Consider the following 230,686-nt stretch of genomic DNA (forward strand, 5'->3'; position numbering starts at 1 on the left):
GACTCGCTGCGATCTCTCGTAGCGGGAGGCGAATAATACAGCGTTTAAAACCGCTGTCAACCTTCATCTCAACCGCCATCGATCATTCGATCGAAGCGCTCCCAACCTCGCCGCAACTACCTAACTCATTGAATTTCAAGGAGTTTGTCGTTCCGATGTCGCTGGAAGTGGGGCGCATTATAAGGGGATTCGAGACCCCGTCAACCTTTAATTTCAGGAAACTTCAAGATCGCCGAAAACAAAGCGGGGAGGCCTGCCGGCCCCCCCGCTTTTCCTTCACCCCTTACAAACTGGGGAACGCAAACTGCGAGGCCTCATGGCTGGCCCGCTGCGGCCAACGCTGGGTGATCGCCTTGCGACGGGTATAGAAGCGCACACCGTCCGGGCCATAGGCATGCAGGTCGCCGAACAGCGAACGCTTCCAGCCACCGAAGCTGTGATAGGCAACCGGCACCGGCAGCGGTACGTTGACGCCGACCATGCCCACTTCGATTTCGTCACAGAACAGGCGCGCCGCTTCACCGTCACGAGTGAAGATGCAGGTACCGTTGCCATATTCATGATCGTTGATCAGCTGCATGGCCTGCTCCAGGCTGTTAACGCGCACCACGCACAGCACCGGGCCAAAGATCTCTTCTTTATAGATGCGCATCTGCGGGGTCACGTTGTCGAACAGCGTGCCGCCAACGAAGTAGCCATCTTCATTACCTGGCACACGCAAGCCACGGCCATCCACCACCAGCTTGGCGCCAGCGGCAACGCCGTCGTCGATGTAACCGACAACCTTGTCACGGGCAGCGGCAGTGACCAGCGGGCCCATGTCCAGGCCGCAGGAAGTGCCAGCCCCAATCTTCAGCGCCTTGATCTGCGGCTCCAGCTTGGCGATCAGTGCATCGGCAACCTGATCACCCACGCACACTGCCACCGAAATAGCCATGCAGCGCTCGCCGCACGAACCATAGGCAGCGCCCATCAGCGCGCTGACCGCGTTGTCCAGGTCGGCATCGGGCATCAACACCGCGTGGTTCTTCGCACCGCCCAGGGCCTGTACACGCTTGCCACGCTTGGTGCCTTCGGCATAGATGTATTCGGCAATCGGCGTCGAACCGACGAAGCTCAGCGCTTTCACTTCCGGTGCTTCGATCAGCGCATCGACCGCTTCCTTGTCACCATGCACCACGTTGAGGATGCCCTTCGGCAGACCAGCCTCCAGCAGCAACTGAGCGATGAACAGGGTCGAGCTCGGGTCACGCTCGGATGGTTTGAGAATGAACGCGTTACCGCAGGCAATGGCCAGTGGGTACATCCACAGCGGCACCATGGCCGGGAAGTTGAATGGCGTGATGCCAGCGACCACACCCAGCGGCTGGAAGTCGGACCAGGCATCGATGTTCGGGCCGACGTTGCGGCTGTACTCGCCTTTCAGCACTTCCGGTGCAGCACAGGCGAATTCGACGTTCTCGATGCCACGCTTCAGTTCGCCGGCCGCGTCTTCCAGGGTCTTGCCGTGCTCTTCGCTGATCATCTGCGAGATGCGGGCTTCGTTTTGCTCCAGCAGTTGCTTGAAGCGGAACATCACCTGGGCGCGCTTGGCCGGTGGGGTGTTGCGCCAGGCCGGGAAGGCAGCCTTGGCCGAGTCAATGGCTTCCTGCACGGTCGCGCGGCTAGCCAGTTCGACCTTGCGCACCGCCTGACCGGTAGACGGGTTGAAGACATCGGCGGTGCGCTCACCTTTGGTAACCAGCTCGCCGTGAATCAGGTGCTGAACAATGCTCATGCAAAACTCCAGGTAAAGAAGGTTGAGGCAGGCGCGTGATGGGTTCACGCGCCCTACGTCAAAAGCGGAAAGATCAGTCGATCTGGTTCAGGGCTTCACCGACCGCGTCGAACAGGCGATCCAGTTCCTGCGGCTGGGTATTGAAGGTTGGGCCGAACTGCAGGGTGTCGCCACCGAAGCGTACATAGAAGCCGGCTTGCCACAGCTTCATGGCTGCTTCGTAAGGACGCACGATGGCATCGCCATCGCGGGCAGCGATCTGGATCGCGCCGGCCAGGCCGTAGTTACGGATGTCGACGATGTTCTTGGTGCCCTTCACGCCATGCAGCAGTTTCTCGAAGTGCGGTGCCAGTTCGGCAGCCGATTGCACCAGGCTTTCCTTCTGCAGCAGATCGAGCGCGGCGAGACCAGCAGCGCAGGCTACCGGGTGCGCCGAGTAGGTGTAGCCGTGGGGGAATTCCACCGCATATTCCGGCGTCGGCTGGTTCATGAAGGTCTGGTAGATCTCGCGGGTGGCGATGACCGCCCCCATGGGGATGGCACCGTTGGTGACCTGTTTGGCGATGCACATCAGGTCAGGGGTGACACCAAAGGCCTCGGAGCCAGTCATGGCGCCCATGCGGCCAAAGCCTGTGATCACTTCGTCGAAGATCAGCAGGATGTTGTGCTGGGAGCAGATTTCACGCAGGCGCTTCAGGTAACCCTTCGGCGGCGGCAGCACGCCGGCGGAACCCGCCAAAGGCTCGACGATCACCGCTGCGATGTTCGAGGCATCGTGCAGCTCGATCAGCTTGAGCATTTCATCTGCCAGGGCGATACCGCCCTCTTCCGGCAGGCCTTTGGAGAAGGCGTTAACTGGCAGCACGGTATGAGGCAGGTGGTCGACGTCCAGCAACTGGCCGAACATCTTGCGGTTACCGTTGACGCCACCCAGGCTGGTGCCGGCAATGTTCACCCCGTGATAACCACGGGCACGGCCAATGATCTTGGTCTTGGTGGCCTGGCCTTTCAGGCGCCAGTAGGCACGCACCATCTTCAGCGCAGTGTCGCAGCACTCGGAGCCGGAGTTGGTATAGAAGACGTGATTCAAGTCGCCCGGGGTCAGCTCGGCGATTTTCTCGGCCAGCTGGAAGGACAGCGGGTGGCCGAACTGGAACGCCGGGGAATAATCGAGGGTACCGACCTGGCGTGCAACCGCTTCGGTGATTTCCTTGCGGGTATGCCCGGCGCCACAGGTCCACAGGCCAGACAGGGCGTCGAAGACCTTGCGCCCCTTGTCATCGACCAGGTAGTTGCCTTGGGCCGCCACGATCAGACGCGGGTCGCGCTGGAAGTTACGGTTGGCGGTGTAGGGCATCCAGTGGGCATCCAGCTTCAGCTGGCTGGCGATACCCGCAGTAGCGGTTTCAGGCATGTTCATCGGCGGTTCCTCGGAAGGCGATCAGGCAACGATGGATGTTGTTGCAGCTAAATTCGCACGCGGATAAAGTCTGAAAAAGCCTACATTTCTAATCTTCAGGTAGCGCAAGACTAAACATATGAGCAGACGACCCGACCCTCTCGCACAAGTGAGCGATTTCGACATCCGCCTGCTGAAAATCTACCGAAGCGTGGTTGAATGTGGCGGTTTCTCGGCTGCGGAGAACGTGCTGGGGATTGGCCGTTCAGCCATCAGCCAACAAATGAACGATCTCGAACAGCGCCTGGGTCTGCGCTTGTGCCAGCGTGGTCGTGCCGGTTTCTCGCTGACCGAGGAAGGCCGCGAGGTCTATCACTCGGCATTGCAGTTGCTCAGTGCACTCGAAACATTCCGTACCGAGGTCAACGGCCTGCACCAGCACTTGCGCGGCGAGCTGAACATCGGCCTTACCGACAACCTGGTCACCCTGCCGCATATGCGCATCACCCATGCCTTGGCCGAACTCAAGGACCGCGGCCCGGATGTGCGCATCCAGATCCGCATGATCGCCCCCAGCCAGGTGGAGCAAGGGGTACTGGACGGCAGCCTGCACGTCGGCGTGGTCCCCCAGACCAGCCCTCTGTCCGGCCTGGAATACCAACCGCTGTACAGCGAACGGTCACAGCTCTACTGCGCAGTTGGCCACCCGTTGTTCTACGCCGACAACCAGCAGATCGACGATGACCGCCTCAACAGCCAGGAAGCGATCGCGCCAACCTTCCGCCTGCCTGCGGAAATCCAGGCGCACTACCAGGCGCTCAACTGCACTGCCAGTGCTTCGGACCGCGAAGGCATGGCGTTCCTGATCCTCACCGGCCGCTATATTGGCTACCTGCCCGACCACTACGCCACGTTCTGGGTCCAACAAGGTCGCCTGCGTGCACTCAAGCCTGCGCAACGCTTCTATGACCTGAGCCTGAGCTGGGTAACGCGCAAAGGGCGGCGACCGAACCTGGTACTGGAAAGCTTCCTGGAAAGCCTGGCTGCGACACGTTGATGCCAGCTTCTGACGCTAAGGCTTGTCACGCCAGCACAGGCAGGTAATCTTGTCCGACATTCGTTGCCACAGACCTGTCCGGAATCGTCCATGACCCTAGAAGTCCCTGCGCATCGCCTCGCCGCCTCTGGCAAGCCCGCCGGCCGCATCCGCCAGAAGAACGAACAGGCCATCATCCAGGCCGCCGAAGACGAATTCGCCCGCCATGGGTTCAAAGGCACCAGCATGAACACGATCGCGCTGAAAGCCGGCTTGCCCAAGGCCAACCTGCATTACTACTTCACCAACAAGCTCGGCCTCTACATCGCCGTGCTGAGCAACATCATCGAGCTGTGGGACAGCACCTTCAATGCCCTGAGCGTCGACGACGACCCAGGCGAAGCGCTGAGCCAGTACATCCGCACCAAGATGGAGTTCTCCCGGCGCAACCCGCAGGCATCGCGCATCTTCGCGATGGAAGTGATCAGCGGGGGTACCTGCCTGACCGAGTATTTCAGCGCCGACTACCGCGAATGGTTCCGCGGGCGGGCCGCCGTGTTCCAAGCCTGGATGGACGCCGGCAAGATGGACCCGGTCGACCCGGTGCATCTGATTTTCCTGCTCTGGGGCAGTACCCAGCACTATGCTGACTTCGCCACCCAGATTTGCCAGGTCACGGGCCGCAGCCGGCTGACCAAGCAAGACATGGAAGATGCCAGCAACAACCTTATCCACATCATTCTCAAGGGGTGCGGCATAAAGCCGAGTGCCTGACGTTCATCTATGCCTTCTACCCTGCTCGACCTCTGCGAATTTCGCGAGGAAATCCGCAAGAGCCGCTTCATCACCCTCGCCAGCCCGATCAACAGTGCCGCCGAGGCGATGAGCTTCATCGAGCGTCACAGTGACTTGGCCGCCACCCACAACTGCTGGGCATGGAAAATCGGCGGGCAATACCGCAGCAATGACGATGGCGAACCGGGCGGCACTGCCGGAAGGCCAATCCTGGCGGCCATCGAAGCCCAGGACTGCGACCAGGTGGTGGTGCTGGTGATTCGCTGGTACGGCGGTATTCAGCTGGGCACCGGCGGGCTGGCGCGTGCCTATGGCGGTGGCGCCAACAAGTGCCTGCAGCAAGCCCCCAAACGCCTGCTGGTCCAGCGCAGCGAGTACACCTGCAGCTGCACCTTCAGCGAGTTGGCCCTGGTGAAACTGCGCCTGGCAGAGGTGGAGGGTCTGGTACTCGACGAGCAGTTCACCGCCAATGGCGTCGACCTGCATATCGCTGTGGGCGAAGCCCATGTGCCTGTATTGCAACAGCAACTGGCGGACCTGAGCCGCGGCCGGATCCTTCTCGAAGCATGCTGAGGTTTGCCCACAGCAACTGTGGGCTGGCCTGTGGATAAGCTTGGGGCACTCCGCTGCAGACCAAGCACAGCAAGGCCTCCAGAGCACTGAGCATATTTTGATCACTGTTTGATGACAACAGTAAACGACTGAGCCTTCAGAAGTTATCCCCAATGTGTCTGGAAGATTGCATAACCCCGATCGTGGCGCTTGCACACATTTACTGTGGACGAGCCTGTGGATAACCCGTTAGCCAACACGCCAAGCACCCGCCCGCTCACGGCCAGACGCACCTGTACATTTTTTAGCCAATGGTGAAGCAGGCGAGGCATACGTTCGAACTCTGCAGTATGCTCAATGCCTTTTCCTTCACCGATAAAGGAATGTTCCTATGGCATCCTCCAGAACTGCCCTCATCATCGGCGCTTCCCGCGGTCTCGGCCTGGGCCTGGTACAACGTCTGCACGAAGACGGCTGGAACATTGTTGCAACCGTGCGCAACCCTCAAGTGCCAGGCGCCCTTGCCGATGTCCCCGGCGTGCGCATCGAGCAACTGGAAATGAACGACACCACCCAGCTCGATGGCCTCCAGCAACGCCTGCAAGGCCAGCTGTTCGACCTGGTCTTCATCAACGCCGGGGTCATGGGCCCCCTGCCGCAAGACCTGGAGACCGTGAACGTCCAGGCCGTTGGCGATCTGTTCATGACCAATGCCGTGGCCCCGATCCGTGTCGCCCGGCGCCTGGCCGGCCAGGTACGCGAAGGCAGCGGCGTGCTCGCGTTCATGAGCTCGATCCTCGGCAGCGTGACCATCCCCGACGGTGGCGAGATCTGCCTGTACAAGGCCAGCAAGGCCGCGCTCAATTCCATGATCAACAGTTTCGTGGTCGATCTGCAGCGCCCAGACCTGTGCGTACTGGCCATGCACCCGGGCTGGGTGAAGACCGACATGGGTGGCGAAAACGCCGAGATCGACGTGCTCACCAGCACCCGGGGCATGCTCGAACAGATCAAGGCGCAAAGCGGACACGGTGGCCTGCGCTTCATCAACTACAAAGGCGAATCACTCACCTGGTGAGGTGAATACCGACCGGCCGGGCGCAATGCCCGGCCAGGCCCTGTAGAATGGCGGCAACCGTATCTGATTCGAGACTCCCTCCATATGTATGACTGGCTGAATGCCCTGCCCAAGGCAGAACTGCACCTGCACCTTGAAGGCTCGTTGGAACCCGAGCTGTTGTTCGCCCTGGCCGAGCGCAACAAGATCGCCCTGCCCTGGAACGACGTGGAAACCCTTCGTCGCGCCTATGCGTTCAACAACCTCCAAGAGTTTCTCGACCTGTATTACCAAGGCGCAGACGTGCTGCGCACCGAACAGGACTTCTACGACCTGACCTGGGCTTACCTGCAACGCTGCAAGGCGCAGAATGTGGTCCATACCGAACCGTTCTTCGATCCGCAGACCCACACCGACCGTGGCATCCCGTTCGAGGTCGTGCTCAACGGCATCAACCAGGCGTTGAAGGACGGTCGCGAACAACTGGGTATCAGCAGCGGCCTGATCCTGAGCTTCCTGCGCCACCTGAGTGAAGACGAAGCGCAAAAAACCCTCGACCAAGCGCTGCCCTTCCGCGACGCGTTCATCGCCGTCGGCCTGGACAGTTCGGAAATGGGCCACCCACCCAGCAAGTTCCAGCGGGTGTTCGACCGCGCCCGCAGCGAAGGCTTCGTGGCCGTGGCCCATGCCGGTGAGGAAGGCCCACCCGAGTACATCTGGGAAGCCCTCGACCTGCTGAAGATCAAGCGTATCGACCACGGTGTACGCGCCATCGAAGACGAACGCCTGATGCAACGCATCATCGACGAGCAGATCCCGCTCACCGTCTGCCCGTTGTCGAACACCAAGCTCTGCGTGTTCGACCACATGAGCCAGCATAACATCCTCGACATGCTGGAACGTGGTGTGAAGGTGACGGTGAACTCGGACGACCCTGCCTACTTTGGCGGGTATGTCACCGAGAACTACCACGCCCTGCACACCCACCTGGGCATGACCGAAGACCAGGCCCGCCGACTGGCGCAAAACAGCCTGGATGCTCGCCTGGTCTGAAGCCGTCAACCGACCTGCAAGGTGGTCACGCGGGCTATACAGTTGATCTGCTGCACACCCTCGGCAGAAATCTGCAGTACCCGCGTGCCCTCAGGTTCGCGTATCCAGCCAGACTGCAAAAACAGTTTGAGCAACGCCTGACCAAGGCTACCGCCCAAGTGTGGCCCTTGGTCGCTCCATTCATTGCAATGGCAAATCACACAGTGCCGCCGCGATGCCAGCGCATCGATGTAGACGCCCATGGCAGCCAGTTGCGTTCGGCCCTCCTCACTGACCATCAGTTCCCGCTCGCTGCCCTCCAGCCAGCCCGCCACCACCAGCCGGTGATACAACTCGCCCGCCAGCTCGCCGCCCAGGTGTTCGCCACAGCGACGTGCCCTGCGCATCGACATCGGCAGCTGCAGCACCTCCGTGCGCGGCCCCTTTGTCGACACCAGCTGGACGCTGGCCAGCGCTTCGACAGCAACGCCCACCTGAGGCGTGGCGAGCCTGAAGTAGCGCTTGCGCCCGCGCGCCTCAAGCCTGAGCAGGCCGGCCGAAGACAGCAACGAAAGGTGGGCACAGGCCGACGACGCGCTCAGGCCGGCCATCATCGCCAGTTCATCTGTCGGCCGCGGTGTGCCATCGATTAGCGCCCACAACATCGCGCTACGCTTGGGGTCGGCCATCAGGCCGGCAATCTGACTGATACTACTGACTGCATTCATGTCCCTGTATCTCCCCGCATGATCACGTCCGGTTTCAGAGGCCAGCATTGGTTACGCTGGTCGCCTCTCAAGCAAACTGCCAAGGGCCAGTATAAGCCGCGCCCGTGCCGCTCCCGGCAGCCTGGCGCATGCTCAAGCGGGCTCATTCAGCGTTGGGTGGGGCCACCCTTTCGCGCGCCAGAATCGGCACAAACTGGAAGAGAAAAGGAAAATAAAGGGCATGAGGAAGGATGGCCCGGAGTGAGTAGCGACTCTGCTGACAGCGCACTTCCTCAAGTAGCGCAAATCAAATCGAAGCTTCCACATCAATCCAGGGATATCCGCTGGAAACGTCGCACAGGCCATAGCGAATGGCGCCCGGACCGCCAGTCAGGACAGTCACCCAAGCCATGGCGCCAGCAGACTGCAGCGCTACACTTGATCCGCTCTCCCCCCAATCGGAGGTATGCCACGATGAAGATTGTCGTCAGTGCGTCGAATCGCAACCCCAACTGCCCCTGGCAGGTAAGGCTCGACCAGCATGTGGTGAGTTTTCGCAGCGAGGCAGAAGCACGTGCCTTCGTTGCCACCCTGCAAACCCGCCTGCAGGCACCTCACCCGCTCATGCTGGACGCGTGGCCTGCAAACGCCGGGTCAACAGCGCGACACTGACCACCAGTGCCCCGCAGAGGCTGATCACCAACGTCATGGGCACGGCACTGCCATCATGCAGCACGCCGACCAGCGAGGCCGCACCGGCCGCGACGCTGAATTGCAGGCAGCCCATCAATGCCGAAGCACTGCCTGCCCGTGCGCCCTGGCCACTCATGGCGCAGGCCGACGCATTGGGGATGATGCACCCCAGGCTGGCAATGCAGACGAACAGCGGTACCAGCAATGGCCACAACTGCGCCGGGCGCAGGGCTGCCACGCCAAGCAATACCAGGCCTGCTGCCAAGTACAGCCAGACCGCCCGCACCAACAGGAATGCCGGGCCTCGCTTGGCCAGCAGGCGCGCGTTGACCTGGGCGACCAGAATGAAGCCGGCCGCGTTGGTACCGAACAGCCAGCCATAATGCTCTGCGGGTACGCCATAGAGCTTGATGAATACGAAAGGTGAACCGGCGATGTAGGCAAACATCCCGGCAATGGCGATACCACCGGTCAAGGCATGGCCGATGAACACACGGTCAGTCAATAACCGCAGGTACTGACGCAATGCGCCTGACAGCGGCTGGCGCGGCATGCTGGCCGGCAGGCTTTCCGGCAGGCCCAGGCTTACCGCCAGCAGGCTGGCCGCGCTGAACAGGCTCAGCGCCAGGAAAATCGACTGCCAACCGGCCAGGTTCACCAGGACCCCGCCAAGCATCGGCGCAAGGATGGGGGCCAGGCCCATCACCAGCATCAACTGCGAGAACACCTTGGCCGACGCCACCGGGTCGCACTTGTCGCTGACGATGGCCCGCGACAGGACCATGCCAGCGCAGCCGCCCAGCGCCTGGACAAAGCGCGCCAGGATCAAGGTATCGAGGTTTGGGGCGTAAGCACAGGCCAGTGAGGCCAGGGTGAACAGCGCCACCCCGAACAACAGCGGTTTGCGCCGGCCGAAGCGGTCTGCCACCGGCCCGTAGGCGAGCTGGCCGATCGACAGGCCGAGGAAATAGGCCGCCAGGGTGGCCTGTACATGTTTTTCGTCGGTGGCGAACGCCTGCGCCATGGCCGGGAAGGCGGGCAGGTAGAAGTCGATCGCCAAGGGCCCGAACGCACTCAGTGCGCCCAGGATCAGGACCATTCGCAGGTTCATCAGGAATCCATAGCAGGCTAAGCAAGCTGCCAAGTCTACCTGCAGTGGCCACCCTCAGCATGAAAACATTTGCAACAAAACAGGGCCGCAGTGCGGCACCTCGGTTCAGGCCACTTCAGCTTGGTAGCCTTCCTCCCGAATAGCCGCCAATACCTGCTCCGCGGCCAGCGAGCTTTGCACCCGCACTTGCTGGCCAGGCAGATCGACTTCCACGGTAGCCTGCGCATCCTTTTCCTGTACTGCACGAGTCACGGCTTTCACGCAATGGCCACAGGACATGCCTTGAACATTGAACACTTGCATGGGGACTACCTCCTTCAGGGTTTTGCCCAGTTTCAAGCTTGCCATCGGGGCAAGGTCAAGTTCTGCGTGAAACGGCCGGGCTGGAAATCCGCGCGGACCTCGGCCAAGCTGCGCCTTTGACGATTTGTGCAAGCAGGAGATTCTTCATGTTCAGGACAGCAGTGGGCGTTGTCGGGCTGTTGGCCGCAGTGACGGCAGTGCCGCCGGCCAGCGCCGAGGGCAACTCGGACTACAGCGTGCTGATCATTTCCCGGGAACGCCTGGAAGTGGCCACCAGCTGCGAAATCGGCGTGTACCTCAACGATCAGCTCTCGGGGCGCGTCTTCCAGGAACAGTCAACGTCCTTCAACCTGCCGCCCGGTCCGATTGATGTTCGCCTGCGCCTGTTGCCCGGGCAGATGCCGGGGTGTGCCCCGGGTATCGAGGACCAACGCAGCACGCGGCTCAACCTGCAAGCAGGCCAGATCAGCAAGTACCGCATCGCCATGGGCCAACAGGGTCTTGAACTGAAGCGAGCCGGCCTGGGCTATTGACCTTCCCCGCGTGGCAAGGTTGATGCTGATGCTCTAGCCCTGCCAAGGAGGAGAGCCATGCCCGCATCCAACACGTTCAACCTGCCGATTTCCGGCATGACCTGCGCCAGCTGTGCGGGCCGTGTCGAGCGCGCCCTGCGAAAGGTCAGCGGCGCCGATCAGGTCAGCGTCAACCTCGCCACTGAACAGGCCAGGGTCCAGGCCCCGGCAGGTAGCCTGCCAGCCCTGGTCGAAGCCGTGCGCAGCGCCGGCTATGGCGTACCCACCCGAACCGTGGAGCTGCAGATCAGCGGCATGACCTGTGCCAGCTGCGTCGGCCGCGTGGAGCGCGCCCTCGGCAAATTGCCGGGGGTTGAACAGGTCAGCGTCAACCTGGCCAGCGAGCGTGCCCACCTCGAAGTGCTGCAGGCGCTCGACGATCAGTCGTTGATTGCCACCGTCGAAGCAGCCGGCTATCGCGCCAGCCTGCCCCAAGCGGCCAAGGATGATCAGCAAGATGCCCAAAGACGCCTGCGCAACGAGCGCCTGGCCGTAGCCGCTGCGCTGTTGCTGGCGCTGCCATTGGTGCTGCCGATGCTGGTGCAACCCTTCGGCCTGCACTGGATGCTGCCCGCCTGGGCGCAGTTCGCGCTGGCCACCCCGGTGCAGTTCATGCTTGGCGCACGCTTCTACAAGGCCGCCTACAAAGCCGTGCGGGCCGGTGCCGGCAACATGGACCTGCTGGTCGCCCTGGGCACCAGCGCAGGGTACGGCCTGAGCCTGTACCAATGGGCCAAGGCCCCGGTCGGAATGGCCCCCCACCTTTACTTCGAAGCTTCGGCGGTAGTCATCGCCCTGGTGCTGCTGGGCAAATACCTCGAAAGCCGGGCCAAGCGCCAGACGGCCAGCGCCATTCGCGCTTTGGAAGCCCTGCGCCCGGAACGGGCCGTGCGCGTCATCGACGGCCGCGAAGAAGACGTGGCGATTGCCCAACTGCGCCTCGGCGACCTGGTTCTGGTCAAACCTGGCGAACGCTTCCCGGTCGACGGTACGGTGGAGGAAGGCAGCAGCCACGCCGACGAAGCATTGATCAGCGGTGAGAGCCTGCCGGTCCCCAAACAACCCGGCGACAGCGTCACCGGCGGTGCCATCAATGGCGAAGGCCGGCTGCTGGTGCGTACTCAGGCGCTGGGCACGGAAACCGTGCTGGCGCGTATCATCCGTCTGGTCGAGGACGCACAAGCCGCCAAGGCACCGATCCAGAAACTGGTCGATCGCGTCAGCCAGGTGTTCGTGCCCGCCGTGCTGGTGCTGGCATTGTTCACTTTGACTGGCTGGTGGCTGGCGGGTGCACCGCTGGAGACTGCACTGATCAATGCGGTCGCCGTGCTGGTCATCGCCTGCCCCTGCGCCCTGGGCCTGGCCACGCCGGCAGCGATCATGGCCGGCACCGGTGTGGCCGCTCGCCACGGCATCCTGATCAAGGACGCCGAAGCGCTGGAGCGGGCCCATGCGGTCAACCGCGTGGTGTTCGACAAGACCGGCACCCTCACCTCTGGCAGCCCGCGTATCGTCCACAGCCAGGCGCTGGACGGTGACGGCGCCAACCTGCACCGCCTGGCCGGTGCCCTGCAGCGCGGCAGCGAACACCCGCTGGCCAAGGCGGTACTGGATGCCTGTGCCGAGCAAGGCCTCGAAGTACCCGTCGTCACCGACAGTCAGTCGCTTACCGGTCGGGGCATTGCCGGGCGTGTGGGAGGTCGCGAGCTGGCACTGGGCAACCGCCGGCTGCTCGAAGAAAGCGGCCTGCAACCCGGCGAACTGGCTGCCAGCGCTCAAGCCTGGGAAGCCGAAGGCCGCACCTTGTCGTGGCTCATCGAACGCGGTACGGCGCCTCGCGTGCTCGGCCTGTTCGCCTTTGGCGATAGCCTCAAACCGGGTGCCGAGCAGGCCATCGCTGCCCTGCACGCCCGCCACATCAGCAGCCACCTGCTGACCGGCGACAACCGCGGAAGTGCCAAGGTGGTGGCCGATGCCCTTGGCATTGACGACGTGCACGCCGAAGTACTGCCGGCCGACAAGGCCGCCACCGTGGCCACCCTGAAAAACGACGGAGTGGTGGCGATGGTCGGCGACGGCATCAACGATGCCCCGGCCCTGGCCGCTGCCGACATCGGCATCGCCATGGGCGGTGGCACAGACGTCGCCATGCAGGCTGCCGGCATCACCCTGATGCGCGGTGACCCACTGCTGGTGCCCGCCGCGCTGGAGATCAGCCGCAAGACCTATGCAAAAATCCGTCAGAATCTGTTCTGGGCCTTCATCTACAACCTGATCGGCATTCCCCTGGCCGCGCTTGGCTACCTCAACCCGGTACTGGCCGGCGCCGCCATGGCGCTGTCCAGCGTCAGCGTGGTCAGCAATGCCCTGTGGTTGAAGACCTGGAAACCCACCAGCACCTTGCAGGAGGCCCGATGAACATTGGCCAGGCCGCCCGCCGCAGCGGGCTCAGCACCAAGATGATCCGCTATTACGAATCCATCGGCCTGCTCAAGCCGGCCACCCGTAGCGACAGCGGCTACCGCTTGTACCAGGCCGAGGACTTGCACAGCCTGGCATTCATCAAGCGCTCCCGTGACCTGGGGTTTTCCCTGGAAGAAGTGGGCAAACTGCTGACCTTGTGGCAGGACCGCGGCCGTGCCAGCGCCGACGTCAAGGCCCTGGCCATGCAGCACATCGATGAACTGAACCGGCGCATCGACGAGCTGGTGAGCCTGCGTGACACCCTGGGCGATCTGGTTGCCCACTGCCAGGGGGATGACCGCCCGGACTGCCCGATTCTGAAGGACCTGGCCAATGGCGCAGGATGCTGCCATTGAAAGCAGGCGGCGTGCTGAGACCGGCACGCCGCACACCTTTGGTATGCCATATTAGCCTAAAGCCGACCGAATAGTCGCCAAATGCGACTTCGCCCAATAAATACGGGCACTTTCGCTAAAAATTCCCCGGACCCTGCCGATGCAGTGGCTACCTGCCTCGCGTGCAAAAAAACAAACCCCGGGAGCGTCGATGAACATCAAACAGAAACTGACATGGGCCTTCGCGATCATCGCGGGCTTGCCCATCGTCCTCGTAGCCACCTTGGTGGTCATCAACCTGCGCGGCGAAGCGCGTGACGGTTTCCTCGACAGCAGCAGCCGGGAGATCCGCCAGGTCAGCAACGCGATGAACATCTTCTTCCAGGGCATCGACCAGAATGTCGACTACCTGGCCTCGCAACCGATGGTGGCGGCCACGGGCAACAACCTGAACAAGTTCCTGAGCGCCAACCCGTCCTACGAGCTGGGCGACCAGGACAAGCAGCTGCTGGAATTTTTCACACGCCTGGCAGAAACCCACCCTGGCTATGCCTACGTCGCCTACGGGGTGAATGACGGCGGCTACGTCGGCTGGCCCGCCGGGCAGAAGTTCGTCAACTATGACCCGCGTCCGCGTCCTTGGTACCAGCTGGCCATGGCCAACCCTGGCAAGACCGTACGCACCGGCGCCTACTACTGGGCCGCCGACGACGCCGTGCTGATCAGCACCGTGCGCGCCGTGGCCAACCAGCTCGGCAACCCTGGTGGCGTGGTCAACATCGACGTGTCGCTCAAGGGCCTGACCGAGATCGTCAAGCAGATCAAGCTGGGCGAAAGCGGCTACCTGATGCTGGTGGAAAACAACGGCAACGTGATGGTCGACCCACGCGACGCCAGCCACAACTTCAAGCAGCTGGCCAGCTTTGGCGACGGCTACGCCGAACTGGCCAAGGCCGGCAAGGGCCTGGTCGAGGTCGAGATCAACGGCGAGCGTTACATGGCCAACGTCTACCCCGACGAAAAACTCGGCTGGACCTTCATCGGCCTTATCCAGCATGGCGAAGTGATGCAGACCACCACCCGCCTGACTTGGCTGATCGGCGCCGTCGCCCTGGTCCTGGCGGCACTGTTCGCGGTGGTCGGCACCGCCTTCGCCAAACTCATCGTGCGCCCGATCAACAGCGTCACCAGCGGCCTGGAAGACATTGCCCAGGGCGAAGGCGACCTGACCCGCAACCTCGACGTGCGCGGGCGCGACGAAACCGCGCAACTGGCCAACTGGTTCAACCAGTTCCTGGGCGCCATCCGCAGCCTCATCCAGCATATCGGCTCGGCCGCCAGCAAGATCCTCAGCACCTCCAGCAGCTCCACCCGGGTTTCCAGCGACATGGCCGAGGCGGCCGGACGCCAGCGTGAAGCAGTGGACATGGTCTCCACCGCGTTCCACGAAATGGTCGCCACCGCCAACGAAGTCGCCCGCTCCTGCAGCCAGGCCGCGCAGTCGGCCGACAGCGGCCAGCAGCAAGCCCGCGAAGGCCAGCAGCAGATCGACGCGGCCGTCAACAGCGTCGACCGCCTCAGCCAGGAGATCGAACAGTCGGCCCAGTCGATCCAGCAACTGGAGCGCGACAGTAACGCCATCCAGTCAATCCTCGGCACCATCCGCTCGATTGCCGAACAGACCAACCTGCTGGCACTCAACGCAGCCATCGAAGCGGCCCGCGCCGGCGAACAGGGCCGGGGCTTTGCCGTGGTGGCCGACGAGGTGCGGGCATTGGCCAAGCGCACGGCCGACTCCACGGCGGAAATCGATGGTTTGCTGGGTAACCTGGCCAGCCGCACCGCGCAAGTGGCCGAGCAGATGCATGCCAGCCTTGAAGTGTCGCAGCAGTCGGTCAGCCGCATAGGCCTGGCCCGTGACAGTTTCGGGCAGATTCGCGAGTCGGTGGATATCATTCGCGACATGAACACGCAGATCGCCACGGCGGCGGAAGAGCAGCACCAGGTGGCCGAGGACATCAACCGCCATATCAGCCAGATTCATGGCGATGCGCAGTTGGTGGCGGAACTGGCCCAGGCGGCGCGTCAGGACTCCGAGAGCCTGGCCGGGCTGTCCAATGAACTGGACTCGCTGGTGCGTCGCTTCCGCACCTGAGTTTCGTCTGTCCGGGCCTCTTCGCGGGTAAACCCGCTCCCACAGGGATGCCACACGGCCTGAAGGCGGTGACACTCCTGAGGTGCGGGTTTACCCGCGAAGAGGCCGGCACAGCGGACATCAAAGCCTCAGTTCCCCGGGAGTCGCCCCGAACAACTGCTTGAAGGCCGCAATATACGCCGAGGTCGAATCATAGCCACAACCCAGCGCCGCCTCGGTCACACTCTCCCCCGCCTCCAGCAATGCCAGCGACGACAGTAGACGCATCCGCTGGCGCCAGTTGCGAAAACTCAACCCGGTCTCGCGCTGGAACAGCCGCATCAAGGTCTTTTCCGAGCATCCCAACTGCACCGCCCACTGCTGCAAGGTCTGCATCTGGTCCGGCGCGGCGATCAGCCCGTTGCACAGCGCCAGCAAGCCGGGGTGCCGCGGCAACGGCAGCGAGAACCCCACCTCCGGCAAGGTGCGCAACTGATCGAGCAACACGGCCACCAGGCGGCCTTCGGCACTGTCACCCTCGGCATATTCAGCCGGGAACAGGCAAAACTGCTTGATCAGTTCCCGCGCCAATGCCGTCACTTCCAGCACCCGGCAGTGCGCCGGCGCCCAGGGGCAGGCATCACGGCGGATGTACAGGCTGCGCATTTCAGCCTGCCCGGAGGTAACCACTTCATGTTCGGCATCGGCCGGTATCCACACGCCCCACTGCGGTGGGGCGAAGTAGCTGCCATCGTCGGTATACACCCCCAATACTCCGCTGATGGCGTAGGAAAACTGCACCCAGTCATGGCTGTGGCGAGTGGTCCAGGACCCCGCGCCAAGGCTTTCGGCACGGGCATAGAGTGGCCGAGGCAACTGCTCCAGGGCAGGAATGGCGCGCGGATGTCCGATCGTCTGCATAGCGAATTCTTGTAGTGCTGAGCAGACAAGCCTAACAGAGATCAGCAGCGCCCTCCGGTCAACGCTCGACGATCACCGTCACCCCTTGCCCGCCCGCAGCGCAGATGGATATCAAGCCACGTCCTGTCCCCGCCTTTTCCAGCAACTTCGCCAGGTTGGCCAAAATCCGCCCACCGGTCGCGGCGAACGGGTGGCCTGCCGCCAACGAGCTGCCCTTGACGTTGAGCTTGCTGCGATCAATGGTGCCAAGCGCTGCCGCAAGCCCCAGCTTCTGCCGGCAGTACTCGGCATCCTCCCAGGCCTTGAGGGTGCACAGCACCTGGGCCGCAAAGGCTTCGTGGATTTCGTAGTAGTCGAAGTCCTGCAAGGTCAGGCCGTTGCGTGCCAGCAGGCGCGGCACTGCGTACACCGGCGCCATCAACAGCCCTTCGCGGCCAGTGACGAAGTCCACCGCAGCGGTTTCGCCATCGACCAGGTAGGCCAGTATCGGCAGGCCCTGTTGTCGAGCCCATTGCTCGCTGCCAAGCAGCACCACCGAGGCGCCATCGGTCAGCGGCGTGGAGTTGCCCGGCGTCAACGTGCCCAGCCCACTGCGGTCGAACGACGGCTTGAGCCTGGCCAGCTGCTCCAGGGTCAGGTCAGCGCGCAGGTTGTTGTCTCGCGTGAGGCCCAGGAACGGCGTCACCAGGTCATTCTGCCAGCCTTCGCTGTACGAGGCCGCCAAGCGCTGGTGGCTGTGCAGCGTCAGCGCGTCCTGGTCGGCGCGGTCAATCCCCCAGGTTTGCGCCATGCGTTCGCAATGCTCGCCCATCGACAGGCCGGTACGCGGTTCGCCATTGCGCGGCAGTTCAGGTTTCAGATGGCCCGGGCGCACTTGCAGGAACGGCTTGAGCCGCTCAGCCAAGGTCTTGCCGCGATTGGCTTGCAGGAGGATGCGCCGCAGCCCCTCATTGACGCCGATCGGGGCATCGGACGTGGTGTCCACGCCACCGGCGATAGCGCAGTCGATCTGCCCGAGGGCAATCTTGTTGGCCACCAGCAGCGCCGCCTCCAGGCCGGTGCCACAGGCCTGCTGGATATCGTAGGCGGGCGTTTGCGGCGACAGGCGTGAACCGAGCACGCACTCCCGGGTCAGGCTCATGTCCCGCGAGTGCTTGAGTACCGCCCCAGCCACCACTTCGCCCAGGCGCAGCCCGTGCAGGCGATAACGCTCGATCAGGCCCTCCAGGGCTGCGGTCAGCATCGCCTGGTTGCTGGCGGTGGCGTAGGCGCCGTTGGAGCGGGCGAAAGGGATACGGTTGCCGCCCAGGATCGCGACCCGGCGAGTTGAACGCATGCGTTTGCTCCTCCTGAAACAATTTGATCCGTACAGCCTAGGTGTTTTTGCCGCATTCGAACGACCTGGCCACAAACTTGGTCCACACTTGCAAGCTTGCCTTCTGGAGACCCGCACATGAGCGATCGCTATCTCGGCTTTGCCAACTCCCAGCTCGGGCGCCGCGTCGTCGATGCCCTTGGCCTGCCGCGCCCAGCGCCGCTGGAGCGCTGGCAGGCGGGCCGCCTGCGTCCGGTGGAGGGCGCGCTGGTGCTGGGTGGCGGGCCACTGGCGAACCAGGTCGAGGCCATCGCCCCGCGCCTGACCGACACGCTGTTCAGCTTCAATGGCGACGCCTTGCAGGCCCCCGCTTGGGTCGCCGGCCTGGGGCCGAAGCTCAAGGCCGTGGTGTTCGACGCCAGCCATCTGTCCGACAGCGACCAGTTGAAACAATTGCGCGAATTCTTCCAGCCCCTGCTGCGCAGCCTCGCCCCGTGTGCCCACCTGGTGATCCTTGGACGTGCGCCTGAATCGCTCGACGACCCGCTGGCCAGCGTCGCCCAGCGCGCCCTGGAAGGCTTCTGCCGTTCGCTGGCCAAAGAGCTGCGCAACGGCGCTACGGCGCAGTTGCTGTATGTGGCGACGGGCGCTGAAGCTCAGCTCGAAGGGGCCTTGCGCTTCTTCCTGTCACCCAAGAGCGCCTTTGTTTCCGGCCAGGTCCTGCGCCTGCAGGCCTGCGCAGCCCAGGTCGAAGACTGGACCCGCCCGCTCGGTGGCCGTCGCGCGCTGGTCACGGGCGCTGCACGCGGCATCGGCGCCGCCATCGCCGAAACCCTGGCGCGTGATGGCGCCGAGGTGATGCTACTCGACGTGCCCCAGGCCCAACAGGAGCTCGACGCCCTCGCCGCACGCCTGGGTGGCAAGGCCTTGGGCCTGGACATTTGCGCCAGCGATGCCGCCGCGAAACTGCTCGAAGCCCTGCCCGAGGGCATCGATATCGTCGTGCACAACGCCGGCATCACCCGCGACAAGACCCTGGCCAACATGACCCCGGAATACTGGGACGCGGTACTGGCAGTCAACCTCAAGGCCCCGCAGGTACTGACCCAAGCCTTGCATGACGGGGGTGCGCTGGGCGACAACGCACGTATTACCCTGCTGGCGTCGGTCAGCGGTATCGCCGGCAACCGCGGCCAGGCCAACTACGCCGCGAGCAAGGCCGGCCTGATCGGCTTCGCCGAGGCCTGGGCGGCGAAGCTTGCCGAGCGCGGCGGCAGCATCAATGCGGTGGCGCCTGGTTTCATCGAAACCCACATGACCGCGGCCATGCCCATTGGCCTGCGCGAGGCCGGGCGGCGCCTGAGTTCACTGGGCCAGGGCGGGCGCCCGCAGGACGTCGCCGAAGCCATCGCCTGGCTTAGCCAGCCGGGCTCTGGCGCGGTCAACGGCCAGGTGCTGCGTGTCTGCGGCCAGGCCTTGATGGGGGCCTGAACATGAGCCGCCAATGGCAAGACGTGCACAGCCCGGACTCACGCGCCAGCCTCTACCTGCGCGCCGCCAGCAAACGCAAGATCGGCGGCGCTACCCTGCCCGCCGGCGGTCTGCGCAGCTTCATCCGAGTGCAGCCCGGCAACCTGGCGGCCTATCGTCGGCTCTGCCATTTCACCGACGATGGCCGCTTGCCTGGCACCTACCCACACATAATGGCGTTCACCCTGCAGTTGCAACTGCTGACCGCCCACGACTTCCCTTTTCCGTTGCTCGGGCTGGTGCACGTGCACAACCGCATCGACGTGCTCCGCCCGCTGGGTGGTATCGACGGGCTGCGCTTTGCCGTGCACGCCGACAATCTGCAGGCCCATGCCAAGGGCGGCACCTTTGACCTGGTCACCGAAGCCGAGGATGGCTTGGGCCTGCTGTGGCGCGAAACCAGCCGTATGCTGGTGCGTGGCCTGAAGCTGGAGGGGCCGTTCGACGAAAGCCAGGTAACCGAGCCTGCGGCGCTGCCGGAGGTCACCCGCTGGTATGCCGACAGTGATATCGGCCGGCGCTACGCCAAGGTCTGTGGTGACTACAACCCGATTCACCTGAGTGCCGTCAGCGCTCGCCTGTTCGGCTTCCCCAAGGCCATCGCCCATGGCATGTGGAGCAATGCCATGGCATTGGCAGCCCTGCGCACGCACATGCCCAACAGTGGTTATCGCTTCGCGGTGGACTTCCGCAAACCGGTGCGCTTGCCATCGGAGGTTGTCCTGAGCGCCAGCGAAGCGGGGCCGGCGGGTGAACTGAGGCTGGACGGACAGGGTGGGGTGCTGCACATGGTCGGGCGCTGGGCCGTGCTCTAGCACCCTGATTGCACTTGCTTTGCATCGGGCCTGGGCAGAAGCTATGCGGCATTAGGAGACCCAGATGAACCTGCAAGAACTCACCGAACGCCTGCATCGGATCCGTGACAACAATGACTGGCGCGGCTTTCACAGCCCGAAGAACCTGGCGATGGCAGCCAGTGTGGAAATGGCCGAGCTGGTGGAAATCTTCCAGTGGCTGAGCGAGGACCAATCGCGCCAGCTGCCCGCCGACCAGCTGGCCCACGCCGGCCAGGAAGTCGGCGACGTGGTGCTCTACCTGTTGCTGCTGTGCAGCGAGCTGGGCCTGGACATGGAGCAGGTGGTGCGCGCCAAGCTGGCCGACAGCGAGAGGCGTTTCGCACGATGAATGACCGTCACTTCGACCAACTGGCCACACGCTTTGCCGAAAAGATCTATGGCGGTGCCAAAGGTGCCATTCGCCTTGCCGTGCTCCAGGCCGACCTGGCCGACGCGCTGCCCGACCGACCGTTGCGGGTGCTCGACATCGGCGCCGGCCTGGGTCACATGGCCTTGTGGCTGGCCCAGCGCGGGCACGATGTAACGCTGGCCGAACCCGCCGCGCCGATGTTGGAGGGCGCCCGGGCACGCTTCACAGCAGCGGGCCAATCGGCAACCTTCATCCAGGCGCCCTGGCAAGAGCTGCTTGGCCAGCTCACCGAGCCTTATGACCTGGTGCTCTGCCACGCTGTGCTGGAATGGCTGGCCGAACCGCAGAGCATCCTGCCGGTGCTGCACCAGCTGACCAGCCCGGGGGGCTGGCTGTCGCTGGCGTTCTACAACCGCGATGCGCTGGTCTACCGCAACTTGCTCAAGGGCCATTTCCGCAAGTTGCGCAGCAACCGCCTGGAAGGTGAGAAGCAAAGTCTGACCCCGCAAAAACCGCTTGATCCACGGGAACTGAAGGCGCAACTTGAAGGGGTGTGGCACGTCGAAAGCGAGAGCGGCGTGCGCGTCTTCCATGACTACATGCCCAAGGAATTCCAGGACAAGGCCGAGTTGCTCGACCTGCTGGAAATGGAACTGGCCCACCGCCGTCACCCTAGTTTTGCCGGGCTTGGCCGCTACCTGCACTGGATGTGCCGCCCCCGCTGATTGCGCCCTCCAGGAGGGATACATGCCGTACCGTCCGCTGTGCCTGGCCCTGCTGCCGCTCGCCCTGGCCGCCTGTCAGGCCAGCAACCCCTACGTGGCCAGCAGCCGCCCGCTGCCGCCAGCCCCTGCGCAAGCGGCCAACACCTTCGACGCCAGTGCCTACCCGGCGCCAGCGCGTGACTATGGCCACTACCGCAGCTGGAGCTGGCGTAACGGCCAGTTGCCAAGCGGCAATGCCGACGCCGACCCGGCACAAATCGCCGACGCCGTCAGCGGTGCCCTCGACCAACATGGCCTGCGCCCTGCTCACGGCGCCATCGGCGACCTGCTGGTGAGCGCCGACATGCGCCTGGAACGGCGCCTGCGCCAGGTGCGCGACTATGACTATTACGACCCGTATTACGGCCCGTACCCCTACGGCAGCGTCGGTTTCGGCGGCTACCGCAATGGTTACGGCGCCTACGGCAGCGTGCCGGTCGTACGCACCTACGAAGTGGAGGTGATGGTGGTGCGCATCGACCTGTTCGATGCCCGCAACGGCCAGCCGGTGTGGAGCGCCAGCGCTGAAAGCGGCAGTGACAAAAGTTCGCCGCGCGATCGCGAGACCGCCCTGCGCGAATCGGTTCACAAGGCGCTCAGCGGCTATCCTCCCAGTTAATGCCTAACGGAGAACCATCATGTTGCGCCGCCTCGTTCTACTGTCAATCGCGCTGCTGCTGGCCGCCTGCTCCAGCAACAACGTCCAGCAGGATTTCGACGCCAGCCGCGATTTCGCCGCCTACCGCAGCTGGGCATGGCAGGAACCGGGCCTGCAATATCGCCCGGATGATCCACGCATCAAGAGCGACCTGACCGAGCAACGCATCCGTGCCGCGGTCGCCGACCAGCTCGACCAGCGTGGCCTGCGCCCGGCCCAGGGCAATGCCCGGCCTGACGTCACCGTGCGTGCCTACCTGATCGTCGAACAACGCCAGCAGCAGATCACCACCAACTATGGCGGGGCTTGGGGCGGCTACTGGAACGGCTATTGGGGCGGGCCGATGTACAACGAAACCCGCAGTGTCGATTACAAGGTGGCTACCATCCAGATCGACCTGTTCGATGGCCGTGACGGCAAGCTGGTCTGGCGCGGCAGTGCCGAACAGATCATGAACAATTACCCGCCTAGCCCCGACGAGCGTAACAGCGCCATTCAGAAGACCGTTGCCCAGGTGCTCGGCAACTACCCGCCGGGCCGGGTGAAGTAAGCCCGTCGCAGGGGGCCGCTTCGCGGCCCTTTTTGCGACACAGGGCCGCTCCTGCAACGACCTTTTTGCCAGTCGGCCATGCCCGTTCGTCAGATCGCGTCTACCCTGATTAGGAAACCTGACTGATCGGGTAGCAGTGTTCAACGAATGGGAAAGGCGGCCTGCCGATGCAAAGCATTGTTCTCCTGATGTGGCTTGCCTTGTGCACCGAACAAGATATCCGCGAACGCCAGATCGCCAATATGCTGACCCTGGGTTTCGCCGCTGGCGCGCTGGTCTGGCTGTTTGCCACGGGCCACTCATGGATCGGCGCCGATGCCAGCGACGCCGGCTGGGCCCTGGCCATAGTCATGCTGCTGACGCTGCCAGGCTACATGCTGGGCCGCTTCGGCGCTGACGACGTCAAGCTGATGGGAGCGCTGGCGCTTGCTACCAGCCCGCAATACGTGCTCGGCACCTTCATCGGAGCCGGGGTCAGCGTGGTGCTCTGGTTGCTGACCCGCAGGCGCCTGTGGACGCTGCTCAACCCCAAGGTGAAGAAGCGCCTGGCCACACTCACTGAACAAATGGGCGACAAACAGGCCTTCGTGCCTTACGTGCTGGCAGGCTTTTTATTGACTGCCGTATGGATCCAATGAGCATTCACAGGGTCCGATCACTTGTACAAGACTTGTACAAAATCGCAGGCAGCGTCTATTTTTAAGCTGCCAGAGCGTCTGGCTCGGGGAGCCGGGGTCATTTACGAACAGGGAGTTGATCGTGACCAAGTCAATGAGTGATGTGAAAGTTCTGGTGGTGGATGACCAGCCGCTGATCGTCGAACAGTTGTGTGAATTCCTTCTGTCCCGGGGCCACCCTTGCGTTGCGGCCCACTCCACCGACGAAGCCATCGAACGCTTCAGCGCCGACGACGCGATTGGCCTGGTGTTGTGCGACCTGCACATGCCCAATCGCGATGGCATCGAGCTCATGCAGGCACTCAAGGACATTGCCGGGCGCCAGCGCATGTTCGAAGCCATCCTGCTCACCGGGCGCGCCGACAAGCAGGACGTGATCCGTGCCCTGCGTGAAGGTTTCGCCGATTACTACCAGAAGCCCATGGACTTCGACGAACTGCTCGAGGGCGTGCGCCGTCAGGAACAAGTGCTACTGGAGCGCAGGTCCAATCTCCAGGACCTGGGCAACCTCAACCAACGCCTGCAGGACCTGGCCGGTTCCATCGACGAGCTGTATCAGGACCTGGAAAAAGCCCGAGGCCAGGGCGTTCACCGCCGCGCCACCGATGTCGTCGAAGAGTCCGAAGGCGAGCTGCCGGCAGCGTTCGAGAAGCTGTCTCCGCGGCAACTGGAGGTCGCCCGGCTGGTAAGCAAGGGCAAGACCAACTACCAGATTGCCTGCGAACTGGGGATCACCGAGAACACTGTGAAGCTGTATGTGTCGCAAGTGTTGCGTTTGACCCACATGCACAACCGCACCCAACTGGCGTTGGCGTTGACGCCAAGTTCGTCTCCTGTACACCAGCGGTTTACCACGCACTAGGCGTTTCCCAGGCGTTTCATGAGGCCGCTATCGCCTGGATTCACTCCAACCGGTAGCTGAAGCTCACCGTCCAGCGTGGGCTTCTGCTCATGCTGTCCAAAGCCACGTCGGCCAGTGGCTTGGCCACCTCCAGCGCCACGTTGCCGTACCGCCCCTCCCCCAGCCGCACACCCAACGCCACGGAACGCATCCTGGCCTCTTCGAGTGGTCCGCCGTTGTACCAGGCCTGCGCAGCATCCAGCAGCACATACGGCTGCATCAGCCGCACCCAGCCAGCGCCAGGCGTAATGCTGTAGTTCAGCTCGTAGGCGACACCCCAGCCCTTGTCACCCGCCGCCTGATCCTGCGGGTAGCCATGACCGAAATGCTGCCCGCCGAAGACCGCATGCTCACTGTCGGGCAGCCGGTCATCGGTCCAGTACAAGGCGCCTGACAGCACGCCTTGCCAGCGTTGCGACAGCGGGTCGCTCTGCAACCCGGTCACGCGAAAACGCAGGAAGTCCATGTCGTAATCCGTATCGGTGCGAGCGCCCAGGTAATCCAGCCCCTGATACACCCCGGCGCTGACCCTGCGAAACCGCCCGCCCTCGACCTTGCGCCAATCGCCTTCGAACGACAGCGCACGTACAGAGGTGTCGATGCGTGTCCGGCCGCCGTCGAGCGCTTCGTCATGCTCACTGACCGCATACACATGCCCTGTCACCGCCAGCCATTCATCGGCCGTGACGATCACCGGTTGGCCAAGCCCGATTGCATAACGCTCGCTTTCAATCCGTTGGAAAAACTGCGAACCATGCTCCACACGCACAGGTGTGCCTGGCTCGCTGCGGTAGCGAGCGGCTGAAAGCAGCAGCTGGCTGCCTTGTGCGTCCAGGTGCTGGCTGTAGTCCAGGCGCTGGTAATGGCTGTGGTCATCTCCCGGCGGCAGCAGCACGCTGGCCGTCAACTGCTCGGCAAAACGCGTCTGGGCATTGCTGGACACCTTGAACAACCCCTGCGGGCCATCGCGGCTGCCATCGCTGAACGCCACGGCCATATCGAAGGGCTTGCGCCAGGCCCGCACGGTAAGCTGCGCGGCCCCATCACTGTGCTCCGCCCGACCCAGGACAGCCTGCAACGTCACACCGGGAATGCGCTGGGCCAGGCCGATGAAGCGGTCGAGCGTCGCCTGGGTCAGAGGGCGTTCCGCCCGCACGTGCTCCAGCAGCGCCTCGAGGTAGGCGCCAGCGGGCCCGACATCGCCTTGCCGTCGAACGTCATGGACATACCCCTCGACCAACACGACATGCACGCGGCCATCGGCAAAATCCTGATCCGGCAGGTAGGCCTGCGATAGCAGGTAGCCGTCGCGCTGGTAGCGCCGGGTCAGGCGCTCGGTGAACTGCTGCAGCTCGCCAACACTCACTTCACGGCCAATCAAGGGTTGGTAATGCTCGCGCAATTCGCTCAACGGGTAGACCGTCCCGCCCTCGAAGCGCACCTTGTGCAGCACGAAACGCGTCGCCCGTGTCGGCGTCCCGGTGGCGATCACGGGCGGCGCCAGGAGCAGGTCCGCAGCACGGGGGCGGTAGGCGTCGATCGGCAGGTTCGCGCTGGGCAGGCGGCGCTCGTATTCATGGCCGTCGAGAAACACCGGCAATGGCTCGGCAACCAGCAGACTGGCCCAGGGCGACAGCAGCAGGGGCATCAGCAGAAGACGCATAGGTCGCTCAACAATCCCTTGGGTACCGGGGCGTCGCCGGCCTCACCCGTCACTGCAAGCGTAGGTGTTGCCCTGGTAAACGTCGAACCCTACTCGTTGACCTGGAACGCCACCCGTGCCGTTTCTCCACTTTCGTCCAAGGCACTGAGTTCGAACTGCCCGGCCTGGTCGAACCGCACCAGCATGCTGCCCTGCCCTTCGCTTTCGCCCAGCGGCTGGCCGTTGAGGAACCACCAGCGCCGCCCGCCGCCGCCAAGGGCAGACACCTGCAACTGCAAGGGTTCACTGCTGGTGGCTGGGCGCCGCAGGTGGTCGCCGGGGCGCACGCCGACGATGGACAGCGGCGGCGCGCTGGCCGGTACCTGTGGCGGACAGCTCGGGTCCACCGTCGGCAGCCGCGCCGCACGCCGCTCGACGCGTGGCAACCAAGGCTCCAGCGGCGCTGGCCACAAAGCGATGTCGAGCGCCTTGGCCCCGGGGCAACTACCGTCCACGCGCAGGCCCTGGGCATTGACCCAGATGCTTTCGCGCAGCCCCAGGCCGAGCGGCTGGTCGGCGGCCTGCAAGGTGGGAGGCGTGGTGCCATCGAGGGTCCAGGCAAAGCGCTGGCGCCGGCAGTTCGGGTCCTGCCGGTTCATGGGCTGGCCCAGCGGCCAGCAGATGGCCGCCACCCCAACACTGTCCGGCACGCGTTCCACTGGCAGCCGGATGCCTCGCTGGCTGTCGCGGTTGCTCAGCAGGTCATGCACTTGCAGCATCAGCGGGGCCGCCGAGGCCAGGCCGAACTGCCCGGGCACGGGCGTGCCGTCAGGGCGACCGATCCAGACACCGATCAGGTAGCGCGGCCCGACGCCGATCGACCAGGCATCGCGGAAGCCATAGCTGGTGCCGGTCTTCCAGGCCAATTGTGGGCGCTGTACCAGTTCGGCATGCGGGTCGCGGTCGGGCCGCGCCTGGCCGCTGAGGATGCGCCGGATGATCCAGGCCGCGCCTGGCGACATCAACTGGCGCTCCACCAGGGGATCCTGCGGTTGCAGGCGTACCTGCGCACTGTTGCCACCCCGGGCCAGTGCCGCATAACCGCCGACCAGGTCCTCCAGCCGGCTGCCGGCACCGCCCAGAATCAATGCCAGGTTGGGCTCGGCCAACGGCGGCAGCGCCAACGGCACGCCGGCCACGCGTAACTGCGCGGCGAAGCGCTTGGGGCCATAGGCTTCGAGCAATTGCACCGCTGGCAAGTTGAGCGACAGCGCCAGCGCTGAACTGGCGGAGACCGGGCCGCTGAAGCCCATCGAGAAATTGCCGGGGCGATAGTCGCCGTAGCGCCGTGGCACATCCTGCAACAGCGATTCGGAGTGAATCAGGCCATCATCCATGGCCAGACCGTACAGAAACGGCTTGAGCGTCGAGCCAGGCGAGCGTAATGAGCGGACCATGTCGACATGGCCAAAACGGCGCTCGTCGTTCAGGTCGATCGAGCCCAGGTAAGCGCGTACCGCCATGGTCTGGGCCTCGACCACCAGGATCGCCGCCGAGGTGCGCTCCGGCAAGCGCGCCCGCCAACCCAGCAACAGGTCTTCCAGGCGCCGTTGCAACGAGGCGTCGAGGGTGGTGCGAATCAACGTCGGGCTGTCAGCGGTGTACAGCCGCCGCGCCAGTAACGGAGCCAGTGCGGGTTCCTGACGCGGGGCCAGCAGCAATGGCTCCTCAACCGCCTCCTTGATCTGTTGCGCCGGCCACACCTGGTACTCGTCCAGGCGCTGCAGCACCTTGTCGCGGGCGCGTTGGGCACGCGCCGGGTGGCGGTCCGGGCGCAAGCGGCTCGGTGCCTGCGGCAACACCGCCAGCAGGGCAGCTTCGGCGGGTGTCAGCTGCTGCGGCGACTTGCCCAGGTAAGCCCAGCTGGCCGCTGCCACGCCCTGCAAGGTACCGCCGAACGGCGCACGGTTCAGGTAGATCTGCAGGATCTCGCGCTTGGACAGGTGCCACTCCAGTTGCGCAGTGCGCCACAGCTGCCGCAGCTTGCCGGCCAAGGTGCGATCATGCGGGTCGAGCAGGCGGGCAACCTGCATCGACAACGTGCTGCCGCCGGACACTACCCGCCCACCGCGCAGGTTGAGCCAGACCGCCCGCGCCAGCGCCAGCGGGTTGACCCCCGGGTGCTGGTAGAACCAGCGGTCTTCGTAGGTCAACAGGGCCTGCAGGTAAAGGGGCGAAACATCCTCCGGGCTGACCGGATAGCGCCACACCCCATCGGCATCGGCAAAACGCCACAATGGAGTGCCGTCTTCAGCCAGCACTACCCTTGCCAGGTCGTTGCCCGGCAACGGTAGCGGCCAGATGCGGTCGGCCAGCCACAACAGGCCGAGCAACAACAGGATGCTGACCGCGGCAGCACGCACGAGCCTTCCCGCTCGAGTACGCGGCCGCGCTAAGCTTGGCATCGGGAACCGACCTGGCCAGGTAGTGGCCAAAGGCTTGGGAACGGCAAACGTGCCGATTCGTTCATCAGGAAGCAACTATGCATGTAGAAGGTTTTTTCGAGTGGCTTGGCCAGGCACTGGGGTCGTTGATCCGCTTCATCGTCGACGCCTTGAGCGGCCTGTTCAACCTGCTGGCCAACGCCGGGGGCAATTTCATCGATGGCCTGGCACGCACGTTGGGCATGGACACCTCGCTCCTCAGCATCCTCGCCCTGATCATCGGCCTGATGCTGCTGTACTCGGCGATCCGCGCCTTCATGCGTGCTTCGATCATCCTCGGGATCATCTGGCTGATGCTGGGGCTGTGGGTGATGAGCTGGGTGATTCATTGACATTGAACTGCCCGGCGCGGACCTGTGGGAGCGGCCTTGTGTCGCAAAAGGGCTGCGCAGCAGCCCCAGGATCTCAGCTCCGTAGCTTGAAATGCCGGGGCCGCTTTGCGGCCCTTTCGCGACACAAGGCCGCTCCCACATAGTCCGTGCAAGGCAGGTGCTTAGCGGGCTTTTACAGTCATCTCCCCTTGCCCATCACCCACGGCCTGCAGGTTCGGCCGGTACATCGACTCCACTTGTGGCGGCGGCACCCGGTAAGTGCCCGGGGTCACCGCACGCGCCAGGTACAACAGGTGCGTGGTGCCATAGCCGTCGAGCTTGAGGGCCGCCACGTAGCGGTCATCACGGTACTCCTGATGCACCACGCTGGCGTTCTGCATCGACTCGCGCCACTGCTTTACCGCGCCGCTGGCGTTGTCCAGGCTGGCAGCGCTCTGGGCCAGGTTCTGGTTCTCCAGTTCCAGGCCGGCAGGCAGCAGGTCAACCACCAAGGCATCCGGCACGCGATCGCTGGTCTTGAGCGCCAGGTGCACCAGCACCAGGTCGCCACTGCGCAGGTTATGCAGGTCCAGCGGCTGGCCATTCATGCCCAGGTAGTCGCGGCGAATCTCCATGCCGTTGCCACCGGCAGCAGGCGCCTGGCGTGGATAGCCCGACAGGGTCAGTTGCTGGTAGAGCGTTTCGCTGCCCTCGTTCTGCACAGTCAGAGGCGAGGCCAGCAACGGCCCCTCGAGCTTCATGCCCGCCTCGACATTATTGAACTCACGCACCTCACCGGCACTGTCCAGGCGCGCCTTCCACGGCGCTTCCGGCTTGCCCAGCAGCCCCCGGCCGGCCAGGTACAAGGCATTGCGTTCCTGGGTCGACAGCCAACGGTTGGCCGCCAGCTCGTCCGACAGGGCGAACAGGCGCTGGTCGACCTGGTTGCTGGCCAGCTTGCTTTCCTGCAGCAGCGCCAGGATCAGCGCCTGGTCGCGCAGGCTGCTGCCATAGTCGGCCATCCAGCCCTTGCTGCGGCTGATACCCAGGCCCGCCTGCAGCGCCTGCTCGGCACGCGGCTTGTCGCCCATGGCCTCCAGCGCTACCGCCAGTTGCACCAGCGGCAGGCCCGAGCGGGCATCGGCGCGGCGCTCGAACAGGCTGCGCAGGGCACCCAGCGGTGCTTGCTGGCTGCGCGACAGCACCAGCGCAGCATAGGCTTGTACGGCAAAGCGGGTGTGCTCGGCATTTTCGCTGTAGTCGACTTCGATCAGATTGCGTTCCTGCAGGTAGCGCAACAGGCGTTCGTTGGCCTTCTTCAAGGCCTCGGCCGGCACGCCGTAGCCCTGGTCGCGAGCTCGCAGCAAGAAGTCGGTGACATAGGCGGTCAGCCAGTACTCTTCCTCACTGTCCGAGCTCCACAAGCCAAAGCTGCCGTTGTAGCGCTGCATGCCCAGCAGATGCTCGATGCCCATCTCGATCTTGCGCTTGCGCACCTCGGCCGGCTCGCCCTTGATACCCAGGCGCTTGAGGCTGGCCGCATCGGCGTACAGTGAGGGGTAGAGGCCGCTGGTAGTCTGCTCCAGGCAGCCGTAAGGGTAAGCTTCGAGGGCGCGGATCTGTTCGGCGAGATTCAGTGGCGGGCGGCTCGACAGCGCCAGGCTGGCTTCCAGGCCGGCCGGCTCGAAGGCGGCCAGGTCGCTTTCCGGCAGGGTCCATGGCTGGTCCTTGAGGGCCACACGGTAATGCTTGAGCAGCGCCGGGTAGGCCGGGCGCACGCCCAGCGTCCATTCCCGTTCGAAGGTGTTTGCCGGTTCGCCTGTCAGTTGCAGGCCATTGACCCGCACCCGCACCTTGCCCTGCCCCAGCCCACCCTGGGCTAGCACCGGGATAAGCAGCGTGCTGCGCTGGCCTTCGGCCAGGGCGACAGTCTGCTGGGCGCTGGCCGTCAGGCTCAGCTGGCCCTCGGCGCGGATCTCGACACTCAGCTGCTGGGCACGCCCCGACAGGTTTGCCAAGTCCAGCGCCAGGCTGGTGCGGTCACCACCCGCCAGGAAGCGCGGCGCCGACAGCTCGGCGATCAGCGGCGCGGCCACCACCGTCTTGCCTTCGGCCATGCCGAAGTGCTCGTCGGTCCAGGCCTGGGCCATCAGCCGCAACTCGCCATTGAAGTCCGGAATATCGACGCTCGCCTCGCCTTCGCCCTGGTCGTTCAGGGTCACCGGCAGGCTTTGCTGGGCAACGATGGTCACCGTGGTATTGGGGCGCTTGCCACCCTTGGCCATCGCCGCGTCACCGCCGAAGGCCAGGCTGGCCAAGCGGCCCTGGCCGGCCTCGATCAGCTGGCCGTAGATGTCCAGCTGGTCGGCACCGTAGGCCTTGCGACCGAACAGGCTGGCGAACGGGTCGGGGGTCTTGAAGTCGGTGATGTTGAGGATGCCCACGTCGACGGCGGACAGCAGCACGTGTACCTGCTTCGGCACGCTGCCGTCGGCATTGGCGGCCTTGATCTTCACCGTCAGCGGCTGTTTGGGCCGCATCTTCTCAGGCGCCTGCAGGCTGACCGCCAGCTTGCGCTCGGCACGCGCCAGTGGCAGGTGCAGCACGCCGACGGCGCGCTTGGGCGTGGCATTGGCCTTGCGTTCACCCGGGCGGATCACCAGCGCGCTGATGTACAGGTCGTGGCGCGCCCACTGCTTGTCCAGTTGCACATCGAACGTCTTGCCTTCGGCGGGCACGTCGATTTCCTGCCACCAAAGCGGGCCATCACTGGATTCGACCATCAGGTAGCCGCTGCCGGCCGCAGGTGGGGTCACGGTGACCTTGGCGGTAGCACCGTCGGCGTAGGCCGGTTTGTCCAGCGCCAGCTTCACCTGGTCTGGTCGCACCGCGCCGCCTTCGGCGTTGTCCTGGGCGCGGTATCCGGCCCAGAAGCGCTCGCTGGAAACCAGCCCGGTCTCAGGGTCTTCCACCTCGACCCGGTACGGGCCCCATTCCACCTGGAAGCTCAATTTGGCAGTGGAGCCGGCCTTGACGCTGACCGTCTCCTCGCTCTGGGTGAGGAATTTCTCGTTGTAGTCGTAGCTCCAGCCATCGCTCTGCGAGTAGTTCCAGTAGTAATCGCGACGCTCACGGATCAGGCGCACCTTCAGGTCGTTGGCGGCGAGCTTGTTGCCCTTACGGTCGGCCACGAGCACCTCGAATTCGACCGGCCCGTCGCTGTCGGTTTCCTCGCCGTCGAACAGGCCGCGCAGGCCGGGCAAGCGTTCGGCAGGCCAGATCGGCTGTTCGAGGCGGCGGGTGATCGGCCGGCCGCCGGATTCCTGCAGGCTGGCCTGTACGGTCAGTTGCAACGGCGAGCGTGCTTCGCTCCAACGGCTCTCGATATCGACCACTGCCTTGCCGGCCTGGTCGAGGGTGACTTCGTCGAGTTCCAGGTCCTGGGCCAATTCGGTTTCGGTCACGGAGCCGAACTGGTAGCCCGGCAGCGCCGGCACCGCTTCGCGCAGCGGGCGCACATAGGCTTGGCCACTCAGGCGGTTGCCGGCAGCGGGCGCACCGTAGAGGTAGCGGCCATTGACCTGGATACGCGCATCCTCATCGGGCGATAACGGCGTATCGCTGCCCTTGAGTTCAAGCGCCAGGCGCTCGGGGAGGAAGTCTTCGACCAGGAATTCATAAACCTGCTTGCGACCGCCCCCCAGGTCAAGCAGCAGCTGCCAACGGCCAGTCGGCGCCTCCGTGGCCAGCTGCAACTGATATTGATACAGACCACTGGCGTCAGCTTCCCAGACGAACTTGCGGCTGACCTGCTCATCCGGGCGGCGCACCTCGACGCTGACCGGCTGGGCCTTCACCGGCTTGCCATCCTGGTCGCGCAGCAGGCCGTTGAGCAGCACCGTTTCACCCGGGCGGTAGAGATCGCGCGGGCCGAAAATGAAGAATTGCAGCGGGTTGGCCTGGGGGCCGGTGATGTCGAACTCGGCCAGGTCCAGGGCCGCGGTGTTCAGCCGCAGCAGGGTGGTGTGCACGCCTTGGGTAGCGATCAGCGTATCGGCCTTGGCCGTGATCGGCAGCTGGGCATGGCCGGCGCCATCGGTCTTGGCCTGGGCCAGCAGCTTGCCCTTGTCATCATGCAGTTCGAGGTTGACGTCCTTGAGCGCCTTGCCGCCTTCCAGGGCCTGGGCGAACACATCCAGGCGGTCACGGTAGCGGTGGGCGGATACGCCGATGTCGCTGAGGGTGAACAGCGTCGCCGGCTGTGAATAGTCATAGGTACCGGAGGCGCGCATCACGGCCAGGTACACACCGGGCTCCTGCAGCGGCTTGATGCCTGCAATCGGCAGCAGCACGGTCTCGCGGGTGTTGCGCGCCGGGTTCAGGTCGAAGCGGCCGCTGTAGACCAGCTCGGCCATGTCCAGGGTTTCCTTGGACTGGTAGTAGTACAGACTGCTGTTGCGGCCCCAGTTGGCGAGGAAGGTCGAGAGCATCTCTGGCTTGACCCGGAAGAACTCGACATCGACCTTCGGCACGTTCAGTGCGATCACCGGCAGGCCTTCGGCCAGGCGCGTGGGCAGCAACGAACCGCGGCTGGCGAAGCCGACGGTGGCTTGCATGTCGCGGGTTTCCAGGCGGCTCACGGACTCACTGTCGAGCTTGTTGCCGTTGACGGCCAGCAGGCCCTTGTCGACGGTCAGCACCAGCTTGCGCTGCGGCTCGAGGTGGCGCAGGCGCAATTCCATCTGGTTGTCGGAGAGTTCCCAGGCACCATCGACCTTGCCCTTGACCGTATCGACCAGGTGCACCTTGGCGGCGAAGTCCTGCCTGGCGTCCAGCGGGGCCGAGAAGCTGATCGACAGGGTACTGGCACCATCGAGTTGCACTTCAGAGACGTCCAGCACGCTGAGCTCGCGCCCCTCATAGCGTTTGGCGAGGACGGCAGGGTCTTCTCGCTTGGCCGCGGGGGCCTCGACCGCAGCGCTTGCGGCCGGTTTTTCGGGGGACGCGGGCTTGTCCGGCGTCGAGGAATCACAGGCACTGAGCAGGGCCAGCGCGCAGGCCAGCAACAATCCTTTGTTGAGCATGGAGTGGTAACTCTTTGGCAGCGTGTACGTAAGGGCAGCAACTATAGCGCAACGGCGCGTCCGGGAGTTTCGTCGATGCGGCAAGTGAGACCGTGTTCGCGCAGATTGGTTGCCCGGCCGGTACACTGTGGCCAGCCGAACCCTGGGGCGCGAAACGGCCCCACAGCCTCAGGAATTGCAATGTCGCAACTCACCACCGACTGGCAGCACCGCCCCACCCACCGCAGGGTATGGGCGCTGGCCGCGCCGATGATCCTCTCCAACATTTCGGTACCGCTGGTGGCCTTGGTCGACAGCACCGTGATCGGCCACCTGCCCCACGCCCACCAGCTCGGAGCGGTGGCGGTGGGCGCCACGCTGTTCACGTTCATGGTTGGCCTGATGGGTTTCCTGCGCATGGGCTCCACGGGCTTCGCTGCACAGGCCGCCGGGCGTGCCGATGGCACGGCGCTGCGCCAGGTACTGGTGCAGGGGCTGCTGCTGGCCGTGGCCTTCGCGCTACTGATCGGCCTCCTTGCCCTGCCCTTCAGCCAGATGGCCCTGCACGCCATGCAACCGAGCGAGGCGTTGCAGCAAGCCACCGAAGACTTTTTCCATACCCGGTTGCTGGGCCTGCCGGCAGCGCTGGCCAGCTATGCGCTGGTCGGCTGGTTCCTGGGCACACAGAACGCTCGCGCGCCACTGGCGATACTGCTGGCCACCAACCTGCTGAACATCGCCCTCAACCTGTGGTTCGTGCTGGGCCTGAACTGGGGCGTGCTGGGTTCGGCACGGGCCTCGGTGGTCGCCGAATGGTGCGCTGCGTTGCTCGGCCTGGCCCTGACCCGCCCGGCCCTTCGTGCCTACCCCGGGCAGATCGCCTGGGCTGCGCTCAAGCGCTGGCAGGCGTGGCGGCCATTGCTGGCGGTGAACCGCGACATCTTCCTGCGCAGCCTGGCGTTGCAGCTGGTGTTCCTGCTGATCACCGTGCAGGGCGCACGCCTGGGCGAAGCCACGGTGGCGGCCAACGCCCTGCTGCTCAACGGGCTGCTGCTTACCGCCTACGCCCTCGATGGCCTGGCGCATGCCGTAGAGGCGCTGTGCGGGCATGCCATTGGTGCGCGGGACCGGGATACCTTACGCCGCTCGCTGGTGGTGGCCTGTGGGTGGTCGTTGCTCACCAGCCTGGGGTTTGCCGGCGTGTTCCTGCTGGGCGGGCATCTGTTCATCGACTTGCAGACCAATATCGATAGCGTGAGGGCGGCGGCTTACCCGTACCTGCCGTATCTGGCGCTGCTGCCGTTGATTGCGGTATGGAGCTACCTGCTCGACGGGCTGTTCATCGGCGCGACCCGGGCACGGGAGATGCGCAACACGATGGTGCTGTCGGTGCTGATTGCGCTGCCCTTGGGTGTGGTCATGAGCGGGTTTGGCAACCACGGGTTGTGGTTGGCCTTTCTCGGGTTCATGGCGTTGCGGGCGGTGACGTTGGGGTGGGTTGGGTGGCGGCTGCAGGAACGAGGGCGCTGGATTCAGTAATGCCGGGGGCCGCTTTGCGGCTCTTTCCGAACGGTCCGGCGTACGCCGATCAATGTGGGAGCGGCCGTGTGTCGCGAAATGAGGGCGAAGCCCTCACCTGCTGACTTACAACCACACACAATCCCAATGTGGGTAACCCCCTGCACGTTCAACCAATCCAGCGCGAATAGGATTGGCGATGATGTACCTGGCCACAGCCTTAACATCTTCTTCGCGACGTAAGGCCCGGTCATGAAAACTGGATTGCCAGATATGACGCCGGTTCGCGCCGGCCCTGTAGAGCGCACAGCTGCTTCGCGACTTGAAGGCGCACATCAGGTCACTTGGCCCGACGTCATGCAACTCGATCAACCAATGCAAATGATCCGGCATGAGCACCCAGGCTAGAGACCGGCACGCCTTGTCTTCATCACTTTTGCGCAGTTGCTGCACAACGGCTCTGGCAAATTGAAAATTACAGAAAAGCGGGATGCGATTTCGTGTGTTGGTTGTAACGAGGTAAAGACGTCCGGATTCGGACCAGCGCCCTCGCCGCAATAGATTGGAGCTGGGACTTTCCATGTCGCTCTCCTTTGAACATTGCGTTCAAAGGTAGACGCAGTGCGGCTGTGCCCTCTGAGAGGTTCATTACCGAGTGTGAATTCGGTGAGGGCTTCGCCCTCATTTCGCGACGCAAGGCCGCTCCCACAAGAAAAGCCATACGGCTTTTGCAGGAGCGGCCCCGGCGATCACGAGGACAGGTAGGAAGAACGCGTCAGCCCCAGGCGCAGCGCATCGAGGAACTGGGTCCGTTCACGCGCAGTGATCTTGGCGCTGGCCACCTTGTCGCGGTAATGCGTCATCAACTCCTCCGGTGACAGGTGCACGTAGCGCAGCATGTCTTCGATGGTGTCGTGGGTCTCGATACCGGCGTGGTACACGCTGCCATCGGCGTTCTGGTAGATGTTCACCGAGTCGGTGTCACCGAACAGGTTATGCATGTCGCCCAGGATTTCCTGGTAGGCGCCGACCAGGAACACACCCAGCAAGTAATCCTCGCCTTCCTTGACTGCATGCACCGGCATGCTGGTCTCGATGCTCTGCTCGTCGACGTACTGGTTGATCTTGCCGTCGGAGTCGCAGGTCAGGTCCTGCAGTACCGCACGACGCATCGGCTCTTCGTCCAGGCGGTGCAGCGGGATGATCGGCAGCACCTGGCCGATGGCCCAGGTGTCCGGCAGGCTCTGGAACACCGAGAAGTTGCAGATGTACTTGTCGGCCAGCTTGTCGTTGAGCTCGTCCAGCACCTGGCGGTGCGAGCGCTGGCGGGCCTTCAGCGAGTTGTGCAGGCGGCGGCACACGGCGAAGTAGCACTGCTCGGCCAGGGCCTTCTCGGCCAGGCTGATCTTGCCGTCGGCATACTGCGCCGCCACATCACCCATGTAGTGGGTGGCGCGCCAGTAGGTTTCGGTGACCATTTCGATATCGGTCGGGCCAAGCAGGTCGACCAGCCATTGCACGGTTTCTGGCAGGGCTTCCTTGTTGTCGATGGTCGGCACGTCGTCGTTGTGCTTCTCGACGTCGGTCACCTGGATCACCAGCATCGCGTGGTGCGCGGTCAGCGAGCGACCGCTCTCGGAGAAGATGTGCGGGTGCGGCAGGCCCTGCGCGTCGCAGAACTCCTTGAGCATGCCCACCACCACGCCGGCGTAGTCGTCCATGTCGTAGTTGATCGAGCTGGCGTTACGCGAGTGGGTACCGTCGTAGTCGACGCCCAGGCCGCCGCCGACATCGATGTGGTCGACCGGCAGGCCCAGCGCACGCAGCTCGCCGTAGTAGCGGATGGCTTCCTTGAAGCCGTGCTGGTAGTCGGCCAGGTTGGCGATCTGCGAACCCATGTGGAAGTGCAGCAGGCGGATGCCCTGGTCCAGGCCTGCATCGCGGAAGCGCTGCACCACCGAGATCAGCTGGGCGGCGGACAAACCGAACTTGGATTTCTCGCCCCCGGTGTCGGCCCACTTGCTCGACGCCAGCGAAGACAGGCGCACGCGCAGGCCTACCTGTGGCTTGACCTTGAGATCGGCGGCCTCATCGATCACCAGCGCCACTTCCGACTCTTTCTCGATGACGATGAACACGTTATGGCCGAGCTTCTGGCCCATCAGCGCCAGGCGGATGAATTCGCGGTCCTTGTAGCCGTTGCAGACGATGGTGCCGCCTTTCGGCGCCAATGCCAGCACCGCCAGCAGCTCAGGCTTGGAACCGGCTTCAAGGCCGATCGAGACGTTCTGCGTGGCGATGATGTTTTCCACCACCGCTTCCTGCTGGTTGACCTTGATCGGGTACAGCGCGGTGTACTGGCTCTGGTATTCCAGGCGCGCGATGTTGGCATCGAAGGCACCGGTCAGCTGGCGCACGCGGTCCTGCAGGATGTCGGGGAAGCGCACCAGCAGCGGCAGCGACAGGCCGCTCTGACGCAGCTCGTCGACCTGCTCGAACAGGTCGATCGGCGCGCTGCTGGGGCCGTTGGGGCGCACTTCGACGCGCCCGGCTTCATTGATGGCGAAATAACCAGCGCCCCAATGGCGGATGCCATAAACACTGCGGCTGTCGGCCACGGTCCATTGGCTACCATCGTCTTTGCGTGTGCGTCGTACGGACATTGAAGTCCCCTATAGATAAGTCGAAGACACTGCCCCGCAAGGAGGCGGGCGCAGTGTAAAAGCCGAAAATGACGATTCGTCCGTGCCCTGGGTAGACCCAGATCACGGGAACGAGTTTAGAAAGCGTTGGGCAAAAAATCGCCTGGGCGTATCAGCCGCCGGACTTTTTCGCCTTGAAGCCCTGCTTGATCAGCTCAGCGATCAGCAGCTCGACATGGTCGCCCTGGATCTCGATGACCCCATCCTTCAGCGCTCCGCCTGTACCGCAGCGGCGCTTGAGGGTGGTGGCCAGCTCCTTGAGCTGGTCGAGCGGCAGCGGCACGCCGGTGACGGTCGTCACGGTCTTGCCGCCACGCCCCTTGCTTTCACGACGCACACGGGCGATGCCGTCACCTTCGGGGATGACGTGCTGCTTGCAGGTGCAGGCGTCCACCGGCTGGCCACAATCGGGGCAGTGCCGACCGGCATCGGTGGAGTAAACGAGACCGCCAAGGGCGGCGAAGGAAGAAGCTTTCTTGGCCACTTTTGTTCCTCTGTGCTGAGGACAAAAACTGGTCGTGCCTTAAGGTTGAGGCCGACCGCGAAGCCCCACTCTGGCAGGGGCGGCGCTACTGCTGCAGGAACTGCGGCAGCCCGAAAAGGGCGCGCAGTGTAACGATAAATCAGGCCCTTGCTAAGTACCGGAATGCGCCATTTTGCGAATGTTTTGCGACCTTGGCGCCGCTGTGCGGCCCGTGCTTCATTCCAGGCCGGCCTTGTAGCGCTGCAACGCCGCCAGCGAGTCCGGGCAATAAGGCTTTATCAGGCTTTCCTGCTCGGCCTGTTCAAGGCTGACGAATTTCGCCTCGATCACTTCCTCCGGCTGCAATCGCAGGGGGGCATCCGACACGGCCGAATACACCGCGCACCACAGGTGGTTGTCCGGCATATCAAAATAGAACCGCTCATGAAAGCGCAGTTCGACGCCTTCGATCCCCAGTTCTTCGGCCAGCTCGCGGGCGGCCGAATCGTCATAAGCCTCCCCTGCCGTCACCATGCCACCGGCCGCCACGTCCCAATACCCCGGGTACAGCGCCTTGCTCAGGGCACGCCGGTGCACGCACAGCTCACCGGCACTGTTGAACAACAGGATGAACGTGCAGCGGCCGATCAGGCCACGCTCGCGCAACTCGGCCCTGGGCAGCGCGCCAAGTACCTGGTCGGCTTCGTCGACCCAGGTGACCAGCTCACGGTCGGAAGCCGCCCGGTGGGCGGCCTCGTTGGCGCTGATGGCCATGCTCAACCCTGCGACAGCAGCTGACGCAGGTCGATGACCGCAGCGTTGGCCCGGGAAATGTAGTTGGCCATGACCAGCGAGTGGTTGGCCCACATGCCGAAGCCGCTGCCATTGAGCACCATCGGGCTCCACAGCGGCTCCTGCGAGGCTTCCAGCTCACGGATGATCTGGCGCACGCTGACGGTGGCGTTCTTCTTCGCCAGCACGTCGGCGAAGTCGACTTCGATGGCTCGCAGCAGGTGCGACAGCGCCCAGGCCTGGCCACGGGCTTCGTAGAACACGTTGTCGATCTGCAGCCATGGGGTTTCCACCAGTTCTTCATCCACCTGTGGCGCCTGGCCGGCAACGACCGACTCGGTCTTCAGGGTGGTGTTGAGCTTGACCCGTCCAACGCTGGCCGACAGGCGCTGCGACAGCGAACCCAGCCGGGTGGCCACGTCACCCAGCCAGTTGTTCAGGTTGTCGGCACGGGTATAGAAGATCGCGCCCTTGTCGCCAGCGGCCAGACGGGTCTGGTAACGGGTCAGCGACTTGATGCCTTCTTCGAATTCCGACTCGCTCGAAGGCAGGATCCAGCTCTTGTTATCGAAGTTGAAGCGCGGCTCGGCCTTGGCCAGGTCGGCATCTTCGGTGGACTGCGACTGCGAACGGGCAAAATCCTTGCGCAGGGCACGGGACAGGTCACGCACCTGCACCAGCACGCCGTACTCCCAGCTCGGCATGTTGTCCATCCACAGGCCCGGCGGGAAGCGGTCGTTGGAAATGTACCCGCCCGGCTTGTTCAGCAAGGTGCCGGCCACGGTCTTGAGGGTTTCGATGGTGGTGTAGCCGACTACCATCTGCTGGCCGCTGCGCTCAGCGGCGGCCTGGGCATTCTGCTGTACCGGGAACAGCTTCGGCTCCTGGCTCCAGTACCAGCCCAGGCCGATGCAGACCAGCAGGTACAACCCGATGAGGGTTCCCAGGGCTCGGCTCCACAGCCCGCCAAGGTAGCTACGGGCTGCGGCGCCGCGGCCATCCACACGCTCGCGGGGCTCGGCTTTGGCCTCGCGGTTTTTCCAGTCCAGCATGGCTTTGTCCTTAATCAGTCACGACGGTTCAGGGCTTGGACCACAGGCCAGCGCCAGGGTGCCACGGCAAGCCCGCGTCGCAGCACTATAAAGCAGACACTGCCGTACGCATAAGCGACCAATGAGTCAGTAACTGAATATTCGTTCGCCAGCCTTTGTTGATGCGGCGCACGTACGGGGGCAAAAAGTGGTGCTAGCATAGAGCCATCATCGAACCTGCATAGCCCACTGACAAGTAGCCAGGACATGACCCAAGCCGCGGAGCCGAGCCAGGAGCGCCTATCGCAGGAGCTCGAACAGCTGTTGCAGCGCCTGTCGCGCACGCGCCTGCGCCATGACGACCAGCCCGATCAGCTGGAGCTGCCCGCCGCACGCAAACCGGTCTACCTGCTGCTGCACGACCACGAGCGTGCCGAGCGCCTCGCCCAGCAGCTGGAATTCTTCGGCCTGAGCGCGCAGCCGCAGCCCTGCGCCGGTGCGTTTCTGGCATCGCTGGCCGAACAGCCTCCGGCCGCCATCGTCATGGATGTCGACTTCGCCGGCCCCGGTGCTGGCTTGCCATTGGCCGCGCTGGCGCAACGGGGCCAGGCGCAACCCATACCGTTGCTGTTCTTCAGCCTGCACGAGGCCGATACGCCGACCCGCCTGGCCGCAGTGCGCGCCGGTGGCCAGGCGTTCCTGACCGGTACCCTGGACGCCTCCAGCCTGCTGGAAAAGCTCGAAGCCATGACCAGCCACGCACAGCAAGACCCCTTGCGCGTGCTGATCGTCGACGACTCCCGCGCCCAGGCCCTGCATACCGAACGGGTTCTGGCCAGCGCCGGGATGCTGACCCGCAGCCTGAACGACCCGATCCGCGCCATGGTCGAGCTCGCCGATTTCCAGCCCGACCTGATCATCCTCGACCTTTACATGCCGACGTGCTCGGGCCCGGAGCTGGCCAAGGTGATCCGGCACAATGACCGTTACGTGAGCGTGCCGATCATCTACCTGTCCGCCGAGGACGACCTGGACAAGCAGCTCGACGCGATGAGCGAGGGCGGCGACGACTTCCTGACCAAGCCAGTACGCTCGCGGCACCTGATCACCACCGTGCGCAACCGCGCCGCCCGCGCTCGCCACCTCAAGGCCCGCATGGTCCGCGACAGCCTGACCGGGCTGTACAACCACACGCACATCCTGCAATTGCTCGAAGACTGCAGCTACCGCGCCCGCCGCGAGCGGCAACCGCTGAGCTTCGCCATGCTCGACATCGACCACTTCAAGAAAATCAACGACCGCCATGGCCACCCCATGGGCGACCGGGTGATCAAGAGCCTGGCGCTGTTCCTCAAGCAACGCCTGCGCAAGACCGACTTCATTGGCCGCTATGGTGGCGAGGAGTTCGCCATCGTCATGCCCAACACCTCGCTGGAAGCCGCGTACAAGGTGCTGGACGAGATTCGCCGGCGCTTTGCCGAGATCCTGTACCCGGCGCAGCCGGAAGATCTGCGATGCACCTTCAGTGCCGGGGTGGTGCAGCTGGAGGATGAGCTGGATGCATTGAGCATGGCCAGCACGGCGGACGAGGCGTTGTACCGCGCCAAGCATGCCGGGCGTAACTGCGTGGTCCGGGTCGATCCGTAACCGTCGCCAGCAATAGCTCAACGCCATCATCGTCATCACCTGGTAACAAATTCGCCATAAATTCAGGCACCTATCTCTCGACTCCCCCGCAGGAAGTTCGCGGCTATGCGCCTGAAGTGGCTGACCAATTTCAACACCCTGTTGCTGGTGACCGTCTGCATCGCCCTGGGTGCGACCCTGTGGTGGTCGCAACGCGCCCTGGAGCGGCCCTATCAGTTGATGGAGCGCTACCTGGGCCTGTCGCAGCAGTTTCAGAACCAGGCTGCGCGCAATATCCAGGCTTACCTGGCCAGTGGCGATGCCTTGCGCCACGCCGCGGCCGTCGAGGCCAACAAGCAGCTCGAAGCCTCATTGACCGACTGGCCGCCAGCACTCGCCAGCAGGCTGCGCCCGAGCCTGGGCACCTTGCAGGCCTTCACCGCCAACGAACTGCTAGCCGCCGGCAAGCTGGCCGGCGACCCGCAGGCGCTGCTGCTGCAGGCCGAGCGCGAACTGGGTGCCAACTTCGAACAGCTGACCGCCTATGCCCGCGACAGCGGCAGCAGCGAAGCCAACCGCTACCTGATGCCATTGCTCGACGCCAGCGTGCATCTGGGCCGGCTGTCGCTGGCCCGGGACAAACTGATCAGCAGCGGCCGCGCCGAACTGGCCGACGAGGTCGAGCGCGAACTGCAACTGATCCGCAACCAGGCGCAAATCATCGACGGCCTGCCGCTGCTGGGCGTGACCCGAGCCGCCGAATCCAGCGCCGACGACTTCGCTGCCATGATGGGCCTGGAGTCCCAGGCCAATGGGCAACAGGAAGACGTGGCGGTCAGCCTCAAGCGCGAGTTGCAAAGCCTGCTCAACCGCTACCCCGCCGAGCTGCAACGCACCCGCGAACAGATCGAGCGCCGCACCGCGCTGGCCGCCAGCACCGGCCAGCGACTGGAAGCCGTGCAACAGGCCATCGCCGGCCTGGAGCCGGAAGTGCGCGGCCAGCACGCGAAGATTGCCAGCGAAGTGCGCAGCATGCAGGCGCTGATGATCGGCCTGATCCTGCTCATCGCCCTGCTCGTCGACACCTTGCAACGGCGCCTGGCCCGCACCCTGACCAGCCTGGCGCCAGCCCTGTCGCGCTGGGCAGAAGGCGACTTTGCCGAGCCTGTCGTGCTGGGCAAGACCAACCGCGAGCTGCACGATATAGCGGAATCGCTCAACCGCCTGCGCCACTACCTGGTGGAGCTGGTCGGCACCATTCGCCACAACGCCGAGCAGGTCGCCGGCAGCAGCCACGCCCTGGCCGGGATGAGTGCCGCCCTGCACGACGGCGCCGAGCGCCAGGCCGGCGACACCGGGCAGATTCGCGATGCGCTGGGCGAGCTGGAAGCGACCATCCAGCAAGTGGCCGGCGACGCCAGCTCCGCCGCCGATGCCAGCCGCGATGCCGGGCGTGCGGTGGAACAGGGCCAGGCGGTGATCGGCCAGAGCCTCTCGGGGCTGCGGGCGCTGGTCGACGAGGTGCAGGGCAACGCGCGGATGATCGAACAGCTGGCCGAGGAGTCGGCGACCATCGGCGGGGTGTTGACGGTGATTCGTTCCATCGCCGAGCAGACCAACCTGCTGGCACTGAATGCCGCCATCGAGGCCGCCCGTGCAGGCGAGATGGGCCGTGGCTTCGCGGTGGTGGCCGACGAGGTGCGCTCACTGGCGCAGCGCACCACGGGGGCTACCGGTGAGATCCAGGCACTGATTGACCGTTTGCAGCAGGCAGCGCGGGAGTCGGTGGCCGGCATGCGCGCCCAGCTCGAACACGCCGAAACCACCGCCAACCAGGCCCAGGCCGCCGATGGCGCGCTGGATGAGATCGTCAGCGCGATCCGCACGATCGCCGATACGGCGGTACGCATTGCCGACGTCACTGCGCAACAGACTGGCGCCGTAAGTGAGATTCGTGACCATAGCGAGCGGATTCACGCGTTGGGTGAAGACAACCTGCAGCGCATTGGCGAAGGGCGTGAGCAGGGTGAGCAACTGCTGAGCCTGGGGGGGGAGCTGAGCAAGGCCGTGCGGGCCTTCAGGGTCTAGCAGGCATACGCTATACATGTGGGAGCGGCCTCGTGTCGCGAAAGGGGTGCGAAGCGCCCCCAGGATTTGTGTATCACAGCTGATATTGCCGGGGCCGCGTTGCGGCCCTTTCGCGACACAAGGCCGCTCCCACAGGTTCGGTGCACGCTTCAAGGTTGCAAGCGGCCTTGTGTCGCCGTCCCTTTCAACCTGCGCCAACTCCGTTATCATGCGGGCACGTTCCACCTCGCGAGTCCGCCATGCGCCGCCTGTTTTTCCTGCTGTTCCTGCTGCTGGCCAGCCCTGCCTTCGCCTCAGGCCTGCTCGACAACCGCCCCAGCGCCACCCTCGGTGCCGCTTCGTTGTCCAACAATGCCGATTTCCTGCCGGTGCACGAGGCTTTCAAGCTCAGCCTGGTACAGGCCGACTCGCAAACCCTCAAGCTGCGCTTCGTCGCCACCGACGGTTACTACCTGTACCGCCATCGCTTCAACTTCCGCACGGAACCGGCGGACATCGCCCTGGGCGCGCCGAACATCCCCAAGGGCGAAGCCAAGCATGACGAGTTCTTCGGCGACGTCGAGGTCTACCACGGCGTGCTCGACATCGAGATCCCACGCACCGACGCCCGCGCCTTCACCCTGCTGGTGGGCTACCAGGGCTGCGCCGACAAGGGTCTGTGCTACCCACCGGAAACCGCGCGCCTGAACATTGATGGCGAAGCTCCCGCTGCTGGCGCCGCCGTGCCTGCAGGCAGCGAACAGGGCTGGAGCTGGAAGTCACTGCTGCTGTTCTTTCTCGCCGGGGTCGGCCTGACCTTCACCCCTTGCGTGCTGCCGATGCTGCCGATCCTTTCTGGCGTGGTCCTGCGGGGCCAGGTCGGTGGCCTGCGCGGCCTTGCGCTGTCGCTGGCCTATGTGCTGCCGATGGCCGCCAGCTTCGCCGGGCTCGGCGCGCTGATGGGCCTGTTCGGCGCCGGCCTGAACCTGCAGGCACGCCTGCAGTCGGCCTGGGTACTGGTGCCTTTCGCGTTGTTCTTCGTGGTGTTTGCCCTGGCCATGTTCGGCCTGTTCGAACTCAAGTTGCCCCAAGCCCTGAGCAACCGCCTCAACAACGTCGCCAACCACACACGAGGCGGCTCGCTGCTGGGTGCGGCCGTGCTCGGCGTGCTCTCCAGCCTGCTGGTCTCACCCTGCGTGTCGGCGCCGCTGGCCGGTGCCTTGTTGTACATCAGCGCCAGCGGCGATGCGCTGGGCGGTGCGCTCAAGCTGTTCGCCCTGGGCCTGGGCATGGGCGCACCCTTGCTGATGATTGCCACGGGGGGAGCAGCCTGGTTGCCGAAGAGCGGCCCTTGGCTGAATACCGTGAAGAACGCTATCGGCGTCTTGCTGCTGGGCCTGGCCATCGCTCTGCTCAGCCGCGTGCTGCCGGGGCCGGCGACCTTGTTGCTGGTAGGTTTCCTGGCAGCTGGGGTGGCGCTGTTCCTCGGTGCCCTGGAATTCGTGGTCAAGCCACCACGCCAGCGCCTGGCACAACTGGTGGGCCTGGCGTTGCTGGTGTATGCGTTGGCCTGCTGGTACGGTGCGCTGAGCGGCCAGGGCGACCCGCTGCGCCCATTGCCGTCCCCCGCCGCCGCCACAGTCAGCGGTGCGGTGCCCAAGGCCGATGCCTGGCAAACCGTCACCTCCCCGACCGCACTGGAAGCAGCCCTGGTCGAGGCCAAGGCGGCTGGCCAACCGGTGCTGCTGGACTGGTACGCCGACTGGTGCATCAGTTGCAAGGTGATCGAACACGACGTGCTCAATGCGCCGCAGGTCCAAGGGCAAATGAGCGGCTTCAAACTGCTGCGCTTCGACATCACCGAAAGCAGCGCCGAGCAGCGCACGCTGCTTGACCGCTATCAACTGTTCGGCCCGCCTGCGCTGCTGTTCTTTGCAGCGAACGGCAGCGAAATGACCAGCGATCGGGTCGTTGGCGAGATAAACGCCGGGGAATTTGCGCAGATTCTGACGCGCGTTCGCGGCAAACTCGGTCTATAACTTTCCGCGTGCCGGGCATTTTCTCCAAATGAGTGACCAGATTTAATTATCTGGTCACATACTTCGCGCGAACCTCGGGCAACGTGCTGGCTATTGCCGGGAACTGGACACTTGCTGTCGCTTTGCGGCACACTCGCCGCGCTGTGTCGAATTGCCCTACAAATCCAAGGAAACCGCAGATGGCAACCCTACTGGTGCTTCACGGCCCCAACCTGAACCTGCTCGGGACTCGCGAACCAGGCCACTACGGTGCCGTGACCCTGGCCCAGATCAACCAGGACCTGGAACAGCGTGCCCGTGCCGCTGGCCACCATTTGCAGTACCTGCAGAGCAATGCCGAGTACGAACTCATCGAGCGTATTCATGCCGCACGCAACGAGGGTGTGGACTTCATCCTGATCAATCCGGCTGCTTTCACCCACACAAGCGTCGCATTACGTGACGCATTGCTCGCGGTGAGCATCCCATTCATCGAAGTGCACCTGTCCAACGTGCACAAACGCGAACCGTTCCGTCACCACTCCTACTTTTCAGATGTTGCCGTAGGAGTGATCTGCGGCCTTGGCGCCAGCGGTTATCGCCTGGCCCTGGAGTCCGCGCTGGAACAACTGGCTGCCAACGCACAGCCCTGATAACGAAAACCCTGGCCTCAGTGGGCCGGGGTTGAAGAGAAACGTTCAGATACGTTTTTAAATTTCGCCCCCTGACCGAACCTTTGGGAGTTGATGATTAATGGATATCCGTAAAGTCAAGAAACTGATCGAGCTGCTGGAAGAGTCTGGCATCGACGAGCTGGAGATCAAGGAAGGCGAAGAGTCGGTCCGTATCAGCCGCCACAGCAAGACCCCGGCTGCCCAGCAGTTCTACGCACCTGCTCCAGTAGCCGCCGCGCCTGCCGCTGCTCCGGTTGCCGCTGCTGCGCCTGCCGCCGAAGCCGCTGCTGCCGCTCCCGCCCTGAAAGGCACCGTGATCCGTTCGCCGATGGTCGGTACCTTCTACCGCAAGCCTTCGCCGACCTCGCCGAACTTCGCTGAAGTGGGCCAGAGCGTGAAGAAAGGCGACACCCTGTGCATCGTCGAAGCCATGAAGATGATGAACCACATCGAAGCCGATGTTGGCGGTGTCATCGACGCCATCCTGGTGGAAGACGGCCAGCCGGTTGAGTTCGACCAGCCGCTGTTCACCATCGTTTGAATCGCGGAGAGCCAACGATGTCTGGGAAGCTCGAAAAAGTCCTGATCGCCAACCGTGGGGAAATTGCCCTGCGCATCCTGCGTGCCTGCAAAGAGCTGGGCATCAAGACCGTCGCCGTGCACTCCACGGCCGACCGTGAACTGATGCACCTGGGCCTGGCAGACGAGTCGGTCTGCATCGGCCCTGCATCGTCCAAGGATTCCTACCTGCACATCCCGGCGATCATCGCTGCCGCCGAAGTCACCGGCGCCACTGCGATCCACCCGGGTTATGGCTTCCTCGCGGAAAACGCCGATTTCGCCGAGCAGGTGGAAAAGTCCGGTTTCGCCTTCATCGGCCCGAAAGCCGACACCATTCGCCTGATGGGCGACAAGGTTTCGGCCAAGGACGCGATGATCAAGTCGGGCGTGCCAACCGTACCGGGCTCCGATGGCCCACTGCCGGAAGACGAAGAGGTCGCCCTGGCGATCGCCCGTGACGTCGGTTACCCGGTGATCATCAAGGCCGCCGGTGGCGGTGGTGGTCGCGGCATGCGCGTGGTGCACAAGGAAGAGGACCTGATTGCCTCGGCCAAACTCACCCGCACCGAAGCCGGTGCCGCCTTCGGCAACCCGATGGTCTACCTGGAGAAGTTCCTGACCAACCCACGTCACGTGGAGGTTCAGGTTCTGTCCGACGGCCAGGGCAACGCCATCCACCTGGGCGACCGTGACTGCTCGCTGCAGCGCCGCCACCAGAAGGTACTGGAAGAAGCCCCGGCCCCAGGTATCGACGAGAAGGCCCGTCAGGAAGTCTTCAAGCGTTGCGTCGATGCGTGCATCGAGATCGGCTACCGCGGTGCCGGTACCTTCGAATTCCTGTACGAGAACGGCCGTTTCTACTTCATCGAGATGAACACCCGCGTGCAGGTTGAGCACCCGGTGTCGGAGATGGTCACTGGTATCGACATCGTCAAGGAGATGCTGAGCATCGCCGCTGGCAACAAGCTGTCGTACCGCCAGGAAGACGTGGTCATCCGTGGCCACTCGCTGGAGTGCCGGATCAACGCCGAAGACCCGAAGAAGTTCATCCCGAGCCCAGGCAAGGTCAAACACTTCCACGCTCCGGGCGGCAACGGCGTACGCGTCGATTCGCACCTGTACAGCGGCTATTCGGTTCCGCCGAACTACGACTCGCTGATCGGCAAGCTGATCACCTACGGCAAGGACCGTGACGAAGCCATGGCGCGCATGCGCAATGCCCTTGACGAGATCGTCGTCGACGGCATCAAGACCAACATCCCGCTGCACCGCGACCTGGTGCGTGATGAAGGTTTCTGCAAAGGCGGCGTGAACATCCACTACCTCGAGCACAAACTGGCCAACCAGGAGTGATCGCGTTAGCGTGATGCAGCAAAACCCCGGACTGGTTCCGGGGTTTTTTATTGCCTGCCTTCAGAGATGTGGCGCCTATCAGATCGAGCGCCGCCCAGCCTACCCTTTCATCCGCGGCATTTCGATCCGGTGCTCATGCACCCGCCGATACAAGGTCGCCCGCGATATCCCCAAGGCCCGCGCCGCTTCCGCCGGTATCCAGCGGTGCCGTATCAAGGCATCAAGCAGCAACTGCCGGGCTTGGCTCGATACCCCGGCATCAGCCGCAGGCACGGCATCGCCCCGCACCTCCGGCGGCAGACTCTCCAGGCACACCTGCCCGCCTTCGCTGACCGCGCAGGCATAGCGCAACACCTGCCGCAGCTGACGCAGATTTCCCGGCCAGCGGTACACCAGCAGCGCCCGCAACGCATCGTCGCCCAGCACCACGTCAACGCCGCAAGCCTCGGCCTCTTCAGCCAGCAACCGATGAATCAGCCCCAACCGGTCCTCCCGCTCGCGCAACGGCGGCAACTCGAAGCGGGCATTGGCCAAGCGGAAATACAGATCCTCACGAAAACGCCCTTCACTGACCAGGGTGGCCAGGTCGCGATGAGTCGCACAGATCACCTGGATATCCACCCGCTCGCGCCGCGCAGCCCCCAGTGGCGCCACTTCACCTTCGGCCAGCACCCGCAGCAGGCGGGTCTGCAGGTTCAGCGGCATGTCGCCGATCTCGTCGAGGAACAAGGTGCCGCCATCGGCCTGCTGCAGCAGCCCCTGCATACCTTTGCTCGACGCACCGGTAAACGCCCCGGCGACATAACCGAACAGCTCGCTCTCGATCAGGGTCTCGGGAATGGCGGCACAGTTCAGGGTGACGAACGGCCCGTCACGGCGCTGGCTCTGCTGATGCAACTGGCGGGCGAAGACTTCCTTGCCGGCCCCGGTCTCACCCTGCACCAGCACCGCCAGGTGGCAATCCTTGACCCTTGTGGCCAACCGAAGGTGCTGCTCGATGCGTGCATCCTGTGCTTGCTGCAAGGGTTGCACCCGGCCCCGTCGCTGAGGCGCGCTGACCCGCCCGTACAACCCGCCCCACCCTGGCAGGCGCTGGGCCGAAGCCTCGTTGGCGCGGCACAGCTGGCCCATGTCGAACAGTTCACCGATGTGCTCAGGCAGACGCCCGTGCTGCGCCAGCAAACGCGTGCGGGCCAGGCTGTTGATCGCCTGCAGGCGGCCGTCGGCATCCCAGGCCAGCAGGTAGTCAGGCTGGCTCTCCACATAACCCGGCGTGCCGTGGGCGCGCATCACCCAGTGGCCCTGGGCGCTGTGCATGAAAAAGGCGTTTTCGATCTCCCGTGCAGTCTGCTCCACCAGCTGCAGGATCAGGTGCTGGCTGCGGCGGTCGTCAGGCGATTGCAGGGCCGACACATCCACCACGCCGAGCAGCTCGCCCTGCGGGTCGAACACCGGCGCCGCCGTGCAGGTCAGGCCGATGAACGCGGCGCGAAAGTGATCGCGCTTGTGCACAGTGACCGGCGCCTGGCTGGTCAACACCGCCGCCACGCCGCAGGTGCCCTCCTCGCCTTCCGACCAGCACGTGCCCAGGTACAGGCCGGCCTTGCGGCAGTCGTTGCGGATGGCTGATTCGACCCGGTAATCGATGGTGCGCCCCAGCGCATCGGTCAGCAGCACGCAATAGTCGGCACCACGCACCCGTGCATGCAGGCGGGCCACCGCGTCGCCGGCAATGCGCAGGAACAGTTCAGCGCGCTCGCGGCACTCGTTGAGCAGGCTTTGGGAGAGGATACGCGGCCCTTGCTGGGACCCAGGGTCAAGACGGTACAGCTCCATGGAACGGCGCCAGGAATCGAGGATCAGCGGCGGCACCGGCGCCTGGGGCAGGCGGTCGGCGTTCTTCAGCACCCGGCTGACGCAATCGACATGGGCTCGGGAGTTCGCGGCAAGCATGAGGCCTCCGGTTCCTGTTTGTTCTTGTCGTTGTGCGGCCATTAAGCGCCTGACGGCCTGTGCAAACAAGCACTGTGTGATTACCGGCGGGCGTGAGACGCCGCGTCTCAGGCGCCCGGCAAATACCCGGCAATACTGGCACGCAGCGTCTCAGGCAAGGCCCTCGGCAGCCTCGCCCTGTAGCGCTCCAACCCATCTGCCACGGGCCTTCCGGGGTCTGTGTAGAAAGCTGGCACCCAGCTTGCTCAAGCCTTGGGCAAACAAGAACACGAGGTGTGCCATGCCGCATCCCGCCCCGACCATCGGGATCATTGCCAACCCTGCTTCGGGCCGCGACCTGCGCCGCCTGACCAGCAACGCCGGGCTCTTCTCCAGCACCGACAAGGCCTCGGTCATCCAGCGCCTGCTCGCCGCCTTCGGCGCCACCGGGGTGGCCGAGGTGCTGCTGCCCACCGACATGACCGGTATCGCCGCCGCCGTGCTCAAGGCCAGCCTTGGCCCCGTGGCGCAGGACCAGCACTGGCCGCGCCTGGTACTGCTCGACCTGCCATTGAGCCAAACCGTCAGCGATACCCGCCTGGCTACCCGGCACATGGTCGAGCGCGGCGTGGCGATGATTGCCGTGCTGGGCGGCGACGGCACGCACAAGGCCGTGGCGTCCGAGGCTGGAGACACTCCGCTGCTCACCCTGTCCACGGGCACCAACAACGCCTTCCCGGAACTGCGCGAAGCCACCAGCGCCGGCCTGGCTGGCGGTTTGCTCGCGGGTGGCCTGGTTCCGGCCAGCATCGGCCTGCGTCGCAACAAGCGGTTGCTGGTGAAAGTGCCGCAGCAACGGCTGTGTGAATGGGCACTGGTCGAAGTGGCGGTGTCGCCACAACGTTTCATCGGTGCCCGCGCGCTGAGCCGCAGCGAAGACCTCAGCGAAGTCTTCGCCTGCTTCGCCGAGCCCCACGCCATTGGCCTGTCGGCGCTCTGCGGCCTGTGGCAACCGGTGGCTCGCCATGAACCCTACGGCGCCTGGGTACGGCTGAACCCCGGTGCCGACCAAGCCTTGCTCGCGCCACTGGCCCCCGGCCTGCTGCAAGGCTGCGGTATCACTGCCAGCGGCCTGCTCAGCCCGGGGGTAGCGCACCGCCTGAGCCTCGCCGCCGGCACCCTGGCCCTGGACGGTGAGCGCGAGATCGAGTTCGCCGAACACGACACCCCGACCATCACCCTCGACCTGCAAGGCCCGCTGACCGTCGACGTCGAGGCTGTGCTGGCCCATGTCGCCCGTCATCACCTGCTGGCCGTCCCGCGCGGCCATCGGCTGCACCCTGCAACCCCGTGTTGAGACAACCCTGGAGAACAACAAGATGTCCACTCACCTCAGTTCAGAGCAATTGCTGCATGCCTATGAAGTGATGCGCACCATCCGCGCCTTTGAAGAACGCCTGCACGTGGAGTTCGCCACCGGCGAGATACCCGGTTTCGTCCACCTGTATGCCGGTGAAGAAGCCTCCGCCGCCGGGGTCATGGCGCACCTGCGCGACAGCGACTGCATCGCCTCGACGCACCGCGGCCACGGCCACTGCATCGCCAAGGGCGTCGATGTGTACGGCATGATGGCCGAGATCTACGGCAAGAAGACCGGCGTGTGCGGCGGCAAGGGCGGTTCGATGCACATCGCCGACCTGGAAAAAGGCATGCTCGGTGCCAACGGCATCGTCGGTGCCGGTGCGCCCCTGGTGGCCGGTGCCGCCCTGGCGGCGAAGATCAAAGGCAATGACAACGTGGCCGTGGCCTTCTTCGGCGACGGTGCCTCCAACGAAGGCGCGGTGTTCGAGGCGATGAACCTGGCTTCGATCATGAACCTGCCATGCATCTTCGTCGCCGAGAACAACGGCTACGCCGAAGCCACCGCCTCTACCTGGTCGGTGGCCTGCGACCACATCGCCGACCGCGCCGCCGGCTTCGGCATGCCGGGGGTGACCATCGACGGCTTCGACTTCTTTGCCGTGCATGAGGCTGCCGGCGCCGCCATCGAGCGTGCTCGCGCCGGGCAGGGCCCGTCGCTGATCGAGGTCAAGCTCAGCCGCTACTACGGCCACTTCGAAGGCGATGCCCAGACCTACCGCGCCCCGGACGAAGTGAAGAACCTGCGCGAGTCCCGCGATTGCCTGCTGCAGTTCCGCAACAAGACCACCCGTGCCGGCCTGCTGCAGGCGACGCAACTTGACGCCATCGACGCCCGAGTCGACGACCTGATCGAGGACGCCGTGCGCCGCGCCAAGGCCGATCCCAAGCCGCAGCCCGCCGACCTGCTCAGCGACGTCTACGTCAGCTACCCCTGAGCCCGGACAACAAGAACAACAGGAGAACCACCATGGCTAGAAAAATCAGCTACCAGCAGGCCATCAACGAAGCCCTGGCCCAGGAAATGCGCCGCGACACCAGCGTGTTCATCATCGGCGAAGACGTTGCCGGTGGCGCCGGCGCCCCCGGTGAAGACGACGCGTGGGGTGGCGTGCTCGGCGTCACCAAAGGCCTTTATCACCAGTTCCCGGGGCGGGTACTGGATGCGCCGCTGTCGGAAATCGGCTACGTCGGCGCTGCCGTCGGTGCCGCCACCCAGGGCCTGCGCCCGGTGTGCGAGCTGATGTTCGTCGACTTCGCCGGCTGCTGCCTGGACCAGATCCTCAACCAGGCCGCCAAGTTTCGCTACATGTTCGGCGGCAAGGCGGTCACCCCGCTGGTGATGCGCACCATGTACGGCTCCGGCCTGCGCGCCGCTGCCCAGCACTCGCAGATGCTCACCTCGCTATGGACCCACATCCCCGGCCTGAAGGTGGTCTGCCCGTCCTCGCCGTACGACGCCAAGGGCCTGCTGATCCAGGCGATCCGCGACAACGACCCGGTGATCTTCTGCGAACACAAGCTGCTCTACAGCATGCAGGGCGAGGTACCGGAGGAGGTCTATACCGTGCCGTTTGGCGAGGCCAATTTCCTGCGCGACGGCGACGATGTGACCCTGGTGACCTACGGGCGCATGGTCCACGTGGCCATGGAAGCCGCCAACAACCTGGCCCGCCAGGGCATCGACTGCGAGGTACTGGACCTGCGCACCACCAGCCCGCTGGACGAGGACAGCATCCTTGAAAGCGTGGAGAAGACCGGCCGCCTGGTGGTGATCGACGAAGCCAACCCGCGCTGCTCGATGGCCACCGACATCAGCGCCCTGGTCGCACAAAAGGCCTTCGCCGCGCTCAAGGGCCCGATCGAGCTGGTCACCGCCCCGCATACCCCAGTGCCGTTCTCCGATGCCCTGGAAGACCTGTACATCCCTGACCCGGCGAAGATCGAAGCGGCCGTGCGCACGGTGATCGAAGCTGCAAGGAGTGCCGCATGAGCCAGATCCATACCCTGACCATGCCCAAGTGGGGCCTGTCGATGACCGAAGGCCGGGTCGACGCCTGGCTCAAGCAGGAGGGGGACGAAATCAGCAAGGGCGACGAAGTGCTGGATGTCGAAACCGACAAGATCAGCAGCAGCGTCGAAGCGCCGTTCAGCGGCGTGTTGCGCCGCCAGGTGGCGCGACCCGACGAAACCCTGCCGGTCGGCGCGCTGCTGGCCGTGGTGGTGGAAGGTGAAGCCGAGGAGTCAGAGATCGACGCCGTGGTGCAACGCTTCCAGGCCGAGTTCGTCGCCGAGGGTGGCGCCGATCAGGCCCAGGGGCCGGCACCGCAGAAGGCCGAGGTGGCCGGGCGCCTGCTGCGCTGGTTCGAGCTGGGTGAAGGTGGCACGCCGCTGGTGCTGGTGCACGGCTTTGGCGGCGACCTCAACAACTGGCTGTTCAACCACCCGGCGCTGGCGACCGAGCGTCGGGTCATCGCCGTGGACCTCCCGGGGCATGGGGAGTCGGCCAAGGCCCTGGCAAAAGGTGACCTGGATGAGTTGAGCGAGACCGTGCTGGCCTTGCTCGATCATCTGCACATCGCCAAGGCCCACCTGGCCGGGCACTCCATGGGCGGCGCGGTCTGCCTGAATGTGGCGCGCCTGGCACCGCAGCGGGTGGCCAGCCTGAGCCTGGTGGCCAGCGCCGGGCTGGGCGAGGCGATCAATGGTCAGTACCTGCAAGGTTTCGTCGCCGCCGCCAACCGCAATGCGCTGAAGCCGCAGATGGTGCAGCTGTTCGCCGACCCGGGGCTGGTAACCCGGCAGATGCTCGAGGACATGCTCAAGTTCAAGCGCCTGGAAGGCGTGGATCAAGCCTTGCGCCAGCTAGGATCGGCGCTGGCCGACGGTGACCGTCAGCGGCATGACCTGCGTGGCGTGCTGGGGCAGCATCCGACGCTGGTGATCTGGGGGGCCGAGGACGCGATCATTCCGGCGGCGCATGCCGAAGGGGTCGAGGCCGAGGTGCTGGTAGTGCCAGGCGTCGGGCACATGGTGCAGATGGAGGCGGCGGAGCAGGTCAACCAGAGGCTGCTGGAATTCCTGCGCAAGCACTGACAACTTTCTACCGCTTGCTCTGGCCTCTTCGCGGCGGTTCGACGCTTCGATAAACCCGCTCCTGCAGGTACCGCGCCGCCTTTGGATGCGGCGCCAATCCTTAGGGAGCGGGCCTGCCCGCAAGAAGGCGACGCGGTCTACCGCACCTGCTCTACAAACCCACCGCACTCGCGTAAACTGCCAGGCTTCGCGCAGCCTCGGGCTGCCCCTGTCAGATTTACCAAAGGTGCCCGCCATGCCTTGGCTGCAAGTACGCCTGGCCATCAGCCCGGAACAAGCCGAAACCTACGAAGACGCCCTGCTCGAAGTGGGCGCCGTATCGGTCACGTTCATGGATGCCGAAGACCAGCCGATCTTCGAACCCGACCTCAACACCACGCCGCTGTGGTCGCATACTCATTTGCTGGCACTGTTCGAAGCCGACGCCGAGCCGGAAGCGGTATTCGCCCACCTGCGCTTGCTGACCGGTGCCGAGCTGCCCGAGCACCAGGCCGAGGTGATCGAGGACCAGGACTGGGAGCGCAGCTGGATGGACGGTTTCCAGCCAATGCGCTTCGGCCAGCGCCTGTGGATCGTGCCGAGCTGGCACGAGGCCCCGGACCAGGACGCGGTCAACCTGCTGCTCGACCCCGGCCTGGCCTTTGGCACCGGCACCCACCCGACCACCGCGCTGTGCCTGGAATGGCTCGACGGCCAGCAGCTGCAAGGCACTCAGGTACTGGACTTCGGCTGCGGCTCGGGCATCCTCGCCATCGCGGCCCTGCTGCTGGGCGCGCGCGAGGCGGTCGGTACCGACATCGACGTGCAGGCCATCGAAGCCTCGCGCGACAATGCCCAGCGCAACGGCATCGCCGACGAAAAGTTCGCGCTGTACCTGCCCGAGCAGATGCCGGCGATGCAGGCCGACGTGCTGGTCGCCAACATTCTCGCTGGCCCACTGGTGTCGCTGGCGCCGCAGCTGTCCGGCCTGGTCCGCCCAGGTGGCCTGCTGGCCCTGTCGGGCATCCTCGCCGAACAAGGCGAGGAAGTGGCTGCCGCCTACGCTGCCGACTTCGACCTGGACCCGATCGTCGTACGCGACGGCTGGGTGCGCATCAGTGGTCGGCGCCGCTAAGCGGGCCTAGAATAATTCACTGCACAGCTCCCGGATCGCCGCATGACCGACAGTTTCGTCACCCAGTGCCCGCATTGCCAGACCAGCTTTCGCGTCACCCATCACCAGTTGAGCGTGGCTCGCGGCGTCGTGCGCTGCGGTCACTGCCTGCAGGTGTTCAATGCGGCCAAGCAGTTGCTGGAACAGAACCGAGCCGCAGCCAGCCCTGCGCCCGTTGTTCCACCGCCAGCGGTGGTCGAGCCGGTCGTTGCGCCTGAACCGGCCGTCAGCGAGCCGCCGCCGGTAACCAAAGAAGACTGGGCCATGACCGCCCAGGCTCTGGATGAACTCGATCTTGACCAGGAGCTGGCGCGCCTTGAACGCCGTGGCGAGCCGACCGAACCGCGTGCGGATATCAAGGCCAATGCCTTGCAAGCCCGCCGCGACGAGCCGGCTGCCGACGAGCATGGCGACGAACTGTTCGGCACCGCCACCGACGAACCCTATGAGCCTCATGAAGCCCAGGCTTCGACCCCGGTGCTGCTGGATGAACAGCCGCTGGAGCCTGAACCCGGTGATCGCCACGAGCCGACTCTTGGCGGCAACCTGGACCTCGACCTCGACGAGCAACCGTCAACGCAGCGCGTAGCTGAACCTGAACCGGTTGAGCGCTTCGAAGAACATGACGATATCATTCACGAAAAAGGCCTCAGCGCCCGTGATGACGACGACACCGACCTCCACCTGTCGGCCCGCGATGACGACCCGCTCGAGCCGCTGCCGGGTGAACGCCTGGAGCCCGGCTTTGCCGCCAAGCCAGAGCGCCCGTCACGCAAGGAGCCGCTGGTCGATGTCGTCGACGACCCGCTGCAGCTGGGGTGGGAAAAACCCCGGCCCAACTGGGGCAAGCGCCTGCTGTGGAGCTTCCTGACCTTGCTGGCCGCTGGCCTGCTGGCATTCCAGTACGTGTGGTTCCACTTCGACGAACTGGCCCGCCAGGACCAGTACCGCCCGATCTTCCAGCAACTGTGCCCGATGTTCGGCTGCCAGGTGCCGACCCGCGTCGATATCGGCCGGATCAAGAGCAGCAACCTGGTGGTGCGCAGCCACCCGGACTTCAAGGGCGCCCTGATCGTCGATGCGATCATCTACAACCGCGCACCGTTCGCACAGCCGTTCCCGCTGCTGGAGCTGCGCTTCGCCGACCTCAACGGCCAGCTGATCGCCAGCCGTCGGTTCAAACCCAGCGAATACCTGTCGGGCGAACTGGCCGGGCGCGGCGAAATGCCGAGCCAGACGCCGATCCACATTGCCCTGGATATCCTCGACCCAGGCCCCAAGGCCGTGAACTACAGCCTCAGCTTCCGCTCCCCGGACTAAGCCCGCTGCCACATGGGGGCGCGCTGACCAAAGCAAATGACATAAGCCGACAGCTGTACAGAATTTATCCAAATCCTTCTTTATCCGGTCACCGAGAGCGGGTATCATGCCAACCCTTTTTCGGACTCCCATGATTCGGCCCCACAACAGGGAACACCTATGTCGGCGGTACGCATCGGCCCATACACACTACGCAACAACCTGATCCTCGCACCCATGGCCGGGGTCACGGACCAGCCTTTCCGGACACTTTGCAAGCGCCTGGGCGCCGGCATGGTGGTGTCGGAGATGGTCAGCAGCGACATGAGCCTGTGGAACAGCCGCAAGTCCAGCCTGCGCCGCATCCATGAGGGTGATCCCGAGCCACGCTCGGTTCAGATCGCCGGTGGCGATGCGCAGATGATGGCCGCGGCGGCCCGGGCCAATGTCGAGGCAGGTGCGCAGATCATCGACATCAACATGGGCTGTCCGGCAAAAAAAGTCTGCAACAAAGCTGCAGGCTCTGCTTTATTGAGAGATGAAGACCTGGTCGCCGAAATCCTCCACGCCGTGGTCGGCGCGGTGGACGTACCCGTGACCCTGAAAATCCGCACCGGGTGGGACCGGGCGAACAAGAACGGCCTGAACGTGGCGAGGATCGCCGAACAGGCTGGCATCCAGGCGCTGGCGGTGCATGGCCGCACACGCGCTGACCTGTACACCGGCGAAGCCGAATACGACACCATCGCTGCCATCAAGCAGGCGGTATCGATCCCGGTTTTTGCCAATGGCGATATCACTTCGCCAGAAAAGGCCCGGGCGGTGCTGGATGCCACCGGGGTCGACGGCCTGCTGATTGGCCGGGCTGCCCAGGGGCGGCCATGGATCTTTCGCGAGATCGAACATTTTTTGGGGACTGGCCAGCATTTGCCGGCCCCGCAGTTGGACGAAGTGGAACGCATCCTGCTGGAGCACCTGGCCGCGCTGCATGCCTTCTATGGCGATGTGATGGGCGTACGTATCGCCCGCAAGCACGTGGGCTGGTACCTGGCAACACGACCCGGCGGCAAGGAGTTTCGCGCCCGGTTCAACGCTTTGGAAGACACACAAGCGCAGTGCGCCAACGTTCGCGAGTTTTTCAGTGAACGTCGACAGAGCCTTGAGACAGAGGACGGACAAGGGGTGGCCGCATGACGATGATGACCGAGACATTAGTGAGTGGAACAACGCCCGTGAGCGACAACGCCAACCTCAAACAGCACCTCAACACGCCGAGCGAAGAGGGCCAGACCCTTCGCGACAGCGTCGAGAAGGCGCTGCACAACTACTTCGCACACCTGGAAGGCGCGACCGTCACCGACGTGTACAACCTGGTGCTCTCCGAAGTCGAGGCGCCCCTGCTCGAAAGCGTGATGAACTACGTGAAGGGCAACCAGACCAAGGCCAGCGAGATGCTCGGCCTCAACCGTGGCACCCTGCGCAAGAAGCTCAAGCAGTACGACTTGTTGTAAGCCAGAATCCCAATCAGAAAAGGCGGCCTCTGCGAAGAGACGCCTTTTTTGCTGACTCCACCGCGTTATTGGAACCCGAAATGACCGACCAGACTACCCGCCTGCCAGTCCGCCGCGCCCTGATCAGCGTCTCCGACAAGACCGGTATCCTCGAATTCGCCCGTGAGCTGCAACAGCTCGGTGTCGAGATCCTGTCCACCGGCGGCACCTACAAGCTGCTCAAGGACAACGGCGTCAACGCGGTGGAAGTGGCCGACTACACTGGCTTCGCCGAGATGATGGATGGCCGGGTCAAGACCCTGCACCCGAAGATCCACGGTGGCATCCTTGGCCGTCGCGGCATCGACGACGCCATCATGAACGAGCACGGCATCAAGCCGATCGACCTGGTTGCAGTCAACCTGTACCCGTTCGAAGCCACCATTTCCAAGCCAGGCTGTGACCTGCCGACCGCCATCGAGAACATCGACATCGGCGGCCCGACCATGGTCCGTTCGGCTGCCAAGAACCACAAGGATGTCGCCATCGTGGTCAACGCCAGCGACTACGCCGGCGTGCTGGAAGGCCTGAAGGCCGGCGGCCTGACCTACGCCCAGCGCTTCGACCTGATGCTCAAGGCGTTCGAGCACACTGCTGCCTACGACGGCATGATTGCCAACTACATGGGCACCATCGACCAGGCCAAAGACACCCTGAGCACTGAAGCACGCAGCGAGTTCCCGCGCACCTTCAACAGCCAGTTCGTCAAGGCCCAGGAAATGCGCTACGGCGAGAACCCGCACCAGAGCGCGGCGTTCTACGTTGAAGCGAAGAAAGGCGAAGCCAGCATTTCCACCGCCGTGCAGCTGCAAGGCAAGGAACTGTCGTTCAACAACGTGGCCGACACCGACGCCGCGCTGGAGTGCGTGAAGAGCTTCGTCAAGCCAGCCTGCGTCATCGTCAAGCACGCCAACCCGTGCGGCGTGGCCGTTGTGCCTGAAGACGAAGGCGGCATCCGCAAGGCCTACGACCTGGCCTACGCCACCGATACCGAGTCGGCATTCGGCGGCATCATCGCCTTCAACCGCGAGCTGGACGGCGAAACCGCCCAGGCCATCGTCGACCGCCAGTTCGTCGAAGTGATCATCGCGCCGAAAATCTCCCAGGCTGCCCGCGACGTGGTGGCGGCCAAGCAGAACGTGCGTCTGCTGGAGTGCGGCGAGTGGCCAGCCGAGCGCGCTGCCGGTTGGGACTTCAAGCGCGTCAACGGTGGCCTGCTGGTGCAAAGCCGCGATATCGGCATGATCACCGCCGATGACCTGAAGATCGTCACCAAGCGTGCCCCTACCGAACAGGAAATCCACGACCTGGTGTTCGCCTGGAAAGTGGCCAAGTTCGTCAAGTCCAACGCTATCGTCTACGCCAAGCAGCGCCAGACCATCGGTGTCGGCGCCGGCCAGATGAGCCGCGTCAACTCCGCCCGCATCGCCGCCATCAAGGCCGAGCATGCTGGCCTGCAGGTGCAGGGTGCGGTCATGGCGTCGGACGCGTTCTTCCCGTTCCGTGACGGCATCGACAACGCGGCTAAAGTGGGTATCAGCGCCGTGATCCAGCCAGGTGGTTCGATGCGTGATGCCGAAGTCATCGCCGCTGCCGACGAAGCCGGCATCGCGATGGTCTTCACCGGTATGCGCCACTTCCGCCACTAATTACGCGGATCCCGGGCAAGCGGCCATCCTGTGGGAGCGGGCTTGCCCGCGAATACGATGGTGCATTCACCGCCGCATTCGCGGGCAAGCCCGCTCCCACAAGGTACGGCGCAGCCCCCTGGATCACCTGAATCGAGGTTTTGACATGAAAGTTTTGATCATCGGCAGCGGCGGCCGTGAGCACGCCCTGGCCTGGAAAGTCGCCCAGGACCCACGCGTCGAAAAAGTCTTCGTTGCCCCGGGCAATGCCGGTACGGCCATCGAGCCGAAATGCGAGAACGTCGCCATCGACGTATGCGCCCTGGAGCAACTGGCCGACTTCGCCGAGAAGAATGTCGACCTGACCATCGTCGGCCCGGAAGCGCCGCTGGTGATCGGCGTGGTCGATCTGTTCCGCAGCCGCGGCCTGGACTGCTTCGGTCCCACCAAGGGCGCGGCCCAGCTGGAAGGCTCCAAGGCCTTCACCAAGGACTTCCTGGCACGCCACAAGATCCCGACCGCCGACTACCAGAACTTCACCGAGATCGAGCCAGCCCTGGCCTACCTGCAGGAAAAGGGTGCCCCGATCGTGATCAAGGCCGACGGCCTGGCCGCGGGCAAGGGCGTGATCGTCGCCATGACCCTGGCAGAAGCCGAAGCGGCCGTGCGTGACATGCTGGCCGGCAACGCCTTCGGCGAGGCCGGTTCGCGCGTGGTCATCGAAGAGTTCCTCGACGGCGAGGAAGCCAGCTTCATCGTCATGGTCGACGGCCACAACGTGCTGCCCATGGCCACCAGCCAGGACCACAAGCGCGTCGGCGATCAGGATACCGGCCCGAATACCGGCGGCATGGGCGCCTACTCCCCTGCCCCGGTGGTTACCCCGGACGTGCACCAGCGCGTGATGGACCAGGTGATCTGGCCGACCGTGCGTGGCATGGCCGAAGAAGGCAACGTCTACACCGGCTTCCTGTATGCCGGCCTGATGATCGACAAGGCGGGCAACCCCAAGGTCATCGAGTTCAACTGCCGCTTCGGCGACCCTGAGACCCAGCCAGTCATGCTGCGCCTGGAGTCGAGCCTGGTGCTGCTGGTCGAGGCCGCCTTCGCCAAGGCGCTGGACAAGGTCGAAGCACAGTGGGACCCGCGCCCGAGCCTCGGCGTGGTGCTGGCTGCCGGCGGTTACCCGGGTGACTACGCCAAGGGCGACGTGATCAACGGCCTGGAGGCCGCAGCCAAGATCGAAGGCAAGGTGTTCCATGCCGGTACTTCGCTGAAGGACGGTCAGGTTGTGACCAACGGCGGCCGTGTGCTCTGCGCTACCGCCATGGGTGCGAGCGTCGCCGATGCCCAGCAGCAGGCCTACCGCCTGGCCAAGGAAGTGAGCTGGAACGGCAGCTTCTACCGCACCGACATCGGCTACCGGGCCATCGCCCGCGAGCGCGGTGAACACCAGCAGTAAGCGGTACCGGAGTGCCGCAGCGCCTTGTGCATGCGGCATCCGGCTCGTCGACAGGGCCCCATGGGGGCCTTGCCTTCGGCTTGGCGCGCCGCGCATAGTTAGTATCTGGCACATCGGCTAGGAAGGGATCTCGTAGTGCGTCGGCTTCGGATTGCCACAGCTCTGATCGTCAGCTTGCTGACCCTGCTCTGCCTGTTGCCGGCTTCGGCCGAACAGGGCGGAGGCTGGTCCGTTCTGCTCGATGAACAGGCCAACCTGCAATTGAGCGACGTGCGTTCCGATCGCTATCGCAGCCAGTTCAGCCCTACCACCCTTGGCGAACTCGATGCCGCACCGGCTGAACAAGCCCTGTGGTTGCACTATCGCCTGGAACCGGGTGACCAGGAGCAACTGCTGCGCATCTTCGCTCCCGACTTGTCGCGCCTCGATCTGTACGCCCTCGATGGCGACAGGCTGCTGCGCCAACTGCACCATGGCCGCCAGGCCGGGAACGGCAGCCCGACCCTGCGCGGCAGCGACCATGTATTGCCCTTGCCCAACAGCCAGCACGCGCTGGACATCTACCTGCGCCTGGTCTCGGAGCACCAGCTGCGCCCGGCGATAAGCCTGGAGCCTGCGGCGGTAGCCGCCTCCGACCATGGCCAACCCCTGCTGTTCGGCATGCTGTTCGGCGGCCTGGTGATGCTCATCCTGCATAACCTGATCCGCTTCATCTACACCCGCTCCAGCACCACCCTGTATCTGGCCCTTTACCACGGGCTGATGCTGCTCAGCGGCCTGATCCTGCTCAACCTCAGCGGCCCTTGGTGGCACCTGTGGCACAGCGCGCAAACCCCGGCGGCCTACCTGACACTGGTTCTGGCCGGGCTGTCGGGGCTGTATTTCACCCAGCATTTCTTCTCTCCCTGCAACTCACCGCGGCTCAACCGCCTGCTGCAGGGCGAAATGCTGGTCGCAGCGGTCAGCGGGCTGGTCCTGCTGTTCGTCGATACCCTGCCGCTCAACCTGATGACCTATGCCCTGCTGGCCGTCGGCAGCGTGACCATGCTGATAGCCAGCAGCTACCACTGGTACAAGGGCTATGCGCCGGCACGGCTGTTCAGCGTCGCCATGCTGGTGTTCAACCTGGGCGGCCTGGTGCTGCTGCCTGCCCTGCTGGGCCTGACCCGCACCTCGACGCCGTGGCTGCTGTGCATCCTCCTGGGCATGACCGTGGTCAGTGGCCTGCTGCTCAACCTGGCCGTCAGCGAGCGCCTGCGGCGCATCAGCGAAGAACGTTTCCGCGCCAGCCGTGCACTGGCGGCCAGCGATGCCGAGATCAACGCCAAGGCCGAATTCCTGGCCAAGATCAGCCACGAAATCCGTACCCCCATGAACGGTGTACTGGGCATGACCGAACTGCTGCTCGGCACGCCGCTGTCGGTCAAGCAGCGCGACTATGTACAGACCATTCACAGCGCCGGCAACGAGCTGCTGACGCTGATCAATGAGATTCTCGACATTTCCAAGCTCGAATCGCGGCAGATCGAGCTGGATGACGTGCAGTTCGACCTCAACGCCCTGATCGAAGACTGCCTGAACATTTTCCGCGCCAAGGCCGAGCAGCAGAACATCGAGCTGATCAGTTTCACCCAGCCGCAGGTGCCGCAGGTCATCAGCGGCGACCCGACACGCCTGCGCCAGGCCTTGTCGAGCCTGCTGGAAAATGCCCTGAAGAATACCTCCCAGGGCGAAATCCTGCTGGTGGTGGCGCTGGATCAACGGGGTGAAATCCCGCGCCTGCGCATTGCCGTGCAGGACAGTGGCGAGCCGCTGCCCGCGGCCGAGCGCGAGGCCTTGCTGCAGGCCGAGCTGCACAGCCACCACTTCCTCTCCAGCAACAAGCTTGGCGGCCACCTCGGGCTGGTCATCGCCAAGCAACTGATCGGCCTGATGCAAGGCGAGTTCGGCATCAAGAGCAGCACCAGCATGGGCAATACCCTGTGGCTGACCTTGCCGCTCGATCCATCCCGCCTGGAGCAGCCCCCGGCTGACCTGGACGGCCCGTTACGCGACGCCCGGGTCCTGGTGGTCGACGACAATGACACCTGCCGCAAAGTCCTGGTGCAGCAGTGCAGCGCCTGGGGCATGAATGTCAGTGCGGTGCCATCGGGCAAGGAGGCACTGGCCCTGCTGCGGACCAAGGCGCACCTGCGCGACTATTTCGATGCGGTTTTGCTGGACCAGAACATGCCGGGCATGACTGGCATGCAGCTGGCGGCCAAGATCAAGGAAGACCCGAGCCTGAACCACGACATCCTGGTGGTCATGCTCACCGGTATCAGCAACGCGCCCAGCAAGGTCATCGCACGTAATGCCGGGATCAAGCGCATCCTTGCCAAGCCGGTTGCCGGCTATACGCTCAAGACCACCCTGGCCGAAGAACTGGCCCAGCGTGGCCGCGATCAGGCCGTGCCGGCGGCGATGCCCGGCGCGCAGGGCGCGCTTGAGTTGCCGAGCGACTTCCGTGTGCTGGTGGCCGAAGACAACAGTATCTCGACCAAGGTCATCCGCGGCATGCTCGGCAAGCTCAACCTCGAGCCCGATACCGCCAGCAACGGCGAAGAGGCCTTGCAGGCGATGAAGGCGCAGCGTTACGACCTGGTGTTGATGGACTGCGAAATGCCGGTGCTGGACGGTTTCTCCGCGACCCAGCAGTTGCGTGCCTGGGAAACCACCAACCAGCGCCAGCGCACCCCGGTGGTGGCGCTGACCGCGCATATACTGGCTGAGCACAAGGAGCGCGCACGGCTGGCCGGCATGGACGGCCACATGGCCAAGCCGGTGGAGCTGTCACAGTTGCGCGAGTTGATCCAGTACTGGGCCAATCAGCGCGAAGCCAAAGCTGATCCGGCGCACAGCTCATAACCAGACGGGTCGCTCCTGCACGCCACCCTTATCGCCAAGGATCATCCCATGCTGCATGACTTGTTCAGTGTCTACCTGAAGATGCTGGTGCTCTATAGCCCGTTCTTCGTGCTGTCGTGCTTCATCAGCCTGACCCGTGGTCACTCCAGCAAAGAGCGCAAACAGCTGGCCTGGAAGGTCGCCTTTGCCGCGCTGGTGGCCAGCGTGCTGCTGTACCTGTTCGGCAGGGTGATCTTCGGTATTTTCGGTATCACCGCCGACGCCTTCCGCATCGGTGCGGGCAGCGTACTGTTCATCTCGGCGTTGGGCATGGCCCAGGGCAAACCGGCGGTGCAGGCCGACAACGTGCAACAGGACGTGACCATCGTGCCACTCACCATCCCGCTCACCGTGGGCCCCGGCACCATCGGGGCCCTGCTGGTGATGGGCGTGGGCCAACCGCACTGGGACGACAAGCTGCTGGCCATTGTCAGCATCGCTCTGGCCAGCTTCACCGTCGGCCTGGTGTTGTACCTCTCGCACGGCATCGAAAAACTGCTCGGTGACCAGGGCCTGCAGATCGTCAGCCGCCTGATGGGGCTGTTCGTCTGCGCCCTGGCGGCGCAGATCATCTTTACCGGGATCAAGGGCTACCTGGTCGGTTAGCCCTCAGGTTCAGGGCGCGGCGGGGTACCAACGCGGGGTGTAGACCCATTGCCCGCCACTGGCACGGTCGAAGGTGCAGGTCGTGGAGGAACCGACCAGCACCATGGTACGCATGTCGACCATCTCCGGCGTCAGCTCGGCCAGGCTCACCACCTTCAGCGTCTGCCCCGGCCGGCCGATATCGCGCCCCAACACCACCGGCGTCTGCCCATCCCGGTGCCGGCGCACGATCTCCAGTGCCGTGCCAAGCTGATGGGGCCTGGACCTGGAAATCGGATTGTAGAAGGCCAGCACCAGATCCGCCTGGGCCGCCAGATCCAGGCGCTTTTCGATGATCGACCAGGGTTTGAGGTTGTCAGACAGCGACATCACGCAGAAGTCATGCCCCAACGGCGCGCCGGCTTGCGCGGCGGTTGCCAGCGACGCCGATACCCCTGGCAGGATCTCGAGGTCGACACGGTGCCAGGCAGGGTCGCAGGACTCATGCAGCGCTTCGAGCACCGCTGCGGCCATGGCGAACACACCCGGGTCGCCCGACGATACCACCACCACCGAGCGCCCCTGGGCCGCCAGCTCGAAGGCATGCCGGGCACGCTGCATCTCTTCCCGGTTGTCGGTGCAGTGCTGCACCTGATCATCGCGGAACGGCCCCGCCATGCGCACGTAGGTCTCGTAGCCGAGGATGTCCTCGGCACGTGCAAGCTCGGCTTTCACTGCCGGCACCATCAGCTCGGCCGCACCTGGGCCCAGGCCGATCACGGCCAGGCGACCACGCTTGCGCCCCAACCGTGCCGTGTCGACCGGCAATGGCGCCGCAGCGATGACCAGGCCCGAATGCTCGATCAGCCGAGCCTCGGGCAAAGCCTCGGCGGCCATGCTGGCCAAGGTATCGTTCATGGCCGCGAAGCGCAGCACGACGCCCAGTTCCGCGGCGGCCTCGTGCAACAACGGCTCGGCCATCGCCTGCTCGGCGACCAGCAGACACGCCAGCGAGGGCTCGGCAATGCCGGCCTCACGCAAGGCGCCACGCACCTGATCGGCCAGGCCGGGCCCGCCTGCGGCGAGCGCCACCACCACCGAGCGTGGGTGGATCAGCAGCTCGTCACGGCTGGCCACGCGCGCGTCACAGCCGACATGGATGGTGCGCCGGGCGGTGTCACTGGCCGGCAGTTGCGCCTGCGCAAGCCAGGGGGCATCACCCTCGACACGCACGCTTTCGCCGGCCAGCAGGTCGGAGACAAAGCGCTTGCCCTGTTCGAGGTCCGCCAGGGCATAGCCCTCGGGCGGGTTGAGCAGGCAGGTGCCGAAGCGCAGTTCACCACTGGTGGTGATCGCCGCCGCCACGCCCAGTGCCTCGCCGAGTTCGCGCGCCATGACGTTGACCCCGCTCAGGCCGCCCAACAACGGCACCACCGCGCTACCGTCCTCGGCCACGGCCAGCACTGGCGGCTCTGCACCTTTCTCATCGAGCAGGCTGGCCAGGCTGCGGATGACGATGCCGGCAGCACACAGCGCGATGATCGGGGTGGCCTGCTGGTAGAGCATGCGCAGGGTCTCGCCAAAGCCGTCGTAGTACTGATCGGCGCCCTCGACCCGACCGCGCAGGCCGTAGACGGTCGCCTGTGGATAACGCTGCTGGATGCGCTGCGCCGTGACCAGGCTACCCGCGCCAAGGATGACGATGGCCGCTGCCTGTTGCCTGTTCAGCCCTGCCATTTTTCCCCCGGTACGATGATCAGCGAGAAGTACGGCGAGGACTGCGGGTCCACTTCATCCAGCGGCACGATCTTCTGGTTGGCCATGGTCGCCCGCTCGACGTACAGCGCGCGCCCGTCCAGGCCGAGTTCGGCGAGTACCTGGCGCACCTTCGGGAAGTTGCGGCCCAGCTTCATGATCACCGCCGCATCGGCGTCTGCCAGGCGTCGCGTGAGCTCTTCGGCGGGCAGCACGCCCGACAGTACCGACAGGCTCTGGTTGCGGTACACCAGCGGCGCGCCCAGCACCGAGGCGCCACCGAGCATCGAGCAGACGCCCGGGACCACTTCGGCCTCATGCTGTCGGGCAAGCCGGTCGTGCAGGTACATGTAGGAGCCGTAGAAGAACGGGTCACCTTCACAGATCACCGCCACGTCACGGCCGGCATCCAGGTGCTCGGCCACCTGCACGGCCGCTTCATCGTAGAAATCGCTGATCACCTGTTCGTAGGACAGCGGCGCCGGCAGTGCCTCGGTCGTGACCGGGTACACCAGCGGCAGCAGGGTCTGCTCGGCTTGCAGGTGGGCCTCGATGATGCCGAAGGCGTTGCCGCGCTTGCCCTTGGCCACGAAGTACGCCACCACCGGCGCCTCGCGCAGCAGGCGCAGGGCCTTGACGGTGATCAGTTCAGGGTCGCCGGGGCCAACGCCCAGGCCCAGCAGTCTTCCGCGCGGCGCCATCATTCCACCTCCGTGGCCAGGGCGTTGACTGCGGCAGCGGCCATTGCGCTGCCGCCCAGGCGGCCTTGCATGACCACGAATGGCACGCCGCGGCTGTCGGCGGCGAGCATCGCCTTGGACTCGGCGGCACCGACGAAGCCGACCGGGAAGCCGAGGATCAGCGCGGGTCTGGGTGCCCCGGCATCGATCATCTCCAGCAGGTAGAACAGCGCAGTCGGGGCATTGCCGATCACCACCACGCTGCCCTCCAGGTGCGGGCGCCACAGCTCCAGGGCCACGGCGGAGCGGGTGTTGCCGACCGCCTTGGCCAGGCCTGGCACGCTGGGGTCGCGCAAGGTGCAGATCACCGGGTTGTTGGCGGGCAGGCGTGCGCGGGTGATGCCTTCGGCGACCATGTGCGCGTCGCAGAGGATCGGCGCACCATTGGCCAGGGCTTCACGGCCTGCGCGGCCGGCACCTTCGGAGAACTGCAGGCCATCGATGGCCTCGACCATGCCGCAGGCATGGATCACGCGCACGGCGAGTTTTTCCAGGTCTGCGGGAATCCGCTCGAGCCGGGCTTCCTCGCGGATGATCCGGAAGGAATTGCGATAGATCTCCTGACCATCGCGGATGTAGTCAATCATCAAGGTGCTCCGTCGGCAGGGCGAGCATGGCGCCTGCTTCATTCAAGGTAAGGTCGGTGGCGCGCAGGGCACCCAGGCCCGGCAGGTGCGCGTCACGCAGATACAGGTCATAGCGGCCCGGTGAACGGGCCAGCAGAGTAGCCGGGGCAACATGGGCCACGGCGCAGGAACGAGGGCAGCCGGACAGGTGCACGCTGCCGGGCGCGCCACTGCCCAACAGCGCCGCCAGCTCGACCGCATCCGCCTTGGTCTCGGCCTGAGCCTTGGCGCAGCCACTGCTGCCCGTGCAGGCAACCACCCGCACCAAGGGGTCATCGACCTGGCAGAGCAAGCCCAGCGCCGATAGCTCGGTACGGGCCTGTTCGAGACCGGCAGCGCTGATATTGGTCAGCATCAGGCTTTGCCAGGGGCTCAGGCGCAGGCTGCCATCTCCCCATTGCCGGGCTGCTCGGGCAGCCCCCCGCAACATGGCAGGCGACAGGCGGCCCAGCGGCGGCGAGACGCCCAACGCCATGCCCTCCAGCTGGGTCACAGCACCCAGCCAAGGCTGTGCGCATGCGTGGCGTTGCCACCTGAGCACCGCCGGATCGCGGCGGACGTGCAAGCCAATGCCGTCGATGAAGGCCTCGACCGGGCAGCTCTGCAGCAGTTGGCGCATGCGCGACTGCTCCGGGCTGGCCAGCTCGAGAAAGCGATCGAGCACCGCCCGCACCAGCGCCAGCCCCTGCTCCAGCGGCACCGCGCCCAGTACCTGGCCATCGGCCGGGCAGCTGGCCAGGCCGAACGCCAGCCACTCGCGCTGCTCCAGGCGCAGTGCCGAAAGCCACAGGTCGTGCGGGTGTTCGAGCATCGCCACGCCCTCACCACCGTCCAGCTGCACGGCGAACTTGGCCGACAGCTGATGGAAGCGCGGCGTGCCTTGCAGCAGCTCAAGGATCTGCCCGGCCAGGGGACGTACATCCAGCAGCATCGACGGGTCATGGCCGGCCAGTGGGCTGAGCATCAGGTTGCGCACGTCATCGCTGGCTGCGTCACGCGGACCGAGGCCGGCGGCCAGCAGGCTTTCGACCAGCCCGGCATGATCGCTGCCGATGCCGCGGATCTGCAGGTTGCCGCGGTTGGTGGCCTCAATTACGCCAGCAGCGAAACGCTCGGCTGCCGCTGCCACCGCGTCTGCCTGGTCGGCCAGCAGCAGCCCGCCGGGCAGCTTGATCCGGCAAATGCCACCGTCACGGGCGCTGACGATGCGCCACAACCCCGGGCAGGCCGAGGGACGGGGAGAGGCTAGGGGCGTGTTGGCTGTCAAAGGGGCGTCCGGCAATCGCTGAAAGTGCGCTTGAGTGTAGAAGGCGCGGTATTATGCCTGCTTTGTCCGGCGGCATGAAAAGCCGGTGGTCGAGCATTGACTGCGATCAAGCAGAAATTAAGGACCGCGTCGCCCTTTTCGCGGGCAAGCCCGCTCCCACAGGTACTGCACAGGCTTCGGCATTGTGGAGATCCTGTGGGAGCGGCTTGCCCGCTAAAAGGGCCCACCCACGATGATGGATAGCACCACATGACCCCCTGGCTGACAGTAGTAGGCATCGGCGAAGACGGCTTCAGCGGCCTGGGCAAACAGGCCCGGCGCGCCCTGCTGGGTGCCTCGCGGATCATCGGCAGCCCGCGCCAGCTGGCCCTGCTGCCGCGCTGCATCGGAGCCGAGCGGCAAGACTGGCCGAGCCCGTTTTCGCTGGCCCCGGTACTGGCCCTGCGCGGCGAACCGGTCTGCGTACTGGCCAGCGGCGACCCGATGTTCTTTGGCGTCGGCGCCAGCCTGGCGCGGCAGGTGCCGGCTGCGGAAATGCAGGTGCTGTCGATGCCCTCTTGCTGTGCCCTGGCTGCTGCCCGCCTGGGCTGGCCGCTGCAGGACGTGCAGGTGATGTCCGTGGTCGCACGCCCGTTGGCGACGCTCAATGCCCAGCTATCCAGCGGCCAGCGCCTGTTGGTGCTGAGCAATGACGGCGACAGCCCTGCGGCCATCGCCGCACTGTTGCGCGAACGCGGTTTCGGGCCCAGCCGCCTGCACGTGCTGGAACACCTTGGTGGCGCGGCCGAGCGCCATCTCTGCGGCACCGCCGATGACTGGCCCCACAGCGAAATCGCCGCCCTCAACCTGGTCGCCATCGAGTGCCTGATCAGCCCGAATGCCCTGCCGCTGTCACGTGTGCCCGGGCTGCCAGACAGCGCCTTCCGCCATGACGGCCAGCTGACCAAGCGTGATGTGCGTGCGATCACCCTGGCGCGCCTGGCGCCGCAGCCCGGTGAGTTGCTGTGGGATGTCGGTGCCGGCTGTGGCTCGATCGGCATCGAATGGATGCGTGCTCACCCGGCCTGTCGCACCCTCGCCATCGAAGCCGACGAAAGTCGCCAGGGCTTCATCGAATACAACCGCAATGTCCTCGGCGTGCCAGGCCTTCAGCTGGTTCGCGGCAAGGCACCCGACGCGTTGGCCGAACTGGAACGCCCGGACGCGGTTTTCATTGGCGGCGGCGTGACCCGCGAAGGCGTGTTGCCGCTGTGCTGGGAACGCTTGCGCCCCGGTGGACGGCTGGTGGCCAATGCAGTGACCCTGCAAAGCGAACTGGCCCTGGCGCACTTCCGTGAACAGCACGGTGGCGAACTGACCCGGATCCATGTCGCCCAGGCTCAGCCGCTGGGTGCCTTCGACACCTGGCGCCAGGCGCTGCCGATCACCGTGCTCGACGTGGTGAAGCCCCTCGATGCGTGAAGAGACCCTCGAGCAGCCCGCGCCCCTGCGCAGTGGCCTGACCACCGGCAGCTGCGCCACCGCCACCAGCCTGGCCGCCGCCAAGCTGCTGCTGACCGGCCAGTGCGACGACGCCGTGAGCATCACCCTGCCCAAGGGTAAGGTGGTGCAGATGCGCCTGGAATTCTGCCGCCTGGTCGGCGAGCGTGCCGAGGCGGGCACACTCAAGGATGCCGGCGACGATCCGGACGTCACCCACGGCGCCCTGCTCTACAGCCAGATCCGCTTGCAGGCGCAACCCGGCATACGCTTCATCGCAGGCCAGGGCGTTGGTACCGTCACCCGCCCCGGCCTGGTACTGGCAGTCGGTGAACCGGCGATCAATCCAGTACCACGGCGGATGATCAGCGAGCACTTGCAGCAGCTGGCCGACGATTGCGGCTACCCGGGCGGCTTCGAGGTCACGGTCAATGTGCAAGGCGGGGAAGCGCTGGCGCTGAAGACCATGAACCCGCGCCTGGGCATCCTCGGTGGGCTGTCGATCCTCGGCACCAGCGGCATCGTCCGGCCCTTTTCCTGCTCGGCTTATATCGCCTCGATCCACCAGGGTATCGACGTGGCCCACACCAATGGCTACACCCATATCGCCGCCTGCACCGGCAACGCCAGCGAAGACACCATGCGCCGCGTCTACAACCTTCCCGAAATCGCCCTGATCGAGATGGGCGACTTCGTCGGCGCCGTACTCAAGCACGTACGCAAGGTGCCGGTGCCACGCCTGACCCTGTGCGGTGGTTTCGGCAAGATCAGCAAGCTGGCTGCAGGCCACATGGACCTGCACAGCCGCCACTCGAGCATCGACCTGCCGCAGCTGGCAGGCTGGGCCGCCGACATCGGTGCCGATGCGCAGCTGCAGGCGGCCATCATCGCCGCCAACACCAGCCAGCAGGCGCTGGCCCTGGCACATGCCGCCGGCATCGCCCTGGGCGACGCGGTGTGCGCCCATGCTCTGGCTTTCGCCCGCAGCGTGGTGCCGGCTCAGGTGCACGTCGAAGTGTTTGCCATCGACCGCCAGGGCGGCATCGTTGGCAGGGCAGGCGTGCAATGAACCCCCGAATCCTGCTGCTCGGTGGCGTCACCGAAGCGTTGGCCATCGCCCGCCAGCTCGGCCCCGAGCACGTCTACAGCCTGGCCGGCATCGGCCGCGTACCGCAGGACCTCACGTGCCAGGTGCGGGTCGGTGGCTATGGTGGCGCTGATGGCCTGGCCGCTTACCTGCGTGAAGCCGGCATCACCCTGCTGATCGACGCCACTCACCCCTATGCGGCGCAGATCAGCCGCAACGCTGCCAGCGCCGCACGGGCGGCCGGCATTCCCTGCTGGGCCTTGCGCCGCCCGGCGTGGCAGGCACAGCCGGGGGACGACTGGCGCGAGGTGGAAGACTGGGCAGGGCTGATCGAAGCGCTCAAGCCGTTCAAACGCCCCCTGTTCACGTTGGGCCGCGAGCCGCTGCAACATCTTGCGGAGATTCCGCCGGAGCAGTTCTGGACCTTGCGCGCGCTGGAATCATACGTTGGCAATTCACGTTGCGAGATCATCGGGGCACGCGGGCCATTTCGCATAGACGATGAACGTAGGCTTTTTGCAGAGCGGGGTATCGATGTGCTGGTCAGCAAGAACAGTGGCAGCGTGGCAACCGAACCGAAACTGGAGGTGGCGCGAGAGCTTGGGGTTCCGGTACTGGTTTTGAAGCGCCCGGTATTGCCTGACGTAGATCGTGAGTTTGAGACTAGAGAAGCATTGATTGCGATGCTTGAGTCGCTTGACGATGTTGGCTCAGACTTCATGATCACTCGTGATCAACCTGGGCAGCAGGAGCGGGGGGATCTGTAGTTGCTTCTCGGACAGATTGCGTTGTTTGCCGGGTGTACGCCTTGAGTCCTTTGTAGAATTTTCGATCGAGCGCCGCCCGCGCGGCGCATCGCGGATAAATCCGCTCCTACATCTGTTTCGGGCCAGTCACTCCTGTGAAGCCAACAGGGACCGCCTTGTTGGCATGGCAATGCATCTCGGTGGGCGCTGATGCTGCTTCATCGGTCTTCAGCCATGCGCCAAGGCGTATCCTGTTGGCGGCACAGGACGGATTGGCCCGAAACAGATGTAGGAGCGGATTTATCCGCGATGCGCCGCGCGGGCGGCGCTCGATCTGACAGGCACCGAAACTCCACCGCCTTACCTCCCCAACCGCCACACCTTTACTCATGCAACCCCAGCAAAAACCAGAATTTTCCCACCTCTCTATTCGAAGTCGTCTGAATAGCCTTCTGCCGCACCTCACCCTAAACTTGCCCCTCCCCTCCGGAAGGCGTCACCCATATGGAAATGCAATGGTGGATCTGGCTGGTCTTCGGCATCGGCCTGATCCTGCTCGAACTGGTCCTGCCCACGTTCTTCATCATCTGGTTCGGCATCGGTGCCGTGCTGGTCTCGCTCATCGCCCTGGCCGCCCCCGCCCTGCAACTGGATATGCAGGTGCTGCTGTGGGTGCTGTTCTCCTCGGTGACCACGTTCCTCTGGTTCAAGCTGTTCAAGCGCAAGCAACCGGACGTGCGCTGGACCGCCGACAGCGTGATCGGTGAGGTCGGGCTGCTGACCAGCAGCGTCTCGCCCTTCCAGAAAGGCCGCGTGCGTTTCCAGAAGCCGCTGCTCGGCAACGAGGAATGGACCTGCGTCGCCGACAGCGACATCCCGGCAGGCGAGCGTGTGCGGCTCGTCGCCATCGAAGGCAACACCGCCCGGGTCGTCCGGGCCTGAATTAGCATCTAAAAGGAAGTTTGCACCATGACCAGCCTCATCGTTGTCGGCGCCATCGCCCTGTTCGTCCTGATCACCGTGTTCAAGGGGGTGCGTATCGTGCCCCAGGGCGAGGAGTGGATCGTCGAGCGCCTGGGCCGCTACCACAGCACCCTCAAACCTGGCCTGAACATCGTCATCCCGTACATGGACGTAGTCGCTTACCGACTGCCGACCAAGGACATCATCCTCGACGTGCAGGAGCAGGAAATCATCACCAGGGACAACGCGGTGATCGTCGCCAACGCGCTGTGCTTCGCCAAGGTGGTCGACCCGCAGAAGGCCTCCTATGGCGTGCAGAACTTCTCGTTCGCCGTCACCAGCCTGACCATGACCTCGCTGCGCGCCATCGTCGGTGCCATGGACCTGGACGAAGCGCTGTCCAGCCGCGAACAGATCAAGGCGCGGCTACGTGAAGCGATGTCCGAGCAGACCGAAGACTGGGGCGTGACCGTACGCTCGGTGGAGATCCAGGACATCAAGCCATCGCAGAACATGCAACTGGCCATGGAGCGCCAGGCGGCCGCCGAGCGTGAACGTAAAGCCGACGTGACCCGCGCCGAAGGGGCCAAGCAGGCGGCGATCCTCGAAGCCGAGGCGCGCCTGCAGGCCGCCAGGCTGGACGCCGAAGCACAGGTCAGCCTGGCCGAGGCTTCGGCGCAGGCGATCAGCCTGGTCAAGCAAGCGGTGGGCAACGAGACCGTGCCGGCCATGTACCTGCTGGGTGAGCGCTATGTCGGGGCCATGGAGAACCTGGCCAGCAGCGACAATGCCAAGGTCGTGGTATTGCCTGCGGATCTGCAGGAGACCGTACGTGGCCTGATGGGCCGCAACAAGGCTTGAACATTCCGGGGCTGCTTCGCAGCCCCACACCCCCGCCTGCGTCACTTCACCGCACCCTGCCATTTTTACCTATACTCCGCCGTACAATAGCGCCCACGATTCCTGACCGGATCTCTCCATGCCCCCACGTCGGCACATTGCCTGGATAGCCTGCCTTGCAGTGCTGTTCAACCTGCTGGCCATGCCGCTGTCTTCTGCTGCGCCCAAAAGCCCGGCCGAGCAGCTGCTGTGGGGGGCTTTCTGTTCCAGCATGGCCGGCAAGGCCAAGGCCGATGTCCAGGCCCTGGCCAAGATCGACCTCGGTACGCAAAGCGACCAGCACACCACCATGCAGCACTGCTGGTGCTGCTCGGGCGCTGCACCGCTGCTGGCCCTGCCGGGTTATCCGCCGCAGCTGCACAACCCGCCGACGCTGTTGGCCGGGCGCCAGCCACCACCCGCCAGTTACCAACCGACGCCGCGCCAGCTCTGGCCTGCGCTCAATCCCCGCGCCTCTCCGCTGGTCTGAGTTCTTCATGCTGTCAGCCTGAACCTCACTGATCGGAGACACACCATGCTCAAGCAAGCTCTTGTACTGGCTGCCCTGTTGCTGCCCGGCGCCTACGCCAACGCCCATGAATACAGCGTGGGCGACCTGCACATCGCTCACCCGTGGTCGCTGCAACTGCCGCCCAACGCCCCCAACGTCGCCGCCTATTTCGTCGTGCACAACAACGGCAAGGCCGATGACCGTCTGCTCAGTGTCGACAGCCCGATCAGCGATGACGCGCAACTGCATGAGCACGCCATGAGCGCCAGCGGCGCGATGAAGATGCAGCAGGTACAAAGCGTGGCAGTGCCCGCCGGCAAAGACCTGGTGTTCGCCCCCAGCGCATACCACGTGATGCTGATGCAGCCCAAGGACCGCAGCCTGCTTACCGACGGCAAGCGCTTCCCGCTGACCCTGCACTTCGAGAAAGCAGGTGACATCACCGTCGACGTGGCCGTACAGAAACAGGCACCGGCAGACCAGCCCCAGGCTCACGAACACGCGCACTGACCCTCGCTGACCGGCGCTCGCCAGCATGAGCCTGCCGCGCAACAGCTTCAGCAGTACCACCCGCCCTGAACGCAGGCGCGTCGGTGGCGGCTGGCTGAGCCTGTTCGCCATGTGGATGATCTTTATCGGCCCGCTGATTTCCCAGTCGATGCCGATGGACCACCACGCCGGCATGAGCATGCCGATGGACATGTCGATGTCCATGCCGGCCGAGCCTGCCGCAGGCGATAGCCATCACGGCCACGGCAACGACGGCCAGCTGCATGTGATGTGGGAGAAGTGCGGTTACTGCAGCCTGCTGTTCAACTGCCCCGCCCTGCCGCAAACCCTCAGCCCGCTCAGTGTCGCCAGCGCAGTTCCCCCCACCCTCCTCCCCGCGCCCACGCGCCAGGGCCATGCCCGGCAGGCCGTGTTCCCCGGGGCGCGCAGCCGCGCGCCGCCTCTTTCGATCAGCGTCTGAACCCCCGTTATCGCCCGGAGCCAGGAGGCTTCGCGCACACTCATGACTGATCGACTGGAATCATTATGTACGGCTGCACCCCTGTTTTAACGCCCTCCCTGCGAGGCACATTCGCCGCGCTGTGCGGCTCGCTGCTCGCGCCTGTGGCGCTGGCTGCCGCCCCTGGCCATGAAGGCCACGACGCCGAGCTGAGCCCGACGGTGATCACCGCGCTGGCACCCAGTTCGCCGCTGACCGTGGTCACCAACCCCAAGGACCCACGCCAACCCGTGCCGGCCAGCGATGGTGCCGACTACCTGAAGACCATTCCAGGTTTCTCGGCTATCCGCGCTGGCGGCACCAATGGCGACCCGGTGCTGCGCGGCATGTTCGGCTCGCGCCTGAACATCCTCACCAACGGCGGCGTGATGCTCGGCGCCTGCCCTAACCGCATGGACGCCCCGACCTCCTACATCGCCCCGGAAACCTACGACCGCCTGACCGTGATCAAAGGCCCGCAAAGCGTGATCTGGGGGCCAGGCGGCTCGGCGGGCACCATCCTCTTCGAACGCGAGCCGGAGCAGTTCGGCACCCTCGGCAGCCGGGTCAACGCCAGCCTGCTGGCCGGCTCCAACGGCCGCTTCGACAAGGTGCTCGATGCGGCGGCCGGCAACCGCCAGGGCTATGCGCGCTTCGTCGGCAACCAGTCGCACTCGGACGACTACCACGATGGCAACGGCGACAGCGTGCCGTCGCGCTGGGAGAAATGGAACGGCGATGTGGCCCTGGGCTGGACCCCCGACCAGGACACATTGCTCGAACTCACTGCGGGCAAGGGTGACGGCGAGGCACGCTATGCCGGCCGTGGCATGGATGGCGCGCAGTTCAAGCGCGAAAGCCTGGGCCTGCGCTTTGAAAAGTCCAACCTCGGCGAGGTGCTCGACAAGGTCGAGGCGCAGGTCTACTACAACTACGCCGACCATGTGATGGACAACTACAGCCTGCGCACGCCTTCGGGCACCGGCATGATGGCCGGCCCCATGGCCGCCGCCGTCGACCGCCGCACCCTGGGTGCACGGGTCAAGGCCACTTGGCGCTGGGCGGACCTGCAACTGGTCAGCGGCATTGACGCGCAGACCAACGAGCACCGCGCACGCAGCGCCATGGGTATCGACACCTACAAGGACAAGCCCTGGGAGAAGGACGCCGATTTCCATAACTACGGCGCGTTCGGCGAACTGACCTGGTACGCCACCGCTGAAGATCGCCTGATCACCGGCGCCCGCCTGGACCGCGCCTCGGCCCGCGACTTCCGCGATGACAGCGTCACCAACGGCGACACCCGCGCCGATACGCTGCCCAGCGGTTTCATCCGCTACGAGCACGACCTGGCAGCGCTGCCGGCCACCACCTATATCGGCCTCGGCCACGCCCAGCGCTTCCCGGACTACTGGGAACTGTTCTCCCCCGACCGGGGGCCTGCCGGCTCGGTGAACGCCTTCGACAGCATCAAGCCCGAGAAGACCACCCAGCTCGACTTTGGCATCCAGTACCGCGACGAGCGCCTGGACGCCTGGGCCTCGGGCTACGTCGGGCAGATTCGCGACTACATCCTGTTCGACTACCGCACCGGGATGATGGGCATGAGCAGCTCCCAGGCGCAGAACATCGACGCCCGCATCATGGGCGGCGAACTGGGCGCGGCCTACAAGCTCACCGAGCGCTGGAAGGCCGATGCCACCCTGGCCTACGCCTGGGGCAAGAACAGCAGCGACGGCAAGGCACTGCCGCAGATGCCGCCGCTGGAAAGCCGCCTGGGCCTGACCTACAGCCGCGACAGCTGGAGCGCCGGGGCCCTGTGGCGCCTGGTAGCAGCGCAGAACCGCATCGCCGAAAACCAGGGCAACGTGGTCGGCAAGGACTTCGACAAGAGCGCCGGCTTCGGCGTGTTCTCGCTTAACGGCGCCTACAAGGTGAACCGCAACCTCAAGCTCAGCGCAGGGGTCGACAACCTGTTCGACAAGACCTACGCCGAGCACCTGAACCTGGCCGGGAATGCCGGGTTCGGCTACCCGGCCAATGATCCACAGCCGGTGAACGAGCCAGGCAGGACCTTCTGGACCAAGGTCGATTTCAGCTTCTGACAACAACAACGGGCGCGGCTTCGGTCGCGCCCTTCAGCTGGTCAAACAGGAGGTTCCCATGAGCGGAACACGCGTTTCCTTCTACAACCTGGCTTGGCGCTGGCACTTCTATGCCGGGCTGTTCGTCGCCCCTTTCATGATCCTGCTGGCGCTCACCGGGATCATCTACCTGTTCAAGCCGCAGCTCGATCCGCTGCTGTACCGTGACCTGATGGTGGTCGAAGCCGGTCACCACCGGCAGGGTGCCGACACGCTGCTGGCCGAAGTGCGGCAAGCCTACCCGAACGGCCATGTCGGCCAGTACCTGCCGCCGATCAATGCCGAGCGCAGCGCGCAGTTCGTGGTGCATGACGCTGGCCGCGAGCTGAACGTGTTCGTCGACCCGTATAGCTGCAAGATCCTTGGCGAGCAGGACGGCAAGCAGAACCTGCAGGCGATCGCCCGCGCCCTGCACGGCGAACTGATGGTCGGCACGGTCGGTGACCGCCTGGTGGAACTGGCCGCCGGCTGGGGCATCGTGCTGGTGGTGTCTGGCCTGTACCTGTGGTGGCCACGCGGGCGCAACGGCGCCGGCGTGCTGTGGCCACGCTTCGCGGCGAAAGGCCGAGTGTTCTGGCGCGACCTGCATGCAGTGACCGGGTTCTGGGGTTCTGCCCTGCTGTTGCTGATGCTGGTCAGCGGCATGACCTGGACCGGCCTGTGGGGCAAGCAGTACGCCGATCTGTGGAACCGCTTTCCGGCGGCCATGTGGAATGACGTGCCCAAGTCGGACCAGGAGGCGCGCGAGCTGAACAGCGCGCACCGCCAGACCGTGCCGTGGGCGATGGAGAACACACCGATACCGCAATCCGGCGCCCATGCCGAGCATGCCGGGCACCACATGACGGACAGTGCACCGGCGGCGCCACAGGTGAGCCTGCAGCAGGTGGAAGACATCGCCACGGCGCGCCAGGTCGAGCCGGGCTACAGCATCACCGCGCCGGCCACTGCCGAAGGCGTGTACACCATCGCCGTGTTCGCCGACGACCCGCGCAATGACGCCACCCTGCATGTCGACCAGTACACCGGCAAGGTACTGGCCGATGTGCGCTGGCACGACTACAGCCCGGTGGCCCGGGCTACCGAGCTGGGCGTGATGCTGCACGAGGGCAAGATGTTCGGTGCGCTGAACCAGATCGTCATCCTGCTGGTGTGCCTGATGATCCTCCTGGGGTCGGTGAGCGGCCTGGTGATCTGGTGGAAACGCCGGCCCGCGGGTGGCCTGGGCGTGCCGCCGCTGCGTCATGATCTGCCGCGCTGGAAGACGGCGGTGGGGGTGATGCTGGTGCTGGGCGTGATGTTCCCGTTGGTGGGGGTGTCGATGGTGGTGATGTGGGTGGTGGATACCCTGGTGGTCAGGCGCCGCCGGGTGCTGGCCAACGCCTGAGTGTTAACCTGCACCGGCCCCTTCGCGGGCAAGCCCGCTCCCACAGGTCCTGCGCCAAGCCTGAGGGCAGCGCGGTCCCTGTGGGAGCGGGCTTGCCCGCGAAGAGGCCGGTACAGGAGTATCGCTGCTACCCAAAAGTCGAGTCGATCTGTCGCGCCCCGATCTGGCACGAGCGTGTTAGCCTAGCCGGCTACCTCTGACAAGAAGACTGACCTTTCAAGGGAATGCCGCTTGATGACGCACACTTCTCCCAACGCGCCGGATGAGCCACATCTGCAGCGCAACCTGACCAACCGCCATATCCAGCTGATCGCCATTGGCGGGGCCATCGGCACAGGCCTGTTCATGGGCTCGGGCAAGACCATCAGCCTGGCCGGGCCGTCGATCATCTTCGTCTACATGATCATCGGCTTCATGCTGTTCTTCGTCATGCGCGCCATGGGCGAACTGCTGCTGTCGAACCTCAACTACAAGTCGTTCATCGACTTCTCCGCCGACCTGCTCGGCCCCTGGGCGGGCTACTTCACCGGCTGGACCTACTGGTTCTGCTGGGTAGTCACCGGCATCGCCGACGTGGTCGCGATCGCCGCCTACACGCAATTCTGGTTCCCTGACCTGCCCCAGTGGATACCGGCGCTGACCTGCGTGGCACTGCTGCTGTCGCTGAACCTGGTCACGGTGAAGATGTTCGGCGAGCTGGAGTTCTGGTTCGCCCTGGTCAAGATCGTCGCCATCCTCGGCCTGGTGGCCACCGGCCTGTACCTGGTGATCACCGGCTTCACTTCGCCGAGCGGGCGCACCGCGCAACTGGCCAACCTGTGGAACGACGGCGGCATGTTCCCCAATGGCCTGATGGGTTTCTTCGCCGGTTTCCAGATTGCCGTGTTCGCGTTTGTCGGCATCGAACTGGTGGGCACCACCGCAGCAGAAGCGAAGAACCCCGAGCGCACCTTGCCGCGGGCGATCAACTCGATCCCGGTGCGGATCATCGTGTTCTACGTACTGGCACTGATCGCGATCATGGCAGTGACCCCATGGCGCGACGTGGTGCCGGGCAAGAGCCCGTTCGTGGAACTGTTCGTGCTGGCCGGCCTGCCGGCGGCGGCGAGCATCATCAACTTCGTGGTACTCACCTCGGCGGCCTCTTCGGCCAACAGCGGTGTATTCTCCACCAGCCGCATGCTCTACGGCCTGTCCCAGGAAGGCGATGCACCCAAGGCGTTTGAGAAACTGTCGAGCCGCTCGGTGCCGGCCAACGGCCTGTACTTCTCCTGCGTCTGCCTGCTGCTGGGTGCGGTACTGATCTACCTGGTGCCGAACGTGATCGAAGCCTTCACCCTGGTCACCACCGTGTCGGCGGTGCTGTTCATGTTCGTCTGGACGCTGATCCTGCTGTCGTACCTGAAATACCGCACGCACCGCGATGCGCTGCACCAGGCGTCGAAGTACAAGATGCCCGGCGGGCGTTTCATGTGCTACGTGTGCCTGGCATTCTTCGCCTTCATCCTGGTGCTGCTGAGCCTGGAAGCCGACACCCGCTCGGCGCTGGTGGTGACGCCGATCTGGTTCCTGCTGCTGGCGGTGACCTATCAGGGTGTGCGTAGCCGTCGTCATCCGCGCTCGGCCGTGCGTAACGGCTGATGGCAAGGGGGCCGCTGTGCGGCCCCAATCCTGTGCACGCAAATCCACCAGGCACCACGCTGGACCTTGCAAACGCCCCAACACCTCGCACAACCCCTCTATTGCGCACCTTCCGCCGTTAGGCATACCCCTTGCAACGCCCTCCCCGCTTGGCCAACACCATAAAAAACTCAGCGGAGAGAGAGCACATGAAGCGTCGCAGTCTGATCAAGGCCTTTACCCTCAGCGCATCCATTGCCGCCATGGGCCTGAGCTGGAGCATCCAGGCCGCCGAGACCATCAAGGTCGGCATCCTGCATTCGCTGTCCGGGACCATGGCGATTTCCGAGACCTCGCTCAAGGACATGGCGCTGATGACCATCGACGAGATCAACGCCAAGGGCGGCGTGAATGGCAAGCTGCTCGAACCGGTGGTGGTCGACCCAGCCTCCAACTGGCCGCTGTTCGCTGAAAAGAGCCGCCAGCTGCTGACCCAGGACAAGGTCGCGGTGGTGTTCGGCTGCTGGACCTCGGTGTCGCGCAAGTCGGTGCTGCCGGTGTTCGAGGAGCTCAACGGCCTGCTGTTCTACCCGGTGCAGTATGAAGGTGAAGAAATGTCGCCCAACGTGTTCTACACCGGCGCCGCGCCCAACCAGCAGGCTATCCCGGCCGTGGAATACCTGATGAGCGAGGATGGCGGCAGCGCCAAGCGCTTCTTCCTGCTGGGCACCGACTACGTCTACCCGCGCACCACCAACAAGATCCTGCGCGCCTTCCTGCACAGCAAGGGCGTGGCCGACAAGGACATCGAAGAGGTCTACACCCCGTTCGGCCATGCCGATTACCAGACCATCGTCGCCAACATCAAGAAGTTCTCCGCTGGCGGCAAGACCGCGGTCATCTCTACCGTCAACGGCGACTCCAACGTGCCGTTCTACAAGGAACTGGCCAACCAGGGCCTGAAGGCCACCGACGTGCCGGTGGTGGCCTTCTCCGTAGGCGAAGAAGAGCTGCGCGGCATCGACACCAAGCCGCTGGTAGGCCACCTGGCGGCATGGAACTACTTCGAGTCGGTGGATAACCCGGTCAACCAGAAGTTCGTCGCCGACTGGAAGGCCTATGCCAAGGCCAAGGGCCTGCCGGGCGCCGACAAGGCCGTGACCAACGACCCGATGGAAGCCACCTACGTGGGCATCCACATGTGGGCACAGGCCGCCGAGAAGGCCAAGTCCACCGATGTCGACAAGGTGCGCGAGGCGCTGGCCGGGCAGACCTTCAAGGCGCCGTCGGGCTTTACCCTGACCATGGACAAGACCAACCACCACCTGCACAAGCCAGTGATGATCGGCGAGATCCAGGATGACGGGCAGTTCAGCGTGGTCTGGGAGACCGAGCAGCCGCTGCGGGCACAGCCGTGGAGCCCGTTCATTCCGGGCAACGACAAACGCCCTGATTACGCAGTGAAAGGTAACTGAGTGCATGGGGCCGCTGTGCGGCCCATTCGCGGGTAAACCCGCTCCCACAGGTACGGTGCAAGGTCCGAAACCGGCGCGATCCCTGTGGGAGCGGGTTTACCCGCGAAGAATCCACCGCCGATTTTCAGGATTACTCGCATGCTCAGACTGCTGCTCACCCTGCTCCTGCTGATCCCCCTGGCAACCCAGGCCAGCGAGGGCGAATTCTTCCTCACCGCCAAGCCCGCCGAGCAGGCCCGACTGCTCGAAAGCTGGGCGGCACAACCCGATGCCGCGCGCCTGCCGCTGCTGGACAACCTGCGCCAGGGCCGCATCGCCGCCGATGACACCCGCAAGGTGCGCCTGAACAACCGCCTGCGCAGCCTGATCGACAATGCCCTGGCCAGCCATCAGTTGCTCAGCGATGACAGCGCCACGCGCCTGGCCGCTGCCCAGCAACTGCAAAAGAGCGCGCAGCCAGCGCAGATGGCCTTCCTCGACCGGCGCTTCGCCAGTGAGCCGGACGCCGCCGTGCACGCTGCCCTCGGCCTGGCCCTGGCCAACCTGCAACTGGGCGCCAGCGAGCCAACCGTGCGCCTGGCTGCGGTGCGCCTGCTCGGCGAAACCGGCGACCCGCTGGCCCGCACCCGCCTCGAAGCCTTGCTGCAGCCCGGCGCGCAAAGCGATCCGGGCGTACGCACTGCCGCTGAAACCAGCCTCGCCCAGGTCAAGCGCAAGCTGCTGGTCGGCGAGCTGCTCGGCCAGGCCTTCAGTGGCCTGTCGCTGGGCTCGATCCTGCTGCTGGCCGCACTGGGCCTGGCGATTACCTTCGGCCTGCTCGGGGTGATCAACATGGCCCACGGCGAGATGCTCATGCTCGGCGCCTACAGCACCTACATGGTCCAGGTGCTGCTGCAGCGTTACGCCCCCGGCGCCATCGAGTTCTACCCGCTGATCGCCCTGCCGGTGGCCTTTGCGGTCAGCGCCGGGGTCGGCATGGCCCTGGAGCGCACGGTGATCCGCCATCTCTACGGGCGCCCGCTGGAAACCCTGCTGGCGACCTGGGGCATCAGCCTGATCCTGATCCAGGCCATCCGCCTGCTGTTCGGCGCGCAGAACGTCGAAGTCAGCAACCCGGCCTGGCTATCCGGCGGCATCCAGCTGCTGCCCAACCTGGTGCTGCCCTACAACCGCCTGGTGATCATTGGCTTCGCCCTCGCCGTGGTCCTGCTCACCTGGCTGCTGCTCAATCGCACACGCCTGGGCCTGAACGTGCGCGCCGTGACCCAGAACCGCAACATGGCAGCCTGCTGCGGCGTCTCCACCGGGCGCGTCGACATGCTTGCCTTCGGCCTCGGCTCGGGCATCGCCGGCCTGGGTGGCGTGGCCCTGAGCCAGGTCGGCAACGTCGGCCCGGACCTGGGACAAAGCTACATCATCGACTCGTTCCTGGTGGTGGTGCTCGGCGGCGTCGGGCAACTGGCCGGCAGCCTCTGGGCAGCGTTCGGCTTAGGAATCGCCAACAAACTGCTGGAGCCGCAGATCGGTGCGGTGCTCGGCAAGATCCTCATCCTTGCGTTGATCATTCTGTTCATCCAGAAGCGCCCGCAAGGCCTGTTCGCCCTCAAGGGACGGGTAATCGACTGATGAACCAGCCACTGCTTGTCACCGCTACGCAAAAAGCCGGGCCACGGCTGTCGCTGGCCATCGGCGCGGTCGTCGTTCTGTTGCTGGTGACCCTGCCGCTGCTGTCGCTGCTGCCGGCGGGCCACGCGCTGCAGGTCTCGGCGTACACCCTGACCCTGTTCGGCAAGATCCTCTGCTACGCCATCGTTGCCCTGGCCCTGGACCTGGTCTGGGGCTATGCCGGGTTGCTGTCGCTGGGCCACGGCCTGTTCTTCGCCCTCGGCGGTTATGCCATGGGCATGTACCTAATGCGCCAGGCGGCCGGTGACGGACTGCCGGGGTTCATGACCTTCCTGTCATGGACCGAACTGCCGTGGTACTGGGCCGGTACCCAGCACTTTGCCTGGGCATTGTGCCTGGTGGTGCTGGCGCCCGGCCTGCTGGCGCTGGTGTTCGGCTGGTTCGCCTTCCGCTCGCGGATCAAGGGCGTGTACTTCTCGATCATGACCCAGGCGCTGACCTTTGCCGGCATGCTGCTGTTCTTCCGCAACGAAACCGGCTTTGGCGGCAACAACGGCTTCACCAACTTCCGCACCATCCTCGGCTTCGACATTACCGCGCAAGGCACTCGGGCCGTGCTGTTCCTGCTGACTGTCGGCTTGCTGCTGGCCAGCCTGTACTTGTGCTGGCGCCTGACCCAGAGCAAGTTCGGCCGCCTGCTCACCGCCGTGCGCGACGCCGAGAACCGCCTGATGTTCTGCGGCTACGACCCGCGTGGCTTCAAGCTGCTGGTGTGGGTGCTCAGCGCCGTGCTATGCGGCCTGGCCGGTGCGCTGTACGTGCCGCAGGTGGGCATCATCAACCCCAGCGAAATGTCGCCGACCAATTCCATCGAAGCCGCCGTGTGGGTGGCCCTGGGCGGGCGTGGCACGCTGATCGGCCCGCTGCTTGGAGCCGGCCTGGTCAATGGCATGAAGAGCTGGTTCACCGTGGCGTTCCCCGAGTTCTGGCTGTTCTTCCTCGGTGCGCTGTTCATCCTCGTGACCCTGTACCTGCCCAAGGGCGTGGTCGGCCTGTTGAAGAAAAGGAGCCAGCCATGAGAGGCGTGCCCCCGGTTCACCCGGAATTCATGCTGGAGCCGGTGTTCGACACCCTCGGCAGCGGCCGCGAGGCGATCGGCCTGGGCCACAGCCGCAAGGCCGGCCTCGACACCCGCCACGGCACGGTACTGAGCCTGGAGGACATCAGCGTCAGCTTCGACGGCTTCAAGGCCCTCAATGCGCTGAACCTGTACATCGGCGTCGGCGAGTTGCGCTGCATCATCGGCCCCAACGGCGCCGGCAAGACCACGATGATGGACGTGATCACCGGCAAGACCCGCCCTGACACCGGCAGCGCCTTCTTCGGCGATACCCTCGACCTGACCCGCATGAGCGAATACCAGATCGCCCAGGCCGGCATCGGCCGCAAGTTTCAGAAGCCCACGGTGTTCGAAGCACTGACCGTGTTCGAGAACCTGGAGCTGGCGTTGAAGACCGACAAATCGGTATGGGCCAGCCTGGCCGCGCGCCTGAGCGGCGATCAGCGCCAGCGCATCGAGGACGTGCTGACCACCTTGCGCCTGCTGCCCTTGGCCCAGCGCCAGGCGGGCCTGCTGTCCCACGGGCAGAAGCAGTTCCTCGAGATCGGCATGCTGCTGGTGCAGGAACCACAACTGCTGCTGCTCGACGAGCCGGTGGCGGGCATGACCGATGCCGAAACCGAATTCACCGCCGAGCTGTTCAAGGGCCTGGCCGGCAAGCACTCGCTGATGGTGGTGGAGCATGACATGGGCTTCGTCGGCAGCATTGCCGACCATGTCACCGTGCTGCACCAAGGCAGCGTGCTGGCGGAAGGGTCGCTGGAGCAGGTGCAGGCGGATGAGCGGGTGGTCGAGGTTTACCTGGGTCGCTGATCAATACCAAGGACAAGACATGCTGAAAATCGACACCCTGCATCAGTACTACGGCGGCAGCCACATCCTCCGCGGCCTGTCCTTCGAAGCCAAGGTCGGCGAAGTCACCTGCCTGTTGGGCCGCAACGGTGTGGGCAAGACCACCTTGCTGCGCTGCCTGATGGGCCTGGTGCCGGCCCGCGAAGGCAACATCGAGTGGGAAGGCAAAACGATCACCACACTCAAGCCTCAGCAGCGGGTGCATGCCGGGATCGCCTACGTGCCCCAAGGCCGCGAGATCTTCCCGCGACTGACTGTCGAGGAAAACCTGCTGATGGGCCTGTCACGCTTCCCGGCCCGCGAGGCTCGGGAAGTACCTGCTTTCATCTACGAACTGTTCCCGGTGCTGGAGCAGATGAAGCAACGCCGCGGCGGCGACCTGTCCGGTGGCCAGCAGCAACAATTGGCCATTGGCCGGGCCCTGGCCAGCCGCCCGCGGTTGCTCATTCTCGACGAACCGACCGAAGGCATTCAGCCCTCGGTGATCAAGGAAATCGGCGCGGTGATCCGCCGTCTGGCCGAACGCGGCGACATGGCGATCCTGCTGGTCGAGCAGTTCTACGACTTCGCCGAGGAACTGGCCGACCAGTACCTGGTCATGGCCCGGGGCGAGATCATCCAGCGTGGCCGCGGTGAAAACATGCAAGCCGAAGGTGTGCGGGGGCTGGTAACCATTTAATCTGCATCCAACGACCCTGCGAGACGCTGTCATGAGTTACGAAATCCGCGATGCCCTGGCCACCGACGTGCCGGGCATCCTCGACATCTACAATGACGCCGTGCGTAACACCACGGCGATCTGGAACGAGAACCCGGTGGACCTGGCCAACCGCCAGGCCTGGTTCGAAGCACGGGCGCAGCAGGGTTACCCGATCCTGGTGGCCGTGGATGACACCGGCGTACTGGGTTATGCGTCGTTTGGCGACTGGCGGCCGTTCGAAGGTTTTCGCCTGACCGTGGAACACTCGGTGTATGTGCGCAGCGACCAGCGTGGCAAGGGCCTGGGCCCGGTGCTGATGGCGGCGCTGATCGAGCGCGCCCGTGGCTGCGGCAAGCATGTGATGGTCGCGGCCATCGAAAGCGGCAATGCCGCCTCGGTACGCCTGCATGAGCGGCTGGGCTTCGTGGTGAGCGGGCAGATGCCGCAGGTGGGGGTGAAGTTCGGCCGCTGGCTGGATCTGACCTTCATGCAGCTGGTGCTGAATCCCGGTGCCGAACCAACCTGAAATGCGATCCCTTGTGGGAGCGGCCTTGTGTCGCGAAAGGGCTGCGCAGCAGCCCCGGCAATCTTGCAGTTGGGCAAAAATATGGGGCTGCTTTGCAGCCCTTTCGCGACGCAAGGCCGCTCCTACAGAGGGCCAATAAAAGCGGCTTACATCTGGGTGAATCTTCCCAACCGCTGCTTTAGCATGCTGTTCTCGCTGCGCAGTTGCTGCACCTCCTGCAGCAGATCCAGCGCCAGCGCCACCCCTTCCCACTCCAGTTCCAGCTCCTTGTGCAGCTTCGCCGCGCGCTTGGCCAAAAGCGGCGCCTGATCGTCGAACAACCAGTCCTCCGGCGTTCGCCCGGAAGGTTCGACAATGCCGTGCTCGACGATCTCGATCACGCAGTCAGCCGTGATATCGGCTTCCTGACACAGGGTACGCATGTCCAGTTGAACGATCAGGGTGCTGCTCATGATCATTTACTCCATTGTGTCCTCGGGTCGAACGCCGCTTTCTCGGAAAGCTGGGTCCACAGTTCACGGGTGGCAGCGTCGGAGGCCGGCGGCATCACCACCTTCAGCTGCGCATAGAGGTTGCCGCGCTCGCCGTGCTTGTTCGCCAGGCCCATGCCCGGCACGCGCAGGCGCTGGCCGCTCTGGCTGTCGGGGCGGATGGTCAGGTTGATCTTGCCGGTCAGCGTCGGCACCGCCACCTTGGTGCCCAGGGCAGCCTCCCACGGCGCCAGCGGCACGGTGATGATCAGGTCATGGCCTTCGACATCGAACAGCGGATGCGGCGCCATGCGCACGGTCAGGAACAGGTCGCCGTTGGCACCACCTCCAACACCCGGGGCGCCCTGGCCCTTGAGGCGGATGCGCTCGCCGTCGGTGACCCCGGCGGGGATCTTCACGTTCAGGGTCTTGGTGGTGAACCCGGTGCGCTGGCCGGCCGCGTTGGTCTGCGGCACCTGGAAACTGATCTGCTTGGATTCCTTGCTGAGGGTTTCTTCCAGGAAGATCGCCAGTTCAAGTTCCACGTCCTGCCCCCGCCTGCCGGCACTGCGTTGTTGTTGCCGGCCGCCACCACCGAACGGGTTACCGCCGCGAGCACCGAAGATCGAGCTGAAGAAGTCGGAGAAGTCGCCGCCTTCGAAGCCGCCGCCAGCGCCACCTGCGCCGCCACGGCTCTGCCAGCCCGGGGGCGCCTGGAACGGCCGGCCATGCTGGCCGCCGTACTTGCGGATTTCGTCGAACTCGGCGCGCTTCTGCGCGTCACCCAGCACCTCGTAGGCCTCGTTGGCCTCCTTGAATTTCTCCTCGGCGTCGCGTTCCTTGCTGACGTCAGGGTGATACTTGCGCGCCAGCTTGCGGTACGCGGCCTTGATCGCCTTCTCGTCCGCCGTGGGCTCTACGCCGAGTATCTTGTAGTAGTCTTTGAAGTCCATCTATGGATCACCAATGTGAATTTTCGTATTGCATCTGAAGATAGGGCTCAAGCATAGCCTTTCAAGTGCGCCTGGAGTTGCCTCAAGGCAGACGATCGGTCTTGATTCTGTAGCCAACTCGCATACACTGCGCGGCCGTTTTGCCTCCGGAAGCCTTTTCCCATGTCTGACGTATCGCCGGCCCGCGCCCTGGGCATCGACTTCGGCACCTCCAACTCCACGGTCGGCTGGCACCGCGAGGGCGCTACGTCGCTGATCGCCCTGGAAGACGGCAAGATCACCCTGCCCTCTGTGGTGTTCTTCAACATCGAGGAGCGTCGCCCGGTGTACGGTCGCCTGGCGCTGCAGGAGTACCTGGAAGGCTACGAAGGCCGCCTCATGCGCTCGCTCAAGAGCTTGCTGGGCTCCAAGCTGATCAAGCACGACACCAGCGTGCTGGGCAGCGCTCTGCCGTTCAAGGACCTGCTCGGCATGTTCATCGGCGAGCTGAAAAAGCGTGCCGAGGCTGCCGCCGGTCGCGAATTCGAGCAGGTGGTACTGGGTCGCCCGGTATTCTTCGTCGATGAAGACCCGGCCGCCGACCAGGAGGCCGAGGACACCCTTGCCGAGGTGGCGCGCAAGATCGGCTTCAAGGACGTGTCGTTCCAGTATGAGCCGATTGCCGCAGCGTTCGACTACGAGTCGGGCATCAGCGCTGAAGAACTGGTGCTCATTGTCGATATCGGCGGTGGTACGTCGGACTTTACCCTGATCCGCCTGTCACCCGAGCGCCATCGGGTGGCGGAGCGCCAGAGCGACATCCTCGCCACTGGCGGTGTGCACATTGGCGGTACCGACTTCGACAAGCAGCTGAGCCTGCAGGGCGTGATGCCGCTGTTCGGCTACGGCAGCCGGATGAAGAGCGGCGCGCTGATGCCGACCAGCTACCACCTGAACCTGGCGACCTGGCACACCATCAACGCCTTGTACTCGCAGAAGTCGCAGCTGGCACTGGGCAGCATGCGCTATGACATCGAGGACACCCTGGGCATCGATCGCCTGTTCAAGCTGATCGAGGAGCGCGCCGGGCACTGGCTGGCGATGGAAGTGGAAGCCAGCAAGATCGAGCTGACCGAGCAGGACAGCCGCCGCGTCGACCTCAGCCGTATCGAGCGCGAGCTCGGTGTGGACCTGACCCGGGTGCTGTTCGAGGAGGCCATCGAAGGGCTGCTGGAACGTGTGCGCGGCAGTGTGACCGAGTTGCTGGCCAAGGCTGGCGTGAGCGCGGGCCAGGTGGATACGGTGTTCTTCACCGGTGGTTCGAGCGGTATTCCGGCATTGCGCAACAGCGTGTCGGCGATGCTGCCCAATGCGCGGCACGTGGAAGGCAACATCTTTGGCAGCATCGGTAGCGGGCTGGCTATCGAGGCCCGCAAGCGCTACGGCGCTGCCTGAACCATCCTGGGGCTGCTTTGCAGCCCCGGCGATCGCTCAGACCAGCTCGGCCCGCTTGAGCTCACTCTTCAGGTAGGCGTAATAGACCGGCCCTGCCACCACCCCTGGCAAGCCGAACGCCGCCTCGAACACCAGCATCGCCAGCAACAGTTCCCAGGCCTTGGCACTGATCTGCCCGCCGACGATCTTGGCATTGAGGAAGTACTCGACCTTGTGGATCACGATCAGGTAGCCCAGCGCCGCCGCCGCCACCCAGATCGACAGCGACATGCCGACGATGGTGATCAGGGTGTTGGACATCAGGTTGCCAATGACTGGCAGTAGCCCGAGCAGGAAGGTCAGCACGATCAGTGTCTTGGTCAGCGGCAGGTGCACGCCGAACGACGGCATCACCACGGCGAGGAAGATGCCGGTGAACGCGGTGTTGAGCATCGAGATCTTGATCTGCGCGAAGACAATGTTGCGAAACGCCTGAACCAGCAGGTTCAGCCGCTCGAACAAGGCCGCCGCCAGGGGCTTGCGCCGGGAAATGTCGGGGATGCGCTGCAGGGCGATGATGGCGCCGAGGATCATGCCGATCAGCAGCGTCACGAACATGTGCGCCATGCCCTTGCCCACCAGCTGCAGGTCGCTCAAGTGGCTCTTGATCCAGTCACCGATGGCCACCTTGAACTCCGCCGCACTGGCCGGCAGGTAGGCTTCGATGAACGGAGGCAGCTGGCTGCGGGCGCGTTCGACCAAGGTCATGAACTTGTCGAGCGAGGCCCCGGGGTTCTCGGCTTCGTGCAGCAGGAAGCTGAAGGCACCGGCGATCAGCAGGGTCAGCACGCTGACCACCAGCACCCCCAACAGCGCCACCGCCAGCCAGCGCGCACGCTGCCCGGCGATCAGCGGTTGCAGGCGCGGGGTAAGCATGTTCACCAGCTCGAACACCAACAGGCCGGCCAGCAGGCTGGGCAGCAACTTCAGGGGTAGAGCTAGCAGCAGGCCGGCCATGACGATGATCAGGCTGGCCAGGGTGATCTGGCGGGGGGTGAAAGTCATACAGCCTCGACGGCAGACGGCGGGAATGCCCGCAGTCTGCCAGCCTTCAGCACACAGGCATAGGCGCAGGTCACTTCTTCTTCAGGCAGTCGCTCATGAACGCCTTGCGTTCGTCACCCTTGAGCGCCTTGGTGCTGGCGTCGGCGTTGCAGGTTTTCATCTTTTCCTGCTGCGACTGCGGCACATCCTTCTTCAGGCAGGTGCTCATGAACGCTTTGCGCTCATCGCCCTTGAGCGCCTTGGCCGTGGCGTCGGCGTTGCAGGTTTTCATCTTTTCCTGTTGCGCCGTGTTGGCGGCAAATCCTTGCGCACTGAACAACACAGCCAACACCAGCAAGGGCATGTGCAGCATTTTCATGGAGTGGTCTCCTTGACTCCGCGCCCGATGCACGGACATGTGCCTGAGTGTAGACAAGGTTTCTGACATTTTGCCTGGGCACCGATGGGCCTTCATGATGACCTTGGCCGGGCGCCATCCGGGCCACGCCAGTACGTGGCTAGAGCCCGGCTGCCTTGAGCCGCGCCGCATGTTCGGTGAACAGCCGCAGCGGCTCGGCCCCCTTGCCCACCGCGCCTAGCGACTGGTTGACGATGTCCAGGTGATCGAGCGGAAAGTCATCGCCGATCACCTGCCCCAGGTGGGAGCTGAAGCGCCCGACCATGCCGTCGCAATGGCCCTTTTCCCTGACGAAACTGCGCGCAAACAGCCGGCAGAAATAGCTGCTGCCGTCGAAGCGGTTGCGCCCCTGGTCGGTCAGCCCCGGTTGCAAGGTGCCGGACCAGGAGTAGTAGAGCACGCCATTCACTTCGTACGCGCCTTCCCCACCCCAGGTTTCCGGCAGCCCCTGTGGATAAGCCTGGTTGAACAGCGCCACGCCGGCACTGGTCAGGGCCTGATGCGAAGCATGCACGTCGACCGGCAGCGGGTCGCGCCGCCAGCCGGTTTCCAGCCATACCAGCAACACCGCCAGGCCATGCAGGACGGCCTTGAGCACGCGCCCCTGGGGTGAATCCCCAGGCGCCGAGCGCTCAAGGTGATCGGCCAGCTCCGAGCCATGGTTGGGCCCCGCCACCGAAGTGACCGAGGCGACCCGATCCGGCCGTTTGGCCGCCGCATAGCGTGCGTCAAGCGCCCCCTGGCTGTGGCCGATGAGGTTGACCTTGGCAGCACCGGTGCGCTGGCAGATGTCTTCGATGATCGCCAGCAACTGCTCACCGCGCACCTCATTGCAATGCACCGGCGAGACCTGCACCGGAAACACCTGGGCGCCGCCCTTGCGTAATGCCGGCACGATGCCGAACCAGTACGGATAGAGCAGCACCCGGACAAATCCGAGCATGCCCGGCACCAGCACCAACGGGTAGCGCGTGGCCAACGCCTGCTGCATGGCTTGAACTCCTTTCCGTGGACGACCAGCCAACACTAGCGCCGCTTCGATGACCACCGCAATCGAACTCCTGGCGCTTCGCAGGGTTCCAAGCCAAACAGACCCTTTGCAAGGAGCGGGACCATGTACAAGCAGACCTTGGCAATCCTTCTGGCAAGCGCGGCGCTGGCCGGCTGCAGCAACCGCCCGGAAAACCCGGTGGACTACGTCACCTTCCGCGACGAACCGCTGGTCAAGCAGGTGGAAAACGGCATGACCATGCAGAAGGTCATCGCCATTGGCGGCAGCCCGTCGAACGTGATCGACCTGCCGCACGGCGGGACCTGCAACGACTACATCCTCAACCGCGACGGCCACCAGCAGCCTTACTACGTACGCTTCGACGCCACCGGCCATGTCGATGCCAAGGGCTTCAAGACTTGCAAGCAACGAGAAGAGGACAGCAAAGCCGCCCATGGCGCTTGAGCGTCCCGCCAACCGTGACCACCCGACCTGATCTGTTTGGAGACAACCATGAGCAACGTTGAACTGACCGATGTGCAAACCCTGCGCGAACGTGCCCGTCAGCATGTCGAGCAAGGGGCGGTGACCGAGGGCTACCACGCCGACCGCCAGGAAATCCTGCGCCTGCTCAACGAGTCGCTGGCCACCGAGCTGGTCTGCGTGCTGCGCTACAAGCGCCATTACTTCATGGCCAGCGGGATCAAGGCCAGCGTGGCGGCCAGCGAGTTCCTGGAGCATGCCAACCAGGAAGCCGAACATGCCGACAAACTGGCCGAACGCATCGTGCAGCTGGGCGGCGAGCCGGACTTCAACCCGGACAACCTCAGCAAGAACTCCCACGCCCAGTACGTGGCAGGCAATTCATTGAAGGAGATGGTGCTGGAGGACTTGGTCGCAGAGCGGATTGCCATCGACAGCTATCGCGAGATCATTCAGTACATTGGCGATAAAGACCCCACTACCCGGCGGATCTTCGAAGACATCCTGGCCCAGGAAGAAGAGCACGCGGACGACATGTCCGACCTGCTTCAGGGGTTGTGATTACTGGGGGCCGCCATGCGGCCCCTTGCTATTTCTGCTTTTTCACCGCAGCCGGCGCCTTGCCGGCTTTCATCTGCTGCAGCAGCGGCGTGCACTGGTTGGGCTCGTCACCACTGCTGGGCGCTACCAGTGCCAGCAACCCGGCAGCCGGCCCGGCCACCACTCCCAACGCCACCATTCCCGCCCCGCGCAGCGCCAGCGGCACCGCCTGCACCCCGGCATTCGGCTTGACGAACGGCCCGCGCACGTACAGCGGCGAGCGCAGCGAGAACAAGCGCAGCCCCTTGGACTCCGGGGTGACCTTCAAGTCGAGCTGCTCACTGGCAAAGTTGGCCGTACCGTTGATGTAGATGATCGCGTTCTCGGTGTCGAAGATGAACAACCGCGTGGTCGCCAGCCCGTCCTTGATCCCGACATCGGCCGCCGCGCAGTTGATCTTCACGTCCTCGTCACCAAACAGTTTACCGACCACGTAGTTGCCGACATTCAGCCCGGCGATCTCCATCAGGCTGCGGCTGATGGCGCCATCGTTGATCAACATGCGCAGGTTGCCATTGGCCGTGCCCAGCAATGCCGCCACCGAGTTGCCACGCCCACTGATGTCGGCATCGCCGTTCAACTCGCCGAAGCTGGTCTGCATCGGCGCAAAAGTGGGGAACAGCTCTTTGAGCTTGAAGCCACGCGCTGTCAGTTGGGCACGCCCCTGCAGCGGCACGTTGCGGCCGTCCAGGCGAATGTTGGAAGCCAGGCTGCCTCCGGCTACGCCAAAGCGCAGCGGCTCCAGGCGCAGCAGGCCATCGTCGAGGATCACGTGGGCGGACAGGTCGTTGAATGGCAGCTTTTCGCTGTGCACGATGCGCTTGCCGGCAAAGGTGACGTCGGCGTCCATGGCCCGCCAGCGCTCGGTGCGGAACTCTTCAACCGGCAGCACCTTGTCGGCCGGCTGTTTGCTGGCACCGCCGCGGGCTTTCTGCTCGGTGTTGGAGTCGGCACCGATCAGCGGCGCCAGGTCCTTGAACAGCAACTGGTTGGACACCAGGTTGCCGGAGAGCCTGGGATGTGGTTGGCTGGCGACGAAGGCCAGGTCGCCATGGATGTCGCTGTCGCCGATCTTGCCGTTGAAGCCCTGGTAATTGAAGGTCGCGCCTTCGGCGGCATGCAGGTTGGCGCTGAGCCGGCCGTCGGTTGAATAGGCTGGGGTGTCGGGCAGCGTCACGCCGGTCAACGGGTAGAGGTTGCCCAGGCTGGCACCGGACAGGCGCAGGCGCAGGTCCAGCGCGCCGAGGTTGCGCGGGTCGGTCAGGGTACCGGCGAGCACGACATGGGTATCGGCAATGTGCACATCGGCCTGCAGCGGGAAAGGCTGACTGGCGTCCTGCAGCGCCAGCAGGCCGCCGATCTTGCCGGTACCGGACACCGGTTGGCCTTTGTAGCGGCCTTGAGCCTTGAGCCCGAAAGCATAATCCTGCGCGCCGCCGGCCTTTTCGGCGCTGGCCTTGCCGACGATTTCACTGAACGGGATCGGTTTGCCCAGCGGGTCGATCTGCACCTTCATGCTGGTCTTCAGCGTCTGGTCATCGAGGCTGACATTGCCCTGGTCAAAGCCGATGGCACCGATGTCCAGCTGCCAGCTGGACGGTTCCTCGTTCTCGTCCCTGGGCCCGAAGTCGAACGTCCAGTTGGCGCGGCCATCCGCCAGGCGCGTAAGGCTGGCGGTGGGTTTGGTCAGGTCGATGCGCGGGATGCTGATGCGCTGGAATATCAGTGGCAACGGCGCCAGGCGGAACTCCACACGCTCCAGGCCGACCATCTGCGGCTCCTTGAGCCAGTCAGGGTTGCCCAGGGTCAGGCCTTCGGCGATGAAGTGTGGCCACGGCACCCAGGCGCGCCAGCCGCCTTCTTCCGGCTCGGTGCGCCAGTGCACGGCGAGGTTGCCATTGATCGCGAACGGCCTGTGCAAGGCCTCGGATACCTTGTCGTTGAGTAGCGGCTTGACGCGGTTCCAGTCGAAGGTGGCGATGATCACCACCAGGATCGCCAGCAGGGTGAACAAGGTGGCTAGGGTCCAGACGAAAATTCTGGCGGGACGCGTCATTGCGTGATTCTCCTGACGGCATGGCACAAAGCAGGCGTAACGGTGGCACTCAGTATCTGGGACTGATGAAAACCCGCTGGGTTTTATCGCAGACGGCCATCATAGCGAGTTTTGTCGGGTTTCTTGCTCGGCTCTTGCGCTCATCCCAGGCATTCGGGCGCCTCGACACATTACCGGCAAATAGCCGCAACACACCCTCAAACTCCTGAGATAGAGCCTTTCCTCGAAGCTATCAATAGCGTCGATTGTTACCATTACCCGTATGAACTTCTCTCTGGCGTCACCGGGCGTAGCATTGGCCTCGTACCCACTTTCCAGCCCCCGAGAGGAGCACCGAATCATGAAACGCACCCTGCTGACCCTGACCCTGTCGATCCTTGCGGCCAACGCCTTCGCTGTGCCAGCTGCCGACCAGCACCTGACCGCCGAATCGCGTTCCAGCGCTGCTGAAATCGCCCAACCGCTTAAAACCGTCGCCGAAGGTGGCTCGGATCGCCTGATCGAACGCTCTGGCCGTGTAGCCGAAGGTGGCTCCGATCGCCTGATCGAACGCTCTGGCCGTGTAGCCGAAGGTGGCTCTGACCGTCTGATCGAACGCTCTGGCCGTGTAGCCGAAGGTGGCTCTGACCGCCTGATCGAACGCTCTGGCCGTGTAGCCGAAGGTGGCTCTGACCGCCTGATCGAACGCTCTGGCCGTGTAGCCGAAGGTGGCTCTGACCGTCTGATCGAACGCTCGGGCCGTGTGGCCGAAGGTGGCTCGGACCGTCTGATCGAACGCTCGGGCCGTGTGGCCGAAGGTGGCTCGGACCGTCTGGTTGAACTCAGCCATGTGAGCTGATCGCCATGGCCGAAAAGAACAATCTCTGTCACACCGCTTGCTCCCCTCCCAGCCCGGTCCATTGACCGGGCTTCGTTTTTTTATCTAGAGTGCCCAGCCTCACCGTCACAGAAGCCCGCCCCATGCTGCCGCGCGCCGAACAGAAGCTACAGACCCGCCAGGCCCTGCTGGACGCCGCCTGCCAGCTCATGGAGAGCGGCCGTGGCTTTGGCAGCGTGAGCCTGCGCGAAGTGGCCAAGGCGGCAGGCATCGTGCCTACCGGTTTCTATCGGCATTTTTCCGACATGGACGCCCTGGGCCTGGCGCTGGTCGCCGAAGTCGACGCCACATTCCGCCAGACCATCCGCCTGGTGCGGCAAAACGAATTCGAGCTCGGCGGCATCACCGATGCTTCCGTGCGCATCTTCCTCGATGTGGTCGCCGCCCACCGCGCCCAGTTCCTGTTTCTCGCCCGCGAGCAATACGGCGGCTCGCAAGCCGTGCGCCAGGCCATCGCCCGCCTGCGCCAGGACATCAGCGACGACCTGGCCACGGACCTGGCGCGGATGAAGCGCTGGCAACACCTGGACACCGCCGCGCTGGCGGTGATGGCCGACCTGGTGGTGAAGACCGTGTTCGCCACCCTGCCGGAGCTGATCGACAGCCCGGAGCCGGGTTATCCACAGGCGCTGAGCGCCCAGGAAAAGATCACCCAGCAACTGCGCTTCATCTTCGTCGGCGCGCGCCACTGGCAAGGGCTGGGCAACCCACAACCCTAGTTCTGCTACCATGGCGCCCTGCCCGAATGCGACGAGCGCCAACATGCCCAACCCCCACCCCAACCAGCCCGAACTGGCCCGCTTCAACCAGCACTTCGCCGAACGCATCGTGCCGCTGTGGCAAGGCCCGGGCTGGAACGCCGACATGGCCCTGCCCTACGAGGCCCTCGACGCCCAGCACCGTCCGTTGCCGGTGCAGCGCTACCGGGCCATGGCCTGTGCCCGTCAGCTGTACCTGTTCAGCAGCCGTATCGAGCAACCGGGGGCGGCCGAGCGGGCGGCGGCGCTGTTCCGTTCGTTGCAGAAGCACTTCCACGATGCCGAGCATGGCGGCTGGTTCTACAGCATCGACGCCGAGGGCAAGCCGCTGGACCGGCGCAAGGACCTGTACACCCACGCCTTCATCGTGTTCGCCTGCGCGCACTACTGGGGCAAGGTCGGCGAAGGGCTGGTGGAAGCCACCCTCAATGCCGCCCTGGAAGTGGTCGACGAGCAATTCGCCCGGGATGATGGCCTGTACGAAGCCAGCCTTGGCGAAGACTGGGCCGACCTCGGCAGCGGCCCGCTGCAGAACCCGCAGATGCACCTGGCCGAGGCCTTCCTGCAAGTGCTGGCGGTACGCGAGGACGAGCACGTGCAGCAGTCGCTGCTGCAACTGTGCACAGCCCTGCAGGAACACTTCATCGAGCCGCAACACGGGCTCATGCTGGAGAAGCCGCTCGGCGCCGTGGATAACTGGTTCGAGCCGGGGCATCAGTTCGAATGGTATTACCTGCTGGAAACCTCGCCACTGCTGCGAGGGACGCCGCTGCATGCGTCGCTCGAGCGGGCCTTCGGCTATGCCGAGCTGTGCGGGGTGAACAACGCGGCGGTGCTGGCCATGCTCGATGCAGACGGCAACGTGCTCGATGCGACCCAACGGATCTGGGCGCAGGCGGAATACCTGCGGGCCTTGGCATTGCGCTCGGGGAATGAGGCGAGGCTGCTGGCGCAGCTGAAGGCAATGGACCAGCGGTTCCTGCATGCGGGTGGCTGGTATGAGTGCCGCGATGGTGAAGGTGCCGTGAGCCGGCATGACATGCCTTCGACCACGCCCTATCACCTGGCGACCTGCCTGGAAGGTTTGCAGCGCCTGAGCTGACACCTCCCCTGTGGGAGCGGCCTTGCGTCGCGAAAGGGCTGCAAAGCAGCCCCAGCAATTTATGCATTTGCGCTGAAACCGCGGGGCTGCTGCGCAGCCCTTTCGCGACGCAAGGCCGCTCCCACAGGTCTGGTGGCAGGGCCCTCGGATCAGTCCCTGGTAGAGCGGTCGATCGACAGCCCCGCGAAGTCCTGGCGCACCGGCATCAGCTCAAGGCTGTTGATGTTGATGTGCGCCGGCTGGTTGAGGATCCAGAAGATGGTCTCGGCGATGTCCTGCGGCTGGATCGGCTCGGCCCCGGCATAGGTGGCGTCATACTTGGCCTGGTCACCGCCATGGCGCACCAGCGAAAACTCGCTTTCGCACAGGCCCGGCTCGAGGTTGCTCACCCGCACGCCAGTGCCGCGCAGGTCGCAGCGCAGGCTCAGCGAAAACTGACCGACGAAGGCCTTGGTGCCGCCATACACGTTGCTGCCAGGGTAGGGGTAGTTGCCTGCCACCGAACCCACGTTGAGGATCGACGCACCACGGCCGAAGGCGATCAGACGTGGCAGCAGCAGGCGGGTGGTGTACATCAGGCCTTTGATGTTGGTGTCGACCATGGTCTCCCAATCGTCCAGGCTGCAGTTCTGCGCTGCGTCCACACCCAGCGCCAGGCCGGCGTTGTTGACCAGGCCGCGAAGCTTCTCGAAGCCGGCCGGCAGGTTGGCCACGGCTTGCTCCATGGCTTTGCGGTCACGCACGTCGACAACCAGGCCGTGCACGTCGGTCTTGGCCGACAGTTCGGCACACAGGGCATCCAGGCGATCCTTGCGACGGCCGGTGAGTATCAGCTTCCAGCCGGCTTCGGCAAAGCGGCGAGCGGTGGCCTCGCCAAAACCGGAAGTCGCGCCGGTAATGAATACGGTGGATGTCATGCTCAATTCCTCACGGTAGGTTTACGTCGACAGCTTTGCAGCATGCCCGCGACGCGCCTTTGCAGCAAGCCGTCGAGGTCGCTGTTCATTTTTTAATCATGCTCGGCAAACCCTTGTGGCAGAGGGCTCGACGCCAGCTATGCGCATGTTATCCACAAGGCTTTCCCCACGGATTGGGGGCAACTTGTCGCCTGCGCGGAACCCTTTCAGCTTGCCAGGGTCCGTGGATAGCTTTCCGGTGATGGCGCAACGCTTTCAAGCATGCCGCCTACAGCGGTCTGTCCAGTGCTTTTTAACAGAGTTATCCACAGGGGATCACGCGCGATCTACAGGCGTTCACCGGTGTCGAAATGCCGCTGAGAACAGACACCGAGGGTAACTGATCAAATTATGACCAGAGCCTTGCAGGCCTTGTGAATAAAGGGATAGCGCGATATGCCACCATGTTTTCCACAGGCAGCTCCACATTAATCGTGGACAAGATCTGCCCTGTGGAAACAAAGGCTTGCGGGGGGATCGTAGCGTGGCTCGAGAAAGATATGCGACAAGTTGTCCACATTGAACAAAAGGGGCTGCAGTGCAGCCCCGGCAATCACTCAATGCCCGCCAAGATACGCGTTGCGGACCTCTTCGTTGACCAGCAGTTCCTGCCCCGTCCCGCTCATGCGGATCTGCCCGTTGACCATCACGTAAGCCCGGTCCGACAGCTTCAGCGCATGGTTGGCGTTCTGTTCCACCAGGAAGATCGTCATCCCGCTCCTGGCCAGCTCGCGCAGGGTCGCGAAGATCTGCTTGACCACGATCGGCGCCAGCCCCAGCGATGGCTCGTCCAGCAACAGCAGCTTCGGCCGGCTCATCAGTGCCCGGGCAATGGCCAGCATCTGCTGTTCGCCACCGGACATGGTCATGGCCCGCTGGTTACGCCGCTCCTTCAGGCGCGGGAACAGCTCGAACATGCGCTGCATGTCTTCAGCGGCATACTTGTCGCCGATGGGGATGGTCCCCATCATCAGGTTCTCTTCAACCGTCATGTCGGGAAACACCCGGCGCCCTTCCGGCGATTGGGCAATGCCATTGGAGGCAATGTAGTGCGACGACTTGCGGGTAATGTCGGTGCCCCGGTAGACGATATGCCCCGCCGCCGCCCGCGGCTGGCCGAAGATCGACATCAGCAGGGTCGACTTGCCGGCGCCGTTGGCACCGATCAGGCTCACCGTCTCGCCTTCGTTGATGTGCATCGAGACCTTTTTCAGCGCCTGGATCGGCCCATAGAAGACGTCCAGTTCCTTCAGTTCGAGAATGGGTGCACTCATACCAGTTCCTCTTCGTCTGCACCCAGATAGGCGGCGATCACCGTCGGGTTGTGGCGGATATCCTGCGGCGCGCCTTCGGCAATCACGTTGCCGTGATCGAGCACGACGATGTGGTCGGAAATGCTCATGACCATACCCATGTCGTGTTCGATCAGCACCACGGTGATGTCATGCTCGTCACGCAGCACGCGGATCATCTGGCTCAGGGCTTCGGTCTCCTGCGGGTTGAGGCCGGCAGCCGGCTCGTCCAGGCAGATGATCTTCGGCCGTGTGCACATGGCCCGGGCGATTTCCAGGCGGCGCTGCTGGCCGTAGGACAGCTCGCCAGCCAGGCGGTTGGCGCAGTCGACCAGGTCGACCACTTCCAGCCAGTAGAACGCGTGGTCGAGGGCGTCGCTTTCGGCCTTGCGATAGGCCTTGGTGTTGAGCACCCCGGCCAGCAAGTTGCGGTTGACCCACATGTGCTGGGCCACCAGCAGGTTTTCCACCACCGACATTTCCTTGAACAGGCGAATGTTCTGGAAGGTTCGCGCCAGGCCGGCGCGGTTGACCAGATGGGTACCGCCGAACATCTTGTAGTACAGGCGGCTGGCAAAGCGCGCAGGTGATACGAAATCCGCAGCCTGGAAGCGCTCGCCAAGCAGCTGGATGACGTTGGTGCGGCTGCCGCGCACGTTCAGCTCGATACGCCCGCCACTGGCCTTGTAGAAGCCGGTCAGGCAGTTGAACACGGTGGTCTTGCCGGCACCATTGGGGCCGATCAGGGCGAAGATCTGGTTTCGCTTGACCTTGAGGCTGACGTCGCTGAGCGCCTTGATGCCGCCGAACTGCATCATCAGGTTGTCGACCGAGAGAATGATTTCGTCGCTCATGGCGCCACTCCTTTACGCGGGGTCACACCGGTACGGCTGATGCGGATCAGCCCACGCGGTCGCCAGATCATCATCAGCACCATCAGCACGCCGAACAGCAGCACACGGTATTCCGAGAAGCTGCGCAGCAGCTCCGGCGCCACGGTCAGCACGAAGGCGGCGATCACCACACCGACGGTCGAGCCCATACCGCCGAGCACGACGATGGCCAGGATCAGTGCCGATTCGAAGAAGGTGAACGACGACGGGTTGACGAAGCCCTGGTAGGTGGCGAAGAACACCCCGGCAAGGCCTGCGGTGGAAGCACCGAGGGTGAACGCCGAGAGCTTGACCAGCACGTGATTCAGCCCCATCGAGCGGCAGGCGATCTCGTCTTCGCGCAGTGCTTCCCAGGCACGGCCCACGGGCATGCGGGTCAACCGGTGCTTGATGTACAGCACCGCCAGCACGACGATGAACAGCACGACGTAGATGAACACGAACTTGAGGTTGGCGTTGTAGTCGATGCCGAGGAACTCATGGATCGGCACCCCGCCGTCCTTGGCCCTGCGACCGAACTCCAGGCCGAAGAAGGTCGGCGACGGCGCCGGCATGCCGTTCGGGCCACCGGTGAACGACAGCCAGTTGTTCAGCACCAGGCGGATGATCTCGCCGAAGCCCAGGGTCACGATCGCCAGGTAGTCACCGTGCATTCGCAACACCGGGAAGCCGAGGATGCACCCCGCCAGCGCTGCGGCGATGGCCGCCAGCGGCAGCACGCTCCAGAAGCCCAGGCCGAGGTACTGGTAACCCAGCGCCAGGCCGTAGGCACCGATGGCATAGAACGCCACATAGCCCAGGTCGAGCAAGCCGGCGAGGCCGACCACGATGTTCAGGCCCAGGCCCAGCAGCACGTAGATGAGGCCGAGGATGACCACGGTCAGCAGGTACTTGTTGGCGAACACCGGGAAGATGATGGCGATCACCACCAGCGCCGGGATGATGTAGCGCAACCGCGACTTGTAGTCCGGGGCGTTGACGTGCACGCCCGAGCCGCCACTGTCGAAGCCTTCGAGCATGCGCCGGCCGGCGGCGGTCTGCACGAAGAGGCTGAGCAGGAAGCGCCCGAGCATCACCCCGCCGACCAGCCACGCCACCCGGCGTGGTTCGGCGTTGAAGGTGTAGCCGTCGAGCACCACGCCGACGATCGGGCCGAAAACGATAAGCGCCAGCAGGCCAGCGACAAGGGTCTCCAGCAAGCTGCGTTTGATGTCGAAACCGTTGGTTTCGGAGGCAGAGGCAATCTTGGCAATCGACATGTTCACACCTTAGCCACGAGCGGGCGACCCAGCAGGCCTTGTGGGCGGAAGATAAGGATCATCACCAGCAGCGAGAAGCTGAACACGTCCTTGTAGTCGGAGTTGATCAGGCCAGAGAACAGCGACTCGGAAATCCCCAGGATGATCCCGCCGAGCATGGCGCCAGGCAGCGAACCGATGCCGCCCAGTACTGCGGCAGTGAACGCCTTGATACCGATGATGAAGCCAGCATAGAAGTCGAAGGTGCCGTAGTTGAGGGTGATCAGCACGCCGGCCAGGGCGGCCATCACCGCACCGATGACGAACACATAGGAGATGACCCGGTCGGTGTTGATGCCGAGGATCGAGGCCATCTTGCGGTCTTGCTGGGTAGCGCGGCACATGCGGCCGAGCTTGGTGTACTTGATCACATAGGTCAGCAGGCCCATACCGACGAAAGCCGCCACCAGGATGAAGATCTTGGTGTAGGTCAGTTGCACGAAGCCGGTGCCGACCTCGATGCGCATGGCACCTTCGAGCAGGGTCGGCACGCCTTGCTGGCGGGCGCCCTGGCTGATCTGTGCGTAGTTCTGCAGGATCAGCGAGATACCGATGGCACTGATCAGCGGTGCCAGGCGGGTGGAGTTGCGCAGGGGTTTGTAGGCGATGCGCTCGATGGTGAAGCCATACACGCCGGTGACGACGATGGTGAACAACAGCGTGCCCAGCATCAGCAGGGGGAACGACTCGATACCGAAGTAAGCCAGCAATGCCAGGCTGATCGCCGCGAGGTACGCGGAGATCATGTACACCTCGCCGTGCGCGAAGTTGATCATGCCGATGATGCCATAGACCATTGTGTAGCCGATGGCGATCAGGCCATAGACCGACCCGAGGGTCAGGCCGTTGACCAGTTGCTGCAGGAAAATACCATCCATAACGCAATCTCACCTGAGCGAGACTGCACGCGCAGCGACTACCAGATGCCACGGATGAAGCGGGACTGGCAGCGCAGAACCGTGCAGGTCTCCGAATAAGGACAGGTACCGCAGGGGCAATGGCCCGGACCGGCGTCCGGGCCAGCTGCCGTTATTATTTTTGTTTTTCCAGCTGGTGGTACTTGCCGTCCTTGTCCCACTGGTAGACCACGTAGTCGGAGACGGTCAGGTCGCCCTTGCTGTCCCACTTCTTCTCGCCCATGACGGTCTTGACCGGGTTGGCCTTGAGCCACTTGGCGGCGTCTTCGCCCTTGTTCGACTTGGCGCCGTTGAACGCGGCGGCCAGCGCCTGCAGCGAAGCGTAGGCGTACAGGGTGTAACCTTCAGGCTCGGTACCGGCCTTGCGGAACTCTTCCACCACCGCCTTGCTGTCCGGCAGCAGGCGCGGGTCGGCGCCGAAGGTCATGTACACGCCGTCGACGTACTGGGCGCCACCGGCGGTGGACACCAGTTCGTCGGTGACGATGCCGTCATCGGACATGAACTTGACATCCTTCAGGCCCTGCTCGCGCAGCTGGCGCACCAGCGGGCCGGCTTCAGGGTGCAGGCCACCGAAGTAGACGACGTCGGCGCCAGCCGCGCGGATCTTGGTGACCACGGCGCTGAAGTCCTTCTCGCCACGGGTCAGGCCTTCATACAGCACCGGTTTGACGCCACGCTTCTCCAGCTGTGCCTTGGTGGCATCGGCCAGGCCCTGGCCATAGGTGTCCTTGTCGTGCAGCACCGCGACCTTCTTGCCCTTGAGCACGTCGACGATGTAGTCGCCGGCGACGATGCCCTGCTGGTCGTCACGGCCGCACATGCGGAACATGGCAGAAAGGCCGCGCTCGGTCACTTGCGGGTTGGTGGAGCCGGGGGTGATGGCGATCACGCCGGCTTCGTCATACACCTCGGAAGCCGGGATGGTGTTGGAGGAACAGAAGTGACCGACCACGCCGATCACCTTGTCCTGGTCGACCAGGCGGTTGGCCACGGCCACGGCCTGCTTTGGCTCGCAGGCGTCATCGCCCTTCACCAGGACGATCTTCTCGCCATTCACGCCACCGGCGGCGTTGATCTTGTCCGCCGCGGCCTGCGCACCTTTCATGTATTGCTCGCCAAACGCTGCGTTGGCCCCGGTCATGGGGCCCGCGACGCCGATCTTGACGTCGGCCTGAACATACGAAGAAACACCCAAGGCCGTGGCAATGGCCAGAGCCAGGAAACCCTTCTTGTAAAACGTCTGCGACATGAGGTGGTGCTCCTAGAGTTTTTTTTGGTTGGCACTACAACTTCTCAGCCCTGTGCTCAGAGCAAGGGCCGTGCCATCGGTTTTGTCTTCCGGGAAAACACACTGCAGAGGTCGCCACCAGGCGACCGACGGCCTTTCCTTTATTGAGCGTGCAACCGTCTGCCACGCGGCAGGCGCCACCCTACGTATAGGCAAGGCGCAACCAGCAAGTGCCATCATTGCAACCCCGGCAAGTGTTTACGTGCAACCACCCTGTAACAGTGGACGTCACCGAAGTGCACACCGCTGGTGCGCGACTGCTACAGGCAGCACTGTTTCAAGGCTAGCGGGTGCACGGAAAAAGCCACTTGTTTTGGCTGTTAAGCCCTTTTCGCGGGCTCGCCCACTCCCAGAGAGGCCGGCGCAGACACAACAGGATCGAAAAGACTGGCACAATGTCCACCATTCGCCGTTTCCGGAGCCACCTTTGATGAGCGAGAGCGCATTCGCCGAGCGCATCGTGCACAACCTGCTCGACACCGACTTCTACAAGCTCACCATGATGCAGGGCGTGCTACACAACTACCCGGACGCCGACGTCGAATGGGAATTCCGCTGCCGCAACGGCGAGGACCTGCGCCCCTACCTTGGCGAGATTCGCCACCAGCTGGAACGTCTCAGCGACCTGACGCTGGATGATGGCCAGCCGGCCTTCCTTGAACGCATCAGCTTCCTCAAGCCCGACTTCCTGCGCTTTCTGCGCCTGTTCCGCTTCAACCTGCGCTATGTGCGCCTTGGCATCGACAACGAGCAGCTGTACCTGCGCCTGAAAGGCCCCTGGCTGCACGTGATCCTGTTCGAAGTGCCGCTGCTGGCCATCATCAGCGAGGTGCGCAACCGCCATCTGCACCCGCGCATGCGCCTGGCCGAAGCCCGCGATCAGCTGTACCGCAAGTTCGACTGGCTGCGCGCCCACGCCAGCGACGACGAGCTGGCCGAGCTGCAGGTGGCCGACTTCGGTACCCGCCGGCGCTTTTCCAGCCGTGTGCAGGAGGACGTGGTGCGTGTGCTGCGCGACGACTTCCCGGGCCGCTTCGTCGGCACCAGCAATGTCGACCTGGCCTGGAAACTGGATATCAAGCCACTGGGCACCATGGCCCACGAGTGGATCATGGCCCACCAGCAGCTCGGCCCACGGCTGATCGACAGCCAGATCGCCGCCCTGGACTGCTGGGTCCGCGAGTACCGAGGGCTGCTCGGCATCGCCCTGACCGACTGCATCACCATGGATGCCTTCCTCAACGATTTCGACTTGTACTTCGCCAAGCTGTTCGACGGCCTGCGCCATGACTCGGGCGAGCCGGTGGCCTGGGCGGAAAAGGCCATCGCCCATTACCAGAAGCTGGGTATCGACCCGATGACCAAGACCCTGGTGTTCTCCGATGGGCTCAACCTGACCCGCTCACTGGAAATCTTCCGTGCCCTGCGCGGTCGCATCAATGTCAGCTTCGGTATCGGCACCAACCTTACCTGTGATATCCCGGGTGTGGCGCCCATGAACATCGTGCTTAAAATGACCGACTGCAACGGCTCGCCGGTGGCGAAGATTTCGGACGAGGCCGCCAAGACCCAGTGCCGTGACCACAACTTCGTCGCCTACCTGCGTCACGTATTCAAAGTCCCCAGCAAGGAGTAACCCATGCAAGCGGTTCAGCAGGAAATTGCCCAGGCGCTGAAAGTACAGCCGCCGTTCGCCGACGCCGCTGCGCTCGAGGCCGAAGTCGCCCGGCGCGTGGCGTTCATCAAGGACTGCCTGGCCAATGCCCGGCTCAAGACCCTGGTGCTGGGCATCAGCGGCGGCGTCGATTCGCTGACTGCCGCCCTGCTCGCCCAGCGCGCCATCAACGAGCTGCGTGCCGAAACCGGCGATCAGGCCTACACCTTCATCGCCGTGCGCCTGCCGTACCAGGTGCAACATGACGAGCACGACGCCCAGGCCTGCCTCGAGGTGATCAAGGCCGATGAAGTGCACACGGTGGATATCGCCCCGGCCGTGCGTGCATTGGCAGCGGAAGTGGCGGAGTTGAAGAACGGCTCGCCAACCCTGGTGGACTTCGTGGTCGGCAACGTCAAGGCACGGACCCGGATGGTCGCCCAGTACACCATCGCCGGCGCTCGCGCAGGCCTGGTGATTGGCACCGACCACGCCGCCGAGGCGGTGATGGGCTTCTTTACCAAGTTCGGTGACGGTGCTTGCGACCTGGCGCCGCTGAGCGGGTTGGTGAAGAACCAGGTGCGGGCGATCGCGCGCAGCTTCGGCGCGCCCGAGTCACTGGTGGAGAAGGTGCCGACTGCCGACCTGGAAGACCTAGAACCGGGCAAGCCTGACGAAGCGTCCCATGGCGTGACCTACCAGCAGATCGATGCCTTCCTTCATGGGCAGCCGGTGGATCAGGCAGCGTTCGACATCATCGTCGCCACCTACCGCAAGACCCAGCACAAGCGCGAACTGCCGTTCGCCCCGTGAAAACGACCGGGGCCGCTAAGCGGCCCCGGTTTTCACTGCAGGCTTACTTGAGCGTGACAGTGCCTTTCATCATCGAGATGTGGCCTGGGAACGAGCAGAAGAAGCCGTACTCTGTGCCAGCAACCAGCTTGGACACATCAAAAGTCACCGAGTCTTTTTCGCCAGCACCAATGATCTTGGTATGGGCGATGATGCGCGCATCACCTTCCTTCAGGTAGTTCTTCTCGATCCCTGCGCTTAGGCCGTCGGCAGCGATCGGCTGCATGTCAGCTTCCTTGCTGATCACCACGTTGTGGCCCATGACGTTCTTCGGCAGGCTGCCTGAGTGGGTCAGGTTGACAGTGAATGCCTTGCAGCTCTTGTCGACGACGATCTCCTTGGTATTGAAGGACATCTGGTCGGTCGAATCGACGGTCACCGAGCACTCGGCTGCGAAGACAGAAGCGCTGGCGAGGGTCAGCAGGGATACCGCTACAGCTTTCGCAAACATCATGAATCTCCTTGGCAGGGTTTTATCAATTGCGAGACTGCCTGAAACCGTTCAGCCCCCTGCTGATATGGGTCAAGGGGGTGTCAAGTGGCCAGCCAGTAGAATTGTTCAATGGATTGTATACAACCAATCTAAGGGCACATCATGCCCTTTTAATGGACGATGGGACAACCACTGATTTAGGAGCAATCGCAATGTCCCTTTCAACTTTCATGAATAGCCTGCTTGCCGCCTACGCCCACGGTGCCACGGGTGCCAGCTGTGAATTCTCCCGTCCGGAGTGAAACCAGCCTTGGAACCGACGGGCATGCGCCGTACCCTGTCGCCCTGAGTGACTGGAGATGAGCAATGCCTGTACGTTCCGTATGTGTCTTCTGCGGCGCCAGCATCGGCGCCAACCCTGCCTACCGTGAAGCGGCCATCGCGCTGGGCCAGGCCATTGCCCGCCGCGGCCTGACCCTGGTCTACGGCGGAGGTGCGGTCGGCCTGATGGGTACCGTCGCCGACGCGGCCATGGCTGCGGGTGGCGAGGTGATCGGGGTCATTCCCGAAAGCCTGATGAACGCCGAGATCGGCCACAAGGGCTTGAGTCGCCTGGAAGTGGTAGACGGCATGCACGCGCGCAAGGCACGCATGGCCGAGCTGAGCGACGCCTTCATCGCCCTGCCGGGTGGCCTGGGTACGCTGGAGGAGCTGTTCGAGGTGTGGACCTGGGGGCAACTGGGTTATCACGCCAAGCCGCTGGGGCTGCTCGATGTGAATGGCTTCTATGAGAAGCTCGGTGGCTTCCTTGACCATATCGTCGAAGAAGGTTTCGTGCGGCCGCAGCATCGGGCCATGCTGTTGCTGGCGCAGCAGGCAGATGAGCTGCTGGACGGGATGGAGCGGTTCAAGTCGCCGGTGCTGCCCAAATGGGTCGACCAGAAGCCTGACTGATCTCGATCAGCAGGCCAACACCTAACCCGGTGGGAGCGGGTTCATCCGCTCCCACCAGGTTTCTCTAGCCGGCCTGCAAGATCAGCGCGGGATGACGGGCTGACGCGGCTTCTTGCCCTTGCCGCCACCACCCTTGGCGGCTTCCTTGCGCTCTTTGGCAGCCTGCTGGTTGCGGGCGAATGCCTCGGCCTTGGCCTTCTCGCGCTTGTCCCACGGCTTGCTGCCATCACTGCCCCGCGGTGGCAGGCCGGTGTGCTGGGTGAGGATCTTCTGATCCTTGCCCACCTTGTGGCTGCCGGCCGGGGTCGAGTTCTTGCGGCGCGCGCTCTGGTACGTGTCGGTCTGCGGCTGGTGCAGCGGGATCAGCTGGTGCTTGCCCGGCCCGATCAGGTCGGCACGGCCCATGCGCTGCAGCGCTTCACGCAGCATCGGCCAGCCCTTCGGATCGTGATAGCGCAAGAACGCCTTGTGCAGGCGGCGCTGCTCGTCGCTCTTGACGATCTCCACCCCTTCGCTCTTGTACGTGACCTTGCGCAGCGGGTTCTTGCCCGAGTGGTACATGGCCGTGGCCGACGCCATCGGCGACGGGTAGAAGGCTTGCACCTGGTCGGCACGGAAGCCGTTGCCCTTGAGCCACAAGGCCAGGTTCATCATGTCTTCGTCGGTGGTGCCTGGGTGCGCGGCGATGAAGTACGGGATCAGGTACTGTTCCTTGCCCGCCTCTTTGGAGAACTTCTCGAACATGCGCTTGAAGCGATCATAGGTGCCGATGCCCGGCTTCATCATCTTGTCCAGCGGGCCACGCTCGGTATGCTCCGGAGCGATCTTCAGGTAGCCGCCAACGTGGTGGGTCACCAGCTCCTTGACGTACTCCGGCGATTCCACCGCCAGGTCGTAGCGCAGGCCCGAGGCGATCAGGATCTTCTTCACACCCGGCAAGGCGCGGGCCTTGCGGTACAGCTCGATCAACGAGCTGTGGTCGGTGTTGAGGTTCTCGCAGATGCCCGGGAACACGCAGGACGGCTTGCGGCAGTGCTTCTCGATGTCGTGGCTCTTGCAGGCGATGCGGTACATGTTGGCGGTCGGGCCGCCAAGGTCCGAGACCACGCCGGTGAAGCCGGGGACCTTGTCACGCATCTCCTCGATCTCGTTGAGGATCGATTCGTGGGAACGGTTCTGGATGATGCGGCCTTCGTGCTCGGTGATCGAGCAGAAGGTGCAGCCACCGAAGCAGCCACGCATGATGTTGACCGAGAAACGGATCATCTCGTAGGCCGGGATGCGCTCTTTGCCGTAGGCCGGGTGCGGCACACGGGCATAAGGCATGCCGAAAACGTAGTCCATTTCCTCGGTGCTCATCGGAATGGGTGGCGGGTTGAACCACACATCCACCTCACCGTGCTTCTGCACCAGGGCGCGGGCATTGCCCGGGTTGGTTTCCAGGTGCAGCACACGGTTGGCGTGCGCATAGAGCACCGGGTCGTTCCGCACCTTCTCGAACGACGGCAGGCGGATCACCGACTTTTCCCGGGTAACGCTCGGGCTGTCGAGGATCTGCACCACCTTGGCTTCGTTCGGGTCTTCCTGTTCGCCCTTGGCCTGCTCGATGGCGCAGGCCTGGGTGTCCTGGGTGTTCACGTACGGGTTGATGATCTTGTCGACACGGCCGGGGCGATCGATACGGGTCGAGTCGATCTCGTACCAGCCTTGCGGCGTGTCACGGCGCACGAAGGCGGTACCGCGTACGTCGGTGATGGTCTCGATCTTCTCGCCATTGGACAGGCGCTGGGCCACTTCGACCACCGCACGTTCGGCGTTGCCGAACAGCAGGATGTCGGCGCTGGCGTCGATCAGGATCGAATGGCGGACTTTGTCCTGCCAGTAGTCGTAGTGGGCGATGCGGCGCAGCGAAGCCTCGATGCCGCCGAGCACGATCGGCACGTGCTTGTAGGCTTCCTTGCAGCGCTGGCTGTACACCAGGCTGGCGCGGTCCGGACGGCTGCCGGCCAACCCGCCGGGGGTGTAGGCGTCGTCGGAACGGATTTTCTTGTCCGCGGTGTAGCGGTTGATCATCGAGTCCATGTTGCCGGCGGCCACGCCGAAGAACAGGTTCGGCTCGCCAAGCTTCATGAAGTCGTCTTTCGACTGCCAGTTCGGCTGGGCGATGATGCCCACGCGGAAGCCCTGGGCTTCCAGCAGGCGGCCGATGATGGCCATGCCGAACGAAGGGTGATCGACGTAGGCATCACCGGTCACGATGATGATGTCGCAGGAATCCCAGCCGAGCAGATCCATCTCCTCCCTGCTCATCGGCAGGAAAGGTGCTGGCCCGAAGCATTCGGCCCAGTACTTGGGATAGTCGTAGAGTGGTTTGGCTGCTTGCATGTCAGTGACCGGTTCTGGTGTGCAGGGAAATCGCGGGCGCGGAATATAGCACAAATTTTGACCAAATCCGACGGTGGTTGTCGGATTCACGAAGCTGAGGCTTATTCGTCGTCGTCGAAGTTGTACATGCCCGGCGCGAGGTTCTCGAAGCGGGTGTACTTGCCGATGAACGCCAGGCGCACGAAGCCGATGGGGCCGTTACGCTGTTTACCGATGATGATTTCCGCCACGCCCTTGTGCTCGGTCTCGGGGTGGTACACCTCGTCGCGGTACACGAACATGATCACGTCGGCGTCCTGCTCGATCGCACCGGATTCACGCAAGTCGGAGTTGACCGGGCGTTTGTTCGGGCGCTGTTCCAGGGAGCGGTTCAGCTGCGACAGGGCAATCACCGGGCAGTTGAATTCCTTGGCCAGGGCCTTGAGGGAGCGGGAGATCTCGGAAATCTCGTTGGTCCGGTTGTCACCGGCCGAACCCGGGATCTGCATCAGCTGCAGGTAGTCGACCATGATCATGGCGATCTCGCCGTGCTCACGGGCCAGGCGGCGGGTACGCGCACGCATTTCCGAGGGGCTGATACCGGCGGTATCGTCGATGAACAGCTTGCGATCGTTGAGCAGGTTGACCGCCGAGGTCAGGCGCGGCCAGTCGTCGTCATCCAGCTGGCCGGAACGCACCTTGGTCTGGTCGATGCGGCCCAGGGACGAGAGCATACGCATGATCAGCGATTCACCTGGCATCTCGAGGGAGAACACCAGCACCGCCTTGTCGGTACGCAGGACGGCGTTTTCCACCAGGTTCATGGCGAAGGTGGTCTTACCCATCGACGGTCGACCGGCGACGATGATCAGGTCGGCCGGCTGCAGGCCGCTGGTCTTCTCGTCGAGGTCGGTGAAGCCGGTAGACACGCCCGTGATGTCGCTGTCGGAGTTGAACAGCGTGTCGATGCGGTCGATGGCCATGGTCAGCAGTTCGTTGACACCCACCGGGCCACCGGTTTTAGGCCGCGCCTCGGCGATCTGGAAGATCTGCCGCTCGGCATCGTCGAGAATTTCCTCGGCGTTGCGCCCTTGCGGGTTGAAGGCGTTGTCAGCGATGTCGGTACTGATGCTGATCAGCTGGCGCAGGGTCGCCCGCTCGCGAATGATCGCGGCGTAGGCCTTGATGTTGGCCACCGAGGGGGTGTTCTTGGCCAGTTCGGCCAGGTATGCCAGGCCGCCAACCTGTGACGAAAGGCCTTCCTTGTCCAGCTGCTCGTGCAGGGTCACCACGTCGAATGGCTGGTTGGCGTCGGCCAACTTGTGCACGGCACGGAAGATCAGGCGGTGGTCATGCCGATAGAAATCGCCATCCGAGACCTGGTCCAGTACCCGCTCCCAGGCGTTGTTGTCCAGCATGAGGCCACCAAGCACGGCCTGTTCGGCCTCGATGGAATGCGGCGGCACCTTCAGGGCAGCGGTTTGCAGGTCGAGCTGTTCGGAGTGGGTGATCTCGTTCATGGCCACGAAAGAATTCTGGAGGATGAAAAAGACAAAGGGCACGGCCTGAGTGAACAGGACCGTGCCCGATGTTAACCGGCTATCCCGTGAGGGACCACCAGTCAGCGCAGCTTAGGCAGCTACGACGACCACACGTACGGTGGCTTCAACGTCGCTGTGCAGGTGCACGGCTACGTCGTATTCGCCAACCTGACGGATGGTGCCGTTCGGCAGACGAACTTCAGCTTTAGCCACTTCAACGCCGGAGGCGGTCAGGGCGTCAGCGATGTCGTGGGTGCCGATCGAACCGAACAGCTTGCCTTCGTCGCCAGCGGTGGCAGTGATGGTCACTTCCAGCTCGGCCAGTTGGGCAGCACGGCTTTCAGCCGAAGCTTTACGCTCAGCAGCTGCTTTTTCCAGCTCGGCGCGACGCTCTTCGAACGCAGCCAGGTTGGCGGCGTTGGCAACGGTGGCCTTGCCGAATGGCAGCAGGAAGTTACGGCCGTAACCAGCCTTAACTTTAACTTTGTCGCCCAGGTTGCCCAGGTTAGCGACTTTTTCCAGCAGGATCAGTTCCATTTGGTAAAACCTCTTAACTTTTAACCTTCACCGTTCGCGGAGTCTTTCCCCGGAGGGGACTTGCGACCGCGAAAATCAATCAGGCTGTCGACAATGGCCAGGACCATCAGCAACGGGTAGATCAGCTGCATGATCAGCGGCAACGTCACGTACATGCCCACCAGCCAGAAACCGGCCAGTCGCCCCTGTGCCACGAGGCCGTGCATCAAGGCGATGCCAGCCAGCACCAGTACCAGGCTCGATGCCGATGCCAGGATGATGAACTGCGACCCGATAAACGGAGCCACCACCATCACTGCCACCAAGACCGCCATGGTCTGCTTCGGCAACCTCAGTTCGCGAAATTCGCGACCGAAGCCTCCAGGGTTGTACAACGCTGCTTGCCAATAACGCGCCAGCACCAGGGCCAACACGCTGAACAATTGCACCGTCACTGCTGTGGAAGCGACCAGCACAGGGCGGATCAGCTCACCGGAGAGCACCGGCTCCCCTTCGATTTTCGGCATGGCTTCGGCAAACGCCTTGGCCAGCACATCGAAGGTCTGTGCCAATGCCATGTCGAGCACGAGGCTGAAAACCACGGCAAACACGGCACTGGCGACCAGCACACGGCTCCAGGGATGCTCGGCGCGCAACAGCGCGGCCAGGCCCAGGGCACCGGCGATCACCAGGAAGGTGATCGGATCGCCCATCAACCACACGGCCAGCCCGGCCAGCAGGCCGCCGGCGATGACCGTTGAGGCATCCTTGAACCCACGCCGCAGCAGCACAAGGCTGCCGGCAGCGGCACTCAACCAGAACAGCAGCGGCAGTACCGCGCTGATGACCACCACCAGGGTGGCCTGCACACGACCGCGCATGATGAAACTTGCTAACGCTCGCATGCTAATCCCTTACTGCTTGTCGACGACCCGGTCTCAGCGGCCGTGGCTGTCGGTGTAGGGCAGCAGGGCCAGGAAGCGGGCGCGCTTGATAGCGGTAGCCAGCTGACGCTGATAACGAGCTTTGGTACCGGTGATACGGCTTGGAACGATCTTGCCGGTTTCGGATACGTAAGCTTTCAGGGTGTTGAGATCTTTGAAGTCGATCTCTTTCACGTCTTCAGCAGTGAAGCGGCAGAATTTACGACGACGGAAGAAACGTGCCATTTAATAGGCTCCTCTAAAGGTCCGTGGATTACTCGTCAGCGTTATCGCTGGAGTCGCTGTCATTGCTGTCGTCGCCGTCGGCGGATTCAGCATGCTCAGGACGCTCACGACGCTCACGGCGCTCGCTGCGGTTTTCTTCAGCCTTCAGCATCTCGGACTGGCCGGTTACGGCTTCGTCGCGACGGATGACGAGGTTACGGATAACGGCATCGTTGTAGCGGAAGTTGTCTTCCAGCTCGGCCAGGGCCTTGCCGGTGCACTCAACGTTCAGCATCACGTAGTGAGCCTTGTGAACATTGTTGATTGCGTAGGCCAGTTGACGACGGCCCCAGTCTTCCAGGCGGTGGATCTTGCCGCCATCTTCTTCGATCAGCTTGGTGTAACGCTCAACCATGCCGCCGACTTGCTCGCTCTGGTCCGGGTGAACCAGGAAGATGATTTCGTAATGACGCATGAATGCTCCTTACGGGTTAGTAGTCTGCCAGCGAATCTGGTCAGACAAGGAGTGAATGACACTGTATGTCTTGCACGGAGGGGAGGCACATGCGCGCCTGCCAGCTCGGCAAGGGGCGCAATTGTAGAGAAGGCAACACGCACAAGCAAGGTGATTGGTGAATATTTGAACAGCCTGAAACATATTCACACGCTGCCGGCCTCTTCGCGGGTGAACCCGCTCCCACAAGGATCACACAAGGCCTGAGCCTGCGGGTTACCTGTGGGAGCGGGTTCACCCGCGAAGGGGCCGGAACAGGCTGAAGATCAGCGCTTGGCCTGACGCTGACGCACAGCCTCGAACAGGCAGACGCCCGTCGCCACCGACACGTTGAGGCTGCTGACACTACCGCTCATCGGCAACTTGACCAGGAAATCGCAATGTTCGCGGGTCAGCCGGCGCATGCCCTTGCCTTCGGCCCCCATGATCATCACCAACGGACCGGTCAGATCCTGCTGGTAGATCTCCTGTTCAGCCTCGCCAGCGGTACCCACCACCCACAGGCCACGCTGTTGCAGTTTCTCCAGGGTGCGCGCCAGGTTGGTCACGGCCACCAGTGGAATCACTTCGGCCGCGCCGCAGGCCACCTTGCGCACCACCGGCGTCAGGGTCGCCGACTTGTCCTTGGGCACGATCACCGCCGTGGCACCGGCTGCATCCGCGGTACGCAGGCAGGCACCCAGGTTGTGCGGGTCGGTCACGCCATCCAGCACCAGGATCAGTGGTGGCGTCTCGCTGCGCTCGAGCAGTTCTTCGAGCATCAACTCGCCCCACACCTGGCTCGGGCTGACCTCGGCAACCACCCCCTGGTGCACGCCTTCGACCCAGGCATCCAGCTCACGGCGCTCGGCCTGGCCGACCGGCACGCGGTTTTCCGCGGCCAGCTCCAGCAACGCCTGGATGCGCGGCTCGCTGCGCCCTTCCGACAGCCAGATCTGCTTGACCCGCTTAGGATGGTGTTGCAGCAATGCCTGCACGGCGTGCACGCCGTAGATCTTTTCCAGCTGACTCATGACTTGTTCTTGCTCTTGCGTGGCGCGCCGGACTTCGACGGGCCTTTACGGTGCTTGGTCGGCTTGCCGGACGACTTGCCGCCCTTGTCCGCCTTGCTGCTGGCGTGGCCGCTGGTGCGCGCCTCGCTCATCAGCGCCTTCTTCATTTCACGGCTCTTGCGCACTTCGGCGTTGCGCTGCACGGCGTCTTTCGGGAAGTACGCTTCGGCGGTTTCGCTCTTGCGGCTGCGCGGCTTTGGCGTGGCCTTGGCCTCGGCCACTGGCTCGGACTTCCCGGCTATTGGCGCCGCAGCACCACGCCCCTTGCGTCCGATCGGCGCACTGAGCTGCTGCTCGGAGACTTCGAAGTCGATCTTGCGCTCATCGAGGTCGACGCGCATGACCTTGACCTCGATGGTGTCGCCCAGGCGGAAGCTACGCCCGGTGCGCTCGCCCGACAGGCGGTGGTGCACCGGGTCGAAGTGGTAGTAGTCGCCCGGCAACGCACTGACGTGCACCAGGCCTTCCACATAGATGTCGGTCAGCTCGACGAACAGGCCAAAGCCGGTGACTGCCGTGATCACACCTGGGAAGGTCTCGCCCACGCGATCCTTCATGAACTCGCACTTGAGCCAGTTGACCACGTCACGGGTGGCTTCATCGGCACGGCGTTCGGTCATCGAGCACTGCTCACCGAGCTGGTCGAGCGCATTCACGTCATACGGGTAGATACGCGCCTTGGGAATACTCATGGCGCCTGCGCGCTTGACGTGCGGGGTATCGACCTTGGAGCGGATGATGCTGCGGATGGCGCGGTGCACCAGCAGGTCCGGGTAACGGCGGATCGGCGAGGTGAAGTGGGTGTACGCCTCGTAGTTCAAGCCGAAGTGGCCGTTGTTGTCGGTGCTGTACACCGCCTGGCTCAGCGAGCGCAGCATCACGGTCTGGATCAGGTGGAAGTCTGGGCGCCCGGCGATGCTTGCCAGCAGGGCCTGGTAGTCCTTCGGCGACGGGTCCTTGCCCTTGTGCAGGGTCAGGCCCAGCTCGCCGAGGAAGGCGCGCAGTTTTTCCAGGCGCTCGGGCGGCGGGCCGTCGTGCACACGGTAAAGGGCGGGCACTTCATGCTTCTGCAGGAACGCTGCGGTGGCGACGTTGGCCGCCAGCATGCACTCCTCGATCAGCTTGTGGGCATCGTTGCGCACGGTCGGGCGGATTTCCGCGATCTTGCGCTCGTCACCGAAGATGATGCGGGTTTCCTGGGTCTCGAAATCGATGGCACCCCGGGCGTGACGGGCATCCAGCAGCACCTTGTACAGGTTGTACAGGTTCTTCAGGTGCGGCACGACTTCCTTGTATTCCTCGCGCAGCGCCTTGCCCTCACGGGTACGGGCATGCTCGAGCATGCTGCTGACCTTGTTGTAGGTCAGGCGGGCATGGGAATGGATCACCCCTTCATAGAACTGGTAGTCGACCATCTGGCCGGCTTTGTTCATGGTCATTTCGCAGACCATGGCCAGGCGGTCGACATGCGGATTCAGCGAGCACAGGCCGTTGGACAGCTCTTCGGGGAGCATCGGCACCACGCGCTCGGGGAAATACACCGAGTTGCCGCGCTGCTGGGCTTCGTTGTCCAGGGCCGAGCCCAGGCGCACGTAGCTGGAGACGTCGGCGATCGCCACGTAGAGGCGCCAGCCGCCAGAGAACATGCGCAGCTTGCCCAAAGGTTCGCAATAGACGGCGTCATCGAAGTCGCGGGCATCCTCGCCGTCGATGGTGACGAACGGCAGGTGGCGCAGGTCGATGCGCTTTTCCTTGTCCTTCTCTTCGACTTCGGAGCGGAACTTGCGTGCTTCCTTGACCACATCGTTGGGCCAGACATGGGGAATGTCATAGCTGCGCAGGGCAACGTCGATTTCCATGCCCGGGGCCATGTAGTTGCCGATCACCTCGACCACATCACCCTGAGGCTGGAAACGCGGCGTAGGCCAGTGGGTGATCTTGATCTCGACGAACTGGCCAATCTTGGCGCCACCGTTACGCCCGGCCGTCACCAGCACTTCCTGCTGGATCTTCGGATTGTCCGGGGTCACGTAGCCGATGCCGCCTTCTTCGAAGTAGCGGCCGACCACGCTTTCATGCGCCCGGGAGATGACCTCGACCAGCACGCCTTCGCGACGACCACGGCGGTCGACGCCCGAGACGCGGGCCAGGCCGCGGTCGCCGTCGAACACCAGGCGCATCTGCGAAGGGCTGAGGAACAGGTCTTCGCTGCCGTCATCGGGGATAAGGAAACCAAAGCCGTCACGGTGACCGGAGACACGGCCACAGATCAGGTCCAGCTTGTCTACCGGGGCATAAGTGCCGCGCCGGGTATAGATAAGCTGGCCGTCACGCTCCATGGCACGCAGGCGGCGGCGCAGGGCTTCGATCTGGTCTTCTTCATAAAGACCGAACTCTGCCGCCAGCTCCTCGCGCGCGGCCGGTTCGCCACGGTCGGCGAGGCGCTGCAGGATCAGCTCACGGCTGGGAATGGGGTTGTCGTATTTTTCCGCTTCGCGAGCGGCCTCGGGATCGAGGGATTGCCAATCGGCCATCAGAAGGGGTTCACCTTGGGGTATATAGATAGGAATTCTGGCATGTGTGTATTGAAACCGGAAATGTCAGCCTTGGACAGCCCCCGCTGCAGTGTGTAGAGAGGAGCAATAGGCTTTCGGAATCAAGAAGTTGAATTTTTTGAAATTTTTTTCGCTTGGGGGGTTTACAGCCCCCAGGACCGTCCGTATAGTGCGCACCACAACGACGGACAAGCCCGAAGTTGTAGTAGAGATGAACGGCGCTGTAAAGCATCTTTTATCTCGAATGTGTGCCCAGGTGGCGGAATTGGTAGACGCGCTGGTTTCAGGTATCAGTGACCGCAAGGTCGTGGAAGTTCGAGTCTTCTCCTGGGCACCAAATATTTTCAAGTAACAGATGACCAAGGATCTGTTACTGCTGTGTGAAAGCGAACGATAGTCGCCTTCTCCAGACGATGTAAAGCTTTGCCCAGGTGGCGGAATTGGTAGACGCGCTGGTTTCAGGTATCAGTGACTTAACGGTCGTGGAAGTTCGAGTCTTCTCCTGGGCACCATACAAAAACCCACTAGCTTGCTAGTGGGTTTTTTCTTGCCTGCGATTTTTAAATCCCCTGCCCCGACAGCCACCACAGCCCCCTGTGGGAGCGGGCTTGCCCGCGAAGCGGCCAGCACTGCAGGCACAGCCTCATGAGTTGTACCTTCGTCTGCCGATGAATTTCTCGTCACCCGGCCACTTGAGAAACGATTTCGTTTACCATTGTTTCCGAATATGTAGCCGTAAGCGAGGAAGTACCCGCATGACGATCCGCCCGCAACCGCTGATGCGTACACTGGCTGCCGCAGTTCTGAGCCTGGTGATCGGCGCTCCGGCCGCCCTGGCAGATGAACCGGTCACGCTGACCCTGTACAACGGCCAGCACAAGGAAATCGGCGAAGCCATCGCCAAGGCCTACGAGGCCAAGACCGGTATCCATATCAATATCCGCAAGGGCAGCAGCAACCAGCTGGCCAGCCAGATCATCGAGGAAGGCGACCGCTCGCCGGCCGACATCATCTATACCGAAGAATCTCCGCCACTGAACAACCTGGGCGAACTGGGCCTGCTGGCGAAGATCGACGGCGCCACGCTGAACATGCTGCCCAAGGAATACGTTGGCGCCAACGGCACCTGGATGGGCGTGACCGCCCGCACCCGCGTGGTGGTGTACAACCCGAAGAAAGTCGACGAAAAAGACCTGCCGACCACCGTGATGGACTTCGCCGGCCCTGAGTGGGAAGGCCGCGTCGGCTACGTGCCAACCAGTGGCGCATTTCAGGAGCAAGCTGTAGCCATCCTGAAGATGCACGGGCGTGAAGCCACCGAAGAATGGCTGACCGGCCTGAAAGCGTTCGGCAAGACCTACACCAACAACATGGTCGCCCTCAAGGCCGTGGAAAAAGGCGAAGTCGCCGCCGTACTGGTCAACAACTACTACTGGTATGCGCTGCAGCGCGAGCGCGGCAAGCTCGACTCCAAGCTCTACTATCTGGCCGACGGCGACGCCGGCAACCTGGTGACCATCTCCGGCGCAGCTGCGGTCAAGGCCAGCAAGCACCCGAAGGAAGCCCAGGCCTTGCTCAACTGGATGGCCAGTGAAGAAGGCCAGCGCGTGATCACCCAGACCACCGCCGAGTACCCGTTGCACAAGGGCATGGTCTCCGACCGCGGCCTGAAGCCGTTCGAAGAGCTGCGCCCGCCAAAGATCTCGCCAGCCGACCTGGGCAACGCCGAGGAAGCGATCGAGCTTGAACGCGAGGTCGGCCTGCTCTGATGACTGCCGCCCTGTCCGAGCCGGTGCCGGTACGTTACGTGCCGCGCCGCAAGCGCCCCTCGTTCTGGGTGCTGCTGCCTGTGCTGTTCCTGGTGGCGATGAGCGTGCTGCCGCTGCTGTACGTCGCCATGAAAGCCTGGGAGGCCGGCTGGCGCGAAGCCCTGCACCTGCTCTGGCGCCCCTTCGTCTGGGGGCTGATGCGCAACACCCTGATGCTGATGGCAGGGGTGACGCTGGCGTGCATGGTGGCTGGCCTGGCCCTGGCTTGGCTACTGGAGCGCAGCAACCTTCCCGGCCGCCGGCTGTGGGGCGTGGTGCTGTGCCTGCCGTTCGCGGTGCCGTCGTTCGTCAGCAGCTTCACCTGGGTATCGCTGAGCTCGGACTTCGAAGGCCTGGGCGGTGCGATCCTGGTCATGGCACTGTCCAAGTACCCGCTGGTGTTCCTGCCGGTGGCGGCGACCCTGCGCAACCTCGACACGTCGCTTGAAGAGTCGGCACGCACCCTGGGTTACAGCCGCTGGGGCGTGTTCCGCAAGATCACCCTGCCGCTGCTGTGGCCGTCGATGCTGGGCGGTGCGCTGCTGATTGCGCTGCACATGCTGGTCGAGTTCGGCGCCTTGTCGATCCTCGGCCTGCAGACCTTCACCACGGCGATCTACCAGCAATTCGAGCTGGAATTCAGCAACGCCAACGCGGCCATGCTTTCGGCCGTACTGCTCGCGCTGTGCCTGCTGATGCTGTGGCTGGAACTGCGCGTGCGCGGCAAAGCCCGTCATGTGCGTATCGGCCAGGGCGTGGCGCGTCGCGGGCAACCGGTGCGGCTGCGCGGCTGGATGCCGTTGGCGCAGCTGTTCTGCCTGGGCCTGGCGATTCTCGGCAGCGGCATTCCGCTGGCCATGCTGGGTTACTGGCTGAGCGTGGGGTCGTCGGCCGCCTTCCCGGTAGCGGCGATCAGCAAAGCGCTGCTGACTTCGCTGTCAGTGTCGCTGGGTGGTGCAGGCTTCTGCGTGCTGCTGGCGCTGCCGGTCAGCTTCCTGGTGGTGCGCTACAAAGGGCGCCTGGCATTGTGGGCCGAACGCCTGCCGTACCTGCTGCATGCCCTCCCCGGCCTGGTGATCGCGCTGACCCTGGTGGTGTTCTCGCTGCACTACGTGCCGGCGCTGTACCAGACCACCGCGTTGTTGCTGCTGGCCTATGCGCTGCTGTTCCTGCCACTGGCCCAGGCGCCGGTGCGCACGGCACTGAACAAGGCTTCGCCAACCCTCGAAGAAGCAGCCCGCACTTTGGGTGCCAGCAGCTTTGCAGCGTTTTGCCGGGTGACCTTGCCGATCATCTTCCCGGCGCTGGCGGCGGCGTTTGCGCTGGTGTTCCTTGATGCCATGAAGGAACTGACCGCCACCCTGCTGCTCAGCCCGACGGGCATGACCACCCTGGCCACTGAGGTCTGGGCACATACCGCCAACGTCGAGTTTGCGGCGGCGGCGCCTTATGCGGCGTTGCTGATTGTGGTTTCGGGGTTGCCGGTGTATTTGCTGACTACCCGGATGTACTTGAACAAGGCTTGAGAACGAATCCAGGCTGGCAAGCAGCCTGGATTTTGAACGACACACGAGCTTACCTCCAGTACGCTATCCAAACAAAAAACAGCACAATCAGTGCAATTAGAAAAATTTGTACAGACCACAAGCGCACTAACAACTTCTGCAGGTCGGCGGGAGCCTTAGCAAGGTCATCGCCATCTAATAGACCCTTTCGAACGCAAAAATATTTCATAGATAGCATTGCAGAAATTGACCCTAGCCGCATGACTTTCCCGGGCAACCCTGCATGAGAGTATATTTCTCTATTTACAGCCACCATTCGACTATTTGACAAGGCTGATTCGATACGATCCAGATATCGATGTGCAACGTATATCCATACACCAAACATAAAATACGGCGAAATAATCGCGAATACCCCAAGCACTGCCAGGTGCAAGTTACTCATCGCACTGCCTCGTACAAAATCTCCCCTACTCTTTCTCCCAACATCTCGCCAAACTCACCCCCGGCAATACCTCCAGCCGCTCCCCCCAGTACCGCGCATGCGAAAGTTGCCGTTCCAGCGGTGGAAACGCCTAAGGCAACACAAGCTATTGGCCCCAATACGCCCCCGACTTTCCCACCAATTCCTCCTAGCCCCAAACCCGCGACTAGCGAACTCCTTTCGACATACTTAGCCTTTTTACATTCATCCTCCCGCCCAAGCACGCAAGCGTTACGAATTGCCAGCTCGGTTGACGCCACTTCAAGCGCCATCCCCAGATACGCACCTTTTTTTACCCAATTAGCCGCCTTAGCCACGCCAGATATTTTTTCTGCGTACCCTTTAATCTCACCACCGTGAAGAAATCTTTTGGTGGATATATCCAGTGCATGCTTGATTTTACCCCGATTGCGCAAACCAGCCCCATACGCAGCCATACTGTCTAGCTGCGCCTCCAACGTCAGAAATAACGCTGTACGTTTCGAGTAGAATACATCACGAGCTTTCAACGTACCCTGATGCAAATAATTTCGGTGGAGTCGTTCTATCTCCTCTAACGTTTTCTTGATCGCTTCAAGATGCTTACTCCAAGCGTCACTAGCGGTACCAGCGCCGATGGACCCACGAGCCAGCAAGCTCTGCAGCAGCTCAAAATTCTCCAGAAGGAACCCGTCAAGCCCACCGCCGTTCAATTCGATATCAAGGTGTATACCCAACGCCTTACCCATGAGAAATGCCTCATGAGCAGTACAGGACGGTGTGCTTGGGTCACCCACGATTATCAGTTCGCCAGGGAAAACAACAGTGTTGACGATATGCGCATTCAAAACATCAAACTTGGCCCGCTGGTTCCCGTTCATGGGTGTATCGGCCCTCAGCGACTCATAGGACTGCGCTTTGGGATTAATGTAGCTACGAGCCTCGGACATGGTCGAACCTCACGCATACTTCTTGTTACTGATGCGATCCCAGCCACCGGTTACATTGCCACCGGCGCTGCCATCGAGGCGCTTCTGCCGCGTGTAGGTGGTCTTGATGCGGCCATAGTTCAGTTGCACCACCTCCATGGGCACCCCGGTGCTGGCGCTCTGGGCGTAGTCGGCGATGATCACTTCTTCGAGGACCACTTCGAAGTACTTGAGCTTGTCGCCACCCGCACGGCACAGCACCAACTTCACTTCCTTCAGGTGCTGGCCGGCACAGCTGGCTTCCAGCAGCTTGCAGCTGGCGCTGTCCAGGTACTTGGTGAAGGAGAAATTGGTGAGTGTGGTACGGCCTGATGATGCGCCGCCCGCAGAGCTTGCGGTGGCAGAGGTGCTCTGGTTGGCGCCGAACTTGTAGCCAGCAATCTCGATCCAGTTGGTGAACTGCTCGTCCAGTGCTTCGCCAGCAATTTCGGTGATTTGAATATAAGCATCGAAAGCCATGCTTACCTCTCCTTAGCAATATTTGGGCTGAAAGACGACAGAGCTCTCGCATTGTCGTCTTGCGGTTGCGCCTGAAAAGCAGACGGCGGATCAGCACCGTCACCTCGAGACCCGGTTGACACTAGTTCCCTGTGCCAAGCCAGGCAATAGCACGCACGCCCATAAGCAAACTTTGGGAAATTGCCTACAAGATCGGGTAAAAACTCTCATTTATGAGGTAAGAATATGTTGCTTACCGATGCTTGAAACGATGGCCTTGCAGGTTGCCCAGCATCCGCCGCACGATCACACCATGAACCCTTCCTACCGGCACCATGTACAAACGGCCGAAGGTGTTGAAACACTTTACCGATGTGGTCACTTTCAACTGCGGGAGGCTGCACTCCCCTGTCGACACATCCATACACACCATCACCGCCAAGTGCGTATCGCGCGACGTCAGCACCAGTTGCTGGTCGCTGATGGCCTCGACGGTGAAGAAGTCCAGGTGCTCGCCGACGGCTGGCACATGCGCTGGATCGCGGCGACTGAAGCCGTGGATATCGGCGACATTGAAACGGCGTGAGATGAAGTCGCGGATGCGGAAGGCCCTGGCGAGCCAGCCGGGGACGTCCGAGGTCATGGCGCAGTAGGCTTGCAGGGCGGTCATCGGGGCAGTGAGCTGGACGCTGTCACTGTGCAGGAAATTCAGGTCGGCCTGGGCGGCGACCAGTTGGGCGGACATGAGCAACTCCCTTTGTCATGTGTCGCCGACAGCATAGCAACATGACGCGCTGCAGGAGCGCCCTCATGTCGCGAAAGGGCCGCGAAGCGGCTCCAGTAATAGATGCGTTCATGCAGATATCCCGGGACCGCTTTGCGGTCCTTTCGCGACGCAAGGCCGCTCCCACAAGAAGCGACCGCGCTGGTTTCAAGCCCGGAACTGACCGAGACTGGCACGCAATTGGGCCGCCAGATCATCCAGCACCTTGCTGCTGGCCGTGGTCTGCATCACCACCTCAGCCGAGCGTTCGGCCTGGGCATGGATGTTCTCCACCCTGCCCCTCACCGCCTGGGCGCCATGGGCCTGTTGCTCGGCAGCGCGGGTAGCCAGCCCGATAGCCGCGTGCACCTGCTCCACTGCAGCCTGCACCGACTGCTGGCGACGCTCGTTATCCCGCAGCACCAACAGCCCTTCGTTGGCCTTGATCCCGGCCTGACTGATGGTGGCCACCGCTTCCTTGGCACCTTTCTGCAGGGCGGCAATGTGCGCCTGGATGTCGCCGGTAGAGCTTTGGGTCTTGCTCGCCAGCGCTCGCACCTCATCGGCCACCACGGCAAAGCCGCGACCTGTCTCGCCAGCGCGTGCCGCCTCGATTGCTGCGTTGAGGGCCAGCAAGTTGGTCTGCTCGGCAATACCATGGATGACGGTCAGCACCACTTCGATCTGCTCGCTCTGCTTGGCAAGACGCTCGATCACCTGCGAACCCGTTTCGACCTGGCCGGCCAGGTTCTCGATCAGGCTCGCCAGTTGCGTCGAGGAACGGCTGTTCTCATCGGTTGCCTGGCGAATGTCCACGACCTGCTGCAACGCCGCCTGCATGGCATGGCTCTCGGCCTGGGCCTCGTCAGCCATGCTCGACAGGTCGCGCAGGCTGGCGGCCACTTCGTCACGCTGCAACGCCGCTGCGGCATCGGCACCGGCGTTGCGTTGGGCCATGGTGCCGATCTCGACCCCGGTACGCTGAGCCACCTCACCGGCTTCGCGGACGATAGGCTGCAGCTTGTCGACAAAGCGGTTGACCGCCGACGCCATGTCACCGATCTCGTCGCGGCTGTCGAGGGTCACGCGCTTGGTCAGGTCGCCTTCACCCGCAGCCAGATCGTTGAGGGCAGCGATCAGCAGGCGCAGCTTGCTGAGCACGCGGCGCCCCAGCACCACGGCGACCACCAGCAGCACACCCAGGCCGACCACCACCAGGCCCAGGCCAATCCGCCAGCGCAGCTCGGCAGCCGCATCGCGCACGGTCTGTGCGGTGTTGGCCTGCATCGCGGTGGCGCTGGCCTGCGCGGTTTGCAGGCGCTCGCGCAGGGCCTTGCCACTGTCGGCGGCCGCCGCACCCAGGCTATCGCCAACCAGTTGCTCACCGCTGGCGATCAGGGCACTGAAACGCTGGTCGAGAGCTTTGAGCTCCTGATCAACACCGGCCGTGGACACCCCCATCAGCACTTTGCCGATCTCGGCACCATTGGGGTTGATCGACGCTTCGACGAAATACACCGATGAATCGCGACGCGCAGCATCGAGCACCTTATCCAGCGCTCGCTCGCCCTGGCCCTTCTCGATCAAGGCCTGGTTGATCGGGTTCTGCCGGTTCAAGTAACGGGTCAGGTGCTGGCCCTGGGCATCGTCATAAATCACGAACAGCACGTTGGGGTTGCGCTGGGCGCGGCGGGCGAAGTCGGAGAGCATCGGCACATCGTTGTCCCAGATCGCCCGCGGGGCGACCGATGCCAGCAGCTCGGCCATGTCGTTGGCCGAATCCTTGAGGTTTTTCTCCAGGGTGGCCCGCAACTGCTGCTGTTCGTCCTGCAGCCGCGTGGAAAGGCCCGCGCTCAAGCGCTGACGGGTGCTGCTGGAGAGGCTCTCGAGGCCCCCGCGCACATCTTGCCCGGCCTGCTCCAGCTCGCTGGCGAGCTGGCGGCTGTCTTTGCCCAGGCGCTCCCCCAGGTCGGCCTCCAAAGCCGTCACGGTGCTGCGGGTCAGCGCAACGGCCACCAGCACTTGCACCAAAAGGGCGATACCAAGGGCAACAAACACAGGCCGCAAGAGGCGGCTTCGTAACAGTGAAAGGATGGCAGACACGGTGTAACCCTCGTGTTTTCTGGCGCCACTATTTTGATGGCATCTACAGAAACTTCTTACAGCAAGGGTTGTGCCGTACACAGCAGGGATAAGCGCCAAGGTCTAGCAATGCCGCCAGCGCGCGCCACAAATGAAAACGCCGCGCCCCCTTTCAGGAGCGCGGCGTCAGATCAGCCTGGAGGGCAGATCAGGCGAACGGATGACGCAGGACGATGGTCTCGTTGCGGTCCGGGCCGGTCGAAATGATATCAATCGGCGCGCCGACCAGCTCTTCGATGCGCTTGATGTAGTCACGCGCAGCTTGTGGCAGCTCTTCCAGGGTTTTCACGCCCAGGGTCGATTCGCTCCAGCCTGGCATCTCTTCGTACACCGGCTCCAGGCCGATGTAGCTGTCGGCATCGGATGGGGCGTCAATGACGGCACCGTTCTCGTTCTTGTAGCCAACGCAGATGTTGATGGTTTCCAGGCCGTCCAGCACGTCCAGCTTGGTCAGGCAGATGCCCGAGATGCTGTTGACGTCGATGGCGCGACGCAGGATGACGGCATCGAACCAGCCGCAACGGCGGGCACGGCCGGTGGTCGAACCGAACTCGTGGCCGCGCTTGGCCAGGGTGGCGCCGGTCTCGTCGAACAGTTCGGTCGGGAACGGACCGGAACCCACGCGAGTGGTGTAGGCCTTGGTGATGCCCAGGATGTAGTCGAGGTACATCGGACCCACGCCGGAACCGGTGGAGATGCCGCCAGCAGTGGTGTTGGAGCTGGTGACGTACGGGTAGGTACCGTGGTCGATGTCCAGCAGCGAACCCTGGGCGCCTTCGAACATGATGTCCTTGCCGGCGCGACGCAGGTTGTGCAGCTCGGCGGTGACGTCGAGCATCATCGGCTTGAGCTGTTCGGCGTAGGCCATGCACTCGTCCAGGGTCTGCTGGAAGTCGATGGCCGGCTCTTTGTAGTAGTTCACCAGCTGGAAGTTGTGGTAGTCCAGCAACTCGCCCAGCTTGGCGGCGAAACGCTCACGGTGGAACAGGTCGCCAACGCGCAGGCCGCGGCGTGCGACCTTGTCTTCGTAGGCTGGGCCGATGCCGCGGCCGGTGGTGCCGATCTTGGCTTCGCCACGGGCTTTTTCACGGGCCTGGTCCAGGGCCACGTGGTACGACAGGATCAGCGGCGCAGCCGGGGAGATGCGCAGGCGCTCGCGCACCGGTACGCCCTTCTCTTCCAGCTTGGTGATTTCACGCATCAAGGCGTCCGGTGCAACGACCACGCCGTTGCCGATCAGGCACTGTACGCCTTCACGCAGGATGCCCGAGGGAATCAGGTGCAGAACGGTTTTCTCACCGTTGATCACCAGGGTGTGGCCCGCGTTGTGACCACCTTGGTAGCGCACTACGGCGGCAGCATGTTCGGTCAGCAGATCGACGATCTTGCCTTTGCCCTCATCACCCCACTGGGTGCCCAGGACGACGACATTCTTACCCATTACATTGGTCCTCATTCACGCAAACTTGGTTGCCGGCCTACTGCCGACGCAGAAACTCACTGGGCCAGCGGCAGAACCTGCCAGCGCCCGTCTTGCTGAATCAATTGCCGATCACAATCCGCCTCGAGAGCAGCACTCAACGGCTGGCCAGGCAAAGCCTGGACCACACGCTGGCCCTCGTTGCGCAACTGGCAGACCTGCTGCCAGAGGGCCGCGTCGCCACTGTCCGGCATCCAGATGCCGCCAGTTGGCAATACGACCTCCGCTCGCCCCAGTGTGACCAGGGTCTTCAAATCCGTGGAGAAACCGGTGGCCGGGCGTGCCCGGCCAAAGTCGGCGCCGATATCGTCATAGCGGCCGCCCTGGGCGATGGACTGACCTTCGCCCGGAACAAACACGGCGAACACCACGCCCGTGTGATAGTGGTAACCGCGCAGCTCGCCGAGGTCGAAGTACAGCGGCAGCTCCGGGAAGCGCGACGCCAGGCGATCGGCGATCGCCAGCAGGTCGTCGAGCGCCGCCAATACGCTGGCCGGGGCACGGCCCAGGCGCACTCGCGCTTCGGCCAGCACTTCCCGGCCACCGCACAGCTCGACCAGGGCGCGCAGCATATTGCCCAGGTCCTTCGGCAAATCGGCAGTCAGCGCCTGTACTTCATCAACCGATTTGCGCTGCAGGGCATCGAACAACTGCTGTTCGACCGCGCCCGACAGGCCGGCGGCACGGGCCAGGCCGCGGTAGATTCCGACATGGCCGAGGTCCATGTGCACGTCGGCAACGTCGGTCAGCTGCAGCGTGGCGAGCATCAGGCTGATCACTTCGACATCGCTGGTCGGGCTGGCGTCGCCGTACAGCTCGGCACCCAGCTGAATCGGGCTGCGCGAGGTGGACAGGGCACGTGGCTGGGCGTGCAGCACGCTGCCGGCATAGCACAGACGGCTCGGGCCTTCGCGGCGCAGGGTATGGGCGTCGATGCGCGCGACCTGCGGGGTGAAGTCGGCGCGGAAGCCCATCAGGCGACCGGACTGCGGGTCGACCACCTTGAAGGTGCGCTGATCCAGGTCCTGGCCGGCGCCGGTGAGCAGCGACTCCAGGTACTCGATATGCGGGGTGACGACCAGTTCGTAGCCCCAACTCTGGAACAGGTCCAACACCTGGCGGCGCGCGATCTCGATACGCGCAGCCTCAGGTGGCAGTACTTCCTCGATGCCATCTGGCAGCAGCCAGCGGTCTACCGTTGCCATTACGCCATTTCCCCTCTGGTCCGGGCGGCTTGCCAGCTGGCGAGCCGTCAGTAAAGCCGGTATCGCGCACAGCAGCGGGCAGCACTGATCCCAGCGCAACCACCGTACCCGACACCCTCAAATTGCCTTGCGACCTGACCAAACCGTCAACTGGCGCTTTGCCAATCAACCTTGCAGACGCAAAAAAGCCGGGAAATTTCCCGGCTGCCTCATCATACACCCCTTTTCATACAGGATGCACCCCGCCTGGTGTTTTAGCTGCCAGGCGGGGCGCCGCTGCATGGAAATCAGGGCCTGAGCGTCACGGCTTGCTCTTGTCCAGGAAGCGGAAGAACTCGTTCTTCGAATCCAGTACCAGCACGTCGCTCTTGCTCGAGAAGCTGTCGCGGTACGCCTGCAGGCTACGGTAGAACGCATAGAAATCGGCGTCCTGGGTGTAGGCCTTGGCGTAGATGGCGGCCGCCTGGGCGTCGCCGTCACCGCGAGTCTCTTCTGCTTCACGGTAGGCTTCGGCCAGCAGTACACGGCGCTGACGGTCGGCATCGGCGCGAATACCTTCGGCCAGCTCGTTACCTTTGGCGCGGTGCTCGCGGGCCTCACGCTCACGCTCGGTACTCATGCGGTCGAACACGCTGCGGTTGACTTCCTTCGGCAGGTCGATGGCCTTGACGCGCACGTCGATGACCTCGATACCCAGCTCCTTGCTGGCCATGCGGTTCAGCGATGCGGTGATGTCAGCCATCAACGCGTCACGTTCACCGGAAACCACCTCGTGCAGGGTACGTTTACCGAACTGGTCACGCAGGCCGCTTTCCAGACGACGCGACAGACGCTCGTCGGCAATCTGCTTCATGCCGGAAGTGGCAGTGTAGAAGCGCTCGGCATCCTTGACGCGCCACTTGGCGTAGGCGTCGACCATCACCGCTTTCTTCTCCAGGGTCAGGAACCGCTGGGTCGGGGCGTCGAGGGTCATCAGGCGTGCGTCGAACTTGCGTACCTGGTTCACGTACGGAATCTTCACGTGCAGGCCCGGCTGGACATCCGCCTGGACCACCTTACCGAAGCGCAGCAGCACTGCACGCTCGGTCTGGGACACAATGTAGAAGCTGTTCCAGGCCACAATGGCCAGAACCACGGCGGCAATCAGGGCGATCAGCGATCGGTTGCTCATCAGCGGCTCTCCCTAGTACGCAGTGGCGGCTGTTGCTGTTGCAGGTCCTGCGCCGCACGCGCGGCCGCATCGTTGACCGACGGGCTGACGCTGGCGCCGGGCGCGGCCGTGTTGCGGCTGCCTTCGACCATCTTGTCCAGCGGCAGGTAGAGCAGGTTGTTCTGCCCATCCTTGGCCGTGACCAGGACCTTGCTCGAATTGCTGTAGACCTCTTGCATGGTCTCCAGGTACAGACGCTGACGGGTCACCTCAGGTGCCTTGCGGTACTCGCTGACCAGTTTGCTGAAGCGGTCAGCCTCACCCTTGGCACGGGCGATGACTTCGTCGCGGTAACCGTTGGCATCCTCGATGATGCGCTGGGCCTGACCGCGGGCTTCCGGCACCACGCCATTGGCGTAGGACTCGGCCTGGTTGCGGGCACGCTGCTCATCTTCGCGGGCACGGATCACGTCGTCGAAGGCTTCCTGCACTTCACGCGGGGCTGCCGCGCTCTGTACGTTGACCTGGGTGACGGTGATACCCGTGCGGTAGTTGTCGAGGAAACGCTGCAGGCGCTCGCGGATATCCACGGCCATCTGCTCACGGCCCTCGGTCAGCACCTGGTCCATCGAGGTGGAACCCACCACGTGGCGCAGGGCGCTGTCGGTCGCATGCTGCAGGCTGACCTCAGGCTGGTCGACGTTGAGCACGAAGTCCTGCAGGTTGCTGATCTTGTACTGGACGGTCAGCGGCACCTCGACGATGTTCTCGTCTTCGGTGAGCATCTGCCCCTGCTTGGTGTAGGCACGCTCGCGCGTGACGTTTTCCATGTACTTGCGATCAATGGGCGGGAAGTAGATGTTCAGGCCGGGACCGACCGTCTCATAGTACTTGCCGAAGCGCAGCACTACGGCCTGCTCCTGCTCATCGACCACATACACGGCGCTGTACAGCCAGATTGCAGCAAGCACCGCCAGGCCGATGCCCAGCAGGCCGTAGCCGCCCCCCTTGCCGACATTGCGGTCACCGCCGCCACGTTTCTTGCCACTGCCGAACATGCCGTTCAGGCTGTCCTGCAGCTTGCGGAAGGCCTCGTCCAGATCCGGCGGACCCTTCTTGTCGCCACCACCGCCGCCACCGCGACGGCCGCCCCAGGGATCCTGATTGTTCGAGTTGCCACCCGGCTCGTTCCAAGCCATAGCGCTCTCCATCTGATAAAGCAAAGACGCGCCCACGGCGCGCCGTCCAATGCTACAGAATGCCTGCCACTGCTGCCCGGTGACCTCACCGGGCATTTATTGCAAAGTGTGTTGCTCGACAAACACTTGCGGCTCCATGCCTTCGCGACTGACCAGGCGGTTCAACTCGACCCTGGGCAGGCGAACACTCAGCAGGCTGCGCCCTTCTTCGTCATGCTCCTCACTCTGCACGGCACCCAGGGCAAAGAATTGCGCGCGCAAACGGGCAAAACGCTGCTCCAGACACAGGGTACCGACAAACAGATCATCCCCCAGCAACTCGGCAATCGCCTGGCCGACCAGCTCCAGGCCACGTCCATCTCGTGCCGACACCCAGACCCGCTGCGGCTTGCCATCGGCATCGCGCTGAATCTGTGGCTCGACATCTTCGAGCAGGTCGAGTTTGTTATAGACCTCAAGGATCGGCAAGCTTTCGGCGCCAATCTCGCCCAACACGGCCAGCACTTGCTCGATCTGCTCCATGCGCTCTGGCTCATGGGCGTCGATCACATGCAGCAGCAGGTCCGAGTTGCTCGACTCTTCGAGCGTAGCCCGAAATGCCTCGACCAGCTTGTGCGGCAGGTGGCGAATGAAACCCACGGTATCGGCCAGCACGATCGGCCCCAGGTCGGCCAATTCGAGCCGGCGCAGGGTCGGGTCGAGCGTGGCGAACAACTGGTCCGCCGCGTAGACCTCGGATTCAGTCAGGGCATTGAACAGCGTGGACTTGCCGGCGTTGGTATAGCCGACCAGCGACACCGACGGGATATCCGCGCGCTTGCGGCCACGACGGGCCTGCTCACGCTGGCTGCGCACCTTTTCCAGGCGCCCCTTGATCTGGCGGATACGTACCCGCAACAGACGGCGGTCGGTTTCCAGCTGGGTTTCACCCGGGCCGCGCAAGCCAATCCCCCCCTTTTGCCGCTCGAGGTGGGTCCAGCCGCGCACCAGCCGCGTGCTCATGTGGTCGAGCTGGGCCAGTTCGACCTGCAGCTTGCCTTCATGGGTACGCGCCCGCTGGGCGAAGATATCGAGGATCAGCCCGGTTCGGTCAAGCACACGACACTCGAAGACTCGCTCGAGGTTGCGCTCCTGACTGGGCGTGAGGGTGTGATTGAAAATCACCAAGTCTACCTGTTCGGCTTTGACCAGGTCGCGCAACTCCTCGACCTTGCCGCTGCCAATCAGGTATTTGGCCGTAGGCTGATGCCTGGCAACCGTGGCCAACGAGACGATGTCGGCTCCGGCCGACAGTGCCAGTTCCTGAAACTCCTGCGGGTCTTCGCGCGCCTCAGGGTTCTGACCTTCCAAGTGAACGAGCAACGCTCGCTCACCACCACCGTGGCGCTCAAAGAACAATGCAGGCTCCTATCAGGCGTTGCCTGGCTCGCTGTCGCCGTGTTCGGAATCGGACGGGCTTGGCAGGCGAACCGGACGGGCAGGCACCACGGTCGAGATGGCGTGCTTGTAGACCATCTGGCTGACGGTGTTCTTCAGCAGCACCACGAACTGGTCGAAGGATTCGATCGAGCCCTGCAGCTTGATCCCGTTGACCAGATAGATCGATACCGGGACCTTTTCTTTTCTCAGTTGGTTCAAGTAAGGGTCTTGTAGCGAATGCCCTTTTGACATATGCCGCACTCCTGTAAGGATAAATAGAAAAATCAGAAAAATTGATAAGTCAGGCCGCCCCTTCGCAAGAATAGACGGCAATCAGCAGGGACTCAGCTCAATATGGAGACCGCCCCAAGGTATTTCAAGGTGCGGGACAGATTGTCGCAGGCCAGGCTGTCAAGCCAGTGCACGCCAGGCCAGCCACGCAACCAGGTGAACTGCCGCTTGGCCAGCTGGCGAGTGGCAATGATACCGCGTTCACGCATCTCATTCTCAGTCAGCTTGCCGTCGAGGTAGTCCCAGACCTGCCGATAACCCACTGCCCGTATAGACGGCAGTCCGGCGTGCAAGTCACTTCTGGCTCGCAACGATCGGACCTCATCGACGAAGCCCTGTTCCAGCATCTGCGAAAATCGTAGCGCAATTCGCTCGTGCAAAATGTGACGATCCGCAGGCGCAATCGCCAAACTCGCGACAGTATAGGGCAAATGCCCGCCAGCGCCTGCGTCTGCGGCGCTACTTTCCGCGAATTGACGGTGGCGATGGGCTGTCATGCTCTCGCCACTCACCCGGTAGACCTCGAGCGCCCGGATCAGCCGCTGTGGGTCGTTGGGGTGAATACGCGCCGCCGATTCGGGGTCGACCTCGGCCAATTGCCGGTGCAACTCGGCCAGGCCCAGCGCCGCGGCCTGGGCCTCGAGCTCCGCGCGCACCGCAGCATCGGCCGCCGGCATGTCTGCCAGCCCGTCGATCAGCGCCTTGTAATACAGCATGGTGCCACCGACCAGCAGCGGAATCTTGCCCCGCGCAGTGATATCGGCCATCGCTTCCAGGGCGTCAGCGCGAAACTGCGCGGCCGAGTAGCTTTCAGCAGGGTCGCGGATATCGATAAGCCGGTGCGGGTAAGCCGCCAGAATCGCTTTGGAAGGCTTGGCCGAACCAATGTCCAGGCCGCGATAGACCAGCGCCGAATCGACACTGATCAGCTCGCAAGGCAGGACCTTGGTCAGCTCGATGGCGAGGTCGGTCTTGCCAGCCGCCGTCGGGCCCATGAGGAATATCGCAGGGGGTTTGCCACTCATGTCATCGACCGCGCAGGAATAGTTTGTCCAGGTCGTCCAGGCCCATCTGGGTCCAGGTCGGACGGCCGTGGTTGCACTGGCCGCTGCGCTCGGTATTTTCCATGTCGCGCAGCAGGGCGTTCATCTCGGGAATGGCCAGGCGCCGGTTGGCGCGCACGGCGCCATGGCAGGCCATGGTGCCAAGCAGTTCGTTGAGGTGCGCCTGGATGCGGTCGCTGGTGCCGTACTCCATCAGGTCGGCGAGCACATCCTGAACCAGGCGATTGGCCTCGGCCTGCTTGAGCAGTGCCGGGATCTGGCGAATCGCCAGCGTCTCGGGCCCCAGGCGCTGCAGCTCGAAACCCAGGCGCTGGAACCACTGGCTGTGCTCCTCGGCACAATCGGCCTCGCGCTGGCTCAATGCCAGGGTTTCCGGCACCAGCAGCGGCTGGCCGCTCAGGCCTTCGCTGGCCATCGCCACCTTGAGGCGCTCGTACATGATGCGCTCGTGGGCCGCGTGCATGTCCACCAGCACCAGGCCGACGGCATTCTCGGCGAGGATGTAGATGCCTTTGAGCTGCGCCAGGGCATAGCCCAGCGGCGGAATGTCCCCTTGGCTTTCCGGCAGCGTCGAAGCAGCTGGCGCATTATCGTTCAGTGGCTTGTAGAACTCGCGGTAGACCGCCTGCGCCTCGGCGACCGGCAGCGGCTGCGCCGGGCGCGGGGTGTACTGGTACTGGTATCCGGCGCCACTGCCGCCATTGGCAATGGAACGCTGCGGCTGTTCGAGCACTGGCGAGGCCAGGCGCATTTCACCCTGCGGGCCGAACTCGCCGACTTGCAGCCCTGTCGGGCGAACCACTTCAGGCACGGCAGCAGGCGCGGCCAGCTGATCTTCAGGGCGCACGTCAGCCAGGGCACGGTGCAGCGTGCCATAGAGGAAGTCATGCACCGAGCGGCCTTCGCGGAAGCGCACTTCGTGCTTGGTCGGGTGCACGTTGACGTCGACGCCGTTCGGCTCGAGCTCGAGGAACAGCACGAACGTCGGGTGCCGGCCGTTGAACAGGACATCGCGATAGGCCTGGCGCACGGCGTGGGCGACCAGTTTGTCGCGCACCGCACGGCCATTGACGAAGAAATACTGCAAGTCGGCCTGGCTGCGCGAAAACGTCGGCAGGCCGACCCAGCCCCACAGTCTCAGGCCATTGCGCTCGACGTCGATGGGCAGCGCCTGCTCCATGAAACCCGGGCCGCAAATCGCGCCCACCCGCCTTGCACGGGCAGCTTCGTCATGAGCCTCATGCAGGCTGAGGATGCTCTTGCCGTTGTGGCGCAGATGGAAGCCGACATCGAAGCGGGCCAGGGCCAGGCGGCGGATGACTTCCTGAAGGTGATCGAACTCGGTCTTTTCGGCCTTGAGGAACTTGCGCCGGGCCGGGGTATTGAAGAACAGGTCGCGTACTTCCACCGAAGTGCCGACCGGATGTGCGGCGGGTTGCACGCGCGGGGTCATGTCGCGGCCTTCGGTCTCGACCTGCCAGGCCTCACTTGCGCTGGCGGTGCGCGACGTGAGGGTCAGGCGCGCCACCGAGCTGATCGATGCCAGCGCCTCCCCCCGGAAGCCCAGGCTCAATACGCCCTCAAGGTCTTCCAGTTCACGAATCTTGCTGGTGGCGTGACGGGCCAGGGCCAGCGGCAGGTCATCAGCGGAAATGCCGCTGCCATCGTCGCGCACCCGGAGCAGTTTCACACCGCCCTGCTCGACCTCCACGTCGATGCGCCGGGCACCGGAGTCCAGGCTGTTTTCCAGCAGTTCCTTGGCCACCGATGCCGGCCGCTCGACCACTTCGCCCGCAGCGATCTGGTTAGCCAGCCGCGGGCTGAGCAGCTGGATGCGCGAACCACCACTCATTGCGAAGCCAGCGTGGTAGCGGGAATATCGAGGTGCTGGCCGACCTTCAGCTCATCGGTCTTCAGGCTGTTGGCGCTGCGCAGGCTGGTCACGCTGACCTGATAGCGCACGGCGAGCATCGCCAGGGTTTCGCCAGGGCGGACGGTGTGCTCACGTGGCCCCTGGGCAATCTTGCCGCTATCACGCAGCCAGGCGATATAGGTGCCTGGCGGCGGGTTCTGCTGGAAGTACTGGCGCACGCCGGTATGGATCGAGCGCGCCAAGGCCTGCTGATGGCTGGCGGTGGCCAGCTTGGCCGCCTCGTTGTTGTTCGAGATGAACCCGGTTTCAACGAGGATCGACGGGATGTCCGGCGACTTCAACACCATGAAGCCTGCCTGTTCCACCCGTTGCTTGTGCAGCGAGGTGACACGCCCCATGTTGCCGAGCACCTTTTGCCCGACGTTCAGGCTGGAGCTCAACGTGGCCGTCATCGACAGGTCAAGCAGCACGCCCGCAAGCATACGGTCCTTGTCGTCGAGGCTGACGTTGCCGGCGCCCCCGATCAGGTCGGAACGGTTTTCCGTGTCGGCCAGCCAGCGCGCGGTCTCGGACGTTGCACCACGGTCGGACAGGGCGAACACCGAGGCGCCAAAGGCAGCGCGCGACGGTGCGGCGTCAGCGTGGATCGAGATGAACAGGTCGGCACCCTTCTTGCGGGCGATCTCGGTACGTTTGCGCAGCGGGATGAAGTAATCACCGGTGCGCGTCAGCTCGGCGCGGTAGCCCTTTTCGGTGTTGATCTGGCGCTGCAGTTCCTTGGCGATCTGCAGCACGATGTCTTTTTCGTGCTGGCCACGCGAGCCGGATGCACCCGGGTCTTCGCCGCCGTGCCCGGCATCGATGGCGACCACGATGTCACGCTTGCCACTCGGCACCGGCGGCAGCTTGATTGCCGGCTGAGCCGGGCTCACCGGTACTGCAGGCGTGGTTGCCGGGGTCTGTACCGGCGTGGGCGGCGGGGTCGGTGCAGTGGCGGCTATGGCGTCGGCTTCCTGGTCGTACAGGTCGACCACCAAGCGGTTGCCGTACTGGGCATTGGGCGCCAGGGTAAAGCTCTTGGGCGTGACCGACTTTTTCAGGTCGACCACCACACGCAGGTCGGTAGGGGTACGTTGGGCCGAGCGCACGCTGCTGATCGGGGTGTTTGCGGTCGACACGTTCAGCGGCGCGGCCAACGTCGCGCCATTGATGTCGATCACCAGGCGGTCGGGTGCGCTGAGGGTGAAGACGCTATGCTGCACGGGGCCGGACAGATCGAAGACCAACCGCGTGTTGTCCGGCGCGCGCCACAGGCGCACGCTCTTGACTTGAGTGACGGCCAGAGCGTCAACGGTCACCGCTGTCAGCAGCAATCCAACGACAGCGACCAGTGCGCGTATGCGCATACCTACCCCACTTACTGTTTATAGTGTTCGGCCAGTGCGGTGCACCAGGCCTCGCCGCGAGCCCCCTGCGGCGTAAGGTCAAGCGAGCGGCCGCTCGCTTGGGGGCTTATGGTAATGGTCAGGTCGGGCTTTGGCAAAACGCCCGCACCCTTTTGTGGCCATTCGAACAGGCACAGTGGGTCACCTTCGAAATAGTCACGAATCCCCATGAACTCCAGCTCTTCCGGATCGACCAGGCGATACAGGTCGAAATGGAAGGCGCGCACCTCACCGATTTCGTAGGGTTCTACCACGGTGAACGTAGGGCTTTTCACTGCACCAGTATGGCCCAGCCCACGAATCAGGCCACGCGAGAGGGTGGTCTTGCCCGCCCCCAGGTCGCCTTCCAGAAAAATCACGCCGCGACCGCCGGTCACCTCGGCCAGTTTTGCGCCGAACGCGACCGTGGCCGCTTCATCGGCCAGCAACAGGGTTAAGCCAGACACGCAGAATGCTCCTCCAACAACTCACGAATGACCGGCGCCAGATCACTGGCTGCCAGGCCTCTACCTCTGACGCCCAGGCGCTCCCCTGCACAGGCGTGCAGCCATACGCCCAGGCCCGCCGCGCTCCAGGCGTCCAGCCCTTGGGCCAGCAACGCCGCCAGCACGCCGGTGAGCACGTCCCCCAACCCGGCACCGGCCATCGCCGGATGCCCCCGCTCGCACAGCGCCAGCTGGCCGGTCGGGTCCGCCACCAGGGTGCCGGCGCCCTTGAGCACGCAGACACTGGCATAGCGCCGCGCCAGCTTGCGCGCCGCACCCGGGCGATCAGCCTGCACTGCCTCGGTGGATATGCCTAGCAGCCGCGCCGCCTCGCCCGGGTGCGGGGTAAGGATGCTGCCGCTGGGCAGCGCCAGTGGCGTGCGTGCCAGCAGGTTCAGCGCGTCGGCATCCCACACCTGCGGCCGCTCGGCATTGGCCACCGCAGACAGCAGGCTGCGGCCCCAGGCGGCCTGGCCCAGGCCGGGGCCCACCACCAGCACCGAAGCACGCTCCAGCACACCGATCAACTGATTGGCGGACTCGACCCCCAGGCACATGCTCTCCGGCATGCGCGCCAGCCCGGCCACGACGTGCTCCGGGCGTGTCGCCACACTGACCAGCCCGGCACCGCAGCGCAGCGCGGCCTCGGCACTGAGCAGCACGGCACCGCCGGTGCCCAGGTCGCCACCGACGACCAGCACATGGCCGAAGTCGCCTTTATGGGCATGCGCATGACGCGCCGGCAGGTGTGCGACGGTCACGCTGCTGAGCAGTTGCGGGGCGTTGCTGGGGTGTTTGGTCTGCGGCATGGGGTCAAAGGCTCCAATGTCTGGCAGAATTATACGCACCTGAGCCCGTATTGCCTGCCTATCCATGTCCGCCTGTACTCCTGACCTCGCCCAACTGGCCCAATCCATCAAGATCTGGGGCCAGGAGCTGGGTTTTGCCCACGTTGGTATCGCCGGGGTCGACCTTGGCGAACACGAACAGCACCTGCAACGCTGGCTCGACGCCGGCTACCAGGGTGAAATGGAGTACCTCGGCGCCCATGGCAGCAAGCGCACACACCCTGACCAGCTGATTCCAGGCACGGTACGCGTGGTCTCGCTGCGCATGGACTACCTGCCGGGTGACACGCAAATGGCACAACGCCTGGCGCAACCGGAAAAGGCCTACGTGTCGCGCTACGCCCTGGGCCGCGACTACCACAAGCTGGTGCGCAAGCGCGTGCAGTTTCTGGCAGACCGCATCCAGGAAGCGATCGGCCCGTTCGGCTACCGCGCCTTCGTCGACAGCGCCCCGGTGCTGGAAAAGGCCCTGGCCGAGCAGGCCGGGCTGGGCTGGATCGGCAAGAACACGTTGCTGCTCAACCGCAAGGCCGGCAGCTACTTCTTCCTTGCCGAACTGTTCGTCGACCTGCCGCTGCCGGTGGACGAAGCGCATACCAGTGAACACTGCGGGCGCTGCCAGGCATGCCTGGACGTCTGCCCGACCCAGGCTTTCGTCGGGCCCTACGTGCTGGATGCGCAGCGCTGCATCTCCTACCTGACCATCGAGCTGCGCGGGCCCATTCCGGTAGAGCTGCGCTCGATGATGGGCAATCGGGTGTTTGGCTGCGATGACTGCCAGATCGTCTGCCCGTGGAATCGCTTTGCCAATTACAGCCAGGAGCAAGACTTCCAGCCGCGGCATGGGCTGGAGAATGCCGAGCTGGCCGAAATGTTCCTCTGGGACGAGCGCACCTTCCTGCGCAAGACCGAAGGCGGGCCGTTGCGGCGTGCGGGGTATGAGCGGTTCTTGCGCAACCTGGCGGTGGGGCTGGGCAATGCGCCTTCGACAATCCCGGTGATCGAGGCGCTGAAAGCCCGCCGGGAGGACCAATCGGAGCTGGTGCGCGAGCATGTCGAGTGGGCCCTGGCACGGCATGGCGTTGAAGGGGGTGAGGGCCGCTAGGCGTATGCCTTGATGGTGATGGCGCTCGATCTCACAGGCCCAGCAACCCCTCAAGGCAAGCGTACCTACTGCTGGTCGTTGTAATGAAACTTGGGCATTTCCCAATGGAAACGAATCGCCAGCAAACGCACCAGGAAGCCGCCGAACAAGGTCAGCAGCATCGCCTGCTCCGCCGGTAGCTTGAAGTAAACGCAGCCCAGGTAGAACCACGCCGCCGCGAACGACACGCTGGCGTACAGCTCGCGACGGAACACCAACGGGATGTCGTTACAGAAGATATCCCGCAGGATCCCGCCAAACACCCCGGTGATCACCCCGCTGATCGATGCCACCAGCATGCCCTGCCCCATCTCCAGCGCAGTCATGCAGCCAATCAGGGTGAAGGCCACCAGGCCCAGGGCATCCAGCACCAGGAACAGCGAACGCAAACGGCGCATCATCGGCGCGATGAAAATCGTCAGCAGTGCGGCAAAGCTGGTCAGCACCAGGTATTCCGGGTGCTTCACCCAGGTCAGCGGGTAATGCCCCAGCAACACGTCGCGCACCGAGCCGCCACCCAGGGCAGTGACGCAGGCGATCAGCACGACGCCAAACCAGTCCATGCCGCGACGGCCGGCGGACAGGGCACCGGTCATGGCTTCGGCGGTGATGGCGATCAGGTAGAGCATCAACAACATGGCGCGGGTCCGTACGGAAAAGGCGCGCAGTCTAACCAGTTGCCCGAGGCACCAAAAGAGGGCGCAAGCACAATATCTGCGCCCTTTCGGCTCATACCTTGATGAAATGCTCGCGGTAGTGACGCAGTTCGGCGATCGACTCGCGGATATCGTCCAGCGCCAGGTGGGTGCTGCCCTTCTTGAAACTGTCACGCACATCCGGCGCCCAGCGCGCGGCCAGCTCCTTCAGGGTGGAAACATCGAGGTTGCGATAGTGGAAGTAGTTTTCCAGGCCGCGCATGTGCCGATAGAGGAAGCGGCGATCCTGGCAGATGCTGTTGCCGCAGATTGGCGACTTGCCTTTGGGCACCCATTGTTCGAGGAAAGCGATGGTCTGCGCTTCGGCTTCGGCCATGCCGATCTTGCTGTCACGCACGCGCTGGGTCAGGCCCGAGGCACCGTGGGTGCGGGTGTTCCACTCGTCCATGCGCGCCAGCACTTCGTCACTGTGGTGGATGGCGATCACCGGGCCTTCGGCCAGGGTGTTCAGCTCGCTGTCGGTGACGATGGTGGCCATCTCGATGATGACGTCGTGGTCCGGGTCCAGGCCGGTCATTTCCAGATCGATCCAGATCAGGTTCTGTGGGTTCTGCATGAAGGGGCTCCTCGTATAGGCCGTCATATTAGCCTAGCGACGCCGGCCTGCGCATGCGCGGTGCAAAGGTAACCAGAATGGTCTGCGAGCGGGCGTGCTAAACTGCCTGCCGTTTTCAACTTGCCCCACCTTGGAAGGTCCATGGCCAAACGCCAGCTCAATCGTCGCCAGAACTGGCGTATCGAAAAAATCCAGAACGAACGCGCCGCTCGCGCCGCCAAACGCGAGCAGCACGTGCTGCAAGAGCTGGAGGGCGGGGACCTGGGGCCGGAACAACTGGGCCTGGTGATCGCTCACTTCGGTGTGCAGGTCGAGGTAGAAGCCCAGGACGGCGAAGCCGCCGGCCAGGTATTTCGCTGCCACCTGCGGGCCAACCTGCCGGCACTGGTCACTGGCGACCGCGTAGTCTGGCGCGCTGGCAACCAGGGCATCGGCGTGATCGTCGCGCAGATGCCGCGCAGCACCGAACTGTGCCGGCCGAACAACCACGGCCAGCTCAAGCCGGTCGCGGCCAACGTCGACCTGATCGTGATCGTCTTCGCCCCGGCGCCGGAGCCACACCCGAACCTGATCGACCGTTACCTGGTGGCTGCCGAGCACGCCGGCATCCGCCCGCTGCTGCTGCTGAACAAGGCCGACCTGATCGACGACCAGAACGGCCCTGGCCTGCATGCGCTGCTAGAGGTCTACCGCGAACTGGGCTATCCGCTGCTTGAGGTCTCCGCACACCACGGCGACGGCATGCAACGCCTGCAGCAGATGCTCGACGGGCACATCAGTGTGTTCGTCGGCCAGTCGGGCGTGGGCAAGTCGTCGCTGGTCAATAGCCTGCTGCCAGATGCCGGCACCCGCGTAGGCGAGCTGTCCGAATGGTCTGGCCAGGGTCAGCACACCACCACCACGGCTCGGCTGTATCACTTCCCTAACGGCGGCGACCTGATCGACTCGCCGGGCATCCGCGAATTCGGCCTCGGCCATGTCAGCCGCGACGACGTCGAAGATGGCTTCATCGAGTTTCGCGACCTGTTCGGTACCTGTCGCTTCCGCGACTGCAAGCATGATCGCGAACCAGGGTGCGCACTGCTCAAGGCACTCGAAGAAGGCCGTATCAAGCCGCAGCGGATGAACAGCTACCGCTCGATCATCGCCAGCCTGCCAGAAGACAGCTTCTGATTTGCAAGGACGAACCTGAGGGCACTTTGTGCCCCCAATGCTACTGGTCCTTTTGCTCATCCATCTTCAAGGTTCCATCCTCGAAGATATTCAGCTTCTGGCGCAGCTCACGCGGCTGCATCGGCGCCTGGGCGGCAGCATCACCTGTCGTCGGGGCTGCCGGGGCTGCTGCCCCGGGCGCCGCACCTGCAGGCGCAGCTGGTTGCGCTGGCGCCTCGGGCGCGCCCTGCTCACCCTCGATGTTGCGCTGCGCCTTCTTGGTCAGGACGATGATGTCGATACGGCGGTTGACCGGGTTGAACGGGTTCTTGCGGTCGAACAGCGATGACGAGGCATACCCCACCACCCGCGCCACCTGGCCGTCCGGGTAGCCACCGGCAACCAGGGCTCGACGCGCGGCGTTGGCGCGGTTGGCCGACAGCTCCCAGTTACCGAAATCGCCGGTGCCGGCGTACGGCTTGGCATCGGTGTGGCCGCTGATGCTGATCTTGTTCGGCACCGCCTTGATGGTGTCGGCCATGGCCAGCAGGATGTCCTCGAAATACGGCTGCAGGCGCGCACTGCCGATGTCGAACATCGGCCGGTTCTCAGCGTCCATGATCTGGATGCGCAGGCCGTCCTGGGTGATCTCGAACAGGATCTGGTCCTTGAACTTCTGCAGCTGCGGGTTTTCCTCAACCTTGTTCTGCAGTTCCTGCAACAGCAGTTCGAGGCGTTCGCGCTCGACCTGTTCGGCCATGGTCTCGACCTGGTCCTTGTCCAGCTGGATGCTGGTATCAGGCGTAGGTTCGGACTTCATTTCCGGGTTGATGGTCTTTTCCGGCGCCATCTGCGGCGAGCCGCCCAGGTCGATGACGTAAGGCGTGCCACTTTCGGAAAAACCGATCGGGTCCTTGAAGTAGCCGGCAATGGCGATCTTTTGTTCAGGCGTAGCCGTGGATAACAGCCACAGCACCAGGAAGAACGCCATCATCGCCGTGGCAAAGTCGGCGAAGGCGATCTTCCAGGCACCGCCATGGTGCCCGCCACCGAAGCGCTTGACGCGCTTGATGATTATCGGCTGATTGTTCTCCATGACTCAGCGACCGCGAACCGCTTGTTCCAGCTCGGCGAAGCTTGGGCGATGCTTCGGATACAGCACCTTGCGCCCGAACTCGACGGCCAGCGAAGGCGGCATGCCGGAAGCCGAGGCCACCAGCGAGGCCTTGATCGACTCATAGAGATTGAGCTCTTCCTTGGCATCGTGCTCAAGGCACTTGGCCAGCGGGCCGAAGAAACCATAGGCGGCGAGAATACCGAAGAAGGTACCGACCAGCGCCGCACCGACGTGCAGGCCGATCGACTTCTGGTCACCATCACCCAGCGATGCCATGGTCACCACGATACCCAATACCGCCGCGACGATACCGAAGCCGGGCATGCCATCGGCGATGCCGCTGACGGCGTGAGACGGGTGCTCGAGCTCTTCCTTCATGCTCAGCAGCTCCATGTCGAACAGGCCTTCGAGCTCATGGGGCGCCATGTTGCCGGTGGACATGATGCGCAGGTAGTCGCAGATGAACGCGGTCATGCGCTCATCGCCCAGCACTGCCGGGTACTTGGCGAAGATCGGGCTGGCGGCGGCGTCTTCGATATCGCTCTCGATCGCCATCATGCCTTCGCGGCGGCTCTTGTTGAGGATTTCGTACACCAGGCCCAGCACTTCCAGGTAGAACGTATGGGTGAAGCGAGAGCCGAACATCTTCATCGACTTCTTGATTACATGCATGGTCATGTAACCCGGGTTCGCCTGCATGAAGGCGCCAAAGGCTGCACCGCCAATGATCAGCACTTCGAACGGCTGGATCAGCGCCGCGATCTTGCCGTGGGAGAGTACATATCCGCCGAGCACGCTCGCGAATACGACGATGATGCCGATAATTTTAGCCATAGGATCAAAGCACTTGCTGTCGTGGTCAGGGAGAGGGACGGGAGCTTTAAAACTCTTCTTCTACTTATCGGCAGAACTGCGCCAGACTATAGCCACTCAAAGCGAAAAGCCAGTTCGGACTGATGCCAAAATGCCAATGGAATCCAAGGTGCCCACTCAGAATCCGCGTACCCTAGAGGCCTGGGTCAAGCTGCTTGATGGTGTTCGCGTGCCGGTACCCAAGCAGAGTTACGATCGGGTAATGGCCGCGATCAACGACAGTCGCCGCTCGTTGCGCGACATCGCCGAACTGATGCAGGACAGTCCCGCCCTGGTGCTGTCGGTGATGCGCGAGGCCAACCACCCCGCCAACGCCAGCCAGGCCGAACCGGCTGAAAGCCTGGAAATTGCCCTGAACCGCCTGGGCCTGGCACGTAGCAGGGAACTGCTGATGCGCCTGCCCGCCGTACCGGAAGACGACATCCCGCCGGTGCTGCGCCAATTCCTGTTGATCAGCCAGCATGCCGCACAACAGGCCAGCGGCCTTTTCGCCAGCCGCCTGGCGCGCCTGTGGCAGGAAATCCACTGGGGCAGCCTGCTGTTCCTCGCCCCTCTGTGGCCACTGGCCCTGGCCTACCCCAAGCTGCTTGACGCCTGGGAGCTGCGGGTCATCCACAAGGGCGAAACCGCGGCCGACGTGGAGCAGGAACTGTTCGGCGTGCGCATCTTCGCCCTGTGCCAGGCGATGGCCGAACACTGGCGCCTGCCCAAATGGGTGACCCAAGGCTATCGCCTGCTGCTCGAAGAACGCGACCAACTGGCCTCGGTACTGAGCATCGCCCGTGAAGAAGACCTGCTCAACCAGCAGCATCGCCTGGACGAGGCACCCGGATTGCGCCGCTGGTTCAACGAACCGGCCAACACCGTACTGCTGGCCAACAACCTGGCGCTGGCAGCCCAGGTCGGCTGGGACAACCCTCATTTGTTGCGCTGGCAACTGCTGACCGCGCTCTACCTGCAAACCTCCCTGGAAGACGTGCAGCAGCAGGTGCACCAACAAGCCGCCGCCAGCGCCCGGCGTCACGCCAGGCATGCACTGTTCCACCCCGCCGAAGCGCTGATCTGGCCTTGGCAGCAGCGTCGCCCGCACCCGGACATGCTCACGCCGCCACCACCCTCCAGCGACGACCTCGGCCGCTGGCGCAAGCTGTGCCAGGCGTTGTTGGCGCAGCCCAGCCCGTTCACCAACGCCGTGCACCTGGCTACCCAGGCGCGCGAAGCCATGCTCGCCTGCGGCATGCAGCGCATCATGCTGCTGACGCTGGACCGTGCCAGCGACCACCTGCGCGTGCAGCAGACCGCCGGCCTGCCCCAGGAGGCCGCCGCCATGGACTTGCCCTTGGCGCAGAACAGACTGTTGCAAAAGCTCATGAGCAAAGCCGGCCAATTGCGCCTGACGCCCGACAATCACGCCCAGTTCTCGGCACTGCTACCGGCACCGTTGCAGGCACTGTTCCGCAGTGAGCACCTGCTGCTGCGGTCGCTGGCAGTCAGCGACCAGGTGCTGATGCTGGCCGTGGCCGACCAGGGCGGCAAGCCACTGACCGATGTCAGCGTGCAAGCCTTCGGCAAGACTTCGCAATGTATCGAGCGTGCGTTGGCGGTGTTTGCCAACCGCGGCGCCTGAGCCTTGCGCTACAATCGCCCCTCTTTCCACACTGGAGACCGTGGATGACTGACTTTTCCGGCCTGCCTTTGGTGATCGAAGCCGCAGACTTGCTGCCGCGCCTGGATTCACCCCAGTTGATCCTGGTCGACCTGAGCAGCGCCAACCGCTATGTCAGCGGCCACATCCCTGGCGCCCGCTTCGTCGAAGGCAAGCGCACCCAGCTCGGCCAGCCGCCGGCGCCCGGCCTGTTGCCGGCCCTGGGCGATCTGGAAAAGCTGTTCAGTGAACTGGGCCACCGTGACGATGCCGTCTACGTGGTATACGACGACGAAGGTGGCGGCTGGGCCGGGCGCTTCATCTGGCTGCTCGATGTGATCGGCCATTCGCGCTACCACTACCTCAATGGCGGCATCCAGGCCTGGCCGGCTGACAAGCTCTCCACCGACGTGCCAACGCCGGGCACTGCCCCCGTGCATCTGCAACTGCATAGCGAACCGACTGCCACGCGTGAGTACCTGCAAAGCCGCCTGGGCGAAAAAGACCTTGTGATCTGGGATGCCCGTGGCCCGCAGGAATTCAACGGCGAAAAAGTCCTGGCTGCCAAGGCCGGGCACATTCCCGGTGCCGTCAATTTCGAATGGACGGCCGGCATGGACCTCAACGACCATCTGCGTATCCGCAAGGACATCGCTGAAGTCCTGCAACAGTTGGGCATCACGCCGGACAAGGAAGTCATCACCCACTGCCAGACCCACCGCCGCTCCGGTTTCACCTACCTGGTGGCCAAGTCCCTCGGCTACCCACGCATCAAGGCCTATGCCGGTTCGTGGAGCGAATGGGGCAACCACCCGGACACGCCTGTCGAAGTTCAAGGACCATCAACCCAATGAAATCCCGTCTGTTCATCCTCAGCCAGTACCTGCTGCCGCACCATCTGCTGTCGCGCCTGGCTGGCTGTGTCGCCGAGTGCCGTGCGCGCTGGTTCAAGAACGCCTTCACCGCCTGGTTCGCCAAGCGTTACCAGGTGAACATGAGTGAAGCACTGGTCGAAGACCTCACCGCCTACGAGCACTTCAACGCTTTCTTCACTCGCGCCCTGAAACCCGGTGCACGCCCGCTCGACGAAACCCCGGGCGCCATCCTCTGCCCGGCCGATGGTGCGGTCAGCCAACTGGGCCCGATCGAACACGGGCGTATCTTCCAGGCCAAGGGCCACAGCTTCAGCGCGCTCGAGTTGCTCGGCGGTGACCCGGCCCTGGCCGCGCCGTTCATGGGCGGCGAGTTCGCCACCATCTACCTGTCGCCGAAGGACTACCACCGCGTGCACATGCCGCTGGCCGGCACCCTTCGCGAAATGGTCTACGTGCCAGGCCGCCTGTTCTCGGTCAACCAGACCACGGCCGAAAACGTTCCTGAGTTGTTCGCCCGCAACGAGCGTGTAGTGTGCCTGTTCGATACCGAGCGCGGCCCGATGGCGGTGGTGCTGGTGGGTGCCATGATCGTCGCCTCGATCGAAACCGTGTGGGCTGGCCTGGTCACCCCGCCGAAGCGCGAACTCAAGACCTTCCGTTACGACGAAGGCAGCCGTGCGCCGATCCACCTGGAAAAGGGTGCAGAGTTGGGCCGCTTCAAGCTGGGCTCGACCGCGATCGTGCTGTTCGGGCCCGAGCAGGTGAAATGGGCACAGACCCTGGGCGCAGGTTCCGCTGTGCGCATGGGTGAGCTGCTGGCGAGTCCTGCCCAGGCTTGACCCTCATAAAACAGGCCCTGCATGCGCATGCAGGGCCTTTTTTATGCGAATCAGCCGCGACCGTCGCGGTCGCGCAGGCCCAGCAGGTACAGCACGCCATCCAGCCCCAGGGTGGAAATCGCCTGCTTGGCCGACTGGCGCACCAGCGGCTTGGCGCGGAACGCTACGCCCAGGCCGGCCAGCGACAGCATCGGCAGGTCGTTGGCGCCATCACCCACGGCGATGGTCTGTTCCAGTTGCAGGCCTTCTTCACTGGCCAGCTGTTGCAGCAGGTCAGCCTTGCGCTGGGCATCGACGATCGGCTCCACGGCCACGCCGGTCACCTTGCCATCGACCACTTCCAGTTCGTTGGCGAACACGTAATCGATGCCCAGGCGCGCCTGCACCTGTTTGGCGAAGTACGAGAAGCCACCAGACAGGATCGCTGTCTTGTAGCCCAGGCGCTTGAGCTCGGCGAACAGGTTCTCGGCACCTTCGGTGAGGCGCAGGGAAGCACCGATCTCGTCGAGTACGCCGACATCCAGGCCCTTGAGCAGCGCCATCCGTTCCTTGAAGCTGGCGCGGAAATCCAGCTCGCCGCGCATGGCCCGCTCGGTGATCGCGGCAACCTGCTCGCCCACACCAGCGGCCTTGGCCAGTTCGTCGATGACTTCCGCCTCGATCAGCGTCGAGTCCATGTCGAATACCGCCAGGCGGCGATTGCGGCGGAACAGGTCGTCCTTCTGGAACGCGATGTCGACGTTCAGTTCTTCGGACAATGCGAAGAAGTCAGCCCGCAATGCCTGGGCGTCGCTCGGCACGCCACGCACGGAAATTTCCAGCGCCGCCTTGCTCTTCTCGCTCGAAGCGTTCAAGGCAACCCGCGCCGACAGGCGCTCGATACGCTCGATGGTCAGGCCATACTGGCTGATGACCGCACTGACGCGTTGCAACTGCTCGGGGGTGATCTTGCGGCTGAGCAGCGTCACGATATGACGTGCTTCGCCCTGGGCATCGGCCCAATGCTGGTAGTCGGCTTCGGAGATCGGCGTGTAACGCGCTTGCAGGTTCAGCTCGTGGGCTTTGGACTGCACGCTCTGCAGCAGGCTGGTAGCCACTTCGTTATCCGGGATATCGACCAGGATGCCGAACGATAGCGTGCCGTGCATGACCGCCAGGCCGATGTCGAGGATGTTCACACCGCCCTGGAGCAGGACGCCGGTGATGGCGGCGGTAAGACCCGGGCGGTCCTCACCGGTGATGTTGATCAGAACGATTTCGCGCACAACCTGGCTCCGACTTCGATGAAAAATGCGCATTCTACCGATTTTCCATGACCATCGGGCGCCAACTCTACTTTGCCGACAAAACACTGCTCGCTATACTGCCCAACACTTTTATGCCATTAAGAGCCGCGCTCTGTGAACCGGCCCACGCCCGTCAAAACCGACAACTTCTTCATAATGATCTTCCGAGCCCTGCGCCAACGTCGCGTGCCCCTGGCATTGCGTATCGCCACCACCAACATTTTCCTGGTGGCGCTGGCGCTGGTGATCTATGCCTGCGTGATGGGCCTGCAGTTCAAGCAGGCCATGCACGAGCAGGCCGACGCCCTCGGCCAGAGCCTGACCACCCAGACCGCCACCTCGGCAACCGAGCTGCTGGTGTCCAATGACATCCTCAGCCTCAATGTGTTGCTGGGCAACCTGGTGAAGAACCCGCTGGTGGCCCATGCGGCCATCTACAGCGTGGATAACCGCATCCTCGCCGAGGCTGGCCAGCGCCCGCGCAACAGCCTGCTGGGTGAAGCCGAAGGCCTGTACCAGACCAAGATCACGTTCCAGGACGTGACCGCCGGTCAGCTGCGCATCAGCCTGGACATGAGCCAGTTCCAGCAGCCGATGCTGATCAGCCTGCAGAGCATGGGCATCCTCGCCGCCATCCTGCTGGCGTTGGCGCTGAGCCTGAGCCTGCGCCAGGGCCGCCATATCACCCTGCCGCTGCTGCAACTGCGGGTGTGGCTGCGTGACCCGCACCCTTACACCCCGGCCATCGATCGCCAGGACGAGATCGGTGACATCGCTCGCCAGCTTCATGCACGCCTGGCACCACCACCTCCGCCCGAGCCGGAGCCGGAGGAAGAAGAAGACGAGTTCGACGACCTGCATCACGAGACCCCGGTCAAGCCCGCACAGCGAGCCAAGGCCGTGGTCCAGGCGGACGAGGATGACGACGCGGCCTTCGCCGGCCTGCTGGACGACGAGGAGCAAGCTGCTGCCAAACCTGTCATGGTCGAATCCGATGAACCGCAAAACACCGCCGTACTGGCCGTTCAACTGGGTTCCCAAGAGCAACTGCGTCGCCTGCCGCGCACACGCCTGACCGAGCTGCTGGAACGCTATCGCGGCTGCCTGGAGCAGGCTGCCTCGCTGTATGAAGGCGACATCCACACACTCAACGACGGCAGCACCCTGGTCCTGTTCCACAGCCGCGATTGCGGTGAGGACTACCTGACCAACGCCATCTGTTGTGGCGAGTTGCTGCGCGCGCTGGGCCACGCCCTGCAGATCGAAGTGGCCGACAGCGGCATCACCCTGCAATTGCAGCTGGGCCTGGCCCTGGGCGATGACCTGCAAGGGCTGGAGCAGGTCGACCTGCTGATGGCCGAAAAGGCTCAGGACGCGCTGGCGCTGTCGCAGCACAGCCGCAACCTGCTGCTGGTGGAGCGGCAGATCAGTGATGACGAGCTGATCCGCAAGCGCGCCCGCATCCGGCCGATTGCCAGCCCTGAAGGGGCATGCTGCGTGGAGCGCCTGATGGAGCCTTACCCGTCGATGCTGGAGCGCCAGTTGGCGCGGATGCACGAACGCCGGGCCTGATAGCGGCGCGTACAAAATCTTCAGCCACAAAAAAGCCCGCGAACATGCGGGCTTTTTTGTGGCTGGCGGTTCGATCAGAAGCGATAGACTTCCATATCGGTACGAATCGGCGAAGCCATCGGGATCTTCGACTTCTCAGGCTCTTTCTTGACCTGTACCGGCGCCGCCTGTTTCTTCGGTGCTTCTTCAACAACCGCAGGCTGATTGGCCAGCGGCTTGACCGCTGTGCTCAACTGCTCGGCAAGCTTCTGCAGCAACTGCCCCTGGGCTTGAACCTGGGACGACTCGCTGCCCTCATGGTGCTGCTCAAGGTGTACGATACGGTTGTCACGCACACGGCCACGACGATCGAGCAGGCGCCATTGCGCATCGAGAACCGCAGGCTGGTTCTTGCCCGAGTCCAGGCGAGTGATCGACAGCAGCACCTGCACGTCCGGAGTGAAGCCGGCGCTGGCCGGGGCCAGTACCACGCGCTGGCTGTCGAGACGCCACGCCAGTTGACGCACCAGCAACTGATCGATGTCCGCTGACAGGCTACCCGCCCAACGACCGTCGGTCGCCGAACTCAGGCTGCCATCGGCCTGACGCTGCAAGAAGGTTTCACGCTGCAGGTAATCGGCTATCGACACCGGGCCGAGTACCACGGCCATGCCCGCACTCTGTGAAGGCTGGCCAGGATCACCGCTGTCGAGTTGGTACAGGGCAACTGGCTGATGCATGCTGCACCCGCCCAGTCCCAGCAAACCCGTCATCAACAGCGCAAATGGAAGGCGCAGGAGTTTCATTCAACCCATCCAGGCGGTCGCACCAGGCAAACCGCAGTGATACTGATAGAGATTCAATCGGGCACACGGCCACGCCGGCACCGCAGGGGCACTATCATCCGCGAAATATCGGCGCGACTCCAGCATTTCTGCCTGGAACGGCGCTGAAATTGCCGTTCCAGACATTTCGTCGGATTATGCCGGCCCTTCCACCTGCAGGCTGTCGACCCGCTGGAAGCCCCGGGGCAGCTTGCTGCCGCGTCGGCCACGTTCGCCCTTGTAGTGCTCCAGGTCGTCTGGTTTAAGAGACAGGGTACGCTTGCCGGCCTGCAATACAAGGGTCGAGCCCTCGCCAATCACCGCCAGGTCGGTGACAAATTCTTCACGACTGGCGACCCGATCACCGGGCACACCGATGATCTTGTTACCCTTGCCTTTGCCCAGTTGTGGCAGGTCGGAAACCTTGAACACCAACAGGCGACCTTCGGTGGTGACCGCTGCCAGCCAGTCCTGTTCACGGTCGGCCACCGGGCGTGGGGTCATGACCTTGGCGCCGTTGGGCAAGCTGAGCAAGCCTTTGCCAGCCTTGTTCTTGGCCTGCAGGTCCTCACCCTTGACCACGAAGCCGTAACCGGCATCCGAGGCCACCACATACAGCGCCTCATCGTCTGGCAGCAGCACACATTCGAACGTTGCCCCGGGCGGGGGCGCCAGGCGGCCGGTCAGCGGTTCGCCCTGGCCTCGCGCCGATGGCAGGGTATGCGCGGCCACCGAATAACTGCGCCCGGTGGAGTCGATCAGCACGGCAAACTGGTTGGAACGGCCCGCAGCAGCAGCCTTGAAGCCGTCGCCGGCCTTGTAGGACAAGCCGGTAGCGTCGATGTCGTGGCCCTTGGCGCAGCGCACCCAGCCCTTTTCCGACAACACCACGGTGACCGGCTCGGTCGGCATCAGTTCGTTTTCCGACAGGGCCTTGGCTTCGGCGCGCTCGACGATGGGCGAGCGGCGGTCGTCGCCATAGGTTTCGGCATCCTTGATCAGTTCGCTGCGCACCAGCTTGCGCAGCTTGGCGTCGCTGCCCAGCAGGGCCAGCAGCTTGGCCTGCTCCTTGAGCAGTTCGTCCTGCTCGCCACGAATCTTCATCTCTTCCAGGCGCGCCAGCTGACGCAGGCGGGTCTCGAGGATGTAGTCGGCCTGGATCTCGGTCAGCTGGAAGCGCTCGATCAGGGCCTGCCTGGGGTGCTCTTCGGTGCGGATGATGTGGATCACTTCATCCAGGTTGAGGAACGCGGTGAGCAAGCCTTCCAACAGGTGCAGGCGCTTCTCGACCTTGTCCAGGCGGTGCTGCAGACGGCGGCGAACGGTGTTGGTGCGGAATTCCAGCCACTCCAGCAGCAGCGCCCGCAGGTTCTTCAGTTGCGGGCGACCGTCGAGGCCGATGATATTGACGTTGACCCGGTAGCTGCTTTCCAGGTCGGTGGTGGCGAACAGGTGCTGCATCAGTTCGTCGGCATCGACGCGGTTGGAGCGTGGGATGATGACGATACGGCACGGGTTCTCGTGGTCCGACTCGTCACGCAGGTCAGCGACCATCGGCAGCTTCTTGGCCTGCATCTGCGCGGCAATCTGCTCAAGCACCTTGGCCCCGGAGACCTGGTGCGGCAGCGCGGTGACAACGATGTCGCCATCCTCGACACGGTACACGGCGCGCATGCGGATCGAGCCACGACCGCTCTCATAGATCTTCTGGATTTCCGCACGCGGCGTAATGATCTCGGCTTCGGTCGGGTAGTCCGGCCCCTGGATGTGTTCGCACAGCTGCTCGATGGTGGCCTTGGGCTCGTCGAGCAGGCGCACACAGGCGCTGGCCACTTCACGCAGGTTGTGTGGCGGCACGTCGGTTGCCATGCCCACGGCGATACCGGTGGTACCGTTGAGCAGGATGTTCGGCAGGCGCGCCGGCAGTACCGCAGGCTCCTCCAGCGTGCCGTCGAAGTTCGGCACCCAGTCGACGGTGCCTTGGCCCACTTCGCTGAGCAGCACTTCCGAATAGCGCGACAGGCGTGCCTCGGTGTAACGCATGGCGGCGAACGACTTCGGGTCGTCCGGCGCCCCCCAGTTGCCTTGACCATCGACCAGGGTGTAGCGGTAGCTGAACGGCTGTGCCATCAGCACCATGGCTTCGTAGCAGGCCGAATCGCCGTGGGGGTGGAACTTGCCGAGCACGTCGCCGACGGTACGGGCAGACTTCTTGTGCTTGGCGTCGGCATTGAGCCCCAACTCGCTCATGGCATAGACGATGCGTCGCTGCACCGGCTTCAGGCCGTCGCCGATGTGTGGCAAGGCCCGGTCCATGATCACGTACATGGAATAGTTGAGGTAGGCCTGTTCGGTGAAGTCAGCCAGCGAGCGGCGTTCGACGCCGTCCAGGCTGAGTTCCAGTGAGTCGCTCATGCGGGCCTCGTCATTTCAGGTTCTGGCGCAACAGCATGGTGCCGCCGCGCTGGGTAAATTCAAGTTGTTTCAGGGCGCTCATGCCCAGTAGCACGGTGTGCCCGTCCAGGCCCGGCACCACCAGGGCGCGCACGTTCTGCAGGCGGATATCACCCAACTGCAGGGTAGCCAGCCGGGTGCGATAGCCTTCGGTACGGCCGTTGGCAGTGCTCAGCATCACCGGACTGCCGCGCTGCAGGTCCAGGTCGTTGGCCAGTGGCTCCGGGATCGCCACGTCGGTGGCGCCGGTGTCGAGCATGAAATGCACCACCTGGCCATTGATCGCGCCGTCCAGCACGAAGTGGCCCTGGCCATTGCTCAGCAGCCGCACTTCGATGAAACCGTCGCCATGGGACGACTGTACCTGGGTGTTCGGGTTGCGCTCATGGTCTTCCCATTGCCCGAAGAATCGCGTGGCAAGGAACAGCCCCGCCGCCCAGGCGACGATCATCAGGACCTTGCCGGCACGCTTGCCCGGTGGTGCGGTCATGGGTTGGCGCTCCAGCCGCCCTGCGGCGCTTCGAAGCGCCAGACGATCGGCCGGCTTTCGCCATCGGCACGGTCACCGTTGTTGTTGTCCAGGCCGATCCAGGCGCCCTTGGCATCGATCACCAGCGCTTCAGCCAGGCCATATGGCTGATCGTAGCGGCGCTCAGGTACCAGCGCCTCGGCGGCGAATGACCAGCACTGCTCGACCTTGCCGCTCGTAGCGTCGCGCCGGCACACACGGTAAGCGTTGCGTTCGAGGGTAAACAACTTGCCCTCAAACCAGGCCAGGTCGGCGAAATCGCGGGACAGCGCCCGCGGGTTGGGCATTTGTGGCGGCTGCATCTCGACCCCGGCCTCGCTCAGCAACACGCAGCTGCGCCCGCACGTCCATACCGACTGCTGGCGCTCGATGGCCACCAGGCCGCGCCGCTCGCGCTCGGCCGCCAGCCACAGGCGGTCACCTTGCGGGTTGATCGCCAGGCCTTCGAACAGGGCATTGAAGTTGAGCAGCATGCCGCTGGCCCGAGCCTGGCGGACCATCGCCGGGTCGATCTTCAGCCACTCCGGCTCACCCTCGGCAGGCAACTGCAGCACCGCCGCGTGGGCCTCGCTGACCAGGAAGAGGTTGCCCGCCTGGTCACAGGTGATGCCTTCGTAATCCAGTTCGCCGCCACGCACGTAGGAGGCTGCCCAGTTACGCGATTTCAACCCCCACGGCAGGCCACTCTCTGGCACCGGCGGTGGCGTGAAGGTCAGCGGCTGAGCGCGCCAGACGGCGTTCTGCTGGTCGAAGCGGTAAATGCGGTCGTCATCCCGATCGGAAACGCCCCACAGCCCGCCCCGACACTCGACCAGGCCGGACAGGTTGCCGCCGCGCATACCCTCGATCGGGTGCTCGGAGGCCAGCTTCAGTTCCGGCCAGTTGCCCGCCAGGCTCGGCAGGGCAACCAGCGTCAGGCAGACCGCGACCAGCAGACGAATCAAACCAGAACCTCAGCCAGGTTGCCTTTGGTCTCCAGCCAGTTCTTGCGGTCACCGGCGCGCTTCTTGGCCAGCAGCATGTCCATGATCTCGGTAGTGCCCTGCACGTCATCCAGGGTCAGCTGGACCAGGCGCCGGGTGTTCGGGTCCATGGTGGTTTCCCGCAGCTGCGGCGGGTTCATTTCACCCAGCCCCTTGAATCGGGTGACCTGCGGCTTGCCGCGCTTCTTCTCGGCTACCAGGCGGTCGAGAATGCCGTCACGCTCGGCTTCGTCGAGGGCGTAGTAGATTTCCTTGCCCAGGTCGATGCGGTACAGCGGCGGCATGGCCACGTAGACGTGGCCGGCCTCGACCAGCGGACGGAAGTGCTGGACGAACAGTGCGCAGAGCAAGGTGGCGATGTGCAAGCCGTCGGAGTCGGCGTCGGCGAGGATGCAGATCTTGCCGTAGCGCAGCTGCGACAGGTCGGTCGCACCCGGGTCGACACCGATGGCCACGGCGATGTTGTGCACTTCCTGGCTGGCCAGGACTTCGCCGCCATCCACTTCCCAGGTGTTGAGGATCTTGCCACGCAGCGGCAGGATGGCCTGGTATTCCTTGTCACGCGCCTGCTTGGCCGAACCACCGGCGGAGTCACCCTCGACCAGGAACAGTTCGGCACGCATCGGGTCCTGCCCGGCGCAATCGGCCAGCTTGCCTGGCAAGGCCGGGCCCTGGGTGATGCGCTTGCGCTCGACCTTCTTGCTGGCCTTGAGGCGCCGGCCGGCGTTGCTGATGGCCAGTTCCGCCAGCTGCATGCCCAGCTCCGGGTGGGCATTGAGCCACAGGCTGAAGGCGTCCTTGACCACGCCCGAAACGAACGCTGCGGCCTCTCGGGACGACAGGCGCTCCTTGGTCTGGCCGGAGAACTGCGGTTCCTGCATCTTCATCGAGAGGACGAAGGTGATGCGTTCCCAGACGTCTTCCGGCGCCAGCTTGACGCCACGCGGCAACAGGTTGCGGAACTCGCAGAACTCGCGCATTGCATCGAGCAGGCCCTGGCGCAGGCCATTGACGTGGGTACCACCCTGGGCGGTGGGGATCAGGTTGACGTAGCTTTCCTGAACGCTGTCTCCGCCTTCGGGCAGCCACAACAGAGCCCAGTCGACGGCCTCCTTGTTACCCGCCAGGCTGCCGCAGAACGGCTCGTCGGGCAGGCGCTGGAACTCGCTGACCGAATCGACCAGGTACGAACGCAGGCCATCTTCATAGTGCCACTCGACCTTCTCGCCGCTGGCTTTGTCCTCGAAGCTGACCAGCAGGCCCGGGCACAGTACGGCCTTGGCCTTGAGCACGTGCTTGAGGCGGCTGATGGAGAACTTCGCCGAATCGAAGTACTTCGGGTCCGGGCTGAAATACACGCTGGTGCCGGTGTTGCGCTTGCCAACCGTGCCCACCACCTCCAGCTCGCTGGCCTTGAAGCCATCGGCAAAGGTCATCTGGTACTCGTTGCCGTCGCGCTTGACGCGCACGCGCACCTGGGTCGACAAGGCGTTGACCACCGAAATCCCCACGCCATGCAGGCCGCCGGAGAACTGGTAGTTCTTGTTGGAGAACTTGCCGCCGGCGTGCAGCTTGGTGAGGATCAGCTCGACGCCCGACACCCCTTCTTCAGGGTGGATGTCCACCGGCATGCCACGGCCATCGTCGCTGACTTCCAGCGAATGATCGGCGTGGAGGATGACCTGCACCGAGCGGGCATGGCCGGCCAGGGCTTCGTCGACACTGTTGTCGATGACTTCCTGGGCCAGGTGGTTGGGCCGGCTGGTGTCGGTGTACATGCCCGGGCGTTTACGCACCGGGTCGAGGCCGGAGAGGACTTCGATGGCGTCTGCGTTATAGGCGCTAGCGCTGGGATTGGCCATGGATTCTCGTCGTCAGTCTGGTGAATGCAAAAGATCAAAATACAGAAAAATCGAGCGCCGCATACTGCTGCCGGGCAATACCGGCGAATGCCAGCAGGCCTGGCAGTTGCTCGGCAAAGCCCTGGAAGCTGTGATCGCCTCCGGCCTGGATGCGCAGGGCGCACGCCCGGTAATAATGCTCGGCGTGGCGGTAGTCCAGGGTTTCATCGGCGGTCTGCAGCCACACTTGATAGCGACCTGGGTCGGCCGGCGCCGGCACTTCCAGTTCGGCCAGCGCCTGCACATGATCCAGCGTCAGCTCCCAGGTCTCGCCCGTGTAGTGGTTGCGCTGGGTCCCCAGATAACCATCGAAACGCTTGTGCGGGGTGACGGCCGGGTTGACCAGCAGGGCCTTCAGCCCATGGCGCTCGGCCAGATGAGTGGCATAGTAGCCGCCGAGCGAACTGCCGACCAGCAGCGGCGCACCCAGCTCGGCGATTGCGGCTTCGAGCTGGGCAATCGCCTGCCGTGGATGGTGGTGCAACTCCGGTATGCGCAGCTGCTGCGACAGGCCCAGTTGCTGCATGACGGCCGCGAGCTGGCGTGCCTTGGTGGACAGCGCCGAGCTGTTGAAGCCATGGATATAGAGGATGGAACCCGACATGCTGACCCCGGAATCTGTGGCTTTGCACCCGATCGAGTGGGCGCAGGGACGCGCAGTGTAGCGCGTTCACCGGGCTTTGGCGCCGCGGCAGGGATTTAGCAACATATTCTTCAAATAGCCGGGGCCGCGGCGTGGCGCCAGGTCTTCAATATCCCGCGCTGTTGAAGTCGAGCTTCACTTCAAAATCAACGGCCCGCTCTACCCCCGTCTCCACCCGCCCATCGGCATGCAGGCGCAACCAGCGATAGCCAGGCTGCTCTTCGCTGACCTTGAAGTCCTCGCTGCCCGCCTCAAACTGGATGCAGGTCGACGGCGTGGCCAGCAGGCGCAAGCCATCGCGCTGTTCATCCCACTCCTGGTGAATGTGCCCCCAAAGCAACACTTTCACCTGTGGATAACCCTGCAGGCGCCGCAGCAGCTGATCGGCATTGCGCAGACCGATCGGGGCGATCCAGGCACAGCCGATATCCACCGGCTGATGGTGACAGCACACCAGGCAATGACGCTCGCCGGCCGAGGCCAAGGCTTCATCGAGGATCGACAACTGGTCCTGCTCGAGCAGCCCATGGGTAGCGCCCTGCACCGCCGTGTTCAGCATGACCACGCGCCAGCTTGCTATATCCGTCACCGATTGCACCAGCTCAGGCGCAACCTGCGCCATGACCTGTGCTTCATCATGGTTGCCCGGCAACCAGCGGGTCGGCACGGCAAAGCCGCCGGTCAGTGCGCGGAAAGCTTGGTACGACGCGACACTGCCATCCTGGGAAAGGTCGCCGGTACACAGCAGCAAGTCGATACGCGGCTGCTCGCGCCCCACCTGGGCCACCACGTGCTGAAGGCTGTCGCGGGTATTGAGGCCCAGCAAGGTGCCCGCCGGGCTGGCGAACAGGTGGGCGTCGGTCAGTTGCACCACATGCACGGGCGCAGGGCTAGGGTCTGGGTGCGGCAAGGGCCGTCTCCTCGAACGGATTCTGCACGAATTATGGCGCTGGAACGGTTGCGAGCAAACACTCGAAACCGACCCAGGTCACATTTCAGCGCACACTTGCCAGTTCGTGGCCACAGGCCAGGCAATGGCTGAGCCATTCGCCGAGGAACAGATTGAGCTGCGCCTTCTCGTCCGGCTGGTGCATGGCCTCGTTGGGGTACGGATAAATGCTGCGCAGGCGGCGAGTGTGCTCGGCGCTGATCACTTCGGCCATGCGCGCATCGTGATACACCTGCACTTCCAGGTGCGGCACCGGCAGCCAGGGCAGGCTGTGCTCCTGGCGCACACGCAAGGTGGTGGTATAGGGGCAGGCCAGCAGCACATCGAGCACCAGCACGCCGAGCATCTGGTCGCCCTGGGTCATGCCGATGCGCCGCGAACTCTGGGTGGTGCGCATATCGGGCAGCAGGCGCATGAGCCGGGCATAGTTGGCCTCGCAGGCTGCTTGCAGCCCGGCCAGATCGACCCGATAACGCTCACGCAACAGGTTCACTTCCACATACCTCGAACTTCATCTTTGTTCAGCGCCAGCCACTGCAGGCTGATGATGGTCGCCGCGTTGCAGATTTGACCATCGCGCACTGCCTGCATTGCATCGTCGAACGACCATACGCGCACGCGGATGTCTTCGGCCTCTTCTTCCAGGCCATGCAGGCCACCCGCGCCTTCACTGGTGCAGCGGCCGAGGTAAAGGTGCACATACTCATCACTGCCACCGGGCGAAGGGAAGTAACGGGTAATCGGCCACAGGGCGCCTATCGCCAGCCCGGCTTCTTCCTGGGCTTCGCGATGCGCGACGTCTTCCAGTTCTTCTTCGCGGTCGATCAGCCCGGCGACCATCTCGATCAGCCATGGGTTGTCGACCTTGCCCAGGGCACCGACACGGAACTGCTCGATCAGCACCACCTCATCGCGCAATGGGTCGTAAGGCAGCACACAGACCGCATCGTGACGCACGAACAGCTCACGGCTGATCTCTCGGCTCATGCCGCCTGCGAACAATTCATGGCGCAGGTGCACCTTGTCGAGCTTGTAGAAGCCCTTGAAGCAGTTGGCCCGCTTGACGATCTCGACCGCCCTGGGCACCGAATTCAACGTGTCTGACATGGAAATCCTCATCACCTCATTTACCGCATCGCGCCATCCTACTCTGCACGGTTGCCCGTTTCACCCCTTTCCGGCAACCGTTCGCACACTCGGGACAGGCCGCCTTCACTCTGTTAGCTTAGTGGCGAACTGAAGGCCGCGCAGACGGTCAAAGGCCGACTTTTCCCTGTTCTGCAAGGATCACCATGACACTTGTCAAACTGACTTCCGTGGCCGTGCTGGCACTCGCTCTGGGTGCCTGCCAGAGCCTGTTCGCACCCAATTACCGGACCCCGCTCGAGGTCAAGCGTGATGCCTGGGAGCACGTCAAGCCAGGCTGCAGCGCAAGCGACTGCCCGCTGGTGAACATCGACACCGTCCACTTTCCGGCCCAGCCCAAGCTCGATGCCATCGTCGAAAAACGCCTGCTGCAGCTGACCGAAGACAATCAGCATGGCACCGCGCCAAGCACCCTGCAGGCCTACGAGCAGCAGTACCTGGCCAGTGCCGACAAACGCAACAGCAGCTACCTGCAAGCCAAGGTACGCGAGCAGCATGACGGGCTGGTGATCATCGAGCTGTCCAGCTACCTCGACAGCGGCGGTGCCCACGGCATGCCGGGGCGCGGCTTCATCAACTACTCACGCAAACTGGACAAGGTGCTGACCCTGCAGGACATGCTGGTGCCAGGCCAGGAGGAAACCTTCTGGAAGACCGTGGAGGAGTCGCACCGGGCCTGGTTGATCAGCGTGGGCATGGACAAGGACGCCGAGTTCGTCAAGACCTGGCCCTTCAAGCGGTCGCCGCACATCGCCCTGACGTACGGCGCGCTGGTGGTGAAATACGAGGTCTATGCCATTGCGCCCTACTCCATGGGCCACGTGGAACTGAAGATCCCCTACCCACGCCTCAACGGCGTGCTCAAGCCTGAGCTGTTTCCCGGCCGCGGCTGAAGCTCAGCAGGCCATGCAGCCCACCTGCCAGCAGCAGTGCTGGCAGGGTAGCCCCCAGCTCCGGCGCCTTGGCGGCGATCAGGTGATAGGCCGCCACACCCACCACCCAGGCCAGCAGCGCCTGCCAGTGCAAGCCACCGATCTGGGTCGGCAGGCGACGACGACGGATCACGTAGTGGTCCATCAGCACCACGCCGAACAGCGGTGCAAACACCGACCCGATCAACAGCAGGAAGTTTTCGTACTGGGCCAGTGGCGCCAGCAAGGCGATCAGGGTGCAGAGCACGCCGATGGCCAAGGCAAGGTGCTCGACCTTCAGGGGCAACAGCACGCCAGTGGAAACGGCAGCCGAATGAATATCGGCAAAGGCCTTTTCCGACTCGTCCAGCAGGATCAGCAGCAGTGGGATGCCCATGCCGGCACCCGCAAGGGCCAGCAGCAGCGCATTGACCTCGCCACTGGCGGCAAAGGCCAGGGTGTAGGCCACGCCCAGGCTCATCAGCCAGGTGTTGCCGATGAAGTAGCCGGCAACGGTGCCGCCGAACACAGGCTTGCCGTTACGGGCGAAACGCGAGTAGTCGGCGATCAGCGGCAACCAAGACAACGGCATGGCGATGGCGATGTCGAAGCCCACCGCCAGCGACATCGAACCATCACCAGCGCGGTTCCACAGCGCCGCCAGGTCGGCCTTGGCGAACAGGTTCCAGGTCAGCCACAGGCACGCGCCCAGCAGCAGCCAGATACCCCAGGCACGCAGCACCTTGCGCACGAACGCCAAGGGGCCGCTGACCGCCAGCAGGGTGGCCAGGCCACCGAAGCACAGCGTCCACAGCATCGGGCTGTTCCAGGCGCTGGCCTCGCCGAACGCCCGCGCGCCCAGCAGGCTGGCGGCGTCGCGCATGACGATGAGTTCGAATGCGCCCCAGCCCACCAGTTGCAGCAGGTTGAGCAGGGCTGGCAGGCGCGCGCCATGGCTACCCAGGCTAAGCCTCAGGGTGCCCATGGCTGACAGGCCGGTGTCACTGCCGATGACCCCGGCAGCGCCGAGCAACAGCACACCGACACCGGTGCCAAGGGCAATGGCCAGGACCGCGCCAGCCAGGCCAAGGCCAGGGGCGAGCATGGCGCCTACCTGCAGGACCATCAGGCCGATGCCGAGGGAGAACCACAGCGAGAACAGGTCGCGGGCGCCGAAGATGCGCTGGTGGATGGGGACCGGGTGGTCGGGGGAAAACTGGCTGGGTGATGTCATTATTGGCGCTCGCCGGCAATGTTGTTGGTGTTCTTGGCGAGGACTTCGTCCTCAAATCGCGACACAAGGCCGCTCCCACAAGAACAGCGCAGGCATCCAGCCTTGCGCGGTCCCTGCGGAAGCGGCCTTGTGTCGCGAAAGGGCCGCAAAGCGGCCCCAGCGTTCTTACACTTTGTGGTACAGCTGGCTGCCTTCCTGGCGGAACCGTTCGGCCTGCTCACGCATGCCTTGCTCGACCGTTACATCCACGGTCTCGATCTTGGCCGCGTATTCACGCACTTCCTGGGTAATCTTCATCGAGCAGAACTTCGGCCCGCACATCGAGCAGAAGTGCGCGACTTTGGCCGATTCCTTCGGCAGGGTTTCGTCGTGGAAGGCTCGCGCGGTGTCCGGGTCCAGGCCCAGGTTGAACTGGTCTTCCCAGCGGAATTCGAAACGCGCCTTGGACAAGGCATTGTCACGAATCTGCGCGCCCGGATGGCCCTTGGCAAGGTCGGCAGCATGGGCGGCGATCTTGTAGGTGATGATGCCGGTCTTGACGTCATCCTTGTTCGGCAGGCCCAGGTGCTCTTTTGGCGTGACGTAGCAGAGCATGGCGCAACCGAACCAGCCGATCATTGCCGCACCAATGCCGGAGGTGATGTGGTCGTAACCCGGGGCGATGTCGGTAGTCAGCGGGCCGAGGGTGTAGAACGGTGCCTCGTCGCAGCACTCCAGCTGCTTGTCCATGTTCTCCTTGATCAGTTGCATCGGCACGTGGCCAGGGCCTTCGATCATGCACTGCACATCGTGCTTCCAGGCGATCTTGGTCAGCTCGCCGAGGGTTTCCAGCTCACCGAACTGGGCGGCGTCGTTGGCGTCGGCGATCGAGCCAGGGCGCAGGCCGTCGCCTAGCGAGAAGCTGACGTCGTAGGCCTTCATGATTTCGCAAATCTCATCGAAGTGCGTGTACAGGAAGTTCTCTTTGTGATGCGCCAGGCACCACTTGGCCATGATCGAGCCGCCGCGGCTGACGATCCCGGTGACCCGCTTGGCAGTCAGCGGCACATAGCGCAGCAGCACCCCGGCGTGGATGGTGAAATAGTCCACGCCCTGCTCGGCCTGTTCGATCAGGGTGTCGCGGAACAGCTCCCAGGTCAGGTCCTCGGCGACGCCGTTGACCTTTTCCAGGGCCTGGTAGATCGGCACGGTACCGATCGGCACCGGCGAGTTGCGGATGATCCACTCGCGGGTTTCGTGGATGTGCTTGCCGGTGGACAGGTCCATGACAGTGTCCGAGCCCCAGCGGATACCCCAGGTCAGCTTGGCCACTTCTTCTTCGATCGAGGAGCCCAGGGCACTGTTGCCGATGTTGCCGTTGATCTTCACCAGGAAGTTGCGGCCAATGATCATTGGCTCCAGTTCCGGGTGGTTGATGTTGGCCGGGATGATCGCGCGGCCACGGGCGATTTCCTGGCGGACGAATTCCGGGGTGATTTCTTTCGGGATGTTGGCACCGAAGCTGTGGCCGGCATGCTGCTCGTTGAGCAGGCCGGCGGCGCGGGCCTCTTGCAGCTTCATGTTCTCACGGATGGCCACGTATTCCATCTCGGCGGTGATGATGCCCTTGCGCGCGTAATGCATCTGCGAAACGTTGGCGCCAGCCTTGGCCCGGCGCGGGTTGCGCACATGGGCGAAGCGCAGCTTGGCAAGTTCCGCATCGTTCAGGCGCTGCTGGCCGAAGTCGGAGCTCAGGCCGTCGAGGCGCTCGGTGTCACCGCGTGCATCGATCCAGGCCGAACGCACATCGGCCAGGCCCTTGCGCACGTCGATGATGACGTTGGGGTCGGTGTACGGGCCGGAGGTGTCGTAGACCAGAACTGGCGCATTGCTTTCGCCACCGAAGTCGGTGGGCGTGTCGTCCAGGCTGATTTCGCGCATGGGCACGCGGATGTCCGGGCGCGAGCCTTCGACGTAGACCTTGCGCGAACGCGGGAACGGTTGCACGGACTGCTGATCGACTTGTGCCGATTCGCTGAGGTTGATCGTTTTTTCTTGTTTAGTCATCACAGGCTCTCCAGACGGCTTCCTAGCAGGGGAATGTCGGGGTGAACCTGAAAGACGTGGACGCACCCTGGAACGGGTGCAGTGCCGGATGGGGGGTGCCTGAAGCTGCGTGCAGCTGCGACATTCCCGGACCTGGCACAAGAGGCTCCCCGGGAAGGCGAGCAATCTTGTTCCCTACGCAGGCGCTAACCTGATCAGGTTCAACGGGATCCGCACCTCTGCGATCTCAGCCTTTGCTTCAAGGCACCCCGACAAGAACATGCGCAGTCTAGACTGGAGTGGTCGGCAAAGCCAAGCGGGTAAAACGCAGGGGAGATGAAAGGCGCAACCTATGATTGTTGGCGGATGCGCATGGCACTACACTGGCCCGTCGCTCGATACTCAACAGTTCAGTAATTAAATTTCGTACAAGGATTGCCTCTATGCTGCGCAAACTTTCACTGGCGATAGCCGTGTCTTGTGCGTCCAACGGAGTGGTCTGGGCAGCGGACATGCCCACGACGGTAAGGACCGATCTGGTCAGCGTTTACCAGGAAGCGGTAGATAACAACGCCGATCTTGCTGCCGCCCGTGCCGATTATGGCGCCCAGAAAGAAGTGGTACCGCAGGCGCGTGCCGGCCTGCTGCCAAACCTCTCGGCCGGCGCCGAGATGATGAATGCCCGCACCAAGATCGACCACCCATCAGCCACCACCAACCGCAGTGGCAACACCTGGAGCGCGACCCTCGCGCAACCGATCTTCCGCGCGGATCGCTGGTTCCAGCTGCAGGCTGCCGAAGCGGTCAACGAGCAGGCAGCGCTGCAACTGTCGGCTACCGAGCAGAACCTGATCCTGCAGACTGCGCAGGACTACTTCTCCGTGCTGCGCGCCCAGGACAACCTGGCGGCGACCAAAGCTGAAGAAGCCGCCTTCAAGCGCCAGCTGGACCAGTCCAACGAACGGTTCGACGTCGGCCTGTCCGACAAGACCGACGTGCTGCAATCCCAGGCCAGCTACGATACCGCCCGGGCCAACCGGATCATCGCCGAACGCCAGGTGCAGGATGCCTTCGAGGCCCTGGTCACTCTGACCAACCGCGAATACACCTCGATCCAGGGTGTGGTGCACACGCTACCGGTGAAGGTGCCGACCCCCAACGACGCCAAGGCCTGGGTGGAAACCGCCGGCCGCCAGAACCTCAACCTGCTGGCCACCAACCACGCGGTTGCCGCCGCCGAAGAAACCCTGCGCCAGCGCAAAGCCGGCCATGCGCCGACCCTCGATGCGGTGGCCAAGTACGAAAAAGGCGACAACGACAGCCTGGGCTTCACCAACCCGTCGCCGTTCGGCCAGCGTTACAGCGGGGACGTCGAGCAGACCAGCATCGGCCTGCAGCTGAACATTCCGATCTACAGCGGCGGCCTTACCAGTTCGCAGGTACGCGAGGCCTACCAGCGCCTCAGCCAGAGCGAACAGCAGCGGGAAAGCCTGCGCCGCCAGGTGGTGGAGAACACGCGTAACCTGCACCGCGCGGTGAACACCGACGTAGAGCAGGTCCAGGCACGCAAACAGTCGATCATCTCCAACCAGAGCGCCCTGGAAGCCACCGAAATCGGCTACCAGGTCGGCACCCGCAACATCGTCGACGTGCTCGACGCCCAGCGCCAGCTGTACACCTCGGTACGCGACTACAACAACAGCCGCTATGACTACATCCTCGACAACCTGAGCCTGAAACAGGCGGCTGGGACCTTGAGCCCGCAGGACCTGCAGGACCTCAAGCAGTACCTGAAACCGGACTACAACCCGGACAAGGACTTCCTGCCACCGGACCTGGCGGCCGCCGCTGCGAAAAACTTCGAGCGCAGGCCTTGAGACCGCCGTTGGCTTCTTCGCGGGTAAACCCGCTCCCACAGGTGCAGCACAGGTCTGAAGCCTTGCAATAATCCTGTGGGGGCGGGTATACCCGCAAGTCAACACAAAAATCAGCCGAGAAGCTTGCCCAGGCCATCCAGCAAGCGCTGCAAGGCGCCCTGATTGGCCTGCATCACTGCCCTGCCCGCCGCGCCCATGCGCTGCGAATCCTGCGGCAATTCGATCAACCGCCGCACCGCCTCGGCCAGCCCGTCGGCATCATCGACCTGTTGCAACGCCCCCGCCTCGCGCAGCATCGCGCTGATTTCAAGGAAGTTGAATACATGCGGCCCCATGAGCACCGGCAGGGCCAGTGCTGCGGGCTCCAGCGGGTTATGGCCGCCAGTGGCCACCAGGCTGCCGCCGACGAAGGCGATGTCGGCCAGGGCATAGAGGAACAGCAACTCGCCCATGGTGTCGCCAAGCAACACTTGCGTTCGGGCATCCACCGGTGTGCCGACAGAGCGACGCACCGTGGCGAACTGCCCGGCGCACAAGGCATGCACGGCATCGAACCGCTCAGGATGACGCGGCACCAGAATCAGCAGCGCGTCACCATGTACCTGCAGCAGCTGCCGGTGCGCCTGCAGGATCAAGGCATCCTCACCCTCGTGAGTACTGGCAGCGATCCACACCGGGCGCTGGTTGGCACCCCACTGTTCGCGAAGTGCCTTGGCACGGGGCTGCAAGTGATCATCGAGCTTCAGGTCGAACTTGATCGAGCCGGTCACCTTAACGCACTCGGGACGCGCGCCCAGCTCACGGAAGCGTTGCGCCTCGGTTTCGGTCTGCACGGCGATCAGGCTCATCTCGCCCAGCATTGGCCAGGTCAGCTTGGCAAAGCGCCCATAGCCACGGGCCGAGCGCTCGGACAGCCGGGCATTGGCCAAGGCCACCGGAATGCCGCGCCTGGCGCATTGGTGGATATGGTTGGGCCACAGTTCGGTTTCCATGATGATGCCTAGCCGCGGGCGCACCTGGTCAAGAAAGCGTCCGGCCGCCCATGGCAGGTCATAAGGCAGGTAGCAATGCTGGATGCGCGGCTCATCGGCGAACATCGCGCGAATGCGCTCGGAGCCGGTCGGGGTCATGCAGGTGAGCGTGATCGGCAGGTCCGGGTAGGCCTTGAGCAGCGCACGCACCATCGGTGCGGCGGCAATGCTTTCGCCGACCGACACCGCATGCACCCAGATCCCGCCCTGGCGCATGGCCGGCAGGCTACAGGCAAAGCGCTCGCCGATGCGCTGGCCGTAGGCCGGTGCCTTGCGAGCACGCAGGTACAGGCGCAGCGCAACCAGCGGCAGGCCCAGATGAAACAGCAAGGTATAGAGTGTTCTGTTCATGGCCGCGGAGTTTACCCGATCGCACGCAAGTGCACTGCAAAGCGCTCGGCCAGCCATTGCGCAGCCGGGCCCAGCGGTGCATCGCGGCGCCAGGCCAGTTCGGCCACCAGTGCAGGCGGGCGCCATTCGCTGTCGAGCTCGACCATGTGCGCCTGGTAGGTCGGGTATTGCACCACATGCCGCGGCAGCCAGGCCCAGCCCAGGCCACGCATCAGCAGCTCAGCCATGGCGTAGAAGCTGTCGGCGCGCCAGACCTGCGGGCTGATCGCTTCGCCGCCGGGGTAGCCACTTTGCTGCGGGGTGATCAGCAATTGCCGGTGACGGGCCAGTTGCTGGCGGGTGACCTGACCTTCGCGAGCAAGCGGATGACCTGCCGCGCACACGGTGACCATTTCCACGCTGCCCAAGGCGCGACGCTCCAGTGATGGCGGGATGCTCTCGTGGTGGAAGAACAACCCCAGGTCGGCACGGCGCTCGGCCAGCTTGCGCGCCACGTCACCCTGGGCGCCACTGGCCAGCTGCACTTCCAGATAAGGGTAACGGCTAGCCAGCTCGTCAAGGCTGTCGATCACCGGCTGATACGGCATCGCCTCGTCCTGGGCAACCCGCAACAGGGCTTCCTGGCCTCGCATCAACGCCAGGGCACGACCATCCAGGCGTTCGCACTGGCGCAAGAGTTCGCGCGCATCTTCCAGCAACGCCGTGCCATTTTCAGTCAGTTTCGGCTGGCGCCCGCTGCTGCGCTCGAACAACGTGACACCGAGGTCGGTTTCCAGCAGCGCGATGGCATTGCTGATGGCCGATTGGGCCTTGCGCTGTTCGCGGGCCACCGCGGAAAACGAACGCAATTCGGCGACACGCAGAAAGGTCCGCAATTGCTCGAGGTTCCATTGCTCAGCCATCTACCTATCTCTCATATGGATGGGTAATGACTTTACCGCATCTGGGTAACCTCTAGAATGCCCAGCCAGTAACCGGAGGATCCTGCCATGAACGCCTATACCTATCTCGCCATCGCCATTTGCGCCGAAGTCATCGCCACCGCCTCCATGAAGGCCGTGAAGGGGCTGAGCACGCCGTTGCCGTTGCTATTGATGGTGGTTGGCTACGGGATCGCGTTCTGGATGCTGACCTTGGTGGTGCGCAGCATTCCAGTGGGCATCGCCTACGCGATCTGGTCGGGCCTTGGCATCGTGCTGATCAGCGTGGCGGCGCTGGTGGTCTATGGGCAGAAGCTGGATGTACCGGCCATGTTGGGCATGGCGATGATCGTGGGTGGCGTGGTTGTGATTCAGCTGTTTTCCAAAACTGCCGGGCACTGAGGCAGCCTGTATACTTGCCAGCTGTCCCAGTCTTCGAGGTACCGCCATGCCAACCGCCATTTCCACTGACGTACTGATCGTCGGCGCCGGGGTCGCAGGCCTCTGGCTCAATGCCCGCCTGCGTCGCCTGGGTTACTCGACAGTACTGGTGGAGCGCGCCAGCCTCGGCGGCGAGCAGACCATCAAGTCCCAGGGCATCATCCATGGTGGTACCAAGTACGCCCTGCATGGCGCCCTGACCGGTGCCTCGGAAGCCATCGCCGACATGCCGCGGCGCTGGCGCGAAGCGATCAACGGCAGCGGCGAACTGGACCTGACCGGCACCCGCCTGCTGTCCGACGCGCATTACCTGTGGTCGCCTGGCACCCTGGCCGGCAACCTGACCAGCTTCTTTGCCAGCAAGGCGGTGCGTGGCCGGGTCGATCAGGTAAAAGGCGAGCAATTGCCGCCGGCCCTGCAGGATCGTGGCTTCAAGGGCAAGGTCTACCGCCTGGCAGAGCTGGTGATCGACGTGCCGAGCCTGCTGGCGAACCTGGCCGAACTGGCCGGCAACAGCCTGCTCGCGGGCGAACGGATCGAACCGCTGCGCGAGGGCGAACAGCTGGCTGGCCTGCGCATCGACGGCCGCGAAATCCGCGCCCAGCGCATCGTCCTCAGCGCCGGCGCTGGCACCGAACAGCTGCTGCATGCGCTGGGCCTGGAGCAACCCGCCATGCAGACCCGTCCGTTGCACATGGTCCTGGCCAAAGGGCCAAACCTCAAGCCGCTTTATGCACACTGCCTGGGCGGTGGGCCGAAACCGCGTGTAACCGTCACCACCCACCCGGCCGCCGACGGCCAGTGGGTCTGGTACCTGGGCGGCGATCTCGCCGAAGCCGACGGCGTGGCTCGCGAGCCTGCCGCACAGATTGCCGCAGCGCAGAAGGAAATCGCCAGCCTGCTGCCATGGGTCGATCAAAGCCAGGTGCGCTGGGCGACCCTGCGCGTCGATCGCGCCGAGCCGGCACAGTCCGGCCTGGTCCGCCCCGACAACGCCTTCCTTGCCGAACAGCAACGCCTGCTGGTGGGCTGGCCGACCAAACTGGCACTGGCACCAGACTTCAGTGACCGCGTACTGGCCAGCCTCGATCGCGATGGCGTGCGCCCGGCAGCGCAGGCCGACCTTTCCGGCCTGCCGCGCCCGGCGCTGGGTGTACCGGCCTGGGAGCAACTGCTGCCATGACCTTGCCTACCTTGCATGGCTTGCACCGCCCACTGGGCAGCACCGGCTTCACGGTTTCGCCACTGGGCCTGGGCACGGTCAAGCTGGGCCGCGACCAGGGCGTCAAATATCCCAATGGCTTCACCATCCCCGGCGATGACGAAGCGCGAATGTTGCTGGCCCAGGCTCGCGAGCTGGGTATCAACCTGATCGACACCGCCCCGGCCTATGGCCGCAGTGAAGAGCGCCTGGGGCCGTTGCTACGCGGCCAGCGCGATGAATGGGTGATTGTCAGCAAGGTGGGAGAGGAGTTCGAGGAGGGTCAGTCCAGCTTCGACTTCAGCGCCGCCCACACCCGCCGCTCGGTGGAGCGCAGCTTGCGCCGGCTGGAAACTGACCGCATCGAACTGGTGCTGGTGCACTCCGATGGCAATGATCTGGAAATCCTCGAGCAGCAAGAGGTCTACCAGACCCTGGCCGCGCTCAAGCAGGAAGGCAAGATTCTCGGCTATGGCCTCTCCGGCAAGACGGTCGCCGGTGGCTTGAAGGCACTGGAGCAAGGCGATTGCGCCATGGTCACCTACAACCTCAACGAGCAGGCAGAACGCCCGGTGCTGGACTACGCTGCCGAACACGGCAAAGCCATTCTGGTAAAGAAGGCACTGGCCAGCGGGCACATCTGCCTTGCACCGGGGGTCGATCCGGTGCAAGCCAGCTTCGAGCTACTGTTCGCCCACCCGGGCGTGAGCAGTGCTATCGTCGGCACCATCAATCCGTTGCACCTGGCCCACAACGTGGCCACCGTCGCCCGCATCCTGGGCCAGCATTGAGTTTTCACTCTCCCAAGCTGGGCCTGGTGAATGACCCGACGCAAGGAGGAGCCTCGTGGCGCGTACGCTGATCCGCAAGAACCCGAGCAACTTCAAGACACTGCCACTGCATGTCGAAGCCACCCCCGAAGGCCTGGTCTACCAGAGCATCGGCATGCCCCTGAACTTCGCCCAGACCCAGCAACGGCGGCGCGCCATCCAGCTTGCCGACAAGCAGCGCTTCGTGGTCGAACTGGCCAACCTGGGCGTTTCGGTACGCCTGACCCTGCACTGGCAGCACCGTGACTACTGGGTGCTGGTGAGGCAGCGCCGCCAGGACCGCGGGGATGTGGTCCTGAAACTGATTTCCGGCTATGTCCCCGCTCAGGAACTGAACCTGCCGCTGCACACCGCCGTGCAGGAGGTCGCTGAAGAATGCCTGCTGGAAACCCCGGAAGGCTGGCTGAGCGGGCGTTTCAACGACACCTGGCTGCCCGCCCCCTACGCCGCCGCACTGCATTACCGTGAAGCCTTGCCGTTCGTGCTGATGCCGGAATCAGGGGCCGCCCGCCCGGTGCACTGCGGCAACCTGATGTTGCTGGAACGGCCGCGGGCCTACGTGCACCTGCCAACGGCTTCACTGCAGCTGATCTACGACATGCGCCTGCAGGTGCCAAGGGAGGCCAAGACACTTAGCCTGTTCCATGTCGATGAGCGCCTGGAAGGCGACCAACTGGTGGCACGGCTCAACCGCAAGCGACCGGATCTGTACCTGATGCCGGTACAGGATGGTCAACCGTTGGCGGAGCTTTACACACTCAAGAAGGATGAGCTTGTGCCGGCGAGTACCCGCGGGCTGTACCTGGCCGAGAGCTTTGCCCGGCAGGACGGCTGGGTGGTGGCCGATGAGCGGATTCGCTGGAAGGACTGGGTGAAGCAGCAGGGGCTGGTCGAGCGCAAGGTGGCGCCGGCTTCGCCTTTGCAGCGCTTTGGCAATAAGGCACGAGCGCTGCTGGAGCGGGCCCGCACTTCACTTCACAAGTGATATGCCAGGGCTTGCCCGCTCCCACAGGGGCCGCCAAAACGACCCAGGGCCCGATCAGTTCTTGCGGATCTTCTCGACGATGGCTGTGGTCGAGCTGTTTTCGACCAGCCCCAGCACCTTCACGGTGCCGCCATAACCTTTGACGATATCGGCACCTACCACCTGGTCAATGCCATAGTCACCGCCCTTGACCAGCACATCCGGCTTGACCTGACTCAGCAGGTTTTCCGGCGTGCCTTCAGGGAAGCTGATCACCCAGTCCACCGCCCCCAGGCCGGCCAGCACGGCCATGCGCCGGTCAACGCTGTTGATCGGACGGCCCGGCCCCTTCAGGCGGCTGACCGACGCATCGTCGTTGACGGCGACGATCAGGCGGTCACCCTGGGCACGCGCCTGCTCCAGATAGGTGACATGCCCGGCGTGCAGAATGTCGAAGCAGCCGTTGGTGAAGACGATCTTCTCTTTGTGCGCCCGCGCATCGTCGATGGCCAGCAGCAGTTGCTCCAGGCCCAACACGCCTCGCTCGGAGCCTTCCTCGCGCTGGATCGCCCGGCGCAGTTCCGGGGCACTGATCGCGGCGGTACCCAGCTTGCCGACCACGATGCCAGCAGCCAGGTTGGCCAGGGCCACCGCGTGGGGCAGGTCTTCACCTGCGGCAATGGCAGCCGCCAGGGTCGAGATGACGGTATCGCCGGCACCGGTCACATCGAACACTTCACGCGCGCGGGCAGGCAGGTGCAGCGCCGGCTGGCCAATGCGCAGCAGGGTCATGCCATGCTCGCCACGGGTCACCAGCAGCGCACCAAGGTCCAGGTCCTGAAGCAACTGCAGGCCTTTGGCGACCAGCTCGGCCTCATCGGCGCAGCGGCCGACAATGGTCTCGAATTCGCTGAGGTTCGGGGTGATCAGGCTGGCGCCTCGGTAGATGGAAAAATCCTTGCCCTTGGGGTCGGCCAGCACGGGAATGCCCTTGGCACGAGCGGCCTGGATCAGGCTCTGGTGGTTCTTCAGCGCACCCTTGCCGTAGTCGGACAGGACCAGGACCTTGACGCCTTCGAGCAACGTGTCGACTTCCGCGCCAAGCGACAGTGGGTCGGTGGCGAACGGCTCTTCGAAATCGATGCGTAGCAGTTGCTGGTGACGGCTCATGACCCGCAGCTTGACGATGGTCGGCTGATGCGCGATGCGCTGGAATACCGAACGCACGCCAGCGGCCTGCAGGCTGTTGGCCAGGCTGTCGGCGGCCTCATCCTGGCCGGTGACACCGATCAGTGAGGCGGGTGCGCCGAGGGCGGCGATGTTCAAGGCAACGTTGGCCGCGCCGCCGGGGCGATCCTCGATCTGATCGACCTTGACCACCGGCACTGGCGCTTCAGGCGAGATACGCGAAGTACCGCCATGCCAGTAGCGGTCGAGCATGACATCGCCGACCACCAGTACCGGGGCTTGATCGAAACGCGGCATGGACAACTTCATGGGCAACCCATATGGAAATAATGAACAGGGGCAGGATATTAGCACAGGGTAGTCGACGGCTTTACGGCCAGATGCACCCTGGAAAATCCCCGTGACAATCGGGGCCGATAAGGCCCCGATCAAGGTGGGTCAGGTGATATCGGCCTTGGCCGGCTCATCCAGGCCCATGGCATGCAGGCGGGCATAATGGCCATTGGCCGCGAGCAATTCGGTATGGGTACCGCGCTCGACCAGGCGGCCCTGGTCCATCACCAGGATCTGATCGGCCTTCTCGATGGTCGACAGGCGGTGGGCGATCACCAGCGTGGTTCGGCCTTGCATGACGTGGTCCAGAGCGGCCTGGATATGCCGCTCGGACTCGGTATCCAGCGCCGACGTGGCTTCGTCGAGGATCAGCAGCGGGGCGTTCTTCAACAGCGCCCGGGCAATCGCCAGGCGCTGACGCTGACCACCGGAGAGCAGCACGCCGTTTTCACCGACTTCGGTATCGAAGCCTTTTGGCAGTCGGTCGACGAATTCCTTGGCATAGGCATCTGCGGCAGCCGCTTCGATATCGGCACGCGGGGCGCCAGCCAGGTCGCCATAGGCGATGTTGTTGGCCACGGTGTCGTTGAACAGGGTGACGTGCTGGGTCACCTGGGCCACATGGCGACGCAGGTTGCGCAGGCGATAGTTCTCGATCTCCACGCCATCGAGCAGGATCTGCCCTTGGTCATGATGATAGAAACGCGGTATCAGCGCCGCCAGGGTCGACTTGCCGCTACCCGAACGCCCAACCAGCGCGATCATCTGCCCAGGCTCGGCGACGAAGCTGATGTCGCTCAACACCTCGCGCTCGGTGCCAGGATAGGTGAAGCTCAGGTTACGCACTTCAAGCCGGCCCTCCACTCGCTCCTTCTCGACGGTGCCAGTGTCGATCTCCGGCTGCTCGTCCAGCTGCTCGAAGATGCTCTCTGCACCCGCCAGGCCCTTCTGGATGGTCGAGCTGACTTCCGACAGCTGGCGAATGGGCTTGGGCAACAGCCCCGCCGCCGTGATGTAGGCCACCAGGTCACCGGCGGTGGACTCACCGCGCAGGAACAGCACCAGGAACATCAATGCTGCCATGGCGCTGTAGATCACCAACTGCAGCAGCGGCGTGTACAACGAGCCGGTCTTGGTCATGTGCAGCTGCTTGTCGGTGTTGCTCTGGCTGGCATTGCCGAAGCGCTGCTGCTCGTAGGCTTCGCCGCCGAAGCTGCGTACCACGCGGTAACCCTGGATGGTTTCGGACGCGACATGCGTCACGTCGCCCATGGCAGACTGGATTTTCTTGCTCTGCTTGCGGAATTTCTTGCTGGCAATGCTGACCATCACCGCGATCACCGGCAGGATGGCGACCATCACCAGGGTCAAATGCCAGTTCATCCACAGCAGGTAGCCAAACAGGAATACCACCGTCAGGCCTTCACGGATCACCACCTTGATCGCATCGGTGGCAGCACCGGTGACCATGGTCACGTTGAAGGTGATCCGCGAAATCAGGTGGCCCGAGTTGTGGTTGTCGAAGTAGCGATTGGGCAGCACCAGCAGCTTGTTGAACAGTTCGACGCGCAGGTCGTGCACCAGGCAAAGGGAAACCTTGGCCAGAAAATAGTTACCCAGGAACGAGCCCAGGCCCTGCCACGCAGCGATCAGGATGATCAGCAGCGGAACCGCCTGCAGCAGCTGCAGGTCGCGCAGGTAGGGCACATTGGGGAACAGTACCGCTTCCGGGTTGCTCAGCCCGTCGACGAAATACTTGAGAATCCCGGCCAGCATGGGCTGGGTCGAAGCAAAGATCACAAAACCGACAATGCTCAGCAGGAAAATGCCGACATAGGGTTTCACGTAGCTCAGCAGCCGGAAGTAGATCTTCAGGCTGGAGCTGTGCTCCGCCGGTAGCGGTGTTTCGGCCATCATCGAGCTCGCTGTTCAGGTTGAACCAGAAATTTTACCACAGGCGTCATTTTCGGCACGTACCCATGGCAATAGCATGACCAGGCCAACTGGCAGCCAGCTGACGAACCATTCCGCACGGGGCGTCGTGGTGAGGCTGGCGGCGTCGAATTGCATGGCCATGGTCGAGTAGATCCAGAGGCTGAGCAGAATCTTGCCAAAGAGCGTGCCGCGCGCCCGAACGATCTCGCCGAGGGCGAACAGCCACACGGCAATCCACAGCAGCATCCCGGGCAACCCCAGTTCAACCGCAACATGGGTGAACATGTTATGGGTGTGATCGAACTGCAAACCCGCGGCTTCTACCTTGTAATAAGCACCCAGCCCCAACCCACCCCATGGGTGCTCACTGATCATGTGCAGCGCAGAGCTGAAAATTTCGGGACGGAAGGACGAGCCACGCAAGGCGATGAGGTCGTAGACGACGTAGAAAGCCAGCCCGGTGCTGACCACTGCGAGCAGCGCCATGAGCTGGCTGTGCCTGTCACGGAACCACAGGGGGGCCAGGATCACAGGGATGATCAGTGCCAGTACCGCGCCACGGCTCTGGCTCAAGGCGACAAATGCGGCCAGGCAGGCCAGTGCCAATAGCCACCCCAGGCGCAAGGCAGGCTGCCGTGGAAGATCGTACAGCAGCAGCAAAGCCGCGATGCCGACGACATAGGCGCCAAGGATCGGGTGCGAAATCTCGCCGATGCCTTCCAGGCGAGCAACCAGCGGCATGGCCTGGACACCGTAGAACCTGACAATCGAGATCAGCGCGGCAATCGCCAGCAATACGGCCCCTATTCGTAACAACTGACGAATACGGTGCGTCCCCAACTGCCCTATGATTGGGAACGCCAGCAAGAACAGCAGAATGTAAAGCAGCCGCTTGCCTTCGCGCCAAAACTGTTCATTATTTGACCAGGCCATGCTCAGCGCGCCCCAGGCCAACAACAGCGCCAACGCCCCCCACAGCGCGGGCTGATGCCGCCAGGCATCTACCAGAATACGTCTCGCCGACCATGCCACTACCAACGTGGGCAGCCACAGGAACAAGATCATGCCTTGCTGATACAGCTTGTTGCTGGGAGCCAAGGCAATCGCTGCCAGGAACCAGATCAACCCAAATGCCAACCAGGCCTTGGCCCAGTTCTTCTGATACAACATCCATACTCCCCGGTAACGCAAATGACACCAGACATGGTGCAACAGCTTTATTTTCGGCATTATTGCCAGTCATTTTCGCTTGCCAGACGACAAGGCCTTATACATGCAGTGCTCCCGCCTCTCCCAGGTCGACTTCGATCAGCTGACACTTGGAGCCCAGGTGCTAGAGGCAGATAGCCATGGCGCCAAAGTTTACCTGCTCAGGGATGGAAACTTCCTAAAGGTTTTTCGTAGGAAGCGTCTGATTTCATCTGCGTTGCTTCGACCGTACTCGCAGCGCTTTGTCGACAATGCCGCTCGCCTGCGACAACTCGGGATCCCCACGCTCGAAGTGATCAGCCAGCACAAGCTCGATGTGCCAGGCAGAACAGCAGTGCTGTATCGCCCTCTGCCAGGGCGGACACTGCTGCAACTATCGCGTGATGCCGAGTTCAGCTGGGCCACCTACCTGCCCCGGCTGATCGAACTGATCCGCCAACTGCACCGCAATGGCGTGTACTTCCGCTCGCTGCACCTGGGTAATGTAGTCGTAACGCCTGATCAACATCTCGGCCTGATCGATGTGGCAGACATGCGCTTCCTGCGCCCGCCACTCTCTGCACGGATGATCAGGCGCAATGTGCAACACATGGTGCGTTACATCGAGCGGGAAAACCTGGGTGAGCAATTCCCGCTCGCCGACTTCGAGGCGGCTCTGCTGGCGCGCTGACTTCAACCACGCAGCAGCTTCTGCGCCCCGTCACAGAACGCCTGCCATGCCGCCTCGGGCGCCAGTGCCTCGCGCTGACGAGCGGCCATGGCCTGAGCGCTGGGGGCATCGCAGCGTTCGATTGCCTGGGACCAAGCTTCAACGTCGCCAACCGGCAGATACAAGCCCGCTTCCCGCAACTGCTCACGAAACACTGGCAAGTCGCTGCAAATCACCGGTAGATCCGCCATTACGGCTTCTTGCACTACAAGGCCCAAGCCCTCGGCACGCGACGGCACCAGCAGCCAGTCAAACGCCCGGTAGAGTTGCTGCAAATTATCGTGGTGGCCGCACAGCAACACCCGCCCGGTCAGCCCCAGCGCATCAATTTGCGCCGCCAAACTGGCGCGCAGAGGACCATCACCGACAATCGCCAAGCGCATGTCCGGGCGCTTGGCGGCCCCCTTGGCGAATGCCTCGATCAGCATCGCGAAGCCTTTACTCTCGACCAGCCGTCCCACGGCTCCGAGCACCTGACCGGTCGCTTGGGGTAATGCCAGCGCCTGGCGGGCCTGCTCACGACTGAGTAGTGGCCTGGCGAAGGCCTGCGGGTCGAATGCCATGCGCAGCGCCTGCACAGGACGACCAATGTCCTGCTCAAGCGAGCGCGCCAAAGTCTGCGAGACTGCTGCGATGCTCAGACGCTCTGGCGGCAACTGGTTCAACAAGCGCACGTCGCTGGCATTGAGCCGGGTACTGCCATGGAACAGCACTTTGACCCGTATTCCCGGAACCTGGTGCAATACCGGCAGCACCAGGCGTGCTACCCCTACACCATCGAGCAGGATGACGTCAGCACGGGCTTGTTGCAGCGCCCTGCGCAGACGCAGGCGCTGCCAGGGCAGCAATAGACGCCAAAGGCTTTTTCCCTTCAGCACACGCTGCGGTATGTGCCACACGCGGGTGGGGCCACGACCGTGACACAGCTCGCCCCCAAGTAACAACCAGTTACTGATGGAAGCATCGGCCCCTGCGTGCGACAGCACCTGCTGGTGGACCTTGTGGATGGACATGTACGGCGAACCGCCTGCCCACATCATATTGACGATATTCATGGGGATAGCGCCCCTCGCCCGTCCAGGCCAGGTGGGACTGCAACCTCAATTTCAAGAATCGGATTTCCCATGCAGACAAGGGCACCCATAACCAGCGTCAATGCCGGTCTTACCCGACATGACGCCGGAAAAGCGCCCTTCACCAGCATAGGCTGGAAATGTTGGACAGCAGTGCTGCCCCTTGGATGACCCTGGCAACACGGCTTAGTGCCCGGCATCAACATGAAACCTTCAGCCAACGCTGTCATCTCAGAGGCAGGTGGTCAGAAGCCGAGTTTCAGGCGCAAGCGCTGCCATGCAGACAGCGGCGGCTGAGGCCTGAGCGCCGGGCGCATATGCTCGACGATACTGCGCCCCACTGCCGCGAAACTGAAACGCGACACTGCCAACTCGCGACCATTTTCGGCAATCTGCTGTGCTAGCGCAGGGTTTTCGCGCAAAGTGCGTAACTTTGCCTGCAAGGTCGGTATGTTGTCGTAGAACACGACATTGACCATGTCCTGCAGCCCTAACGCGCGATTCTCTGCTTCGCCCTGGTCGTAGGCCAGCAGCACACAGCCGCAAGCCATGGCTTCGAAGTTCTTGATCATGTACTCGCCCATGCCCACGTCGGCGCTGACGAAGTACTGGATACGGTTGAGCGTGTTGCAGTAATCCTCGCCCGACTTGGTGCGGGTCACGACCAGGTTTTCTACCTGCCCCAGCTCGTCCAGCAGCGCCTTGCGCCCGCTGTACGCGACACTGTTGGTGCTGCCGACGAATGCCAGTTCGATATCGCGCTCACGGCCCTGGTCGGCCAGCAGTTGTTCATCGTAGCCCTTGGGCACGAACACCGCGTCGAAGCCCTCCTGACGCAGACGCTCGCTGACGCTGTAGCCCGAGCTGATCACGCGCGCCCACGGCATCTTGCGGTAATGCGCGCTGAACTTGCCGGTGTACTTGCAAGGGATGTAGTTCTGGTAGGCGTCGTGCTCGAGAATGACCAGGTTTGGCACCGTGCGGATGAAGGCGGCCTGGCGGATCTCTTGCTTGAAGCGCAGGAAGAAGACGATACGGTCATAGCGCTCGACCTGCACCTCACGCTTGAAGTAACGGCGCAGGTTGCGCTGGTCTTCGCTGGTCAGCCAGCGCAGATCGCATTCACAGTTGGCCGCGACGCCATCGTACAGGCGATCGAGGATCGCGCGCTGTTCCTTCTGTACCAGAAATAGGACTTTCATTGCTTTCCTTGGGCGCTCTGCGCCATCGCGGTCAGGCCTACAGCTCACGCCGCCAGAACAATTCATGCCGGCGCACGGCCTTGCGGAAGAACTCGTTCTCCCCGTAAGGCGACGGCCGGCGCCCGGCCAGCCAGCGCTGCAGCAAGCGGCGCAAGCGACGCTTGAACGGCGCAGGCGGCTGCAGGTCGTGCATCATGCCCAAGGCCATGGCCTTGTCGCGTTGGGTAGCGATATCCAGCAGCAAGGCACATGGCGCCCAGGCCTGCTCGGCACTCAGTTGCGGCGGCAAGGCCACGCCATCGCCGCTGTCGCCCATGGGCCAGCGGTCGTTGTCATGCAGATGGTTGGCGTAACACAGCAGCGTCTGCGGCTGCCACTCGACGCCCAGCAGGGCCTCCATGACGGCCGCCTGGGCGCAGATATGGTCGGGGTGGGGGTCAAGTTGCGGATGGGGCATGACCAGCACTTCAGGCCTGGCCATCTCCAGCAGGGCCCGCAGGTCGGCCAGCAGGTTCTGCCAGGTTGGCGCACCATCGCGGTCGGCCGGCAGCGGGAACGGGTTGAACCGGCGGAACGTGCGGATATCGGCCATGTCCGCTTCGCGGGACGCAGCGGGCTGATCAGGCGCAGCTTGCATGGCGGGCAGTTGCAGGCAGAAATACCCCAACTGCACGCAACGGGACTCGGGTACACCAGCCCAGCGCGGTACGGCGATGCTGTCCCAGGCGCGCAGGCGCCCCTTCAAGCGGGCAGCCTCCGACTTGCCCAGGCCCATCTGCTGATAGTGCTCGGCTTCGATCTCCCCTGCAGTCAGGGTCACCACCCAGGCTTCGTCCGCCTGGCTGTACAAGCCATAAGCCGCCAGCTCGGCATCATCGGCATGCGGCGCGATGACCATCACGCGGCGCCGCTGCAGCTCGACGCCGGGGGTTACCCACAGGCGCGGTTCCCCCTGCAACTGGCAAAAGCGCCCACGCAGACGCAGCGTGCCCGCCTGCAGTGGGGCCGCCAGCCCGGTAAGGTTGAGGAAACGCACCCCCTCGACACCACGCTCGAAGGTTTGCCGATCCATGCATTCGCTGCCGTACAACTCGACCCGTGGATCGAGGAAGCGCCCCAGCCAACCACTTTTCACCCGCACTTCAAGCACCAGGGTTTCATCACCCTGCAAGGTCGCGTCCACCTTGAGCAACCCGTCGCGCAGCACGACCGGCGCTTCCTGGCTCAGCTCGCCGAAGCGGTAGGCGTAATCTTCGCCAGGCGCATAGAACAGGTGGTCGGCGAACCAGGCTTCGTGCGCGACCCAGAGCAAAGGCAGCAGCAACAGCGGCAGCCACCACCAGGTGACGACCCCCAGCACCAGCAGCACAACCAGACTGGCCAGCAAACCCAGGCGTTTGTTGCGCCGATGGCGCCTGAGCAATTGCTGCTTGCGGCTCACGACTGGAATACCGGCACAGGGTTGCACCACCGATCCTTGTACTCCCGGTCGGCTCGGCCGAACGAGAAGCGCAGGGGCTTGTTGCGCGCCTTGGCATCTTCCCAGGCCGCCTGGGTATTGAGGAAGCTCAGCACGCTACCGGGGCTGAAAGCCTTGGTTTCGGGATCGACACCACCGTTGATGTATTCGACGCTGATCCACTCAGGCGCTTCAACGCGGTACACCAGCTGGATGGCAATGGGTTTGTCGTCGAGCATCAGCACCGAGCCGATCAGCAGCTCGCGCAGGCGCTCCAGCACTTCGGCCATGCGCTCGGCACCGGTGGCCGGGAAGCCCCAGCGGCGCAGGAACAGGTCGCAGTACATGGCTGCGATCTGCTGCGCGCTGAAGTCGCTGATCGGTCGCACCACCCCACCCGCTTCTTCCAGCAGGCGCAATTCGCGGCGCTGGTTGTAGCGGAACTTCTTCGACAGGTCTTCATGGGGGCGGGCCATGGCCAGCTGCTCTTTCTGCACCTTGAGGCCGCTGAAGCGGCCCTGGTTCAGTTCGGACAGGTAGCGTGCGCCATGGCGCAACGGCGCGCCGGCATCAGCCGCTGCCGGGAGGATGATCTCGGCATTGCCAAGGTCGAACAGGGCCTTCTTGCCAGCACGCTTGAGCACGTCCTTGGACAACGCCAGGTGCCGCCCCCAGGTCGGGATGGCAGCCTTCAATTCACCTGCCTGGTACCAGCCCAGGTAACGCACCGGAATCTGTGCCAGATCCGCCAACTGCCCGACCACCAATGGGTGGGTCGCGACGCTGCCGCCGAATCGCGCCCACGCCTCGGCGTAGGCAGGCGCATCGATGGCCTGCCAACCGCGTTCGCGCAAGGCCTGGATATGATTGAGCATCACGCCTTCCCCGCCAGCGCACGAACCTGTGGCAATTGCCAGAACGCCTCGCGCACAGCGTGGTCGGAAAACCGCTCGTGCAGGCGCCGCAACATGTGCGCGGCGCAGGCTTCACGCTGCTGTTCATCCAGCGCGGCCATGTGCTTGAGGCCCTGCGCCAGTTGCCCGGCGTCGGCCAGCGGGAACAGCACACCAACACCTTCCACGACTTCGCGCGCACCGCCGCAGGCCGTTGCCAATACTGGCACGCCAGCGACCATGGCCTCGAGCAGAACCATGCCGAACGGCTCATGGTCGGAGCTCAGCGCAAACACGTCGAAGGCCTGGAAATAGCGACGGGCATCCGGCACCTGGCCAAGGAAGTCCACCTGCGCGGCAATCCCCAGTTCGGCGGCCTGTGCCTTGAGCTTGGCCTCCAGGCGGCCCTTGCCAAGAATAGCCAGGCGAGCACCGGCCGGCAGGCCCGGCAGCGCCTCGGCAAAGCCACGCAGCAAGGTCGCCTGATCCTTGTCCGGGTGCAGGCGACCGACATTGCCGACCACCCAGGCCTGGGCATCCAGGCCCAGTGCCACGCGGGCCTCGGCACGGGATACCAGGGCGGCCTGCAGGGCGTCGATATCGATACGGTTGTACAACGTCTGGATACGTTCGGCCGGCCACTGCGGCAAGCAACGGCGCATGTCGTCACGCACCGCATCCGACACACCCAGCAAGCTCAGGCGCTTGCTGAACAGGTTGGCGAACAGACGCCGGCCCTTGCGCTCATAATCGCCGAACGCGTGGTGCACGCCGATCACCGGCAAGCCGGTCGCCAGCAGCGCGACATAGATCGGCTTGAAACGGTGAGCGATGCAGAAGCTGAAATTGCGTTCGGCCGCGATACGCCGCAGGGCGCGTATTGCACCGAGCTTCAGGCCACGCACGGCCTTGGAACTGAATTCGAGGAACAGCACCTCGTCCGACGCGCAGCCAGCCGCAACCTGCGGGTCGGCGGCGCCGGTGAGGAACACGGTAGTGACCTTGTAGCCGCTGCCCTGGAACAGGCTGGCGTACTGACGGGCACAATCGAGGAACGGCCCGTCATAGCCATGGCAGAACTGCAGGATCCGCGTTTCAGAGCGGCTGGTCATAGGCGGCCGCGCCGTCCTTGACGACCAGGATGTCTTCCATGATCAGGTACTGCAGGTCCGAGCCGAAGAACATGTTCAAGGCGTCGGTCGGCGAGCAGATCATCGGCTCGCCACGGCGGTTCAGCGAGGTGTTCAGCGACACGCCGTTGCCGGTCAGGTCTTCCAGCGCCTTCATCATGTCGTAGTAGCGCGGGTTGTATTCGCGTTTGAGCACCTGGGCACGCGAGGTGCCGTCCTCGTGCACCACTTCCGGTACACGAGTCTTCCACTCTTCAGCCACTTCGAAGGTGAAGGTCATGAACGGCGCCGGGTGGTCGACCTTGATCATCTGCGGGGCGACGGTGTCGAGCATCGACGGGCAGAAAGGTCTCCAGCGTTCGCGGAACTTGATCTGCTCGTTGATGCGGTCGGCCACGCCCGGCACGCTCGGGCAACCGATGATCGAACGGCCACCCAGGGCACGCGGGCCGAACTCCATGCGGCCCTGGAACCAGGCCACCGGATTGCCATCGACCATGATCTTGGCGATACGCTGCGGCATGTCGTCGAGTTTGCGCCATTTCGGCGCGTTCGGGTGACGGGCGCAGGCGGCGATCACGTCTTCGTTGGAGTAGGAAGGGCCGAGATAGACGTGCTCCATCTTCTCGACCGGCACGCCACGGGCGTGAGAAACGTAGGCAGCAGCACCGACAGCGGTACCCGCGTCACCGGAGGCCGGCTGGACGAACAGTTCCTTGACGTCGGAACGGGCAATGATCTTCTGGTTGAGCTTGACGTTCAGCGCGCAGCCGCCGGCGAACGCCAGCTTGCCGGTTTCACGCAGGGTGTCACCCAGGTAGTGATCGATCATCTGCAAGGCGATCTTTTCGAACAACGCCTGCATGCTGGCCGCGTAGTGGATGTACGGCTCGTCGGCGATATCGCCTTCACGCTTGGGCCCCAGCCATTCGATCAGCTTCGGCGAGAAGTAGAAGCCCTTGCCCTTCTCTTTATAGCGGCGCAGGCCGATGACGTTGGCGTACTCGGTATTGATCACCAGTTCGCCGTTCTCGAAGCTGGCCAGGCGGGAGAAATCGTACTTGCTGGCGTCGCCGTACGGCGCCATGCCCATGACCTTGAATTCACCGTCGAGCATCTCGAAGCCAAGGAATTCGGTGATCGCGCCGTACAGGCCACCCAGCGAGTCCGGATCGAAGAATTCCTTGATCTTGTGGATCTTGCCGTTTTCGCCATAACCGAAGAAGGTGGTGGCGTACTCACCCTTGCCGTCGATGCCGAGGATCGCGGTCTTTTCCTTGAAGCCCGAGCAATGGTAGGCACTGGAAGCGTGAGCCAGGTGGTGTTCGACCGGTTCGATCTTGACCTTTTTCGGGTCGAATCCCAGCTGCTCCAGGCACCAGACGATCTTCTTGCGGTAGCGCTTGTAGCGGCGGTTGCCCATCAGGATGGCGTCGAGGGCGCGGTCCGGGGCGTACCAGTAGCGCTTGGCGTAGTGCCAGCGGGCCTTGCCGAACAGGCTGATCGGGGCGAACGGAATGGCCACCACGTCAACGTCGGACGGTTTGATGCCGGCTTGTTCCAGGCAGAATTTCGCCGACTCGTAGGGCATGCGGTTCTTCGCATGCTTGTCACGCACGAAGCGCTCTTCTTCGGCGGCGGCAATCAGCTTGCCGTCAATGTACAAGGCCGCGGAAGGGTCATGGCTAAGGGCGCCGGACAGGCCAAGAATCGTCAATGCCAAGGGATTAGCCTCTTCATTCGGTAGAGATGCGCCAGCGGCCTCGTAGGCGGCTGGCGGCTAAAAGGCGAGATTATAACGCAGCGCCGTTTATTCGGCGATCAGCCAGTCCATGCGGAAACTGCCAGCAGTCTGCGCCAGCTCCCTGGCCAGCCAAGGCAGCAGTTCACGCAGTTCTTCTTCCAGCCCCCACGGCGGGTTGGCAATGGCTAGGCCCGAGCCGTTAAGCCCCTGCGGACTGTCCTGATGGTGCACATACAGCTCGACCCGCAGCAGCTTCGGCGCGCCGGTGCTGGTCAGGTCCTGGTAGAAGCGGGTCAGCGAGCGCTGGTCCTTGATCGGGTACCAGATGGCCGCGACGGTCTGGCGCATGCGGCCGATCGCCTCTTTCATCGAGTTGGTGCAGCGCTTGAGCTCGTCAGCCTGCTCGAACGGCGGGTCGATCAGCATGATCGCGCGCTTTTCCTGCACCGGCAGCAGTGCCCGCGGCACATGCCAGCCTTCGCCCAGGTGCACGACCACACGCGGGTCTTTCTTCATGTTCTCTTTGAGCAGCGGCCCGTCTTCCGGGTGCTTCTCGTTGAGCAGTGCACGGTCCTGCTCGCGCATCAGGCGACGCGCCAGCTCGGGCGAACCTGGGTAGTAGCGCAGCTCACCATTGGCATTCAGCCGCTTGATGATGCGCAGGTAGTCCGCCGCCATGGCCGGCAGGTCATCACGGTTCCACAGGCGGGCGACGCCCTCCAGGTATTCACCGGTGCGGGTGGCCTGATCGCCTTGCAGGTCGTACAGACCAAGACCGGCGTGGGTGTCGATGTAGGCGAACGGCTGCTCCTTGCGCGACATCAGGGCGATGAGGCGGGTCAGCACGATATGTTTGAGGACGTCGGCATGGTTGCCGGCGTGGAAGGCGTGACGATAGTTCATGGCAACTCCTGCGGGGCTGGCAAGTTTACCTTGTCAGACTGCCGCCGTCAGGTGCGACAGCCGATCGGCACCCTGCACACCCCTGACCGCCAGAGCCATGCGGCCTGAGGAATACCTTCCCGATTTTTCCAGCCCCGCCACGGATCGACAATCGCGGCTCCACCCAACCGAGTAAAGCGCATGAAAGCTTCCATTGAACTCGATAGCACTGCGACACCCACCCTGAAAGGCAAGCTCGGCGTCATGAATGCGCCGTACACCGCCGTTGTCGAACTGACCCGGCCCGATGGCAGTATCGTCACCCTGGTCGTACCCAGCTCCGACACCGATGCCTGGGCCGTCAGCCTGGACGGATACGCTGCCGGAAACTACGACGCCGCGATTCGCCCACGAAATGGCATGGCGTTCGAAGGCACTCGCCTGGCGTTCTCGCTGTAACCTGCCCTAGCTGAAAACGCGAACGGCCCGAACAACATGGTTGTTCGGGCCGTTCGCGTTTGCAGGACGATGACTGACGACTCGCTATCGGCACTCAGCACCCGCCAAACCAGCGGAGATTTGCCTTACTTGTCAGCGTGGTACGCCGCATCAGCGGTTTCGAAGCGCTGCACCATCGCCTGCGACGGGCTGCCCAGCTTGCTGACCAGAACGATGGCGATGCTGGCAAACAGGAAGCCTGGGATGATTTCGTACAGGCCGAGCGTATCGAAGTTCTTCCACAGGATCACGGTCAGCGCACCCACCACGATACCCGCCAGCGCGCCGTTACGGGTCATGCCTTTCCACAGGACAGAGATCAGCACTACCGGGCCGAAGGCAGCACCGAAGCCGGCCCAGGCGTAAGCCACCAGGCCCAGCACGCGGTTTTCCGGGTTGGCCGCCATGGCAATGGCGATCAGGGCCACGGCCAGCACCATCAGGCGGCCGACCCACACCAGCTCACCCTGCGAAGCGTTCTTGCGCAGGAAGGCCTTGTAGAAGTCTTCGGTGAGGGCGCTGGAGCAGACCAGCAGTTGGCAGCTCAGGGTGCTCATCACCGCCGCCAGGATGGCCGACAGCAGCACACCGGCGATCCACGGGTTGAACAGGATCTTGGCCAGCTCGATGAATACGCGCTCATGGTTCTCGGTGACCGGGCCCGCCAGTTCAGGGTGCGCCGAGAAGTAGGCGATGCCGAAGAAGCCCACGGCGCAGGTACCCGCCAGGCACAGGATCATCCAGGTCATGGAGATGCGACGGGCGTTGGCGATCGACTTCACCGAGTCGGCGGCCATGAAGCGCGCCAGGATGTGCGGCTGGCCGAAGTAGCCCAGGCCCCAGCCCATCAGCGAGATGATGCCAACGAAGGTGGCGCCCTTGAGCATGTCGAAGTTGGCCGGGTTCTGCGCTTCGATGGCCAGGAAGGTGGTATCGAAGCCCCCCGTGGAGATCAACACGATCACGGGCGTGAGGATCAGCGCGAAGATCATCAGCGAGGCCTGCACGGTGTCGGTCCAGCTCACCGCCAGGAAGCCACCGACGAAGGTGTAGGCGATGGTCGCCGCGGCACCGGCCCACAGGGCAGTCTCGTACGGCATGCCGAAGGTGCTTTCGAACAGACGAGCACCGGCAACGATGCCGGAGGCGCAATAGATAGTGAAGAACACCAGGATCACAATCGCCGAGATGATCCGCAGCAAGCCACTTTGGTCTTCGAAGCGGCTGGAGAAGTAGTCCGGCAGGGTCAGCGCATCGCCATTGTGCTCGGTCTGCACACGCAGGCGGCCAGCGACGAACAGCCAGTTCAGGTAGGCGCCGACGGTCAGGCCGATGGCAATCCAGGCCTCGGAAAGGCCGGAGAAGTAGATGGCGCCCGGCAGCCCCATGAGCAGCCAGCCGCTCATGTCGGAAGCACCGGCAGAGAGCGCAGTGACCACACTTCCCAGGCTGCGACCGCCGAGGATGTAGTCGGAAAGGTTGTTGGTGGAGCGATAGGCCGCGAAACCGATCAGCACCATTGCCGCGATGTAGATCACGAAGGTGATCGTTAGTGGATTGCCCATGCATGTGCCCTGGCGTTTGTTTTTATCTCATGCGCAACCTTCTTGACGACGGTTGCACCCAGGCGGCGAATGCTATGCAACAACGCAAATGCGGTGCAACCATTTTTCATTTGCAAGTTGCACCCACTCGTGCACTTTCGGAAAAATCCTGCTTCTTGCTTCTTTTTGGAGCAAAAAGGCCCTTTGTCATAAGAAAATGCACTGTAATGGGTTCTTTTTGGCCTGTAGGAAATCTCGCCAGACGAGTTGCACCTTTTCCTCGAAAAAATGGGGTTGCACCTGGTTGCACCCAAAATCGCCTACGGCTAATCTTGGCGCAGCTTAAGCCACACCCGTGGCAATAACGAGGATAAGAAATTGGCGACGACCACCCTTGGGGTCAAACTTGATGACCCGACCCGTGAGCGACTCAAAGCAGCTGCGCAGTCCATCGACCGCACGCCGCACTGGTTGATCAAGCAAGCGATCTTCAATTACCTGGAGAAGCTCGAGGGTGGCGCCACCCTGACCGAACTCAACGGTCACGCCAACAACCTGGCCGATGACGCTGGCGAAGTCCAGCCAGAGCACAGCCACCAGTGCTTCCTCGAATTTGCCGAGAGCATCCTGCCGCAGTCGGTGCTGCGCTCGGCGATCACCGCCGCCTACCGCCGCCCCGAGCAGGAAGTCGTGCCGATGCTGCTGGAACAGGCGCGCCTGAGCGCCCCGCTGGCCGAAGCCACCAACAAGCTCGCTGCAGGTATTGCCGAAAAACTGCGTAACCAGAAGAGTGCTGGCGGCCGTGCTGGCATCGTTCAGGGCCTGCTGCAAGAGTTTTCCCTGTCTTCCCAGGAAGGCGTGGCCCTGATGTGCCTGGCCGAAGCCCTGCTGCGCATCCCTGACAAAGGCACCCGCGACGCCCTGATCCGCGACAAGATCAGCAACGGCAACTGGCAGCCGCACCTCGGCAACAGCCCGTCGCTGTTCGTCAACGCAGCCACCTGGGGCCTGCTGCTGACCGGCAAGCTGGTCTCCACCCATAATGAAGCCGGCCTTACCTCCTCGCTCACCCGCATCATCGGCAAGAGCGGCGAGCCGATGATCCGCAAGGGCGTCGACATGGCCATGCGCCTGATGGGCGAGCAGTTCGTCACTGGCGAAACCATCGCAGAGGCCCTGGCCAATGCCAGCCGCTTCGAAGCCAAAGGCTTCCGTTATTCCTACGACATGCTCGGCGAAGCCGCACTGACCGAGCACGATGCACAGAAGTACCTGGCTTCCTACGAGCAGGCGATTCACTCGATCGGCAAGGCCTCCCATGGCCGCGGCATCTATGAGGGCCCAGGCATCTCGATCAAACTGTCGGCGCTCCACCCACGCTACAGCCGCGCCCAGTACGAGCGCGTGATGGAAGAGCTGTACCCGCGCCTGCTGTCGCTGACGCTGCTGGCCAAGCAATATGACATCGGCCTGAACATCGACGCCGAAGAGGCCGACCGCCTCGAGCTGTCCCTCGACCTGCTCGAGCGCCTGTGCTTCGAGCCGGCCCTGGCGGGCTGGAACGGTATCGGCTTCGTCATCCAGGCCTACCAGAAGCGCTGCCCGTACGTGATCGACTATGTCATCGACCTGGCCAAGCGCAGCCGCCACCGCCTGATGATCCGCCTGGTGAAAGGCGCCTACTGGGACAGCGAGATCAAGCGTGCCCAGGTCGAAGGCCTGGAAGGCTACCCGGTCTACACCCGCAAGGTTTACACCGACGTGTCCTACGTCGCCTGCGCCCGCAAGCTGCTGGCCGTACCGGAAGCCATCTACCCGCAGTTCGCCACCCACAACGCGCACACGCTGTCGGCCATCTACCACATCGCTGGCCAGAACTATTACCCGGGTCAGTACGAATTCCAGTGCCTGCACGGCATGGGCGAGCCGCTCTACGAACAGGTCGTAGGCAAGGTCGCCGACGGCAAGCTGAACCGTCCGTGCCGCGTTTACGCGCCAGTCGGCACCCATGAAACCCTGCTGGCCTACCTGGTCCGCCGTCTGCTGGAAAACGGCGCCAACACCTCGTTCGTCAACCGCATCGCCGACCACTCGATTTCCATCCAGGAACTGGTCGCCGACCCGGTCGCCAGCATCGAACGCATGGGCACCCAGGAAGGTAGCATCGGCCTGCCACACCCACGGATCCCGCTGCCGCGTGAGCTGTATGGCAGCGAGCGCGCCAATTCGGCCGGCATCGACATGGCCAACGAACACCGCCTGGCATCGCTGTCCTGCGCCATGCTGGCCACTGCCAACAATGACTGGAAAGCCACGCCGATGCTGGCCTGCACCGCTAGCGAAGCCGCTGCCGTGCCGGTCCTGAACCCGGCAGACCACCGCGACGTGGTCGGTCACGTGCAGGAAGCCACCGTCGCCGATGTCGACAATGCCATTCAGTGCGCGCTGAACGCTGCCCCTATCTGGCAAGCCACCCCACCTGCCGAGCGTGCAGCGATCCTTGAGCGCACCGCCGACCTGATGGAAGCAGAGATCCAGCCGTTGATGGGCCTGCTCATCCGCGAGGCTGGCAAGACCTTTGCCAACGCCATCGCCGAAGTGCGCGAAGCCGTGGACTTCCTGCGCTACTACGCCGTGCAGGCACGCAACGACTTCAGCAACGACGCCCACCGCCCGCTGGGCCCGGTGGTGTGCATCAGCCCGTGGAACTTCCCGCTGGCGATCTTCACCGGCCAGGTTGCCGCTGCCCTGGCGGCCGGCAACCCGGTACTGGCCAAACCTGCCGAACAGACCCCACTGATCGCCGCCCAGGCCGTGCGCCTGCTGCTGGAGGCCGGTATCCCGGAAGGGGTGCTGCAACTGCTGCCAGGCCGCGGCGAAACCGTTGGTGCCGGCCTGGTCGGTGACGAGCGCGTCAAAGGCGTGATGTTCACCGGCTCCACCGAAGTCGCCCGTCTGCTCCAGCGCAATGTCGCTGGCCGCCTGGACAACCAGGGCCGGCCGATCCCGCTGATCGCCGAAACCGGCGGCCAGAACGCCATGATCGTCGACTCCTCGGCACTGACCGAGCAGGTGGTGATCGACGTGGTGTCCTCGGCCTTCGATAGCGCCGGCCAGCGTTGCTCGGCACTGCGCGTACTGTGCCTGCAGGAAGACTCCGCCGACCGCGTGATCGAGATGCTCAAGGGCGCCATGGCCGAAAGCCGCCTGGGCTGCCCGGACCGCCTGGCCGTGGACATCGGCCCGGTGATCGACGCCGAAGCCAAGGCCGGTATCGAGAAGCATATCCAGGGCATGCGCGAGAAAGGTCGCACGGTCTATCAAGTCGCAATCGCCGACGTGGCCGAGATCAAGCGTGGCACCTTCGTCATGCCAACCCTGATCGAACTGGACAGTTTCGACGAACTGAAACGTGAAATCTTTGGCCCGGTGCTGCACGTTGTGCGCTACAACCGCCGCAATCTGGACCAGCTGATCGAGCAGATCAACGCGTCCGGCTACGGCCTGACCCTCGGCGTGCACACCCGCATCGACGAGACCATCGCCAAGGTGGTGGAGACTGCCAACGCCGGCAACATGTACGTCAACCGCAACATCGTTGGCGCCGTGGTCGGCGTGCAACCGTTCGGTGGTGAAGGCCTGTCCGGCACCGGCCCGAAAGCCGGCGGCCCGCTGTACCTGTACCGTCTGCTGTCGACCCGCCCGGCCGACGCCATTGGCCGCCACTTCCAGCAGCAGGATGGCGAAGGCCAGCCGGACCGTACCCTGCACGACCAGCTGATCAAGCCGCTGCACGCGCTCAAGGCCTGGGCCGAGAGCAACCAGCACGCCGAGCTGGCCGCCCTGTGCAGCCAGTTCGCCGGCCAGTCGCAGAGCGGCATCGCCCGCTTGCTGCCAGGCCCGACCGGTGAGCGCAACACCTACACCATCCTGCCGCGTGAGCACGTGCTGTGCCTGGCGGACAACGAGGCCGACCTGCTGGCACAGTTCGCTGCCGTGCTGGCAGTGGGCAGCTCGGCGGTGTGGGCTGACAGCGAGCCAGGCAAGGCCCTGCGCGGCCGCCTGCCGCGGGATCTGCAGGCCAAGGTCAAGCTGGTGGCGGACTGGAGCAAGGATGAAGTGGCGTTCGACGCCGTGATCCACCATGGCGACTCGGACCAGCTGCGCGGCGTGTGCCAGCAGGTGGCCAAGCGCGCCGGGGCGATCGTCGGTGTGCACGGGCTGTCCAGCGGCGACCACCAGATTGCGCTGGAGCGCCTGGTGATCGAGCGGGCGGTGAGTGTGAATACGGCGGCTGCGGGCGGTAATGCCAGCCTGATGACCATTGGCTGACGCCAGGGGTTGTTGATGAAAAAGGAGAGCTTCGGCTCTCCTTTTTTATGGGCGCATGTCTTGAAATATGTGGCGCCCATGAAACATGAAGATCAGCTAACCGCTGGGCCTATGAACAATGAATAAATCCGGGACAACTCCAGCGCAAGTCCCAGATACATCCAAAACCGATTAACCCAACTGAAGTTGCTATTTGACTTACCTGCCACATCGCCCGCGCTAAAATTGATCCCCTTTTGCATGACTGCCAGAAGATAAAGCGACAGTGCCTGTAACGCGACTGCCGCTACCAACGCTATCCACGGTAAACCTTCCAACAAAAATGTTCCGGCAAACGCTGCGATCATCAAGCAGTAGTAGCTCAACGTAAGCCTGAGAATGGACCAGTGGTATTCTTTACCGGAAGCCCGGATGACATCATCCACGCGCTTCAATAGCGGGTAAATGAAAAACATTCCGAACGCGCTTCGCCAAATAGGCATTACCGGCTCTCCGGTCCTGACTTTGTGCAACCTCCAACTTTGATAAAAGCAATACCACCAGTACAAGCCCAAGGTGAAAAAAGTCATTACCACCAACTTGAATGGTGACACCACAAAAAACGGTACGTCGTTGAATCTGACGCCACTTACGTCATCACTGACCATTAGAATTAATTCCTCGATATAGCCAAAGAATGCATTCAAGGCCAGTTGCTGCATCAGCTTCATTAGGCTGACTCTGATAGTTTAGTAGGAAACTTCTTAATATCGGCAGATGTGTTAATGCGCTCTGCCATCTGGGCCATAGCGGGATGGGCGCCTGACAACGATTCCGTGTGTTTCGTGTTATCAACTGAATCAATCATGGTAGCCACTCACCTGAAGCCACTCCTAGACTCGACCAACGCCCGATCAAGGACCGCCCCCATGCCCGAGACCCTGCTCAGCCCCCGCAACCTCGCCTTCGAACTCTACGAAGTCCTCGACGCCGAAGCCCTGACCCAGCGCCCGCGCTTCGCCGAGCACAGCCGCGAAACCTTCGATGCCGCCCTGACCACCGCGCGCACCATTGCCGAAAAATACTTCGCCCCGCACAACCGCAAAGCCGACGAAAACGAGCCGCGCTATGTGGACGGCCGCGCCGAACTGATCCCTGAGGTGAAGCCCGCCGTCGACGCCTTTCTCGAAGCCGGCTTCCTCAACGCCAACCGCGATTTCGAAGTCGGCGGCATGCAGCTGCCCAGCCTGGTCTCACAGGCCTGTTTCGCCCACTTCCAGGCGGCCAACGCCGGCACCACGGCCTACCCTTTCCTGACCATGGGCGCGGCCAACCTGATCGAGAGCTTCGGCACCGAAGCGCAGAAGCGTCTGTACCTGCAGCCGATGATCGAAGGCCGTTATTTCGGCACCATGGCGTTGACCGAGCCCCACGCGGGGTCGTCGCTGGCCGATATCCGCACCCGAGCCGAACCCGCTGGCGATGGCACCTACCGGCTCAAGGGCAACAAGATCTTCATCTCCGGTGGCGACCACGAACTGTCGGAGAACATCGTGCACATGGTGCTGGCCAAGCTGCCGGACGCACCGCCCGGCGTGAAGGGCATTTCGCTGTTCATCGTGCCAAAGTACCTGGTCAATGAAGACGGCAGCCGCGGCCCGCGCAATGACGTGCTGCTGGCCGGTCTGTTCCATAAGATGGGCTGGCGCGGCACCACCTCCACCGCACTGAATTTCGGCGACAACAGTCATTGCGTCGGCTACTTGGTCGGCCAGCCCCACCAAGGCCTTGCGTGCATGTTCCAGATGATGAACGAGGCACGCATCGGCGTTGGCATGGGCGCGGTGATGCTCGGGTACGCCGGCTACCTCTATTCCCTGGAGTACGCCCGCCAGCGGCCACAGGGCCGGTTGCCGGACAACAAGGACCCGCACAGCCCGGCAGTGCCTATCATCGAACACACCGACGTGAAGCGCATGCTGCTGGCGCAGAAGGCTTATGTGGAAGGCGCCTTCGACCTGGGCTTGTATGCCGCGCGCCTGTTCGACGACACCCACAGCGCCAGCGATGAAGGCGCACGCAAACAGGCCCAGCAACTGCTCGACCTGCTGACCCCGATCGTCAAGTCCTGGCCGTCGACCTTCTGCCTCAAGGCCAATGAACTGGCGATCCAGATTCTCGGTGGCCACGGCTACACCCGCGAATACCCGGTGGAGCAGTACTACCGCGACAACCGCCTGAACCCGATCCATGAAGGCACCGAGGGCATCCAGTCGCTCGACCTGCTGGGCCGCAAGCTGGCGCAGAACAACGGTGCCGGCCTCAAGCAGCTGATCCGCCTGATCGCCGCCAGCGCCGAGCGAGCCAGCCATCACCCGCGCCTGGACCCCCTGCGCCAGCCGCTGGAACAGTTGGTCAATCGCCTGCAATCCGTGACCCTGGCGCTGCTCGGCGACATGACCGAGGGCAACGTTGCAGGCGCCCTGGCCAACTCCGCCCTGTACCTCAAGGCCTTCGGCCACTGCGTGATCGGCTGGCGCTGGCTGGAACAGGCGATCTACGCCGAGCTCGGCCTGCTGAAAGGCAATGCCGCTGACCGCGACTTCTACCTCGGCAAGCTGCATGCCGCGCGTTATTTCCTGACTTGGGAAATTCCCGCCTGCCATAATGACCTGGCATTGCTCGAGGCACGCGACGACACTTGCCTCACCATGCAAGACGGGTGGTTCTAGGGGGAGCCACTGTGAAAACGGAGGCTTCCAGATGTTCGATTCCAGCGCCCTGCTGCGCCAGCGCTTTGCCGCGCTGCGCAGTACGGCCGATGTGTATTCCCTGCGCCATGTGAAACAGTCGCACCAGGCGCTTTCGGTTCGCCGCAATGTCGCCGAGCCACCGGCCTTCAGCCAGGACGAGGGCGCCATGCTCACGGTACGGCTCAATGGCGTGGAGGCCTATGCGGCTACTGCCGACCTGTCCCAGGCCGGCCTGCAACGAGCGCTGGACCAGGCCGAGGCCCTGGCGCGGCAGATCGCCCCGTACAACCTGCTCGACCTGCGCCAGCAGCCGGTGACAAGCGCTCGCCACGATCACATTTCACCCAATTTCGACCAGCCGGTACCCAGCCTTGCCGACTGCCTTGGCCTGCTCGCCGCCGAATCGGCCAGCGTGCCCAAGGACAGCCGCCTGGTGGACTGGCAGGCCAGCCTGGGCCTGAGCCTGGTCGAGCAGACCTACCTGAACTCCGCTGGCGCCGAACTGCGCCATGCCCAGCGCTTCCTGTTCCCGGGCCTGAGCGTTACCGCCAGCGACGGCCAGGACAGCCAGAGCCGCAGCCTGGGCCGCGACAACTTCGGCCAGCAAGGGGGGTTCGAAATCGTCGAGCGCTGTGGCCTGGTCGGCGCGGCCCGCCAGGTCGCCGATGACGCCTTGCAACTGCTGCTGGCACCCAACACCCCTGGCGGCGCGCGCGACCTGCTGCTGATGCCCGACCAGATGATGCTGCAGATCCACGAGTCCATCGGCCATCCGCTGGAGATGGACCGCATCCTCGGTGACGAGCGCAACTACGCCGGCACCAGCTTCGTCAAAGCCAGCGATTTCGGTCACCTGCAATACGGCTCAAGCCTGCTCAACGTCACCTTCGACCCGACCATCGGCGAAGAGCTGGCCAGCTACAGCTTCGATGATGACGGCACCGCCGCCAGCAAGCAGTTCCTGATCCGCGATGGCCTGCTGCTGCGCCCGTTGGGGGGCGCCCTGTCGCAGTTCCGCTCAGGCCTGGATGGGGTTGCCAACAGCCGCGCCTGCAGCTGGAACCGAGCCCCCATCGACCGCATGGCAAACCTCAACATCGAACCGGGCGACCAAACCCTCGAACAACTGGTCCAGGGCATCGAGCACGGCATCCTGATGCGCACCAACCGCTCCTGGTCGATCGACGATGCGCGCAACAAGTTCCAGTTCGGCTGCGAATGGGGCCAGCTGATCGAGGATGGCGAGCTCAAGGGCATCGTCAAGAACCCTAACTACCGCGGCATCTCCGCGCAGTTCTGGCGCAACCTCGCGGCGGTCGGCGACCGCAGCACCTTCCAGGTCCTCGGTACGCCCAACTGTGGCAAGGGCGAACCCAACCAGGTGGTACGGGTCGGGCATGCCTCACCCGCCTGCGTGTTCCGCCAGATCGATGTATTCGGAGGAGACGCCTGATGAAACCGGTTTTCGAAGCCCTGCTCGCGGATGTGCGCCACGCCCTGCAAGCCGACGAGCAATTCACCCTCGGCTACAGTGCCGAACAGTCGCAGTTCGTGCGTTTCAACCATGCCAAGGTGCGCCAGGCCGGCGAAGTGAGCCAGGCCAGCGCGCAACTGCGCTTGATCCGCGATGGCCGCCAGGCGGAACAGCAAGTGACCCTGAGTGGCGACCCGCAGCTTGACCGGCAACGCCTGATCGCAGCGCTGGAGCAGTTGCGCCAGACACTACCGATGCTGACGCTCGACCCATACCTGAGCCTCGACGAAAGCGCGTGGCACAGCGACAGCCAGCAGCAACAGCCGTTGCCCGAACTGAACGAAGTGCTGGCCCTGCTGGAACATGAGGCCGGTGACCTGGACCTGGTCGGCATCTACGCCGCCGGCCCGATCTTCCGCGGCTTCGCCAGCTCGTTCGGGGCCATTGGCTGGCATCAGGCCAACAGCTTCAACTTCGACTGGAGCCTGTTCCACGATAACGGCGAGGCGGTGAAGGCCAACTATGCCGGCCAGTTGTGGAACGCCGACGACTTTACCGCCCGCCTTCGCCTCGCTCGGCAACAGCTGGGCTTCCTCGGTCGCCCGGCCGTGACCCTCAAACCTGGTAGCTACCGCGCTTACCTGGCACCTGCGGCCATGGACGAAATCGCCGGCATGCTTTGCTGGGGTGGTTTCTCTGCACAGGCCCTGGCCACTGGCAACAGCGCACTGCAGCGCCTGTACAGCGGCGATGCGCAACTGCATCCGCTGGTGAGTTTCAGCGAACAGGTCAGCGGCTCGCTGAGCCCGGCATTCTCCGACGAAGGCTCACCGCGCCTGGATGTGCCACTCATCCAGCAGGGTAACGCGGTGCAACGTCTGGTCAGCGCGCGCAGCGCAGCGGAGTTCAATCTGATGGCCAATGGCGCCGACAGCTACGAGTCGCCGTGCGCCCTGAGCCTGGCACCCGGTGGCTTGCCCCGCGAGCAGATTCTGGAGCGGCTCGGTACCGGGCTGTACATCAGCAACCTGTGGTACCTGAACTACTCTGACCTGCCGGCGGCACGCATGACCGGGCTGACCCGCTTCGCTACTTTCTGGGTGGAGAACGGTGAGATCCAGGGGCCGGTGAGCACCATGCGCTTCGATGACAGCCTCTACAGTTTGCTGGGCAGCCAGTTGGAGGAATTGACCCGTGAGCGCGAGATGATCCTCTCGACCAGTACCTATGGACAGCGCAGTACCGGGTCGAGTCATCTGCCGGGGGCGCTGGTCAAAGCGCTGACCCTGACATTGTGATTGGCAGTACCGGCCTCTTCGCGGCTAAAGCCGCTCCCACAGGGGATCGCATACCCCTGTGGAAGCGGCTTCAGCCGCGAAGAGGCCGGAACAGACAGAAGAGGACGTCATGCCCGATCGAGCACCGCTGGACCCGACCACCGCCCGCTGGCTACCCTGGGTGGTGGCCATCGCCTTTTTCATGCAGTCCCTGGACGGCACCATCCTCAACACCGCCCTGCCAGCCATGGCCCGCTCCCTGGCCGAAGACCCGCTGCGCATGCAGGGCGTGATCATCGCCTACATGCTCACCGTGGCCCTGCTGATCCCCGCCTCCGGCTGGATCGCCGACCGCTTCGGCACCAAGCGCATCTTCTTCAGCGCCATCATGCTGTTCAGCTTCGGCTCGCTATTGTGCGCCACGGCCAACAGCCTCGGCTTCCTGATCTTCGCCCGCATCGTGCAGGGCCTGGGCGGCGCGCTGATGCTCCCCGTCGGGCGCCTGGTGGTGCTGCGCGCCTACCCGCGAACCGAGCTGGTGCGGATCATGAGCTTCATCACCATCCCCGGCCTGCTCGGCCCGCTGCTGGGCCCGACCCTGGGCGGCTGGCTGGTGGAAATCCTCAGCTGGCACTGGATCTTCCTGCTCAACCTGCCAGTCGGTGCGCTGGGCTGCTATGCCGTGTGGAAGTTCATACCCGACCTGCGCGGGGCCGAGCGCACCCGCTTCGACGGCCCCGGCTTCATCCTGTTCGGCGCGGCGATGGTGCTGATCACCATCGCCATGGAAGGCCTGGGCGAGCTGCACCTGCCACACCTGCGGGTGATGTTGCTGCTGTTCGCTGGCATGGCCTGCCTGGCGGCCTATTGGCTGCGCGCCGGGCGCGACCCGGAACCGCTGTTCTCACCCAGCCTGTTCCGCGTGCGCACGTTCGCCATCGGCATCCTCGGCAATCTGTTCGCACGCCTGGGCAGCGGTGCCCTGCCGTTTCTGGTGCCGTTGCTGCTGCAGGTGGCGCTGGGCTATTCGCCGGCCCAGGCTGGCATGAGCATGATTCCGCTGGCCGCCTCGGCGATGCTCGCCAAGTCGGTCGCCCGCTCGCTGATAGAGCGGCTGGGCTATCGCATCGTCCTGACCGGCAACACGTTGCTGCTGGGCATCCTGCTGGCCAGCCTGGGCCTGGTCGACGAGCAGACGCCGTATGCGCTGCTGCTGGTGCAGTTGGCCCTGCTCGGCGCCGTCAACTCGATGCAGTTCACGGCCATGAACACAGTGACCCTGATCGACCTCGACGACGCCAGCGCCAGCAGCGGCAACAGCCTGCTGTCGGTGGTCGCGCAATTGTCGCTGAGCCTCGGTGTGGCCTGCGCCGGTGCCCTGCTTGGCGGTTTCACCGCAGCGGGCAGCGCCGACGGTGTGGAAACCACGCTCGGCGCGTTCCAGCTGACCTTCGTCACCATCGGCGTGATGGCCATGCTGGCGGCGGCCATCTTCCTGCAACTGTCGCCGACGGACGGAAGGCGTGCCCGTCGTCCGGAACAACACATGGAGTCGTAGGGCGAATGGCCACGAGGCTGGTAAACTGTTCGGCATTTTTCGCTTCGCACCGCAGGCCCGCCTCGTGACCACCGAATCCACCGCCTTTGCCACCTTGCCGCTGTCCACCGCCATGCTGGCCAACCTGGACGCCCTCGGCTATGCCTCGATGACGCCGATCCAGGCCCAGAGCCTGCCTGTCATCCTGCGCGGCCAGGACCTGATCGCCCAGGCCAAGACCGGCAGCGGCAAGACCGCCGCCTTCGGCATCGGCCTGCTCAACCCGATCAACCCGCGCTACTTCGGCTGCCAGGCGCTGGTGCTGTGCCCGACCCGCGAGCTGGCCGACCAGGTCGCCAAAGAGCTGCGCCGCCTGGCCCGCGCCGAGGACAACATCAAGATCCTCACCCTTTGCGGTGGCGTGTCGCTGGGCCCGCAGATCGCCTCGCTGGAGCACGGTGCGCACATCATCGTCGGCACCCCGGGGCGCATCCAGCAGCATCTGGACAAGGGCACCCTGGTGCTCGACGGCCTGAACACGCTGGTGCTGGATGAAGCCGACCGCATGCTCGACATGGGCTTCTTCGACGCCATCGCCAGCATCATCGGCAAGACCCCGGCGCGTCGCCAGACCCTGCTGTTCTCGGCCACTTACCCGGCGGGCATCGAGCAACTGGCCGCCGACTTCATGCGCAAGCCGCAGCAGGTCAAGGTCGAAAGCCTGCACGCCGACAATCAGATCGAACAGCGTTTCATCGAGATCGACCCGCAGCAACGCCTGGAAGCCGTCACTCGCGTGCTTGGCCACTACCGCCCGCAATCGTGCGTGGCGTTCTGCTTCACCAAGCAGCAGTGCGAGGACGTGGTAGCCCACCTGACCGCCAAGGGTATCGTCGCCCAGGCCCTGCACGGTGACCTGGAGCAGCGTGACCGCGACCAGGTGCTGACCCTGTTCGCCAACCGCAGCAGCTCGGTACTGGTGGCCACCGACGTGGCTGCCCGCGGCCTGGATATCGACGGCCTGGACATGGTCATCAACGTCGAACTGGCGCGCGATGCCGAGATCCATGTGCACCGCGTCGGCCGTACCGGCCGTGCCGGTGAGAAAGGTCTGGCAGTCAGCCTGGTGGCGCCAGCCGAGGCCCATCGTGCCCAGGCCATCGAAGCCCTGCAGAAGCGCCCGCTGCGCTGGGATCAGCTGGACAGCCTGAAGCACAAGGGCGAACCTTTGGTGCCGTTGATGAGCACGTTGTGCATTGCTGCCGGGCGCAAGGACAAGCTGCGCCCGGGCGACATCCTGGGTGCACTGACCGGCGATGCCGGAATCCCGGGCAAGCAGGTGGGCAAGATCGCCATTTTCGACTTCCAGGCCTTCGTGGCGGTGGAACGGCCGCTGGCCAAGCAGGCCATGCAGCGCTTGAACAGCGGCAAGATCAAGGGCCGGGCCCTGAAAGTCCGTATCGTCTGACCTATTTTGGGGGCCGCTTCGCGCCCCTTTCGCGACACAAGGCCGCTCCCACAGTGTATTACGCAAATTTCAGATCTTGTGCGATCTCTTGTGGGAGCGGCCTTGTGTCGCGAAAGGGCTGCAAAGCAGCCCCAGCAATTCCGAAGAGGTAACACCGTGCACTCCACCGACGTGATCATCCTCGGCGCTGGCGCCGCCGGCCTGATGTGCGCCCAGCTCAGCGCCCGCCGCGGGCGCCGGGTGTTGCTGCTCGACCATGCCAACAAGCCCGGCAAGAAGATCCTGATGTCGGGCGGCGGGCGCTGCAATTTCACCAACCTGTGCACCGAGCCGGCCAACTTCCTCTCGCAGAACGCGCACTTCTGCAAGTCGGCCCTGGCCCGCTACACCCAGTGGGACTTCATCGAACTGGTGAGCAAGCATGGCGTGCCGTACCACGAGAAGAAGCTCGGCCAGCTGTTCTGCGACAACAAGGCCAGCGACATCCTCGACATGCTGTTGGCCGAATGCGATGACGCGGGTGCCGAAATCCGCATGCACACCAGCATCGAACACATCGAGAAGACCGAAACCGGCTACCTGCTGCAAACCAGCGGTGGGCAGTTCGCCTGCCAGTCGCTGGTGATCGCCACTGGCGGCCTGTCGATCCCGACCCTGGGCGCCACCGGCTTCGGTTACCAGGTGGCCCGCCAGTTCGGCCACACCCTGCTGCCGACCCGCGCCGGGCTGGTGCCGTTCACCATCACCGAGCCCCAGCTCAAGGCACTGTGCACCGAGCTGTCGGGCACTTCGCTGGACTGCACTGCCAGTTGCAACGGCACCAGCTTCCGCGAAAACCTGCTGTTCACCCATCGCGGCCTCAGCGGCCCGGCGATCCTGCAGATCTCGTCGTTCTGGGACGCCGGCGACACCGTGGAAATCAACCTGCTGCCCGATCGCGATGCGCTGGCCTGGCTGCAGCAGATGCAGGCCGAACGTGCCAACGCCGAACTGAAGACCGTGCTGGGCGAGGTGTTCACCCGCAAGCTGGCCAACCTGCTGGCCGAGCAATGGTTCGAGTCCCGCCCCATGAAGCAGTACACCCCCGGGGAACTGGCGCAGATCGCCGAAAAACTGGCGAACTGGCAAGTGGTGCCGGCCGGTACCGAAGGCTACCGCACGGCGGAAGTGACCCTCGGCGGGGTCGACACCCGCGAAGTGTCATCCAAGACCATGGAATCGCTGAAGAGCCCCGGCCTGTATTTCATCGGTGAGGTGCTTGACGTTACCGGCCATCTGGGCGGTTTCAATTTCCAGTGGGCCTGGGCATCCGCCAACGCCGCTGCGCAGTTCGTGTAGAGTAGAATCCATTCAGCAGCACGGAACGCTTCTTGCTGGCCGTGCTGCAATGCATTCATTCGATCACTGCCTAGCAGGCCATCATGTCATCGAGTTCGTTCAGTCAGTCACTGCGTCGCCTGTGGGGCCAAGACAAGTTCAGCTACAGCATCCGGGTCACCATCGCCCTCACCGGCAGCCTGGCCCTGTGCTGGTACCAGAACGAGATGGCACTGCTGATTCCACTGTTCCTCGGCATCATCGCCAGCGCCCTGGCCGAGACCGACGACAGTTGGCAAGGCCGCCTCAGCGCCCTGGCCGTGACCCTTCCCTGCTTTGCCATCGCAGCGCTGGCAGTCGAGTTGCTGTTCCCCTACCCGTGGATCTTCGTCGGCGCGCTGGCGCTGGCAGCGTTCGGCCTGACCATGCTCGGCGCGTTGGGCGAGCGCTATGGCGCGATCGCTTCGGCGACGCTGATCACCTCGGTGTACACCATGATCGGCGTGGACCAGCGTGGCGGCCAGGTCAGCGACTTCTGGCACGAGCCGATGCTGCTGGTAGCAGGCGCCGCCTGGTACGGCCTGCTTTCGGTGCTGTGGCAGGCGCTGTTTTCCAACCAGCCGGTGCAGCAGAGCCTGGCCAGGCTGTTTTTCGAGCTCGGCAGCTACCTGAAGCTCAAGGCCAGCCTGTTCGAGCCGATCCGTAACCTCGATGTCGAGGCCCAACGCCTGGAACTGGCCCGTCAGAATGGCAAGGTGGTCGCGGCGCTCAACGCGGCCAAGGAAATCATCCTGCACCGGGTCGGCAACAGCCAGCCGAACTCCAAGGTCAGCCGCTACCTCAAGCTGTATTTCCTGGCCCAGGACATCCATGAACGGGTCAGCGCTTCACACTACCCTTACAACGCCCTGACCGAAGCGTTCTTCCACAGTGATGTGATGTTCCGCTGTCAGCGCCTGCTGCGTAAACAGGGGGCCTCCTGCCAGGAACTGGCGCGCTCGATCCGCCTGCGCCAGCCCTTCGTACTGGCCAGCGGATTCGCCGAAGCCCTGGAAGACCTCAATGCCTCGCTCGAACACCTGCGTATCCAGAGCAACCCGGCCTGGCGCGGCCTGCTGCGTTCGCTGCGCGCCCTGGCTGCCAACCTGGCGACCCTCGACCGCTTGCTCAGCGCTGCCAGCAACCCCGACAGCCTGGCCGATGCCAGTGACAGCAGCCTGCTCGACCGCTCACCACGCAACCTGAAGGACGTGTGGACACGCTTGCGCACCCAGCTGACACCGACCTCGCTGCTGTTCCGTCACGCCCTGCGCCTGCCGCTGGCACTGTCGATCGGTTACGGCATGGTGCACCTGATCCACCCGACCCAGGGCTACTGGATCATCCTCACCACCCTGTTCGTCTGTCAGCCCAACTATGGCGCCACCCGGCGCAAGCTGGTGCAACGGATCTTCGGCACCGCGATCGGCCTGACTGTCGGCTGGGCGCTGTTCGACCTGTTCCCCAACCCGGTCATCCAGTCGCTGTTCGCAGTGGCTGCCGGGGTGGTGTTCTTCGTCAACCGCACCACCCGCTACACCTTGGCCACCGCAGCGATCACGCTGATGGTGCTGTTCTGCTTCAACCAGATCGGCGATGGCTACGGCCTGTTCCTGCCACGCCTGTTCGATACCTTGGTCGGCAGCCTGATTGCCATCCTTGCGGTGTTCCTGTTCCTGCCCGACTGGCAGGGCCGCCGCCTGAACAAGGCGCTGGCCAACACCCTGGCCTGCGCCAGCGTGTACCTGCGCCAGATCATGCAGCAGTACGCCCATGGCAAGCGCGACGATCTCGCCTACCGCCTGGCCCGGCGCAACGCCCACAACGCCGATGCGGCGCTGTCGACCACCTTGGCCAACATGCTCATGGAACCGGGGCATTTCCGTAAGGAGGCCGATGTCGGCTTCCGCTTCCTGGTGCTGTCGCACACCTTGCTCAGCTACCTGTCAGGGTTGGGCGCGCACCGTGACACGGCCTTGCCGGCAGAGGTGCAGGAGCAGTTGATCGATGGTGCCGCGCAGACTCTGGCCAACAGCCTGGACGAGATAGCCAATGGCCTGGCTGCCCAGCTGCCGGTCGCGATACACAGTGATGCCGAAGAATCGCTGGCCGCCGCCCTGGAGCAAATGCCGGAAGAACTGGATGAGCACCAGCGGTTGGTGCAGACACAGCTGGCGTTGATCTGCCGGCAGCTGGCGCCGTTGCGGACCTTGGCCGCCCATCTCATCAAAGAGGCACAGGCGGCTTGAGCGGCGTAGCGTCAGAAGCCATGCTGGCGTAGCAGCCGCGCATAGCTGCCATCGGCCTTCATGCCTGCGATGGCCTGCTCGAAGCGTTCGACGATCTGCTGGTGGTCGGGGTGTTTCAGGCTCACCAGGATATGCAGGGTATTCTCCGCCAGCGGCGGCTCTACCAAGGTCACCCCATCGCGCACGTCCTGCGGCTCGCGCTGCAGGTTGTAGCGCGCCACGTATTCGTCTTCCACGGCCAGGTTCACTCTGCCGGCTGCCAGCATGCGCACCGCGGTGGAGAAGTTGCGCACCGCCACCTTGTGCAAGCGGGTATCGCCATCGAAAGCGGGTGAATAGGCGTAGTCGCGCACCACCGCGATGCTGTAGGGATAAAGGTCGCCCTGGCTTTTATAACGGAACGTGTCGCCCTTGCGCTTGAGCAGGCGAATGCGGTTGTTCAGGTAGCCCTTGGAAAACTGCCCGATCTGCTGGCGCGCGTCGTTGTACCAAGCGTTGATCAGCACGTCGTAGCGCCCCTCGCCAACGCCCATCAACGCTCGCGCCCAAGGCACTTCCTCATAGCTGCTGGAGTACCCCGCGCGGGCCAGCGCGGTTGTGACCAGGCTGGTCGCCAGGCCGCCGCCTGGCATGGCACTGTCGGTGAACGGCGGCCAGGTGTCAGCTACCAGACGCAGTCTGTCCTGGCCGAATACAGGTGCTGCCAGGAACAGGCCCAGCAAACCCAACGTGCGAAGCAGAGGCCGCATGCAGAAGTCCTTTTGCAGTGGAAGGCACACACTGAGGAAGGCGACGCGCAGATGAGAATACACAAAGGCTACTCTTTGGGCAGCGGCCAATGATGTCATTTAGCCTCTATTTTGGCCGAGGCGGGGAAATTTGCGATGATCGGCCATCCATTTCGAGGAGTTACCACAATGTCCATCCACTGGCTTTGCAAGCACCACTCCGACCTCGACACGCATGAGCTCTATGCCATCCTGCAACTGCGTACCGCCGTGTTCGTGGTCGAGCAACGCTGCGCCTACCAGGAAGTCGATGGCCAGGACCTGACGGGTGACACCCTGCACCTCATGGGTTGGCAGGATGACAAGCTGGTGGCCTACCTGCGCCTGCTCGACCCGCAGTCGCAGGGCGGCGATGTGGTCATCGGCAGGGTGGTGACCTCGCCCGAGGCGCGCGCGCTGAAACTCGGCCATCCGCTGCTGATGAAAGGGCTGGAAGCAGCCGGGCATTGCTGGCACGGGACACCGGTGTATCTGTCGGCGCAGGCACACCTGCAACGGTTCTATGCCCGGCACGGTTTTGCCGTGGTGGGCGAGCAGTACCTCGAGGATGACATCCCGCATATTGGCATGCGCAAGGTCATGGATACCCCAGTACTGCCTTGATCTGCCGCAGGTGCCGGATGATCCACTGCTTGTCGATCGCCCCCCAGTCATGGATGCGGTAATGCCCGGCATGGTTGCGTGCGCCTTCCTGCTGCTCGAACTCGCAGACGATGTCCAGGTCGGCGAGTGCGGCGATGGTGTCCTGTGCCGTGCGCCGCGGCATGCCGGTGGCCTCCATCAGCGCCGGCACGCTGGTGGCGGTCTGGCTATCGATCAGCCAGGCCACGTACAGGCGGCGGTAGAAACTGCTCTTGGTCTTGCTCACATCCATGCTGCGTGATCCTTACAGGTTGCCTGGCAACTCCCGGTAGGTCAGGTAGACGCGCAGGTCGAATTCCAGTTGGTGGTATGCCGGCTCCATATGCTGGCAGAGCTGGTAGAACGCCTTGTTGTGATCGCGCTCGCGCAAGTGCGCCAGTTCGTGCACCACGATCATGCGCAGGAACTCGGGCGCTGCCTCCTTGAACAGCGAGGCAATGCGGATTTCCTTCTTTGCCTTCAGCTTCCCGCCCTGCACCCGCGAAACCGCGGTATTGAGCCCCAGGGCCCGATGGGTCAGGTCCAGGCGGTTGTCGAACAGCACCTTGTCCAGGTTTGGCGCACTGCGCAGGTACTGCTGGCGCAAGTCCTGGGCATAGCCGTACAGCGCCTTGTCGCTCTGCACGTCATGGCGGCCCGGGTAGCGGCGCTGCAAGTACTCGCCCAGGCGGTCGCTGTCGATCATCTGCCGCACCTGCTCCTGCAGGTGCGGTGGGTAGGCTTGCAAATAGCGTAATACGGTCATGGCATGGCATTCGGCGTAACGAATGCCGATTCTAGCCAATCACGGCAGCAGCCAGGGAAAAATCACCGGGAAGCCAGTGGCATCGGCCGCTGTCATCGGGTGCGCGACCAGAAAACCCTGGACGTAGGCGCAGCCGTTTGCCTTCAGCCACGCAGCCTGGGCCTGCGTTTCGACCCCTTCTGCGATCACGGTGATGCCATAGTCTGCACACAGGACGATGACACTTCGCACCAATGCGGCATCCGGCGCCGAATCTGGCAGACGCGCCACCAGATGGCGGTCCAGCTTCAAGGTGTCGATGGGCAGGTCGCGCAACATGCGCAACGAACAGTCGCCCGCGCCGAAATCGTCCAGCGCCACGCGAACGCCCAGTTCGCGCAGGCGGTGAATCTGCTTGATCGCCGCGTCGATGTTGTACATCAGCGAGGTCTCGGCAACCTCGACCTCCAGTTGCGACGGGTCGAGCTGATAATCCTGTATCACCCGCTGCAGTTCATCGACCAGGCTGGGCATGGAGAATTGAGCGCGACTCAGGCTGATACCCAACACCAGTTCCGGGTCGAAACGCTGGCACCAGGCCTGGCGCTGAGCGGCCCCCTGGCGGTAGATCCAGCTGGCCAGGCGGTTGATCAGCCGAGCCTCTTCCAGCAAGGGTATGAACAGCCCGGGCGGCACATCGCCAACACTGGGGTGTTGCCAGCGCAACAGCGCCTCGAAGCCCCGAAGCTTGCCATCGGCAAAGGCAACCTGCGGCTGATACACGAGGCTGAAATCCTGTACCTCGATGGCATTGCGCACGCTGTCTTCAAGCATCAGCCGCGAGCGGGCGCGACCATTGAGTTCCTGATCATAGAAGCGGTATTGCTGGCGACCGGCCCGCTTGGCTGCATACATCGCGGTGTCGGCCGCGCGCAGCAGGCCTTCGACATTACCCCCGCAGTCAGGGAAGGTGGCGATGCCAATGCTGACGCCCAAGCAGATGTCGATGCCGTCCACCTGCTGCTGGATCGACACCCGCTCGAGCAGTTTTTCGGCATAGCGCCCGGCCTGCTCCGGGTACGGCAGGCCGTCGAACAATGCGGTGAATTCGTCGCCGCCCAAGCGTGCCAGCAGCGCCTCGCTGCCCAGGCATTCCTTGATCTGCTCGGCCACCCAGAGCAGCACCCGGTCACCCGCTTCGTGGCCCAGCGAATCGTTGATCCGCTTGAAGCCATCGAGGTCCATGTACATCAGGGCCTGGGCCTTGTTCGAGCGCTCGCCGCGCAGCAACGCGCCTTCGGCGGCCTGGTAGAAACCGCGACGGTTGAGCAGCCCGGTCAGCGGGTCGGTCACCGCCTGGTATTCGAGTTGCTGATGCAGGTTACGCTCCACCGACATGTCCAGCACCGTGACCACCATGGCCTGCTGCTCCGCCGGTAACGGCGCGCAGGACAGCGCAACGGGGACCAGCTGGCCACCGGGGGTGCGCAGATGGGCATCATGCACCCGCACGATTTGCCGTGCGAGGTAGGCGTTGCGGAACTCGGACTCGCTCCACAAGGTGGCATTGGCCAATTGCAGCAGATCGAGCAGCTGGGCACCCTGCAAGTGTTCCACCGAGCTATGCAGCAAGCGCGAGATCGCCGGGTTGGCAAAGCTGATGACACCCTCGGCGTCGACCACCAGGATGCCTTCGGCGGCATTTTCCAGGATCGAGGCGTTGAACGCCCGGGCAGCCTCCAGCTCGCGGGTCAGCTGCTGCAGCATGCGCCGGCTGCGCTGCTGGTCCAGCTGCGCCTGCACCTTGGGCTTGAGAATCTGTGGATCGAACGGTTTGAACAGGTAATCCACCGCACCACTGGCATAGCCCTTGAGCACGGCGGCATCGGACTGCTCGTTGGCGGTGAGGAAGATAATCGGGGTCAGCCGGGTTCGCTGGCTGCCGCGCATCAGGCGGGCGACCTCGAAGCCGTCCATTTCCGGCATCTGCACATCGAGCAGTACCAGATCGACTTCATGTTCCAGCAACGTCCCCAGGGCTTCCATCCCCGAGCTTGCAGTCAGCACTTGCCAATCGTTGCGCGCCAGCAAGGCGCGCATACTGATCAGGTTTTCCGGGTAATCGTCTACCACCAGGAGAACCGATTTGCCATCCAGTGGTTCAGGGTAAGCGCCATCCATGCTGCTTCTCTTGTTTGACAGACTTCGACTTGCTATTGGATCCAGCTGATACTCTAGACCTGCAGTTGCGACAAGCAATGCAATCAGATCGCTATCAATTGATTAGTTTCACGGTAGCCGACTAACGGTCGCCGTGCAGCATTTTCGACACATAAAAAACCCGCATCGCTGCGGGTTTTTCATTGACGCTGGTGGATCAGTTGACCTTGGCAGCCAACTCACCTTTCAGGTAGCGCTGGAACATGCCTTCCAGCGAGATCGGCTTGATCTTCGAGGCGTTGCCGGCAGTGCCGAACGCTTCGTAACGGGCGATGCACACGTCGCGCATGGCTTTCACGGTTTCGCCGAAGAACTTGCGTGGGTCGAACTCGCTCGGGTTCTGTGCCATCAGGCGGCGCATGGCACCGGTGGACGCCAGGCGCAGGTCGGTGTCGATGTTGACCTTGCGCACGCCGTGCTTGATGCCTTCGACGATCTCTTCGACCGGTACGCCGTAGGTTTCCTTGATGTCGCCGCCGTACTGGTTGATGATCGCCAGCCACTCTTGCGGGACCGAGGAAGAACCGTGCATCACCAGGTGGGTGTTAGGGATGCGCTTGTGGATTTCCTTGATGCGGTCGATTGCCAGTACGTCACCGGTCGGTGGCTTGGTGAACTTGTAGGCACCGTGGCTGGTGCCGATGGCGATGGCCAGGGCGTCGACCTGGGTCTTCTTGACGAAGTCGGCGGCTTCTTCCGGATCGGTCAGCATCTGGCTGTGGTCCAGCACACCCTCGGCGCCGATGCCGTCTTCTTCACCGGCCATGCCGGTTTCCAGGGAACCCAGGCAGCCCAGCTCGCCTTCTACCGAAACGCCACAGGCGTGGGCCATGGCGACGGTCTGCTGGGTGACGCGGACGTTGTACTCGTAGTCGGTCGGGGTCTTGCCGTCTTCACCCAGCGAGCCGTCCATCATCACCGAGCTGAAGCCCAGCTGGATGGAACGTTGGCACACGTCAGGGCTGGTGCCGTGGTCCTGGTGCATGCACACCGGGATGTGCGGGAATTCTTCGATGGCAGCCAGGATCAGGTGGCGCAGGAACGGGGCACCGGCGTACTTGCGGGCGCCGGCCGAAGCCTGGACGATCACCGGGGAGTCGGTCTTGTCGGCCGCTTCCATGATGGCGCGCATCTGCTCGAGGTTGTTGACGTTGAAAGCCGGAACGCCGTAACCGAACTCGGCGGCGTGGTCCAGCATCTGGCGCATGCTAATGAGTGCCATTGTGTATCTCTCTCCCGACAAGCGTCGTTTGTTTCGTGCAAGCCTGCCGCAGGGGCGGTTGCTGTTCAAGTAGTGTGGGCCGCCTGTGCGGCCCGGCCAGTCACGGTGCCTTGCAGCCCCGCCCAATCAGATCGTTGGTTGCCACCCAGTACACCAGGCCTTCGTCGCCCTTGGTGTGGAAGGCCAGCACGCCATCGCTGTACAGCGCGCCAGAGGCGCCCGGCTCGGCCTTGAGCCGATAAACCTGGTCACCGCCGCCGAGGCGTACGTCAACCTGGTCCCGCTGTGCATCAGCGAAGCGCCACAGCACTTCGGCCTGAGTGTCACAGACCCAGCGGGTCCAGTTGCCCGCCGGGGCGGAAGGTGCAGGCTGTATCAGCGAGCATCCTGCCAGTGTCGCCAGAGCCATCGAGGCCAGTAGCGCTTTCATTACATATCCTCTAGAGGACCACATAGCGGTCACTTGGTTGCCTGCTCCGACGAAACGCACGGCATCAGGGGCAACCCGGCGCCTGGCGCTGGTGTTCTTCGTCGTACTTTTCCAGGCCGTCCGGGCCAACGCGCTTGCCGATGACCGGCACGGTCTCGGCCTGCCACGCGGACTGGTAGCAACCGCCCTTGGGCGGCTGCGCCGGGTCGGCCTCCGAAGACGGGCTGCTGGAGCAGGCGCCCAGCAGGCCGGCCAGAATCATCACAGGCAATTGCTTGACCATCAGGTCGCTCCCTTTGCCAGGCGCCGCCATGGTCAGGCTTTTGCCCGCTCTTCCAGGATCGCCACGGCTGGCAGCACCTTGCCCTCGACGAATTCGAGGAAGGCACCGCCACCGGTAGAAATGTAGGAGATATCCTTGCTGACGCCATATTTGTCGATGGCTGCCAGGGTATCGCCGCCACCGGCAATGGAGAACGCTGCACTTTCAGCGATGGCCTTGGCCAGCACCTTGGTGCCGTTGCCGAACTGGTCGAACTCGAACACGCCGACCGGGCCGTTCCACAGGATGGTCTTCGACGACTTCAGCAGCTCGGCGAAATGGGCAGCGGTCTGCGGGCCGATGTCGAGGATCATGTCGTCGGCGGCAACGTCGGCGATGGCCTTGACGGTGGCTTCGGCGTCCTCGGCGAACGCCTTGGCAACCACGACGTCGACCGGCAGTGGCACGCTGACCTTGGCGGCGATGGCCTTGGCGGTTTCGATCAGGTCAGGCTCGTACAGCGACTTGCCCACCGGGTGACCGGCAGCAGCCAGGAACGTGTTGGCGATGCCGCCACCGACGATCAGCTGGTCGCAAACGCTGCTCAGGCTGTTCAGCACATCCAGCTTGGTCGACACCTTGGAGCCGGCAACGATGGCCGCCATTGGCTTGGCCGGGGCTTTCAGGGCCTTGCCCAGCGCGTCCAGCTCTGCAGCCAGCAGCGGGCCAGCGGCAGCCACCTTGGCGAACTTGGCAACACCATGGGTGGAGCCTTCGGCCCGGTGAGCGGTGCCGAAAGCGTCCATGACGAACACGTCGCACAGGGCGGCGTATTGCTGGGCCAGCTCGTCGGCGTTCTTCTTCTCGCCCTTGTTGAAACGTACGTTCTCGAACAGCACCAGGTCACCGGCGCTGACTTGAACACCGTTCAGGTAATCGGCAACCAGCGGCACTTCACGGCCCAAGGCCTTGCTCAGGTAGTCGGCGACCGGCTTGAGGCTGTTCTCGGCAGAGAACTCGCCTTCGGTCGGGCGGCCCAGGTGCGAGCAGACCATTACCGCCGCACCCTTTTCCAGGGCCAGCTTGATGGTCGGCAGCGCTGCCAGGATACGCGCATCGCTGGTTACCACACCGTCCTTCACAGGTACGTTGAGGTCTTCGCGGATCAGTACGCGCTTACCTTGCAGGTCGAGGTCGGTCATCTTCAACACGGTCATGAATGCAGTCCTTCAGGGCTGTTTGCTGCGGGTTGGGTGGACGACGTGCAGATAGTGTTCGGCAACGTCGAGCATACGGTTGGCAAAACCCCATTCATTGTCGAACCAAGCCAGCAAGTTCACCAGGCGTGGGCCTGAAACGCGGGTCTGGCTGGCATCGACGATCGCCGAATGCGGGTCATGGTTGAAATCACAGCTGGCGTGAGGCAACTCGGTATAGGCCAGCAAGCCTTTCAGCGGGCCGCTCTGCGCGGCCTCGCGCAACACCCGGTTGACCTCGGCCGCACTGGTATCGCGGGCGGTCTGCAGGGTGATGTCCAGGCACGAGACGTTGACGGTCGGCACGCGTACCGCTTTGGCCTGGATTCGCCCGGCAAGTTCCGGAAGCAAGCGCTCGATGCCACGCGCCAGCCCCGTGGACACCGGAATCACCGACTGGAAGGCCGAGCGCGTGCGGCGCAGGTCCTCGTGGTGATAGGCATCGATCACCGGCTGATCGTTCATCGCCGAGTGGATGGTGGTGATCTGCACGTACTCGATGCCGAATGCCTGGTCCAGCACGCGCAACAGCGGGACGCCGCAATTGGTGGTGCAAGAGGCGTTGGACACCAGGCGTTCGTGGCCCGTCAGGCAATCCTGGTTGATGCCGTAGACCACGGTGGCATCGACATCGGCCTCGCTGGCCATGGGCTGCGAGAACAATACGCGCGGTGCGCCAGCGTCGAGGAAACGCTGGCCATCGGCGCGGGTGTGATAGACACCGGAGCACTCCAGCACCAGGTCGATACCCAGGGCGGCCCAGTCGATGCCTTCAGGGGTGGCGCTGCGCATGACCTTCACGCAGTCGCCATTGATATGCAGACAGTCGCCGTCGACCTTCACCTCGCCGGGGAATCGCCCGTGGGTGGAGTCGAAGCGTGTCAGGTATTCGATGCTGGCCTGATCGGCCAGGTCGTTCAGCGCAACGATCTCGAAACCGGCCTTTGCCCCCCGCTCGAACAGTGCGCGCAGGACACAGCGGCCAATGCGGCCGTAACCGTTGAGTGCAACTTTGTAGGGACGCGGGTGGGGCATTCGTTGGCTCGCTAACGCATGATGGCTATTGGGGCCGCCATGCGGCCCATTCGCGACACAAGGCCGCTCCCACAAAGACCGCGATGCAAGCGGACCCTGTGGGAGCGGCCTTGCGCCGCGAACGAGGGCCTACGGCCCTCGCCTTGCCTGTATCAGTCTTCCAGCAGCTCTTCGGCGGTACCCAGGATGTTTTCCAGGGTGAAGCCGAATTCCTCGAACAGTGCAGCGGCCGGCGCCGACTCACCGTAAGTGGTCATGCCGATGACACGACCTTCCAGGCCGACGTACTTGTACCAGAAGTCCGCGTGGGCGGCTTCGATGGCGATGCGTGCCGCGACTTCGACCGGCAGCACCGATTGCTTGTAGGCCGCGTCCTGGGCATCGAACACGCTGGTGCACGGCATGGAAACCACGCGCACCTTGCGGCCCTGCTCGGTCAGTTTGGCGTGCGCCTGAACGGCCAGGCCCACTTCCGAACCGGTGGCGATCAGGATCAGCTCAGGCTCGCCAGCGCAATCCTTGAGCACATAGCCGCCGCGGCTGATGTTGGCGATCTGCTGGGCGTCGCGATCCTGGTGCTGCAGGTTCTGACGCGAGAAGATCAGTGCCGATGGGCCGTCCTTGCGCTCCAGGGCGTTTTTCCACGACACGGCTGATTCGACCGCGTCGGCTGGGCGCCAGGTGTCCAGGTTAGGCGTGCTGCGCAGGCTGGTCAGCTGCTCGATCGGCTGGTGAGTCGGGCCATCTTCGCCCAGGCCGATGGAGTCGTGGGTATAGACGTGGATGACGCGTTGCTTCATCAGGGCCGACATGCGCACGGCATTGCGGGCGTATTCCATGAACATCAGGAAGGTCGCGCCGTAAGGCACCAGGCCACCGTGCAGGGCGACGCCGTTCATGATGGCGGTCATGCCGAACTCACGCACCCCGTAGAACACGTAGTTGCCGCTGGCATCGTTGGCTTCGACGCCCTTGCAGCCCTTCCACAGGGTCAGGTTGGAGCCGGCCAGGTCAGCCGAACCGCCGAGGAACTCAGGCAGCAACGGGCCGAAGGCGTTCAGCGCGTTCTGGCTGGCCTTGCGGCTGGCAATGGTTTCGCCTTTGGCGGCCACTTCGTTGATGTACGCCTGGGCCTTCTCGCTGAAGTCGGCCGGCAGCTCGCCGCTGGCACGGCGCTTGAACTCGGCAGCCAGCTCCGGGTAGGCCTTGGCGTAGGCGTCGAAACGCTGGTTCCAGTCGGCTTCGGCCTTGGCACCGGCAGCCTTGGCATCCCATTCGGCGTAGATGTCGGCCGGGATTTCGAACGGACCGTGGTTCCAGTTCAGTTCCTTGCGGGCCAGGGCGATTTCGTCGTTGCCCAGCGGCGCGCCGTGGCAGTCTTCCTTGCCCTGCTTGTTCGGCGAACCGAAACCGATGATGGTCTTGCAGCAGATCAGGGTCGGACGGTCGCTCTTGCGCGCGGTCTCGATGGCCATCTTGATTTCATCGGCATCATGACCGTTGACGTTACGGATCACCTGCCAGTTGTAGGCTTCGAAACGCGCCGGGGTATTGTCGGTGAACCAGCCGTGCACTTCGCCGTCGATGGAGATGCCGTTGTCGTCGTAGAAGGCGATCAGCTTGTTCAGGCCCAGGGTGCCGGCCAGCGAGGCGACTTCGTGGGAGATACCTTCCATCATGCAGCCGTCGCCGAGGAACACATAGGTGTGGTGGTCGACGATGGTGTGGCCGTCACGGTTGAACTGGGCGGCCAGCACTTTCTCGGCCAGGGCGAAGCCCACGGCGTTGGCAATGCCTTGGCCGAGCGGCCCGGTGGTGGTCTCGACGCCAGGGGTGTAGCCGTATTCCGGGTGGCCAGGGGTGCGGCTGTGCAGCTGGCGGAAGGCCTTGAGGTCGTCGATCGACAGGTCGTAGCCAGTCAGGTGCAGCAGCGAGTAGATGAGCATCGAGCCGTGGCCGTTGGACAGCACGAAGCGGTCTCGGTCGGCGAAGTCCGGGTTGCTCGGGTTGTGCTTCATGTAGTCGCGCCAAAGCACTTCGGCGATATCCGCCATGCCCATGGGGGCACCTGGGTGGCCGCTGTTGGCCTTTTGCACGGCATCCATGCTGAGGGCACGAATGGCGTTGGCACGTTCACGACGGCTGGGCATCGCTGATCTCCTGGGGCTTGAATAGGTGGTGTCACGAAAAAGGCGGCCATTTTCGCCCACTGCGGGGGCTGGGGGCAATGACGGATGGTCGCAGTTGGGGGATTTTCCTGTGATTGGCCTGCATAACGGCGAAAAAACCGCCAGGCGTACCCGCCCATCAGCCAATATCAAAACTTTTTGATATTGGCCTTGCGAGGGCAGCCCTGCCTGTCTAGACTGCCGACCCATGAACCTCCGTGCGCAACCGATCCCTCAGCAAAGCGACACACTGGCCGCCCTGTGCAAGGCCAGTGGCGATGCGCTGCGCCTGAACGTGTTGCGCGCCCTGGCCAGTGATTCGTTCGGCGTGCTGGAACTGGCGCAGATCTTCGACATCGGCCAGTCGGGCATGAGCCATCACCTCAAGGTACTGGCCCAGGCCGAGCTGGTGGCCACACGGCGCGAAGGCAATGCGATCTTCTACCGTCGTGCCCTGCCCGACGGCCAGCGCTTCGGCGGGCGCCTGCACATGGCCCTGCTCGATGAGGTCGACGACCTGACCCTGCCGGAGGACGTCCAGGCCCGTATCGCCCAGGTGCAGCAACGCCGCGCCGCCACCAGCCAGGACTTCTTCTTGCGCGTGGAAGAAAAATTCCGCGCCCAGCAAGACCTCATCGCCGGCTTGCCGCAATACCGCGAGAGCCTGCTGGCGCTGCTCGACAAACTGAACTTCGCGCCGACCGCCAGCGCGCTGGAAGTCGGCCCCGGCGATGGCGGTTTCCTGCCAGACCTGGCACGGCGTTTCGCCCAGGTCACGGCCCTGGACAACAGCCCGACCATGCTCGAACTGGCGCGCCAGGTCTGCGAACGCGAACGCCTGGGTAATGTAAACCTGCAGTTGGCCGATGCACTGGGTGCAACGGATGTGGAAGCCGACTGCGTTGTGCTGAACATGGTCCTGCACCATTTCAGCGACCCGGCCCTGGCCCTGCGCCAGCTGGCCAAACGGGTGAAGGCAGGCGGCAGCCTGCTGGTCACCGAACTGTGCAGCCATGACCAGGGTTGGGCGCGGGAAGCCTGCGGCGACCTCTGGCTCGGCTTCGAACAGGACGACCTGGCCCGTTGGGCCACAGCAGCCGGGCTGGTCCCCGGGGACAGCCTCTATGTGGGCTTGCGTAACGGTTTCCAGATCCAGGTCCGCCATTTTCAGCGGACGGCTGGCGACACTCACCATCGGTAAATTTAGGAACCCGTCGAGATGAGCGAATACTCCCTTTTCACCTCCGAGTCCGTGTCCGAAGGGCATCCGGACAAGATCGCCGACCAGATTTCGGACGCGGTCCTTGATGCCATCATCACCCAGGACAAGTACGCCCGCGTTGCGTGTGAAACCCTGGTCAAGACCGGTGTCGCCATCATCGCCGGCGAAGTCACCACTTCCGCCTGGGTCGACCTGGAAGAACTGGTGCGCAAGGTCATCATCGACATCGGCTACAACAGCTCCGACGTCGGCTTCGACGGCGCCACCTGCGCGGTGATGAACATCATCGGCAAGCAGTCGGTGGACATCGCCCAGGGCGTCGACCGCTCCAAGCCGGAAGACCAGGGTGCAGGCGACCAGGGCCTGATGTTCGGCTATGCCAGCAACGAAACCGACGTGCTGATGCCAGCACCGATCTGCTTCTCGCACCGCCTGGTCGAGCGCCAGGCCGAAGCACGCAAGTCCGGCCTGCTGCCGTGGCTGCGCCCGGACGCCAAGTCCCAGGTCACCTGCCGCTACGAAAACGGCAAGGTGGTCGGTATCGACGCGGTGGTCCTGTCGACCCAGCACAACCCTGAGGTCTCGCAGAAAGACCTGCAGGAAGCCGTGATGGAGCTGATCGTCAAGCACACCCTGCCGGCCGAACTGCTGCACAAGGGCACCCAGTTCCACATCAACCCGACCGGCAACTTCATCATCGGTGGCCCGGTGGGCGACTGCGGCCTGACCGGCCGCAAGATCATCGTCGACTCCTACGGCGGCATGGCCCGTCACGGTGGTGGCGCGTTCTCCGGCAAGGACCCGTCCAAGGTCGACCGCTCCGCCGCCTACGCCGGCCGCTACGTGGCCAAGAACATCGTTGCCGCCGGCCTGGCAGAACGTTGCGAGATCCAGGTGTCCTACGCCATCGGCGTGGCCCAGCCGACCTCCATCTCGATCAACACCTTCGGCACCGGCAAGGTGTCCGACGACAAGATCATCCAGATCGTACGCGAGTGCTTCGACCTGCGCCCGTACGCCATCACCAAGATGCTCGACCTGCTGCACCCGATGTACCAGGAAACCGCAGCCTACGGCCACTTCGGCCGCGAGCCGCAGCAGAAGACCGTCGGCGACGACACCTTCACCACCTTCACCTGGGAACGTACCGACCGCGCCCAGGCGCTGCGTGACGCTGCCGGCCTGTAATTTTCCTGCAGCGGTAACCGAAAGCCCCTGCCGAGTGATCGGCAGGGGCTTTTTTGTGACATATCGGCTGACAACTGCGCGGCGCAACACGCGCGCACGTTGCCTAGGCTGAGGTTTCCCCTCCGCCAGGCAAGGATGCTGGCCATGCCGTTGCTGTTCCTGTTTCTGCTCGCTCTTTCGTTCAACGCGCAAGCCGCTGGCTGCCCGAGCTGGCCTGCCGAGCGGGCACGCGCCGAAGTCACCCGCCTGCGCGAGGCGGTCAGCCAATGGGATGACCACTACCATCGTCTGGGCGAATCCCTGGTGGCCGATGAGGTTTATGACCAGAGCCGGCAACGCCTGCTGCACCTGCAGGGGTGTTTCGCCCTGGAGAGCGAGCTGGACTCATTGGCCAGCGCACGCGGGCCAATTGCCCACCCGATCCGCCACACCGGTGTCGACAAGCTCTCGGGTGAACAGGCCGTGAGCCAATGGATGGCCGGCAAGACAGGCGTCTGGCTGCAGCCGAAGGTCGATGGCGTCGCCGTGACCCTGGTCTATCGCCAAGGCAGGCTGGTGCAGTTGCTCAGCCGTGGTGATGGCAACCAGGGACATGACTGGAGCCGGCATATCGAAGTTCTGCAAGGTATCAACCGGCAGTTGCCCAACCCCGTTGACCTGATTCTGCAAGGGGAGCTGTACCTGCGCCTGGTTGATCATGTGCAAGCCCAGCGAGGTAGCGTCAATGCGCGTGCCATCGTCGCGGGCCTGCTGGCGCGCAAGCAACTCGCTCGTGAACAAGGCGCGGGCATTGCGCTGTTTGTCTGGGACTGGCCACAAGGGCCGAGCGATCAGGGCGAGCGTGTGGCTCAGCTGGCGGCGCTGGGTTTTCCCGATAGCCAGCGCTACAGCGTGGCCATCAGCAGCGCTGGCGAGGCGGCACACTGGCGCGAGCATTGGTATCGCTCTGCACTGCCCTTCGCCACGGATGGGGTGATCCTGCGCCAGAACACACGGCCATCCGCCGAACGCTGGCAGAGCAATGCGCCTTACTGGATCGCAGCCTGGAAGCATCCCTTTGCCCAGGCGTTGACCGAAGTGCGGGACGTGCGCTTTCGCATAGGCCGCACGGGGCGAATCACGCCGGTCCTGAAGTTGCAGCCAGTACGGCTCGACGACCGCCTGGTCACCCAGGTGAGCCTGGGCTCCCTGGCTCGCTGGCAGGCACTCGACATTGGCCCGGGAGACCAGGTAGCCATCAGCCTGGCGGGGCTGACCATCCCGCGCTTCGAGCAGGTAGTGCTGCGCGCCACCGAGCGCGATGCGGTCGCGGCACCTGCGCCAGATCAATACAACGCTTTGACATGCTGGGAGGCTGGCGAAGGCTGTGAAGATCAGTTCATTGCCCGGCTCAGCTGGCTCAGCGGCAAACAGGGCCTGGCCATGCCGGGCACCGGGCCCGGCACATGGCGACGGCTGGTACGAGGCGGGCAGATAGCAACGCTGGCAGACTGGCTGGCGCTGGACGCCGAGCGGCTGGCCCAGCTACCTGGCATCAGCGATACCCGCGCCAAGCGCCTGCAACAAAGCTTCGAGGCTGGCCGCAGCAGGCCTTTCGCCCAGTGGATCAGCGGTCTTGGCGTGCCAGTACCGCGCAATCTTCCCATCGAGGAGGACTGGGCAACCCTCACCCAGCGTTCAGCCACGCAATGGCAAGCCTTGCCCGGTATTGGCGCATCACGCGCCAGCCAACTGCACGCATTTTTCGCGGCCGAGCAGGTGAAGGCCCTGGCGCAGCAGCTGAGCGAAAGCGGCATCCAGGGGTTCCCTGCGGCTGCCACCGGTGTGAGGCAATGAGTTTTAACAAAAAACCGTTGTAGGAAATTGTCTGGATTGCTCCAGAAATATCCACCAAGGGTTCCTATATAGGCAAAACCAAGGCAGGATTTGCTCCATCTTTTGCTGCCCCGCCCCCTCAAGGAGGCTTTGATGAACATGATTTCCACCCTGGCATTGCTGATCACGCTTGGCCTGGCTGCTGGCGCTGCCCAAGCCGCCCAGCCCGACGAGGGCCTGACCGGTTGTGCCGCCAAGCGCAGTGCCATCGAGAACCAGCTGAAAATCGCCCGCGACCACGGTAACAGCGATCAGGTAGCTGGGCTCGAGGAAGCATTGCGCGGCGTTGACCATTGCACCGACGCCGGCCTGCGCAAGGAGCGCGAGCAGAAAGTGCTCGATGCCCGTCACGAGGTGGCGCAGCGCGAGAAGGACCTGAAGAAGGCCGAGAAAAAAGGCGACGCGGAAAAGATCAACAAGCGCAAGGACAAGCTTGCCGAGTCCCGTAAAGAGCTGCAGGAAGCGGTGGACGACCTGGATCGCTGATCTTGCCTGATCGCCCGTTGACACAGGCGATCAATGGTTGCGGAACTCGCTATGACACGCCTTGCACGCCGCCTCGACCTTGTCCATCGGCGCCTTCAGTTGCGCCGCGTCCAACGGCTGGGTCCGGGTCACTTCAACCAACTCACCGGTCACGCCCTCCAGCTGCCGGGCAAGGTCATGGAAGCGCGCCTGGCGCTCCCACACCTCCGGTCGCGCGCTACTGTCACCCTCGTCCCGCGCTTGCGGAAAATGCTGCCACGGCGCATGGGCCAGGCCATCGAGCTTCAACGCCCCCGCTGCGAACTTGATCCCGTCGAAGGGCAAGCGGCCGCGCAACATGCCGCCCATGTCTTCGCTGGTCTTGAGCATCTCCTTGAAGATTGCCTTGCGCTTGCCCAGCGGCGAATTGGGATCAACCCGATCACAGGCCGTCAGGGCAAGGGCAGCGAGCAGTACAACGGTCAATCGCTTGAACATCACGGTCACTTGAGCCTACGCAAAGGGGCGGTCAGTATCGCTGCCTGCCAGGCAAAGACCAATAGCCACATAAATCACAAGGGCGAATCTTCATGTTCGCCAGCCACAGGTAACCACTGATGAAATCTGCCCTGCGCCATCTGGCCTGGACACTCCCGGCACTCGCCCTGCTGGCCGGCTGCAACGGCGGCGAAAACGCCAAGCCTGAGCCTCACGCCATCGCCACCTATGCCCCGGCCACCTGGAAAGACCTGCCTGCGGTCAGCGATGAAGACTTGCTGGCCGGCTTCTACGCCTGGCGCAGCGGCTGCGAGAAGCTCAAACGCGACCCGGTGTGGGCCGCCACCTGCGAAGCGGCCGGCAGCGACACGGCGAGCGCAACCCAGGTACGCACGTTCCTTGAGCAGAACCTGCAGGTATACGGCCTGCGCTCCGCCGACAACAACGCCAACGGCCTGATCACCGGCTACTACGAACCGGTCTACCCCGGCAGCCTGAAGCGCACCGAAGCAGCGCACGTGGCGGTTTATGGCGTCCCCGATGACATGATCGTGGTCGACCTGGCCAGCGTGTATCCCGAACTCAAGGGCAAGCGCTTGCGCGGCCGCCTGGACGGTCACGTGCTCAAGCCCTACGACACCGCCGAAGTGATCAACCGCGATGGCGTCAAGGCGCCCGTGCTGGCCTGGCTGACTGATCCGATGGACCTGCAGTTCCTGCAGATCCAGGGTTCAGGCCGGGTTCAGCTGGAGGATGGCCGCCAGCTGCGGCTGGGCTACGCCGACCAGAACGGTCACCCCTACCGGCCGATCGGTCGCTGGCTGGTGGAGCAAGGCCAGTTGAAAAAAGAAGACGTGACCATGGGTAGCATCCATGCCTGGGCCATGGCCAACCCGCAGCGCGTGCCGGAGCTGCTGGCCAGCAACCCCAGTTATGTGTTCTTCAGTGCTCGCCCGGACAGCAACGAAGGGCCGCGCGGCTCGCTGAACGTGCCGCTGACCGCTGGATATAGCGTGGCCATCGACCGCAAGGTGATTCCGCTGGGCAGCTTGCTGTGGCTTTCCACCACGCGCCCCGACGGCACACCCGTCGTGCGCCCGGTAGGCGCCCAGGACACCGGCGGTGCCATCGCCGGCGAAGTGCGGGCCGACCTGTTCTGGGGTACCGGGCCAGAGGCCGGCGAGCTGGCGGGGAACATGAAGCAGCAGGGGCAGATCTGGATGCTGTGGCCCAAGGGCAAGCCGTTGCCTGAGGTGCCTAAAGTGCTTTGATTGGCGGCGGTGCTTCGCGGGCAAGCCCGCGAAGCAGGCGACCCGGTTTCACATGGAAACCACGAAGAACGACACGATCAACGCCAACCCGGCAAACCACACCAGCGACCGCAGCGCTGCCCAGTCTGCCAGGTAGCAGATGATGTACAGCAGCCGGCTGGTGATATACATCACGGCCAGCACATCCTGGGTCACCTGCTCGGCATTGCCGACGATATCCGCCACCAGCACCGCTGCGGCAAACGCCGGGAACGCCTCGAAACTGTTCTGTTGAGCCGCATGCGCACGCCTTGGCAGACCCGACAGGGTATCGAGGAATGCACGCGGATCATGGTTGTCACGCAAGCCGAAACGGCCACTGCTCACTTTCGCAATCAATGCGCACAATGGCGGCAGGCACAGGGCGATGAGGATGCACCACAGGGCAACGGTCATGCACAGGACTCCTTGTTCGAGGTTCGGGTCAGAGCTTCATCACCAGCATGCCTGCCAGGACCAGCCCGCAAGCTAGGAGTCTCGGCCCGCCAAAAGGTTCTTTGAGGTAGCGCATGCCCATCAGCACCACCAGGATCACACTCAGCTCGCGCAGGGCCGCCGCCTCGGCCACGGAGCCCAGGTGCATGGCCCACAGCACCAGCGCGTAACTGAACAGTACGCAAAAGCCCACTGCCAACCCCAGGCGCCATTGGGTGCGCCAGAACAGCACGAATGGCGCCCGCCGCGCCACCCCGGCCAGCAACGGGAATGGCCAGGCGCTGAGCAGCGTCAACCACACCAGGTAGTCCCACGGTTTGCCCCACAAACGCACCGCCTGGCCGTCGAACCAGGTGTAGCAACCGATGCACAGGCCGATCAGCGCCACCACCGGCAACATCGACCAGGGCAACCGGTCACCCCCTCCGCCCTGCCACAACAGGCAAGCCATGCCACACGGGATCAGCAAGATGCCGATGATCTGTTGCTGGCTGAGCGGCTCACCGGCAAACGCCAGGGTCAGCCCCAGCACCACCAGCGGCGACAAGCCGCGCATCAAAGGATAGACCAGGCCCAGGTCACCTACCCGATAGGCCTGGATCAGCAGGAAGCGGTACAGCTGCTCGGCCAGCGCCGAAGCCAGCAGCCAAGGCCAGATCCCGGCGGGCGGAAACTCGGTGAAGGCCACGGCACACACGGCGAACAGCAACGCCACGGCATCCATGCTGGCGATCACCAACAGGCGCTCGGCGCTGAATTTGATCAGGGTGTTCCAGGTCGCGTGCAACAGGGCGGCGACCAAAACCAGGGAAGTTGCCAGCACGCGGGAGAGTCCTTGCCTTGGGTTCAAATGAGTCCGCAGCACTATACCTCGGGGCAAAGTGTGATCACGGAAAAAGCCTACATGCTCGGTAGAGGTTTCAGCCCCCTCAGCAAGCCATTTCTGGTCGCATCATTCAATACACTCTTAGCGGGCCGCCCCGCATGTAGCTGGGCGCTAGTACTGCACTTGAATGCAGCCTTCTTCAAGAACACACTCACTTACGAAACACGATTGACGATTCAACGCTCGCAGGCTTAGGATCACCGTAACGCATGGGGCAACCCGTGCCTACCTTCCGAGGCCCGCAATGCGTAAGCAAGCGGGCTTTCGTGTTTCTGGGGCAAGGACACCCGGAACTCATGACTCATTTTGTGGCCTACCTCGACGAATTCGGCCATGTCGGGCAATACGTTTCGCGCACTCACAGCCACTTCAAGACCAGCCCCGTGTTCGGCCTGGGTGGGATTCTTCTGCCTGCTGAAGAAGTGCGAGAGTTCGCCATCTACTTCTATCAGTTGAAATGCCAGTTACTTGCCTGGGACATAACCCATGAAAATCCCAGGAACCTTCCTGCCTATCAATGGGAAAAGAAAGGCTCCAAACTCTTCACGACACGTAACGTCACGCAATATCGATCATTGAGACAGGCTACGTTTCGTCTGCTCAACCATATCCGAAAAATTGGTGGGTATGTCATCTATGCAGGAGAGCACAAGACCGGACCGGCCAAACAGCACGATGCGACGGATACGTTCAAGCGCCAGCTGCTGCACGCAGTAAGAACAATTGACCGTTACTGCACACCGTCCGCCTCGACCTTCATGCTCCTTCTGGACGAGCAGCGCGCCGGCAATGAATGGCGTGAACGAAATGTGGAAGCCTGCACCCTGGCGATGTTCGAAGATGCCACCGAGAAATGTCGAAGCCTGATAGAGCCTCCCCTGCAGGGCGAAAGCCACCTCTTCCAGACACTGCAATGCGCAGACTGGATCTGCGGCCTGGTGGGGCGTTTGATGGCGATATCTGTTTCGCCTGAGGAGTACCCGGACTGGGAGCCTTTCGACAGATATTTCTCAGCCCGAATCGCTGAGGTCGCCCTGCCGGGCTCAGGCTTGCAGTGCCACCCCGTCATGTCGCCGGTCGGCAAGCGCCCGATGGCTGGAACAGAAGCCTGAAGCCACATGCAGGAAACCTCACAACGGATACGCGGTCTACCTGCAGAGTCAAAAAGTGTGTCCCGACCCCCTCGCCAGATCATCCAAGAACTGCCCGAGCCATTCGGGTAACGACTTGGAAGCCACTGTCACAGGATTCGGGATGCTTGAACTAGTTGCCGCGTTTATCTGCCTCACCACCCTCCTCACCTACGTAAATTACCGCTTCATCGGCCTGCCACCCGCCATCGGCGTGATGGTCACGGCGTTGCTGTTCTCCCTGATGCTGCAGGGCCTGAGCCTGATCGGCTTCCCTGGCCTGGAAGAACGCGTCGAAGGCCTGATGAACCAGATCGATTTCAACGACCTGCTTATGCACTGGATGCTGGCCTTCCTGCTGTTCGCCGGCGCACTGCACGTCAACCTCAGCGACCTGCGCAGCTACCGCTGGCCGATTGGCCTGCTGGCCACACTGGGCGTGCTGATCGCCACCGTGGTGATCGGCTACCTGTCGCACTGGGTATTCGCCCTGTTCGGCTGGCAGGTGCCGCTGATCTACTGCCTGTTGTTCGGCGCGCTGATCTCCCCGACCGACCCGATCGCCGTGCTGGGCGCGCTGCGCACCGCCAACGCCTCCAAGCCATTGAAGACCACCATCGTCGGCGAATCGTTGTTCAACGACGGTACCGCCGTCGTGGTGTTCACCGTTTTGCTGGGCATCATTCAGCTGGGTGAAACGCCGAGCATCACCGACACCGCCCTGTTGTTCGCCCGCGAAGCCATCGGCGGGGTGCTGTTCGGCGGTGTGATCGGCTATGCCACCTACCGCATGATCAAGAGCGTCGAGCAGTATCAGGTCGAGGTCATGCTGACCCTGGCACTGGTGATCGGTGGCTCGGCCATGTGCTACGAGCTGCATGTTTCAGCACCGATCGCCATGGTGGTGGCGGGGCTGATCATCGGCAACCTGGGCCGCAACCTGGCGATGAACGACATGACCCGCCGCTACATGGACGGGTTCTGGGAACTGATCGACGACATGCTCAATGCCCTGCTGTTCGCCTTGATTGGCCTGGAGCTGTTGCTGCTGCCGTTCAACTGGCTGCACCTGGCGGCGGGTGGTGTGCTGGCGCTGGCAGTGCTGCTCTCGCGGCTACTGACCGTGGCCCCAGCGATCGTGCTGTTGCGGCGCTGGCGGCCGGTGCCCCAAGGCACCATCCGTGTGCTGACCTGGGGCGGCCTGCGGGGAGGCGTGTCGGTTGCACTGGCGCTGTCGCTGCCAGTGGGCGACGAACGCGACCTGCTGCTATCGATCACCTACATCGTGGTGTTGTCGTCGATCCTGGTGCAGGGTTTGAGCATCGGCCGCGTGGTGCGCAAGGTCAGCGTACAGCCTTGAAAACGCTGGGGCCGCCCCTGCGGCCCCGGACCGTCATTCGACTGCGGAGTCGGGGAACTGGTCCTGGATATACTTGATTTCGGTCCGCCCATGGGCCGCCGGCAGGCCATCCTCACCCAAGTTGACGAAGACCATCTTGTCGACCGTCAGAATGCTCTTGCGGGTAATCTTGTTGCGCACTTCACACTTGAGGGTGATCGAGGTGCGGCCAAACTCGGTGGCGGTGATGCCCAACTCGATGATGTCGCCCTGGCGCGAGGCGCTGACGAAGTTGATCTCCGACATGTACTTGGTCACCACACGTTGGTTGCCGAGCTGGACGATCGCGTAGATCGCCGCTTCTTCGTCGATCCAGCGCAGCAGGCTGCCGCCGAACAGCGTGCCGTTGGGGTTGAGGTCTTCGGGTTTAACCCATTTGCGGGTGTGAAAGTTCATCTGTACTCCTGACCGGCTTGGCTAACGTGAAGTAATGATGGCAGAGCGGCCGCCACCGCTCCATTGAACATCGACTATCGTCGCGATAAATCGACAGAAAGCCTTGGGTGTGTCACACAGCCACGGCTATAATCGCTGCCGATTCTCATGGCTGCCCACAGTGGCGGCCATCCCGCCACCCATCCGAGGGGCGCTGCAGCAGGCTCGGCCTGTCAGGCTCGGTTGGGGCGTTGTCCGCTGAAGCGGACGCTCAACGCACAACGGCGCCCATTCGCACACTACGAATGGAGGCTCTCATGAGCGCTGTAAACACGCCTGCTGGTTTTTCCGACTTCAAGGTCGCCGACATTTCCCTGGCCGACTGGGGCCGCAAGGAAGTCATCATCGCCGAATCGGAAATGCCCGCACTGATGGGCCTGCGCCGCAAGTATCAAGCCGAGCAACCGCTCAAGGGCGCGAAGATCATCGGCTGCATCCACATGACCATCCAGACCGCCGTGCTGATCGAAACCCTGGTCGCACTGGGCGCCGAAGTCCGCTGGTCGTCGTGCAACATCTTCTCCACCCAGGACCAGGCCGCTGCCGCCATCGCCGCCGCCGGCATTCCTGTATTCGCCTGGAAAGGTGAAACCGAGCAGGAATACGAGTGGTGCATCGAGCAGACCATCCTGAAGGATGGCCAGCCTTGGGACGCCAACATGGTGCTGGACGACGGTGGTGACCTGACCGAAATCCTGCACAAGAAATACCCGGCCATGCTGGAAAAGATCCACGGCGTGACCGAAGAAACCACCACCGGCGTGCACCGCCTGCTGGACATGCTGGCCAAAGGCGAGCTGAAAGTCCCGGCGATCAACGTCAACGACTCGGTCACCAAGAGCAAGAACGACAACAAGTACGGCTGCCGTCACAGCCTGAACGATGCCATCAAGCGCGGCACCGACCACCTGCTGTCGGGCAAGCAAGCCCTGGTCATCGGCTACGGTGACGTGGGCAAGGGCTCGGCCCAGTCGCTGCGTCAGGAAGGCATGATCGTCAAGGTCACCGAAGTTGACCCGATCTGCGCCATGCAGGCCTGCATGGACGGCTTCGAAGTCGTTTCGCCATTCAAGGACGGTATCAACACCGGTACCGAAGCCGGCATCAACGCCGACCTGCTGGGCCGCATCGACCTGATCGTCACCACCACCGGCAACGTCAACGTCTGCGACGCCAACATGCTCAAGGCCCTGAAGAAGCGTGCCGTGGTCTGCAACATCGGCCACTTCGACAACGAGATCGACACCGCCTTCATGCGCAAGAACTGGGCATGGGAAGAGGTCAAGCCGCAGGTTCACAAGATTCACCGCACCGGCGCGGGCACTTTTGACCCGCAGAACGACGACTACCTGATCCTGCTGGCCGAAGGCCGCCTGGTGAACCTGGGTAACGCCACTGGCCACCCGAGCCGCATCATGGACGGTTCGTTCGCCAACCAGGTGCTGGCACAGATCTTCCTGTTCGAGCAGAAGTTCGCCGAACTGCCGGCTGCCAAGAAGGCCGAGCGCCTGACCGTGGAAGTACTGCCGAAGAAACTCGACGAAGAAGTGGCCCTGGAGATGGTCCGCGGCTTCGGTGGCGTGGTCACCCAGCTGACCCCGCAACAGGCCGAGTACATCGGTGTGACCGTCGAAGGCCCGTTCAAGCCGGACGCCTACCGCTACTAAGCGGCAGGCTTGAAGCGACACGCTTCAACGCCGAAACCTGAACGATGCCCAAGCCAGATCGGCCATCACCGATCTGGCTTTTACTTGCAGCTTGCTGCTTGAGGCTTGCTGCGCGAGGAACGCCAGATGTCCCAAGATCGCCGTTACAGTTTCGAGTTCTTCCCAACCAAGACCGACGCCGGTCACGAAAAGCTGATGGGCGTGGCCCGCCAGCTGGCCGCGTACAATCCGGACTTCTTCTCTTGCACCTACGGTGCCGGTGGCTCGACCCGCGACCGCACACTGAACACCGTGCTGCAGCTGGAAAGCGAAGTGAAGGTCCCTGCCGCACCGCACCTGTCCTGCGTGGGTGACACCAAGGACGAGCTACGCGCCCTGCTGGCCGAATACAAGGCCGCCGGCATCAAGCGCATCGTCGCCCTGCGTGGCGACCTGCCGTCGGGCATGGGCATGGCCAGTGGCGAGCTGCGTTATGCCAGCGACCTGGTCGAGTTCATCCGCCAGGAAACCGGCGACCACTTCCACCTGGAAGTCGCCGCCTATCCGGAAATGCACCCACAGGCGCGCAACTTCGAGGCCGACCTGGGCAACTTCGTGCACAAGGTCAAGGCCGGTGCCGATAGCGCCATCACCCAGTACTTCTTCAACGCCGACAGCTATTTCTATTTCGTCGAGCGGGCGCAGAAGATGGGCGTGGACATCCCGGTGGTGCCCGGCATCATGCCGATCACCAACTACAGCAAACTGGCGCGCTTCTCCGATGCGTGCGGCGCCGAGATCCCGCGCTGGATTCGCAAGCAGCTGGAAGCCTACGGCGACGATACGGCGAGCATCCAGGCCTTTGGCGAAGAAGTCATCACCCGCATGTGCGAACAACTGCTGCAAGGCGGCGCACCGGGCCTGCACTTCTATACCCTCAACCAGGCCGAGGCGAGCCTGGCGATCTGGAACAATCTGAAACTGCCACGCTGAAACTTTTTGGCATCATCAGATTCTCAAACAATTAAGGCTTTAGTCGTAGACTAGGGCCTTATTCACTTTGTGGCTCTGATAGGTGTCGTCTGCAATGCAACATTTCCTGCCATCTCGCCCCCAGCTCGTCTACCTGGCGTTCGGCCCGGCCACCTATCATCAGGAAGCCTGTTTCAGCATCGTCAGCGCCCTCGCGCAGCTGGCCGGCGATGCCAACCTGGCCATCGACATCCAGGTCTATACCGACACTGCCGAGCCTTACGGCAAACTGCCGGTCACCGTTCATCTGCTTGACGAGGCTACCCGCAAGGCCTGGAACCAGCCACACGGCTATCATTTTCGCAGCAAGCATGTGCTGTTGCGCCAAGTATTGCAGCAGCATCCTCAGGCCGTGCTGATCGACACCGATACCTTCTTCCGCAAGTCGCCGCTGCAGCTGTTCCAGCGGGTCAAGCCCGGCACGCTGCTGTGCAATGCCATTGGCGCGCGCTACGGTGCGAACCAGCAGTGCCTGCTGTACCAGAACCTGCTTGGCATTCTGGGATCACGCGGCCTGGCCGACTGCCAGATGCCGTTGGTCAACTCCGGCGTGATCGGGCTGTGCGCCGAGGACAGCGACGTGCTGGACCGCTCGATTGCCATGATGGACGAGTTCTACCCATTGGCCCGCACCGCCTATACCCTGGAAGAGTTCTGCCTGGCGGTAGCCGCTTACCGCAAGATGGAACTGGCCGAATGCACCGACGTCATCCATCACTACTGGAGCCGCAAGGCCCAGTTCCGCGCCAAGATCCAGGCCTGGCTGGGTAAACACGGCCATGACCCACTGGGGCCGGCGGCGCTTGCCGATGTAGCACTGGTCAACGACCAACTGCCCCGCCCTCCGACCTTGCAGCGCCTGGGTTACAAGGCCTTGAGCCTGACCATGC

General features: G+C 63.7%; 199 protein-coding genes, 2 tRNA genes, 2 pseudogenes and 2 riboswitches (1 of these 205 cut by a window edge). Of the genes and pseudogenes, 102 read left to right on the forward strand and 101 right to left on the reverse strand.

Going from position 1 to position 230,686, the window contains the following annotated elements:
* Positions 1-283: 283 nt before the first annotated feature.
* Positions 284-1,777, reverse strand: coding sequence for a CoA-acylating methylmalonate-semialdehyde dehydrogenase (locus L6D64_RS09865; protein WP_176509615.1), 1,494 nt, complete (start codon positions 1,775-1,777; stop codon positions 284-286).
* Between the two features lie 73 nt (positions 1,778-1,850).
* Complete coding sequence (gene aptA, locus L6D64_RS09870; protein WP_176509616.1) at positions 1,851-3,197, reverse strand: omega-aminotransferase AptA; 1,347 nt, start codon at positions 3,195-3,197, stop codon at positions 1,851-1,853.
* A gap of 118 nt (positions 3,198-3,315) precedes the next feature.
* Between aptA and L6D64_RS09875 the strand changes: the two genes are divergently transcribed.
* The 5 genes from L6D64_RS09875 to L6D64_RS09895 all read left to right on the forward strand — a co-directional run bounded on the left by L6D64_RS09875 (position 3,316) and on the right by L6D64_RS09895 (position 7,669).
* Entirely contained in the window at positions 3,316-4,233 is a 918-nt protein-coding gene (locus tag L6D64_RS09875; protein ID WP_054886800.1) for a LysR family transcriptional regulator, read from the forward strand.
* Between the two features lie 90 nt (positions 4,234-4,323).
* Complete coding sequence (locus L6D64_RS09880; RefSeq protein WP_176509617.1) at positions 4,324-4,986, forward strand: TetR/AcrR family transcriptional regulator; 663 nt, start codon at positions 4,324-4,326, stop codon at positions 4,984-4,986.
* A 9-nt stretch (positions 4,987-4,995) separates the two neighbouring features.
* A complete protein-coding gene (locus tag L6D64_RS09885; RefSeq protein WP_176509618.1) occupies positions 4,996-5,580 on the forward strand; it encodes an IMPACT family protein in 585 nt (194 codons plus the stop codon).
* A gap of 370 nt (positions 5,581-5,950) precedes the next feature.
* Positions 5,951-6,637, forward strand: a complete 687-nt coding sequence (locus tag L6D64_RS09890; RefSeq protein WP_176509619.1) for an SDR family oxidoreductase — start codon at positions 5,951-5,953, stop codon at positions 6,635-6,637.
* Positions 6,638-6,721: 84 nt separating this feature from the next.
* Entirely contained in the window at positions 6,722-7,669 is a 948-nt protein-coding gene (locus tag L6D64_RS09895) for an adenosine deaminase (RefSeq protein ID WP_176509620.1), read from the forward strand.
* 5 nt (positions 7,670-7,674) lie between these two features.
* Here L6D64_RS09895 and L6D64_RS09900 read toward each other — a convergent pair whose 3' ends face one another.
* Positions 7,675-8,376, reverse strand: coding sequence for an ArsR/SmtB family transcription factor (locus L6D64_RS09900; protein ID WP_176509621.1), 702 nt, complete (start codon positions 8,374-8,376; stop codon positions 7,675-7,677).
* A gap of 453 nt (positions 8,377-8,829) precedes the next feature.
* Here L6D64_RS09900 and L6D64_RS09905 point away from each other — a divergent pair, with 453 nt between their 5' ends.
* Positions 8,830-9,027, forward strand: a complete 198-nt coding sequence (locus L6D64_RS09905; protein WP_082433666.1) for a hypothetical protein — start codon at positions 8,830-8,832, stop codon at positions 9,025-9,027.
* On the opposite strand, the gene L6D64_RS09910 is transcribed toward L6D64_RS09905, so the two are convergent.
* Together L6D64_RS09910 and L6D64_RS09915 are read right to left on the reverse strand one after the other, a co-directional pair.
* Positions 8,978-10,159, reverse strand: coding sequence for a multidrug effflux MFS transporter (locus L6D64_RS09910; RefSeq protein ID WP_176509622.1), 1,182 nt, complete (start codon positions 10,157-10,159; stop codon positions 8,978-8,980). The two genes, L6D64_RS09905 and L6D64_RS09910, sit on opposite strands and share 50 nt — an antisense overlap.
* 105 nt (positions 10,160-10,264) lie before the next feature.
* Positions 10,265-10,462: a heavy-metal-associated domain-containing protein gene (locus L6D64_RS09915; protein WP_176509623.1), complete on the reverse strand. Its 198-nt coding sequence runs from the start codon at positions 10,460-10,462 to the stop codon at positions 10,265-10,267.
* A gap of 146 nt (positions 10,463-10,608) precedes the next feature.
* Here L6D64_RS09915 and L6D64_RS09920 point away from each other — a divergent pair, with 146 nt between their 5' ends.
* The 5 genes and pseudogenes from L6D64_RS09920 to L6D64_RS28480 all read left to right on the forward strand — a co-directional run bounded on the left by L6D64_RS09920 (position 10,609) and on the right by L6D64_RS28480 (position 15,987).
* Positions 10,609-10,995, forward strand: coding sequence for a hypothetical protein (locus L6D64_RS09920; protein ID WP_176509624.1), 387 nt, complete (start codon positions 10,609-10,611; stop codon positions 10,993-10,995).
* Between the two features lie 57 nt (positions 10,996-11,052).
* Entirely contained in the window at positions 11,053-13,452 is a 2,400-nt protein-coding gene (locus L6D64_RS09925; protein ID WP_176509625.1) for a heavy metal translocating P-type ATPase, read from the forward strand.
* Positions 13,449-13,853: a Cu(I)-responsive transcriptional regulator gene (cueR, locus tag L6D64_RS09930; RefSeq protein ID WP_176509626.1), complete on the forward strand. Its 405-nt coding sequence runs from the start codon at positions 13,449-13,451 to the stop codon at positions 13,851-13,853. Before L6D64_RS09925 ends, cueR begins: the two co-directional genes overlap by 4 nt.
* Positions 13,854-14,199: 346 nt before the next feature.
* Positions 14,200-15,129 (forward strand): annotated as a pseudogene (locus L6D64_RS28475) (HAMP domain-containing protein); the annotation flags it as partial.
* 129 nt (positions 15,130-15,258) lie between these two features.
* Positions 15,259-15,987, forward strand: a complete 729-nt coding sequence (locus L6D64_RS28480) for a methyl-accepting chemotaxis protein (RefSeq protein ID WP_371262715.1) — start codon at positions 15,259-15,261, stop codon at positions 15,985-15,987.
* A 120-nt stretch (positions 15,988-16,107) separates the two neighbouring features.
* Here the strand turns inward: L6D64_RS28480 and L6D64_RS09940 are convergent, their stop codons facing one another.
* Together L6D64_RS09940 and L6D64_RS09945 are read right to left on the reverse strand one after the other, a co-directional pair.
* The gene (locus L6D64_RS09940; RefSeq protein WP_176509628.1) at positions 16,108-16,887 is read right to left on the reverse strand and encodes an AraC family transcriptional regulator; all 780 of its coding nucleotides are present in this window, start codon (positions 16,885-16,887) and stop codon (positions 16,108-16,110) included.
* A 58-nt stretch (positions 16,888-16,945) separates the two neighbouring features.
* Complete coding sequence (locus L6D64_RS09945) at positions 16,946-18,223, reverse strand: acetyl-CoA C-acetyltransferase (RefSeq protein ID WP_176509629.1); 1,278 nt, start codon at positions 18,221-18,223, stop codon at positions 16,946-16,948.
* 117 nt (positions 18,224-18,340) lie between these two features.
* Between L6D64_RS09945 and L6D64_RS09950 the strand changes: the two genes are divergently transcribed.
* From L6D64_RS09950 to L6D64_RS09985, 8 genes are all read left to right on the forward strand, one after another.
* Positions 18,341-19,693, forward strand: a complete 1,353-nt coding sequence (locus tag L6D64_RS09950) for a 3-oxoacyl-ACP reductase (protein WP_176509630.1) — start codon at positions 18,341-18,343, stop codon at positions 19,691-19,693.
* A 2-nt stretch (positions 19,694-19,695) separates the two neighbouring features.
* Positions 19,696-20,547 (forward strand): MaoC family dehydratase, encoded by an 852-nt coding sequence (locus tag L6D64_RS09955; protein ID WP_176509631.1) that lies wholly within the window; start codon positions 19,696-19,698, stop codon positions 20,545-20,547.
* A gap of 64 nt (positions 20,548-20,611) precedes the next feature.
* On the forward strand, positions 20,612-20,917 hold the full coding sequence (locus tag L6D64_RS09960) for a MazG-like family protein (RefSeq protein WP_176509632.1): 306 nt from the start codon (positions 20,612-20,614) through the stop codon (positions 20,915-20,917).
* Positions 20,914-21,663 (forward strand): methyltransferase domain-containing protein, encoded by a 750-nt coding sequence (locus L6D64_RS09965; RefSeq protein WP_176509633.1) that lies wholly within the window; start codon positions 20,914-20,916, stop codon positions 21,661-21,663. The genes L6D64_RS09960 and L6D64_RS09965 overlap by 4 nt, the downstream gene beginning before the upstream one ends.
* A 22-nt stretch (positions 21,664-21,685) precedes the next feature.
* Entirely contained in the window at positions 21,686-22,321 is a 636-nt protein-coding gene (locus L6D64_RS09970; RefSeq protein WP_176509634.1) for a DUF4136 domain-containing protein, read from the forward strand.
* A gap of 19 nt (positions 22,322-22,340) precedes the next feature.
* On the forward strand, positions 22,341-22,910 hold the full coding sequence (locus tag L6D64_RS09975) for a DUF4136 domain-containing protein (RefSeq protein WP_176509635.1): 570 nt from the start codon (positions 22,341-22,343) through the stop codon (positions 22,908-22,910).
* A 167-nt stretch (positions 22,911-23,077) separates the two neighbouring features.
* Complete coding sequence (locus L6D64_RS09980) at positions 23,078-23,548, forward strand: A24 family peptidase (RefSeq protein WP_054886780.1); 471 nt, start codon at positions 23,078-23,080, stop codon at positions 23,546-23,548.
* Between the two features lie 133 nt (positions 23,549-23,681).
* Positions 23,682-24,449 (forward strand): response regulator transcription factor, encoded by a 768-nt coding sequence (locus L6D64_RS09985; RefSeq protein ID WP_176509667.1) that lies wholly within the window; start codon positions 23,682-23,684, stop codon positions 24,447-24,449.
* A gap of 40 nt (positions 24,450-24,489) precedes the next feature.
* Here the strand turns inward: L6D64_RS09985 and L6D64_RS09990 are convergent, their stop codons facing one another.
* The gene (locus L6D64_RS09990; protein ID WP_176509636.1) at positions 24,490-26,151 is read right to left on the reverse strand and encodes a ShlB/FhaC/HecB family hemolysin secretion/activation protein; all 1,662 of its coding nucleotides are present in this window, start codon (positions 26,149-26,151) and stop codon (positions 24,490-24,492) included.
* Positions 26,152-26,240: 89 nt separating this feature from the next.
* Positions 26,241-28,595 carry a peptidoglycan glycosyltransferase PbpC gene (gene pbpC / locus L6D64_RS09995; RefSeq protein WP_176509637.1) on the reverse strand — a complete coding sequence of 785 codons (2,355 nt, stop codon included), beginning with the start codon at positions 28,593-28,595 and terminating at the stop codon, positions 26,241-26,243.
* Positions 28,596-28,672: 77 nt separating this feature from the next.
* Between pbpC and L6D64_RS10000 the strand changes: the two genes are divergently transcribed.
* Positions 28,673-28,966, forward strand: coding sequence for a hypothetical protein (locus L6D64_RS10000; RefSeq protein ID WP_176509638.1), 294 nt, complete (start codon positions 28,673-28,675; stop codon positions 28,964-28,966).
* A 161-nt stretch (positions 28,967-29,127) separates the two neighbouring features.
* Here the strand turns inward: L6D64_RS10000 and L6D64_RS10005 are convergent, their stop codons facing one another.
* Entirely contained in the window at positions 29,128-34,029 is a 4,902-nt protein-coding gene (locus tag L6D64_RS10005; protein WP_176509639.1) for an alpha-2-macroglobulin family protein, read from the reverse strand.
* A 180-nt stretch (positions 34,030-34,209) separates the two neighbouring features.
* Between L6D64_RS10005 and L6D64_RS10010 the strand changes: the two genes are divergently transcribed.
* Positions 34,210-35,547, forward strand: a complete 1,338-nt coding sequence (locus L6D64_RS10010; RefSeq protein WP_176509640.1) for an MATE family efflux transporter — start codon at positions 34,210-34,212, stop codon at positions 35,545-35,547.
* A gap of 105 nt (positions 35,548-35,652) precedes the next feature.
* Here the strand turns inward: L6D64_RS10010 and L6D64_RS10015 are convergent, their stop codons facing one another.
* From L6D64_RS10015 to L6D64_RS10035, 5 genes are all read right to left on the reverse strand, one after another.
* On the reverse strand, positions 35,653-36,108 hold the full coding sequence (locus tag L6D64_RS10015; protein ID WP_176509641.1) for an REP-associated tyrosine transposase: 456 nt from the start codon (positions 36,106-36,108) through the stop codon (positions 35,653-35,655).
* Between the two features lie 167 nt (positions 36,109-36,275).
* Positions 36,276-38,189 carry an arginine decarboxylase gene (gene speA / locus L6D64_RS10020; protein ID WP_176509642.1) on the reverse strand — a complete coding sequence of 638 codons (1,914 nt, stop codon included), beginning with the start codon at positions 38,187-38,189 and terminating at the stop codon, positions 36,276-36,278.
* A 151-nt stretch (positions 38,190-38,340) separates the two neighbouring features.
* A complete protein-coding gene (locus tag L6D64_RS10025; RefSeq protein WP_176509643.1) occupies positions 38,341-38,712 on the reverse strand; it encodes a translation initiation factor Sui1 in 372 nt (123 codons plus the stop codon).
* 216 nt (positions 38,713-38,928) lie between these two features.
* On the reverse strand, positions 38,929-39,465 hold the full coding sequence (locus tag L6D64_RS10030; RefSeq protein WP_176509644.1) for an NUDIX hydrolase: 537 nt from the start codon (positions 39,463-39,465) through the stop codon (positions 38,929-38,931).
* Positions 39,466-39,467: 2 nt separating this feature from the next.
* Complete coding sequence (locus L6D64_RS10035; protein WP_054886852.1) at positions 39,468-40,535, reverse strand: DUF2333 family protein; 1,068 nt, start codon at positions 40,533-40,535, stop codon at positions 39,468-39,470.
* 246 nt (positions 40,536-40,781) lie between these two features.
* Here L6D64_RS10035 and L6D64_RS10040 point away from each other — a divergent pair, with 246 nt between their 5' ends.
* The 6 genes from L6D64_RS10040 (at position 40,782) to accC (ending at position 48,813) form a co-directional block, all read left to right on the forward strand.
* Complete coding sequence (locus L6D64_RS10040) at positions 40,782-42,161, forward strand: diguanylate cyclase (RefSeq protein ID WP_176509645.1); 1,380 nt, start codon at positions 40,782-40,784, stop codon at positions 42,159-42,161.
* Between the two features lie 564 nt (positions 42,162-42,725).
* Entirely contained in the window at positions 42,726-44,228 is a 1,503-nt protein-coding gene (locus tag L6D64_RS10045; protein WP_371870327.1) for a methyl-accepting chemotaxis protein, read from the forward strand.
* 239 nt (positions 44,229-44,467) lie between these two features.
* Positions 44,468-46,246, forward strand: coding sequence for a protein-disulfide reductase DsbD (locus L6D64_RS10050; RefSeq protein WP_176509647.1), 1,779 nt, complete (start codon positions 44,468-44,470; stop codon positions 46,244-46,246).
* A 179-nt stretch (positions 46,247-46,425) separates the two neighbouring features.
* On the forward strand, positions 46,426-46,878 hold the full coding sequence (aroQ, locus tag L6D64_RS10055) for a type II 3-dehydroquinate dehydratase (RefSeq protein WP_027920816.1): 453 nt from the start codon (positions 46,426-46,428) through the stop codon (positions 46,876-46,878).
* A 100-nt stretch (positions 46,879-46,978) separates the two neighbouring features.
* Positions 46,979-47,440, forward strand: a complete 462-nt coding sequence (accB, locus tag L6D64_RS10060) for an acetyl-CoA carboxylase biotin carboxyl carrier protein (protein WP_054886848.1) — start codon at positions 46,979-46,981, stop codon at positions 47,438-47,440.
* A gap of 17 nt (positions 47,441-47,457) precedes the next feature.
* Positions 47,458-48,813: an acetyl-CoA carboxylase biotin carboxylase subunit gene (gene accC, locus L6D64_RS10065; protein ID WP_054886847.1), complete on the forward strand. Its 1,356-nt coding sequence runs from the start codon at positions 47,458-47,460 to the stop codon at positions 48,811-48,813.
* A 99-nt stretch (positions 48,814-48,912) separates the two neighbouring features.
* Here the strand turns inward: accC and L6D64_RS10070 are convergent, their stop codons facing one another.
* Positions 48,913-50,766, reverse strand: a complete 1,854-nt coding sequence (locus L6D64_RS10070; protein WP_176509648.1) for a sigma-54-dependent Fis family transcriptional regulator — start codon at positions 50,764-50,766, stop codon at positions 48,913-48,915.
* 280 nt (positions 50,767-51,046) lie between these two features.
* Here L6D64_RS10070 and L6D64_RS10075 point away from each other — a divergent pair, with 280 nt between their 5' ends.
* The 12 genes from L6D64_RS10075 (at position 51,047) to L6D64_RS10130 (ending at position 65,904) form a co-directional block, all read left to right on the forward strand.
* Entirely contained in the window at positions 51,047-52,102 is a 1,056-nt protein-coding gene (locus L6D64_RS10075; RefSeq protein WP_176509649.1) for an NAD(+)/NADH kinase, read from the forward strand.
* Between the two features lie 22 nt (positions 52,103-52,124).
* A complete protein-coding gene (locus L6D64_RS10080) occupies positions 52,125-53,102 on the forward strand; it encodes a thiamine pyrophosphate-dependent dehydrogenase E1 component subunit alpha (RefSeq protein ID WP_176509650.1) in 978 nt (325 codons plus the stop codon).
* A gap of 32 nt (positions 53,103-53,134) precedes the next feature.
* Complete coding sequence (locus L6D64_RS10085) at positions 53,135-54,157, forward strand: alpha-ketoacid dehydrogenase subunit beta (protein WP_176509651.1); 1,023 nt, start codon at positions 53,135-53,137, stop codon at positions 54,155-54,157.
* The gene (locus L6D64_RS10090; protein WP_176509652.1) at positions 54,154-55,260 is read left to right on the forward strand and encodes an acetoin dehydrogenase dihydrolipoyllysine-residue acetyltransferase subunit; all 1,107 of its coding nucleotides are present in this window, start codon (positions 54,154-54,156) and stop codon (positions 55,258-55,260) included. The genes L6D64_RS10085 and L6D64_RS10090 overlap by 4 nt, the downstream gene beginning before the upstream one ends.
* 235 nt (positions 55,261-55,495) lie before the next feature.
* Positions 55,496-56,374 (forward strand): 50S ribosomal protein L11 methyltransferase, encoded by an 879-nt coding sequence (gene prmA, locus L6D64_RS10095; protein WP_054886842.1) that lies wholly within the window; start codon positions 55,496-55,498, stop codon positions 56,372-56,374.
* Positions 56,375-56,416: 42 nt separating this feature from the next.
* Positions 56,417-57,733, forward strand: a complete 1,317-nt coding sequence (locus L6D64_RS10100) for a DUF3426 domain-containing protein (protein WP_176509653.1) — start codon at positions 56,417-56,419, stop codon at positions 57,731-57,733.
* Positions 57,734-57,892: 159 nt separating this feature from the next.
* The gene (dusB, locus tag L6D64_RS10105; RefSeq protein WP_176509654.1) at positions 57,893-58,906 is read left to right on the forward strand and encodes a tRNA dihydrouridine synthase DusB; all 1,014 of its coding nucleotides are present in this window, start codon (positions 57,893-57,895) and stop codon (positions 58,904-58,906) included.
* Positions 58,903-59,223: a DNA-binding transcriptional regulator Fis gene (gene fis / locus L6D64_RS10110; protein ID WP_008093076.1), complete on the forward strand. Its 321-nt coding sequence runs from the start codon at positions 58,903-58,905 to the stop codon at positions 59,221-59,223. Before dusB ends, fis begins: the two co-directional genes overlap by 4 nt.
* A gap of 80 nt (positions 59,224-59,303) precedes the next feature.
* A complete protein-coding gene (gene purH, locus L6D64_RS10115; RefSeq protein WP_054886839.1) occupies positions 59,304-60,911 on the forward strand; it encodes a bifunctional phosphoribosylaminoimidazolecarboxamide formyltransferase/IMP cyclohydrolase in 1,608 nt (535 codons plus the stop codon).
* A 145-nt stretch (positions 60,912-61,056) separates the two neighbouring features.
* Positions 61,057-62,352, forward strand: a complete 1,296-nt coding sequence (gene purD, locus L6D64_RS10120) for a phosphoribosylamine--glycine ligase (protein ID WP_054886838.1) — start codon at positions 61,057-61,059, stop codon at positions 62,350-62,352.
* Positions 62,353-62,487: 135 nt separating this feature from the next.
* A complete protein-coding gene (locus tag L6D64_RS10125) occupies positions 62,488-65,259 on the forward strand; it encodes a hybrid sensor histidine kinase/response regulator (RefSeq protein WP_176509655.1) in 2,772 nt (923 codons plus the stop codon).
* A 51-nt stretch (positions 65,260-65,310) separates the two neighbouring features.
* Positions 65,311-65,904, forward strand: coding sequence for a MarC family protein (locus L6D64_RS10130; RefSeq protein ID WP_176509668.1), 594 nt, complete (start codon positions 65,311-65,313; stop codon positions 65,902-65,904).
* A 9-nt stretch (positions 65,905-65,913) separates the two neighbouring features.
* Here the strand turns inward: L6D64_RS10130 and cobJ are convergent, their stop codons facing one another.
* Genes cobJ through cobG form a run of 4 tightly spaced genes read right to left on the reverse strand, consistent with a single transcriptional unit; the run spans position 65,914 to position 70,286 of the window.
* Entirely contained in the window at positions 65,914-67,620 is a 1,707-nt protein-coding gene (cobJ, locus tag L6D64_RS10135; RefSeq protein ID WP_176509656.1) for a precorrin-3B C(17)-methyltransferase, read from the reverse strand.
* The gene (locus L6D64_RS10140; RefSeq protein WP_176509657.1) at positions 67,608-68,342 is read right to left on the reverse strand and encodes a precorrin-2 C(20)-methyltransferase; all 735 of its coding nucleotides are present in this window, start codon (positions 68,340-68,342) and stop codon (positions 67,608-67,610) included. Before L6D64_RS10140 ends, cobJ begins: the two co-directional genes overlap by 13 nt.
* A complete protein-coding gene (locus tag L6D64_RS10145; protein ID WP_176509658.1) occupies positions 68,339-68,965 on the reverse strand; it encodes a precorrin-8X methylmutase in 627 nt (208 codons plus the stop codon). Before L6D64_RS10145 ends, L6D64_RS10140 begins: the two co-directional genes overlap by 4 nt.
* Positions 68,958-70,286, reverse strand: coding sequence for a precorrin-3B synthase (gene cobG, locus L6D64_RS10150; protein WP_176509659.1), 1,329 nt, complete (start codon positions 70,284-70,286; stop codon positions 68,958-68,960). The genes L6D64_RS10145 and cobG overlap by 8 nt, the downstream gene beginning before the upstream one ends.
* A gap of 234 nt (positions 70,287-70,520) precedes the next feature.
* On the opposite strand from cobG, the gene cbiE reads away from it, so the two are divergent.
* The 17 genes from cbiE (at position 70,521) to L6D64_RS10235 (ending at position 88,374) form a co-directional block, all read left to right on the forward strand.
* Positions 70,521-71,732: a precorrin-6y C5,15-methyltransferase (decarboxylating) subunit CbiE gene (gene cbiE / locus L6D64_RS10155; protein ID WP_176509660.1), complete on the forward strand. Its 1,212-nt coding sequence runs from the start codon at positions 70,521-70,523 to the stop codon at positions 71,730-71,732.
* Positions 71,725-72,819 (forward strand): cobalt-precorrin-5B (C(1))-methyltransferase, encoded by a 1,095-nt coding sequence (locus L6D64_RS10160; RefSeq protein ID WP_176509661.1) that lies wholly within the window; start codon positions 71,725-71,727, stop codon positions 72,817-72,819. The genes cbiE and L6D64_RS10160 overlap by 8 nt, the downstream gene beginning before the upstream one ends.
* Positions 72,816-73,604, forward strand: a complete 789-nt coding sequence (locus L6D64_RS10165; protein WP_176509662.1) for a cobalt-precorrin-6A reductase — start codon at positions 72,816-72,818, stop codon at positions 73,602-73,604. Before L6D64_RS10160 ends, L6D64_RS10165 begins: the two co-directional genes overlap by 4 nt.
* 483 nt (positions 73,605-74,087) lie before the next feature.
* Positions 74,088-74,525, forward strand: a complete 438-nt coding sequence (locus L6D64_RS10170) for an NfeD family protein (protein WP_176509663.1) — start codon at positions 74,088-74,090, stop codon at positions 74,523-74,525.
* 27 nt (positions 74,526-74,552) lie between these two features.
* Positions 74,553-75,407: an SPFH domain-containing protein gene (locus L6D64_RS10175; RefSeq protein WP_176509664.1), complete on the forward strand. Its 855-nt coding sequence runs from the start codon at positions 74,553-74,555 to the stop codon at positions 75,405-75,407.
* A gap of 118 nt (positions 75,408-75,525) precedes the next feature.
* A complete protein-coding gene (locus L6D64_RS10180) occupies positions 75,526-75,915 on the forward strand; it encodes a DUF2946 domain-containing protein (protein WP_176509665.1) in 390 nt (129 codons plus the stop codon).
* Positions 75,916-75,960: 45 nt separating this feature from the next.
* Complete coding sequence (locus tag L6D64_RS10185) at positions 75,961-76,446, forward strand: copper chaperone PCu(A)C (RefSeq protein WP_176509666.1); 486 nt, start codon at positions 75,961-75,963, stop codon at positions 76,444-76,446.
* A 25-nt stretch (positions 76,447-76,471) separates the two neighbouring features.
* Positions 76,472-76,906, forward strand: coding sequence for a DUF2946 domain-containing protein (locus tag L6D64_RS10190; protein WP_186604733.1), 435 nt, complete (start codon positions 76,472-76,474; stop codon positions 76,904-76,906).
* A 65-nt stretch (positions 76,907-76,971) separates the two neighbouring features.
* Positions 76,972-79,029, forward strand: a complete 2,058-nt coding sequence (locus L6D64_RS10195; protein ID WP_236192410.1) for a TonB-dependent copper receptor — start codon at positions 76,972-76,974, stop codon at positions 79,027-79,029.
* A 58-nt stretch (positions 79,030-79,087) separates the two neighbouring features.
* Positions 79,088-80,455 carry a PepSY-associated TM helix domain-containing protein gene (locus L6D64_RS10200; RefSeq protein ID WP_176510259.1) on the forward strand — a complete coding sequence of 456 codons (1,368 nt, stop codon included), beginning with the start codon at positions 79,088-79,090 and terminating at the stop codon, positions 80,453-80,455.
* Between the two features lie 234 nt (positions 80,456-80,689).
* Positions 80,690-82,096: a D-serine/D-alanine/glycine transporter gene (cycA, locus tag L6D64_RS10205; RefSeq protein ID WP_176510258.1), complete on the forward strand. Its 1,407-nt coding sequence runs from the start codon at positions 80,690-80,692 to the stop codon at positions 82,094-82,096.
* Between the two features lie 188 nt (positions 82,097-82,284).
* Positions 82,285-83,550, forward strand: a complete 1,266-nt coding sequence (urtA, locus tag L6D64_RS10210; RefSeq protein ID WP_079229882.1) for an urea ABC transporter substrate-binding protein — start codon at positions 82,285-82,287, stop codon at positions 83,548-83,550.
* A gap of 138 nt (positions 83,551-83,688) precedes the next feature.
* Complete coding sequence (gene urtB, locus L6D64_RS10215; protein ID WP_176510257.1) at positions 83,689-85,176, forward strand: urea ABC transporter permease subunit UrtB; 1,488 nt, start codon at positions 83,689-83,691, stop codon at positions 85,174-85,176.
* Positions 85,176-86,255, forward strand: coding sequence for an urea ABC transporter permease subunit UrtC (gene urtC / locus L6D64_RS10220; RefSeq protein WP_176510256.1), 1,080 nt, complete (start codon positions 85,176-85,178; stop codon positions 86,253-86,255). The genes urtB and urtC overlap by 1 nt, the downstream gene beginning before the upstream one ends.
* Positions 86,252-87,109 (forward strand): urea ABC transporter ATP-binding protein UrtD, encoded by an 858-nt coding sequence (urtD, locus tag L6D64_RS10225; RefSeq protein WP_176510255.1) that lies wholly within the window; start codon positions 86,252-86,254, stop codon positions 87,107-87,109. The genes urtC and urtD overlap by 4 nt, the downstream gene beginning before the upstream one ends.
* A 19-nt stretch (positions 87,110-87,128) precedes the next feature.
* Positions 87,129-87,827: an urea ABC transporter ATP-binding subunit UrtE gene (urtE, locus tag L6D64_RS10230; protein WP_176510254.1), complete on the forward strand. Its 699-nt coding sequence runs from the start codon at positions 87,129-87,131 to the stop codon at positions 87,825-87,827.
* A 31-nt stretch (positions 87,828-87,858) separates the two neighbouring features.
* Positions 87,859-88,374, forward strand: a complete 516-nt coding sequence (locus L6D64_RS10235) for a GNAT family N-acetyltransferase (protein WP_176510253.1) — start codon at positions 87,859-87,861, stop codon at positions 88,372-88,374.
* 146 nt (positions 88,375-88,520) lie between these two features.
* Here L6D64_RS10235 and L6D64_RS10240 read toward each other — a convergent pair whose 3' ends face one another.
* Together L6D64_RS10240 and cbpA are read right to left on the reverse strand one after the other, a co-directional pair.
* Positions 88,521-88,826 carry a chaperone modulator CbpM gene (locus L6D64_RS10240; RefSeq protein ID WP_176510252.1) on the reverse strand — a complete coding sequence of 102 codons (306 nt, stop codon included), beginning with the start codon at positions 88,824-88,826 and terminating at the stop codon, positions 88,521-88,523.
* Positions 88,827-88,828: 2 nt separating this feature from the next.
* On the reverse strand, positions 88,829-89,797 hold the full coding sequence (gene cbpA, locus L6D64_RS10245; RefSeq protein WP_176510251.1) for a curved DNA-binding protein: 969 nt from the start codon (positions 89,795-89,797) through the stop codon (positions 88,829-88,831).
* Between the two features lie 162 nt (positions 89,798-89,959).
* On the opposite strand from cbpA, the gene L6D64_RS10250 reads away from it, so the two are divergent.
* Positions 89,960-91,231 (forward strand): Hsp70 family protein, encoded by a 1,272-nt coding sequence (locus L6D64_RS10250; RefSeq protein WP_176510250.1) that lies wholly within the window; start codon positions 89,960-89,962, stop codon positions 91,229-91,231.
* A 36-nt stretch (positions 91,232-91,267) separates the two neighbouring features.
* Here L6D64_RS10250 and L6D64_RS10255 read toward each other — a convergent pair whose 3' ends face one another.
* From L6D64_RS10255 to L6D64_RS10265, 3 genes are all read right to left on the reverse strand, one after another.
* Complete coding sequence (locus L6D64_RS10255) at positions 91,268-92,275, reverse strand: AI-2E family transporter (protein ID WP_176510249.1); 1,008 nt, start codon at positions 92,273-92,275, stop codon at positions 91,268-91,270.
* 70 nt (positions 92,276-92,345) lie between these two features.
* On the reverse strand, positions 92,346-92,633 hold the full coding sequence (locus tag L6D64_RS10260; RefSeq protein WP_176510248.1) for a PsiF family protein: 288 nt from the start codon (positions 92,631-92,633) through the stop codon (positions 92,346-92,348).
* 139 nt (positions 92,634-92,772) lie between these two features.
* A complete protein-coding gene (locus L6D64_RS10265; RefSeq protein ID WP_176510247.1) occupies positions 92,773-93,663 on the reverse strand; it encodes an esterase/lipase family protein in 891 nt (296 codons plus the stop codon).
* Between the two features lie 123 nt (positions 93,664-93,786).
* On the opposite strand from L6D64_RS10265, the gene osmE reads away from it, so the two are divergent.
* Entirely contained in the window at positions 93,787-94,128 is a 342-nt protein-coding gene (osmE, locus tag L6D64_RS10270) for an osmotically-inducible lipoprotein OsmE (RefSeq protein WP_054887835.1), read from the forward strand.
* Between the two features lie 48 nt (positions 94,129-94,176).
* Positions 94,177-94,707, forward strand: coding sequence for a ferritin-like domain-containing protein (locus tag L6D64_RS10275; protein WP_060510601.1), 531 nt, complete (start codon positions 94,177-94,179; stop codon positions 94,705-94,707).
* Positions 94,708-94,735: 28 nt separating this feature from the next.
* Here the strand turns inward: L6D64_RS10275 and L6D64_RS10280 are convergent, their stop codons facing one another.
* Complete coding sequence (locus L6D64_RS10280) at positions 94,736-96,802, reverse strand: AsmA family protein (protein WP_176510246.1); 2,067 nt, start codon at positions 96,800-96,802, stop codon at positions 94,736-94,738.
* A gap of 340 nt (positions 96,803-97,142) precedes the next feature.
* Here L6D64_RS10280 and L6D64_RS10285 point away from each other — a divergent pair, with 340 nt between their 5' ends.
* The 3 genes from L6D64_RS10285 (at position 97,143) to L6D64_RS10295 (ending at position 99,539) form a co-directional block, all read left to right on the forward strand.
* A complete protein-coding gene (locus tag L6D64_RS10285) occupies positions 97,143-97,640 on the forward strand; it encodes a phage infection protein (RefSeq protein ID WP_236192411.1) in 498 nt (165 codons plus the stop codon).
* A 122-nt stretch (positions 97,641-97,762) separates the two neighbouring features.
* Complete coding sequence (gene fabR / locus L6D64_RS10290) at positions 97,763-98,398, forward strand: HTH-type transcriptional repressor FabR (protein ID WP_176510373.1); 636 nt, start codon at positions 97,763-97,765, stop codon at positions 98,396-98,398.
* A gap of 43 nt (positions 98,399-98,441) precedes the next feature.
* The gene (locus L6D64_RS10295; protein ID WP_176510372.1) at positions 98,442-99,539 is read left to right on the forward strand and encodes an AGE family epimerase/isomerase; all 1,098 of its coding nucleotides are present in this window, start codon (positions 98,442-98,444) and stop codon (positions 99,537-99,539) included.
* A gap of 149 nt (positions 99,540-99,688) precedes the next feature.
* Here the strand turns inward: L6D64_RS10295 and L6D64_RS10300 are convergent, their stop codons facing one another.
* The 6 genes from L6D64_RS10300 to L6D64_RS10325 form a co-directional block, all read right to left on the reverse strand.
* Complete coding sequence (locus tag L6D64_RS10300; protein ID WP_176510019.1) at positions 99,689-100,456, reverse strand: SDR family oxidoreductase; 768 nt, start codon at positions 100,454-100,456, stop codon at positions 99,689-99,691.
* A gap of 596 nt (positions 100,457-101,052) precedes the next feature.
* Positions 101,053-101,769 (reverse strand): ABC transporter ATP-binding protein, encoded by a 717-nt coding sequence (locus L6D64_RS10305; RefSeq protein ID WP_176510018.1) that lies wholly within the window; start codon positions 101,767-101,769, stop codon positions 101,053-101,055.
* Positions 101,766-102,641, reverse strand: coding sequence for an ATP-binding cassette domain-containing protein (locus L6D64_RS10310; RefSeq protein ID WP_176510017.1), 876 nt, complete (start codon positions 102,639-102,641; stop codon positions 101,766-101,768). The genes L6D64_RS10305 and L6D64_RS10310 overlap by 4 nt, the downstream gene beginning before the upstream one ends.
* Positions 102,638-103,939, reverse strand: a complete 1,302-nt coding sequence (gene livM / locus L6D64_RS10315; RefSeq protein ID WP_176510016.1) for a high-affinity branched-chain amino acid ABC transporter permease LivM — start codon at positions 103,937-103,939, stop codon at positions 102,638-102,640. Before livM ends, L6D64_RS10310 begins: the two co-directional genes overlap by 4 nt.
* Before the next feature lie 2 nt (positions 103,940-103,941).
* Entirely contained in the window at positions 103,942-104,856 is a 915-nt protein-coding gene (locus L6D64_RS10320; RefSeq protein ID WP_054887845.1) for an ABC transporter permease subunit, read from the reverse strand.
* 154 nt (positions 104,857-105,010) lie between these two features.
* Positions 105,011-106,147, reverse strand: a complete 1,137-nt coding sequence (locus L6D64_RS10325; RefSeq protein WP_176510015.1) for a branched-chain amino acid ABC transporter substrate-binding protein — start codon at positions 106,145-106,147, stop codon at positions 105,011-105,013.
* Between the two features lie 469 nt (positions 106,148-106,616).
* Between L6D64_RS10325 and pncB the strand changes: the two genes are divergently transcribed.
* Positions 106,617-107,822, forward strand: coding sequence for a nicotinate phosphoribosyltransferase (pncB, locus tag L6D64_RS10330; protein WP_176510014.1), 1,206 nt, complete (start codon positions 106,617-106,619; stop codon positions 107,820-107,822).
* A 3-nt stretch (positions 107,823-107,825) separates the two neighbouring features.
* The gene (gene nadE / locus L6D64_RS10335) at positions 107,826-108,653 is read left to right on the forward strand and encodes an ammonia-dependent NAD(+) synthetase (RefSeq protein WP_176510013.1); all 828 of its coding nucleotides are present in this window, start codon (positions 107,826-107,828) and stop codon (positions 108,651-108,653) included.
* Positions 108,654-108,696: 43 nt separating this feature from the next.
* Here nadE and azu read toward each other — a convergent pair whose 3' ends face one another.
* Positions 108,697-109,143 (reverse strand): azurin, encoded by a 447-nt coding sequence (azu, locus tag L6D64_RS10340; protein ID WP_176510021.1) that lies wholly within the window; start codon positions 109,141-109,143, stop codon positions 108,697-108,699.
* Positions 109,144-109,491: 348 nt separating this feature from the next.
* Between azu and L6D64_RS10345 the strand changes: the two genes are divergently transcribed.
* A complete protein-coding gene (locus tag L6D64_RS10345; protein ID WP_176510012.1) occupies positions 109,492-110,079 on the forward strand; it encodes an LOG family protein in 588 nt (195 codons plus the stop codon).
* An 81-nt stretch (positions 110,080-110,160) separates the two neighbouring features.
* On the opposite strand, the gene L6D64_RS10350 is transcribed toward L6D64_RS10345, so the two are convergent.
* From L6D64_RS10350 to rnr, 8 genes are all read right to left on the reverse strand, one after another.
* Positions 110,161-112,464, reverse strand: a complete 2,304-nt coding sequence (locus L6D64_RS10350; protein ID WP_099814353.1) for a YgiQ family radical SAM protein — start codon at positions 112,462-112,464, stop codon at positions 110,161-110,163.
* Positions 112,465-112,565: 101 nt separating this feature from the next.
* Complete coding sequence (gene dnaB, locus L6D64_RS10355; RefSeq protein ID WP_176510011.1) at positions 112,566-113,963, reverse strand: replicative DNA helicase; 1,398 nt, start codon at positions 113,961-113,963, stop codon at positions 112,566-112,568.
* Between the two features lie 111 nt (positions 113,964-114,074).
* The gene (gene rplI / locus L6D64_RS10360) at positions 114,075-114,521 is read right to left on the reverse strand and encodes a 50S ribosomal protein L9 (protein WP_054887852.1); all 447 of its coding nucleotides are present in this window, start codon (positions 114,519-114,521) and stop codon (positions 114,075-114,077) included.
* Positions 114,522-114,541: 20 nt separating this feature from the next.
* On the reverse strand, positions 114,542-115,405 hold the full coding sequence (locus tag L6D64_RS10365) for a hypothetical protein (RefSeq protein WP_054887853.1): 864 nt from the start codon (positions 115,403-115,405) through the stop codon (positions 114,542-114,544).
* A 33-nt stretch (positions 115,406-115,438) separates the two neighbouring features.
* Positions 115,439-115,669 carry a 30S ribosomal protein S18 gene (rpsR, locus tag L6D64_RS10370; RefSeq protein ID WP_003249563.1) on the reverse strand — a complete coding sequence of 77 codons (231 nt, stop codon included), beginning with the start codon at positions 115,667-115,669 and terminating at the stop codon, positions 115,439-115,441.
* A gap of 28 nt (positions 115,670-115,697) precedes the next feature.
* The gene (rpsF, locus tag L6D64_RS10375) at positions 115,698-116,123 is read right to left on the reverse strand and encodes a 30S ribosomal protein S6 (RefSeq protein ID WP_013974420.1); all 426 of its coding nucleotides are present in this window, start codon (positions 116,121-116,123) and stop codon (positions 115,698-115,700) included.
* A 305-nt stretch (positions 116,124-116,428) separates the two neighbouring features.
* A complete protein-coding gene (gene rlmB / locus L6D64_RS10380; protein ID WP_027920757.1) occupies positions 116,429-117,175 on the reverse strand; it encodes a 23S rRNA (guanosine(2251)-2'-O)-methyltransferase RlmB in 747 nt (248 codons plus the stop codon).
* A complete protein-coding gene (gene rnr / locus L6D64_RS10385; protein ID WP_176510010.1) occupies positions 117,172-119,748 on the reverse strand; it encodes a ribonuclease R in 2,577 nt (858 codons plus the stop codon). The genes rlmB and rnr overlap by 4 nt, the downstream gene beginning before the upstream one ends.
* A gap of 271 nt (positions 119,749-120,019) precedes the next feature.
* Between rnr and L6D64_RS10390 the strand changes: the two genes are divergently transcribed.
* The 4 genes from L6D64_RS10390 (at position 120,020) to L6D64_RS10405 (ending at position 123,103) form a co-directional block, all read left to right on the forward strand.
* Positions 120,020-120,106 (forward strand) — tRNA-Leu (locus tag L6D64_RS10390).
* Between the two features lie 88 nt (positions 120,107-120,194).
* Positions 120,195-120,281 (forward strand) — tRNA-Leu (locus L6D64_RS10395).
* Between the two features lie 243 nt (positions 120,282-120,524).
* Positions 120,525-121,538 carry an extracellular solute-binding protein gene (locus L6D64_RS10400; protein ID WP_176510009.1) on the forward strand — a complete coding sequence of 338 codons (1,014 nt, stop codon included), beginning with the start codon at positions 120,525-120,527 and terminating at the stop codon, positions 121,536-121,538.
* Positions 121,538-123,103: an ABC transporter permease gene (locus tag L6D64_RS10405; protein ID WP_176510008.1), complete on the forward strand. Its 1,566-nt coding sequence runs from the start codon at positions 121,538-121,540 to the stop codon at positions 123,101-123,103. Before L6D64_RS10400 ends, L6D64_RS10405 begins: the two co-directional genes overlap by 1 nt.
* 420 nt (positions 123,104-123,523) lie before the next feature.
* Here the strand turns inward: L6D64_RS10405 and L6D64_RS10410 are convergent, their stop codons facing one another.
* From L6D64_RS10410 to L6D64_RS10480, 16 genes and pseudogenes are all read right to left on the reverse strand, one after another.
* The gene (locus L6D64_RS10410; RefSeq protein ID WP_176510007.1) at positions 123,524-124,495 is read right to left on the reverse strand and encodes a hypothetical protein; all 972 of its coding nucleotides are present in this window, start codon (positions 124,493-124,495) and stop codon (positions 123,524-123,526) included.
* A 9-nt stretch (positions 124,496-124,504) separates the two neighbouring features.
* Entirely contained in the window at positions 124,505-124,993 is a 489-nt protein-coding gene (locus L6D64_RS10415; protein ID WP_152958509.1) for an Hcp family type VI secretion system effector, read from the reverse strand.
* Between the two features lie 232 nt (positions 124,994-125,225).
* Positions 125,226-125,717, reverse strand: coding sequence for a DUF2867 domain-containing protein (locus tag L6D64_RS10420; RefSeq protein ID WP_176510006.1), 492 nt, complete (start codon positions 125,715-125,717; stop codon positions 125,226-125,228).
* Between the two features lie 186 nt (positions 125,718-125,903).
* Complete coding sequence (locus tag L6D64_RS28485) at positions 125,904-126,788, reverse strand: methyl-accepting chemotaxis protein (RefSeq protein WP_373874234.1); 885 nt, start codon at positions 126,786-126,788, stop codon at positions 125,904-125,906.
* 21 nt (positions 126,789-126,809) lie between these two features.
* A pseudogene (locus L6D64_RS28490) lies at positions 126,810-127,502 on the reverse strand (methyl-accepting chemotaxis protein); the annotation flags it as partial.
* A 523-nt stretch (positions 127,503-128,025) separates the two neighbouring features.
* Positions 128,026-129,318: an adenylosuccinate synthase gene (locus tag L6D64_RS10430; protein WP_003249542.1), complete on the reverse strand. Its 1,293-nt coding sequence runs from the start codon at positions 129,316-129,318 to the stop codon at positions 128,026-128,028.
* A gap of 56 nt (positions 129,319-129,374) precedes the next feature.
* Positions 129,375-130,562, reverse strand: a complete 1,188-nt coding sequence (locus L6D64_RS10435) for an ATP phosphoribosyltransferase regulatory subunit (protein WP_054887860.1) — start codon at positions 130,560-130,562, stop codon at positions 129,375-129,377.
* 301 nt (positions 130,563-130,863) lie between these two features.
* Positions 130,864-131,733: a protease modulator HflC gene (gene hflC / locus L6D64_RS10440; protein ID WP_176510004.1), complete on the reverse strand. Its 870-nt coding sequence runs from the start codon at positions 131,731-131,733 to the stop codon at positions 130,864-130,866.
* Entirely contained in the window at positions 131,733-132,911 is a 1,179-nt protein-coding gene (hflK, locus tag L6D64_RS10445) for an FtsH protease activity modulator HflK (RefSeq protein WP_054887862.1), read from the reverse strand. The genes hflC and hflK overlap by 1 nt, the downstream gene beginning before the upstream one ends.
* A gap of 96 nt (positions 132,912-133,007) precedes the next feature.
* Complete coding sequence (hflX, locus tag L6D64_RS10450; protein ID WP_054887863.1) at positions 133,008-134,309, reverse strand: ribosome rescue GTPase HflX; 1,302 nt, start codon at positions 134,307-134,309, stop codon at positions 133,008-133,010.
* A 12-nt stretch (positions 134,310-134,321) separates the two neighbouring features.
* The gene (gene hfq / locus L6D64_RS10455; protein WP_027920748.1) at positions 134,322-134,582 is read right to left on the reverse strand and encodes an RNA chaperone Hfq; all 261 of its coding nucleotides are present in this window, start codon (positions 134,580-134,582) and stop codon (positions 134,322-134,324) included.
* Positions 134,583-134,674: 92 nt separating this feature from the next.
* Positions 134,675-135,646, reverse strand: coding sequence for a tRNA (adenosine(37)-N6)-dimethylallyltransferase MiaA (gene miaA, locus L6D64_RS10460; protein WP_176510003.1), 972 nt, complete (start codon positions 135,644-135,646; stop codon positions 134,675-134,677).
* A gap of 1 nt (position 135,647) precedes the next feature.
* Complete coding sequence (mutL, locus tag L6D64_RS10465; RefSeq protein ID WP_176510002.1) at positions 135,648-137,537, reverse strand: DNA mismatch repair endonuclease MutL; 1,890 nt, start codon at positions 137,535-137,537, stop codon at positions 135,648-135,650.
* Positions 137,534-138,964 (reverse strand): N-acetylmuramoyl-L-alanine amidase, encoded by a 1,431-nt coding sequence (locus L6D64_RS10470; RefSeq protein ID WP_176510001.1) that lies wholly within the window; start codon positions 138,962-138,964, stop codon positions 137,534-137,536. The genes mutL and L6D64_RS10470 overlap by 4 nt, the downstream gene beginning before the upstream one ends.
* Before the next feature lie 11 nt (positions 138,965-138,975).
* Complete coding sequence (gene tsaE, locus L6D64_RS10475; protein WP_054887867.1) at positions 138,976-139,449, reverse strand: tRNA (adenosine(37)-N6)-threonylcarbamoyltransferase complex ATPase subunit type 1 TsaE; 474 nt, start codon at positions 139,447-139,449, stop codon at positions 138,976-138,978.
* Positions 139,437-140,297, reverse strand: a complete 861-nt coding sequence (locus L6D64_RS10480) for an NAD(P)H-hydrate dehydratase (protein WP_176510000.1) — start codon at positions 140,295-140,297, stop codon at positions 139,437-139,439. Before L6D64_RS10480 ends, tsaE begins: the two co-directional genes overlap by 13 nt.
* A gap of 64 nt (positions 140,298-140,361) precedes the next feature.
* On the opposite strand from L6D64_RS10480, the gene queG reads away from it, so the two are divergent.
* Positions 140,362-141,441: a tRNA epoxyqueuosine(34) reductase QueG gene (gene queG, locus L6D64_RS10485; protein WP_176509999.1), complete on the forward strand. Its 1,080-nt coding sequence runs from the start codon at positions 140,362-140,364 to the stop codon at positions 141,439-141,441.
* 65 nt (positions 141,442-141,506) lie between these two features.
* Here the strand turns inward: queG and L6D64_RS10490 are convergent, their stop codons facing one another.
* Positions 141,507-142,118, reverse strand: coding sequence for a trimeric intracellular cation channel family protein (locus tag L6D64_RS10490; protein WP_054887870.1), 612 nt, complete (start codon positions 142,116-142,118; stop codon positions 141,507-141,509).
* A 91-nt stretch (positions 142,119-142,209) separates the two neighbouring features.
* Positions 142,210-142,752, reverse strand: a complete 543-nt coding sequence (gene orn, locus L6D64_RS10495; RefSeq protein WP_176509998.1) for an oligoribonuclease — start codon at positions 142,750-142,752, stop codon at positions 142,210-142,212.
* Between the two features lie 141 nt (positions 142,753-142,893).
* Between orn and rsgA the strand changes: the two genes are divergently transcribed.
* Entirely contained in the window at positions 142,894-143,925 is a 1,032-nt protein-coding gene (rsgA, locus tag L6D64_RS10500) for a small ribosomal subunit biogenesis GTPase RsgA (RefSeq protein ID WP_054887872.1), read from the forward strand.
* Between the two features lie 40 nt (positions 143,926-143,965).
* Here rsgA and motB read toward each other — a convergent pair whose 3' ends face one another.
* Both motB and motA read right to left on the reverse strand, forming a co-directional pair.
* Entirely contained in the window at positions 143,966-145,000 is a 1,035-nt protein-coding gene (gene motB / locus L6D64_RS10505; RefSeq protein WP_176509997.1) for a flagellar motor protein MotB, read from the reverse strand.
* Between the two features lie 3 nt (positions 145,001-145,003).
* Positions 145,004-145,855, reverse strand: a complete 852-nt coding sequence (motA, locus tag L6D64_RS10510; protein WP_054887874.1) for a flagellar motor stator protein MotA — start codon at positions 145,853-145,855, stop codon at positions 145,004-145,006.
* Positions 145,856-145,985: 130 nt separating this feature from the next.
* On the opposite strand from motA, the gene L6D64_RS10515 reads away from it, so the two are divergent.
* Genes L6D64_RS10515 through asd form a run of 3 tightly spaced genes read left to right on the forward strand, consistent with a single transcriptional unit; the run spans position 145,986 to position 149,253 of the window.
* Entirely contained in the window at positions 145,986-147,521 is a 1,536-nt protein-coding gene (locus tag L6D64_RS10515) for an HDOD domain-containing protein (RefSeq protein ID WP_176509996.1), read from the forward strand.
* Between the two features lie 44 nt (positions 147,522-147,565).
* Positions 147,566-148,393, forward strand: a complete 828-nt coding sequence (locus tag L6D64_RS10520) for a rhodanese-like domain-containing protein (protein ID WP_176509995.1) — start codon at positions 147,566-147,568, stop codon at positions 148,391-148,393.
* A complete protein-coding gene (asd, locus tag L6D64_RS10525; RefSeq protein ID WP_176509994.1) occupies positions 148,390-149,253 on the forward strand; it encodes an archaetidylserine decarboxylase in 864 nt (287 codons plus the stop codon). The genes L6D64_RS10520 and asd overlap by 4 nt, the downstream gene beginning before the upstream one ends.
* A 50-nt stretch (positions 149,254-149,303) precedes the next feature.
* Here asd and serB read toward each other — a convergent pair whose 3' ends face one another.
* Complete coding sequence (gene serB / locus L6D64_RS10530; RefSeq protein ID WP_054887878.1) at positions 149,304-150,518, reverse strand: phosphoserine phosphatase SerB; 1,215 nt, start codon at positions 150,516-150,518, stop codon at positions 149,304-149,306.
* 135 nt (positions 150,519-150,653) lie between these two features.
* On the opposite strand from serB, the gene L6D64_RS10535 reads away from it, so the two are divergent.
* On the forward strand, positions 150,654-152,111 hold the full coding sequence (locus tag L6D64_RS10535; RefSeq protein WP_176509993.1) for an AhpA/YtjB family protein: 1,458 nt from the start codon (positions 150,654-150,656) through the stop codon (positions 152,109-152,111).
* Between the two features lie 74 nt (positions 152,112-152,185).
* Here the strand turns inward: L6D64_RS10535 and L6D64_RS10540 are convergent, their stop codons facing one another.
* From L6D64_RS10540 to L6D64_RS10580, 9 genes are all read right to left on the reverse strand, one after another.
* The gene (locus L6D64_RS10540; RefSeq protein WP_176509992.1) at positions 152,186-152,896 is read right to left on the reverse strand and encodes a PqiC family protein; all 711 of its coding nucleotides are present in this window, start codon (positions 152,894-152,896) and stop codon (positions 152,186-152,188) included.
* 174 nt (positions 152,897-153,070) lie between these two features.
* Complete coding sequence (gene parC / locus L6D64_RS10545) at positions 153,071-155,329, reverse strand: DNA topoisomerase IV subunit A (RefSeq protein ID WP_176509991.1); 2,259 nt, start codon at positions 155,327-155,329, stop codon at positions 153,071-153,073.
* A gap of 10 nt (positions 155,330-155,339) precedes the next feature.
* Positions 155,340-155,858, reverse strand: coding sequence for a retropepsin-like aspartic protease family protein (locus L6D64_RS10550; RefSeq protein WP_176509990.1), 519 nt, complete (start codon positions 155,856-155,858; stop codon positions 155,340-155,342).
* A complete protein-coding gene (locus tag L6D64_RS10555; RefSeq protein ID WP_176509989.1) occupies positions 155,855-156,841 on the reverse strand; it encodes an esterase-like activity of phytase family protein in 987 nt (328 codons plus the stop codon). Before L6D64_RS10555 ends, L6D64_RS10550 begins: the two co-directional genes overlap by 4 nt.
* A complete protein-coding gene (parE, locus tag L6D64_RS10560) occupies positions 156,838-158,742 on the reverse strand; it encodes a DNA topoisomerase IV subunit B (protein ID WP_054887884.1) in 1,905 nt (634 codons plus the stop codon). Before parE ends, L6D64_RS10555 begins: the two co-directional genes overlap by 4 nt.
* Before the next feature lie 34 nt (positions 158,743-158,776).
* Complete coding sequence (locus L6D64_RS10565; protein WP_176509988.1) at positions 158,777-159,385, reverse strand: YqiA/YcfP family alpha/beta fold hydrolase; 609 nt, start codon at positions 159,383-159,385, stop codon at positions 158,777-158,779.
* A 145-nt stretch (positions 159,386-159,530) separates the two neighbouring features.
* Positions 159,531-160,334, reverse strand: coding sequence for a 3',5'-cyclic-AMP phosphodiesterase (gene cpdA / locus L6D64_RS10570; protein ID WP_176509987.1), 804 nt, complete (start codon positions 160,332-160,334; stop codon positions 159,531-159,533).
* A gap of 85 nt (positions 160,335-160,419) precedes the next feature.
* Positions 160,420-160,872 (reverse strand): DUF1249 domain-containing protein, encoded by a 453-nt coding sequence (locus L6D64_RS10575; protein ID WP_054887887.1) that lies wholly within the window; start codon positions 160,870-160,872, stop codon positions 160,420-160,422.
* The gene (locus tag L6D64_RS10580; RefSeq protein ID WP_176509986.1) at positions 160,863-161,480 is read right to left on the reverse strand and encodes an NUDIX domain-containing protein; all 618 of its coding nucleotides are present in this window, start codon (positions 161,478-161,480) and stop codon (positions 160,863-160,865) included. The genes L6D64_RS10575 and L6D64_RS10580 overlap by 10 nt, the downstream gene beginning before the upstream one ends.
* A 185-nt stretch (positions 161,481-161,665) precedes the next feature.
* Between L6D64_RS10580 and L6D64_RS10585 the strand changes: the two genes are divergently transcribed.
* Positions 161,666-162,412 carry an RsiV family protein gene (locus tag L6D64_RS10585; RefSeq protein WP_079229937.1) on the forward strand — a complete coding sequence of 249 codons (747 nt, stop codon included), beginning with the start codon at positions 161,666-161,668 and terminating at the stop codon, positions 162,410-162,412.
* Here L6D64_RS10585 and cytX read toward each other — a convergent pair.
* Entirely contained in the window at positions 162,381-163,664 is a 1,284-nt protein-coding gene (cytX, locus tag L6D64_RS10590) for a putative hydroxymethylpyrimidine transporter CytX (RefSeq protein WP_176509985.1), read from the reverse strand. The two genes, L6D64_RS10585 and cytX, sit on opposite strands and share 32 nt — an antisense overlap.
* A 165-nt stretch (positions 163,665-163,829) precedes the next feature.
* Positions 163,830-165,710 carry a phosphomethylpyrimidine synthase ThiC gene (thiC, locus tag L6D64_RS10595; protein WP_054887891.1) on the reverse strand — a complete coding sequence of 627 codons (1,881 nt, stop codon included), beginning with the start codon at positions 165,708-165,710 and terminating at the stop codon, positions 163,830-163,832.
* A gap of 154 nt (positions 165,711-165,864) precedes the next feature.
* A riboswitch (TPP riboswitch) is annotated at positions 165,865-165,971 on the reverse strand.
* A 161-nt stretch (positions 165,972-166,132) separates the two neighbouring features.
* On the opposite strand from thiC, the gene L6D64_RS10600 reads away from it, so the two are divergent.
* On the forward strand, positions 166,133-167,566 hold the full coding sequence (locus L6D64_RS10600) for a TolC family outer membrane protein (protein ID WP_176509984.1): 1,434 nt from the start codon (positions 166,133-166,135) through the stop codon (positions 167,564-167,566).
* 110 nt (positions 167,567-167,676) lie between these two features.
* Here the strand turns inward: L6D64_RS10600 and waaA are convergent, their stop codons facing one another.
* Both waaA and L6D64_RS10610 read right to left on the reverse strand, forming a co-directional pair.
* A complete protein-coding gene (waaA, locus tag L6D64_RS10605; protein WP_176509983.1) occupies positions 167,677-168,948 on the reverse strand; it encodes a lipid IV(A) 3-deoxy-D-manno-octulosonic acid transferase in 1,272 nt (423 codons plus the stop codon).
* Positions 168,949-168,959: 11 nt separating this feature from the next.
* Positions 168,960-169,850 (reverse strand): LysR family transcriptional regulator, encoded by an 891-nt coding sequence (locus L6D64_RS10610; protein ID WP_176509982.1) that lies wholly within the window; start codon positions 169,848-169,850, stop codon positions 168,960-168,962.
* Positions 169,851-169,937: 87 nt separating this feature from the next.
* Between L6D64_RS10610 and L6D64_RS10615 the strand changes: the two genes are divergently transcribed.
* Genes L6D64_RS10615 through L6D64_RS10630 form a run of 4 tightly spaced genes read left to right on the forward strand, consistent with a single transcriptional unit; the run spans position 169,938 to position 173,325 of the window.
* Positions 169,938-170,270, forward strand: coding sequence for a DMT family transporter (locus L6D64_RS10615; RefSeq protein WP_054887895.1), 333 nt, complete (start codon positions 169,938-169,940; stop codon positions 170,268-170,270).
* 46 nt (positions 170,271-170,316) lie between these two features.
* On the forward strand, positions 170,317-171,492 hold the full coding sequence (locus L6D64_RS10620; RefSeq protein ID WP_176509981.1) for an NAD(P)/FAD-dependent oxidoreductase: 1,176 nt from the start codon (positions 170,317-170,319) through the stop codon (positions 171,490-171,492).
* Entirely contained in the window at positions 171,489-172,301 is an 813-nt protein-coding gene (locus L6D64_RS10625; RefSeq protein WP_176509980.1) for an aldo/keto reductase, read from the forward strand. Before L6D64_RS10620 ends, L6D64_RS10625 begins: the two co-directional genes overlap by 4 nt.
* A 55-nt stretch (positions 172,302-172,356) precedes the next feature.
* Entirely contained in the window at positions 172,357-173,325 is a 969-nt protein-coding gene (locus tag L6D64_RS10630) for a metal ABC transporter ATPase (RefSeq protein WP_176509979.1), read from the forward strand.
* 54 nt (positions 173,326-173,379) lie between these two features.
* On the opposite strand, the gene hldE is transcribed toward L6D64_RS10630, so the two are convergent.
* The 3 genes from hldE to L6D64_RS10645 form a co-directional block, all read right to left on the reverse strand.
* Positions 173,380-174,801, reverse strand: coding sequence for a bifunctional D-glycero-beta-D-manno-heptose-7-phosphate kinase/D-glycero-beta-D-manno-heptose 1-phosphate adenylyltransferase HldE (gene hldE / locus L6D64_RS10635; protein ID WP_176509978.1), 1,422 nt, complete (start codon positions 174,799-174,801; stop codon positions 173,380-173,382).
* Between the two features lie 129 nt (positions 174,802-174,930).
* Positions 174,931-176,739: a lipid A export permease/ATP-binding protein MsbA gene (gene msbA / locus L6D64_RS10640; protein WP_176509977.1), complete on the reverse strand. Its 1,809-nt coding sequence runs from the start codon at positions 176,737-176,739 to the stop codon at positions 174,931-174,933.
* Between the two features lie 15 nt (positions 176,740-176,754).
* Positions 176,755-177,930 carry an O-antigen ligase family protein gene (locus L6D64_RS10645; protein WP_176509976.1) on the reverse strand — a complete coding sequence of 392 codons (1,176 nt, stop codon included), beginning with the start codon at positions 177,928-177,930 and terminating at the stop codon, positions 176,755-176,757.
* Between the two features lie 103 nt (positions 177,931-178,033).
* Between L6D64_RS10645 and L6D64_RS10650 the strand changes: the two genes are divergently transcribed.
* Complete coding sequence (locus L6D64_RS10650; RefSeq protein WP_176510020.1) at positions 178,034-178,639, forward strand: lipopolysaccharide kinase InaA family protein; 606 nt, start codon at positions 178,034-178,036, stop codon at positions 178,637-178,639.
* A 2-nt stretch (positions 178,640-178,641) separates the two neighbouring features.
* Here L6D64_RS10650 and L6D64_RS10655 read toward each other — a convergent pair whose 3' ends face one another.
* The 7 genes from L6D64_RS10655 to L6D64_RS10685 all read right to left on the reverse strand — a co-directional run bounded on the left by L6D64_RS10655 (position 178,642) and on the right by L6D64_RS10685 (position 187,082).
* A complete protein-coding gene (locus L6D64_RS10655; RefSeq protein ID WP_176509975.1) occupies positions 178,642-179,733 on the reverse strand; it encodes a glycosyltransferase in 1,092 nt (363 codons plus the stop codon).
* A gap of 263 nt (positions 179,734-179,996) precedes the next feature.
* The gene (locus tag L6D64_RS10660) at positions 179,997-180,953 is read right to left on the reverse strand and encodes a glycosyltransferase family protein (protein ID WP_176509974.1); all 957 of its coding nucleotides are present in this window, start codon (positions 180,951-180,953) and stop codon (positions 179,997-179,999) included.
* A gap of 37 nt (positions 180,954-180,990) precedes the next feature.
* Complete coding sequence (locus tag L6D64_RS10665; RefSeq protein ID WP_176509973.1) at positions 180,991-182,394, reverse strand: PIG-L family deacetylase; 1,404 nt, start codon at positions 182,392-182,394, stop codon at positions 180,991-180,993.
* Entirely contained in the window at positions 182,391-183,287 is an 897-nt protein-coding gene (locus L6D64_RS10670; protein WP_176509972.1) for an antimicrobial resistance protein Mig-14, read from the reverse strand. Before L6D64_RS10670 ends, L6D64_RS10665 begins: the two co-directional genes overlap by 4 nt.
* Positions 183,287-184,417 carry a glycosyltransferase gene (locus L6D64_RS10675; protein WP_176509971.1) on the reverse strand — a complete coding sequence of 377 codons (1,131 nt, stop codon included), beginning with the start codon at positions 184,415-184,417 and terminating at the stop codon, positions 183,287-183,289. Before L6D64_RS10675 ends, L6D64_RS10670 begins: the two co-directional genes overlap by 1 nt.
* The gene (locus L6D64_RS10680) at positions 184,401-186,158 is read right to left on the reverse strand and encodes a carbamoyltransferase family protein (protein WP_176509970.1); all 1,758 of its coding nucleotides are present in this window, start codon (positions 186,156-186,158) and stop codon (positions 184,401-184,403) included. The genes L6D64_RS10675 and L6D64_RS10680 overlap by 17 nt, the downstream gene beginning before the upstream one ends.
* A gap of 87 nt (positions 186,159-186,245) precedes the next feature.
* Positions 186,246-187,082, reverse strand: a complete 837-nt coding sequence (locus tag L6D64_RS10685) for a 23S rRNA (adenine(2030)-N(6))-methyltransferase RlmJ (protein ID WP_176509969.1) — start codon at positions 187,080-187,082, stop codon at positions 186,246-186,248.
* Between the two features lie 180 nt (positions 187,083-187,262).
* Here L6D64_RS10685 and L6D64_RS10690 point away from each other — a divergent pair, with 180 nt between their 5' ends.
* Positions 187,263-187,520: a hypothetical protein gene (locus L6D64_RS10690; protein WP_176509968.1), complete on the forward strand. Its 258-nt coding sequence runs from the start codon at positions 187,263-187,265 to the stop codon at positions 187,518-187,520.
* Positions 187,521-187,645: 125 nt separating this feature from the next.
* On the opposite strand, the gene putP is transcribed toward L6D64_RS10690, so the two are convergent.
* Complete coding sequence (gene putP, locus L6D64_RS10695) at positions 187,646-189,124, reverse strand: sodium/proline symporter PutP (RefSeq protein ID WP_176508217.1); 1,479 nt, start codon at positions 189,122-189,124, stop codon at positions 187,646-187,648.
* A gap of 357 nt (positions 189,125-189,481) precedes the next feature.
* Here putP and putA point away from each other — a divergent pair, with 357 nt between their 5' ends.
* Positions 189,482-193,435 carry a trifunctional transcriptional regulator/proline dehydrogenase/L-glutamate gamma-semialdehyde dehydrogenase gene (gene putA, locus L6D64_RS10700; RefSeq protein ID WP_176508216.1) on the forward strand — a complete coding sequence of 1,318 codons (3,954 nt, stop codon included), beginning with the start codon at positions 189,482-189,484 and terminating at the stop codon, positions 193,433-193,435.
* 92 nt (positions 193,436-193,527) lie between these two features.
* Here the strand turns inward: putA and L6D64_RS10705 are convergent, their stop codons facing one another.
* Positions 193,528-194,145, reverse strand: coding sequence for a hypothetical protein (locus L6D64_RS10705; protein ID WP_176508215.1), 618 nt, complete (start codon positions 194,143-194,145; stop codon positions 193,528-193,530).
* A gap of 198 nt (positions 194,146-194,343) precedes the next feature.
* Between L6D64_RS10705 and L6D64_RS10710 the strand changes: the two genes are divergently transcribed.
* From L6D64_RS10710 to yccS, 7 genes are all read left to right on the forward strand, one after another.
* Positions 194,344-196,146, forward strand: coding sequence for an acyl-CoA dehydrogenase (locus L6D64_RS10710; protein WP_176508214.1), 1,803 nt, complete (start codon positions 194,344-194,346; stop codon positions 196,144-196,146).
* A gap of 31 nt (positions 196,147-196,177) precedes the next feature.
* A complete protein-coding gene (locus L6D64_RS10715) occupies positions 196,178-197,620 on the forward strand; it encodes a TldD/PmbA family protein (RefSeq protein WP_176508213.1) in 1,443 nt (480 codons plus the stop codon).
* Positions 197,620-198,939: a TldD/PmbA family protein gene (locus L6D64_RS10720; protein ID WP_176508212.1), complete on the forward strand. Its 1,320-nt coding sequence runs from the start codon at positions 197,620-197,622 to the stop codon at positions 198,937-198,939. The genes L6D64_RS10715 and L6D64_RS10720 overlap by 1 nt, the downstream gene beginning before the upstream one ends.
* A gap of 109 nt (positions 198,940-199,048) precedes the next feature.
* Positions 199,049-200,476, forward strand: coding sequence for a multidrug transporter subunit MdtD (gene mdtD, locus L6D64_RS10725; RefSeq protein WP_176508211.1), 1,428 nt, complete (start codon positions 199,049-199,051; stop codon positions 200,474-200,476).
* A 112-nt stretch (positions 200,477-200,588) separates the two neighbouring features.
* Positions 200,589-201,923, forward strand: coding sequence for an ATP-dependent RNA helicase DbpA (gene dbpA, locus L6D64_RS10730; RefSeq protein WP_236192415.1), 1,335 nt, complete (start codon positions 200,589-200,591; stop codon positions 201,921-201,923).
* Between the two features lie 156 nt (positions 201,924-202,079).
* Positions 202,080-203,261 carry a BaiN/RdsA family NAD(P)/FAD-dependent oxidoreductase gene (locus L6D64_RS10735; RefSeq protein WP_176508209.1) on the forward strand — a complete coding sequence of 394 codons (1,182 nt, stop codon included), beginning with the start codon at positions 202,080-202,082 and terminating at the stop codon, positions 203,259-203,261.
* A gap of 83 nt (positions 203,262-203,344) precedes the next feature.
* Positions 203,345-205,528, forward strand: coding sequence for a YccS family putative transporter (gene yccS, locus L6D64_RS10740; RefSeq protein ID WP_176508208.1), 2,184 nt, complete (start codon positions 203,345-203,347; stop codon positions 205,526-205,528).
* A gap of 11 nt (positions 205,529-205,539) precedes the next feature.
* Here yccS and L6D64_RS10745 read toward each other — a convergent pair whose 3' ends face one another.
* Entirely contained in the window at positions 205,540-206,277 is a 738-nt protein-coding gene (locus tag L6D64_RS10745; RefSeq protein ID WP_176508207.1) for a substrate-binding periplasmic protein, read from the reverse strand.
* Between the two features lie 168 nt (positions 206,278-206,445).
* Here L6D64_RS10745 and L6D64_RS10750 point away from each other — a divergent pair, with 168 nt between their 5' ends.
* A complete protein-coding gene (locus L6D64_RS10750; RefSeq protein ID WP_176508206.1) occupies positions 206,446-206,919 on the forward strand; it encodes a GNAT family N-acetyltransferase in 474 nt (157 codons plus the stop codon).
* Here L6D64_RS10750 and L6D64_RS10755 read toward each other — a convergent pair.
* The 9 genes from L6D64_RS10755 to tkt all read right to left on the reverse strand — a co-directional run bounded on the left by L6D64_RS10755 (position 206,894) and on the right by tkt (position 216,257).
* Positions 206,894-207,190 (reverse strand): winged helix-turn-helix domain-containing protein, encoded by a 297-nt coding sequence (locus tag L6D64_RS10755; protein ID WP_054887923.1) that lies wholly within the window; start codon positions 207,188-207,190, stop codon positions 206,894-206,896. The two genes, L6D64_RS10750 and L6D64_RS10755, sit on opposite strands and share 26 nt — an antisense overlap.
* Positions 207,191-207,202: 12 nt before the next feature.
* Complete coding sequence (locus L6D64_RS10760) at positions 207,203-207,703, reverse strand: M48 metallopeptidase family protein (RefSeq protein WP_027920691.1); 501 nt, start codon at positions 207,701-207,703, stop codon at positions 207,203-207,205.
* A 39-nt stretch (positions 207,704-207,742) separates the two neighbouring features.
* The gene (locus L6D64_RS10765) at positions 207,743-209,863 is read right to left on the reverse strand and encodes a putative bifunctional diguanylate cyclase/phosphodiesterase (RefSeq protein WP_176508205.1); all 2,121 of its coding nucleotides are present in this window, start codon (positions 209,861-209,863) and stop codon (positions 207,743-207,745) included.
* Between the two features lie 196 nt (positions 209,864-210,059).
* Positions 210,060-211,124 carry a class II fructose-bisphosphate aldolase gene (gene fba, locus L6D64_RS10770; RefSeq protein ID WP_008093958.1) on the reverse strand — a complete coding sequence of 355 codons (1,065 nt, stop codon included), beginning with the start codon at positions 211,122-211,124 and terminating at the stop codon, positions 210,060-210,062.
* A 100-nt stretch (positions 211,125-211,224) separates the two neighbouring features.
* The gene (locus L6D64_RS10775; protein WP_176508204.1) at positions 211,225-211,554 is read right to left on the reverse strand and encodes an MliC family protein; all 330 of its coding nucleotides are present in this window, start codon (positions 211,552-211,554) and stop codon (positions 211,225-211,227) included.
* Positions 211,555-211,618: 64 nt separating this feature from the next.
* Complete coding sequence (locus L6D64_RS10780) at positions 211,619-211,837, reverse strand: hypothetical protein (protein ID WP_176508203.1); 219 nt, start codon at positions 211,835-211,837, stop codon at positions 211,619-211,621.
* A 32-nt stretch (positions 211,838-211,869) separates the two neighbouring features.
* Positions 211,870-213,033 carry a phosphoglycerate kinase gene (locus L6D64_RS10785; protein WP_054887926.1) on the reverse strand — a complete coding sequence of 388 codons (1,164 nt, stop codon included), beginning with the start codon at positions 213,031-213,033 and terminating at the stop codon, positions 211,870-211,872.
* A 12-nt stretch (positions 213,034-213,045) separates the two neighbouring features.
* A complete protein-coding gene (epd, locus tag L6D64_RS10790; protein WP_054887927.1) occupies positions 213,046-214,107 on the reverse strand; it encodes an erythrose-4-phosphate dehydrogenase in 1,062 nt (353 codons plus the stop codon).
* A gap of 152 nt (positions 214,108-214,259) precedes the next feature.
* Positions 214,260-216,257 (reverse strand): transketolase, encoded by a 1,998-nt coding sequence (gene tkt, locus L6D64_RS10795; RefSeq protein ID WP_176508202.1) that lies wholly within the window; start codon positions 216,255-216,257, stop codon positions 214,260-214,262.
* A 226-nt stretch (positions 216,258-216,483) separates the two neighbouring features.
* Between tkt and L6D64_RS10800 the strand changes: the two genes are divergently transcribed.
* The 4 genes from L6D64_RS10800 to L6D64_RS10815 all read left to right on the forward strand — a co-directional run bounded on the left by L6D64_RS10800 (position 216,484) and on the right by L6D64_RS10815 (position 221,046).
* Positions 216,484-217,476, forward strand: a complete 993-nt coding sequence (locus tag L6D64_RS10800; protein ID WP_176508201.1) for an ArsR/SmtB family transcription factor — start codon at positions 216,484-216,486, stop codon at positions 217,474-217,476.
* An 18-nt stretch (positions 217,477-217,494) separates the two neighbouring features.
* Positions 217,495-218,685, forward strand: coding sequence for a methionine adenosyltransferase (gene metK, locus L6D64_RS10805; RefSeq protein WP_060510781.1), 1,191 nt, complete (start codon positions 217,495-217,497; stop codon positions 218,683-218,685).
* 144 nt (positions 218,686-218,829) lie between these two features.
* Positions 218,830-220,521 carry an NAD-dependent DNA ligase LigB gene (gene ligB, locus L6D64_RS10810; RefSeq protein WP_176508200.1) on the forward strand — a complete coding sequence of 564 codons (1,692 nt, stop codon included), beginning with the start codon at positions 218,830-218,832 and terminating at the stop codon, positions 220,519-220,521.
* A gap of 132 nt (positions 220,522-220,653) precedes the next feature.
* Entirely contained in the window at positions 220,654-221,046 is a 393-nt protein-coding gene (locus L6D64_RS10815) for a DUF1090 domain-containing protein (protein WP_176508199.1), read from the forward strand.
* A 30-nt stretch (positions 221,047-221,076) separates the two neighbouring features.
* Here the strand turns inward: L6D64_RS10815 and L6D64_RS10820 are convergent, their stop codons facing one another.
* Complete coding sequence (locus L6D64_RS10820; RefSeq protein WP_176508198.1) at positions 221,077-221,523, reverse strand: c-type cytochrome; 447 nt, start codon at positions 221,521-221,523, stop codon at positions 221,077-221,079.
* 119 nt (positions 221,524-221,642) lie between these two features.
* Here L6D64_RS10820 and mltA point away from each other — a divergent pair, with 119 nt between their 5' ends.
* On the forward strand, positions 221,643-222,794 hold the full coding sequence (gene mltA / locus L6D64_RS10825; protein ID WP_176508197.1) for a murein transglycosylase A: 1,152 nt from the start codon (positions 221,643-221,645) through the stop codon (positions 222,792-222,794).
* A gap of 48 nt (positions 222,795-222,842) precedes the next feature.
* On the opposite strand, the gene L6D64_RS10830 is transcribed toward mltA, so the two are convergent.
* Positions 222,843-223,229 carry an MAPEG family protein gene (locus tag L6D64_RS10830; protein WP_176508196.1) on the reverse strand — a complete coding sequence of 129 codons (387 nt, stop codon included), beginning with the start codon at positions 223,227-223,229 and terminating at the stop codon, positions 222,843-222,845.
* A gap of 28 nt (positions 223,230-223,257) precedes the next feature.
* On the reverse strand, positions 223,258-224,091 hold the full coding sequence (locus tag L6D64_RS10835) for an EamA family transporter (protein WP_176508195.1): 834 nt from the start codon (positions 224,089-224,091) through the stop codon (positions 223,258-223,260).
* Positions 224,092-224,450: 359 nt separating this feature from the next.
* On the opposite strand from L6D64_RS10835, the gene L6D64_RS10840 reads away from it, so the two are divergent.
* Together L6D64_RS10840 and L6D64_RS10845 are read left to right on the forward strand one after the other, a co-directional pair.
* Positions 224,451-225,266: a DUF3800 domain-containing protein gene (locus tag L6D64_RS10840; protein WP_176508194.1), complete on the forward strand. Its 816-nt coding sequence runs from the start codon at positions 224,451-224,453 to the stop codon at positions 225,264-225,266.
* A gap of 142 nt (positions 225,267-225,408) precedes the next feature.
* Complete coding sequence (locus L6D64_RS10845) at positions 225,409-226,644, forward strand: cation:proton antiporter (RefSeq protein WP_176508193.1); 1,236 nt, start codon at positions 225,409-225,411, stop codon at positions 226,642-226,644.
* Positions 226,645-226,677: 33 nt separating this feature from the next.
* Here L6D64_RS10845 and L6D64_RS10850 read toward each other — a convergent pair whose 3' ends face one another.
* Positions 226,678-227,079, reverse strand: a complete 402-nt coding sequence (locus L6D64_RS10850; RefSeq protein WP_054884326.1) for an acyl-CoA thioesterase — start codon at positions 227,077-227,079, stop codon at positions 226,678-226,680.
* A 179-nt stretch (positions 227,080-227,258) separates the two neighbouring features.
* Positions 227,259-227,355: riboswitch (S-adenosyl-L-homocysteine riboswitch) on the forward strand.
* Between the two features lie 20 nt (positions 227,356-227,375).
* Here L6D64_RS10850 and ahcY point away from each other — a divergent pair.
* The 3 genes from ahcY to L6D64_RS10865 all read left to right on the forward strand — a co-directional run.
* Entirely contained in the window at positions 227,376-228,785 is a 1,410-nt protein-coding gene (gene ahcY, locus L6D64_RS10855) for an adenosylhomocysteinase (protein ID WP_099815603.1), read from the forward strand.
* A 126-nt stretch (positions 228,786-228,911) separates the two neighbouring features.
* The gene (gene metF / locus L6D64_RS10860; protein ID WP_054884324.1) at positions 228,912-229,757 is read left to right on the forward strand and encodes a methylenetetrahydrofolate reductase [NAD(P)H]; all 846 of its coding nucleotides are present in this window, start codon (positions 228,912-228,914) and stop codon (positions 229,755-229,757) included.
* A gap of 94 nt (positions 229,758-229,851) precedes the next feature.
* A protein-coding gene (locus L6D64_RS10865; protein ID WP_176508192.1) for a hypothetical protein crosses the window boundary here: on the forward strand, positions 229,852-230,686 show its 5' portion. The gene runs 242 nt beyond the window's last position; 835 of the gene's 1,077 nt are visible here — the first part of the coding sequence; the start codon lies at positions 229,852-229,854; its stop codon lies off the right edge, out of view.

Source organism: Pseudomonas urethralis, from assembly GCF_021602465.1.
Taxonomy (GTDB): Bacteria; Pseudomonadota; Gammaproteobacteria; order Pseudomonadales; family Pseudomonadaceae; genus Aquipseudomonas; species Aquipseudomonas vlassakiae.

Bases quoted from the DNA above. Each gene is read 5' to 3' on its own strand.
- L6D64_RS09865 (WP_176509615.1), bottom strand. From the start codon at position 1,777: ATGAGCATTGTTCAGCACCTGATTCACGGCGAGCTGGTTACCAAAGGT.
- aptA (WP_176509616.1), bottom strand. From the start codon at position 3,197: ATGAACATGCCTGAAACCGCTACTGCGGGTATCGCCAGCCAGCTGAAG.
- L6D64_RS09875 (WP_054886800.1), top strand. From the start codon at position 3,316: ATGAGCAGACGACCCGACCCTCTCGCACAAGTGAGCGATTTCGACATC.
- L6D64_RS09880 (WP_176509617.1), top strand. From the start codon at position 4,324: ATGACCCTAGAAGTCCCTGCGCATCGCCTCGCCGCCTCTGGCAAGCCC.
- L6D64_RS09885 (WP_176509618.1), top strand. From the start codon at position 4,996: ATGCCTTCTACCCTGCTCGACCTCTGCGAATTTCGCGAGGAAATCCGC.
- L6D64_RS09890 (WP_176509619.1), top strand. From the start codon at position 5,951: ATGGCATCCTCCAGAACTGCCCTCATCATCGGCGCTTCCCGCGGTCTC.
- L6D64_RS09895 (WP_176509620.1), top strand. From the start codon at position 6,722: ATGTATGACTGGCTGAATGCCCTGCCCAAGGCAGAACTGCACCTGCAC.
- L6D64_RS09900 (WP_176509621.1), bottom strand. From the start codon at position 8,376: ATGAATGCAGTCAGTAGTATCAGTCAGATTGCCGGCCTGATGGCCGAC.
- L6D64_RS09905 (WP_082433666.1), top strand. From the start codon at position 8,830: ATGAAGATTGTCGTCAGTGCGTCGAATCGCAACCCCAACTGCCCCTGG.
- L6D64_RS09910 (WP_176509622.1), bottom strand. From the start codon at position 10,159: ATGAACCTGCGAATGGTCCTGATCCTGGGCGCACTGAGTGCGTTCGGG.
- L6D64_RS09915 (WP_176509623.1), bottom strand. From the start codon at position 10,462: ATGCAAGTGTTCAATGTTCAAGGCATGTCCTGTGGCCATTGCGTGAAA.
- L6D64_RS09920 (WP_176509624.1), top strand. From the start codon at position 10,609: ATGTTCAGGACAGCAGTGGGCGTTGTCGGGCTGTTGGCCGCAGTGACG.
- L6D64_RS09925 (WP_176509625.1), top strand. From the start codon at position 11,053: ATGCCCGCATCCAACACGTTCAACCTGCCGATTTCCGGCATGACCTGC.
- cueR (WP_176509626.1), top strand. From the start codon at position 13,449: ATGAACATTGGCCAGGCCGCCCGCCGCAGCGGGCTCAGCACCAAGATG.
- L6D64_RS28480 (WP_371262715.1), top strand. From the start codon at position 15,259: ATGGTCTCCACCGCGTTCCACGAAATGGTCGCCACCGCCAACGAAGTC.
- L6D64_RS09940 (WP_176509628.1), bottom strand. From the start codon at position 16,887: ATGCAGACGATCGGACATCCGCGCGCCATTCCTGCCCTGGAGCAGTTG.
- L6D64_RS09945 (WP_176509629.1), bottom strand. From the start codon at position 18,223: ATGCGTTCAACTCGCCGGGTCGCGATCCTGGGCGGCAACCGTATCCCT.
- L6D64_RS09950 (WP_176509630.1), top strand. From the start codon at position 18,341: ATGAGCGATCGCTATCTCGGCTTTGCCAACTCCCAGCTCGGGCGCCGC.
- L6D64_RS09955 (WP_176509631.1), top strand. From the start codon at position 19,696: ATGAGCCGCCAATGGCAAGACGTGCACAGCCCGGACTCACGCGCCAGC.
- L6D64_RS09960 (WP_176509632.1), top strand. From the start codon at position 20,612: ATGAACCTGCAAGAACTCACCGAACGCCTGCATCGGATCCGTGACAAC.
- L6D64_RS09965 (WP_176509633.1), top strand. From the start codon at position 20,914: ATGAATGACCGTCACTTCGACCAACTGGCCACACGCTTTGCCGAAAAG.
- L6D64_RS09970 (WP_176509634.1), top strand. From the start codon at position 21,686: ATGCCGTACCGTCCGCTGTGCCTGGCCCTGCTGCCGCTCGCCCTGGCC.
- L6D64_RS09975 (WP_176509635.1), top strand. From the start codon at position 22,341: ATGTTGCGCCGCCTCGTTCTACTGTCAATCGCGCTGCTGCTGGCCGCC.
- L6D64_RS09980 (WP_054886780.1), top strand. From the start codon at position 23,078: ATGCAAAGCATTGTTCTCCTGATGTGGCTTGCCTTGTGCACCGAACAA.
- L6D64_RS09985 (WP_176509667.1), top strand. From the start codon at position 23,682: ATGAGTGATGTGAAAGTTCTGGTGGTGGATGACCAGCCGCTGATCGTC.
- L6D64_RS09990 (WP_176509636.1), bottom strand. From the start codon at position 26,151: ATGCGTCTTCTGCTGATGCCCCTGCTGCTGTCGCCCTGGGCCAGTCTG.
- pbpC (WP_176509637.1), bottom strand. From the start codon at position 28,595: ATGCCAAGCTTAGCGCGGCCGCGTACTCGAGCGGGAAGGCTCGTGCGT.
- L6D64_RS10000 (WP_176509638.1), top strand. From the start codon at position 28,673: ATGCATGTAGAAGGTTTTTTCGAGTGGCTTGGCCAGGCACTGGGGTCG.
- L6D64_RS10005 (WP_176509639.1), bottom strand. From the start codon at position 34,029: ATGCTCAACAAAGGATTGTTGCTGGCCTGCGCGCTGGCCCTGCTCAGT.
- L6D64_RS10010 (WP_176509640.1), top strand. From the start codon at position 34,210: ATGTCGCAACTCACCACCGACTGGCAGCACCGCCCCACCCACCGCAGG.
- L6D64_RS10015 (WP_176509641.1), bottom strand. From the start codon at position 36,108: ATGGAAAGTCCCAGCTCCAATCTATTGCGGCGAGGGCGCTGGTCCGAA.
- speA (WP_176509642.1), bottom strand. From the start codon at position 38,189: ATGTCCGTACGACGCACACGCAAAGACGATGGTAGCCAATGGACCGTG.
- L6D64_RS10030 (WP_176509644.1), bottom strand. From the start codon at position 39,465: ATGGCCATCAGCGCCAACGAGGCCGCCCACCGGGCGGCTTCCGACCGT.
- L6D64_RS10035 (WP_054886852.1), bottom strand. From the start codon at position 40,535: ATGCTGGACTGGAAAAACCGCGAGGCCAAAGCCGAGCCCCGCGAGCGT.
- L6D64_RS10040 (WP_176509645.1), top strand. From the start codon at position 40,782: ATGACCCAAGCCGCGGAGCCGAGCCAGGAGCGCCTATCGCAGGAGCTC.
- L6D64_RS10045 (WP_371870327.1), top strand. From the start codon at position 42,726: ATGCCATTGCTCGACGCCAGCGTGCATCTGGGCCGGCTGTCGCTGGCC.
- L6D64_RS10050 (WP_176509647.1), top strand. From the start codon at position 44,468: ATGCGCCGCCTGTTTTTCCTGCTGTTCCTGCTGCTGGCCAGCCCTGCC.
- aroQ (WP_027920816.1), top strand. From the start codon at position 46,426: ATGGCAACCCTACTGGTGCTTCACGGCCCCAACCTGAACCTGCTCGGG.
- accB (WP_054886848.1), top strand. From the start codon at position 46,979: ATGGATATCCGTAAAGTCAAGAAACTGATCGAGCTGCTGGAAGAGTCT.
- accC (WP_054886847.1), top strand. From the start codon at position 47,458: ATGTCTGGGAAGCTCGAAAAAGTCCTGATCGCCAACCGTGGGGAAATT.
- L6D64_RS10070 (WP_176509648.1), bottom strand. From the start codon at position 50,766: ATGCTTGCCGCGAACTCCCGAGCCCATGTCGATTGCGTCAGCCGGGTG.
- L6D64_RS10075 (WP_176509649.1), top strand. From the start codon at position 51,047: ATGCCGCATCCCGCCCCGACCATCGGGATCATTGCCAACCCTGCTTCG.
- L6D64_RS10080 (WP_176509650.1), top strand. From the start codon at position 52,125: ATGTCCACTCACCTCAGTTCAGAGCAATTGCTGCATGCCTATGAAGTG.
- L6D64_RS10085 (WP_176509651.1), top strand. From the start codon at position 53,135: ATGGCTAGAAAAATCAGCTACCAGCAGGCCATCAACGAAGCCCTGGCC.
- L6D64_RS10090 (WP_176509652.1), top strand. From the start codon at position 54,154: ATGAGCCAGATCCATACCCTGACCATGCCCAAGTGGGGCCTGTCGATG.
- prmA (WP_054886842.1), top strand. From the start codon at position 55,496: ATGCCTTGGCTGCAAGTACGCCTGGCCATCAGCCCGGAACAAGCCGAA.
- L6D64_RS10100 (WP_176509653.1), top strand. From the start codon at position 56,417: ATGACCGACAGTTTCGTCACCCAGTGCCCGCATTGCCAGACCAGCTTT.
- dusB (WP_176509654.1), top strand. From the start codon at position 57,893: ATGTCGGCGGTACGCATCGGCCCATACACACTACGCAACAACCTGATC.
- fis (WP_008093076.1), top strand. From the start codon at position 58,903: ATGACGATGATGACCGAGACATTAGTGAGTGGAACAACGCCCGTGAGC.
- purH (WP_054886839.1), top strand. From the start codon at position 59,304: ATGACCGACCAGACTACCCGCCTGCCAGTCCGCCGCGCCCTGATCAGC.
- purD (WP_054886838.1), top strand. From the start codon at position 61,057: ATGAAAGTTTTGATCATCGGCAGCGGCGGCCGTGAGCACGCCCTGGCC.
- cobJ (WP_176509656.1), bottom strand. From the start codon at position 67,620: ATGGCAGGGCTGAACAGGCAACAGGCAGCGGCCATCGTCATCCTTGGC.
- L6D64_RS10140 (WP_176509657.1), bottom strand. From the start codon at position 68,342: ATGATGGCGCCGCGCGGAAGACTGCTGGGCCTGGGCGTTGGCCCCGGC.
- L6D64_RS10145 (WP_176509658.1), bottom strand. From the start codon at position 68,965: ATGATTGACTACATCCGCGATGGTCAGGAGATCTATCGCAATTCCTTC.
- cbiE (WP_176509660.1), top strand. From the start codon at position 70,521: ATGACCCCCTGGCTGACAGTAGTAGGCATCGGCGAAGACGGCTTCAGC.
- L6D64_RS10160 (WP_176509661.1), top strand. From the start codon at position 71,725: ATGCGTGAAGAGACCCTCGAGCAGCCCGCGCCCCTGCGCAGTGGCCTG.
- L6D64_RS10165 (WP_176509662.1), top strand. From the start codon at position 72,816: ATGAACCCCCGAATCCTGCTGCTCGGTGGCGTCACCGAAGCGTTGGCC.
- L6D64_RS10170 (WP_176509663.1), top strand. From the start codon at position 74,088: ATGGAAATGCAATGGTGGATCTGGCTGGTCTTCGGCATCGGCCTGATC.
- L6D64_RS10175 (WP_176509664.1), top strand. From the start codon at position 74,553: ATGACCAGCCTCATCGTTGTCGGCGCCATCGCCCTGTTCGTCCTGATC.
- L6D64_RS10180 (WP_176509665.1), top strand. From the start codon at position 75,526: ATGCCCCCACGTCGGCACATTGCCTGGATAGCCTGCCTTGCAGTGCTG.
- L6D64_RS10185 (WP_176509666.1), top strand. From the start codon at position 75,961: ATGCTCAAGCAAGCTCTTGTACTGGCTGCCCTGTTGCTGCCCGGCGCC.
- L6D64_RS10190 (WP_186604733.1), top strand. From the start codon at position 76,472: ATGAGCCTGCCGCGCAACAGCTTCAGCAGTACCACCCGCCCTGAACGC.
- L6D64_RS10195 (WP_236192410.1), top strand. From the start codon at position 76,972: ATGTACGGCTGCACCCCTGTTTTAACGCCCTCCCTGCGAGGCACATTC.
- L6D64_RS10200 (WP_176510259.1), top strand. From the start codon at position 79,088: ATGAGCGGAACACGCGTTTCCTTCTACAACCTGGCTTGGCGCTGGCAC.
- cycA (WP_176510258.1), top strand. From the start codon at position 80,690: ATGACGCACACTTCTCCCAACGCGCCGGATGAGCCACATCTGCAGCGC.
- urtA (WP_079229882.1), top strand. From the start codon at position 82,285: ATGAAGCGTCGCAGTCTGATCAAGGCCTTTACCCTCAGCGCATCCATT.
- urtB (WP_176510257.1), top strand. From the start codon at position 83,689: ATGCTCAGACTGCTGCTCACCCTGCTCCTGCTGATCCCCCTGGCAACC.
- urtC (WP_176510256.1), top strand. From the start codon at position 85,176: ATGAACCAGCCACTGCTTGTCACCGCTACGCAAAAAGCCGGGCCACGG.
- urtD (WP_176510255.1), top strand. From the start codon at position 86,252: ATGAGAGGCGTGCCCCCGGTTCACCCGGAATTCATGCTGGAGCCGGTG.
- urtE (WP_176510254.1), top strand. From the start codon at position 87,129: ATGCTGAAAATCGACACCCTGCATCAGTACTACGGCGGCAGCCACATC.
- L6D64_RS10235 (WP_176510253.1), top strand. From the start codon at position 87,859: ATGAGTTACGAAATCCGCGATGCCCTGGCCACCGACGTGCCGGGCATC.
- L6D64_RS10240 (WP_176510252.1), bottom strand. From the start codon at position 88,826: ATGAGCAGCACCCTGATCGTTCAACTGGACATGCGTACCCTGTGTCAG.
- cbpA (WP_176510251.1), bottom strand. From the start codon at position 89,797: ATGGACTTCAAAGACTACTACAAGATACTCGGCGTAGAGCCCACGGCG.
- L6D64_RS10250 (WP_176510250.1), top strand. From the start codon at position 89,960: ATGTCTGACGTATCGCCGGCCCGCGCCCTGGGCATCGACTTCGGCACC.
- L6D64_RS10255 (WP_176510249.1), bottom strand. From the start codon at position 92,275: ATGACTTTCACCCCCCGCCAGATCACCCTGGCCAGCCTGATCATCGTC.
- L6D64_RS10260 (WP_176510248.1), bottom strand. From the start codon at position 92,633: ATGAAAATGCTGCACATGCCCTTGCTGGTGTTGGCTGTGTTGTTCAGT.
- L6D64_RS10265 (WP_176510247.1), bottom strand. From the start codon at position 93,663: ATGCAGCAGGCGTTGGCCACGCGCTACCCGTTGGTGCTGGTGCCGGGC.
- osmE (WP_054887835.1), top strand. From the start codon at position 93,787: ATGTACAAGCAGACCTTGGCAATCCTTCTGGCAAGCGCGGCGCTGGCC.
- L6D64_RS10275 (WP_060510601.1), top strand. From the start codon at position 94,177: ATGAGCAACGTTGAACTGACCGATGTGCAAACCCTGCGCGAACGTGCC.
- L6D64_RS10280 (WP_176510246.1), bottom strand. From the start codon at position 96,802: ATGACGCGTCCCGCCAGAATTTTCGTCTGGACCCTAGCCACCTTGTTC.
- L6D64_RS10285 (WP_236192411.1), top strand. From the start codon at position 97,143: ATGAAACGCACCCTGCTGACCCTGACCCTGTCGATCCTTGCGGCCAAC.
- fabR (WP_176510373.1), top strand. From the start codon at position 97,763: ATGCTGCCGCGCGCCGAACAGAAGCTACAGACCCGCCAGGCCCTGCTG.
- L6D64_RS10295 (WP_176510372.1), top strand. From the start codon at position 98,442: ATGCCCAACCCCCACCCCAACCAGCCCGAACTGGCCCGCTTCAACCAG.
- L6D64_RS10300 (WP_176510019.1), bottom strand. From the start codon at position 100,456: ATGACATCCACCGTATTCATTACCGGCGCGACTTCCGGTTTTGGCGAG.
- L6D64_RS10305 (WP_176510018.1), bottom strand. From the start codon at position 101,769: ATGAGTGCACCCATTCTCGAACTGAAGGAACTGGACGTCTTCTATGGG.
- L6D64_RS10310 (WP_176510017.1), bottom strand. From the start codon at position 102,641: ATGAGCGACGAAATCATTCTCTCGGTCGACAACCTGATGATGCAGTTC.
- livM (WP_176510016.1), bottom strand. From the start codon at position 103,939: ATGTCGATTGCCAAGATTGCCTCTGCCTCCGAAACCAACGGTTTCGAC.
- L6D64_RS10320 (WP_054887845.1), bottom strand. From the start codon at position 104,856: ATGGATGGTATTTTCCTGCAGCAACTGGTCAACGGCCTGACCCTCGGG.
- L6D64_RS10325 (WP_176510015.1), bottom strand. From the start codon at position 106,147: ATGTCGCAGACGTTTTACAAGAAGGGTTTCCTGGCTCTGGCCATTGCC.
- pncB (WP_176510014.1), top strand. From the start codon at position 106,617: ATGAGCGAGAGCGCATTCGCCGAGCGCATCGTGCACAACCTGCTCGAC.
- nadE (WP_176510013.1), top strand. From the start codon at position 107,826: ATGCAAGCGGTTCAGCAGGAAATTGCCCAGGCGCTGAAAGTACAGCCG.
- azu (WP_176510021.1), bottom strand. From the start codon at position 109,143: ATGTTTGCGAAAGCTGTAGCGGTATCCCTGCTGACCCTCGCCAGCGCT.
- L6D64_RS10345 (WP_176510012.1), top strand. From the start codon at position 109,492: ATGCCTGTACGTTCCGTATGTGTCTTCTGCGGCGCCAGCATCGGCGCC.
- L6D64_RS10350 (WP_099814353.1), bottom strand. From the start codon at position 112,464: ATGCAAGCAGCCAAACCACTCTACGACTATCCCAAGTACTGGGCCGAA.
- dnaB (WP_176510011.1), bottom strand. From the start codon at position 113,963: ATGAACGAGATCACCCACTCCGAACAGCTCGACCTGCAAACCGCTGCC.
- rplI (WP_054887852.1), bottom strand. From the start codon at position 114,521: ATGGAACTGATCCTGCTGGAAAAAGTCGCTAACCTGGGCAACCTGGGC.
- L6D64_RS10365 (WP_054887853.1), bottom strand. From the start codon at position 115,405: ATGCGAGCGTTAGCAAGTTTCATCATGCGCGGTCGTGTGCAGGCCACC.
- rpsR (WP_003249563.1), bottom strand. From the start codon at position 115,669: ATGGCACGTTTCTTCCGTCGTCGTAAATTCTGCCGCTTCACTGCTGAA.
- rpsF (WP_013974420.1), bottom strand. From the start codon at position 116,123: ATGCGTCATTACGAAATCATCTTCCTGGTTCACCCGGACCAGAGCGAG.
- rlmB (WP_027920757.1), bottom strand. From the start codon at position 117,175: ATGAGTCAGCTGGAAAAGATCTACGGCGTGCACGCCGTGCAGGCATTG.
- rnr (WP_176510010.1), bottom strand. From the start codon at position 119,748: ATGGCCGATTGGCAATCCCTCGATCCCGAGGCCGCTCGCGAAGCGGAA.
- L6D64_RS10400 (WP_176510009.1), top strand. From the start codon at position 120,525: ATGACGATCCGCCCGCAACCGCTGATGCGTACACTGGCTGCCGCAGTT.
- L6D64_RS10405 (WP_176510008.1), top strand. From the start codon at position 121,538: ATGACTGCCGCCCTGTCCGAGCCGGTGCCGGTACGTTACGTGCCGCGC.
- L6D64_RS10410 (WP_176510007.1), bottom strand. From the start codon at position 124,495: ATGTCCGAGGCTCGTAGCTACATTAATCCCAAAGCGCAGTCCTATGAG.
- L6D64_RS10415 (WP_152958509.1), bottom strand. From the start codon at position 124,993: ATGGCTTTCGATGCTTATATTCAAATCACCGAAATTGCTGGCGAAGCA.
- L6D64_RS10420 (WP_176510006.1), bottom strand. From the start codon at position 125,717: ATGTCCGCCCAACTGGTCGCCGCCCAGGCCGACCTGAATTTCCTGCAC.
- L6D64_RS28485 (WP_373874234.1), bottom strand. From the start codon at position 126,788: ATGGCGTCGGCGGTCAACCGCTTTGTCGACAAGCTGCAGCCTATCGTC.
- L6D64_RS10430 (WP_003249542.1), bottom strand. From the start codon at position 129,318: ATGGGTAAGAATGTCGTCGTCCTGGGCACCCAGTGGGGTGATGAGGGC.
- L6D64_RS10435 (WP_054887860.1), bottom strand. From the start codon at position 130,562: ATGGCAACGGTAGACCGCTGGCTGCTGCCAGATGGCATCGAGGAAGTA.
- hflC (WP_176510004.1), bottom strand. From the start codon at position 131,733: ATGAGCAACCGATCGCTGATCGCCCTGATTGCCGCCGTGGTTCTGGCC.
- hflK (WP_054887862.1), bottom strand. From the start codon at position 132,911: ATGGCTTGGAACGAGCCGGGTGGCAACTCGAACAATCAGGATCCCTGG.
- hfq (WP_027920748.1), bottom strand. From the start codon at position 134,582: ATGTCAAAAGGGCATTCGCTACAAGACCCTTACTTGAACCAACTGAGA.
- miaA (WP_176510003.1), bottom strand. From the start codon at position 135,646: ATGAGTGGCAAACCCCCTGCGATATTCCTCATGGGCCCGACGGCGGCT.
- mutL (WP_176510002.1), bottom strand. From the start codon at position 137,537: ATGAGTGGTGGTTCGCGCATCCAGCTGCTCAGCCCGCGGCTGGCTAAC.
- L6D64_RS10470 (WP_176510001.1), bottom strand. From the start codon at position 138,964: ATGCGCATACGCGCACTGGTCGCTGTCGTTGGATTGCTGCTGACAGCG.
- L6D64_RS10480 (WP_176510000.1), bottom strand. From the start codon at position 140,297: ATGCCGCAGACCAAACACCCCAGCAACGCCCCGCAACTGCTCAGCAGC.
- queG (WP_176509999.1), top strand. From the start codon at position 140,362: ATGTCCGCCTGTACTCCTGACCTCGCCCAACTGGCCCAATCCATCAAG.
- L6D64_RS10490 (WP_054887870.1), bottom strand. From the start codon at position 142,118: ATGTTGTTGATGCTCTACCTGATCGCCATCACCGCCGAAGCCATGACC.
- orn (WP_176509998.1), bottom strand. From the start codon at position 142,752: ATGCAGAACCCACAGAACCTGATCTGGATCGATCTGGAAATGACCGGC.
- rsgA (WP_054887872.1), top strand. From the start codon at position 142,894: ATGGCCAAACGCCAGCTCAATCGTCGCCAGAACTGGCGTATCGAAAAA.
- motB (WP_176509997.1), bottom strand. From the start codon at position 145,000: ATGGAGAACAATCAGCCGATAATCATCAAGCGCGTCAAGCGCTTCGGT.
- motA (WP_054887874.1), bottom strand. From the start codon at position 145,855: ATGGCTAAAATTATCGGCATCATCGTCGTATTCGCGAGCGTGCTCGGC.
- L6D64_RS10515 (WP_176509996.1), top strand. From the start codon at position 145,986: ATGCCAATGGAATCCAAGGTGCCCACTCAGAATCCGCGTACCCTAGAG.
- L6D64_RS10520 (WP_176509995.1), top strand. From the start codon at position 147,566: ATGACTGACTTTTCCGGCCTGCCTTTGGTGATCGAAGCCGCAGACTTG.
- asd (WP_176509994.1), top strand. From the start codon at position 148,390: ATGAAATCCCGTCTGTTCATCCTCAGCCAGTACCTGCTGCCGCACCAT.
- L6D64_RS10540 (WP_176509992.1), bottom strand. From the start codon at position 152,896: ATGAAACTCCTGCGCCTTCCATTTGCGCTGTTGATGACGGGTTTGCTG.
- parC (WP_176509991.1), bottom strand. From the start codon at position 155,329: ATGAGCGACTCACTGGAACTCAGCCTGGACGGCGTCGAACGCCGCTCG.
- L6D64_RS10550 (WP_176509990.1), bottom strand. From the start codon at position 155,858: ATGACCGCACCACCGGGCAAGCGTGCCGGCAAGGTCCTGATGATCGTC.
- parE (WP_054887884.1), bottom strand. From the start codon at position 158,742: ATGGCCAATCCCAGCGCTAGCGCCTATAACGCAGACGCCATCGAAGTC.
- L6D64_RS10565 (WP_176509988.1), bottom strand. From the start codon at position 159,385: ATGTCGGGTTCCATCCTCTATATCCATGGCTTCAACAGCTCGGCGCTG.
- L6D64_RS10580 (WP_176509986.1), bottom strand. From the start codon at position 161,480: ATGTCAGACACGTTGAATTCGGTGCCCAGGGCGGTCGAGATCGTCAAG.
- L6D64_RS10585 (WP_079229937.1), top strand. From the start codon at position 161,666: ATGACACTTGTCAAACTGACTTCCGTGGCCGTGCTGGCACTCGCTCTG.
- cytX (WP_176509985.1), bottom strand. From the start codon at position 163,664: ATGACATCACCCAGCCAGTTTTCCCCCGACCACCCGGTCCCCATCCAC.
- thiC (WP_054887891.1), bottom strand. From the start codon at position 165,710: ATGACTAAACAAGAAAAAACGATCAACCTCAGCGAATCGGCACAAGTC.
- L6D64_RS10600 (WP_176509984.1), top strand. From the start codon at position 166,133: ATGCTGCGCAAACTTTCACTGGCGATAGCCGTGTCTTGTGCGTCCAAC.
- waaA (WP_176509983.1), bottom strand. From the start codon at position 168,948: ATGAACAGAACACTCTATACCTTGCTGTTTCATCTGGGCCTGCCGCTG.
- L6D64_RS10610 (WP_176509982.1), bottom strand. From the start codon at position 169,850: ATGGCTGAGCAATGGAACCTCGAGCAATTGCGGACCTTTCTGCGTGTC.
- L6D64_RS10615 (WP_054887895.1), top strand. From the start codon at position 169,938: ATGAACGCCTATACCTATCTCGCCATCGCCATTTGCGCCGAAGTCATC.
- L6D64_RS10620 (WP_176509981.1), top strand. From the start codon at position 170,317: ATGCCAACCGCCATTTCCACTGACGTACTGATCGTCGGCGCCGGGGTC.
- L6D64_RS10625 (WP_176509980.1), top strand. From the start codon at position 171,489: ATGACCTTGCCTACCTTGCATGGCTTGCACCGCCCACTGGGCAGCACC.
- hldE (WP_176509978.1), bottom strand. From the start codon at position 174,801: ATGAAGTTGTCCATGCCGCGTTTCGATCAAGCCCCGGTACTGGTGGTC.
- msbA (WP_176509977.1), bottom strand. From the start codon at position 176,739: ATGGCCGAAACACCGCTACCGGCGGAGCACAGCTCCAGCCTGAAGATC.
- L6D64_RS10645 (WP_176509976.1), bottom strand. From the start codon at position 177,930: ATGTTGTATCAGAAGAACTGGGCCAAGGCCTGGTTGGCATTTGGGTTG.
- L6D64_RS10650 (WP_176510020.1), top strand. From the start codon at position 178,034: ATGCAGTGCTCCCGCCTCTCCCAGGTCGACTTCGATCAGCTGACACTT.
- L6D64_RS10655 (WP_176509975.1), bottom strand. From the start codon at position 179,733: ATGAATATCGTCAATATGATGTGGGCAGGCGGTTCGCCGTACATGTCC.
- L6D64_RS10660 (WP_176509974.1), bottom strand. From the start codon at position 180,953: ATGAAAGTCCTATTTCTGGTACAGAAGGAACAGCGCGCGATCCTCGAT.
- L6D64_RS10670 (WP_176509972.1), bottom strand. From the start codon at position 183,287: ATGCTCAATCATATCCAGGCCTTGCGCGAACGCGGTTGGCAGGCCATC.
- L6D64_RS10675 (WP_176509971.1), bottom strand. From the start codon at position 184,417: ATGACCAGCCGCTCTGAAACGCGGATCCTGCAGTTCTGCCATGGCTAT.
- L6D64_RS10685 (WP_176509969.1), bottom strand. From the start codon at position 187,082: ATGAACTATCGTCACGCCTTCCACGCCGGCAACCATGCCGACGTCCTC.
- L6D64_RS10690 (WP_176509968.1), top strand. From the start codon at position 187,263: ATGAAAGCTTCCATTGAACTCGATAGCACTGCGACACCCACCCTGAAA.
- putP (WP_176508217.1), bottom strand. From the start codon at position 189,124: ATGGGCAATCCACTAACGATCACCTTCGTGATCTACATCGCGGCAATG.
- L6D64_RS10705 (WP_176508215.1), bottom strand. From the start codon at position 194,145: ATGAAGCTGATGCAGCAACTGGCCTTGAATGCATTCTTTGGCTATATC.
- L6D64_RS10710 (WP_176508214.1), top strand. From the start codon at position 194,344: ATGCCCGAGACCCTGCTCAGCCCCCGCAACCTCGCCTTCGAACTCTAC.
- L6D64_RS10715 (WP_176508213.1), top strand. From the start codon at position 196,178: ATGTTCGATTCCAGCGCCCTGCTGCGCCAGCGCTTTGCCGCGCTGCGC.
- L6D64_RS10720 (WP_176508212.1), top strand. From the start codon at position 197,620: ATGAAACCGGTTTTCGAAGCCCTGCTCGCGGATGTGCGCCACGCCCTG.
- mdtD (WP_176508211.1), top strand. From the start codon at position 199,049: ATGCCCGATCGAGCACCGCTGGACCCGACCACCGCCCGCTGGCTACCC.
- dbpA (WP_236192415.1), top strand. From the start codon at position 200,589: ATGCTGGCCAACCTGGACGCCCTCGGCTATGCCTCGATGACGCCGATC.
- yccS (WP_176508208.1), top strand. From the start codon at position 203,345: ATGTCATCGAGTTCGTTCAGTCAGTCACTGCGTCGCCTGTGGGGCCAA.
- L6D64_RS10745 (WP_176508207.1), bottom strand. From the start codon at position 206,277: ATGCGGCCTCTGCTTCGCACGTTGGGTTTGCTGGGCCTGTTCCTGGCA.
- L6D64_RS10750 (WP_176508206.1), top strand. From the start codon at position 206,446: ATGTCCATCCACTGGCTTTGCAAGCACCACTCCGACCTCGACACGCAT.
- L6D64_RS10755 (WP_054887923.1), bottom strand. From the start codon at position 207,190: ATGGATGTGAGCAAGACCAAGAGCAGTTTCTACCGCCGCCTGTACGTG.
- L6D64_RS10760 (WP_027920691.1), bottom strand. From the start codon at position 207,703: ATGACCGTATTACGCTATTTGCAAGCCTACCCACCGCACCTGCAGGAG.
- L6D64_RS10765 (WP_176508205.1), bottom strand. From the start codon at position 209,863: ATGGATGGCGCTTACCCTGAACCACTGGATGGCAAATCGGTTCTCCTG.
- fba (WP_008093958.1), bottom strand. From the start codon at position 211,124: ATGGCACTCATTAGCATGCGCCAGATGCTGGACCACGCCGCCGAGTTC.
- L6D64_RS10775 (WP_176508204.1), bottom strand. From the start codon at position 211,554: ATGAAAGCGCTACTGGCCTCGATGGCTCTGGCGACACTGGCAGGATGC.
- L6D64_RS10780 (WP_176508203.1), bottom strand. From the start codon at position 211,837: ATGGTCAAGCAATTGCCTGTGATGATTCTGGCCGGCCTGCTGGGCGCC.
- L6D64_RS10785 (WP_054887926.1), bottom strand. From the start codon at position 213,033: ATGACCGTGTTGAAGATGACCGACCTCGACCTGCAAGGTAAGCGCGTA.
- epd (WP_054887927.1), bottom strand. From the start codon at position 214,107: ATGCCCCACCCGCGTCCCTACAAAGTTGCACTCAACGGTTACGGCCGC.
- tkt (WP_176508202.1), bottom strand. From the start codon at position 216,257: ATGCCCAGCCGTCGTGAACGTGCCAACGCCATTCGTGCCCTCAGCATG.
- L6D64_RS10800 (WP_176508201.1), top strand. From the start codon at position 216,484: ATGAACCTCCGTGCGCAACCGATCCCTCAGCAAAGCGACACACTGGCC.
- metK (WP_060510781.1), top strand. From the start codon at position 217,495: ATGAGCGAATACTCCCTTTTCACCTCCGAGTCCGTGTCCGAAGGGCAT.
- ligB (WP_176508200.1), top strand. From the start codon at position 218,830: ATGCCGTTGCTGTTCCTGTTTCTGCTCGCTCTTTCGTTCAACGCGCAA.
- L6D64_RS10815 (WP_176508199.1), top strand. From the start codon at position 220,654: ATGAACATGATTTCCACCCTGGCATTGCTGATCACGCTTGGCCTGGCT.
- L6D64_RS10820 (WP_176508198.1), bottom strand. From the start codon at position 221,523: ATGTTCAAGCGATTGACCGTTGTACTGCTCGCTGCCCTTGCCCTGACG.
- mltA (WP_176508197.1), top strand. From the start codon at position 221,643: ATGAAATCTGCCCTGCGCCATCTGGCCTGGACACTCCCGGCACTCGCC.
- L6D64_RS10830 (WP_176508196.1), bottom strand. From the start codon at position 223,229: ATGACCGTTGCCCTGTGGTGCATCCTCATCGCCCTGTGCCTGCCGCCA.
- L6D64_RS10840 (WP_176508194.1), top strand. From the start codon at position 224,451: ATGACTCATTTTGTGGCCTACCTCGACGAATTCGGCCATGTCGGGCAA.
- L6D64_RS10845 (WP_176508193.1), top strand. From the start codon at position 225,409: ATGCTTGAACTAGTTGCCGCGTTTATCTGCCTCACCACCCTCCTCACC.
- L6D64_RS10850 (WP_054884326.1), bottom strand. From the start codon at position 227,079: ATGAACTTTCACACCCGCAAATGGGTTAAACCCGAAGACCTCAACCCC.
- ahcY (WP_099815603.1), top strand. From the start codon at position 227,376: ATGAGCGCTGTAAACACGCCTGCTGGTTTTTCCGACTTCAAGGTCGCC.
- metF (WP_054884324.1), top strand. From the start codon at position 228,912: ATGTCCCAAGATCGCCGTTACAGTTTCGAGTTCTTCCCAACCAAGACC.